At 32.3% G+C, this 230,686-nt stretch carries 250 protein-coding genes, 7 tRNA genes, 3 rRNA genes, 3 pseudogenes and 1 riboswitch (2 of these 264 only partly in view); of the genes and pseudogenes, 137 read left to right on the plus strand and 126 right to left on the minus strand.

Features of this window, described 5'->3' with window-relative positions; translation table 11 throughout:
• The 7 genes from ACAM25_RS10780 to ACAM25_RS10810 form a co-directional block, all read left to right on the plus strand.
• On the plus strand, window positions 1-235 hold the 3' portion of the coding sequence (locus tag ACAM25_RS10780; RefSeq protein WP_369609728.1) for an SPFH domain-containing protein. The gene continues 284 nt to the left of window position 1, outside the view; only the last 235 of its 519 coding nucleotides appear in the window; its start codon lies off the left edge, out of view; its stop codon occupies window positions 233-235.
• 417 nt (window positions 236-652) lie between these two features.
• Window positions 653-949, plus strand: a complete 297-nt coding sequence (locus ACAM25_RS10785) for a hypothetical protein (protein WP_369609729.1) — start codon at window positions 653-655, stop codon at window positions 947-949.
• A 198-nt stretch (window positions 950-1,147) separates the two neighbouring features.
• Window positions 1,148-1,564 (plus strand): hypothetical protein, encoded by a 417-nt coding sequence (locus tag ACAM25_RS10790; RefSeq protein WP_369609730.1) that lies wholly within the window; start codon window positions 1,148-1,150, stop codon window positions 1,562-1,564.
• Window positions 1,565-1,776: 212 nt separating this feature from the next.
• The gene (locus ACAM25_RS10795; protein WP_369609731.1) at window positions 1,777-2,238 is read left to right on the plus strand and encodes a hypothetical protein; all 462 of its coding nucleotides are present in this window, start codon (window positions 1,777-1,779) and stop codon (window positions 2,236-2,238) included.
• Window positions 2,239-2,322: 84 nt separating this feature from the next.
• Window positions 2,323-2,847: an ATP-binding cassette domain-containing protein gene (locus tag ACAM25_RS10800; protein ID WP_369611666.1), complete on the plus strand. Its 525-nt coding sequence runs from the start codon at window positions 2,323-2,325 to the stop codon at window positions 2,845-2,847.
• A gap of 34 nt (window positions 2,848-2,881) precedes the next feature.
• On the plus strand, window positions 2,882-3,220 hold the full coding sequence (locus tag ACAM25_RS10805; RefSeq protein WP_369609732.1) for a hypothetical protein: 339 nt from the start codon (window positions 2,882-2,884) through the stop codon (window positions 3,218-3,220).
• A gap of 115 nt (window positions 3,221-3,335) precedes the next feature.
• Window positions 3,336-3,557 (plus strand): AAA family ATPase, encoded by a 222-nt coding sequence (locus ACAM25_RS10810; RefSeq protein ID WP_369609733.1) that lies wholly within the window; start codon window positions 3,336-3,338, stop codon window positions 3,555-3,557.
• A 343-nt stretch (window positions 3,558-3,900) separates the two neighbouring features.
• Here the strand turns inward: ACAM25_RS10810 and ACAM25_RS10815 are convergent, their stop codons facing one another.
• The 3 genes from ACAM25_RS10815 to ACAM25_RS10825 all read right to left on the minus strand — a co-directional run bounded on the left by ACAM25_RS10815 (window position 3,901) and on the right by ACAM25_RS10825 (window position 5,372).
• Window positions 3,901-4,284, minus strand: coding sequence for a type II toxin-antitoxin system VapC family toxin (locus tag ACAM25_RS10815; RefSeq protein ID WP_369611667.1), 384 nt, complete (start codon window positions 4,282-4,284; stop codon window positions 3,901-3,903).
• On the minus strand, window positions 4,274-4,510 hold the full coding sequence (locus tag ACAM25_RS10820; RefSeq protein WP_369609734.1) for an AbrB/MazE/SpoVT family DNA-binding domain-containing protein: 237 nt from the start codon (window positions 4,508-4,510) through the stop codon (window positions 4,274-4,276). Before ACAM25_RS10820 ends, ACAM25_RS10815 begins: the two co-directional genes overlap by 11 nt.
• A 142-nt stretch (window positions 4,511-4,652) precedes the next feature.
• Window positions 4,653-5,372, minus strand: coding sequence for a hypothetical protein (locus tag ACAM25_RS10825; RefSeq protein ID WP_369609735.1), 720 nt, complete (start codon window positions 5,370-5,372; stop codon window positions 4,653-4,655).
• A 333-nt stretch (window positions 5,373-5,705) separates the two neighbouring features.
• Here ACAM25_RS10825 and ACAM25_RS10830 point away from each other — a divergent pair, with 333 nt between their 5' ends.
• Window positions 5,706-6,587, plus strand: a complete 882-nt coding sequence (locus ACAM25_RS10830) for a hypothetical protein (protein WP_369609736.1) — start codon at window positions 5,706-5,708, stop codon at window positions 6,585-6,587.
• Between the two features lie 1,109 nt (window positions 6,588-7,696).
• On the opposite strand, the gene ACAM25_RS10835 is transcribed toward ACAM25_RS10830, so the two are convergent.
• Entirely contained in the window at window positions 7,697-8,473 is a 777-nt protein-coding gene (locus ACAM25_RS10835; RefSeq protein ID WP_369609737.1) for a hypothetical protein, read from the minus strand.
• 165 nt (window positions 8,474-8,638) lie between these two features.
• Here ACAM25_RS10835 and ACAM25_RS10840 point away from each other — a divergent pair, with 165 nt between their 5' ends.
• From ACAM25_RS10840 to ACAM25_RS10855, 4 genes are all read left to right on the plus strand, one after another.
• A complete protein-coding gene (locus tag ACAM25_RS10840; protein ID WP_369609738.1) occupies window positions 8,639-9,031 on the plus strand; it encodes an ATP-binding cassette domain-containing protein in 393 nt (130 codons plus the stop codon).
• Window positions 9,032-9,069: 38 nt separating this feature from the next.
• On the plus strand, window positions 9,070-9,411 hold the full coding sequence (locus tag ACAM25_RS10845) for a hypothetical protein (protein ID WP_369609739.1): 342 nt from the start codon (window positions 9,070-9,072) through the stop codon (window positions 9,409-9,411).
• A gap of 65 nt (window positions 9,412-9,476) precedes the next feature.
• On the plus strand, window positions 9,477-10,043 hold the full coding sequence (locus ACAM25_RS10850) for a hypothetical protein (RefSeq protein ID WP_369609740.1): 567 nt from the start codon (window positions 9,477-9,479) through the stop codon (window positions 10,041-10,043).
• Window positions 10,021-10,347 (plus strand): transcriptional regulator, encoded by a 327-nt coding sequence (locus tag ACAM25_RS10855; protein WP_369609741.1) that lies wholly within the window; start codon window positions 10,021-10,023, stop codon window positions 10,345-10,347. The genes ACAM25_RS10850 and ACAM25_RS10855 overlap by 23 nt, the downstream gene beginning before the upstream one ends.
• Before the next feature lie 177 nt (window positions 10,348-10,524).
• Here ACAM25_RS10855 and ACAM25_RS10860 read toward each other — a convergent pair whose 3' ends face one another.
• Window positions 10,525-12,054, minus strand: coding sequence for a hypothetical protein (locus ACAM25_RS10860; RefSeq protein WP_369609742.1), 1,530 nt, complete (start codon window positions 12,052-12,054; stop codon window positions 10,525-10,527).
• 241 nt (window positions 12,055-12,295) lie between these two features.
• On the opposite strand from ACAM25_RS10860, the gene ACAM25_RS10865 reads away from it, so the two are divergent.
• From ACAM25_RS10865 to ACAM25_RS10875, 3 genes are all read left to right on the plus strand, one after another.
• Window positions 12,296-12,679, plus strand: coding sequence for a hypothetical protein (locus tag ACAM25_RS10865; RefSeq protein ID WP_369609743.1), 384 nt, complete (start codon window positions 12,296-12,298; stop codon window positions 12,677-12,679).
• A complete protein-coding gene (locus ACAM25_RS10870) occupies window positions 12,679-13,599 on the plus strand; it encodes a hypothetical protein (protein ID WP_369609744.1) in 921 nt (306 codons plus the stop codon). The genes ACAM25_RS10865 and ACAM25_RS10870 overlap by 1 nt, the downstream gene beginning before the upstream one ends.
• A 226-nt stretch (window positions 13,600-13,825) precedes the next feature.
• The gene (locus ACAM25_RS10875) at window positions 13,826-14,683 is read left to right on the plus strand and encodes a hypothetical protein (protein ID WP_369609745.1); all 858 of its coding nucleotides are present in this window, start codon (window positions 13,826-13,828) and stop codon (window positions 14,681-14,683) included.
• A 964-nt stretch (window positions 14,684-15,647) separates the two neighbouring features.
• Here the strand turns inward: ACAM25_RS10875 and ACAM25_RS10880 are convergent.
• Window positions 15,648-18,686, minus strand: a 23S ribosomal RNA gene (locus ACAM25_RS10880).
• A 198-nt stretch (window positions 18,687-18,884) separates the two neighbouring features.
• Window positions 18,885-20,380: ribosomal RNA gene (locus tag ACAM25_RS10885) — 16S ribosomal RNA — on the minus strand.
• Between the two features lie 910 nt (window positions 20,381-21,290).
• On the opposite strand from ACAM25_RS10885, the gene ACAM25_RS10890 reads away from it, so the two are divergent.
• Both ACAM25_RS10890 and ACAM25_RS10895 read left to right on the plus strand, forming a co-directional pair.
• Window positions 21,291-22,673 carry a hypothetical protein gene (locus tag ACAM25_RS10890; protein ID WP_369609746.1) on the plus strand — a complete coding sequence of 461 codons (1,383 nt, stop codon included), beginning with the start codon at window positions 21,291-21,293 and terminating at the stop codon, window positions 22,671-22,673.
• A gap of 291 nt (window positions 22,674-22,964) precedes the next feature.
• Window positions 22,965-24,158, plus strand: coding sequence for a hypothetical protein (locus tag ACAM25_RS10895; protein WP_369609747.1), 1,194 nt, complete (start codon window positions 22,965-22,967; stop codon window positions 24,156-24,158).
• A gap of 445 nt (window positions 24,159-24,603) precedes the next feature.
• On the opposite strand, the gene ACAM25_RS10900 is transcribed toward ACAM25_RS10895, so the two are convergent.
• The 8 genes from ACAM25_RS10900 to ACAM25_RS10935 all read right to left on the minus strand — a co-directional run bounded on the left by ACAM25_RS10900 (window position 24,604) and on the right by ACAM25_RS10935 (window position 29,798).
• Complete coding sequence (locus ACAM25_RS10900) at window positions 24,604-24,732, minus strand: hypothetical protein (RefSeq protein WP_369609748.1); 129 nt, start codon at window positions 24,730-24,732, stop codon at window positions 24,604-24,606.
• Window positions 24,733-24,827: 95 nt separating this feature from the next.
• The gene (locus ACAM25_RS10905) at window positions 24,828-25,394 is read right to left on the minus strand and encodes an AAA family ATPase (protein WP_369611668.1); all 567 of its coding nucleotides are present in this window, start codon (window positions 25,392-25,394) and stop codon (window positions 24,828-24,830) included.
• Between the two features lie 726 nt (window positions 25,395-26,120).
• Window positions 26,121-26,606 (minus strand): hypothetical protein, encoded by a 486-nt coding sequence (locus ACAM25_RS10910; protein ID WP_369609749.1) that lies wholly within the window; start codon window positions 26,604-26,606, stop codon window positions 26,121-26,123.
• 1,034 nt (window positions 26,607-27,640) lie between these two features.
• Window positions 27,641-27,835: a hypothetical protein gene (locus tag ACAM25_RS10915; RefSeq protein ID WP_369609750.1), complete on the minus strand. Its 195-nt coding sequence runs from the start codon at window positions 27,833-27,835 to the stop codon at window positions 27,641-27,643.
• A 541-nt stretch (window positions 27,836-28,376) separates the two neighbouring features.
• Entirely contained in the window at window positions 28,377-28,808 is a 432-nt protein-coding gene (locus tag ACAM25_RS10920) for a hypothetical protein (RefSeq protein WP_369609751.1), read from the minus strand.
• Between the two features lie 25 nt (window positions 28,809-28,833).
• Entirely contained in the window at window positions 28,834-29,067 is a 234-nt protein-coding gene (locus ACAM25_RS10925) for a hypothetical protein (RefSeq protein WP_369609752.1), read from the minus strand.
• 68 nt (window positions 29,068-29,135) lie between these two features.
• Window positions 29,136-29,348 carry a hypothetical protein gene (locus ACAM25_RS10930; protein WP_369609753.1) on the minus strand — a complete coding sequence of 71 codons (213 nt, stop codon included), beginning with the start codon at window positions 29,346-29,348 and terminating at the stop codon, window positions 29,136-29,138.
• A gap of 3 nt (window positions 29,349-29,351) precedes the next feature.
• A complete protein-coding gene (locus ACAM25_RS10935) occupies window positions 29,352-29,798 on the minus strand; it encodes a conjugal transfer protein (RefSeq protein WP_369609754.1) in 447 nt (148 codons plus the stop codon).
• A gap of 1,071 nt (window positions 29,799-30,869) precedes the next feature.
• Here ACAM25_RS10935 and ACAM25_RS10940 point away from each other — a divergent pair.
• From ACAM25_RS10940 to ACAM25_RS10950, 3 genes are all read left to right on the plus strand, one after another.
• Entirely contained in the window at window positions 30,870-31,112 is a 243-nt protein-coding gene (locus ACAM25_RS10940; RefSeq protein WP_369609755.1) for a hypothetical protein, read from the plus strand.
• Window positions 31,090-31,476 (plus strand): PIN domain-containing protein, encoded by a 387-nt coding sequence (locus ACAM25_RS10945; RefSeq protein ID WP_369609756.1) that lies wholly within the window; start codon window positions 31,090-31,092, stop codon window positions 31,474-31,476. The genes ACAM25_RS10940 and ACAM25_RS10945 overlap by 23 nt, the downstream gene beginning before the upstream one ends.
• Window positions 31,477-31,940: 464 nt before the next feature.
• A complete protein-coding gene (locus tag ACAM25_RS10950; RefSeq protein ID WP_369609757.1) occupies window positions 31,941-33,680 on the plus strand; it encodes a hypothetical protein in 1,740 nt (579 codons plus the stop codon).
• 232 nt (window positions 33,681-33,912) lie between these two features.
• Here the strand turns inward: ACAM25_RS10950 and ACAM25_RS10955 are convergent, their stop codons facing one another.
• The 4 genes from ACAM25_RS10955 to ACAM25_RS10970 all read right to left on the minus strand — a co-directional run bounded on the left by ACAM25_RS10955 (window position 33,913) and on the right by ACAM25_RS10970 (window position 36,141).
• Complete coding sequence (locus ACAM25_RS10955) at window positions 33,913-34,326, minus strand: nucleotidyltransferase domain-containing protein (RefSeq protein ID WP_369609758.1); 414 nt, start codon at window positions 34,324-34,326, stop codon at window positions 33,913-33,915.
• Complete coding sequence (locus tag ACAM25_RS10960; protein WP_369611669.1) at window positions 34,289-34,645, minus strand: HEPN domain-containing protein; 357 nt, start codon at window positions 34,643-34,645, stop codon at window positions 34,289-34,291. Before ACAM25_RS10960 ends, ACAM25_RS10955 begins: the two co-directional genes overlap by 38 nt.
• 290 nt (window positions 34,646-34,935) lie before the next feature.
• A complete protein-coding gene (locus ACAM25_RS10965) occupies window positions 34,936-35,334 on the minus strand; it encodes a DUF4143 domain-containing protein (RefSeq protein ID WP_369609759.1) in 399 nt (132 codons plus the stop codon).
• Between the two features lie 183 nt (window positions 35,335-35,517).
• Window positions 35,518-36,141, minus strand: a complete 624-nt coding sequence (locus tag ACAM25_RS10970) for an ATP-binding protein (RefSeq protein ID WP_369609760.1) — start codon at window positions 36,139-36,141, stop codon at window positions 35,518-35,520.
• Between the two features lie 808 nt (window positions 36,142-36,949).
• Window positions 36,950-37,044, plus strand: a riboswitch (Fluoride riboswitch).
• A gap of 22 nt (window positions 37,045-37,066) precedes the next feature.
• Between ACAM25_RS10970 and ACAM25_RS10975 the strand changes: the two genes are divergently transcribed.
• The 6 genes from ACAM25_RS10975 to ACAM25_RS11000 are packed head-to-tail and all read left to right on the plus strand — an operon-like array spanning window position 37,067 to window position 43,405.
• On the plus strand, window positions 37,067-38,377 hold the full coding sequence (locus tag ACAM25_RS10975; RefSeq protein ID WP_369611670.1) for a proton-conducting transporter membrane subunit: 1,311 nt from the start codon (window positions 37,067-37,069) through the stop codon (window positions 38,375-38,377).
• Window positions 38,374-39,507, plus strand: coding sequence for a hypothetical protein (locus ACAM25_RS10980; protein WP_369609761.1), 1,134 nt, complete (start codon window positions 38,374-38,376; stop codon window positions 39,505-39,507). Before ACAM25_RS10975 ends, ACAM25_RS10980 begins: the two co-directional genes overlap by 4 nt.
• Window positions 39,504-40,124 carry an NADH-quinone oxidoreductase subunit B family protein gene (locus ACAM25_RS10985; protein ID WP_369609762.1) on the plus strand — a complete coding sequence of 207 codons (621 nt, stop codon included), beginning with the start codon at window positions 39,504-39,506 and terminating at the stop codon, window positions 40,122-40,124. The genes ACAM25_RS10980 and ACAM25_RS10985 overlap by 4 nt, the downstream gene beginning before the upstream one ends.
• The gene (locus ACAM25_RS10990; protein WP_369609763.1) at window positions 40,121-41,857 is read left to right on the plus strand and encodes a proton-conducting transporter membrane subunit; all 1,737 of its coding nucleotides are present in this window, start codon (window positions 40,121-40,123) and stop codon (window positions 41,855-41,857) included. The genes ACAM25_RS10985 and ACAM25_RS10990 overlap by 4 nt, the downstream gene beginning before the upstream one ends.
• Window positions 41,854-42,795, plus strand: a complete 942-nt coding sequence (locus ACAM25_RS10995) for a respiratory chain complex I subunit 1 family protein (protein ID WP_369609764.1) — start codon at window positions 41,854-41,856, stop codon at window positions 42,793-42,795. Before ACAM25_RS10990 ends, ACAM25_RS10995 begins: the two co-directional genes overlap by 4 nt.
• Entirely contained in the window at window positions 42,788-43,405 is a 618-nt protein-coding gene (locus ACAM25_RS11000) for a hydrogenase (protein ID WP_369609765.1), read from the plus strand. Before ACAM25_RS10995 ends, ACAM25_RS11000 begins: the two co-directional genes overlap by 8 nt.
• A 202-nt stretch (window positions 43,406-43,607) precedes the next feature.
• On the opposite strand, the gene ACAM25_RS11005 is transcribed toward ACAM25_RS11000, so the two are convergent.
• The 3 genes and pseudogenes from ACAM25_RS11005 to ACAM25_RS11015 form a co-directional block, all read right to left on the minus strand.
• The gene (locus ACAM25_RS11005; protein WP_369609766.1) at window positions 43,608-44,642 is read right to left on the minus strand and encodes a cellulase; all 1,035 of its coding nucleotides are present in this window, start codon (window positions 44,640-44,642) and stop codon (window positions 43,608-43,610) included.
• A 346-nt stretch (window positions 44,643-44,988) separates the two neighbouring features.
• Window positions 44,989-45,336, minus strand: a pseudogene (locus ACAM25_RS11010) (PaREP1 family protein).
• Between the two features lie 63 nt (window positions 45,337-45,399).
• Window positions 45,400-45,882, minus strand: a complete 483-nt coding sequence (locus ACAM25_RS11015; RefSeq protein WP_369609767.1) for a hypothetical protein — start codon at window positions 45,880-45,882, stop codon at window positions 45,400-45,402.
• A 109-nt stretch (window positions 45,883-45,991) separates the two neighbouring features.
• On the opposite strand from ACAM25_RS11015, the gene ACAM25_RS11020 reads away from it, so the two are divergent.
• From ACAM25_RS11020 to ACAM25_RS11065, 10 genes are all read left to right on the plus strand, one after another.
• A complete protein-coding gene (locus ACAM25_RS11020; RefSeq protein ID WP_369609768.1) occupies window positions 45,992-46,387 on the plus strand; it encodes a hypothetical protein in 396 nt (131 codons plus the stop codon).
• Window positions 46,384-46,788, plus strand: a complete 405-nt coding sequence (locus tag ACAM25_RS11025; protein ID WP_369609769.1) for a hypothetical protein — start codon at window positions 46,384-46,386, stop codon at window positions 46,786-46,788. Before ACAM25_RS11020 ends, ACAM25_RS11025 begins: the two co-directional genes overlap by 4 nt.
• Before the next feature lie 140 nt (window positions 46,789-46,928).
• A complete protein-coding gene (locus tag ACAM25_RS11030) occupies window positions 46,929-47,324 on the plus strand; it encodes a hypothetical protein (RefSeq protein ID WP_369609770.1) in 396 nt (131 codons plus the stop codon).
• A complete protein-coding gene (locus ACAM25_RS11035) occupies window positions 47,324-47,659 on the plus strand; it encodes a hypothetical protein (RefSeq protein WP_369609771.1) in 336 nt (111 codons plus the stop codon). Before ACAM25_RS11030 ends, ACAM25_RS11035 begins: the two co-directional genes overlap by 1 nt.
• Complete coding sequence (locus tag ACAM25_RS11040) at window positions 47,656-47,946, plus strand: hypothetical protein (protein WP_369609772.1); 291 nt, start codon at window positions 47,656-47,658, stop codon at window positions 47,944-47,946. Before ACAM25_RS11035 ends, ACAM25_RS11040 begins: the two co-directional genes overlap by 4 nt.
• Window positions 47,947-47,958: 12 nt before the next feature.
• On the plus strand, window positions 47,959-48,681 hold the full coding sequence (locus ACAM25_RS11045; RefSeq protein WP_369609773.1) for a biotin/lipoate A/B protein ligase family protein: 723 nt from the start codon (window positions 47,959-47,961) through the stop codon (window positions 48,679-48,681).
• Window positions 48,678-48,899, plus strand: coding sequence for a hypothetical protein (locus ACAM25_RS11050; protein WP_369609774.1), 222 nt, complete (start codon window positions 48,678-48,680; stop codon window positions 48,897-48,899). Before ACAM25_RS11045 ends, ACAM25_RS11050 begins: the two co-directional genes overlap by 4 nt.
• Window positions 48,896-49,711, plus strand: coding sequence for a radical SAM protein (locus ACAM25_RS11055; protein WP_369609775.1), 816 nt, complete (start codon window positions 48,896-48,898; stop codon window positions 49,709-49,711). The genes ACAM25_RS11050 and ACAM25_RS11055 overlap by 4 nt, the downstream gene beginning before the upstream one ends.
• Window positions 49,693-50,538 carry a radical SAM protein gene (locus ACAM25_RS11060; RefSeq protein ID WP_369609776.1) on the plus strand — a complete coding sequence of 282 codons (846 nt, stop codon included), beginning with the start codon at window positions 49,693-49,695 and terminating at the stop codon, window positions 50,536-50,538. Before ACAM25_RS11055 ends, ACAM25_RS11060 begins: the two co-directional genes overlap by 19 nt.
• A gap of 43 nt (window positions 50,539-50,581) precedes the next feature.
• The gene (locus ACAM25_RS11065; protein WP_369609777.1) at window positions 50,582-52,000 is read left to right on the plus strand and encodes an L-aspartate oxidase; all 1,419 of its coding nucleotides are present in this window, start codon (window positions 50,582-50,584) and stop codon (window positions 51,998-52,000) included.
• Here the strand turns inward: ACAM25_RS11065 and nadA are convergent.
• Both nadA and nadC read right to left on the minus strand, forming a co-directional pair.
• Window positions 51,989-52,927, minus strand: a complete 939-nt coding sequence (nadA, locus tag ACAM25_RS11070) for a quinolinate synthase NadA (RefSeq protein ID WP_369609778.1) — start codon at window positions 52,925-52,927, stop codon at window positions 51,989-51,991. The genes ACAM25_RS11065 and nadA overlap by 12 nt on opposite strands.
• A 63-nt stretch (window positions 52,928-52,990) precedes the next feature.
• A complete protein-coding gene (nadC, locus tag ACAM25_RS11075) occupies window positions 52,991-53,821 on the minus strand; it encodes a carboxylating nicotinate-nucleotide diphosphorylase (protein WP_369609779.1) in 831 nt (276 codons plus the stop codon).
• A gap of 100 nt (window positions 53,822-53,921) precedes the next feature.
• Here nadC and ACAM25_RS11080 point away from each other — a divergent pair.
• Window positions 53,922-54,009, plus strand: a tRNA-Thr gene (locus ACAM25_RS11080).
• Here the strand turns inward: ACAM25_RS11080 and ACAM25_RS11085 are convergent.
• The 9 genes from ACAM25_RS11085 to gcvT all read right to left on the minus strand — a co-directional run bounded on the left by ACAM25_RS11085 (window position 53,991) and on the right by gcvT (window position 61,310).
• The gene (locus ACAM25_RS11085; protein ID WP_369611671.1) at window positions 53,991-54,137 is read right to left on the minus strand and encodes a ribbon-helix-helix protein, CopG family; all 147 of its coding nucleotides are present in this window, start codon (window positions 54,135-54,137) and stop codon (window positions 53,991-53,993) included. The genes ACAM25_RS11080 and ACAM25_RS11085 overlap by 19 nt on opposite strands.
• 70 nt (window positions 54,138-54,207) lie before the next feature.
• Window positions 54,208-55,365 (minus strand): SufD family Fe-S cluster assembly protein, encoded by a 1,158-nt coding sequence (locus ACAM25_RS11090; protein WP_369609780.1) that lies wholly within the window; start codon window positions 55,363-55,365, stop codon window positions 54,208-54,210.
• Window positions 55,366-56,805, minus strand: coding sequence for a Fe-S cluster assembly protein SufB (gene sufB, locus ACAM25_RS11095; protein WP_369609781.1), 1,440 nt, complete (start codon window positions 56,803-56,805; stop codon window positions 55,366-55,368).
• Window positions 56,806-56,893: 88 nt separating this feature from the next.
• Window positions 56,894-57,631, minus strand: a complete 738-nt coding sequence (sufC, locus tag ACAM25_RS11100; RefSeq protein ID WP_369609782.1) for a Fe-S cluster assembly ATPase SufC — start codon at window positions 57,629-57,631, stop codon at window positions 56,894-56,896.
• Window positions 57,632-57,646: 15 nt separating this feature from the next.
• Window positions 57,647-58,651: an AbrB/MazE/SpoVT family DNA-binding domain-containing protein gene (locus tag ACAM25_RS11105; RefSeq protein WP_369609783.1), complete on the minus strand. Its 1,005-nt coding sequence runs from the start codon at window positions 58,649-58,651 to the stop codon at window positions 57,647-57,649.
• Between the two features lie 88 nt (window positions 58,652-58,739).
• Window positions 58,740-59,093 (minus strand): Hsp20/alpha crystallin family protein, encoded by a 354-nt coding sequence (locus ACAM25_RS11110; protein WP_369609784.1) that lies wholly within the window; start codon window positions 59,091-59,093, stop codon window positions 58,740-58,742.
• Window positions 59,094-59,098: 5 nt separating this feature from the next.
• Complete coding sequence (locus ACAM25_RS11115) at window positions 59,099-59,842, minus strand: proteasome assembly chaperone family protein (RefSeq protein WP_369609785.1); 744 nt, start codon at window positions 59,840-59,842, stop codon at window positions 59,099-59,101.
• The gene (gene gcvH / locus ACAM25_RS11120) at window positions 59,839-60,261 is read right to left on the minus strand and encodes a glycine cleavage system protein GcvH (protein WP_369609786.1); all 423 of its coding nucleotides are present in this window, start codon (window positions 60,259-60,261) and stop codon (window positions 59,839-59,841) included. The genes ACAM25_RS11115 and gcvH overlap by 4 nt, the downstream gene beginning before the upstream one ends.
• An 8-nt stretch (window positions 60,262-60,269) precedes the next feature.
• Window positions 60,270-61,310 (minus strand): glycine cleavage system aminomethyltransferase GcvT, encoded by a 1,041-nt coding sequence (gene gcvT, locus ACAM25_RS11125; RefSeq protein ID WP_369609787.1) that lies wholly within the window; start codon window positions 61,308-61,310, stop codon window positions 60,270-60,272.
• 38 nt (window positions 61,311-61,348) lie between these two features.
• Here gcvT and gcvPA point away from each other — a divergent pair, with 38 nt between their 5' ends.
• Together gcvPA and gcvPB are read left to right on the plus strand one after the other, a co-directional pair.
• Window positions 61,349-62,686 carry an aminomethyl-transferring glycine dehydrogenase subunit GcvPA gene (gcvPA, locus tag ACAM25_RS11130; protein ID WP_369609788.1) on the plus strand — a complete coding sequence of 446 codons (1,338 nt, stop codon included), beginning with the start codon at window positions 61,349-61,351 and terminating at the stop codon, window positions 62,684-62,686.
• Entirely contained in the window at window positions 62,687-64,204 is a 1,518-nt protein-coding gene (gene gcvPB, locus ACAM25_RS11135) for an aminomethyl-transferring glycine dehydrogenase subunit GcvPB (protein WP_369609789.1), read from the plus strand. It abuts the gene before it with no gap.
• On the opposite strand, the gene ACAM25_RS11140 is transcribed toward gcvPB, so the two are convergent.
• Both ACAM25_RS11140 and ACAM25_RS11145 read right to left on the minus strand, forming a co-directional pair.
• On the minus strand, window positions 64,196-64,624 hold the full coding sequence (locus ACAM25_RS11140) for a signal peptidase I (RefSeq protein ID WP_369609790.1): 429 nt from the start codon (window positions 64,622-64,624) through the stop codon (window positions 64,196-64,198). The genes gcvPB and ACAM25_RS11140 overlap by 9 nt on opposite strands.
• Entirely contained in the window at window positions 64,611-64,925 is a 315-nt protein-coding gene (locus tag ACAM25_RS11145; RefSeq protein WP_369609791.1) for a chromatin protein Cren7, read from the minus strand. The genes ACAM25_RS11140 and ACAM25_RS11145 overlap by 14 nt, the downstream gene beginning before the upstream one ends.
• A gap of 336 nt (window positions 64,926-65,261) precedes the next feature.
• Here ACAM25_RS11145 and eno point away from each other — a divergent pair, with 336 nt between their 5' ends.
• Window positions 65,262-66,515: a phosphopyruvate hydratase gene (eno, locus tag ACAM25_RS11150; RefSeq protein ID WP_369609792.1), complete on the plus strand. Its 1,254-nt coding sequence runs from the start codon at window positions 65,262-65,264 to the stop codon at window positions 66,513-66,515.
• On the opposite strand, the gene ACAM25_RS11155 is transcribed toward eno, so the two are convergent.
• Entirely contained in the window at window positions 66,512-66,760 is a 249-nt protein-coding gene (locus tag ACAM25_RS11155) for a hypothetical protein (protein WP_369609793.1), read from the minus strand. The two genes, eno and ACAM25_RS11155, sit on opposite strands and share 4 nt — an antisense overlap.
• Before the next feature lie 175 nt (window positions 66,761-66,935).
• Here ACAM25_RS11155 and cdvA point away from each other — a divergent pair, with 175 nt between their 5' ends.
• The 3 genes from cdvA to cdvC are packed head-to-tail and all read left to right on the plus strand — an operon-like array spanning window position 66,936 to window position 69,585.
• On the plus strand, window positions 66,936-67,652 hold the full coding sequence (gene cdvA / locus ACAM25_RS11160) for a cell division protein CdvA (protein WP_369609794.1): 717 nt from the start codon (window positions 66,936-66,938) through the stop codon (window positions 67,650-67,652).
• 18 nt (window positions 67,653-67,670) lie between these two features.
• Complete coding sequence (cdvB, locus tag ACAM25_RS11165) at window positions 67,671-68,471, plus strand: cell division protein CdvB (RefSeq protein ID WP_369609795.1); 801 nt, start codon at window positions 67,671-67,673, stop codon at window positions 68,469-68,471.
• Window positions 68,472-68,475: 4 nt separating this feature from the next.
• Window positions 68,476-69,585, plus strand: coding sequence for a cell division protein CdvC (gene cdvC, locus ACAM25_RS11170; RefSeq protein ID WP_369609796.1), 1,110 nt, complete (start codon window positions 68,476-68,478; stop codon window positions 69,583-69,585).
• 43 nt (window positions 69,586-69,628) lie between these two features.
• On the opposite strand, the gene ACAM25_RS11175 is transcribed toward cdvC, so the two are convergent.
• From ACAM25_RS11175 to ACAM25_RS11200, 6 genes are all read right to left on the minus strand, one after another.
• Window positions 69,629-71,623, minus strand: coding sequence for a DNA topoisomerase I (locus ACAM25_RS11175; RefSeq protein ID WP_369609797.1), 1,995 nt, complete (start codon window positions 71,621-71,623; stop codon window positions 69,629-69,631).
• Window position 71,624: 1 nt separating this feature from the next.
• Window positions 71,625-71,885: a DNA-directed RNA polymerase subunit K gene (locus ACAM25_RS11180; protein WP_369609798.1), complete on the minus strand. Its 261-nt coding sequence runs from the start codon at window positions 71,883-71,885 to the stop codon at window positions 71,625-71,627.
• 31 nt (window positions 71,886-71,916) lie between these two features.
• Entirely contained in the window at window positions 71,917-73,032 is a 1,116-nt protein-coding gene (locus ACAM25_RS11185) for an alanine--glyoxylate aminotransferase family protein (protein WP_369609799.1), read from the minus strand.
• Window position 73,033: 1 nt separating this feature from the next.
• A complete protein-coding gene (locus tag ACAM25_RS11190; protein ID WP_369609800.1) occupies window positions 73,034-73,975 on the minus strand; it encodes a D-2-hydroxyacid dehydrogenase in 942 nt (313 codons plus the stop codon).
• A 185-nt stretch (window positions 73,976-74,160) separates the two neighbouring features.
• Window positions 74,161-74,775 carry an N-glycosylase/DNA lyase gene (locus tag ACAM25_RS11195; RefSeq protein WP_369609801.1) on the minus strand — a complete coding sequence of 205 codons (615 nt, stop codon included), beginning with the start codon at window positions 74,773-74,775 and terminating at the stop codon, window positions 74,161-74,163.
• On the minus strand, window positions 74,708-75,235 hold the full coding sequence (locus ACAM25_RS11200) for a hypothetical protein (RefSeq protein WP_369609802.1): 528 nt from the start codon (window positions 75,233-75,235) through the stop codon (window positions 74,708-74,710). Before ACAM25_RS11200 ends, ACAM25_RS11195 begins: the two co-directional genes overlap by 68 nt.
• A gap of 112 nt (window positions 75,236-75,347) precedes the next feature.
• Here ACAM25_RS11200 and ACAM25_RS11205 point away from each other — a divergent pair, with 112 nt between their 5' ends.
• Window positions 75,348-75,566, plus strand: a complete 219-nt coding sequence (locus tag ACAM25_RS11205; protein ID WP_369609803.1) for a hypothetical protein — start codon at window positions 75,348-75,350, stop codon at window positions 75,564-75,566.
• Window positions 75,563-75,874 carry a hypothetical protein gene (locus tag ACAM25_RS11210; RefSeq protein WP_369609804.1) on the plus strand — a complete coding sequence of 104 codons (312 nt, stop codon included), beginning with the start codon at window positions 75,563-75,565 and terminating at the stop codon, window positions 75,872-75,874. The genes ACAM25_RS11205 and ACAM25_RS11210 overlap by 4 nt, the downstream gene beginning before the upstream one ends.
• Here ACAM25_RS11210 and ACAM25_RS11215 read toward each other — a convergent pair.
• Genes ACAM25_RS11215 through ACAM25_RS11225 form a run of 3 tightly spaced genes read right to left on the minus strand, consistent with a single transcriptional unit; the run spans window position 75,832 to window position 77,502 of the window.
• Window positions 75,832-76,155, minus strand: coding sequence for a hypothetical protein (locus ACAM25_RS11215; protein ID WP_369609805.1), 324 nt, complete (start codon window positions 76,153-76,155; stop codon window positions 75,832-75,834). The genes ACAM25_RS11210 and ACAM25_RS11215 overlap by 43 nt on opposite strands.
• A complete protein-coding gene (locus ACAM25_RS11220) occupies window positions 76,155-76,544 on the minus strand; it encodes a hypothetical protein (RefSeq protein ID WP_369609806.1) in 390 nt (129 codons plus the stop codon). The genes ACAM25_RS11215 and ACAM25_RS11220 overlap by 1 nt, the downstream gene beginning before the upstream one ends.
• Window positions 76,522-77,502, minus strand: a complete 981-nt coding sequence (locus ACAM25_RS11225) for an NAD(P)/FAD-dependent oxidoreductase (protein WP_369609807.1) — start codon at window positions 77,500-77,502, stop codon at window positions 76,522-76,524. The genes ACAM25_RS11220 and ACAM25_RS11225 overlap by 23 nt, the downstream gene beginning before the upstream one ends.
• Before the next feature lie 54 nt (window positions 77,503-77,556).
• On the opposite strand from ACAM25_RS11225, the gene ACAM25_RS11230 reads away from it, so the two are divergent.
• Window positions 77,557-79,986, plus strand: coding sequence for a valine--tRNA ligase (locus ACAM25_RS11230; RefSeq protein ID WP_369609808.1), 2,430 nt, complete (start codon window positions 77,557-77,559; stop codon window positions 79,984-79,986).
• 36 nt (window positions 79,987-80,022) lie between these two features.
• Here the strand turns inward: ACAM25_RS11230 and ACAM25_RS11235 are convergent, their stop codons facing one another.
• Genes ACAM25_RS11235 through ACAM25_RS11275 form a run of 9 tightly spaced genes read right to left on the minus strand, consistent with a single transcriptional unit; the run spans window position 80,023 to window position 87,797 of the window.
• Window positions 80,023-81,222, minus strand: coding sequence for a pyridoxal phosphate-dependent aminotransferase (locus tag ACAM25_RS11235; RefSeq protein ID WP_369609809.1), 1,200 nt, complete (start codon window positions 81,220-81,222; stop codon window positions 80,023-80,025).
• A gap of 9 nt (window positions 81,223-81,231) precedes the next feature.
• Window positions 81,232-81,972: an indole-3-glycerol phosphate synthase TrpC gene (gene trpC / locus ACAM25_RS11240; RefSeq protein WP_369609810.1), complete on the minus strand. Its 741-nt coding sequence runs from the start codon at window positions 81,970-81,972 to the stop codon at window positions 81,232-81,234.
• A 3-nt stretch (window positions 81,973-81,975) separates the two neighbouring features.
• On the minus strand, window positions 81,976-82,560 hold the full coding sequence (locus ACAM25_RS11245) for an aminodeoxychorismate/anthranilate synthase component II (protein ID WP_369609811.1): 585 nt from the start codon (window positions 82,558-82,560) through the stop codon (window positions 81,976-81,978).
• Window positions 82,560-83,861: an anthranilate synthase component I gene (locus tag ACAM25_RS11250; RefSeq protein WP_369609812.1), complete on the minus strand. Its 1,302-nt coding sequence runs from the start codon at window positions 83,859-83,861 to the stop codon at window positions 82,560-82,562. Before ACAM25_RS11250 ends, ACAM25_RS11245 begins: the two co-directional genes overlap by 1 nt.
• Window positions 83,843-84,445 carry a phosphoribosylanthranilate isomerase gene (locus ACAM25_RS11255; RefSeq protein ID WP_369609813.1) on the minus strand — a complete coding sequence of 201 codons (603 nt, stop codon included), beginning with the start codon at window positions 84,443-84,445 and terminating at the stop codon, window positions 83,843-83,845. Before ACAM25_RS11255 ends, ACAM25_RS11250 begins: the two co-directional genes overlap by 19 nt.
• Complete coding sequence (gene trpD / locus ACAM25_RS11260) at window positions 84,438-85,466, minus strand: anthranilate phosphoribosyltransferase (RefSeq protein WP_369611672.1); 1,029 nt, start codon at window positions 85,464-85,466, stop codon at window positions 84,438-84,440. The genes ACAM25_RS11255 and trpD overlap by 8 nt, the downstream gene beginning before the upstream one ends.
• The gene (gene trpA, locus ACAM25_RS11265; RefSeq protein ID WP_369609814.1) at window positions 85,462-86,199 is read right to left on the minus strand and encodes a tryptophan synthase subunit alpha; all 738 of its coding nucleotides are present in this window, start codon (window positions 86,197-86,199) and stop codon (window positions 85,462-85,464) included. Before trpA ends, trpD begins: the two co-directional genes overlap by 5 nt.
• Complete coding sequence (locus tag ACAM25_RS11270) at window positions 86,196-87,464, minus strand: TrpB-like pyridoxal phosphate-dependent enzyme (protein ID WP_369609815.1); 1,269 nt, start codon at window positions 87,462-87,464, stop codon at window positions 86,196-86,198. Before ACAM25_RS11270 ends, trpA begins: the two co-directional genes overlap by 4 nt.
• A 57-nt stretch (window positions 87,465-87,521) precedes the next feature.
• A complete protein-coding gene (locus ACAM25_RS11275) occupies window positions 87,522-87,797 on the minus strand; it encodes an acylphosphatase (RefSeq protein WP_369609816.1) in 276 nt (91 codons plus the stop codon).
• Window positions 87,798-87,893: 96 nt separating this feature from the next.
• On the opposite strand from ACAM25_RS11275, the gene ACAM25_RS11280 reads away from it, so the two are divergent.
• Window positions 87,894-88,973 (plus strand): inositol-3-phosphate synthase, encoded by a 1,080-nt coding sequence (locus ACAM25_RS11280; protein WP_369609817.1) that lies wholly within the window; start codon window positions 87,894-87,896, stop codon window positions 88,971-88,973.
• A 227-nt stretch (window positions 88,974-89,200) separates the two neighbouring features.
• Here ACAM25_RS11280 and ppsA read toward each other — a convergent pair whose 3' ends face one another.
• Together ppsA and cdvB1/B2 are read right to left on the minus strand one after the other, a co-directional pair.
• Window positions 89,201-91,564, minus strand: a complete 2,364-nt coding sequence (gene ppsA, locus ACAM25_RS11285; protein ID WP_369609818.1) for a pyruvate, water dikinase — start codon at window positions 91,562-91,564, stop codon at window positions 89,201-89,203.
• A 76-nt stretch (window positions 91,565-91,640) separates the two neighbouring features.
• Window positions 91,641-92,303 carry a cell division protein CdvB1/B2 gene (gene cdvB1/B2, locus ACAM25_RS11290; RefSeq protein ID WP_369609819.1) on the minus strand — a complete coding sequence of 221 codons (663 nt, stop codon included), beginning with the start codon at window positions 92,301-92,303 and terminating at the stop codon, window positions 91,641-91,643.
• An 80-nt stretch (window positions 92,304-92,383) separates the two neighbouring features.
• Here cdvB1/B2 and ACAM25_RS11295 point away from each other — a divergent pair, with 80 nt between their 5' ends.
• Entirely contained in the window at window positions 92,384-92,665 is a 282-nt protein-coding gene (locus ACAM25_RS11295) for a hypothetical protein (RefSeq protein WP_369609820.1), read from the plus strand.
• Here the strand turns inward: ACAM25_RS11295 and ACAM25_RS11300 are convergent.
• Complete coding sequence (locus ACAM25_RS11300) at window positions 92,643-94,088, minus strand: UbiD family decarboxylase (RefSeq protein WP_369611673.1); 1,446 nt, start codon at window positions 94,086-94,088, stop codon at window positions 92,643-92,645. The two genes, ACAM25_RS11295 and ACAM25_RS11300, sit on opposite strands and share 23 nt — an antisense overlap.
• A 90-nt stretch (window positions 94,089-94,178) precedes the next feature.
• Here ACAM25_RS11300 and thrC point away from each other — a divergent pair, with 90 nt between their 5' ends.
• Genes thrC through ACAM25_RS11325 form a run of 5 tightly spaced genes read left to right on the plus strand, consistent with a single transcriptional unit; the run spans window position 94,179 to window position 99,597 of the window.
• Entirely contained in the window at window positions 94,179-95,366 is a 1,188-nt protein-coding gene (gene thrC, locus ACAM25_RS11305; RefSeq protein ID WP_369609821.1) for a threonine synthase, read from the plus strand.
• A complete protein-coding gene (locus tag ACAM25_RS11310; protein ID WP_369609822.1) occupies window positions 95,363-96,706 on the plus strand; it encodes an aspartate kinase in 1,344 nt (447 codons plus the stop codon). The genes thrC and ACAM25_RS11310 overlap by 4 nt, the downstream gene beginning before the upstream one ends.
• Window positions 96,691-97,743, plus strand: a complete 1,053-nt coding sequence (gene asd, locus ACAM25_RS11315) for an aspartate-semialdehyde dehydrogenase (protein WP_369609823.1) — start codon at window positions 96,691-96,693, stop codon at window positions 97,741-97,743. The genes ACAM25_RS11310 and asd overlap by 16 nt, the downstream gene beginning before the upstream one ends.
• Window positions 97,743-98,399, plus strand: a complete 657-nt coding sequence (locus ACAM25_RS11320; RefSeq protein WP_369609824.1) for a PHP-associated domain-containing protein — start codon at window positions 97,743-97,745, stop codon at window positions 98,397-98,399. Before asd ends, ACAM25_RS11320 begins: the two co-directional genes overlap by 1 nt.
• Entirely contained in the window at window positions 98,368-99,597 is a 1,230-nt protein-coding gene (locus ACAM25_RS11325) for an Nre family DNA repair protein (protein ID WP_369609825.1), read from the plus strand. Before ACAM25_RS11320 ends, ACAM25_RS11325 begins: the two co-directional genes overlap by 32 nt.
• On the opposite strand, the gene argF is transcribed toward ACAM25_RS11325, so the two are convergent.
• The gene (gene argF / locus ACAM25_RS11330) at window positions 99,586-100,506 is read right to left on the minus strand and encodes an ornithine carbamoyltransferase (protein ID WP_369609826.1); all 921 of its coding nucleotides are present in this window, start codon (window positions 100,504-100,506) and stop codon (window positions 99,586-99,588) included. The genes ACAM25_RS11325 and argF overlap by 12 nt on opposite strands.
• Window positions 100,507-100,537: 31 nt before the next feature.
• On the opposite strand from argF, the gene ACAM25_RS11335 reads away from it, so the two are divergent.
• The 5 genes from ACAM25_RS11335 to ACAM25_RS11355 all read left to right on the plus strand — a co-directional run bounded on the left by ACAM25_RS11335 (window position 100,538) and on the right by ACAM25_RS11355 (window position 104,321).
• Window positions 100,538-101,158 carry a DUF4443 domain-containing protein gene (locus ACAM25_RS11335; protein ID WP_369609827.1) on the plus strand — a complete coding sequence of 207 codons (621 nt, stop codon included), beginning with the start codon at window positions 100,538-100,540 and terminating at the stop codon, window positions 101,156-101,158.
• A complete protein-coding gene (locus ACAM25_RS11340) occupies window positions 101,151-102,248 on the plus strand; it encodes an ATP-NAD kinase family protein (RefSeq protein WP_369609828.1) in 1,098 nt (365 codons plus the stop codon). The genes ACAM25_RS11335 and ACAM25_RS11340 overlap by 8 nt, the downstream gene beginning before the upstream one ends.
• 49 nt (window positions 102,249-102,297) lie before the next feature.
• Window positions 102,298-103,023, plus strand: coding sequence for a replication initiator protein WhiP (locus tag ACAM25_RS11345; protein WP_369609829.1), 726 nt, complete (start codon window positions 102,298-102,300; stop codon window positions 103,021-103,023).
• Window positions 103,024-103,177: 154 nt separating this feature from the next.
• Entirely contained in the window at window positions 103,178-103,510 is a 333-nt protein-coding gene (locus ACAM25_RS11350; protein ID WP_369609830.1) for a hypothetical protein, read from the plus strand.
• A 13-nt stretch (window positions 103,511-103,523) separates the two neighbouring features.
• The gene (locus tag ACAM25_RS11355) at window positions 103,524-104,321 is read left to right on the plus strand and encodes a hypothetical protein (protein WP_369609831.1); all 798 of its coding nucleotides are present in this window, start codon (window positions 103,524-103,526) and stop codon (window positions 104,319-104,321) included.
• Here ACAM25_RS11355 and ACAM25_RS11360 read toward each other — a convergent pair.
• The gene (locus tag ACAM25_RS11360; RefSeq protein ID WP_369609832.1) at window positions 104,257-104,970 is read right to left on the minus strand and encodes a hypothetical protein; all 714 of its coding nucleotides are present in this window, start codon (window positions 104,968-104,970) and stop codon (window positions 104,257-104,259) included. The two genes, ACAM25_RS11355 and ACAM25_RS11360, sit on opposite strands and share 65 nt — an antisense overlap.
• A 111-nt stretch (window positions 104,971-105,081) precedes the next feature.
• Here ACAM25_RS11360 and thsA point away from each other — a divergent pair, with 111 nt between their 5' ends.
• On the plus strand, window positions 105,082-106,764 hold the full coding sequence (gene thsA / locus ACAM25_RS11365) for a thermosome subunit alpha (protein ID WP_369609833.1): 1,683 nt from the start codon (window positions 105,082-105,084) through the stop codon (window positions 106,762-106,764).
• A 7-nt stretch (window positions 106,765-106,771) separates the two neighbouring features.
• Here the strand turns inward: thsA and ACAM25_RS11370 are convergent, their stop codons facing one another.
• Window positions 106,772-107,116 (minus strand): hypothetical protein, encoded by a 345-nt coding sequence (locus ACAM25_RS11370; RefSeq protein ID WP_369609834.1) that lies wholly within the window; start codon window positions 107,114-107,116, stop codon window positions 106,772-106,774.
• A gap of 124 nt (window positions 107,117-107,240) precedes the next feature.
• On the opposite strand from ACAM25_RS11370, the gene ACAM25_RS11375 reads away from it, so the two are divergent.
• On the plus strand, window positions 107,241-107,543 hold the full coding sequence (locus tag ACAM25_RS11375; RefSeq protein ID WP_369609835.1) for a hypothetical protein: 303 nt from the start codon (window positions 107,241-107,243) through the stop codon (window positions 107,541-107,543).
• Here ACAM25_RS11375 and ACAM25_RS11380 read toward each other — a convergent pair.
• A complete protein-coding gene (locus ACAM25_RS11380) occupies window positions 107,535-107,918 on the minus strand; it encodes a hypothetical protein (protein WP_369609836.1) in 384 nt (127 codons plus the stop codon). The two genes, ACAM25_RS11375 and ACAM25_RS11380, sit on opposite strands and share 9 nt — an antisense overlap.
• Window positions 107,905-108,102 (minus strand): hypothetical protein, encoded by a 198-nt coding sequence (locus ACAM25_RS11385; RefSeq protein ID WP_369609837.1) that lies wholly within the window; start codon window positions 108,100-108,102, stop codon window positions 107,905-107,907. The genes ACAM25_RS11380 and ACAM25_RS11385 overlap by 14 nt, the downstream gene beginning before the upstream one ends.
• Window positions 108,103-108,156: 54 nt before the next feature.
• Between ACAM25_RS11385 and ACAM25_RS11390 the strand changes: the two genes are divergently transcribed.
• On the plus strand, window positions 108,157-110,028 hold the full coding sequence (locus tag ACAM25_RS11390; protein WP_369609838.1) for an arginine--tRNA ligase: 1,872 nt from the start codon (window positions 108,157-108,159) through the stop codon (window positions 110,026-110,028).
• On the opposite strand, the gene ACAM25_RS11395 is transcribed toward ACAM25_RS11390, so the two are convergent.
• Window positions 110,029-110,116, minus strand: a tRNA-Arg gene (locus tag ACAM25_RS11395).
• Window positions 110,117-110,302: 186 nt separating this feature from the next.
• On the opposite strand from ACAM25_RS11395, the gene ACAM25_RS11400 reads away from it, so the two are divergent.
• Both ACAM25_RS11400 and ACAM25_RS11405 read left to right on the plus strand, forming a co-directional pair.
• A complete protein-coding gene (locus ACAM25_RS11400) occupies window positions 110,303-112,816 on the plus strand; it encodes an adenosylcobalamin-dependent ribonucleoside-diphosphate reductase (RefSeq protein ID WP_369609839.1) in 2,514 nt (837 codons plus the stop codon).
• Between the two features lie 47 nt (window positions 112,817-112,863).
• Entirely contained in the window at window positions 112,864-113,256 is a 393-nt protein-coding gene (locus ACAM25_RS11405) for a transcriptional regulator (RefSeq protein WP_369609840.1), read from the plus strand.
• Here ACAM25_RS11405 and ACAM25_RS11410 read toward each other — a convergent pair.
• The 4 genes from ACAM25_RS11410 to ACAM25_RS11425 all read right to left on the minus strand — a co-directional run bounded on the left by ACAM25_RS11410 (window position 113,224) and on the right by ACAM25_RS11425 (window position 117,757).
• On the minus strand, window positions 113,224-114,276 hold the full coding sequence (locus ACAM25_RS11410) for a hypothetical protein (protein WP_369609841.1): 1,053 nt from the start codon (window positions 114,274-114,276) through the stop codon (window positions 113,224-113,226). The two genes, ACAM25_RS11405 and ACAM25_RS11410, sit on opposite strands and share 33 nt — an antisense overlap.
• Before the next feature lie 72 nt (window positions 114,277-114,348).
• Complete coding sequence (gene gatE / locus ACAM25_RS11415) at window positions 114,349-116,235, minus strand: Glu-tRNA(Gln) amidotransferase subunit GatE (protein WP_369609842.1); 1,887 nt, start codon at window positions 116,233-116,235, stop codon at window positions 114,349-114,351.
• Window positions 116,213-117,556, minus strand: a complete 1,344-nt coding sequence (gene gatD, locus ACAM25_RS11420; RefSeq protein WP_369609843.1) for a Glu-tRNA(Gln) amidotransferase subunit GatD — start codon at window positions 117,554-117,556, stop codon at window positions 116,213-116,215. The genes gatE and gatD overlap by 23 nt, the downstream gene beginning before the upstream one ends.
• Window positions 117,557-117,589: 33 nt before the next feature.
• Window positions 117,590-117,757, minus strand: a complete 168-nt coding sequence (locus ACAM25_RS11425; RefSeq protein ID WP_369609844.1) for a 30S ribosomal protein S30e — start codon at window positions 117,755-117,757, stop codon at window positions 117,590-117,592.
• Between the two features lie 62 nt (window positions 117,758-117,819).
• Between ACAM25_RS11425 and ACAM25_RS11430 the strand changes: the two genes are divergently transcribed.
• The 5 genes from ACAM25_RS11430 to ACAM25_RS11450 are packed head-to-tail and all read left to right on the plus strand — an operon-like array spanning window position 117,820 to window position 122,152.
• Window positions 117,820-119,049 carry a C/D box methylation guide ribonucleoprotein complex aNOP56 subunit gene (locus ACAM25_RS11430; protein ID WP_369609845.1) on the plus strand — a complete coding sequence of 410 codons (1,230 nt, stop codon included), beginning with the start codon at window positions 117,820-117,822 and terminating at the stop codon, window positions 119,047-119,049.
• Window positions 119,050-119,054: 5 nt separating this feature from the next.
• Window positions 119,055-119,756: a fibrillarin-like rRNA/tRNA 2'-O-methyltransferase gene (locus tag ACAM25_RS11435; RefSeq protein ID WP_369609846.1), complete on the plus strand. Its 702-nt coding sequence runs from the start codon at window positions 119,055-119,057 to the stop codon at window positions 119,754-119,756.
• Window positions 119,757-120,176: a DUF61 family protein gene (locus ACAM25_RS11440; RefSeq protein ID WP_369609847.1), complete on the plus strand. Its 420-nt coding sequence runs from the start codon at window positions 119,757-119,759 to the stop codon at window positions 120,174-120,176. It abuts the gene before it with no gap.
• Complete coding sequence (locus tag ACAM25_RS11445; protein WP_369609848.1) at window positions 120,160-121,035, plus strand: helix-turn-helix domain-containing protein; 876 nt, start codon at window positions 120,160-120,162, stop codon at window positions 121,033-121,035. Before ACAM25_RS11440 ends, ACAM25_RS11445 begins: the two co-directional genes overlap by 17 nt.
• Window positions 121,022-122,152, plus strand: coding sequence for a tRNA (guanine(26)-N(2))-dimethyltransferase (locus ACAM25_RS11450; protein ID WP_369609849.1), 1,131 nt, complete (start codon window positions 121,022-121,024; stop codon window positions 122,150-122,152). Before ACAM25_RS11445 ends, ACAM25_RS11450 begins: the two co-directional genes overlap by 14 nt.
• Here the strand turns inward: ACAM25_RS11450 and ACAM25_RS11455 are convergent.
• The 3 genes from ACAM25_RS11455 to ACAM25_RS11465 form a co-directional block, all read right to left on the minus strand.
• On the minus strand, window positions 122,141-122,518 hold the full coding sequence (locus ACAM25_RS11455) for a winged helix-turn-helix domain-containing protein (protein ID WP_369609850.1): 378 nt from the start codon (window positions 122,516-122,518) through the stop codon (window positions 122,141-122,143). The genes ACAM25_RS11450 and ACAM25_RS11455 overlap by 12 nt on opposite strands.
• A gap of 61 nt (window positions 122,519-122,579) precedes the next feature.
• Entirely contained in the window at window positions 122,580-123,458 is an 879-nt protein-coding gene (locus ACAM25_RS11460) for a transcription initiation factor IIB family protein (RefSeq protein ID WP_369609851.1), read from the minus strand.
• Window positions 123,455-123,733 carry a Gar1/Naf1 family protein gene (locus ACAM25_RS11465; RefSeq protein ID WP_369609852.1) on the minus strand — a complete coding sequence of 93 codons (279 nt, stop codon included), beginning with the start codon at window positions 123,731-123,733 and terminating at the stop codon, window positions 123,455-123,457. Before ACAM25_RS11465 ends, ACAM25_RS11460 begins: the two co-directional genes overlap by 4 nt.
• 161 nt (window positions 123,734-123,894) lie before the next feature.
• Between ACAM25_RS11465 and ACAM25_RS11470 the strand changes: the two genes are divergently transcribed.
• Both ACAM25_RS11470 and ACAM25_RS11475 read left to right on the plus strand, forming a co-directional pair.
• Window positions 123,895-124,830: a coiled-coil protein gene (locus ACAM25_RS11470; RefSeq protein ID WP_369609853.1), complete on the plus strand. Its 936-nt coding sequence runs from the start codon at window positions 123,895-123,897 to the stop codon at window positions 124,828-124,830.
• Window positions 124,802-125,842 carry a DUF373 family protein gene (locus ACAM25_RS11475; RefSeq protein ID WP_369609854.1) on the plus strand — a complete coding sequence of 347 codons (1,041 nt, stop codon included), beginning with the start codon at window positions 124,802-124,804 and terminating at the stop codon, window positions 125,840-125,842. The genes ACAM25_RS11470 and ACAM25_RS11475 overlap by 29 nt, the downstream gene beginning before the upstream one ends.
• Window position 125,843: 1 nt before the next feature.
• Here the strand turns inward: ACAM25_RS11475 and ACAM25_RS11480 are convergent, their stop codons facing one another.
• Genes ACAM25_RS11480 through ACAM25_RS11490 form a run of 3 tightly spaced genes read right to left on the minus strand, consistent with a single transcriptional unit; the run spans window position 125,844 to window position 127,471 of the window.
• Window positions 125,844-126,059 (minus strand): DUF5622 domain-containing protein, encoded by a 216-nt coding sequence (locus tag ACAM25_RS11480; RefSeq protein WP_369609855.1) that lies wholly within the window; start codon window positions 126,057-126,059, stop codon window positions 125,844-125,846.
• 24 nt (window positions 126,060-126,083) lie between these two features.
• Entirely contained in the window at window positions 126,084-126,707 is a 624-nt protein-coding gene (locus ACAM25_RS11485; RefSeq protein ID WP_369609856.1) for a TATA-box-binding protein, read from the minus strand.
• A gap of 14 nt (window positions 126,708-126,721) precedes the next feature.
• Window positions 126,722-127,471 carry a metallophosphoesterase gene (locus ACAM25_RS11490; RefSeq protein WP_369609857.1) on the minus strand — a complete coding sequence of 250 codons (750 nt, stop codon included), beginning with the start codon at window positions 127,469-127,471 and terminating at the stop codon, window positions 126,722-126,724.
• Between the two features lie 46 nt (window positions 127,472-127,517).
• On the opposite strand from ACAM25_RS11490, the gene dph5 reads away from it, so the two are divergent.
• Both dph5 and ACAM25_RS11500 read left to right on the plus strand, forming a co-directional pair.
• Window positions 127,518-128,282, plus strand: a complete 765-nt coding sequence (gene dph5, locus ACAM25_RS11495; protein ID WP_369609858.1) for a diphthine synthase — start codon at window positions 127,518-127,520, stop codon at window positions 128,280-128,282.
• Complete coding sequence (locus ACAM25_RS11500) at window positions 128,267-128,953, plus strand: DUF357 domain-containing protein (RefSeq protein ID WP_369609859.1); 687 nt, start codon at window positions 128,267-128,269, stop codon at window positions 128,951-128,953. The genes dph5 and ACAM25_RS11500 overlap by 16 nt, the downstream gene beginning before the upstream one ends.
• Here ACAM25_RS11500 and ACAM25_RS11505 read toward each other — a convergent pair.
• The 5 genes and pseudogenes from ACAM25_RS11505 to cutA all read right to left on the minus strand — a co-directional run.
• Window positions 128,944-129,555, minus strand: a pseudogene (locus ACAM25_RS11505) (DUF120 domain-containing protein); the annotation flags it as partial. The gene ACAM25_RS11500 and the pseudogene ACAM25_RS11505 overlap by 10 nt on opposite strands.
• A gap of 39 nt (window positions 129,556-129,594) precedes the next feature.
• Entirely contained in the window at window positions 129,595-130,671 is a 1,077-nt protein-coding gene (twy1, locus tag ACAM25_RS11510) for a 4-demethylwyosine synthase TYW1 (RefSeq protein WP_369609860.1), read from the minus strand.
• Window positions 130,672-130,703: 32 nt separating this feature from the next.
• Window positions 130,704-132,119, minus strand: coding sequence for an Asp-tRNA(Asn)/Glu-tRNA(Gln) amidotransferase subunit GatA (gene gatA / locus ACAM25_RS11515; RefSeq protein WP_369609861.1), 1,416 nt, complete (start codon window positions 132,117-132,119; stop codon window positions 130,704-130,706).
• Between the two features lies 1 nt (window position 132,120).
• Window positions 132,121-132,414 (minus strand): Asp-tRNA(Asn) amidotransferase subunit GatC, encoded by a 294-nt coding sequence (gene gatC / locus ACAM25_RS11520; RefSeq protein ID WP_369609862.1) that lies wholly within the window; start codon window positions 132,412-132,414, stop codon window positions 132,121-132,123.
• Window positions 132,404-132,730, minus strand: a complete 327-nt coding sequence (gene cutA, locus ACAM25_RS11525; RefSeq protein WP_369609863.1) for a divalent-cation tolerance protein CutA — start codon at window positions 132,728-132,730, stop codon at window positions 132,404-132,406. The genes gatC and cutA overlap by 11 nt, the downstream gene beginning before the upstream one ends.
• A 33-nt stretch (window positions 132,731-132,763) precedes the next feature.
• Between cutA and ACAM25_RS11530 the strand changes: the two genes are divergently transcribed.
• Together ACAM25_RS11530 and ACAM25_RS11535 are read left to right on the plus strand one after the other, a co-directional pair.
• Window positions 132,764-133,144 (plus strand): hypothetical protein, encoded by a 381-nt coding sequence (locus ACAM25_RS11530; protein ID WP_369609864.1) that lies wholly within the window; start codon window positions 132,764-132,766, stop codon window positions 133,142-133,144.
• Window positions 133,107-134,741 (plus strand): DEAD/DEAH box helicase, encoded by a 1,635-nt coding sequence (locus ACAM25_RS11535; RefSeq protein WP_369609865.1) that lies wholly within the window; start codon window positions 133,107-133,109, stop codon window positions 134,739-134,741. The genes ACAM25_RS11530 and ACAM25_RS11535 overlap by 38 nt, the downstream gene beginning before the upstream one ends.
• Here the strand turns inward: ACAM25_RS11535 and ACAM25_RS11540 are convergent.
• The gene (locus tag ACAM25_RS11540) at window positions 134,711-135,208 is read right to left on the minus strand and encodes a hypothetical protein (protein WP_369609866.1); all 498 of its coding nucleotides are present in this window, start codon (window positions 135,206-135,208) and stop codon (window positions 134,711-134,713) included. The genes ACAM25_RS11535 and ACAM25_RS11540 overlap by 31 nt on opposite strands.
• A 75-nt stretch (window positions 135,209-135,283) precedes the next feature.
• On the opposite strand from ACAM25_RS11540, the gene ACAM25_RS11545 reads away from it, so the two are divergent.
• On the plus strand, window positions 135,284-135,565 hold the full coding sequence (locus ACAM25_RS11545) for a hypothetical protein (RefSeq protein WP_369609867.1): 282 nt from the start codon (window positions 135,284-135,286) through the stop codon (window positions 135,563-135,565).
• On the opposite strand, the gene ACAM25_RS11550 is transcribed toward ACAM25_RS11545, so the two are convergent.
• Together ACAM25_RS11550 and albA are read right to left on the minus strand one after the other, a co-directional pair.
• The gene (locus tag ACAM25_RS11550; RefSeq protein ID WP_010979309.1) at window positions 135,540-135,869 is read right to left on the minus strand and encodes a hypothetical protein; all 330 of its coding nucleotides are present in this window, start codon (window positions 135,867-135,869) and stop codon (window positions 135,540-135,542) included. The genes ACAM25_RS11545 and ACAM25_RS11550 overlap by 26 nt on opposite strands.
• Window positions 135,870-135,955: 86 nt before the next feature.
• On the minus strand, window positions 135,956-136,255 hold the full coding sequence (albA, locus tag ACAM25_RS11555; protein ID WP_010979310.1) for a DNA-binding protein Alba: 300 nt from the start codon (window positions 136,253-136,255) through the stop codon (window positions 135,956-135,958).
• Between the two features lie 140 nt (window positions 136,256-136,395).
• On the opposite strand from albA, the gene rgy reads away from it, so the two are divergent.
• On the plus strand, window positions 136,396-139,863 hold the full coding sequence (rgy, locus tag ACAM25_RS11560; protein ID WP_369609868.1) for a reverse gyrase: 3,468 nt from the start codon (window positions 136,396-136,398) through the stop codon (window positions 139,861-139,863).
• Here rgy and ACAM25_RS11565 read toward each other — a convergent pair.
• The gene (locus ACAM25_RS11565; protein WP_369609869.1) at window positions 139,828-140,100 is read right to left on the minus strand and encodes a DNA-binding protein; all 273 of its coding nucleotides are present in this window, start codon (window positions 140,098-140,100) and stop codon (window positions 139,828-139,830) included. The genes rgy and ACAM25_RS11565 overlap by 36 nt on opposite strands.
• An 89-nt stretch (window positions 140,101-140,189) precedes the next feature.
• Window positions 140,190-142,955 carry a DEAD/DEAH box helicase gene (locus tag ACAM25_RS11570; RefSeq protein ID WP_369611674.1) on the minus strand — a complete coding sequence of 922 codons (2,766 nt, stop codon included), beginning with the start codon at window positions 142,953-142,955 and terminating at the stop codon, window positions 140,190-140,192.
• 99 nt (window positions 142,956-143,054) lie between these two features.
• Here ACAM25_RS11570 and ACAM25_RS11575 point away from each other — a divergent pair, with 99 nt between their 5' ends.
• The 5 genes from ACAM25_RS11575 to ACAM25_RS11595 all read left to right on the plus strand — a co-directional run bounded on the left by ACAM25_RS11575 (window position 143,055) and on the right by ACAM25_RS11595 (window position 148,561).
• Entirely contained in the window at window positions 143,055-143,294 is a 240-nt protein-coding gene (locus ACAM25_RS11575) for a hypothetical protein (protein ID WP_369609870.1), read from the plus strand.
• A 94-nt stretch (window positions 143,295-143,388) separates the two neighbouring features.
• A complete protein-coding gene (locus ACAM25_RS11580) occupies window positions 143,389-144,840 on the plus strand; it encodes an RtcB family protein (protein WP_369609871.1) in 1,452 nt (483 codons plus the stop codon).
• A complete protein-coding gene (locus ACAM25_RS11585) occupies window positions 144,837-145,772 on the plus strand; it encodes a deoxyhypusine synthase (protein ID WP_369609872.1) in 936 nt (311 codons plus the stop codon). Before ACAM25_RS11580 ends, ACAM25_RS11585 begins: the two co-directional genes overlap by 4 nt.
• Before the next feature lie 30 nt (window positions 145,773-145,802).
• Window positions 145,803-147,401 carry a DNA topoisomerase VI subunit B gene (locus ACAM25_RS11590; RefSeq protein ID WP_369609873.1) on the plus strand — a complete coding sequence of 533 codons (1,599 nt, stop codon included), beginning with the start codon at window positions 145,803-145,805 and terminating at the stop codon, window positions 147,399-147,401.
• Window positions 147,398-148,561, plus strand: coding sequence for a DNA topoisomerase IV subunit A (locus tag ACAM25_RS11595; RefSeq protein ID WP_369609874.1), 1,164 nt, complete (start codon window positions 147,398-147,400; stop codon window positions 148,559-148,561). Before ACAM25_RS11590 ends, ACAM25_RS11595 begins: the two co-directional genes overlap by 4 nt.
• A gap of 47 nt (window positions 148,562-148,608) precedes the next feature.
• Here the strand turns inward: ACAM25_RS11595 and ACAM25_RS11600 are convergent, their stop codons facing one another.
• A complete protein-coding gene (locus ACAM25_RS11600) occupies window positions 148,609-148,755 on the minus strand; it encodes a hypothetical protein (RefSeq protein ID WP_369609875.1) in 147 nt (48 codons plus the stop codon).
• Window positions 148,756-148,889: 134 nt separating this feature from the next.
• Here ACAM25_RS11600 and ACAM25_RS11605 point away from each other — a divergent pair, with 134 nt between their 5' ends.
• From ACAM25_RS11605 to lysS, 8 genes are all read left to right on the plus strand, one after another.
• Entirely contained in the window at window positions 148,890-149,285 is a 396-nt protein-coding gene (locus ACAM25_RS11605; RefSeq protein ID WP_369609876.1) for a translation initiation factor IF-5A, read from the plus strand.
• 1 nt (window position 149,286) lies between these two features.
• The gene (locus ACAM25_RS11610; RefSeq protein ID WP_369609877.1) at window positions 149,287-150,624 is read left to right on the plus strand and encodes a signal recognition particle protein Srp54; all 1,338 of its coding nucleotides are present in this window, start codon (window positions 149,287-149,289) and stop codon (window positions 150,622-150,624) included.
• Window positions 150,602-151,657 (plus strand): pseudouridylate synthase, encoded by a 1,056-nt coding sequence (locus ACAM25_RS11615; protein ID WP_369609878.1) that lies wholly within the window; start codon window positions 150,602-150,604, stop codon window positions 151,655-151,657. The genes ACAM25_RS11610 and ACAM25_RS11615 overlap by 23 nt, the downstream gene beginning before the upstream one ends.
• Window positions 151,658-151,677: 20 nt before the next feature.
• The gene (locus tag ACAM25_RS11620; RefSeq protein ID WP_369609879.1) at window positions 151,678-152,475 is read left to right on the plus strand and encodes an SDR family oxidoreductase; all 798 of its coding nucleotides are present in this window, start codon (window positions 151,678-151,680) and stop codon (window positions 152,473-152,475) included.
• A gap of 110 nt (window positions 152,476-152,585) precedes the next feature.
• Complete coding sequence (locus ACAM25_RS11625) at window positions 152,586-152,762, plus strand: chromatin protein Cren7 (protein ID WP_369609880.1); 177 nt, start codon at window positions 152,586-152,588, stop codon at window positions 152,760-152,762.
• Between the two features lie 32 nt (window positions 152,763-152,794).
• Entirely contained in the window at window positions 152,795-153,475 is a 681-nt protein-coding gene (gene pyrH, locus ACAM25_RS11630) for a UMP kinase (RefSeq protein ID WP_369609881.1), read from the plus strand.
• A 5-nt stretch (window positions 153,476-153,480) separates the two neighbouring features.
• Window positions 153,481-153,756, plus strand: coding sequence for a hypothetical protein (locus tag ACAM25_RS11635; RefSeq protein WP_369609882.1), 276 nt, complete (start codon window positions 153,481-153,483; stop codon window positions 153,754-153,756).
• A 43-nt stretch (window positions 153,757-153,799) separates the two neighbouring features.
• A complete protein-coding gene (gene lysS / locus ACAM25_RS11640; protein WP_369611675.1) occupies window positions 153,800-155,206 on the plus strand; it encodes a homocitrate synthase in 1,407 nt (468 codons plus the stop codon).
• Between the two features lie 163 nt (window positions 155,207-155,369).
• Here lysS and ACAM25_RS11645 read toward each other — a convergent pair.
• Window positions 155,370-155,466: transfer RNA gene (locus ACAM25_RS11645), tRNA-Leu, on the minus strand.
• Between the two features lie 84 nt (window positions 155,467-155,550).
• Between ACAM25_RS11645 and rpiA the strand changes: the two genes are divergently transcribed.
• On the plus strand, window positions 155,551-156,210 hold the full coding sequence (gene rpiA / locus ACAM25_RS11650) for a ribose 5-phosphate isomerase A (protein ID WP_369609883.1): 660 nt from the start codon (window positions 155,551-155,553) through the stop codon (window positions 156,208-156,210).
• A 548-nt stretch (window positions 156,211-156,758) separates the two neighbouring features.
• Here the strand turns inward: rpiA and ACAM25_RS11655 are convergent.
• Together ACAM25_RS11655 and ACAM25_RS11660 are read right to left on the minus strand one after the other, a co-directional pair.
• Window positions 156,759-156,848 (minus strand) — tRNA-Met (locus ACAM25_RS11655).
• A 47-nt stretch (window positions 156,849-156,895) separates the two neighbouring features.
• Window positions 156,896-157,735, minus strand: a complete 840-nt coding sequence (locus tag ACAM25_RS11660; RefSeq protein WP_369609884.1) for a hypothetical protein — start codon at window positions 157,733-157,735, stop codon at window positions 156,896-156,898.
• Between the two features lie 113 nt (window positions 157,736-157,848).
• Here ACAM25_RS11660 and speD point away from each other — a divergent pair, with 113 nt between their 5' ends.
• The 6 genes from speD to glyA all read left to right on the plus strand — a co-directional run bounded on the left by speD (window position 157,849) and on the right by glyA (window position 163,477).
• Window positions 157,849-158,235 (plus strand): adenosylmethionine decarboxylase, encoded by a 387-nt coding sequence (gene speD / locus ACAM25_RS11665; RefSeq protein ID WP_369609885.1) that lies wholly within the window; start codon window positions 157,849-157,851, stop codon window positions 158,233-158,235.
• Between the two features lie 147 nt (window positions 158,236-158,382).
• Window positions 158,383-159,429: a hydroxymethylglutaryl-CoA synthase gene (locus tag ACAM25_RS11670; protein WP_369609886.1), complete on the plus strand. Its 1,047-nt coding sequence runs from the start codon at window positions 158,383-158,385 to the stop codon at window positions 159,427-159,429.
• On the plus strand, window positions 159,429-160,517 hold the full coding sequence (locus ACAM25_RS11675) for a thiolase family protein (protein ID WP_369609887.1): 1,089 nt from the start codon (window positions 159,429-159,431) through the stop codon (window positions 160,515-160,517). Before ACAM25_RS11670 ends, ACAM25_RS11675 begins: the two co-directional genes overlap by 1 nt.
• 5 nt (window positions 160,518-160,522) lie before the next feature.
• Window positions 160,523-160,933 (plus strand): Zn-ribbon domain-containing OB-fold protein, encoded by a 411-nt coding sequence (locus tag ACAM25_RS11680; RefSeq protein ID WP_369609888.1) that lies wholly within the window; start codon window positions 160,523-160,525, stop codon window positions 160,931-160,933.
• A complete protein-coding gene (hmgA, locus tag ACAM25_RS11685) occupies window positions 160,914-162,149 on the plus strand; it encodes a hydroxymethylglutaryl-CoA reductase (NADPH) (protein WP_369609889.1) in 1,236 nt (411 codons plus the stop codon). Before ACAM25_RS11680 ends, hmgA begins: the two co-directional genes overlap by 20 nt.
• 26 nt (window positions 162,150-162,175) lie before the next feature.
• Entirely contained in the window at window positions 162,176-163,477 is a 1,302-nt protein-coding gene (gene glyA, locus ACAM25_RS11690) for a serine hydroxymethyltransferase (protein WP_369609890.1), read from the plus strand.
• Here the strand turns inward: glyA and ACAM25_RS11695 are convergent.
• From ACAM25_RS11695 to ACAM25_RS11715, 5 genes are all read right to left on the minus strand, one after another.
• Window positions 163,470-163,877 (minus strand): universal stress protein, encoded by a 408-nt coding sequence (locus ACAM25_RS11695; protein ID WP_369609891.1) that lies wholly within the window; start codon window positions 163,875-163,877, stop codon window positions 163,470-163,472. The genes glyA and ACAM25_RS11695 overlap by 8 nt on opposite strands.
• On the minus strand, window positions 163,874-164,905 hold the full coding sequence (locus tag ACAM25_RS11700) for a phosphorylating glyceraldehyde-3-phosphate dehydrogenase (RefSeq protein WP_369609892.1): 1,032 nt from the start codon (window positions 164,903-164,905) through the stop codon (window positions 163,874-163,876). Before ACAM25_RS11700 ends, ACAM25_RS11695 begins: the two co-directional genes overlap by 4 nt.
• A complete protein-coding gene (locus tag ACAM25_RS11705; RefSeq protein WP_369609893.1) occupies window positions 164,892-166,139 on the minus strand; it encodes a phosphoglycerate kinase in 1,248 nt (415 codons plus the stop codon). Before ACAM25_RS11705 ends, ACAM25_RS11700 begins: the two co-directional genes overlap by 14 nt.
• A gap of 45 nt (window positions 166,140-166,184) precedes the next feature.
• On the minus strand, window positions 166,185-166,940 hold the full coding sequence (locus ACAM25_RS11710) for a hypothetical protein (protein WP_369609894.1): 756 nt from the start codon (window positions 166,938-166,940) through the stop codon (window positions 166,185-166,187).
• A gap of 429 nt (window positions 166,941-167,369) precedes the next feature.
• Window positions 167,370-167,442: transfer RNA gene (locus ACAM25_RS11715), tRNA-Gln, on the minus strand.
• A gap of 133 nt (window positions 167,443-167,575) precedes the next feature.
• Here ACAM25_RS11715 and ACAM25_RS11720 point away from each other — a divergent pair.
• From ACAM25_RS11720 to ACAM25_RS11735, 4 genes and pseudogenes are all read left to right on the plus strand, one after another.
• Window positions 167,576-168,201 (plus strand): annotated as a pseudogene (locus tag ACAM25_RS11720) (IS1 family transposase).
• A 98-nt stretch (window positions 168,202-168,299) separates the two neighbouring features.
• Entirely contained in the window at window positions 168,300-169,952 is a 1,653-nt protein-coding gene (locus tag ACAM25_RS11725) for a hypothetical protein (RefSeq protein WP_369609895.1), read from the plus strand.
• 390 nt (window positions 169,953-170,342) lie between these two features.
• Window positions 170,343-170,430: transfer RNA gene (locus tag ACAM25_RS11730), tRNA-Arg, on the plus strand.
• A gap of 36 nt (window positions 170,431-170,466) precedes the next feature.
• Entirely contained in the window at window positions 170,467-170,820 is a 354-nt protein-coding gene (locus ACAM25_RS11735; RefSeq protein WP_369609896.1) for a hypothetical protein, read from the plus strand.
• Here the strand turns inward: ACAM25_RS11735 and ACAM25_RS11740 are convergent.
• From ACAM25_RS11740 to ACAM25_RS11815, 16 genes are all read right to left on the minus strand, one after another.
• A complete protein-coding gene (locus tag ACAM25_RS11740; RefSeq protein ID WP_369609897.1) occupies window positions 170,813-171,433 on the minus strand; it encodes a DUF434 domain-containing protein in 621 nt (206 codons plus the stop codon). The genes ACAM25_RS11735 and ACAM25_RS11740 overlap by 8 nt on opposite strands.
• The gene (gene alaS / locus ACAM25_RS11745) at window positions 171,393-174,107 is read right to left on the minus strand and encodes an alanine--tRNA ligase (protein WP_369609898.1); all 2,715 of its coding nucleotides are present in this window, start codon (window positions 174,105-174,107) and stop codon (window positions 171,393-171,395) included. The genes ACAM25_RS11740 and alaS overlap by 41 nt, the downstream gene beginning before the upstream one ends.
• Window positions 174,108-174,158: 51 nt before the next feature.
• Window positions 174,159-174,476 (minus strand): 50S ribosomal protein P1, encoded by a 318-nt coding sequence (rpl12p, locus tag ACAM25_RS11750; RefSeq protein ID WP_052846954.1) that lies wholly within the window; start codon window positions 174,474-174,476, stop codon window positions 174,159-174,161.
• Between the two features lie 38 nt (window positions 174,477-174,514).
• Complete coding sequence (locus ACAM25_RS11755; RefSeq protein WP_369609899.1) at window positions 174,515-175,522, minus strand: 50S ribosomal protein L10; 1,008 nt, start codon at window positions 175,520-175,522, stop codon at window positions 174,515-174,517.
• A 5-nt stretch (window positions 175,523-175,527) separates the two neighbouring features.
• Window positions 175,528-176,196 carry a 50S ribosomal protein L1 gene (locus ACAM25_RS11760; RefSeq protein ID WP_369609900.1) on the minus strand — a complete coding sequence of 223 codons (669 nt, stop codon included), beginning with the start codon at window positions 176,194-176,196 and terminating at the stop codon, window positions 175,528-175,530.
• On the minus strand, window positions 176,193-176,705 hold the full coding sequence (locus ACAM25_RS11765; RefSeq protein ID WP_369609901.1) for a 50S ribosomal protein L11: 513 nt from the start codon (window positions 176,703-176,705) through the stop codon (window positions 176,193-176,195). Before ACAM25_RS11765 ends, ACAM25_RS11760 begins: the two co-directional genes overlap by 4 nt.
• Before the next feature lie 9 nt (window positions 176,706-176,714).
• Window positions 176,715-177,173 carry a transcription elongation factor Spt5 gene (locus tag ACAM25_RS11770; RefSeq protein ID WP_369609902.1) on the minus strand — a complete coding sequence of 153 codons (459 nt, stop codon included), beginning with the start codon at window positions 177,171-177,173 and terminating at the stop codon, window positions 176,715-176,717.
• 11 nt (window positions 177,174-177,184) lie between these two features.
• A complete protein-coding gene (locus tag ACAM25_RS11775) occupies window positions 177,185-177,364 on the minus strand; it encodes a protein translocase SEC61 complex subunit gamma (RefSeq protein WP_369609903.1) in 180 nt (59 codons plus the stop codon).
• Window positions 177,365-177,396: 32 nt separating this feature from the next.
• Entirely contained in the window at window positions 177,397-178,341 is a 945-nt protein-coding gene (ftsY, locus tag ACAM25_RS11780) for a signal recognition particle-docking protein FtsY (RefSeq protein ID WP_369611676.1), read from the minus strand.
• Window positions 178,342-178,550: 209 nt separating this feature from the next.
• Window positions 178,551-179,003: a prefoldin subunit alpha gene (gene pfdA, locus ACAM25_RS11785; protein WP_369609904.1), complete on the minus strand. Its 453-nt coding sequence runs from the start codon at window positions 179,001-179,003 to the stop codon at window positions 178,551-178,553.
• A 5-nt stretch (window positions 179,004-179,008) separates the two neighbouring features.
• The gene (gene rpl18a, locus ACAM25_RS11790) at window positions 179,009-179,269 is read right to left on the minus strand and encodes a 50S ribosomal protein L18Ae (protein ID WP_369609905.1); all 261 of its coding nucleotides are present in this window, start codon (window positions 179,267-179,269) and stop codon (window positions 179,009-179,011) included.
• Window position 179,270: 1 nt separating this feature from the next.
• Window positions 179,271-179,942, minus strand: coding sequence for a translation initiation factor IF-6 (locus ACAM25_RS11795; RefSeq protein WP_369609906.1), 672 nt, complete (start codon window positions 179,940-179,942; stop codon window positions 179,271-179,273).
• Entirely contained in the window at window positions 179,939-180,205 is a 267-nt protein-coding gene (locus ACAM25_RS11800; protein WP_369609907.1) for a 50S ribosomal protein L31e, read from the minus strand. Before ACAM25_RS11800 ends, ACAM25_RS11795 begins: the two co-directional genes overlap by 4 nt.
• Before the next feature lie 4 nt (window positions 180,206-180,209).
• Window positions 180,210-180,365 (minus strand): 50S ribosomal protein L39e, encoded by a 156-nt coding sequence (locus ACAM25_RS11805; RefSeq protein ID WP_369609908.1) that lies wholly within the window; start codon window positions 180,363-180,365, stop codon window positions 180,210-180,212.
• Window positions 180,362-180,715 (minus strand): DNA-binding protein, encoded by a 354-nt coding sequence (locus ACAM25_RS11810; protein ID WP_369611677.1) that lies wholly within the window; start codon window positions 180,713-180,715, stop codon window positions 180,362-180,364. The genes ACAM25_RS11805 and ACAM25_RS11810 overlap by 4 nt, the downstream gene beginning before the upstream one ends.
• A 4-nt stretch (window positions 180,716-180,719) precedes the next feature.
• Complete coding sequence (locus ACAM25_RS11815) at window positions 180,720-181,181, minus strand: 30S ribosomal protein S19e (protein ID WP_369609909.1); 462 nt, start codon at window positions 181,179-181,181, stop codon at window positions 180,720-180,722.
• A gap of 69 nt (window positions 181,182-181,250) precedes the next feature.
• Between ACAM25_RS11815 and ACAM25_RS11820 the strand changes: the two genes are divergently transcribed.
• The gene (locus ACAM25_RS11820) at window positions 181,251-182,420 is read left to right on the plus strand and encodes a nicotinate phosphoribosyltransferase (protein ID WP_369609910.1); all 1,170 of its coding nucleotides are present in this window, start codon (window positions 181,251-181,253) and stop codon (window positions 182,418-182,420) included.
• On the opposite strand, the gene ACAM25_RS11825 is transcribed toward ACAM25_RS11820, so the two are convergent.
• Together ACAM25_RS11825 and ACAM25_RS11830 are read right to left on the minus strand one after the other, a co-directional pair.
• Complete coding sequence (locus ACAM25_RS11825) at window positions 182,407-183,444, minus strand: AbrB/MazE/SpoVT family DNA-binding domain-containing protein (RefSeq protein ID WP_369609911.1); 1,038 nt, start codon at window positions 183,442-183,444, stop codon at window positions 182,407-182,409. The genes ACAM25_RS11820 and ACAM25_RS11825 overlap by 14 nt on opposite strands.
• A 62-nt stretch (window positions 183,445-183,506) precedes the next feature.
• Entirely contained in the window at window positions 183,507-184,508 is a 1,002-nt protein-coding gene (locus tag ACAM25_RS11830) for a DUF711 family protein (protein ID WP_369609912.1), read from the minus strand.
• A gap of 53 nt (window positions 184,509-184,561) precedes the next feature.
• On the opposite strand from ACAM25_RS11830, the gene ACAM25_RS11835 reads away from it, so the two are divergent.
• The 5 genes from ACAM25_RS11835 to ACAM25_RS11855 all read left to right on the plus strand — a co-directional run bounded on the left by ACAM25_RS11835 (window position 184,562) and on the right by ACAM25_RS11855 (window position 186,983).
• Complete coding sequence (locus tag ACAM25_RS11835; protein ID WP_369609913.1) at window positions 184,562-184,957, plus strand: DsrE/DsrF/DrsH-like family protein; 396 nt, start codon at window positions 184,562-184,564, stop codon at window positions 184,955-184,957.
• Entirely contained in the window at window positions 184,954-185,175 is a 222-nt protein-coding gene (locus ACAM25_RS11840; RefSeq protein WP_369609914.1) for a sulfurtransferase TusA family protein, read from the plus strand. Before ACAM25_RS11835 ends, ACAM25_RS11840 begins: the two co-directional genes overlap by 4 nt.
• A gap of 91 nt (window positions 185,176-185,266) precedes the next feature.
• Entirely contained in the window at window positions 185,267-186,121 is an 855-nt protein-coding gene (locus tag ACAM25_RS11845; protein WP_369611678.1) for a cysteine synthase family protein, read from the plus strand.
• Between the two features lie 38 nt (window positions 186,122-186,159).
• Window positions 186,160-186,318: a hypothetical protein gene (locus tag ACAM25_RS11850; protein WP_369609915.1), complete on the plus strand. Its 159-nt coding sequence runs from the start codon at window positions 186,160-186,162 to the stop codon at window positions 186,316-186,318.
• A complete protein-coding gene (locus ACAM25_RS11855; RefSeq protein WP_369609916.1) occupies window positions 186,315-186,983 on the plus strand; it encodes a hypothetical protein in 669 nt (222 codons plus the stop codon). Before ACAM25_RS11850 ends, ACAM25_RS11855 begins: the two co-directional genes overlap by 4 nt.
• On the opposite strand, the gene ACAM25_RS11860 is transcribed toward ACAM25_RS11855, so the two are convergent.
• Complete coding sequence (locus ACAM25_RS11860) at window positions 186,955-187,155, minus strand: hypothetical protein (protein ID WP_369609917.1); 201 nt, start codon at window positions 187,153-187,155, stop codon at window positions 186,955-186,957. The genes ACAM25_RS11855 and ACAM25_RS11860 overlap by 29 nt on opposite strands.
• Before the next feature lie 39 nt (window positions 187,156-187,194).
• Between ACAM25_RS11860 and moaA the strand changes: the two genes are divergently transcribed.
• The 4 genes from moaA to ACAM25_RS11880 are packed head-to-tail and all read left to right on the plus strand — an operon-like array spanning window position 187,195 to window position 190,810.
• Complete coding sequence (gene moaA, locus ACAM25_RS11865; protein WP_369609918.1) at window positions 187,195-188,136, plus strand: GTP 3',8-cyclase MoaA; 942 nt, start codon at window positions 187,195-187,197, stop codon at window positions 188,134-188,136.
• A complete protein-coding gene (locus ACAM25_RS11870; RefSeq protein ID WP_369609919.1) occupies window positions 188,123-189,202 on the plus strand; it encodes a M24 family metallopeptidase in 1,080 nt (359 codons plus the stop codon). Before moaA ends, ACAM25_RS11870 begins: the two co-directional genes overlap by 14 nt.
• A gap of 60 nt (window positions 189,203-189,262) precedes the next feature.
• Window positions 189,263-189,886, plus strand: a complete 624-nt coding sequence (gene folE, locus ACAM25_RS11875; protein ID WP_369609920.1) for a GTP cyclohydrolase I FolE — start codon at window positions 189,263-189,265, stop codon at window positions 189,884-189,886.
• A 21-nt stretch (window positions 189,887-189,907) separates the two neighbouring features.
• Complete coding sequence (locus ACAM25_RS11880) at window positions 189,908-190,810, plus strand: MarR family transcriptional regulator (protein WP_369609921.1); 903 nt, start codon at window positions 189,908-189,910, stop codon at window positions 190,808-190,810.
• Here the strand turns inward: ACAM25_RS11880 and glnA are convergent.
• From glnA to ACAM25_RS11895, 3 genes are all read right to left on the minus strand, one after another.
• Window positions 190,799-192,220 (minus strand): type I glutamate--ammonia ligase, encoded by a 1,422-nt coding sequence (gene glnA / locus ACAM25_RS11885; RefSeq protein ID WP_369609922.1) that lies wholly within the window; start codon window positions 192,218-192,220, stop codon window positions 190,799-190,801. The two genes, ACAM25_RS11880 and glnA, sit on opposite strands and share 12 nt — an antisense overlap.
• Before the next feature lie 171 nt (window positions 192,221-192,391).
• Window positions 192,392-192,790, minus strand: a complete 399-nt coding sequence (gene trxA / locus ACAM25_RS11890; RefSeq protein ID WP_369609923.1) for a thioredoxin — start codon at window positions 192,788-192,790, stop codon at window positions 192,392-192,394.
• The gene (locus ACAM25_RS11895; protein ID WP_369609924.1) at window positions 192,783-194,147 is read right to left on the minus strand and encodes a class I adenylate-forming enzyme family protein; all 1,365 of its coding nucleotides are present in this window, start codon (window positions 194,145-194,147) and stop codon (window positions 192,783-192,785) included. The genes trxA and ACAM25_RS11895 overlap by 8 nt, the downstream gene beginning before the upstream one ends.
• Before the next feature lie 27 nt (window positions 194,148-194,174).
• Here ACAM25_RS11895 and ACAM25_RS11900 point away from each other — a divergent pair, with 27 nt between their 5' ends.
• The 4 genes from ACAM25_RS11900 to ACAM25_RS11915 are packed head-to-tail and all read left to right on the plus strand — an operon-like array spanning window position 194,175 to window position 197,557.
• Window positions 194,175-195,047: a beta-ribofuranosylaminobenzene 5'-phosphate synthase family protein gene (locus tag ACAM25_RS11900; protein ID WP_369609925.1), complete on the plus strand. Its 873-nt coding sequence runs from the start codon at window positions 194,175-194,177 to the stop codon at window positions 195,045-195,047.
• Window positions 195,032-196,081 carry a methyltransferase domain-containing protein gene (locus ACAM25_RS11905; protein ID WP_369609926.1) on the plus strand — a complete coding sequence of 350 codons (1,050 nt, stop codon included), beginning with the start codon at window positions 195,032-195,034 and terminating at the stop codon, window positions 196,079-196,081. The genes ACAM25_RS11900 and ACAM25_RS11905 overlap by 16 nt, the downstream gene beginning before the upstream one ends.
• On the plus strand, window positions 196,081-196,593 hold the full coding sequence (locus ACAM25_RS11910; RefSeq protein ID WP_369609927.1) for a gamma carbonic anhydrase family protein: 513 nt from the start codon (window positions 196,081-196,083) through the stop codon (window positions 196,591-196,593). The genes ACAM25_RS11905 and ACAM25_RS11910 overlap by 1 nt, the downstream gene beginning before the upstream one ends.
• Window positions 196,586-197,557: a radical SAM/SPASM domain-containing protein gene (locus tag ACAM25_RS11915; protein ID WP_369609928.1), complete on the plus strand. Its 972-nt coding sequence runs from the start codon at window positions 196,586-196,588 to the stop codon at window positions 197,555-197,557. The genes ACAM25_RS11910 and ACAM25_RS11915 overlap by 8 nt, the downstream gene beginning before the upstream one ends.
• On the opposite strand, the gene xerA is transcribed toward ACAM25_RS11915, so the two are convergent.
• Both xerA and ACAM25_RS11925 read right to left on the minus strand, forming a co-directional pair.
• Window positions 197,554-198,408 (minus strand): site-specific tyrosine recombinase/integron integrase, encoded by an 855-nt coding sequence (gene xerA / locus ACAM25_RS11920; protein WP_369609929.1) that lies wholly within the window; start codon window positions 198,406-198,408, stop codon window positions 197,554-197,556. The genes ACAM25_RS11915 and xerA overlap by 4 nt on opposite strands.
• A 191-nt stretch (window positions 198,409-198,599) precedes the next feature.
• A complete protein-coding gene (locus ACAM25_RS11925) occupies window positions 198,600-199,466 on the minus strand; it encodes a hypothetical protein (protein ID WP_369609930.1) in 867 nt (288 codons plus the stop codon).
• A gap of 41 nt (window positions 199,467-199,507) precedes the next feature.
• On the opposite strand from ACAM25_RS11925, the gene ACAM25_RS11930 reads away from it, so the two are divergent.
• The 6 genes from ACAM25_RS11930 (at window position 199,508) to upsB (ending at window position 206,207) form a co-directional block, all read left to right on the plus strand.
• The gene (locus tag ACAM25_RS11930; RefSeq protein WP_369609931.1) at window positions 199,508-200,161 is read left to right on the plus strand and encodes a hypothetical protein; all 654 of its coding nucleotides are present in this window, start codon (window positions 199,508-199,510) and stop codon (window positions 200,159-200,161) included.
• Window positions 200,162-200,416: 255 nt separating this feature from the next.
• The gene (gene upsX, locus ACAM25_RS11935; RefSeq protein ID WP_369609932.1) at window positions 200,417-202,429 is read left to right on the plus strand and encodes a protein UpsX; all 2,013 of its coding nucleotides are present in this window, start codon (window positions 200,417-200,419) and stop codon (window positions 202,427-202,429) included.
• A 44-nt stretch (window positions 202,430-202,473) separates the two neighbouring features.
• Window positions 202,474-203,901 (plus strand): type II/IV secretion system ATPase subunit, encoded by a 1,428-nt coding sequence (locus tag ACAM25_RS11940; protein ID WP_369609933.1) that lies wholly within the window; start codon window positions 202,474-202,476, stop codon window positions 203,899-203,901.
• Window positions 203,876-205,354, plus strand: a complete 1,479-nt coding sequence (gene upsF / locus ACAM25_RS11945; protein ID WP_369609934.1) for a membrane pilin protein UpsF — start codon at window positions 203,876-203,878, stop codon at window positions 205,352-205,354. The genes ACAM25_RS11940 and upsF overlap by 26 nt, the downstream gene beginning before the upstream one ends.
• 20 nt (window positions 205,355-205,374) lie before the next feature.
• On the plus strand, window positions 205,375-205,809 hold the full coding sequence (upsA, locus tag ACAM25_RS11950) for a pilin subunit UpsA (protein WP_369609935.1): 435 nt from the start codon (window positions 205,375-205,377) through the stop codon (window positions 205,807-205,809).
• A gap of 5 nt (window positions 205,810-205,814) precedes the next feature.
• A complete protein-coding gene (gene upsB / locus ACAM25_RS11955) occupies window positions 205,815-206,207 on the plus strand; it encodes a pilin subunit UpsB (RefSeq protein WP_369609936.1) in 393 nt (130 codons plus the stop codon).
• Here upsB and ACAM25_RS11960 read toward each other — a convergent pair.
• A complete protein-coding gene (locus ACAM25_RS11960; RefSeq protein ID WP_369611679.1) occupies window positions 206,204-206,467 on the minus strand; it encodes a winged helix-turn-helix domain-containing protein in 264 nt (87 codons plus the stop codon). The genes upsB and ACAM25_RS11960 overlap by 4 nt on opposite strands.
• A 53-nt stretch (window positions 206,468-206,520) precedes the next feature.
• On the opposite strand from ACAM25_RS11960, the gene nth reads away from it, so the two are divergent.
• The 4 genes from nth to ACAM25_RS11980 are packed head-to-tail and all read left to right on the plus strand — an operon-like array spanning window position 206,521 to window position 211,766.
• Window positions 206,521-207,192: an endonuclease III gene (gene nth / locus ACAM25_RS11965; RefSeq protein ID WP_369609937.1), complete on the plus strand. Its 672-nt coding sequence runs from the start codon at window positions 206,521-206,523 to the stop codon at window positions 207,190-207,192.
• Window positions 207,161-207,730, plus strand: coding sequence for a ParB N-terminal domain-containing protein (locus ACAM25_RS11970; protein WP_369609938.1), 570 nt, complete (start codon window positions 207,161-207,163; stop codon window positions 207,728-207,730). The genes nth and ACAM25_RS11970 overlap by 32 nt, the downstream gene beginning before the upstream one ends.
• Window positions 207,720-209,105 carry a glycosyltransferase family 2 protein gene (locus ACAM25_RS11975; protein ID WP_369609939.1) on the plus strand — a complete coding sequence of 462 codons (1,386 nt, stop codon included), beginning with the start codon at window positions 207,720-207,722 and terminating at the stop codon, window positions 209,103-209,105. Before ACAM25_RS11970 ends, ACAM25_RS11975 begins: the two co-directional genes overlap by 11 nt.
• 45 nt (window positions 209,106-209,150) lie before the next feature.
• Complete coding sequence (locus ACAM25_RS11980) at window positions 209,151-211,766, plus strand: ATP-dependent helicase (protein ID WP_369611680.1); 2,616 nt, start codon at window positions 209,151-209,153, stop codon at window positions 211,764-211,766.
• Window positions 211,767-212,011: 245 nt separating this feature from the next.
• Here the strand turns inward: ACAM25_RS11980 and ACAM25_RS11985 are convergent, their stop codons facing one another.
• Both ACAM25_RS11985 and ACAM25_RS11990 read right to left on the minus strand, forming a co-directional pair.
• Entirely contained in the window at window positions 212,012-212,914 is a 903-nt protein-coding gene (locus ACAM25_RS11985; RefSeq protein WP_369609940.1) for a CBS domain-containing protein, read from the minus strand.
• 39 nt (window positions 212,915-212,953) lie between these two features.
• Window positions 212,954-213,637: a DUF2192 domain-containing protein gene (locus ACAM25_RS11990; protein WP_369609941.1), complete on the minus strand. Its 684-nt coding sequence runs from the start codon at window positions 213,635-213,637 to the stop codon at window positions 212,954-212,956.
• 54 nt (window positions 213,638-213,691) lie between these two features.
• Between ACAM25_RS11990 and ACAM25_RS11995 the strand changes: the two genes are divergently transcribed.
• Entirely contained in the window at window positions 213,692-214,081 is a 390-nt protein-coding gene (locus ACAM25_RS11995) for a hypothetical protein (RefSeq protein WP_369609942.1), read from the plus strand.
• Here ACAM25_RS11995 and ACAM25_RS12000 read toward each other — a convergent pair.
• Window positions 214,068-214,388 carry a helix-turn-helix domain-containing protein gene (locus ACAM25_RS12000; RefSeq protein ID WP_369609943.1) on the minus strand — a complete coding sequence of 107 codons (321 nt, stop codon included), beginning with the start codon at window positions 214,386-214,388 and terminating at the stop codon, window positions 214,068-214,070. The genes ACAM25_RS11995 and ACAM25_RS12000 overlap by 14 nt on opposite strands.
• A gap of 52 nt (window positions 214,389-214,440) precedes the next feature.
• On the opposite strand from ACAM25_RS12000, the gene ACAM25_RS12005 reads away from it, so the two are divergent.
• Window positions 214,441-215,307: a zinc-binding alcohol dehydrogenase family protein gene (locus tag ACAM25_RS12005; RefSeq protein WP_369609944.1), complete on the plus strand. Its 867-nt coding sequence runs from the start codon at window positions 214,441-214,443 to the stop codon at window positions 215,305-215,307.
• On the opposite strand, the gene ACAM25_RS12010 is transcribed toward ACAM25_RS12005, so the two are convergent.
• On the minus strand, window positions 215,290-216,492 hold the full coding sequence (locus tag ACAM25_RS12010) for a PLP-dependent aminotransferase family protein (protein ID WP_369609945.1): 1,203 nt from the start codon (window positions 216,490-216,492) through the stop codon (window positions 215,290-215,292). The genes ACAM25_RS12005 and ACAM25_RS12010 overlap by 18 nt on opposite strands.
• Before the next feature lie 44 nt (window positions 216,493-216,536).
• Here ACAM25_RS12010 and ACAM25_RS12015 point away from each other — a divergent pair, with 44 nt between their 5' ends.
• Window positions 216,537-217,334, plus strand: coding sequence for a nicotinamide mononucleotide deamidase-related protein (locus tag ACAM25_RS12015; RefSeq protein ID WP_369609946.1), 798 nt, complete (start codon window positions 216,537-216,539; stop codon window positions 217,332-217,334).
• On the opposite strand, the gene ACAM25_RS12020 is transcribed toward ACAM25_RS12015, so the two are convergent.
• Genes ACAM25_RS12020 through ACAM25_RS12035 form a run of 4 tightly spaced genes read right to left on the minus strand, consistent with a single transcriptional unit; the run spans window position 217,312 to window position 221,785 of the window.
• Window positions 217,312-218,082, minus strand: a complete 771-nt coding sequence (locus ACAM25_RS12020) for an alpha/beta fold hydrolase (RefSeq protein WP_369609947.1) — start codon at window positions 218,080-218,082, stop codon at window positions 217,312-217,314. The genes ACAM25_RS12015 and ACAM25_RS12020 overlap by 23 nt on opposite strands.
• Window positions 218,083-219,705, minus strand: coding sequence for a phenylalanine--tRNA ligase subunit beta (gene pheT, locus ACAM25_RS12025; protein WP_369609948.1), 1,623 nt, complete (start codon window positions 219,703-219,705; stop codon window positions 218,083-218,085).
• Window positions 219,692-221,101, minus strand: coding sequence for a phenylalanine--tRNA ligase subunit alpha (locus ACAM25_RS12030; RefSeq protein ID WP_369609949.1), 1,410 nt, complete (start codon window positions 221,099-221,101; stop codon window positions 219,692-219,694). Before ACAM25_RS12030 ends, pheT begins: the two co-directional genes overlap by 14 nt.
• Entirely contained in the window at window positions 221,102-221,785 is a 684-nt protein-coding gene (locus ACAM25_RS12035; protein WP_369609950.1) for a metal-dependent hydrolase, read from the minus strand. It abuts the gene before it with no gap.
• 53 nt (window positions 221,786-221,838) lie between these two features.
• On the opposite strand from ACAM25_RS12035, the gene map reads away from it, so the two are divergent.
• From map to ACAM25_RS12080, 9 genes are all read left to right on the plus strand, one after another.
• Window positions 221,839-222,732 carry a type II methionyl aminopeptidase gene (gene map / locus ACAM25_RS12040; RefSeq protein WP_369609951.1) on the plus strand — a complete coding sequence of 298 codons (894 nt, stop codon included), beginning with the start codon at window positions 221,839-221,841 and terminating at the stop codon, window positions 222,730-222,732.
• Window positions 222,733-222,805: 73 nt separating this feature from the next.
• The gene (locus ACAM25_RS12045) at window positions 222,806-223,939 is read left to right on the plus strand and encodes a DUF1512 domain-containing protein (protein WP_369611681.1); all 1,134 of its coding nucleotides are present in this window, start codon (window positions 222,806-222,808) and stop codon (window positions 223,937-223,939) included.
• A 5-nt stretch (window positions 223,940-223,944) separates the two neighbouring features.
• Window positions 223,945-224,130, plus strand: a complete 186-nt coding sequence (locus ACAM25_RS12050) for a hypothetical protein (protein ID WP_369611682.1) — start codon at window positions 223,945-223,947, stop codon at window positions 224,128-224,130.
• Between the two features lie 50 nt (window positions 224,131-224,180).
• A 5S ribosomal RNA gene (gene rrf, locus ACAM25_RS12055) occupies window positions 224,181-224,299 on the plus strand.
• 43 nt (window positions 224,300-224,342) lie between these two features.
• Window positions 224,343-225,530 carry an HD domain-containing protein gene (locus tag ACAM25_RS12060; RefSeq protein ID WP_369609952.1) on the plus strand — a complete coding sequence of 396 codons (1,188 nt, stop codon included), beginning with the start codon at window positions 224,343-224,345 and terminating at the stop codon, window positions 225,528-225,530.
• On the plus strand, window positions 225,527-226,210 hold the full coding sequence (locus ACAM25_RS12065; protein ID WP_369609953.1) for a phosphoglycolate phosphatase: 684 nt from the start codon (window positions 225,527-225,529) through the stop codon (window positions 226,208-226,210). The genes ACAM25_RS12060 and ACAM25_RS12065 overlap by 4 nt, the downstream gene beginning before the upstream one ends.
• A complete protein-coding gene (locus tag ACAM25_RS12070; protein WP_369609954.1) occupies window positions 226,203-227,903 on the plus strand; it encodes a glutamate--tRNA ligase in 1,701 nt (566 codons plus the stop codon). Before ACAM25_RS12065 ends, ACAM25_RS12070 begins: the two co-directional genes overlap by 8 nt.
• Window positions 227,904-227,963: 60 nt before the next feature.
• Window positions 227,964-228,344: a 50S ribosomal protein L7Ae gene (gene rpl7ae, locus ACAM25_RS12075; RefSeq protein ID WP_369609955.1), complete on the plus strand. Its 381-nt coding sequence runs from the start codon at window positions 227,964-227,966 to the stop codon at window positions 228,342-228,344.
• A gap of 10 nt (window positions 228,345-228,354) precedes the next feature.
• The gene (locus tag ACAM25_RS12080; RefSeq protein WP_369609956.1) at window positions 228,355-229,590 is read left to right on the plus strand and encodes a glycosyltransferase family 4 protein; all 1,236 of its coding nucleotides are present in this window, start codon (window positions 228,355-228,357) and stop codon (window positions 229,588-229,590) included.
• A gap of 118 nt (window positions 229,591-229,708) precedes the next feature.
• On the opposite strand, the gene ACAM25_RS12085 is transcribed toward ACAM25_RS12080, so the two are convergent.
• A tRNA-Arg gene (locus ACAM25_RS12085) sits at window positions 229,709-229,783 on the minus strand.
• Window positions 229,784-229,828: 45 nt separating this feature from the next.
• Between ACAM25_RS12085 and ACAM25_RS12090 the strand changes: the two genes are divergently transcribed.
• Window positions 229,829-230,686: the 5' end (the start) of a DNA-directed DNA polymerase I gene (locus tag ACAM25_RS12090; RefSeq protein WP_369609957.1), read on the plus strand. It continues 1,770 nt past the right edge of the window; 858 of the gene's 2,628 nt are visible here — the first part of the coding sequence; it begins with the start codon at window positions 229,829-229,831; the stop codon falls past the right edge of the window.

Raw genomic sequence — 230,686 nt, forward strand, 5'->3', positions numbered from 1 at the left:
AATAAAAGTTAAAGTAAGAGTTTCAGATCCAGAAAAATTAATACTTAATATGCCCGCTTTAGAAAGAGAATATACAATAAATGAACTAAAAGAAGAACTAGAATCAGATGTGAAAAAAGTAGTGGAAGAAATCCTAGTGAAAGGAGAAGCTGAAAAAATAAAGGAAGAAATAACGAGTATAATAATAGAAAAATTGCGCAATCTAGGATTAGATCTTGTTAATATAGTTTTTTAGACAATTTTTTACCAGTAACAATTGATTTTCCAAGTTAATAAACTTCATCATTTATTTTCTATTTTATTCCTATTAATATTCTATGATCTACATTTTCTATTTCAACCCTTTTCAACTTCATAAATCATTGTAAAGTACTATTCAAAGAGCTGTAATGACCGCATGTATTAAGTCGCATTTTTAATTCATTGAAAATATAGTAGTAACCATATGTTTAAAATTGCGATATTATCTATCTAATACCTATATAGAAATTAACTTACGTAAATTCTTCTTCGACAACCGCAAAATTTAACTTTTTTCCACGAGCCTAATAAAAACCCACAGTAAAGAAGAGTAAAACCCAAGTTACGATTCCACTTTTACTAACCTTTTTATCATTAACCAAACTCTTTTCAGATTTAATAGCAATGATACATGTGTTGGCAACAAACTAGTTATCCTATAGGGAGTAACGCAATAGGCACTGGTACTATAGTAGTTTACCTTGACGCGATAAATATCGGTCCCTTTACAATCGGAGCACTTACATCTACAGTAAACTTTACTATAGCTACTGATTATTATGATTACGGTATCGTAATGAAACCCTTTACTATAATTAGAACGATAGGAGGTTTACTAGATGCAGTTGTACCACCGGCAAAGTACAATGGAATAGTTGTATGGGAAGCTCAGTATATTAGCCCGCGTGAACGCTTGCTAATCCTATGAATACGAGATTCAGCAACCTATTCCTAATAATCCCAATTTAGTCGGAACATAGTACACTAGATATGCAGGAGGTTTAAATACACCTTTGTTGCCAGTAGAATACGTACCGGGTACCTGCTCATTAGCAATGTTTCAAGTTACAAGTTAGTTAAAGTTATTTATATTTTTTAATAACACATAACATTATAAGGTGATTTAATGTATAAGATCCTATTCAAAAATTTCCTTAATAGATCTTTAATTAGAGATTTGATGATTATAGTATTAATTTTAGTGTTGTTTTTAGTTGTCTTCAGTCAAATTTTCTTCTTCGAATTTATTACAATATCTATTCTTAACATTAAAAACAATCCTTATGGTAACATGCCTACAGTTGAGCTAAATCTAGAAAAAGCTCTAGTTGCTGAAAAGCTTACTACTTTTTTTGGAATGAATAATCTAGTGCCTTTTGGAACAATGTATGTCAGCACTGGTCATGGGGGAGTATCGGTTTTTGCTATAGCTTCACCTAATCTTACATTAGCTATGAAAGTATTTAATGTACAACCTATGTTGTTTTCTGGCAATTATCCTTCATATGGTGTTTATCTAGTTCAGGGAGCTCTAAGCAACTAGGTCTTTCTTTAGGGGATTATGTATATACAAGCATAGATAATCACACAATTAAGCTTAAAATTGTAGGTGTACTTTATAATTCATTCTTTTCTAGTGCAGGATTTGCGTTTTTACCCTATGGTAAGGATAATTTTACTGAAATTGCAGCGTCCTTAAGAAATATTCTAATATTAAGCAATAACGTTACAGCATTAAATGGTTTTAAAGAGTTTTTGAACAACACAAAAGTTTACGGCTCAAGTTTAGCTGGCTATGACTTAATATATCCTTGGAAATTATCGTTTACTACGGTTTATGTAACTCCAGCAGATCTTACTTTATCTACTCGTATTTACATTATTGCGGAAATAGCTTACACTCTACTTACAGTCCCATTTATATTTAGAACAAGATTTAGTAATATAATAGGATTAATGATCTTAGAAGGAACTGATACGAAGACAAGCTTCAAAATCTTATTACCCATATTTTCGCTTATAGGTATTTTACCTCTTGTAATATTCTTTATATACTACTATACTTATGGGATTTATTGGTATCCACTTTACATAGCTTATGGATTAATACTAGGTTTACTTTCCCTCTTCTTCTTTTCATTATCGACTGAGTATTATACTTTAGAAAGAGCTTATAAAGATCAATCCAAATTCCTAAAGATGAGGGAAATTGAGTGAAGTTGTTTACGTTAACGCTGTAAAGGAGTTTAGAACTTCACACTTCAAGTAGAGTTAAAAGTAAAAGATAATGAGAAAGTTGCAATTGTTGGTCCTAATGGTTCTGGCAAAACAACATTACTTTACCTAATTTACGGAGTACATAAACCTACTAAAGGAGAAGTTAAAGTACTCGATAGAGAGCCTGACACTACAACGAGGAAAAAGGAAATTTTTATGCTTGAGGAACATCTAATCTTCCTAGAAAATTTATCATTAAAAGAAAACTTTGAGTTTATAACAAAACTACGAGAATTTGATAAGGATAAAGCCTTATCACTAATAAAAGACTTTAACCTTGATTTAAACAAAAAACCATATCAACTGAGTTCTGGACAGAGAAGACTCTTTAAGATTTCATTAGCCTTTAGCTCTATGGCTAGAACACTTTTACTTGATGAGCCTACATCAAATCTTGATTTAGATAATTCTAACATTGTTAGAAAAATGATAAAAAACTATCCTTATACAGTAATTTACGCTTCTCATAACACCCTATTGAGAGAAGGAGTATGTGATAAAATAGTATATTTAAGAATAGGTAAAATAGAAAAGATGGATAAATGCTAACAAAACTTAATAATAGTAAAGCAAATCTCATTATGTGGTAAGACTTCTTGGATATTACGGAAGCTTACAAAGAGACATTGACATAATGATTGTAGCTGATGATGTAAAAGAAGCTATCGCATTCTCTTCAGAACACTTAATACCATTAGAAGAAATTGACTTACATATTTACACAACAAACCAGTTCTTGGAGCTTATAAACCTAGACCCTTTCCTTGCAAACGTTTATATTAATGGAAAATGGTTGATAAAAAGGTTAGAAGTTAGTGTTGATAAAGAAGCTATAATGAAAAAAGCAAAAAGGCTTTATGAAGAGTTATGCAGAGAAAAAAAGAAAAACACAAGACATTGCTTATTTCTATTTAATTTCTAATGGGATCTTCCCCAAGGATAGGTACGAGGTTATTAAATTAACCGGAATTGATCCTAAGGAAGGATCATTAAGTTTATGCCAAGAACTTTTTAACAAAGTGGACATCATTTAACTTGTGAGAATAGATATAAAATCCTTAGGTCCCTTACATAACACTACCTTTGACTTTAGTTCACCTATTACAATCATCTTTGGAAAATCCAATTCGGGCAAATCTTACGTTTTAAAAGCAATTTATTCCTCCTTATCCTTCTTCGATGAGAGTAACAATATTAATTTAGTCTTCTTATCAGAACCAAATATAAAAATAGATTCTGCAAGTGAAGCTAATCTTTAGAAAACTTCACAACCTGTAAAACAACAACCTCAATAAAGATGATGATGCAATCATCCTAGAATACATCACCTAAAAACTAGGTTGTTGAATAGAATACAACGTATCTAAATTTAAAATATCTTGAATCTGTTCTATAAAAGAAGCCTTAAAAGGGATAAAATATGAATAACCGTTCTCTTTTCATGATATAACCCATCTAAATCCTACCCACTCTCATGAGCATCTTGCTCATAAATTTTATCGATACCAACCAAAAAGTTACACTATAACCTTTACTCACGGTATACAGCACATTATACAATTGTCTAATCCTTCCTATCAATACTTCAAAGTTTACTAAAAATCAAGATAGCAAAACTGTATCCTTATGAACTTTAGATATTTCTGAATCAGTAGTATAAATTTTACCCTTCTCTCTTTCAGCTAAAGCTATAATAAAAACATCTACTAATGAAAGAGTATTGTATTTTAACTTTAATTCTCCAGCCTTCACCACTAACTCGTCATCAAGATTAACTACATTGATTGGAGACTTTTTTATTAAATTCAAGTAATTAATAGCTGATTCCTTACCATATCTTTTTGCAAATAGATAAAATAATTCAGTTAGATTAAGGTATGTGGTTAAACAAGTAACTTTGTTTGCATAAGCTTCCTCGATAACTTTCCTACAAGCTTCGCATTTCCCAGTAAAATAATTTATGAAAAATCCAGTATCAAGAATCACTTTCAACTTCTTTTCTCCTCATTTCATGAAGCTCTCTTATTAACTCCTCAGCATCCTCCTTTTTCCCAATACTTCCATATGCTTCAAGCATTGTGACTTCTTTCTTTAAAACTATTGTATCACCCTCCACTTTTATGCTTAACAAACTTCCTTCTCTAATGTCTAACTTTTTTCTTATCTCGGCTGGTAAAACTATTATCCCTTTCTTATGAACTTTAACTTCCATGTAATTACATTTGTTTAACTTAAAATAAAAGCTTAACCTAAGAGTTGTGTTTAACTTCCATCAAAAATTAACCTAAATTTGTCAAGACCATTGTATCTACTTCTACCAAACTTCAAAATTCTATCATCCTGCTTTTCCTCTTTTAAGACTTCCTCACCATAACTATATACTTTCCTTTTTTCTTAATCTTATAATTTCCCATAACTTTACCATCCACAAAAACAAGTATTACATCATTCTTGTCATTTATTTCAATTTTACTACTCCACCTTTCATTACAATTCTTTTCATTCTTCAAATTACCTCCACAATCTAAGTAAGCTAAAATCGTGTCAATATTTGTGAACCCAGTATCTAATATTATTCCATTTTCTATTTCAACACAAGGTGATAAAAGGTGAAGTTTGGAAGCTAAGGCAAAGGTAAATTCTTTACTTTTCTTGCTTTTAATTTTAATAGAGGGTCCTCCTAAACCAAGATCTCTTATACCAAGAGTAAATCTCTTTTTTGACTCAGATGTATAATCTTTTCCTAAATCACCAAGAAATAGTCTTTGGAAATAGTTAATTGACTTTAGCAATTTATTACAATTAATAAAAGACATTAATTCACCAACAGTAAGTGCTCTTAATGGTATTTCACTCACTAACTCTAGAAAACTTTCTATATAATAAAGTTTTTTAATATCTTTCTTTACATCTCTACCTAAGAAATAATCTATAGTAGCTATTTTAGAATAAATTTTGTTAAATCCCACCTCTTCGTTTTTCTTAAAAAATAAATCAAATATATTACAAATTTCCTCATACGACTTTTTAATCCCTATTGACTCAAGGTAATCCGCAACTTCTAAGCATTCCATAAGAAATAGTTTATTTCGAAGTTTAAAAATAACAGAGAGAGAAATAAACAATATCCAACAGTTGGGTAATCCAGGTTTCCATTGCTATTTCTAATAATTTCATTCAATTATAATAATTCAATAAAGAAATAAGTGAAAATTTGTATACTGTAGTTACGAATGTTGCTAGCTCTGTGTACCTTTGACATTGCATTATACTAGCACTATTATTCTAGTTATTTGGAAATGATAGATTGTGTAGGAATTTTTACTATTATTCAATTATTACAATTTTCAATAGAAACCTGAATTACCCCCACTAAGTTTTTTAAAGGATTAAAACAGAAAGATTTTATGGAATATTGCCATGATCTCCTTTATTCAAATATTTACGAGCTTATTAATCACCCTGAGTGTTTTATTTCAATAGACCATTATTATAGGGGAAGATTCGCTCTCTATCAACATAATCACAAAATGGTAATTAAACGTCCTTATGTAGCTATTAAAGTTGTCACAGAAACAAGAGACTCTATAATTTACATCTTCGGAATCGATGATTCTAACAAAATATTTGTTATGGAATTACTTTTAACTTCATATTACATTCCCTCACTAAGGGATTTAGATATAAGGAGCTTCTTAGGGTTTGATTATAATTGGAATGAAGTTACTAATATTAAGGAAGGAACTAAAATTAGAATACAAGGTGATTTAGTTCTTGAGGTCAAAACAATTTTTGAAACATGGGATGAGGTACTAGATCACTTAGCAGATGATTTTAATCCTAGAGATCCTAATCCCTTATGGGAAGAGTTTTTTAGAAAGTATTTAGGAGAAAAAATGAGAATAGCTGAGACTTTGTTACCTATTTACGAAAATTACGTTAGGCTGTATACTATAAAATCCTTGAAAGGAAAACCTTCCCGAGAGACAAAGAAAATGAAAAAAGATATGAATGAAATTAAATCTTTGATAGGGAGAACTTATAAAACCAATTTTATTGATATAGATAACATAAGGAGAATTGTAGCTTTAAGAAATAGAGAGAAATTCAAGGATTTCCTTCGTAATAAGGTTGAAAAACTTAAGTTAAGATTAGGTCATTATACTGCTCCACATGAGGTTGAAGTAATTGGCATTTTAACAGAAAGAGGTGAAGCTCCAACCGTTGCCTTACCTCCTCAAAAAATATTATTAGGCACAGAGAACATGGTGAGAATTACTTTAATATAGATAAACCAGCTATTGTGTGGTTTCGGACTTTTGATACTATAAGTAGATAGCATTAAGAAATATTTTCAAGTTAACTCTTCCGTGCGGTTTTATCATGTAAGATGAGGAAAATAAAGAATGAGTTTAAAAAACTTTAAGTGTAATAAGTCTTTTTCATTGAAAATACAACGGATTAATTTCAATCAAACGAACCCTTGCTCATAAATAATTTAAGCAATTGTAAATGGTGTTACACTTACTATGAAAAGGCATTACGTGCTATCGCCTCTAACAGCCTAAGTAATTCACTCTGTGAATTTGTAGGAGAAGAAAAACATGACTACAAGTACTTCATACTTGACGGAAAACACATAAAAGATGGAAAGACAGTAATATTAATAGCAATAGACGAGAGAGGTAAAAAGATGTTTATTTGGTCATTTCATTCTCCTTATAGATTGTTTCAAATTATGTGGGCTATTGGTTTGGGATCTAAAAATTTTTCTCATCCCTGTATTTTTATTACTCTTACACATGTTTTTCTCCTAATTAATATACTATTTCATTTAATTCTTCATAGTATTATTATAATTGAATAAAATAATTACAATCTGCAATGGAGCTCTGAATTACCTCATGGTTGAATTATTTTGAATTAAAGTGCTTATCTTGTAATAAAATCGATTTACAATGTATAAATAAAAGTCTGAACGAAATATATCAAGATCCAGTAATTAAAAGCATAATAGATAATGAATGCAAAAAATCTGGGTAAGAATGCTATAGAAATTTTGAAATTCTTGTCTAAAAAGGAGGAAAAGGGAACTTAAGGGAAATAAATCTATATAAACCTAGAAAAATGAAGGATTAAAAAGTTTATTAAATGATGGATATATCATTAGAGAAGAAAGAGGAACTTACGAAATTATAGATCCCATAATGTCTAAAATACTTTCTGATATAAGTCAAAATAATTTCTAAGAATACCATCAATGTATTAAATATCTATTTTGATGTCTAAAGGAATATAATAGTTAAAAGCTCTCAATAAGTATGCTAAAAATTTATGCACATTAGCTATACTAAGTATTGACTCATGATTTAAGAAAAAACTATTGAGATTATTATGTTTACATTATTTTTGCTTCTTCAATTGGCTCATAATTTATCTTCCTCAAAAGCAATGTATCGCCCAAAAATAGTCCAATTGTCCACAAAGCTAAAAATAATGCAGACCATTCCACTGATACTGTGGGTGCATTAATTCCAGATGCGACAGTAACCGGAGGTTTATTACCAGAATAACCGTAAAACAGCAGACACATGATATTTAGGTATGGCGATGCATATGTAACCCACTCTGGATAAGATGAAGCAAAAGTATATAATGAATAAAATATAAACCCTAGAACTAAAGGAATATAGTTTACTAATTGTTGGTACTTTATTCCTCCAAGTTTCATTGTAATTAAGAAAAGAAAGAATGAAAGAGAGATTAAGAAAAGAAACGATAAAATGACTACAGGGAAAACTACATAAGGTTTAGTGGGCATCACAGTATAGCCCACACCATTGGTAGAGAACATACCAGAAATAGCATAAGTTAGAATTAAGGACAGAACTATTCCTGCAATTGTACCACCTAAGAACATTGACATCAAATATTTACTAGGAGTTAATTTACTATACTTGAATAAATAGGAAAGTGAACCACTCTGAAAATAAACTAAATATGTTAAACTTACACCTATAGCACTTAAGAAAAGTATCATCAGAGTAGCATACCAAGCAGAAACTATATCAGTGTACACCGAGGACTTCACAATAGATAAACTTTCGGGTAAAGTATTCATTTCTCCAGGTACGCTAACATATGCTGCTATAACTCCCCAAAAGAATATAAACAAAACTCCCCACCCTATAATATTAGGATTTTTCAATATGGATTTTATAATGTATGATAAAGTTTTTCTCATATATTGAATAAAGAATAGATACTTAAATAGGACAAAGAAAGTTCAAAAATTGAACCATACACATTATTTATAACCATGTAGGATAATAAAGTACTCATGATAGATTATAAAGATCTTACAATAAAATTTTCCAATACAAAAATATTTGATAAATTAAATTTATCTATTAAACAGCATTCAATAGTTATTGGACCGAATGGTTCAGGAAAAACTACATTAATAAAAGCAGTATGCGGACTCATACCTTATAAAGGAGACATTCTAGTTGATGGACAAGAAATAAGAAAAATCAAAAATTACCTTAATCTTTCTACAAATATTCCAGAAGTCTATACAATAGGAAGAAAAGTAAAAGATATTGTGGATGTATATTCAGAAATTAAAGACCTTGAATTAGATACTTTCCGTGAAATATTAAAAGAATTAAGAATTTATGATGAAGTTATAAATAAGAGAATTTTAAATTATCAGCAGGCCAGAGCACAATAGTTAGAACTGCATTAGCTTTATCTTCTCCAAGTAAGAACATGCTAATTGATGAACCATATGAAAATGTAGATCCATCTAAGAGGTTATCTATAGCTAAACTTTTGAAAGAAAATATAAAGGACGGATTTATTACAACTCATGAATTAGATTTATTAAAACAGTTTAATTCTTGGCCACTCTATATAATTCTAAGCGAAAGAGTATATGGTCCTATAATAACTGAAGATTTTCTAAATTCAACTATTGTTGAAGGAGAGATCCCTAATGCTATTTTAACGTTAGATGTAGGGGGCAAGAAAATTTCTATAATGAGAGATAATGGATCCGGCATTAAAGTGCTTACCTTAGGAAATATTAATAGACTATACGGTGTAGTATAAATGGAGGATTATAAAAAACTCATCGAAGAAGGGAATAAACTTGCAGATACGATAATATCGAAAAAATGAGGAAAACTCTCGGAATTTATTACGGAACTTGGGTAATTTATTTTTTATTTATCAACCTAGTCAATTATGTAGAGAGCTTATACACATCCAATAACGTTATTTTTACTTTAACAGACATTGTAATAGTTGTCCCTTTCATTATATATTCTGTCTACATATTTGGAAAAATAATACGATTGCGTTTAATTAGATTTGGATATAATAATAGATACTTCCAGATAACTAGAATATTCTACTCATTATATTATACGATTCTAATAATAATTTTCATGATAACCTTTGATCAATGGTATAGTATCATTCCTATTCTCCTCTTTACTGCTGGAATTTCTTTCGCTATATGGAGAATCTTATTTTCTCGTTATAAACTCACTAAAGGAAAATATTATGATATACTAGCAATAGGTAGTTTTCAACTTTATCCTCTTTATCCAATATTAGCTGCTACATCATTTAGTAAATTTGCTACTATATACGTATTTATATTCGCTATATTATGGGCATATGCATCAATTAAATCTTTCTTAGAGTTGATAGATAATGGAGAATATCAAAGATGCTGAAAACAAAAACAATATTAAAGATCTCTTGCAATTTCTAAACAATAGGGCTTTGAATAATTCTGTTAGACTAGGAATATTGATTGCGTTATCAAATTTTGAAAGATTATCCTTTTCAGAATTACTCGAATATACTAAAATACGAAAAAGTTCTTTACTAATGTATCTTAAAGTACTAGAAGAAGAAGGTTTAATTACAGTTAAAAAACAATTTACATTATATCGACCGAGGACATATGCAAGTATCACTGATAAAGGAAAAGATACTATAAAGAAATATTTTGATCTAGTAAACAAAATAAAGTAAACTTTTCCTTTTTATATTAAGAATAATTTTTATAAGATTAGGCTTACAAATAATTATACTTTTAATTGTATGACACACTCAAATAAGTTCACAAATTTTTGACCAAAAGATACAAACTAAAAAACACTCTTTGTATAAAAACATCAGAACCACAAACGTTCAAAATACTTCATATTTCTATTCCTCTTCATAATAATCTTCTCTGTAATAAATAGCTTTGGCAATTGCACAACCAACAACTTGTTTAACAATCTCCTCCTCACTTAATCCGGGATCAAAATACTCTACAACACACTCCTCAACATAACTTAATGCTGAATATTCTCTAATCCTATTAAGCTCCTCTCTTGCCTTTGTGTAAATATTATTAGCTTGCTGAGCAACGGAAAAAGCCTCACTCCTTATTTCATTCTCATCCTCAGAATAAGGAGTCCATTCATAAGCCAATTTTACAGCATAATCACCATACTGCTTTCGTATCTGATCAGAAATACTATCCATTGTTACAGCAAACAAAATCCCTAATTTTATTACATCTTCCAAATAATACAATTTAAAGAAAGACTCTAAATCAGACAAACTATAATTACCATAATCTGGATGAGGAATAGCAAAATAAATATCTTGAGAACCCAAATTAATAGATCCTATTTTTATTTCACTAAAACTACCCAAACCTATCACTTGCCCAAAATTACCATACTGTGAACAACCAGTACCACAACTAAGAGAAGACTGCAAAGGAGATCCTATACCAACTTTCAAAATATCCTTAACTGAAAATGACAAACCAAGTCTGTTTTTCACATACTGTCCAATAAAAGTTACTGGTGATACAATAAGTTTCAAGTTATTGATAATCAAATTTGCTGCGATTGAAACAGTAAGATACATAAAAGGAAGCGTAGCACTTATATCTCTAAACGGTGTAGTTAAAGGAGCAATTCCAGCACTATAAAATCCGTCTTTACTTGAAAATGGCCATTGAGCATAATTAAGGTTACGTGAAAGTCGTAAAATACTACTCGTATATTGAGGATTAAGTGTCATTTGAGTTGAAAAAAGCCAGTTGAAGAAATTAGCTATAGCGTTTAGTATTTGTTGATACCATGGACCACCCTGGCAATCGGTCATAGAATAGGTATTAACCCAAGGCTTTCCCTCCATTTCTATTTCTCTTTTTCCTAGAACTATAGCGCCAAACTCAACAGTATCTATCGAATAATTACCATGAGCCCATGGGACTGATATACCTTGTTGTATTGTAGATAATAGATTATTACTAGCATATACAAGCTTCGAGAGAAATCTTTTACCTAAGTATTTGTTAAATGTCTTTCCTCCTTGTGCTATAAGAACCCTACCCCAGTTAGAGTTTACCCTACCAATAAATACTAAATAATCATCTTTAGTATTAACAATAACACCATGACCAAATAAGTTAGTTAATGGAACATTAACATCATAAATCCCAATAGCACCGACAATAGCAGGTCTAACAGTCTCATTAGCTTGTGTAATAGGTACACTATAGTCAGCAATTTCTCCAGATCGATCCCATTTTTCAAGAGTACTGACAATACATTTCCATTGAGATTGCTCTACAATACTCTTTATCAAATCTAAACTGCCAAGTGCAATGCCTGTTATTCCTAATCCAAAAAGGCTAGTAGTATCTGTATATGGTGGATAAGGTTCTGTTGCCATATATTACCATCTATTTCTATAAATTATCATATATTCTATGTATATAAACTTTTTGATAGAGGACTACATAAAGTTAGATTATTAGAGGAGATAAAAGTATATTTTAAGAAAGAAGCATAGAGTCTTTCTTCCCTGTTTAATGCAAAGACAGAGTGAGAAATCTTATAATAGTCATTATATTTTCAGTAAAAAAGACTATAACAATAAATTTTATATTTCTAAAACGATCATCATATATACGATGTCAGATACTACTCCACTACCAAGAATAGAATTACTTATTAATATAGAAGCAATAGAATCAGCAATACTTAATGCTGGTACTACTACTCTCTCTACTTTGTGCCAATTTAATAATAAACAGCAAATAATTGGTAATGTGGGCAATTACCCAGCAATGTCAGTACCTAGAAGAGTTAGTTCCGCAATGGCAAACCATTTAACTATAGATACTATCAGATATGGTGTCGTAGTGAGAGTCATCATAGATCCACAATATCAAGATATCGCACAACAAATATGGGGAAATAATCAATACGGTTTATTTTATATTGGTAGTGTTTCACCACTGGGTTTTAGCGGTAGAGATTTTAATGTTTATCAGGGGAAAGACATTACTACTTAATGTTACCTTCATCAGTAACTCAAAACTATGGTAACAAACTTATAGTTGCACCAATTGCACCAGCTGATCCTAATTTTAGTAAAAATCCGATTGAATATATGAAAAAGTTTCTCTTACCCAACTCAAATCCAAGATGTGAGTTAAGATATAATCCATTACTTGACGATAATCTTATTGGAGATATAACTGGAGTATTAGAAAATCAGTCTGCTGTAATGGTAGGAATGCCAAATTATGCGTTTTACATGACTTTGGATAAATGTTGGTTTTTATCAATTAACGATCTAGGTAATATACTTGTAATGAAATCTGATAATAAATACGAAATTGCCATAAAATCTGTACAAGCACTATCTAGGGGACCACCAAATATATGGTATCCTGTACTTGTAACAATGCCATCTTATCTTACCCAAATATTTAATGGCGAACTTTTAGGTATTTCACTTTTACCAAATGCCGAAAATTTAGGTACTAATCTATCACAAGCTATTGAGAAATTATTAGACAATAGTAATGCATCTTATGAACCTGATGAAAAAACGTTATTGATAGATCGTTCAAGTATTGCTTTTAGTAGTAATACAATTATAGGTGCCCCAATATATTACACAAACAAATGCAAATTGTTTAACAGATGTTCTAATGAATTCTCTATAGGTGAGGTTAACGGTGTTGCAAGTATAAATCAAGCTGTTGCTTATTCTATTAAGAAACTTAAGTTACCTACTACTTATTCGGAGGCTGTTCTATTAGCTAATCAGCTTGGTGTTGGCAACTTGTTTACGTCTTTAATTGATTATGCAAAAGTTTTCTATCCGGTATTATATAGTGTTACAAATTCACTAATCCCCGATATTGAGTCTTTGGGTATTGATGTTGACGATATGATTGTGCATTTGGGTATTGATATTAATTGATATTATAAGAGATGTTGTAGATGCTGGAATTCAGGCTGGTAAAAGTATTTCTGATACGGTAAATGATACTATAAATGCAATAAAGAGCTTGTTCTCATGATTATAACTTTTGTTTTTACAAATTTCTTGTTTAGAGAGAGAACACGTTTTTCAACTTTGTGATAAAATTGTGAACACTCTATATCACTTGTATTAAATTTTTATACAGTTAACAGGAAATAAATATATGCGCCTCATTTTTATAATTGGAATTATTATTTACTCATTCCTTATCCTTTCCCTATTTATATACTTGCCAAAGTTCTTATTTTATTGGTATTTCTTAATAGTAGCTTACAATTCTTTATGGTTCTTACTTAGTAAGAGAATGCATAAAATTCTAGACCAACATCCTAGATTCTTGTTTAACAACTATGAAGTATATATCAAAAACGCAGATAATAGTTTCTATGTAGGGAAAAATAGGGTAATTATTAGTAAAAAACACACAGAAGATAAAGACATATTTAAATATGTACTCTTCCATGAAATAGGACATGCTATAGACGAGAAAGAATTAAAATACTTATCAATACTTTCTATGTTTCTCCCAATACTTTTCTTTTCAGGCTATCTTTCAGTAAGGGATTTAGCAAATGCAATAAATTCAAAAATCCTAAGTTTTTACTATTACTTTGGACTTATATTCACCTTAAACTACTTTTTCGTGTCGATACAAATATTACAACCACTTCAAATTGTTTGGCCAATATTAATATTCGCATTTTTCTTTAATATAAGATTTAAAACATTTAACCCATACACTTTTTCTACAATGCTAACATTATTAATCCTATCATTCATAAACACCTTTATGTACTTTCCTATGTATCTCTCTCTATACTATTACTTTGCAGTAAGAAACATAATTGAAATAAGAGCAGATATCTACTCAGCTTTAATTACAAAAAGCGATAAAGGAGCAATAAAACTATTTAAAACATGCAAAAAACCAATTTTTGAATTCCTTTACTTCTTTTTACCTTACTCAACACATCCGCCAAGTAAAATTAGAATTTGGATAATAAAGAAACTAATTAGTTGATCTTATATAGTCTTTTTCAATGAAAATGCAACGGAATGATTTCAATTATAAGACTTTTCACTCTACTACTATGAAAAGCACTATAGTCTTGATAATCAAACAATAACCTAAGAAGAGACAACTACTTAAATTCTGGTTATCTTACTTTAACCATGTTAAGGTGTCTAACTTTTAGTTGCTCTCTAAAGCTTCTCTTGCGCAGAAGATAGCTTTATCTTGTCCCATTTCGTTTACTAACGTCTAACCTACTAGTCTTTTGTATTGTAGATCAACCAAGAGGCTATTAGTAAGAATTGAAAATATTATCTGAGTGCGTTTATAGTGTAATCGTTAAGGTATAAATTATTTCTATAACTTTTACCCATATGCTCCGAATTTTATGACAATGAGTAAGTTTAACAATTTCAAACTTGACACCAAAAGCATTTGAGCTTAATAAGTTCAAAGCTCTTTACCCTAAGCCTTAATCTAGTAGTGCACGAATATTGTTAAATACAACAAATCCAACTTATCCGCTTACACATTAAAATAATGAGTTACAACCCTGTATCTATGTCTTTCAGTATCCTAAACCTGACGCCAATATCAAGGTCTCTTGTTCGATTAGAACTACTTACTTTTCATAGTAAATGCCACTTACAATTAATTATGATTTAAATCCATCCGTTGCATTTTCAGTATTAATATGTCATCTGAACACTTTAACTTTAAGAATACCATATTCTACGAATTACCTAAACATGCATAATCTGCACTAAATTCTAGCTATTAAATCCATTGCTTCAGAATATTTTTCCCCGTTATGGTTACCAAAATCATAGAGTAACTTACTCTTATTTTCAATGCACAAAATACTGTAAGGCTAGTCGAAAATGAAATTTGGACTAAAATTACAAACATACAAGTCGTGAATTAGGGCCCTCGGCTAACGCTCGGCGACTTTCGTTTGGCCACTTAGGGAATCTCACCCAAGGAAGGGGCCGATTGGGAGTGGCGGGCTAAACCCCTCGGGAAAACCCTCGGGGCTTACACCCCCACCCCATCAAACCCCTCTTCTGGGGGAGGCCCCCGGCCTTGCGGCCTGGCCGCCTCTTTTAGGGGAGGGGTTCCCGCTTAGATGCTTTCAGCGGTTACCCCTTAGGGCGCGGCTGCCCGGCACTGCCCTACCGGACAACCGGTAAACTGGAGGCCCCGACACCCTGTTCCTCTCGTACTAGGGGTGCCTTCCCCGCAGGCGGCCAGCACCCCCTACCCTTAGAGTCCGACCTGTCTCGCGACGGTCTAAACCCAGCTCACGCTCCCCATTAACGGGCGGGCAGCCCTACCCTTGGGGGCAGCTGCACCCCCAGGGTGGGAAGAGCCGACATCGATGTAGCAAACCGCGGGGTCGATGTGAGCTCTCGCCCGCGACGACCCTGTTATCCCCGGGGTAACTTTTCTGTCATGCCCGGCCCCCACGTGTGGGGGCACGAGCGTTCGCTAGGCCCCGCTTTCGCGTCGGGACCCCGTGCTTTGAAGGGTCCCGTCAGGCCGGCTTTTGCCCTTGCACTCTACGGCGGCGTTCTGTACCGCCTGAGCCGACCTTTGGGCTCCCGTGTTATCTTTTCGCGGGAGTGCCGCCCCAGCCGAACCGCCCACCTGACGTTGTCCCCCCTTTCGAGGGTTAGTCCCCCGAGCGCTCATGGGTGGTGTTTCACTTTCGGGTCCACCGCCCCCGAAGGGACGGCTTCGACCCCTCCCACCTACTCTACGCATAAGCGCCCGAGGGACAGCGCCAGGCTGCGGTGAAGCTCCACGGGGTCTTCTCTCGGTGTAGGGGGGTGCCGGACTGTGCACCGGCTCAGGGCGTTCACGGGGCCCCAGGCTGGGACAGTGGGGACCTCGTTGATCCATTCATGCGCGCCGGAACTTACCCGGCAAGGCATTTGGCTACCTTAAGAGGGTCAGAGTTACCCCCGGCCTTCAGCGGGGCTTCGCCCGGTTGAACCCGGGTTTCACCAACCGCCAGTGGCCAGGATTTAGCCCCCGTACTCACCCTTACGGGCTAGCGGGGACCTATGTTTTTATTAAACAGTCAGGTCCCCCTTGTCACTGCGACCTATCATGGCCGTTTAGCGACCATGATAGGCACCCCTTCTTCCGAAGTTACGGGGCTAATTTGCCGAGTTCCCTAGCCTGGGTTACCCCCCAGACGCCTTGGGCTTCTCACCCAGGGGCACCTGGGTCGGTTCTCGGTACGGTCTCCCGGGATCGTTCCTGGCTTCCTTTTCATGGGGACCAGGCATCAGGGGAACCCGCCTAACGGCAGGCCCATCACGCCTTCGTCCCCTTCTCGCCATTACGGCACTCCGGGGACTTAAGCGTTTGGGCGGAGCGGTGGCTCCGCTCCCCCTAGCCCGATCCGTCAGAAGCCAGGCTTGCGTTACCGCACCTACCCGGGAGGCAGGGGAATATTAACCCCTTTCCCTTTCGGCGGGTACCTATTGGGCCCCGCCTTAGGACCGGCTAACTCCCGGCTGACGACCATTGCCGGGAAACCCTGGCCCTTCCGGCGTGGGGGATTCTCACCCCCATTCGCTGTTACTGCCGCCGGGATCTGCACCTGCGGCGGGTCCAGTGGACCTCACGGCCCACCTTCTGCCCCACCGCAGCGCCTCCCTACCGAGTGGATCCCAGCGGGATCCACCCCTCGGGTCTCGGCGGCCGGCTTGAGCCCCGACCAATCTTCAGGGCCTCCAGCCTCGGCGGGTGAGCTGTTACGCACTCCTTAGAGGATGGCTGCTGCTGGGCCCACCTTCCCGCTGTCTAAGGCTGGAGACGCCTTTTCATTGGCACTTAGCCGGCACTTAGGGGCCTTAACCCGAGTCTGGGTTGTTCCCCTTTTGCCACCCAACCTTACGCCGGGTGACCCACTCCCCCCTTCTTCGGTGCCCGTGGGTTCGGAGTTAGACCAGGAGCCCCAAGCTTTCGCTTGGAACCCCTGATCTGTCACTCTACCCCGCGGGCCACCTCCTGGGAGGCTGCGCTAAGACGCATTTCGGGAGGAACTAGCTATCACCGGGCTAGATTGGTCTTTTGCCCCTAGTCCGGGGTCAGGGGAACGAATTGCACGTCAGAACCCCTATTCGGCCCTCCATCGGGGTTTCCCCCGACTTCGGCCTGCCCCGGACTAGATCGCCCGGTTTCTAGCCTCACGCCAGTGACTTCAGGCCTTGACAGACCCTGCCCCTCACCCGGTTTCCCGGGTTGCGGGCACTCGGTTTCCCTAAGCCTTCGGGGTTAACCCCCTTAGGCTCGCCACTGGCGTGAACTCCCCGGCCCGTGTTTCAAGACGAAAGGCAGGACCCCGGTCCCCCATCCTCGTACTCAGGTCTCGCGACCCTTTCCTTCGGATGGGATCACTCCTTTCGAGCCCTGCCCTCTGTAACCACCCGGTTTCAGGCTCTTTTCACTCCCCCTTCCGGGGTTCTTTTCAGCTTTCCCTCACGGTACTAAGTTCGCTATCGGTCTTGGGACGTATTTAGCCTTGGAGGCACGTGTCCCCCAACTTCCCACCCCCAAATCAGGGGATGGTACTCTGCCTCTGGCCACCCCCCACCATCCTTCGCCTACGGGGCTATCACCCTCTTTGGCCCCCCTTTCCAGGGGAGTTCGGCTCAGAGGGCCAGGGAGGTTGGGGTCGAACCCCAGACCAGAGGCCAATAACACCACATCTCCACCGGCTTATCACCGGCAGATTTGGTTTGGGCTATCCCCCTTTCGGTCGCCCCTACTCAGGGGATCTCGATTGATTTCTTTTCCTCCCCCTACTAAGATGTTTCCGTTCGGGGGGTTCCCGCTCCCGAGCAAAAGCCGGGAGCGCTGGTAACCCAGCAGGATATCCCATTCGGGTATCCCGGGGTCAACGGCTGCATGCGCCTAACCCGAGCATTTCGCAGCTTGCCGCGCCCTTCTTCGGCGCCCAAGCCGAGCCATCCACCGGGCGGCGTAAGCCCCTGGGCAAGACACCCTAAGTGGCCATTAAACGGCCGCCGAGCGTTAGCCTCATTGAGCCCCGGTAAGAGTGATAACTCTTACCATAGGGCTCTTAGCACTTCGTTCCCCTCCGCCCTAAAGAGGAGAACTGCATCTAATAATGGGGAAGCCATGAGCTTTAGTGAAGCCCTCCCGCCCGCTTACTAGGCGGGGGAATAATTATTATGTGAGGTGATCCAGCCGCAGGTTCCCCTACGGCTACCTTGTTACGACTTCTCCCCCCTCGAGAGAGAGGAGTTCGATCCCCTACTCATCGCAGGGGGCCTCACCCCTCTCTCTCTCGGGTGGAGCGACGGGCGGTGTGTGCAAGGAGCAGGGACGTATTCACCGCGGGTTGTTGACCCGCGGTTACTAGGGATTCCTCGTTCACGAGGGCGGGTTTCAGCCCTCGATCCCAACTGCGGCAGGGTTTGAGGGATTGGCTCCCCCTTTCGGGGTTGCAATCCCGCTGTCCCTGCCATTGTAACCCGCGTGCGGCCCGGGGGTTTCGGGGCATGCTGACCTGCCGTGGCCCCCTCCTTCCTCCGCCTTACGGCGGCAGTCCCCCTAGTGTGGTTCCCGTCCGGAGACGGGAGTACCAACTAGGGGTGGGGGTCTCGCTCGTTGCCTGACTTAACAGGACATTTCACAACACGAGCTGGCGACGGCCATGCACCTCCTCTCCGCGAGTCAGGCAAGGTCGTTAGCCTGGCCGTCATCCTGCGGTCTCCCCCGGTAAGATTCCAGGCGTTGACTCCAATTGAGCCGCAGGTTCCACCCCTTGTGGTGCTCCCCCGCCAATTCCTTTAAGTTTCAGTCTTGCGACCGTACTCCCCAGGCGGCGGGCTTAACGGCTTCCCTGCGGCACCAGGTGAGCTCTAAGCCCACCTGACACCTAGCCCGCATCGTTTACAGCCGGGACTACCGGGGTATCTAATCCCGTTTGCTGCCCCGGCTTTCGCCTCTCACCGTCGGGCGCGTTCTAGCCGGGCGCCTCCGCCACTGGTGGTCCTCCCGGGATCTACGGATTTCGCCCCTCCTCCGGGAGTACCCCCGGCCTCTCCCGCCCCCTAGCCCACCAGTATCGCCCCCATTTCCCGAGTTGAGCTCGGGCCTTTAAGGAGCGACTTGGTGGGCCGGCTACAGGCGCTTTAGGCCCAGTAAGCGTCCCGACCACTCGCGGAGCTGGTGTTACCGCGGCGGCTGACACCAGACTTGCCCCCCGCTTATTCCCCCGCCTTTTTAGAGCGGGGAAAAGCTCCCTAACGGGAGCACTCGGGGTAGCGCCCTCACGCTTGCGCGCATTGGGGACGTTTCCCGCCTGGTGCGCCCCGTAGGGCCTGGGCCCTTGTCTCAGTGCCCAACTGGGGGCTCCCGCTCCCACGGCCCCTACCCGTTATAGGTTTGGCGGGCCATTACCCCGCCAACAGCCTGATGGGCCGCAGCCCCATCCTCGGGCGGATATGAGCGGGAAATAGCCCATATCCCTTTAAGGGAGGAACCGTTCCAGGACTCCTCCCCTATGGGGGATTATCCCCAGTTTCCCGGGGTTATCCCCCTCCCGAGGGTAGGTTAGCCACGTGTTACTCAGCCGTCCGCCACGCTCCCTTGCCCGGGAGCGTGCGACTCCCATGGCTTAATGCTACCCCGATAGCGGTCGGGTCCGGCAGGATCAACCGGAATTGGGGCGGGAGGGCTTTTACACCGCCCATGGCTTCCCCTGTTGGGAGTGAGGTTTCCGGGGTTAATGCCCCGGCTTTCTCACTCCCCCATAATTGCAATTCTTCCCCCGCGGGAGTTGTTCTCCCGCGGGGTTGTCCGCGAATATAGTATTGTATCAATAATATATTTAAAGCTAACTTTATGGTGTTATATTATAACTAACGTTATTTTACGTATGTCAATTTTATAAGAAGTTTCCCCACTTATTATAATTTCTTAATTCATATTTTGTGTGTTTTTACTTAGCCAAGTAAAAAAATGAGGTTAAAAAATTTTGTATTAAGGTTTCTTCTGTGAGATTACTCCTAAATCTTGAGGTTTTTATCATATAAATGAATTGTAAGATAGTCTAAAACTAATGAGAGAATTAACATTAGTAAGTGTGAATTATACTAATGCTCATGTAAAAGGTGATTTTGCTTTAGTTGGTCTAAAAAGACAAAAACTTATCTTTACACGGTTAAGTGTAGACGAATGATGTATGAATATTTTCCGAAAGCAGTTGCTATGTATCTACGAATTCACAGAGTGAATTAGTTAGGCTGTTAGGAACTTACCTAAGACTTAATAGTTTCTTAGTATCTCAGACCTAAGATCGAATAGTTTTGATTAAAAGTTGAACATGGCTATCATAATCGTTTAGATCTGATTTTATCTACGTTTAAACTTTTCAAGAACAAGAAATTTGACGTTAAATTCAAGGAACTGTTTTTCGTGCTTTGTTGAAAGATAAGAAGAGCTTCTTTAGAGCGAGTACAGCGTGGTGAGAGTTTTCTTTCTATATCATCTTCAGATTAAGAAGTATAAAGAGATAGTTTAGATTGAAGAAAAAGAATAATTTTTTATTTCTAAAACACTCATTACATATACGATGGCAACTACCCCAAAACTGGGTATATCTGTTAATATGGGAACGATAATAACTGCAATAGTTAATGCTGGTACTGCACTTGGTTCTACCCAGTGCCAGTGGAGTAATAGGTGGCAAATTTTTAACAATATAGGGAATTATCCAGCAATGTCAACACCGGAGAGAGTTAGTAGAACAATGGGAAATCATCTAACTGTAGATGTTATTAGATATGGTGTTATAGTAAGAGTTGATATAGACCCTCAATATCAACAGACTGCGCAAAATATATGGAGAAATAATCAATACGGATTATTTTACATTGGTAGTGTTTCACCATTAGGTGTTGGAGGTAGAGAGTTAAACATCCTTCAAGGAGGAGGGCACTTCTACTTAGAGTTATCATCATCAGTAGGGCAAGACTTTTATCAAAACTATGGTGATAGACTCATAGTAGCACCTATTGTACCGGCAAATCCTAATTTTAGGAGAAATCCAAAAAGATATCTAAAAGGGATTATATCTCCCAACTCAGAACCGGGTTGTAGTTTAAGCTATAACCCAATATTTAGCGACGATGTCCTTGGAGACATAGGTGCAATACTAGAAAATCAATCTGGTGTAATGGTAGGAATGCCAAATTATGCATTCAACATGGCTTTAGAATATAGTTGGCTTTCGCCAATCAATAAACCAGGCAATGTGTTCGTGAAAAAATCTGGCGGTAAATACGCGATTAATATTGATACTATTGAAAGTCTATCTGACGCACCACCAAATATGTGGTATCCGATAGTTGTGACGATGCCATCTTACCTTTCACAAATATTTGCTGGTGAACTCCTTGGTGTTTCACTTTTACCAAATGCAGGTGATTTAGGTACTGACTTAGCACAAGCTATTGAGAAATTACTAGGCAATAGTAATGCCTCATATATGGCTGATAGAAAAACGGTTATGTTAAATGATGCTAGTAAAATCTTAGCTAGTAACTTTATCATTGGTGCTCCAATATTTTATACAAATGGTTGTTCTGGTGGAAGTTGTGCGAATGAGTTCTTTATAGGTGAGGTTAATGGTGTTGGAAGTATAAATCAAGCTGGCGCTGTTGCTTATTCCATTAAGAAATTTAGATTACCTAAGACTTATGCAGATGCTGTTGAGTTAGCTAATCAACTTGGTACTGGTAGCTTACTCACATCTTTGATTGATTATGCAACACGTTTCTTCCCAGTACTGTTTACTGTTGCTGATTCAATAGACACTGATATTGAATCTTTAGGTAGTGATGCTACTGAAGTTATAGGAGATGTTATCGATGCTGGAATTCAAGCTGGTAAAAGTGTATCTGAGATAGTAAACGATGCTGTGAATGCACTTAGAAACGAATTCCCATGGTTATAATAGATGCGATCTTGTTTTCATAAAATTGAAGAAGAAAATTGAGAATCTCAATAAATTAAATAAAAAGGAATAATAATTATTACTTGAAGATTTTTATAATCTTTTCTTAGCAACTGGAGTGAGGTAGTTTTCTTTACTTATTATCTATCACTATAAGATTGATTACTGATCGCTCTTTCTCATTAACTCTTGAGTATAAAGACGACTTATGAGTAAAGAAGCCTCTATATTTTTGTTGAATTCTAAATTGAATTAGAAAATTTTATATATTTTAATTCCTTTCTTGTATATATGTCAGTTGAAAAAGCACCTATTGCAAATATATCTGTTATAGCAAATGCGATACTTAATTCTTCTGTAAGCTCTATTCAATGTCAGTGGAGTAAAAAATCAGAAATCTTTGATAATATATACAATTACCCAGCAATATCAGTACCAGGGAGAGTTAGTACCACAGTAGGAAATCGACCTGTTATAGATATTATTAGACATGGTATTGTAGTAAGAATTGAGATAGACTCTAAACATCAAGAGGTTGCTCAGAAGATATGGAGAAATAATAAGTACGGTTTAATTTTTATTGGTAGTGTTTCACCATTAGGTGTTGGAGGTAGAGAGTTAAACATCCTTCAAGGAGGTAGACATTTTTACGTAGAATTGCCTTCAGGCGTTTATCAAAATTTTTACCAAAACTATGGAAATAAAATTATAGTAGTGCCAATTGTGCCAGCCAATCCTAATTTCAGCAAAGACCCTGTAAAATATTTAAGTAACTTTATATCTCCTAAATCAAGTCCGGAGTATGATGTGAATTATAATCCACTGCTTGATAATGTTTCTGGAGATATTTCTCTTGAAAACAAATATGGTGTAATGATAGGAATGCCGAATTATGCATTTTATATGGCTTTAGAACGTAGTTGGCTTTTATCATTTAATAGTTCTTATAACTCATTAGTATCATACTCTGGTGGTAAATATCAGATTGAGGTAGGTGTTTTACAAAACATATCTAGAGCTCCACCAAATATTTGGTATCCAATACTGATGAAATCTAAAATTGAACAAGGCGATTTTCTTGCAATCTCACTTTTGCCAAATGCTAGTAATTTAGGTACGAGATTAGCTCAAGCTATTGAGAAATTGTTAGATAATAGTAATGTCTCGTATAAAGATCATGAAAAAATGATGATGTTAAGTAATGCCAGTGATATTTTTGGTAGTAATGCAATTATTGGTACTCCGATATTTTACACAAATAGATATTCTAATAAAGGTGATGAAAACCGATCTTTAGCGGAAAGTTGTTCCAATGAATTATTTATTGGCGAAGTTAGTGGGATTGCAAGTGTAAACCAAACTGGTGCTATTGTGTATATAGTTAAGAAAATTAAGTTACCTAAAACTTACTCAGAGGCTGTAGAATTAGCTAATCAACTCGGTACTAGTAACATATTCACGTCATTAGAAAGTAATTCTTCTTAGTTACTTAGAAAATGAGGTTAAGTAATGACGTTATATGAGATGATGTAGATGCTGGAATTAAAGCTAGAAAAGTGATTCTAACACGGTAAAGAATTCGATTGATAAACTGAACTACATTTCCCTTTTGATTATCTAAAGATATGAGATAATTATTAGGTAGTGACGTTGGCTTCTTGAGAGTGTGATGATATCTTTTATGAGTTGAAAATTGTGTATACTCTGAGAATTTATTCCAAATATCATCGTAATTTTCTCGAGTAGATTCAATAATTTCTTTTTACCATATAGTACTTTACGGAATTTGTTCTAAGCCGAATAGTTTTTAAGTATTATTTACCTAAGGATTGACGATATTAATCTAATATGAGATAAAATCATCTTATTATTTAAATTAAAACCATATAAATTAAAAACTTTTTAAGGGTTAAGGGAATTGACGTTAAGTTCAGGGAACTGCTACACGTGGTATGTTATCGGCTCCACTCACTTCCATCTTAGCTACGTATTTTACTCCATTAACGCTCTGACAAATCTCGTCTTTTAGATTATCATATACTGCATCAATAACCTTCACATCTGCATCTCCTTCTGTGAAAATTATGTAGTCTAGTTTTTTCTCTCTGCTTTTAGGCAGTTATTTTTCAAAGATTGTTAAACAGTCCAACGAGCTCACCCTATGTCTATTAGTCTTATATCTATACCAGCACTAAGAAGGTTCTCAGCGTCTTCTTTACTTACATACTTAGCTGTTATGATTCCATTGCTGTTCTCTAGGAAGAATATTTTATAATCTATGTTGTTTTTGCTAGTCAGTTCATAAAGGATTTCTAGTGTGTCTCTACTTTGTGTAGTAATGAAAAGTTGTAGGTTTTTCTCTTTTGCAATCTCTAACGCTGTACGTAAGATGGTTTCTAAACCTCCAAGGTCTTGATGAGTTTCTGGCTCTTCCCAAAGGATAATTGAATTATCCTTTGCATATAAAAGTAAACTTGATATAAGGACTGCTAATTTTCCACCATCTCCAAATACACTTATTGGTAAGACTGTTTCTGAGGTTGACACGTATATATCGTTACCATTTTTTGTAGAATCATACTGAATGCTTATTTCCTCTATATCCTTATGATATTCTTTTCTCAGCAATTCTACAATTTTCTTGTCTAGTCTTTGTTTTCTTTTTAGATATAATATAATATCGGCGAGTTTCTGATAATATATGTCAAATAACGGTTCAATAAAATAAACAGGTTTTCTTTACTTTTCTCAAGTTGTGGATATACTTCGAATTTTTGTGTATTTGATACTACGTATAGCAGTTTCCTGAACTTGACGTCAAATTCTTTATACTTGAAAAGTTTTAACACAGATATAATCAAATCTAAACGATAACTAGGTATTGCTTTCGGTTAAACTATTCGCTCTCAGGTCTGTAATACTAAGAGATTTTTAAGTCTGAGGAAAGTTCCGTAAAGTGCTATACTTGTCTTAGAGTTTTGGACCTAATCGAATTCCACAATTAATTCTTGATCCTAAGATTTCATTAGAGTCATAATTATCTAATCATTCTTCTCCATCCTTTCGCTGAAAACTCATACTTCTCGAGCTAATTCAGATTTCCATTTTAGATTGTAATAATTTAATAATAGTAAAAAATTCTTATGAAATCTATAATTTTAGAGTAATAAGAATAGTTATGTGACTATAAAGCGATGTTAAAAGCACACAGATATACTAACATTCGTAATAAAAGTATAAAATTTTCACTTATTTCTTCATAGTATCATCGTAATTGAATGAAATAATTACAAATAGCAATGGAAACTTGAATTGCTCACTTCTCGTCACTATTCTGAAATTTACCATACAAAGCGTGGGAATCTGAGGATAAATCACATAAATAGGATCTAAACAAACTTTACACTCTTATGGAAACATTTTTCTACAGCTTAGATAGATAATAATCTACTTATTTAAGCACTGCTTAATCACATCTTTTATCTCATCGGGTTTAGCTTCACATGTACGATATGCTTGGCTTATACTTCCTAGCACCTCATTATCATACTTTATTATCATAGTATTTGTAGATACAGTATTAAACTCAATACTATACTTTCCATCTTCAAAGGGTCCCCAAAGTGTAACTAAAAGTTCAATATTATAATCATTGTTAAAGCACTCTATAAAAGCCCATGAAGTCATTAAGTACTGAGTATTAGATTCAGGTTCTGGGTGAGCTTGTTGACCAATAAATACTAAAATTGGACCACTAAGTGTAAACTTAGAGCTACTAGTTTGATCCTTTAAATATCTTCCATGATCCGTAATTTCCTCTATGCTAAACTTTGATATAATCTCAGCATGAGACTGAACTTTCTTAATTGCATTAACTGAAAACGATTGCATAGACATTTGTACTTGATTACATGTCTGTGAGTTCTCACTCATAACTAAACATAATTAAGAATTATATTTAAAGTTTTTAGCAATTGAGTTAAAAATTAAAAAATATAAAAAAGAATAATGAAATACAAAAGGAAGAAATCTAGTTTGTTTTAATATAAAAACTCCTTATAACTTTGATAATCACCAACCAAAAATTGGAAAAATTCAACAACTACTATTTACTACTACCAAGCTTATGATTGAATAAGCAATGTTCCAGCTATTTATGTGTACGTAAGGATCCCTCCCTTTCCCTCCTCATTCCCTTCTCCTTTCTTCTCTTTATAAAAAATCTCTAAAAAATACAAAAAATCAATTAGCTTATAATTAGCTAAAAATTAGCCTACGTAAAAATTCGAGTTTGCAAATTGTTTTTTTTCTATCTCTTTTTAGGTGAGTAGTAGTTATACCAGTTATAGGATTTTTAGCTTTTTACTGGGGAGTTAACTGATTGTAAAATAGTAATAATATTACTATTGCGTTATTAAAGATAATAACGCGAGAAACGAAAGATTAAATACCCCTTTTCAAAATCAGAAATCGGGGGATGAAGGGGATGATGAACGCAACACGAGATGAAGGGTGAATGACCAGCCTGCGCTGACCCAGACCCCTCCATCCCCTATTATATTATACTTCTTCCTTTCTAATTAAGCTTATCTTCCTAGAAAAGTACCTACAACTGTGGTGGGCGAGTGATGATTGAAGCCGTGTGATCTAACCGTAATGAGATAGGCTAGAGCTAAGCACGCCCTCAAATTTTTTCTCGTTTTTGACTAATTAAGCTTTCCATGACATAATGGTTTTAAAATTTTTCTGATTGAGAGAATAATATGTCGACGAGATTATGAACTGAAAAGTGGAGATGGGACGACAAACTGAGGTCTTGTATTCCGGAGTTAGATCCGAATAGTAAGCGTGCAAGTGTTGTCTCTAACAGATTGTTTTTATCAAATACCTCAATATCAATGCTGTACTGTTGGTTCTGTAGTTTGTGATAATAATATAAAAGAACCTTCTTGTTAGAGTTAGTAAAGTCATGTATATGCCAGTAAGAATCCTAGTTCTTCTGGGTAAGGAGCTCCGGCTATTTTATAATATGACCTCTTTTCCAGAATCTCTTTCAATTTTTTCTTAAGACCTCCTATATTTTCATTGTCTTCAGTCTTTTCGATTATTGCAGCAGCAAGACCTTTCTCTATAAAAGCTGGGTACTTGAAATAATAATCCACTTTCTTATTTATTTCCTCCAGTAAGCTGTCTCTTTCTGGTGTACCTAAATCAAATTCCCCCCGAAATATATGCCCAGGCTCTAGTTAGTTCAGAAGTATCTACCCTTGATAAGAGATTATCACCAATTCTTTTTAATAAGGGGCATAAACCACCCTGGGTTTAATGTCAGCGTTAGTCTTATTTTTTCTGAGATTACCTAATAGCATTAAGCATATTACTTGAATAAATATATGAAGAGCTAAATTATATTTATTCTTTAACCGCTACGATTTATAAAACGTCTTTATCTTAAATAGTACCAAGTTAGAAGTTGCAAAACTCAACAACAATTACCACTAAGCATAAGTCTACTGAAGCAAAATTCCAGATGTTTATGTGCTGTTAAGGTACTCCTTCTTTCTTCTCTTCATAAAAAATTGATCATCTTTTTTATGTATCGTTATTTTTTCTTTACTTATATTGTAGATTATAACAGTTTACTCCTCAGTTTATCAAGAAGGCTAAATCACTCTAATTCGGAATAACGACAGTCCCATAACTTTATCGTATACGTTGGATGAGATCTAAGAAAAAGTTTATAAATGTATTAAGCATATCTTCGAATTCCGGGTTTTCTGATGCTTTCTCAAGAAATGTGTAAATTGTTCTCATAACATTGATTAGTTCATCTTGATGCTTTTTCACATCTGAAATGTAATTTTCTACATCTGGAGTCCATTCATCCTTATATCTAAGCAAAGGACCCGCTGCAGCCTCTAAATATGTTGAGTATAGTAAGAACTCGATTATATATTGAAATGCTATATATATTAATGCTAAGAATGTTGGTATTAGGTCTAAATTTTCTTTAATTCTCTGAAGAGTTTCACGATCCCACTGTTTGCATTCTGATGAAAGACTCCCTGCTAATATTTGTTTATAGCATCTGTCGATAGAGTCAATGAGCTCTTCTTTTAGATAATCTAACTTCACGGCTTTTGTATATTCTTCCTTGAGATTAACTACGTCTTCGTATTTTCGCTTTGCTGGAACTTGATCTATAAAAGAAACTATGTGTGTAAAAATTCCTTAATTCCTCAGTCTCTTTACCCACAGCTATCTTAATTAGAATTTTAGATATCTCTCCTAAGGGAGACCTCTTTATGGCTTCATGACCTAGTTTCTTTGGATTTTCTAATAGTTTCTCTTGTTTTTTAATTGCATTTCTTAGATCATTAACTGCATTAACCAATTCTTTTAAATAGTTTTGATCTATAGCCTCTAAGCCATTAAGTTGAAGATGAATTAGAAGCGGTATGATTAAAGCAGCTGTATAAATCTCGTGTATTGCCTTATAAGCTTTTCAGTAGCTGCTCCCATATGATTTATCTTTACAACTTCTAAGCTTTCTCTTTCTTTTGAACTCTCTTTGATTTGAATTAAATCATGAAGGTTTAAGGCAGTTACGACATCATTATATGCAGATTCAACGAAATTTTGAAAACGAGACTTTTTCCTTTTTTTCTTTATCACTCATTACTTTAATCCCAAAACCTTATCTTTGATGACTGAGTAATCTGCATATTTTGGGTACCTTGTGTATACGTATTTTAATAATTCCCTCCTACTCTTTACAACCCATTTCTTAAAGAATTCTACCACTTCTGGTTCAATTTGACTCAAGTTTACCTTGTCCTTTAGTATATATTTTCTTTGATATCCTATGACTTCGTTTGTAATAGGGTCAATAATGGGTTCTGCAATCTCCTCCACTTCACCTTTCTCAACTAATTCTATTAGTGTATCGTTTAATTCCTTAGAGTAAGGACCAAATAACCAGGGTTCAAATTTTAAGCCTAAGTCCTTTATGCCTTCCTTTTGAAGAAGAAAGAAAATTTTCTGAATTTTAGTCGCAATAACATCAGTGTTTAAATCATTACCTATTTCGATAAGTGCCTTCAAATATACACGTATTGTATTCATATTTGGTATTATATAATGCTAACAAAAAAGTTTATATGAAATACGTGGTGGAATTGCGATACACTCCTTGTTGTAAGTAGGTTTACTGGGGAATAAACTAAGGAAAAGTCAAGAAGTGATATTTGTTATACCAAGTGTTTCGTTTGTCTGTTAAATATACGCTCCTTCCTTTCCTTTTTCTCCATAAAAATAGCTAATCTAATTTAGTCTTTATAAAAAATTGTTCATGAATTTACATTTTTTTAAAAAGTTTCTACATGATATTTAGTTTTTGAGTTAATTGAGAAGTCAGCTAAAAGAAAGAAATAGTAATATTATCACTATTAGCGTGAGATATGAAAATTTGAATGTTTTATCAGAAATCTGAGGCGGGGAAACGATGAATCACCCGGCATTTGACTGGTTTGATGAGGGTCAGATCTGACCCCGCCCTAGTTTCCATTTTCTTATTTTATCTAATTAAACTTTTCCTCACTAATAATAGGCTTAAAAGAAGACAACAAAATGATGAGAGTGATAATGTAAACTGGCTCTGAGATGAGATAAAGACGAGAAAAGAAAGTTGGTTATAGAAAGCTGAGCTTGAGAAGTGATAAGACTGGGGTATAATTTATCTATGAAGACTCAACTATCAAACATAACGAGGCTTCTTAAGATGTAATTTGTGTGATTATTCTTTTGATATAAAGTTTTAAAGGATAGGTTTAATATTTTCTAACTAAAATAAAAAGCTGTAATATTATTCCTGTTTTGATATTAATTATAATACAAGGAAAGGAAAAATTAAAGTAGCCTTTTGGAAGATCCAAAACGGGGGCTGACGTACAGAGAGATGATCCACGGCGTGGCACTTGACCCCTCAATCCCCCTATCATATTATACTCCTTACCCTCTAATTAAGCTTATGTTATCGGTTAGTGTTAATGAAATGCCGACAGTGATGAGTTAAAGTTATTTTACCCTTCCAGTTTTGAATGATATACACAAGGATAGTTGTATTTGAGTTAATGAGATATGAAGATAACTTACATCATGTTAATATTTAAATATTTGAATATCTAAATATCTACTATGAAAAAGACTCTTGTTAGGCTAGATGATGAAATTTATGAGGAGTTGGTAAATCTTTCAATTAAAAAGTACGGGAATACTAAGCATATTTCTGATGTTTTGAATGAGATACTGAGGAAGACTATGAGGAAGGAAAAAAGGAGAAGAGTAAAAATGAGTGTTTCAGTAACTTTGGAGAATGGAGAGAAACTTTCTCCAGAAGAGATAGAGAGGCTTGCAAATGAGGTATTTAGCAATAGTTGATACTAATGTTTTAATTTATGATTTTGTGTCAAATTCACCTTTCCACGAGGAGGCAAGGAAGAAACTGGAAAGTCTTGAGGCTTTAGTTGTTCTCCCAAACATTTTAGTTGAGTTTATATTGGTGTCAATTTTGAAGTTAAAAATTAATGAAGAGATTGTAAGGAAGAAGGTTGAGGAGATATTAAGGCAGAGTGTTATTGTTAGGGTGAGAAAGAGGGATTTTGTTGAAGCTTTGAATTTGAACGTGAAGGATATAAATGATGCTCTTTTAGTTTCTGTTGCAAAGAGGCTTAATTTACCAGTCATGAGCTATGATTCTGACGTTAAGGAGTTGTGTGAGAAAGTAGGTGTGAAAATAGTTTGAATGTAACTTCAGATAGCTAAATTACAAAACTGCCTTAAAAACTACTTAAATAGACTTTGTTTCTTATTCGGAATCACTTTTATTATTTCCACTAAACATATACATAAAACTACATATATTGAATATTAGGCAGAATCTAATGTCAGAATGTGAGGTTTTATGAATCAATGGTCCGAGCAAAGGTAGTTATAGAGGGAAAGCTTAAAGAGATTGTAAAAATAAACTTCTTTTTAGATTGCCAATATAGTGGTTTAGTGTAACCTAAACATCAAATCTTCATGCAGAGATAATAATATCTTCAACTAAGAAAGAGTTAATTAGTTTTGTAGAAGCAATTCTCTTTATAAAACTCTAGGAAAAAGAAATATTTACTTATTTAATGTAGAAATTGAACATTCCATTTCTTTATTTAAGCATAATTGTTATGATAAATCTTTTATATAGGAATTTTCTAATCATCTTATATGAAAAATAAGTTAATAGTACTAATGTTAGTGTTTTTATTTTCTTTTTCAACATTATTATCTACAGCGAGTTTCACTATATCAACATCTACAATAGCTAAAGTGAGTAATGCTCAAGTTTTACCGCTTTCTTTAACGTGGTATAAAGGCTCACTTTATATTGCATATGATGTAATTAACGTTACTACAAATTCTTCATCAACATACATAGTAAAATATTCATCAAATTCAACATATACAGTATTTGAAGAGTCTTCCCAAGAAAATACTATCTACATCCCTATGATGTTTATATTTAACAACACTCTATACATAGAATTAATATCATTTATGAAACCTACTAATACACCAGGTTCTTCATCACTATTCCATGTTTTCCTTTATGAATATAATGGAAGCACTATAGTAAGTGAAAAAGTGTTTAACAAATTTATGATCATTTATCCAATAAGATATAATAGTAACTCAGCGCTTTTGATGGAATCTCTATCACAATTATTCTCTTCCACAAATATTACATTATTGTTTACTGATGGAAAATCAGTAAGCTTGAACATGTCTTCTATTGGTTATGAACCTATTATAGAACCAACGCAAGAAGGAGTGTTATTGGGAGAAATTCATACAATAAATAATTTCCCTATATTGGACTCTCCTAATACTTTTACGTCTTCAAGTTCAAGCAATTCAACACTGCTTCTAGTAAATTGGAATGGGAATATAGTATATAATAAGACGTTGAATTTATCCATTATACCTCGTGGTTTCGGTTTTGGAGAAAACGGTATTAGTTTCTCCTCAAATACTCCAATAGGTTCAGAATATGCTATAGCTGGTAATTATTTCTATATAATTAATTTCTCTTCAACTGGTAAAACTTTTCCTAGTGAATATACTAGTAAGTTGGTAAAGATTTACATACCTAACGGAGAAGTATCTTCAGTTCTAAATACTTCGTCCCAAATTTCACTATTATCTCTTGATAATAACTTACTGATAATAAAGAGTGTAAATAACACATTACTTCTTTACAGTTTAGGGATGAATAACAGTCTAACTCTATTGTATAAGATACCTCTAAAGTATAAGACAGTAACTCGTACAATACAGGTATCTACTCCTCAAGGAATAGAGAACAAAACTGTGAATTCTACTGTTTTAGCGACTTTATTTTTTGAAATGAATAATTATATCTTAGTTGCTAATCCAATAAACAACACAACATATAATGTAACAGTTTATACGATAAATAAGGCTTATAGTTATTCATCTAACTTTAACTTCTCCTCAGCCGCTATTGCTTCATTGCTTTCGCAGGAACTAGGACTCTTTACTTCATTTGTAGGTGTTGGTGTACCTAGTGTTCCATTTAATTCATACTTAGTCTCTTCAGAAAATGGAACCGTTAGCTTTGCCTTATTTGGGTCTAATGGTAGCATAGTTTATTCTTCTACTATACCCAAGGCTTATGCAATAAATGGAGTTCCGTTAGTTATAGTTACTAATGCTAGCAATACATATTACATTGCATATGAAGTTAAAAGTTCAAACTCTACTTCGATAAACTTAATGATTATTAATCAAACTACTCCAGTGACTACAACAACTACAAAACAAGCATCTACAACTACATCAACTATTACCTCATCATCTTCTTCAATAAGCCCATTAATTATTGTTGGTATAGTAATAGTAATAATAGTAATTACTATTGGCGTAATCTTATTAAGAAAAAGGTAAATTCTTTTTTTTTAAATAATTTGTTTTATTTTAAGTTAGAATTAAAATGATAAGGATAGGATATGTTATAATTAAACCTTAATTTTAGTGGTAGCAGAACGATTTTCTTTACACTTATGAAAGCAAGGAATGAAGCAAAACAGCAGAAAGTATACTTAAGCTAATAACGACACAATTGAAGCAAAACAAACAGCATTACATGTAAATTTTATCATGTAGATGTTCTATTTAATTATCCCTCCCTAAACCATCCTTCCTTTGTCTTCTTATAACCTACAATTCTTTTCTCAACTTCCTTCTTCAGTTCGTCATATATAGATAGATCATCACAAATGAGTTTGCCTTCATAAAAGGCATCAATAACTATGGTATTAAATTCTTTGATTGCTTCCTTTACCTTATCAACGGGGATAAAATGGAGATCAACTTCAGCCCATGGTAAAGGTGGTTTTTCGTAACCAATTACAAGTAAATCCCAATCACTGTAGATTTTATTATCACCTCTAGCCCTAGAACCGAAAAGGATTACAGTATATTTCTTTTTCTCACAAAGAGATGCAATATACTCCTTAGCCTCTTTCTCCTCTTTCTTGTATAACTCAAGTAAGTCAGAAAGTAGAGAGTAATCTTTCCATGCATCTGACACATTTCTCACCTTCAGACTTATCTAAATCAACTAGGCTTTCTTCTGGGTAACGTGATCCAGTATAAAGAGTAGAAAGATAAGTGGCACATTCCATAATTTCATTGTCTACTTCCACATTTTTTATCTTTTTTACTTCCTCGATAAGCCTTTTTAATGAATGCGTGTAAATGATACTACCAGTATTTTGAACTAGTATACCTTTGAGTTTAAGTTCTACTGCCATATGACTATGGAAACAAGCTTCTGGATAGAAACCACGTTCAAGTAATAATTTTGCTACAATTCTTTCTCTCTCACTCTTTTCATTTTGCCATATGATATTGTTGAAAATTAAACAAAAAGGAGTTTGGATAATCAGATAGAATGAATTAACAGCAAAAACCAATGTCTTTCAAGGAATAGTCTTTTTACATTTACATGTTTAAGAATAACTTAAGCTTAAAGAAGATTGGAAAAGCTAGCCATAATTACGTACTCAACTAGAAGTTTACTCTTATCTCTAATTTATTTTCTTCCTAATTTATCAGACGTTTACAGAAAATAAGTTCTTTAAGCCAAAACAGAAAGAAGACTTTTGTATAAACTAATCTAATTATGCAATATTTATTTCTATACTGATGACTCTTTGTCTTGATATTGTTGAGTTATGAGGAATTTCCATAGAGGGATTAACTCAACTTCTTTCCCGTCTATTTTTTCTTTTCCTTCAGTATCCCACGTTATGATGATTAATTTGTGATTTTTGAATTTGTCAGAAAACTTTCTTAATCCCCTAAATTCCCTTTCATCTATCCCTCCAGCATCATAAGTAACTTGTATTGCTAAATCTTTAGTTACAAAATCAACTTCTCCAGTACCGTTAGAGTAATAGTACACATCTTTATACCTCTTGTAAAGTTCAAGGAAGACTAGGTTTTCCATTAGTTTTCCTATTTCAAAACCCTTGAGAACGTTAAATATTCCAGTGTCAATTACGTAGACTTTCCTTGAAAGAGTATATTTCTCCAAGGACTTCCCAGTAAATCTCTTTATGAAGAAAAATAGGTAAGCGTTTGATAAGCAAATGAAGTAATTTTCTACTGATTAGTGAGATAGATTAAATGCGTTTGCTAATCTTCGAGTTGATACTTCTTTTTCAAGTCAGCTAAGCCTTTAATGTCTTTTCTTGTTCTGCACCTTAATAAAACGTCTCTAGTCACTGTAAAGGTTAGTTAAGTACTCTCTGACGTTGAATTTAAATGTTTCGGGAAAACCGCCTTGCTGAAGGTAATTCCTTAACTCATCTTTTAATTTCGCTATTCCTCTGGTTGTTTCTTCGATCTTAACATCTTTGTATTTTAAATATTCTCTAAAAGAAAAAGGGAAGACTTGAAAGTCTAAGTGCCTACCAGTTAAATATGTTGCCATTTCTTCGCTCATTAATCTAGCGTTACTTCCAGTTACTATGACTGGATAATTTTCCCTTATTCTAGATACGAAAAGTTCCCATCCTTCAACGTTTTGTATCTCATCAAGAATTATAACATCTATCTTTTTCTTTATTTGATAACCCGCTTCAAGAATTTTATTTAGTTCATTTGCTTTAATTCCGTATAGCCTTTCGTCATCAAAGTCTACTCTTAAGTATTCTTTCCCTCTTGCAAGTTGTATTGCAAATATTGATTTTCCAGCTCTTCTAGGGCCAGTTATTAAATATGCAGTATTGTGTGAGATGGAGTACTTGTATTCTCTTTCTATTATTTTCTCTCTTTCGAGTTTATCCTTTAGTAATGCTTCTTGGTCTAAAATTATTCTTCTTATTTCCTCAACTTCCACAATAGACAGAGGAGTTGAAAGTTTAAAAATCTGTCAAATAATATTTGACAGAATAACGGAAAACTGTAAAATACTATTTGACAGTCCTTGTTTTTTTAGTTAAAATAACGTTAGGGCATACAGTTTACTATTTAAATTGCTTTTAACAAATTTGAAAATATCTTTTGAAGGGAAAAACAAGCAATATACTGTACTTAATTGCATAAGCTAACATAATTCTTATGTTTAAGTAGTAATTTTCTAGTTAAAAAATTTCATAATGAAGTTTACATGTAATGATATTAGAATATGGGTTATTTCGTATTCCTCAGCCTAAAACTTCTTAGTTTTTGTTCTTATAAGTACCGTGAAAGAACATAGCAGAGATTTTTTGCAAGCCTTTCAATGAGGAAGAAATTATGAGGGAATTAAAATACTAAATCTTCATTACGTAATTAACGGTTATGATAAACATCTGCTTGACAAAATTGAATTACAAAGACTAAGCTTTTATGGGAATAAGAATTTATGTAAAGAGAGTAAGATTAAGAAAGTGTTAGAGATTCTTGATCCAATAACAGTGATCAAGCCGTGCTGATTCCTCTCACAGAATAAAAGGGAATTATAGTTATTAAACCGAAACTCTAATCTTAATTCTAAGAAGCTTAAGAATTTTCCGGAAAGAATAAAGCGTGCCTTCTCCTAATATTTGTCTAATAGAAGTAACTAAGTCTGAAGAAGATATATGATTTTCCTAGTCTTTAATTATAAATTTAAACATGTAAAGGAAATTTTAGAAAATAGTTTTTTAACTATTAACTTTTTTATAGTAAGTGAAGGGGATGGCGTCCCCCTGAGGGGGGGGATTGATTTTTACCCCCTCAAACCGCCCGATCAATGAGGGCTGATGACGCCTACTTCTCTAGAAGTAGGTGAAAGCCCAGTGTTGAATCTAGTATTAACTCTAATATTAACTCCTATATTAGCTAATGCTTTTTATTTTAAAGGTATAAAATACTCTACTATAGCATCTGGAATATATCTCGTTTTTATTTCTTTATTAATGCTTTATTTTCACTTTAACATTCAGAACGAGTATTTTTTCGTTAGTAATATAACTTTATATTTCATACTAATGGTTTCTTCAATTTATTTGCTATCTTCTATCTTCTCTATGAGTTATTTGAAAGTAGAGGAGATGAGAATAAGCGAGAGACTATATTTTCTATTGCTGAACTTTTTCGCCTCTTCTATGCTATTTTCATTGGTTATAAACAATTTGGGTCTTATGTGGGTTGGTATAGAGGCTACTACTATCTCTACTGTTCTTTTGGTTTCAGCTGAAAAGTCTGAGGTTGCATTAGAAGCATCTTGGAGATACTTAATCTTGGTTTCAGCTGGGGTTACTTTTGCTTTTATTTCTGTAATACTTTTTTATTATTATTATCATACTTTAACTATCTCTACGTTATTGACTGAAAAATATAATGGTGGTTTGGTTCTTAAGTTTGCCTCAGCAATAGGTCTTATAGGTTTCGGGACTAAAGTGGGAGTTTTTCCGGTAAATACTTGGTTACCAGATGCTCATAGTGAAGCTCCACCTCCAATAAGTGCTATGTTTTCTGGTGTTTTATTGCCAGTAGCATTGTATGTTCTTCATATAATTTATCAGATTTCTCCTTTACCTACATTGTATTCTTGGTTTGCTGTAATATCTATAGTTGTTTCATCTTTAATTATGGCAAGTCAAACTAACATAAAGAGGCTTTTTGCCTATTCAACTATAGAGAATATGAACTTAGCCTTGTTAGGAATTACTTATGGGTCTTTATTTGGAGTTATAATTCTTCTTATATCCCACGCTTTTGGAAAAGCTGGAGCGTTTTATTCCTCTGGGTTAATCCTTACGAGTGTAGGAAGTAAGAGGATAGATAATTATGGATTATGGAGATTACGATTTACTCCATATTCTTTGATTTTGTCATCTTTAGCAGTAACTGGTGCTCCTCCTTTTGGAACTTTTATAGGAGAATTCTTAATATTATCCACTGTTTTGCATTACTCAATATTTCAATTTATTATAGTATTAATATCATTAGCTATAGCTTTTATTTCTATAAATTTCCATGTTAGTAGGATGGTCTTTAAAGGGGAGAGGGCTTTAATGGATGAAAACAAGGTAATGGGTTTTGTGTCTCTTATTTCTTCTATTATATCATTAGGCATTGGTGTTTATATCATATGGTGGGTTTTATGAAGAGAATTATAGGTAAACTTGGGAAATATTGCTTATATTCTGATTCAGTTATTGAGGGTGAATGCCCAGAAGTGAAAGAGGAGGAAGAAATGGGAAGAGTTGTTGGTTCTTTCACTTTTACTTATGGTCCTTCAGCTGGCGGTTTATTTGAATCTGTCAAAATGGAGATAGATACTTTTGGAGAGTATATAAGGAAGATTGCAGTTGATCCTTACTTTAAGTTAAGGGAGATAAAAGTTTTAGGAAAGAACATAGATGATGCTCTGCTTTTGATAGAGAGAATTAACGCTTCTTTCTCTGCCTCTCACAGTATTGCGTTTATTTCAGCCATTGAGAAATTTTCAGACGGAGAAACAAACCCAGATGTTAGTTACTTAAGGATATTAGAGATAGAGCTTGAAAGGATAAGGAATAACTTGTTTGTTATAGAGAGAATGGCTGAATCTGCTGGCTTCTTAGTACCTGCATATCAGTTGCTTTATTTAATAGAAAAAGTGAACAGAAAGATTGGAAAAATATTTGGGCATAGGTACTTTTTTGGGGTTAATTCGTTGAATGAGGTTAGAATAATTGATGATAATGTGAAGTTTGATGATATAGAAAGGGAGTTTAAAGAAATTTACCCAGATATAATTAAAAACAGAATATTTATAGATAGATTGCAAAATAATGGAGTTATAAAGGACGAGAGGAGTATAGGACCAGTTGCTAGGGCTGCTGGGTTTGAGTATGATGCAAGGAGGGAGGATTTACATTTGCCTTATAATGATTTTGATTTTTCGATACCAAGATATGATACTGGTGATGCTTTTGGGAGATTAATAGTTAGGGCTGAAGAGGTGTTTGAATCTCTAAGGATTATTTCTCAAATCAAACTAAAAAGAGCTAGACAAAGTATTAAGGTAAATGAAGGAGAAGGAATTGGAAGGGTTGAGAGTCCTTCTGGTGATTTAGCTTATAATGTTTCTATAAGTAATGGTAAAGTAATTGATTTGAATTTACTATCGCCATCTTCAATAAATATTAAATTTTTCTCTAAATCTATGGTAAAAAACATTTTTACAGATTTTCCATTTAATTGGGAAAGTTTTGGAATTTGGATCTCTGAAGTTGGGGTGAAGTTTGTATGAACTGGTTTTTGAAGGGTTTAAAAAAGGGTATAAAGACTGAAAGGGTTATACAAAAGAATGAAATTGCTTTATGGTCTACAAGGATAATGAAGGCTAAGGAAAATGGAAAAGTCAGTTGCCCAACTAGTGCTATAGAAAATAGTATATGGAATCCAGAAAGGTGTATCTTTTGTGGTAGATGTTATCCTTACTATTATCCTAACGGTGATGAGGACATTTTTGAGGTAAAGCAAAATAATAAGTTGTTTAAACGGTCTTTTTATGTTTATCCTATAGATGTTGGTACTTGTAGTGGATGTAACTTTGAGGTAAAATTGTTAGCTTCTCCTCAATATGACATGACAAGGTTTGGGATATTTTTCACAAATACTCCTAGACATGCTGATGCACTTTTAGTAATGGGTGTAATCACTGAAAGGATGGAAGAGGTTCTGGAGAGAGCTTACGATGCTATGCCTAATCCTAAATTAGTTATTACCATAGGCACTTGTGCTATTTCTGGTGGTATAATTGGGAGGAATCCTAAGATAAAACCTGATGTAGTAGTTTATGGTTGTCCTCCAAATCCTTACACTATTCTTAAAGCGTTAATAAAGGCTAAAGGTGACAAGTTATGAACCTCTTAATAGTTTATCTTGGCTTTATAATATCGGCGTTAATATCGATTTTTAACAAAAAGTTAGGATATACTTTTTCCGCTATTTTCTCTTCAATTTTTATATTTTATGGGGTTAGTGTTGGTAATATATTTGGGTATTTTTATGTTATAGCTGGATTAGTGTGGTTATTTTCTTCAATTTTTTCTATTTTTTATGATAATTATGGGAGATGGCTTTCTCCACTTTTTATAATTTCAATACTAGGGATGAGTGTAGCGTTTACATCAAATAACTACGTAAGTTTTCTAGCTGGCTGGGAGATAATGACTATTGGATCTTACGCTATTATAGGATTAAATAAAAAGATAGATTACCCAGCGTTTACTTTTATGGGTTTTGGAGAGCTGAGCACTGTTTTAGTCTTAGCAGGATTTTTATATGCTTACAATGTGACTGGGAACTTAGAATTTACCAGTTTACCTACCGCATTACCCTTGATAATTTCAACTTTTGGATTTATGATAAAGATGGGAATTTTCCCATTTTTAGTCACTGAATGGTTACCAATTGCTCACGGAAATTCGCCAGCTAATGCTTCTGCTATACTAAGTGCCTCAATGACCTTAGTAGCTATATATGGAATAGTTAAAATGGCATTGCTTTCTCCTATTTTGCCTATTTTCGGATATATAATTATGAGTATAGGTGGTTTTTCTGTATTCTTTGGAGCTTTGTATGCTTATGTTTCAAATCATGTTAAAGGTTTGCCAGCTTTTAGTACGATAGAGAATAATGGTGCCATATTGACGTCTATTGGGGCTTACATGATACTTCCTAATTCAACCTTAGGATATTTTGCATTACATACAGTAATAGTTTTTGCTTTTGCTCACTCTATTGCTAAAACTGGTATATTTCTTATCTCTGGAAGCGTTGAGGGTGAAGATCTTGACCATATTCAATCAATAAGGAATAAGTTAGGTAAGATAGGGGGAATTTTACTTACATCTTCTATGTCTGGTTTATTACCAAATATAGGTGGAGTTGCTACATGGAGCTTATTACAAACGCTTTTCATGGAAGCTTACGCTTTTCATTCATTTATACCTATAATTGTAGGCTCTATAGTGGCAATGGGAGAAGGGTTTGCTACTGGTGCAATGATTAAGTTCATTTCATTTACTCAAATATTTAAGGGGAAAGAGGGAAGAAATGTAAAGCTTTTTGTTCCTTTCTTAGTTAGTCTTTTTGTTCTATTTTCTGGGTCATTGTCATATGTATTTTACCCTAAAATTTTCATAGGAGGTGTTCAGAGTTTAGGAGTAATTAATGGCTTGCTGATCTTCTCAAAGTTAAGTCCAACAAAGATTTTTGGTGGTATTTCTCCACTATATGTTTTGTTTCTAATTGGAATATTTAGCGTAATTACGTTAGCAATATTTGGTAAACCTAAAGTTAGGAGAACAGAAGTTTGGAACAATGGAGTTAAGAAGGTAGAAAGTTATACTGCATTTGCTTTTGCTAATAATATAAGGATGATGTTGACAAAGTTATTAAGAACTAAGATATATCTTCATAGTTTAGAGACCTCTGCAGACATATTTTGGGAATTTATGTATCGCCTATCCAAAAAATATGTTGACTTCTCTAGATCTTTAGCTAGAAGTTATATGAACAGCGATATAATGTGGTATATGATTTACATGATAATTGCATTTATCATAGTATCTATTTTGGTGGTGATATTATGATCTCAACATTAATAGAAACTATAATTCAAGTTTTTGGTGTAGTGCTTTTATCTCCATTGTATTCCGGAATATTAGATAAGTTAAAAGCAAACATAGCCTCTAGGAAAGGGCCTAGTATATTTCAACCTTATTACGATATTTTCAAATTATTAAAGAAGGAGACGGTAATTTCAAATTACGCATCAGAGGTTTTTATTTATACTCCATATATTATATTTTCTATATATTTAGTGATCTCATTTGTTATTCCAGTTGTTTACCCAGAACCGGTTTTCTTTACTCCTATTGTTGATTTCTTAGGTGGAGCTTTACTTTTCTCTTTAGCTTCTTTCTTAAAAATAGTTGCTTCTATGGAATCTGGTAGTAATTTTGTTTCTTTGAGTGCTGCTAGAGCTTCCTCTTTTAACTTTCTTGGGGAAGCTACTCTTATAACTGTGTTTTTTGCTGTTGCTTTAGGTACAGGAACAAATAATCCTTATGTGGAGCACGAGTATGCTGAGTCTTTTACATTTTATTTAGCTTTAGATCATGTTACAGCTACTGTTGCTTTCTTTATGCTATGGATATTTGAGACTGGAAAATTACCTGTAGAGAGTTCCGGCTTATCTGAAATGGGTATGATTGATGATGGATTGCTTTACGAGTATAGTGGAAAACCATTGGCTTTGTTAAAGTGGGGAGGTTACATTAAACAATATCTTTTGGGTTCTGTGTTGCTGAATGTGTTTTTATTCCCATGGGGGTTGCAAAGTGGTGTATTTGGTGCAATAGAGGACTTAGGTATAATGTTTCTTAAATGGATGTTGCTGATTTTCATTACTTTAGTAATTGATTCTAGTCTTGCAAAGTTAAGATTGTACAAGATTCAAGATTTCTTAGCTGTTGCATTTGTCCTTTCTGTTTTGTCTCTTTTATTGGTGGTGATTCAAAATGAATGAGATAATAGAATTAGTATCTATGTTGGTTATTATAAGTGCTTTTTATATTCAAGGACAGGCATATTATAAACCTTTAATTGAAGCCAGTGGATTGCAATCAGTTATAATTGGTTTTTTATCCGCATATCTAGGAGTTATGACTGGAACTTTGGATTATTATATTTTAGCAGTAATTATTATATTACTGAGAGGATACTTAATTCCTAAAATTTTGCTAAGAACAATTAAAGGGAAATATGAGGAAAGAGAGAGAATTACTGGAGTAGCATCTTTGTTAGTTATCGACTTAGCGTTCTTTTTCTCAGCTGTGTTAATAATTTATGAGATAATAATTTCAAGAATTATTCCTCATTCTTTTTACATAGTTTTTGCTTTATCTCTGTTTTTCCAAGGATTATTTTTAATTGCTTCAAGGAAAGCTACACCAGTACAGATTATAGGATATATTGAGGAGGAGAATGCTTTAGTTATGTTAGGTATATTTCTTATTCCTATACCACTTTTAATAGAAGCCAGTGTATTTTTAGACGTATTAGCCTTAACTGTTATCTCTACAATACTGATTTTGGAGAAGAAAGAGCATAGAGTGATTGAAGAGTTAAAGGGATGACTATTTTTACAATAAAGTTTAATTATTTAAGAAAAACTAATTAGAAATCGTCATAGTGCGTCTTTTAGGTATAAACTCAAGGCATTACTATCTCTAAATAAAGATAAGACGAAAATGTTTATATACGCTAAACATTAAGTGTATATTTGGAAAGTTATAGAAATAATTTATATCTTTATGAGGGCATTATGAAAAAGTTAAATTAACTAGTAGAGTGAAATTCTTCTATGATATACCATTGATATAAGTTATATCCTAACAGCACATTCGTTCCATTAAATTCCATTCCAACGCGAATGTTTAGCAGATACGTATCATAAGGGTCATAATTTGTTACTCCATCCTCAATTAAGAATGATCCCATATTCTTTAATACGCTTGCTATTGGAAATCCAATCAGTCCCTCAATTGGTTTTACTGAAATGAAATATATAGTAGTCCACCCTCCAGCAGACCCAGTTTGTGGTAAGATATATACGAAGTATGGCCAGTTACTATAATAGGTGCCGTTAATGTATGTTGGAATCTGCGTAATTCCCAAGTATTTGGCATATTTAAGAAAGCCTGGTGTTGTGTTAAGATTCTGTTGCCAATACATCCAGATCATAATTTCATAATCCCCATAGTGTAGGTTGTATGCGTATGGGTTTGGTGAAAGCCAAATATCATACGAGAAATCATTTATTGTGCCATTTATATCCCAAACTGAGAAATTAACATAAGAGTACATATAGGTTGGTAAATCTTCAACAAGCTCTGGTAATTCTAAATATGGTGATTCTATAGTCTTATTGTACACTGGGAAGAATGGTTCATCCCCATAAATAACATCTGGATAACCATCAACCATAATTGTTGGTGTAATCTTTTGAACGTTTGTTAGATTAACAGTAACGTGTAAGAAGGGATTAACAGTCATATTTACAACCCCTTTAGCAGATTTCACATTCCACATATACGGTGAAATGTAAAGAGAAGTGTTAACACCATAAATTTCACCAAGTCCATATTCACTATCAGCGAGATAGTTACCTATCATGCTAAAATATGTTGGCTTTCCAGGGAATAAGGTCAATGTAATTGAATTATCTGAAATGGTAGTAGTCGCCTTGGAATTACTTAACGTATTTGTTAAACCACTTAAATTACTTTGATGACTCTTTAAACCTATATAATAGCCAGCAACAAAGGATAGTATAAGAAAGAGAACTATTATTATAACTATTTTTATCCTCATATTTTATTATATCATCATTCTGGTTTTAAAACATATCAAAATAATTGACCAACGACCGAGAAGTAGCTATCTTACGAGCTTCCTATAATGGCAAATAAACTTCTAAGGAATCTAAAGAAAGATTAACACTACTAATAAGTTTTTAGATTACTTTCCATGATCTTCAAAACTTAAGATTGTCTAAAACTTTACGGAAATACTAGCATAAAGAGGAAGGGATACATAAAGTACAGATTCTTAGCAGGTTTCTTAGTTATAGTTAAGGGAAGGAGAGTCGAGTACAAGCGAATGAATGTAAGATTTCCGGAATGTATAGAGAAGAGATCGAATGGTTATGGTTAAAAATTCAGAGAAAAATTACAATTTTCTTTATTTTATCTCCTCTTATCCTAACTTGGTCAACCTTTAATTTCATTTCATGAAAACCATAAACGTGTAAAGACCATGACGCTAACCAAATTTCCTAAACTTCTGAAGAGGCTCTCTTCGCTATTTCAAAAAGAAAGTTTTTATCTCATCTTCTTTTACTCTTTATTTTTTCTAATATGTCTGTTATATTCAGTTTTACAGCAATTAGCTTTAATGCTTCTTCAGCAGCTTTGTAATATTTTTCACTAGCTTGAACCACATCACCCTTACTCAAAAACTCATCAGCCTCATGTAAGTATACATCTGAAGCTGTAAGTAAATTCACAATTAGTAATTAGATCGTGACTATTTATTTTTGTACTAGATTCGAAATAGAAAAAGACTATTTTTATCTTTTCCTTCTACTTAAAATAAATCCTATTATGATCATTATTATTCCTATTAAGAAGAGTAGAATTGCAAGACCTATTAAACCTCCACCAAAAAATATGTTTGTAGTCGTGACGTAAACTATTCCGAGATACATAGTGACATTTTGAAAATTAGGATTATGGAATGTTATGTGCCCTTGTTTTTGTGGCAGAAATTCAACAACTCTACCTCTAGATATGTTAATTGGAGTTGCATTTGCAGGCAAGTTGTAAACGTCCACGGGAGAAGTAGAATTATAAAATAGGAGAACTATTGAACCGTTAGACACATAAGGTATTGTATAATTTGAAAGTGGTTTAATCGTTATCTTTTTAGCATTTGTTATAATATTTTCAACTTTAGCTCCTATTCCTTGGAAGACTGTTAAATAAAATCCTATTGCCCCTATCACTATGCTAATAACAAGAATGATTATACCTATTTTAGTTAATTTGTGCATGATTATAAGAAAAGCGTAAAAGATATAAAACTGTTAGATATACAAATGGTTTTTCTATATCTTAGATTCGGGTAAAAACTTAATATAAGTAAATTATCAACGTAAAATAATGATTAGTATAAATAAGGCAATGCGAGTAATAGCTGGTATTGCTGGAATAGGATGGAGTATATTGCATTTGAGTGTTGGGTATAATGCAGCTACTATTGCTGCCCATGTTGTTGGTAATGCTTCTTTCATTTTCGCTATTTATTCAGAATACTTTGGTTTTAATTCAGCATTATATCTTTTTGAGGCATATGAAATTTTAACTTATACTAGAAAATTGTTACCATACTTTTTCATATTAGATTTGTGGAATACTTTTCTAATTATTTACACTCACGTTCTTCCTGCTCCTTTTCTTGGTAAGCCATTGCCCATAATTCCTCAAGTTCCAATAGCAATTGTCCTAGATTTTATTTTGCTTTTTACTATATTTTATCTACTGGTGAGGGAAAGATGATATATAGCGAGAGAATAAAATTTGATCACTTTTTATTAAAGATCATCAAAAGACCGGAGTTGTTTGTACCATTAACATACCATTTTCATCTGGTAGAAAAGGGAGAGAGATTTATAAGTCTGTTATACCCTAGGGAAGACATCAAGGACGTAAAAATTGAGGAGCATTTACAGAAGTTTATTCTTATTTATAAAATGACTCCACAGGAAGTTACCTATGTGTTTGATAATGAAAAAGGAATAAAATATACCATTACTATTACAAGTAATTTTATTTCTGATAAATACTTAACTATTTCGATAATTAGTGAGAAAAAAGGATTTTTAAAATCTCTCCCTATAAGTGAAGAGCATATATTGACTCATATAATTGAAAATGTAAAATATTTGGTTAATGAGTAATTTCTTAGTTTATTCTATATATTAGAAATAAAATTATTTTAGGCATAAATATTTAATTATAATTTTTAAGATAAAGTTAATAAATTCAAGAAAAATTTAAAAGATAAGAGTTCTATATATAATTTTTGAAGGTGAGACAAATGAATATAAAGAGCCTTAACAGAATTGTTTTAATTTCATCTTCGGTATTATACTCCATAAACATAATTCTTTCAATTTCTCTATATACTCTTTTATCTGTAATTTCTTTACCAATAAGTAATGTCGCAATAAGAAGTATATTAATTTCTGTTCCTTTGATTTCTGGGATTTTTAATGCATTAATTCTTGCTATGATAACTATGAGCTTGAAATATGCTGAATATTATGGTATGGGTAAATCAGTTTTAGCTATCATTATCTATTTAGCATATTATTTTGCGTTCAAACCCCCTTCATATGTTCTAATATTAATGTTTTCAATTATTGCTTTATGTATAATACAGATAGGTGATCTATTAATGTATGCAAAAGTACAGAAGGAGATGTTTGGATAATGCTTATAAAATTTGAGTTAACAGGTAAGGAAATTTTTCCTTCTCAAGTTACCGGGAGTTTTGCTTACAAGACAAATTTGATTTTAATTATTAGATTAATCCAAGGTAAGAGGGTTTTGTTTATTGATTATATTTCTCCTCCTCAACACTTAGGATCTTATGAACCGCCTCCTTTTTTATCTGGTAAAATATTCTTTTACGAAATTATTGAAATACCGGAAGAATATTCACCATTTATAAAGTGTATAGCAAGAGAGGCTGAGAATAAGTTATCTCCCCTTTTCAAAAACAAAAAGTTACATTGTGATAAGGAAGTGACGGTGGTAATAGAATGAAGATTAATAACATATTTAATTGTGGACAAGTAAAATGCATGAAAACTAATGAGTTTTGTATTGAAGTTGATAATATAAGAATAGTGTATTCTATGAGTTTCAACTTTGGCATAATAACAGAAATTCAATTTAAATCGACCAATTATAAGTCTATGTGTAATATCGTATTTGATACTAGAAAAGAAAAAATTATAGAAGTAGAATGCATAGGTTTTAAGGCTGATAAAGTGAAATTAACTCTTGAAGAATGTTTCAGACAAGAAGGACTTCTTTATAAGCCAGCTTAATAATTTTCTTTTATGAGATTAATTGTCGAGGAAGGAAATTCTGGAGATAGACAAATGGCATTAGATGAGACCATGCTTATTTTACTTTCTAAAGATTTAATACCAGAAACCGTGAGGCTATGGAACTTTAAGCCTACAACTTTATCATTAGGAAGATTTTTAGCTGTTAAGGATTGGGTGAATGAGGAGGTTTTATCTCAATACGGTTTCCCCTTAGTAAGACGTTTTACAGGCGGAGGACCAGCCTTACATGATGAAAATGGAGAAATTACTTGGAGTGTTGTGCTAAAAGGAAATGATATGATGAAAGCATATCAGCTTATTTCTAAGGCTTTAATTCACGCATTGTCTAAATTTGGTTTAAAGGGGGAATTTTCTCCGATAAATGATGTTATTGTTGAGGGTAAGAAGATTGTTGGAATGGCTGGAGCTATAAAAAGAAATTCAATATTAGTTCATGGGACTTTCATGTATGATACTAATCTAGAATATATGAAAGTTATTAAATCTCCTAAAGTTAAGGAAGTTGAAAGAGGAGAAGCTAAAGCTAGAGTTACCACTCTTTCCATTCTTTTAGGTTATAAAGTGAGCAGGAAGGAAGCTTTAAATGCATTAATTGAGGGATTTGAATCAATATTTAATCTTGAGGACGGTGAGTTAACTGATTTGGAAAAAGATATTTCTGAATCATTAAGGTTTAAATACACAAATCCTCAATGGACATATTTGAGATGATATGCGAGAAAGCCTTTAGGTCTAGGGCTGGGAAGACTGTAATTTTAAGGGTTTATGATGATAGAGTGGAAGTTACTGGTGATTTCTTTACAACTGATGATAATTTAGCAAAAATTGAAAGTTATCTTTCGATGTTAGAAAAGCCAGATAACGTTTTTATTTTAGGTGTTGAGGTTGATGAACTGTATGAGAAAGTTTTGGAGTGTGTTAAAAAATGAAAGTTTTGCTTTCAGCAGGAACTTATTATTTTTTGAAAAAAGGGATAAAGATTAGTGAGACTGCCTATGCTTTACAATATGGAGGGTGTGAAGGTAAATGTAAGTTTTGTACACAGTCAATTTACAGTAAAGCTGATAAATCATATCTATCAAGGGTAAAATGGTATTTGACTGAGTTAGACGAATCAGTAAGTAACAAACTTTTAGCCTTTACTCGTTTTTGTTTGCAAACAGTTATTAAGAAGAATTTTGTTGAAGAAGTTATAGATATTCTCGAACTTGTGAAGAATAAACATAAATCTGTTACAATAACACCTATTGACATTTCTTACCTTTATAAATTCAAAGAGTTAGGAGTAGATTATCTTGGAGTTGGATTAGATACTGTTAAAAGTTTATGGGATTATGTTGGAAAACCTTACTCTTTTGAAGAATATATAAAATTCATAAAAGAGGCTGTAAAAGTATTTGGAAATGGTCACGTTTATGCTCATTTAATAGTAGGTTTGGGAGAGAGTGATGAGGAGTTAATTGCAGTTATGAAAATGCTAAAAGATATTGGAGCAAATGTTGCACTTTTTGCCTTTACTCCCATTAAAGGTACTCCTTTTGAAAATTTGCCAAGGCCAAGCTTAGAAAGGTATAGGAATATTCAGAAAATTAGATATTCTCTCTTTTATGGAAAAGAAACTGATTTTGCTTATCTAACTTCTGGTTGTCCCTCTTGTGATAGACCTTATTATAATGAAGATCCGAGAGAAAAGCTGTATAATATTCCTTTAAGGGATCTAAAATGGTATTTGGGTTCGTGATTTTAAAAAAATTTAATGTAATTAGCATATCTGGAGGCTCTTGCTCTCTTAGCTGTTCTTATTGCAACTCAACTTACATAAAAAGCATGGAATCTGCTATTTCGGAGGAAGAGTTTTATAAACTTGTAGTGAAAAAGTATATGAAAGGGACTAGAGGTTTTTTAATTAGTGGAGGTTTTAATCCTAAAGGGGAATTATTAAATTTAAAGAGAATTTTGCCAGTTATGAAAAAGGTAAAGAAGGAGTTTGAAGATATAATTTTTAACGTTCACCCTGGATTAGTAGATAAAACCACTATTGAAGAAATGAGAGATGTTGTTGACATAGTAGACTATGAGTTTGCCTATTCTCCAAAAGCGTTTGAAAGTAAAGGAATAGAAAGAAAAAGAGAAGAATACATAAAGGTCTTAGAGGATTTCATAGATTATGGACCAAAGTATGTTGTTCCACACATAATTTTAGGCTTCCCTAATGATGAGGTAGAGGAAAGTATAAAAATAGTTTCCTCTTTAAGGCCTTACCTAATTAACTTTTTAGTTCTAATACCAACTAAGGGAACTCCATCTGAAAGTATACCTATTCCTTCGATTTCTGAGATTATAAAATACATAGAGTTAGGAAGTAGATTAATGAATGGGAAAGTCAGTGTTGGTTGTATGAGACCATATAAAATTAAGGATGAACTTGATAAGCTAGTAGTAGAAAGGAATCTAGTCGAAAGAATTGCTAATCCTTCAAGAAAGATCTGGAATAATATAGAATTATATGACGCTTGTTGTAGCTTACCTACTGAGTATTTAGATAAATTTAAGATAAATTCAATTTAATAAAAAGAAAATTTTTATACTCCGAACACATGTTCGATAATGTATGATCTATATAATTGGTTCAGGAATTGCTGGCTTATCTGCTGCGGTAGCGCTAAAGAAATCTGGGAAGAAAGTTACTGTAATAAGTAAAAAAGTAGATGGAGGTTCTACTCCAATTGCAAAAGGTGGTGTAGCTGCGGCTGTTGGAAATGATGATAGTCCAGAGTTACACGCACAAGATACTATTAAGGTTGGAGATGGTCTTTGTGATATAAAAACTGTCAATTATGTTACTTCTGAGGCTAAAGGAGTTGTTGAAACATTTGAAAGCTGGGGTTTTGAATTTGAGCCAGATTTAAGATTAGAAGGAGGACATTCAAAGAGAAGAGTTCTTCATAAGACTGATGAAACTGGAAGAGAAATATTCAACTTTTTACTGAAGACATCTAAGGAGGAAGGAATTCCTATCATTGAAGATAAGTTAATTAGTATAAACGTAAAGGATAATAAAGTAGTTGGCTTTGTTACAGAAAAGAGAGGTTTAGTAGAAGACGTTGATAAATTAGTATTAGCTACTGGTGGTTACTCCTATTTGTTTGAATATTCATCTACTCAATCTACAAATGTTGGAGATGGAATGGCTATAGCGTTTAAGGCTGGTGCTATTTTATCGGATATGGAGTTTGTACAATTTCATCCAACAGTTACTAACCTAGGTGGAGAAACTTTCTTACTTACAGAGACCTTAAGAGGAGAAGGAGCTCAAATTTATAATGAAAAGGGAGAAAGGTTCCTTTTTAATTATGATAAGAGAGGGGAACTAGCTCCTAGGGATATCCTTTCAAGAGCAATATATACTGAAATGCTAAAGGGACATAAAGTTTTCATTGATTTAAGCAAAATTGATAATTTCGAAAAGAAATTCCCTGTAGTAAATGCTTATTTAAAGAGACATGGTTATAGTTATAAAGATAAAATATTAATCTTTCCTGCAGCTCATTTTGTAGATGGTGGGATTAGAGTAAATATTAGAGGAGAAAGTAACATAGTGAATTTATATGCAATTGGTGAGGTTAGTGATTCTGGTCTGCATGGAGCTAATAGGTTAGCTAGTAACTCACTTTTAGAAGGTTTGGTTTTTGGAATTAACTTACCTAGATATATAGATAGTTCATGGGAAGGTATTTCAACTGATGATGGAGTAATATATTCTGTTAAACTTCATGGTACCAAAAGATTTAGCATAGAAGAGATAAGAAAAATTAACTGGGATAACGTTGGAATAATAAGAAATGAAGAGAAGTTGAATAAGGCTATACAGCTTTACACTGATTCTTGTCAAAATGAGGTTATAATATCTTATTTAACCGCATTAGCAGCTGAGATTAGAAAAGAAAGTAGAGGTAACCATTATAGGGAGGACTATCCATATAAGGATCCTAAATGGGAAAAGAGAATTTACTTCAAGTTAGCTACTTAAAATTTTCATTGTTCTTTCAAATGCTTCTTTAGCTTTTTCAGCAACGTCTTTAGGAACTTTAACCTCATAAACTTCTTCTTCTAATGATCTTTTAATTTTCTCTAAAGTAATCATAGCCATATATGGGCATCTTGCGCATGCGCAAGCTTCAGTTGTAACTAATGGATAAAACGTTTTGTTGGGAACTTGAATTTTCAAAGCATTTATCATTCCCAACTCAGTTGCAACAATAAACTCCTTATATGGACTCTCTTTGGCAAAGTTTATTATTTGATTCGTTGAACCTACAAAATCTGCAGCTTCAAGTATTTCTAAAGGACTTTCTGGGTGAGCCATTAATATAGCATTGGGATATTTTTTCCTTGCTAATGTAACTAATTGCTTAGTGTAATTAGCGTGAACAATACATCTTCCATTAGGAGGAACTTTAATTAATTTCTTACCTGTTTTTCTTTCAACATAATTAGCTAAATTAGCATCTGGTCCAAAGATAATTTTATCAGCATTAAGGCTTTTAACAACTTTTATAGCTGTAGATGAAGTTACAATATAATCAGCTAAAGCTTTTGTATAAATGCTAGTGTTTATATATAGAACTACTGGTGCCTCTGGATACATTTCCTTATACTTTTTTAATGTTTCAACATCTAAAGAATCAGATAAGGAGCAACCTGCATTTGGATCAGGGGATAATACTTTCTTATCTTGGTTTAATGCTGCAGCTTGCTCTGCCATAAAGTAAACTCCGGCAAAAACAATTATATCTGCATTAGTTTTCATTGCTTTTACAGCTAAATCATAAGAATCACCAGTAAAGTCAGAAACTAATTGAACGCCATATTCCATGTAATTGTGTCCTAAAATGATTGCATTCTTCTCTTTTTTTAATTGTTTTATTTGATTTATTAATTCCAACATATCTGGCATGGTTCCTCGAACATGTGTTCTGTGCATTATAAGTTTTTAAATATTACTATCAAAAATTTGTTTTTATGATTTAAATATGTCAAGAGAGAAGTCTAAAGACCTAGAGCTGTGTGTAATATAACCGCTAGAAATTATGTCTACACCAGTTTTAGCATATTCAATTACATTATCTGGCGTAATTCCCCCAGAAGCTTCTATTATTATTTTCCCTTTTAAATCCCTTACTATGGGTTCTATTTCTTCTGGTTTCATGTTATCTAAAAGTATTGCATCAGCACCAGCTTCATAAGCTTCTATTGCATGTTTATAAGTGGAAACTTCAACCTCGATCTTCTTTGTAAAGCTATTAAGTTTTTTAGCTTTTATAACAGCTTCCTTTATACTCCCTAAAAGCGCTATGTGATTATCTTTGATGAGAACTGCATCAGATAAATTAAATCTATGAGGGTCTCCTCCACCTACTTCGATTGCATATTTTTCAAATATCCTTAATCCAGGGGTAGTTTTCCTAGTTCCAGCAATTTTGACGTTAGGATTGACTTTTCTTGCTAAATCAGTCATTAATTTAGTTACTGTGGCAATTCCAGATAGTTTACCTAAAAGATTTAATGTTAATCTTTCTACTCCTAGAATAGTTTCCGCCTCTCCTTCCATCTCAAGAAGTATATCTTTCTTTTTTATTTGTGTACCATCTTGAAGGTAGTTTATTACTTTTACTCCGAGATATTCAAGAAACGGTATAATGAACTTTTGACCAGCTAAAACTCCTTCATCTTTAGAAACAATAACTGCTTTACATTTAATTCCAGAGACGATTTTACTTGTTATATCTTCTGGGTAAATATCTTCTTCTAGGAATGTGAGAAGTTTGTTTATAATTAATTGTGTTATCACAAGTAAAAATGATCATATAAAGTAAAAAATCATCTTTAAAACATGTCGGTCGAGCAATCTCAAAATAAACTTTATATCTTATATCTCTATAATATTATTTGCCGCTGTAGCTCAGCCTGGTTAGAGCGCCGGCCTTGTAAGGTTGCCAGGACAGCCGGCGGTCCGGGGTTCAAATCCCCGCAGCGGCTTTTTTCTCACTTAAATACCTTATTAAAGCCTCTCTTATAATTTCGCTTCTACTTATCCTATTATTTAACGCATAAAGGTCTAATTGCTGCAATAGGTCTTCTTCTACTTTAAATGTTACTACTCTCATTTTTCCTCAAGTAATACCTTAAAATAAGATTTTACATAAGTTATGTTTGACATAAGTAAGGATAGAGAGACTAAACCGAAACTATTATCTTACTGGACGTAAGTACTTCTTCAATTATTTTCTTTAATATTTCAGGATCTTTTTCATCTTCAATAAAGCCTCTAATTAAGAATGATTCTGCTTCCTTTCTGCTCAATCCTCTATTCTCCAAATAGAATATTAAATCCTCAGGCACCCTTGATACTGATGCAGAGTGTTTAGCCATCATAACTCTACCAGTTTTAACTTCTAACATTGGTGCAACTATTGCTTTAGCGTCTTTTCCTAAAATAAATGCCCTTCCTATTATAGAGGTAGAAGAGTCTAAAGCAGTTTCATTTATTGATGCGTCTCCTCTTATAACAACAAACGCATTATCTGTCGCTATTCCCTTCAAATTTCCATCACTTACACTTTTTTGTCCTTGATGTTGTACAATAATTCTAATGTCAATTTTATCATCATTTGTTCCAATTGATTTTGCACTAAAAACTGATTTAGATTCCTTATCAAGGATTGTTGTATATTCAATATGTGCCATCTTTGATTTTGTCGCAAATATAGTACTATTAAGTTCTCCTTCACAATATACTTTTACGTAATTGTAAATATAAGAGGAAGTAGAAATTAAAGTAAAGTTCGCTTGAGAATCTCTAGATACTCTTAATGAAGTTATTGCTGTTTGGAGAGAATTAGGTATTTCATTTTCAGCTAAATATACTATATCAGTTATTGCACCATCTTTTACATTTATTTCAATATTTGCTGGAGAAAAGTAATTTCTCTCTGCTACTCTATGATAAATAAGCACTTTATCCGATTTTTCTATATCTATCTTGATTTTTCTTGATAGAGCTAAAGTTAATGCGACTAGTTTATGTTCTTCTGGTTTTATTAAACTATTAGTTGGTTCTTCGGATACTAATCCACCGCTTATGAAATCATCTTGAATATAAATTGTCCTATATCCTTCTAATTCATATTTCTTCTTTATCTCCTCTTTACTTGGAAAGATTGTAAGGTTTAATTTATCGTATTCACTCCATTCAGTGTAATGTTTTACTGTTGGAGAATCGTTAATCACTTGATAAGGTAAGGATTCAGCCAAAGAAAGTAATTTTTGTCTTTCTCCTTTATTTTCTAAATTAGAAATATATTTCTCTGCAGAAGAAAAATCTATTATACTCATTTATGCCACTGCACCTAGTTTATCCAATTCTAACTTAATAACCTTATTTAGCATCGTTGCATATTCAAATGGCAATTCTTTCATTATTTCATCTATAAATCCTAGAACTAACATTGAGACAGACTCTTTTTCGTCTATTCCTCTATTCATTAAATAGAACAGTTGATCCTCGTTCATTCTAAAAGTATGGGCTTCATGAGCTACATCAGCGTCTTCTTCGAACACCTGATTGTGCGGAAATGTATAAGCTTTTGTTTTCTCATCAAGCATTAAGGAATCACACTTTACAAAGGCTTTTGCACCAGTTGCTCCTTTGTTTACTCTAATTAATCCTCTGTATATGTTTACTCCACCATTAAATCCTATGTTCTTATTAATCACTTTACTTTTTGTATTTGGTGCAGCATGTATCATCTTTGAACCACTATCTTTCCATTCTCCTTCACCGCTAGCTAGTGTTACAACTAAGCTTGTTGAAGACGCATTTCTTCCTCTTAATATTGTTGAGGGATAAACAAAACTGTACTTTGAACCTAAAGAACCTTCTACCCATTCTACTGTAGAGTTTTCATCAGCCCATGCTCTCTTATTGTTGAAATTAATTACATTTTTACTCCAATTTTGGACAGTGGTGAACTTTATGTAAGCGTTTTTCTTAGCATACAATTCTACCATACCATCATGGAATGAGAATTTCTTAAACTGAGGGGCTGAACAACCTTCAATGAAATGTATGTAGGAACCCTCATCTGCAATTATTAAAGTGTGCTCAAATTGTCCTTCCATTTCACTACCTATTATAAAGAATCCTTCTACTGGTGTTGTGATCTTAACGCCTTTTGGAACATATACAAATACTCCGCCACTCCATAATGCTCCATGCAATGCTGCGAATTTGTGATCAGATACTGGAAATATTTTTGTAAAATATTCTTTTATTAGATCTGGATATTTTTGTATTGCTTCTTCTGGAGGCATCATGATAACTCCTTTTTTAGCTAACTCTTGCTTAACGTTTGAGTAAATTGATTCTGACTCAAATGTAGCTACTAGTCCCCCTAAATATTGTTGTTCTGATTGAGGAATTCCTAATTGTTCATAATATTTTCTTATTTCTGGGGGAACTTCATCCCAGTTAGAGGTTCTTTCTGCATCAGGCTTAATGTAAATTTCCATTTTTGAAACATCAAGTTCTGATAAGAAATCTGGTAACCAGTTTGGAGTAGGAAGTTTTTCAAATAATTCTAAACTCTTTAATCTTAATCTAAGCATCCACTCGGGTTCTTTCTTTAATTTTGATATTTCAACTATTACATCTTTACTTAATCCAGACTCAACTACACGTTTATGAAACTCAGATTGTGTTAGGTTATTATTTTTAGCCTCGATTGCAGCGTTTATGAGCTCGTTAATGTCAAGGGAGAATTTTTCTTCTGGCATTTTGGTTTACCTATCATTAACTCTGTTAAAGATATAATATAAGCTTATCTATAAATAAGTAAAAATTTTAAATTATAGAAAAAGATTTTTACTTAAGCACTCCCTCATATCCTTTTTCATCTATAAGTTTAGCCAACTCCATACCGCCAGTTGCAACTATTTTGCCTCTGTAAAGAACGTGAACTTTATCGGCTTTTACATGATCAAGTATTCTTCTGTAGTGAGTTATTATCAAATAACCAGTGTTGTTTTCATTCTTAAGTTTTAGTATTGCTTCAGCTATCGCTCTAAGCCCATCAACATCAACACCCGAATCTGGTTCATCAAGTATTGCTATTTTAGGTTTCATTAGTAGCATTTGAAGAATTTCTGTTCTCTTTTTTTCTCCTCCGCTAAATCCTTCAAAAATGCCTCTATTAAGTAATGCGTCAGTAACTCCAACATTTTTGCTTAATTCTTTTACAAAACTAATTACTTGTAAAGGTGAGTTTGATGAACCATAGATTCTATTATATTCAGCAACTAAAAGTGTTGATAATTTTACTCCGCTTATTTCAATAGGATTCTGGAATGCTAAAAATAATCCTTTCTTTACTTTTTCATGGGTTTCAATGTTTGTAATATCTTCTCCATCCAGCAATATTTTTCCTTCAGTTATCTTATATTTTGGATGTCCCATTATTGCTAATGATAAAGAAGTCTTCCCACTACCGTTAGGTCCCATTAGTACGTGGATTTCTCCAGAATTTATAGTTAATGAAACACCCTTTAGTATTTCTTTTCCTTCCACTGTTACATGGAGATTTTCTATTTGCAAAGTTGCCATATATATCACTTCCACTTATGAGCTTAAATTTCTCTCTATCCATGGTGCTTCTTCAAGGAATAGCGAACAGGAGGAATTATTTAGTGCCTCTTCTAGCATTATAAGTAAATCATCAATATAGCTTGTTAGAAGTTGATTATCAGTATTTAATTGTGATATATTTTGCTTTATTTGAGATATCAACGTATATCCATTAGAAATTCTTTTTACGCTAGGGAATAATATACTCATTATTATCTCATCAAAAAGATCATTGACTTTCTGGAAAGTTTCTATTAATTTCTTGTTTATTTCTTGGTCATTTTTGACTTTGTCATCTTTCTTTATAATATCATTAAGCTTTTGCATCACGTAGTATATTCTTAACAAAATAGAAGAATTTACTGCAATTATAAAGTTTCTTAATGTGTCTCTTTCTGAATTATATCTTCCTCCCATACTCCTTCTTAATAACATTAAGTAAACTCTCCTAAGATCTTCAATGGTTGATTGAACTTCTGAAGGTGATTGACCTTTAAGAATCGCAATAACATCATCAACTTTCTTAGCTATAATATTAAGTATTCTTCTAAGTAGTGATTCAATACCAATTTTTTCTGTATCTAATAAACAATCAAGCCTTATTTTATCGTCTGTAACCTCAGATAGTTCTATTCCTACTAATTGCTTTGAGAAATTCACCACGTCTTCTATTTCTTTATGTTCTAAAGTTTTCTTAGATGAAAAAACAATCTCGTCATAACCTAAAGCATACAAACATGGAATTGCGGTTGTCATTGATTGCTTAAAACTGTCTATATCAATCTTCACTGCCCTTTTGTTAGAATTTAACTTTATTTTTTCAGCAACTAAGCGTAAAGTACCGTCTTCTGAAATTTCCATAATTATCTTATCTCCTGGCTTAATTCCCCATCTATTTATCCACTTCTTTGGTAATGTTATAAATAAAGAAGAAGAACCTAACCTTTGAACTTTCCTAGTTTCAACATCTTTTGAAAACCTTGTAGTTTCATCTGACAAGAATTTATCCCTATTTAATCTACTTGAACGCCGTTTATATAAATGTTTCTAAAGCTTACTAACAGCTATATAAAAAGCAGTTTTTATCTCATTTCCTTTTCTTTATTGTTACTTTTAATAACCATTTAGCTTTAGAAACATCCATTGTTGCAGGATCAGCGTCTTCTGGTAAAGTAATATTCAATCTATATTCTTTTCCATCTTTTGTCTTGCATGCAATGTATAATTTTCTTGGTCTTGATTCTACTTTTAAAGTAGATAAGTTAGCTTTAGGCATATCTATAAGATATTCGTAACTCTCATCAGTCTCTCTAAAAGAATAAAGTGGTGATGAAAATCCCTTAAATTCTTTTTCAAATTCTTCCTCTATTCTTCTTAATTTTTCTTCTTCCTTTTTTATTAAATTTTTTATTAGTTCATCCAGATCTCTAAACGCCGGCATCTCTATCACGCATAAGTCATTGGCCTGCTTGAGGCGTAAGTAGGTAGTTCTTGCTTTGTCTGCTCCATTAATCCTTTTATCTTATCTCTAATGTCTTCAGCTTCTTTAAGTAACTCATCAACATTTATGTTAAATCCAATATATTTACTTAGTATATTAATAGCTATCGCAGATGCTTCTGGATCCGGTAAATCAAGAAAAGATTCAACAACTATAACAAAATTAGCCAAATTGTTCTTGTGAGATTCTATTAATAATGGTGCGTAAGGGCCAGCTATATAGCCGTCACCAAACTTTTCCATTAATCCTAATTTTTGCAAATCTTGTGCTGTTTCATCATTATTAGCAATCCAATACGCATTTAGCTTTTCAGCATTTAATCTATCTTGTATTGGTAAACCAGTTATTGAAATAATATTAGATATCCCATATCTCCTAGCTACATCAACTATTATTTTTGTCAGTGGAATGATGGCAGAAGAAGGTATTGCTATCCATGAATGAAACACTACAATATTGTGATTATGATATAACCTTATAGGTGATTTTGCTACTCCATCTTGAACATGTGAAATAGGAGGTAAAATGTCTGGAGCATAGATCTCAGCAAATTCTTTTAATTTAAGTTTATCTATTAGATACTCTGTAGCAATTACTCCTACTAGTCCAGCATCTGGTAATCCAACAATTAGATATGTGGGTTTACCTAAAGTAGGAACATATTTTTCAATAATTTCATATTGACTCATTTTAAACCCTCTTTCTCTTTTATTAATTCACTATATTTTTCCGGACTTAACAATTTTTCCATTTCGTTTTTATCTCTTATTTCTAGTTTAAATATCCAGCCTTCACCATAAGGGTCTCTGTTTATAAGCTCTGGTGAATCTAGAAGTTTTTGATTAACTTCAATAACTTTCCCAGAGAGGGGTGAATATATATCTGCTGCAGCCTTAACTGATTCTACAACAGCAATAGAATCCCCCGATTTAACTTCTCTTCCAACTTCTGGCAATTCTACACCTACGATATCACGTAATTTTTTCTGCGCATAGTCTGTTATTCCTATGATTGCTATGTTATCTTTTACTAATATCCATTCATCTGTTTCTGAATAATATCTGTCTCTTAGTATTTTATACTTTCCACCAACTACTATTTCACTCATGTTAATCACTAAATGAAAGGAAAGTCTTGTAATTTAGCTTCAACTTGCTTATTCCTTATTTCTATATTAACTGAGTAGCCGAAAATTGCATGCTTTGAATTTATATAACCCATTCCTATAACTCTATTAAGATAAGGAGAGAAAATAGAACTTGTAACATAACCTATTTCGGAATCTAACAGCTTTATTTTATTATCTTTTCTTGGTATACTTCTTTCCCCTTTTTTTAACTTTAATCCAACTCTTATCTTTTCTACTCCATTCTTTAATTGTTCTATTATTTTTTCTCTGCCTACGTATTGCTTATCTAGTGAAAATACCCAATATCTTGCTTCAACAGGAGTAGTATTTTCATCTATGTCTTCTCCATATAATACAAAACCCATCTCTTGCCTTATACTATCTCTGCATATCAAGCCAGCTGGCCTTACTCCTACTGAAACTAATCTTTGTATAATTTTTGAAATAGTTTCTGGTACTCCCCATACTTCAACGCCATCCTCTCCAGTCCATCCAGATCTGCTTAAGAGAAATACCTCCTCACCAAGAAATTTAGTATTCAATCGGAACTCTAATGGTTTTAACTCTATCTTCTCTATAAAATTCCATACATTTCTTCCTTGTATTGCTATCATGGCATATTTAAAGGTTAAATCTTCAACTTCTAAAGAAGAATTTGATTCAATCCAGTGTATTACTTTTTCTCTATTTATTGCATTTGTGACTATAAGAAATTCATTATCACTTACTTTATAGCTCATTACATCATCTACAAATCCACCTTTATCATTAAGAAATGCAGTAGGACCTACCATATTATTTACAGGAGTATTCCTAATATCTTTAGCAATAAGATAATTAAACTGATCAATATTACCTTTAACTCTTAATCTCCCCATATGCGAAAGATCAAAAAATGCTGCAGAAGTACGAACTGCCATATGTTCTTCTTGATAAGAAGAATATTTCATCGGCATTTGCCATCCAGCAAACTCGCCTATATCGGCATTAAGTTTAGATTCAATATCCAAAAGAGGTGTACTAAACATTTTTAATTCATATATTGAATACTAGTAGGCATATTTATATGGAGATGCATCCATGGTTACCAAATCTAAAGTATATTAATGAAATGCTAGAAAGCATAGGAGTAAATAACATTGATGATTTATTTAGAGACGTACCAACTGAAATTATATTAAAGAGAGAATTAAATATAGATTATAAAAAGCCTCTTTCTGAGTATGAAATCCTTCTAAAGTTGCAAGAGTTACAAGATAAAAACAAGAGATTAGTAATGCCACCTTTTTTAGGAGGAGGAATTTGTCCACATTATATTCCAGAGGCTGTAAAATTTATAATAAAAAGATCTGAGTTTTATACTGCATATACTCCTTATCAACCAGAAATTTCCCAAGGATTACTACAAGCGTTATTTGAATATCAAAGTCTAATTGCTGAACTTTTCGAAATGGAAGTAGTAAACGCTTCTCTTTATGATTGGGGAAGTGCTTTAGCTGAGGCAATAATGATGGCAAATAGAATTAACAAAAAAAAGACAGTATTAGTACCTAAATTAATGAATCCTTATCATAAGGAAGTTGTAAAAACTTGGACCTATGGTAAAGATATTAAACTTTCAGAAATGCCAATCAATAAAGAAACTGGAACTATAGATGTAGATAAGATAGAATTAAATGAGGATATTTCGGCTATTTATATTCAACAGCCTAACTTTTACGGTATATTTGAAGATAACATAGAAGCAATAGTCGATCTTGCAAAGAAAAAGAAAATAATTACAATCATGGGGGTTTCTCCGTTAGCTTTAGGCCTAATTAAACCGCCAGGCGAATACGGAATTGACATTGCTGTAGGAGATGGACAAGAATTAGGATTACCTATGAACTTTGGTGGCCCACTTTTAGGCATACTAGCAACAAGATGGGATGGACAATTAGTAAGACAAATGCCTGGAAGAATAGTAGGACTAACTAAAGATGTTGAAGGAAATAGAGGATTTACTTTGATTCTTCAAACTAGGGAACAGTTTGCTAGAAGAGAAAAAGCTACATCAAACATAACAACAAATGAAGCCCTTATGGCTATAGCAGCAGCAGTTTATCTTTCTTTGCTTGGAAAAAACGGAATAAAAGACCTTGCTGAAGAGATATATATTAGAAGTCATTACGCTGAAAGTAGATTAAAAAATGCCGGAATAAAAAGGATTTATAATGGAGATTTCTTTGAAGAATTTGCTGTTGATTTTGGAAGAAATTATGATTTAATTTACGCTAAATTATTAGAAAAAGGTATACAAGCGGGTTTGAAACTTAATTCCACTCAAGCCTTATTCTGTGTAACAGAAGTTCATACTAAAGATATGATAGATAAGTTAATAGAAAACATTAGTGAGGTGTTATGAGTGAAATGGCATCAAGCTACATGGGATGAACCACTAATATTTGAATATAAAGGGAAAAATAGGGTAGGCTTAAAGATACCAATAGAAGAAGAGTTAAGAAAGCAAGTAAAAATTAATTTACCAATAAATCTTAGGAGAAAAGATATAGATTTACCGGAGCTAAGTGAGTTAGAAGTAATTAGACATTTCATAAGGTTGTCACAAATGAGTTTCGGAGTAGATAACGGCATGGTACCCTTAGGATCTTGTACCATGAAATATAACCCTAAAATAGAGGAAGAGGCAGATAATCTGACTCAAAATTTACATCCATTACAAGATGAATCGACAGTTCAAGGAATATTGGAAGTTATTTATGACATGCAAAGATGGCTAGCTGAAATAACCGGAATGGAGTTGTGTAGTCTACAAGTGCCTGCTGGAGCAGCCGGAGAACTTGCTGGAGTATTAATGATTAAAAAATATCATGAGATTAAAGGTAGGAAAAATAGAGATGAAATGCTAGTTGCTGATACGGCACATGGAACTAACCCAGCTAGTGCATCGATGGAGAATTTTAAAGTGATTTATATAAAGTCGAATAATGAAGGGTTGGTAGATATTGATGTACTTAAGGAAATAGTAAGCGAAAGGACGGCTGGATTTATGTTGACTAATCCTAATACATTAGGATTGTTTGAAGAGAATATACTGGATATTGCAAAATACATACATTCAGTTGATGCAAAGCTTTATTATGATGGGGCAAACCTTAATGGCATTTTAGGTATAGTTAGGCCAGGAGATATGGGGTTTGACATAGTTCATTTGAACTTGCATAAGACCTTTGCTGTACCTCATGGAGGAGGTGGGCCAGGTGCTGGAGCAATTTGCGCTAAAGGAGAGATGGTTGATTATCTGCCATATCCACTTGTAGAGAAAAAGAATGGAAAATATTCACTAACTTATATACCTAAATATACTATAGGTAAGATAGCTACATATTATGGAAACATTGGCAACGTAGTAAGAGCTTATATCTATATTCTTGGATTGGGAGCTGAGGGCATATCATTAGTAGGTAAGATGAGCACGTTAGCCACAAATTACTTGATTTCTAAACTTAAAGATGTAAAAGGATTAGATTTAATTGCACCAAATAGACCTAGAAAGCATGAGGTAGTATTTTCTGCTAAAACGTTAGCTAAAGAAACTGGAGTTACAGCTAACGATATAGCTAAGGCGCTATTAGATAGAGGATTCTATGCTCCTACTATATATTTTCCTCCCAATGTAGAAGAGGCATTAATGATAGAACCCACAGAGACAGAACCAAAAGAGGTTTTGGATAGTTTCGCTGAGGCAGTAAGAGATATTATAAATTTGGCATATACTAACCCTAATGAGGTACTATCATCTCCAAAAAATACGGCAGTTAGGAGATTAGACCAAGTAATTGCAAATCATCCTTCAAGTGTTACTCCAACATATAGAGTGAAAAGATTAAGAGAAGAAGGAAAAATAGGTTCCTTAAAGTAATGAGAAAAGTATTGAGATATAACCAAGATAAGGTATAGATATAACAACGCCATTAATCTCAGCAACTTTTCCTATAACTTGTGTTTGAGATACTCCATATGGTCCTTCTAAACCAATTTTGTTATCAGGCTGAGGATTTGTTATATGATCTACTCCTTGGGTGACGTAATAGGTTTCTCCATCAATATAGTTTATTTTTATCACATGATGTATAACATATGTATTAAAAGTAGGCGATTTATATATTATTATATCTCCTATTTTAATATTGCTAGGAGATGTATAAAATGTTAAGTAACCATTTTGAAAAATAGGATACATTGAAACTCCTTCAACGCTTGCTGTTTGCACTACTCCAGATAAAACTACAATATAGATTAAAATTATAACAACAAGAAGTAATATATCACTCTTCTTCATCTAGATCACTAAGATCTAGTTCAATTACTTCAGCCCTATCTTCTTCCTCTTTTTCATCCCCAATTTTCTTTACACCTTTTTTACCTTCAACTTCTACTGAACTTCCGCCAGCCCTTATCTTTGAAACGACAGCTTTCCATTTATGACCATTAGGGCATTCAAAAGACCCCATTACTGTTATTGTTATTCTTCCGTAAGCGTCAGGGATTGGAGACACTAATTGCCACGTTTTAGTAGGTTTTTCAACTCTTGTACCACATGTAGGGCATACGTAGGGATCACTTTGCTTTTTTCTAGGCATAATTTGTATGATGAAAAACAAGACTATAAATTAATTCTCCTAATATTGCTGTTGAAAATAACGTAAATATTAAGAGATTAATCTTTCTCTTTATAGCAAAATTATAAGATATAAGGTTAAAAATAATCAAAAAAGGGTATAGGAGAGTAGGACTATAAAAATATGAAACAAGATAAGGAGCTGTAGTCCAGGCTATATAAAAAGCTTTTTCATTACTAAGCTTACCTTTAAGAATTTTAGCATAAAAAGGAGTTAAAGTACCATACACGACAAAAATTAGAAAGCACAAACATAATGACATATTAATCCTTGCTCTTAATTAACATTGAGATTTAAATGAATGACGACTACTTTAGGATAAAAAGAATCAAAGGTTATCAAATTCTAGATTCAAGAGGAAACAAGACAATAAGAGTAAAAGTTGAAACATATGGCGGAATATCAGCCACTGGCGATGCTCCAGCGGGTGCGTCAAAGGGAAGTAGAGAAGCAATAGAATTAAGAGATCAAGATGGGGGAGTAACTAGAGCAATAGAATTAGTTAATAGTCTAATTAACGATTCACTAAGAGATTTTGATGTTAGAAATCAATTGGGAATAGATCTTACTCTAATAAAAATGGATGGCACCCCTAATAAATCAAAAATAGGTGGAAATACCACAATTGCCACTTCTATTGCAGTAGTTAAGGCAGCGGCAAAATCCCTTGGTCTCGAAGTGTTTCAGTATATAGGAGGGCCTAGAATAAGATATTTGCCTATTCCTCTATTAAATATTCTTAATGGAGGACTTCATGCTGGTAATGAGTTAAAAATCCAAGAATTTATTATAATACCTCTAAAGTTTGATAATTTTAGTGAAGCGCTTTTTGCTGCCGACGAAGTATACAAGAATTTGAAAGGACTAGTAACAGAAAGATATGGAAAAGTTTACACTATGTTAGGCGATGAAGGAGGAATAGCTCCTCCATTATCTAAAACAGAAGATGCACTCGATTTGGTCTATACTGCTATTAAAAACTCTGGTTATGAGGATAAGATTATGATGGGAATAGACGCAGCATCTTCTGACTTTTTTGATGGAAATCACTACGAAATAGATGGTAAAAAACTTACACCAGATGAAATGATAGATTATTATGTTAACTTAGCTTCCCGATATCCGTTATTGTATATAGAAGATCCCTTCAACGAGAACGATTTCGCAAGATTTTCTATACTTCAACAAAAACTAAAGAAAAGCATAATTACTGGGGATGATCTCTTTACTACTAACATAGAATATTTAAGAAAAGGAATTGAAATGAATTCTGCTAAAGGTACGATTGTAAAACCTAATCAAATAGGCACATTATCAGAAACTTTTGAATACATTGAATTTGCTAAAAAGAACTCTATTAAAACAATTGTAAGTCACAGAAGTGGAGAAACTGAAGACTCATTCGTAGCAGATTTAGCCGTGGGAGTTCAAAGTGATTTTATTAAAACTGGTGCACCAGCAAGAGGAGAAAGAACGAGCAAATATAATAGATTAATAGAAATAGAAACGGATTATGGATTAGAATATTATGGTAAAAAAATTTATCTTTAAGGTATTAAAATACCTATTATTATTAAAAATATAGCTAATACTAGCATTAACATTACAAAAGTCCTAAAAGGCATGTTAGGAAGCTCTTTAAATGCCTTGACTAATCCATATATAATAGCTCCTATTAATACCATAAATACAATAGCTAATCCTATGACAATTAATCCTGTTGCTAAAGGCGATGCATTAAAATGAAATAAACCAGCTAATTGAGAAGTGACGTTAGCAAGATTTTGTAAGCTCATACTTAATCGTAAAGTATATCTTTCTCGTAAATGTTTTTTAAACTTTCTTACATAATATTTTCCTGCGGATGATGAGGGTTAAAAGCGCTTAACGGTGATGAACCTCTACCTTCTGAGGAGCACAAACCTTTATAAGTAAAATATTGTAGAGCTCATATTTTTGAGGAGTATTACCATGCCAATTTCAGTTGATGTATTAACGAAGTTTGTTGGGCAAAAGATTAAAGATGTATATGGTAGGGACGTTGGTAGTATAATACACGTATATACTGAAATTGACGGAACAGTAACTGGCATAGAAATCTCTTACGGTAATTCATTTGTTACTGTTAGCCCTGACATGATAAAAATGGACGGAGATTCAATAGTATTATTACCAGAATGGAAAACTGAAGCCATAAAGATTTTAGGCTATATGGAGAAAATAAGAAGAAGGCAGAAAGCCTTAGAAGAGTTATACTCAAAACAAGAAATTCCAAAGAGTATGTATGACGATATGAAAAGAAAGCTAGATTCTGAATTACTAAAATTAAGAGAAGAACATACAAAATTGAAAAGTAAATTAAAGACAAGATTGAATGAAATTGAAGATCAACTAGCTCAAATTGATAAAGCTACAATCTCACTAAAGATGAGTTATATTTCTGGTGAATTACCAGAAGTAGCTTATAAGAATTCTATGGAAATTTTGAGACAATCAAAAGAAAGTTATACGTTAGAAAGGGATGATATAAAGAAGACTTTAGATAAATTGGATGGTTTGGATAAAGAGGGAATAGATATTAAGCCTTCTCCCTCATTAACTACGCAACAAGAGCAACCTACAAAAACGGATAATAACAAATCGGAAGTACCATTGCCAATACCAGTAAGGGTAATAAATACTTTGTAACTAATTTAGTGAAATAGTATGTTTGATAAGATTTCATCATTTTTTAACAATGACAGAAAACGTAAGGCACAATTAGGCAAAGTTATCACAGAAATATCTTTGAAATTAAAGGACCAACAAGATAGGCTTGATGAAGCAATTAGACGACTGCGAGAAAGAGATAAAGAACTATATGAAAAAGTAATAAGAGCTCAAATAGAAGGAGATATGGCTAAAGCAACAATATATGCTCAAGAAATTTCAGACATAAGGAAAATGATCAAAATAATTTACACTGCTTTCTTAGCTATAGAAAAAGTAAGAATAAAATTAGACACTGTACAAGAACTACAAGGCGTTTCGTTAGTATTATTACCAGTAATGAAAGTTTTAGGACAGCTAAAGGATCAGATTAGAGGTATAGCCCCAGAAGTTGCAATTGCATTAGATTCAATAACGAGTAGTGTGAATAGCATTGCTGTTGAAACTGGAGCGCTGAGTGAAAAGACCGTAGTACCGACAGTAATTGATGAGGAGGCACAAAAAATATTAAATGAAACTAAAAAAATGGCAGAAGATAAACTAAAAGAACTGTTGCCAGAATTACCCTATCCGCCAAGTGATACCCCATATTCTAGGAAACAACCAATAGAAATAAAACATGAACAAACTAAACCTAAGAAGAAACCCACAGAAGAAGATTTGCTTAATTACATAAGACAAACTGGTGGATTCTTAGATGTAGAACACTTTTGTAAAATATATGATGTAGAGAAAGATGAGGTCTTTGACTTACTTAAATCGCTAGCAGCTAAGGGTTTAGTAACTTTAGAAGGGTGAGTAGATGTCAGCTCAAGCAATGTTAGAAGAAATGGCTAGAAAATATGCTATAAATGCTGTAAAAGCTGACAAGGAAGGAAAGGCAGAGGATGCAATAAACAACTATAAAAAGGCAATAGAAGTGCTTTCACAATTAATTGCATTATACCCAGATTCTCCATCTATTAAAGTTTATGAGCAGATGATAGCGGAATACAAAAAAAGAATAGAAGTATTAAAGGAAGCAGTTCCAGCAAGTGGCAGTGATTCAAAGCAAGTTGACATCGAGGATCTTATAGTTAAGGAGAAACCTAAAGTTTCCTTTAAGGATATTGTAGGTCTTAATGACGTAAAAGAGGCATTAAAAGAGGCTATAGTTTATCCTAGCAAAAGGCCAGATCTGTTCCCATTAGGATGGCCTAGAGGGATACTATTATATGGTCCTCCAGGGTGTGGTAAAACAATGATAGCTGCAGCTGTAGCTAATGAAATAGACTCCTATTTCATACAAGTAGATGCTGCTTCCATAATGTCAAAATGGTTAGGCGAAGCAGAGAAAAATGTAGCAAAAGTATTTAATAAGGCTAGAGAAATAAGCAAGAAAGAAGGAAAACCAGTAATAATATTTATCGATGAACTTGATGCGTTATTAGGAATTTACAGTAGTGAAAACGGTGGTGAAGTTAGGGTTAGAAATCAATTCCTAAAAGAGATGGATGGTTTACAAGATAAGTCAGAGAACTTTAAAGTTTATGTTATAGGAGCTACAAATAAACCTTGGAGATTAGATGAACCTTTCTTAAGAAGATTCCAAAAAAGAATATATGTAAGACTTCCAGATTTCCAACAAAGATTAGCATTACTTCAATATTATACATCAAAGATTAAGATGGAAAACGTTGATTTGAATAAAATTGCTGAAATGACAGAAGGATATACAGCCAGTGATATTAAGGACATTGTTCAAGCTGCTCAAATAAGAGTAGTTAAGGAAATGTTCGTTAATAACTTAAATGAGCCAAGACCCGTAACGATGGAGGATTTCATTGAGGTAATCAAAATTAGAAAGCCAAGTGTTAACCAAGAAATGATTAAAGCTTATGAGGCATGGCATGAGAAGTTTAAAGCTTTATGATCAGATACCCCAGGGTTCATATCACCTATCAAGTTGGCATGACTCACATCATCTCAGAAATTATATCTTTTACAAATTTTCCAGTTGACTTAGACCTATAAATTTTTTTCAAAATATCTTTTTCATCTAATTTTGTTCTTTCTTTCCAGGTGTTTAAGGCCTCTTTTAATTTAATTGTGGCTTCGTAATGATATTTACATAAATCACCGTATTCAGCCTCTAGGTCACAATACTTACATTTCTTATACTTGACCAATCCAAGAATTTTGGCTAATTTAATCCCTATTTGATCCTTATATTTTTCATAATTTTCTAAGTACTTCTTAAGCGTGATAACCGTGTCTTCAACTACTTTGTCAACTGTCTCCTTACCATCTAATATACTATTAAGCTTCTCTTCCATCTCAGCAGTAAGCTTAACACTAGTTAAATCTTTAAAATAATCTTTAAGGACTTCAACAACTACGATTCCTAAAGGAGTTGGATAAATAGATCCTCTCTTTTGAAAAAGATATTTTCTATCAAATAAAGTTTCAATTATCCTACCTCTCGTAGCTTCTGTACCTAAGTTAAAACTCTCCATCCATTTTAATAATTGTACTTTATTATATCGTTTAATATTAGGTTTTAAAACATCCATCTTCACTGATACAGACTCTATTTCCACTTCATCACCCCTTTTAACGTTAAGTAGTTCCTCGTCAGTTACATTATAATAAGGATAAAGTAGTAACCAGCCTCTAAATTGCACTTTTTGCCTTGTAATTTCTTCGTCTATGTTGGATTCTTTAAATGAAATTATAACTTTTTGACTTTTAATGATAGCGTCTTTTGATATACTAGCTAAAAATCTTCTCGTTATTAATTCTAGAAGTTTATATTGTTGGATAGGTAACTTTTCATTTATTCTATTTCCAGTAGGATAAATAGCTGGATGTGCTGGGTCATCTTTAGTCCCTTGTCTTACCACATATTCTCCTTTAGTTATGCTTCTTGTTAATTCAACTAGATTCTTAAAAGATAAAGCTAAGCCATTAACTATACTATTTATATCAACTGATGAAGGAATCTTCTGGCTATTAGTTCTCGGATAACTTATTAATCCGTCTAAGTAGAGTTCCTCAGCTAATCTTTCCACATAATATGGTGAATAACCTAAGATCTTGCCTGCTTCAGCTTGTAAATCTCCTAAATTAAATGGTGAAGGTCTAGTTAAGGTTTTATCTTCTACTTTAACATCTTTCACAATTACTTTTGATTTCTTAATTTTATTTGCGAAATCTTGAGCATCAGACCTATTCTCAAAAGTTCTATCTAATGTTATGCTTATGATCTCTTTATCAATCTTAACCTTTACACTAACTTTATACATAGGTAATGGAACATATTCCTCACGTGAAATTTCATTATCGACTACATGAATTAACGTTGGACTTTGAACTCTACCAGCACTTAAAATAACTTTCTTTTTACTAACCGATTTTACAGCTAACATTAATGCTCTGCTAACGTTAATTCCCCAAATCCAATCTACTTTATGCCTAGCTATTCCAGCATTAATCATGTTGTAATCTAATGGAGAGAGATTTGAGTATGCTCTTTGAATATCTTGTTTAGTTAAAGCTGAAAATTTCATTCTTTTTGCTTTTCTTAGATCCCCAAAGAACTTTATTATCATATAACCTATTACTGATCCTTCTATGTCATAATCACATGCATTTATATATTCAATAGCGTATTTAGACAAAGAACTTAATAAGTCATAGTATTTTTTTGTATATCTAGCTGATTCATCTATCTCCCAAAGAGGTTTCCAATCCATAGAAAAAACTGGAAAAGAGTTATTCCCATAAAGATTAAATAGATGACCAGCTGCGGGTGCTATAACATTTATTTTACCTTTATATGTTACAACCCAGTAGTTTACTGAATACTTTCTACATGTTATTGGTCTTTCAGAAAGAGCTTCAGCTATTTTTCTTGCAGCTTTACTCTTTTCTGCAATTATAAGAATATAACTTTTCGGGGAACAATTCATATTATTTGAACTCTACTTTCTTTACACTTACTAATTCAACTTTTCCATTAGGATATACTCTCCTAACAGTAATAGGCAAAACTCCTCTTTTAAGTTCCTCTTCAGCTATACTTATTACATCATTAAAAGGTAAGTTGTTAGTATCAATTAATGGAGATGCTCCCATTGCAAGTTGTAAAGCTCTAGCACTAACTATTCTAGCAATCTCATATTTAGTAAGCCTATTCTTCCAACTTTCTTCAAAAATCTTATTTATACTCACAGTAAAACACTCCTAAAAGTTTTAAATAAGATTAACTCCACTCTACTTCTTCTCTCAAAGGTTCAGGAAGTTTGCACTCTTCCGGTGGCCTATAATCATATTCTTTTCCTAATATTTTTGCAGTAGCTTGAAGCAATTTATTAACTGCCCTATCATCAACCACTCCTAGCAAACCTATTCTTATTATTTTTTCTTTTAATTCTCCCATACCGCCAGAAATTTCTATGTTAAATTCTTTCAACTTTTTCCTAAAATCTGGAATTGGAGGAACTCCTGCTACTACTGTATTAGAGAAGTTTGATTCGTTACCAAAAAGTGAAAATCCATATGAAGATAATACTTCTCTAACAAATCTTACACAAGCTTCATGCCTTCTCCATCTGTTCTCAATTCCTTCTATCTCAAGAAGTTCTGCAGCTCTTAAAGACGCATTAAACACTCCTACTGCTGGAGTAAATGGAGTTTCACCTTTATCCTGGAACTTTAGATGAAGAGAAATATCGAGATATGATGGAAGGTTTTCTGTTACTAATTCACTTATCCCATCTTTTGATAATGCAACAAATGCCATCCCAGGAACGGAGGCTAAGGCTTTTTGACTACCAGTAGCAATTGCATCAATCTTCCATTCATTTACTAAGATTTTATACGCAGCAAAACCAGAAACAGAATCTACTAGTATCTTTAGGCCCTTTCTCTTTACAACATTTACAACATCTTCTAAGTTTCTAAAAGCTACACCACCGCTTGTCTCATTATGAACAATAGCGACAGTTGTAGCATCTTTATTTTCATCAATAGCTTGCTTTATCTCTTCTAAAGAAAATGTGTTACCAACTGGTTTCTCATAAACTTTTACATTTGTTCCTCTCCTTTTCAATGAATCTACAAGTCTCCTTCCAAATTCACCATATGGAAAACTTATAACCTTTTCTCCTGGCTTAGTTAGAGAATATATCATTGATTCTACTGCTAATGTTCCAGATCCAGTAAGTAAAGCTACTCTTGTAGAGCTAAAATGTTTATTCATTAATTTTTCTAGTCCAGTTACTATTTCTCTAAACCCTTCACTTCTATGATTAATTACTAATGTAGAAGCTTCTCTTACACTTTTAGGTACTTCAACGGGGCCAGGAATTAATAACATTTTAGATCATCCCTAACTCTTTCATTGCGTTAAGTAAGTTTTGAGTAGTCATTTCAGCAACTCTTTTTTGAGCCTCTTTTGTTTGAGCCCCTATATGTGTTGTAACTATAACTCTCTCATGTTTTAACAGTTCTAATTCCCATTCTTCTTTAGGTGGTTCGTTCCAAAATACATCAGTAGCGTAAGCATACACTTTTCCTTTTTTAATATAATCTAATAGGGCAAGACCATTAACAGCAACTGCTCTACTAGTGTTAACAATAATTACATTATCCTTCATCATTTCAAATTGTGGATAATCAAGTATTGGTTTAGCGTTTTTGCCTACAGTAACATGAAGGCTAATAACATCAGAATTCTTAACTAACTCTTCTAAGCTAACCGCTTTTGCATTTATTTTCTCAGCTTTCTCCCTTATATCTACTATATCATATGCAAGAACTTTCATTCCCATTGCATTTGCTATTATTCCTACTTTAGTTCCTATTCTACCAAAACCTATTATTCCAATAGTTTTCTCAGCTAATTCTAACCCTTCAAGTTTTTTGAATATCCCTGATTTTGCTAGATTCATAGAAGTGTACATCTTTCTTGCAGCAGCTATCATTAGTCCTATAGTTAATTCTACAGCCGAATCCGTAGAAGCCCCAGGAGCGTAAACAACTCTTATCTTTCTTTTTTCAGCCTCTTCTGTATCTATATTGTCTAAACCAATACCAGCTCTTGCTATTATCTTTAGCTTTTTACCTCTTTCAATAACTTCTCTATCAACTTTTGTTCTACTTCTAACTACGATAATATCATAATCTTCTATAACTTTCAATAGTTCTTCTCTACTTATTTCTGGTTGATAGTCAACTTGTACTCCTTTATCTTTCAAGCTTTTTATCAAGATCTCATCTATGGGGTCCGTAATTAAGACTTTTATAGTATATACGGCCATACATAGAACACCCCTTTAAAAATTATGAAATTTAAGAAGTTAACATGAGATTGATGATGAGAAGAAGAAGGAGAAGAAGTTATAAGAATAAGGAATTCTTAACTTTTCCAAAGTTTCTAGCATTTTATTTGTATTCATTTTAACCCATGATAACCATTTGTTACTCATTTTTATATTTTTTTATTCTACTTTACGATTGTATTAGTTTGTTTAAAAAATATATACAAATCGAGCAATCCCACTTGAATATTTAAATTAGAACTAATTGACTTAAGTAGACTCTCTGCTAAATAATAATCCTTTGGTTTTTTAATTTTTAAACTAGTAGTTCCAATTTCGTTTAAGAACTTTAATATATGTCTATCTATTATAGCGAGATCAAAATAACCTACATTTCTCAAAAAATGACTAGATTCTTTCAAACCTAAACCGTTTATATTATTATAAAGAAAATCTCTAGCCTCTTCTTGTGAATAATCTGCTATTGGTTTTATTTTTAATTTAATATATCCATAATACTTTTTTATCTCTGCTATGTATTTTGCTTTCAAATTATAGAATCTATATCCGCTTTCTTTTAATCTTTTAGCAATCTGTTTCTCTTCTAAAAATAAGATGTCGTCTAATAAATAATTAAGAGCTTTGTATGCTGATATAAAAGAACTATTTGCTGTCAAAATACATAAAATTAATTCTCTAAACCAAACTTCCTCTCCAGCTCTGTTATTTAATCTAAACTCTTCTGCTCTTTCTAGCACTCTTGCTCTTAGCTTTGGATTTTTTACTAGATCTCTTAGCACTTTTCTTCTTCCTCTTCGCCTTTTTAACTTTTTCTTTCTTAGGTTTACTTCCACTAAATTCATCTTTTAGAACTACTTTTGTAAAACCTTCATCAAATTCTAAAATAGCAAAAGGCTTATCAAATGAATCAGTGATATCAAATCCCACTAATATATAATCCTTATCAAAGAACGTTAGCCAATTTACTTGTATTTGTTCAGCATTTTCAAGAGAAATAGGGATTCCAATTCTTAATAATTTCAATGGTTTAGGTAATATATATTGCGAAGTAACTCCTTTAATAAGTAAAGGAGTAGAATTATGAACATAAGCTATTCCTTCTTTTAATGAAATATTATCTAGTTCTTCATCCGAATTTATTTCTATTTGTTCCTCTTTACTCTTTTTAACCTTAATACCTATAATACCGGGATAAAGTTGAACATTTTCTCCGTTAAAATATTCAACGATAGCCTTCAATTTTTCCCATATATTATAACTCTGAGAAACTAATTAAATTCACTTTATGAAAGCCAAAGTATAACACAATCCTCACGTTAAATATAAATATTTCATAGTGTCACTTTTAACCATGAGTATTAAAATAAGAGGCTCTAACGCTTACGGACATAGTGGATGGTTCACAGTATATTGTAGGATATGTAATAGAAAATTAAAAATAGGGACTGATTTAGTTTACAAATGTCCTAAATGCGAAAAGAAGTATAATGCCTACTTCTGTGAGGCAGATGCTAGAGGATTAAAATGGAAATGCCCATATTGTAACACAGAACTAGTGCCAGTAATATGAATATAAAGAAATTTTTTGTAAATAATAAGCAAATTGCTATAATAAATGATTCCATTGTATATTTAGATACTGATAAGATAGTTGATGGAACAGAAATAGTAAAGAGATTAAGTTTTATTAATGATAAAATAGCTTATTTAGATTTTGATTACTCAACTCAAGACTTCTCTCTTAAAAAGCTTGTATTTTGCAAAACAAGACTTCATATATATCTATGTAATGTATTAATAGAGTTAAAAAACCAAGCCTTAACACCAGAAGAAATTTACAATAAGTTAGAGGAGGTATTAGATAAGGTCATAACATAACCTTCTTGTCGAAGTTTTCTATTAACCTTATCTACAATCTGAGTAAGTAATTGAGCATCTAAGGACTCAAATCTTATATAAACATTAAGTTGTTTCGTCTCATTGAATGCTGTGTAAATTATGATGAGAGAATCTTTTGATGGAGCGCATATTATTGTAGCACCAGCCTTAATAGGATTACAAAAATCTACTAGTTCTTTTTCTAAAAGATCTACTACATAAGGTAATCTTGAGAGCTTTAAAGGATCAGAAGATAAGAGAATAAATTCTACTCTAAACATTATTTCACCTCTTTAAGATTTATTTTCTTAACTGGAATGTTAAGCTTATCAAAGATTTTCTTTACGATCTCTGAATAATTTTTGTCTCCTTTAATTAATTTCAATTTTAATTTCCTATAATTCATTATAAGCTTTGGTTCTCCACCTGAGTAAACTATCACTTTTCCTTTCACTTTATTTTGGAGGTTCTTTATTAAGTAGATATAGACAAATGTTTTATCATTAGGTAAATCTATTATTCCGGCCTCTCCAACTTTATATATTCCATTAACTTTTCTTACTTTTGTTGGTTTATACTCGTAAATATTGTTATTATCTACAACAAAAATTAGCGTCCTTATAGCATGTTTTCCACTTTTACTTTTGCTATTTTCTAAGTAAACTTCCATTTTTTATCGACCTAACTGATTCTAATAAGCCATCAATTGTTATTTTATCTTCAAGATACGCATCTATAAGTATATCGTTTCTAAAAAGTAATCTTAAGAGAGATCTTCTTAGAGGGAGAGAGGAATATTTATATAGCTCTAGTAATTTATGCTGAATATTTATACCATTATACATTTTTTTTAATTTTTCATCAATAAATTCATCAAATTGCTTCTCCTTGTAAATTGCCTCAAAAGCTGTTTCTGCTGAAATAGCTGAAGGTCTTATCCCTTCACCACTTAAAGGAAATACTAATCCTCTAGCTTCTCCTATTCTATATTTTTTATCCTTAACTGGAGAGACAGAAATTGGTGCTCCTCTAATATCCAATATTAGAGCGTCAGAATACTTCTCTTTAATGTAGTTCAGTAGTAGCTCTTTTGAGTTTTTGTATTCTAAAAACCCTGCCCCTATATTTAATATCCCTTCTTCGCTCGGAAATATCCAATAAAATCCAGTATATCTAGTGTCAAACTCGAATATTGCAATATCATCAAATTTACTAGTTTTTACTAAAGCCCTTGTTGTGTAAACTACATTTCTGTCCATATCATATGGACCTTTAGCATCAATTACCATATCAAACTCGTTTTTATTAAAAAAAGAAATGTGAGAAACACCTACTTTTTCTCGCATCTGGTTTATCCATTTCCATTTATCTATTACTAACCACTTTGTATTTCTATATTCAATATCATGAACAAGTTTCCTATCTAAGTAGAACGCAAATCTCTTTATATTAAATTTTATTTCCCATGGTACGGGAGGATTATAAACGTTAGGTACAATATCACCACAAGGTTTAACGTAGTTTTCTCTAATGTCGAAAAGTTTTACATCATAATTAGTTCTAGTCTTTATCAAATATGATAATAATGCCCCTGATACTCCTCCCCCTAGAATTGCTATTTTTGTCATTTTAAATGCTTTTTAAAGTAGCTCCTTATAAATTAGTGTTAAGGTGAGTAGTTATTGTTATCCCAAGAGGAAATCAATAAGAAATTAGAGGAATGGCCTAAGCATTATGACCCAAAAGAAATAGAATTAAAATGGCAAAAAATTTGGCTTTCAAAAGAATATTGGGAGGAAGTATTTAGATTTAAGGATGAAGATGATAAATCTCCCGTATTCATTATAGATACACCACCACCTTTTACTAGCGGAGAACTACATATGGGTCATGCTTATTGGGTTACTATTGCGGATACTATTGGTAGATTTAAAAGATTACAAGGATATAATGTACTTTTGCCTCAAGGATGGGATACTCAAGGGTTACCTACAGAACTAAAAGTTCAGTATAGACTCAAAGTACCCAAAGAGAACAGAGAACTGTTTTTGAAAAAATGCATTGAATGGACTGATGAAATGATAAGAAAAATGAGAGAAGCTATGATAAGATTAGGTTATAGACCAGAATGGGAGCGCTATGAATATAGAACTTATGAACACAATTACAGAAAAATAATACAGAAAAGTTTGCTTGAAATGCATAGAATGGGATTGATAGAAATGAGAGAAGGACCAGTTTACTGGTGCCCTAAATGTGAAACAGCATTGGCACAAAGTGAAGTTGGTTATTTAGAAAAAGACGGAATCTTAGCTTACATTAAATTCCCCTTAAAGGATGGTGGAGAAATTATTATTGCGACAACAAGGCCAGAACTTTTAGCAGCCACACAAGCTGTAGCTGTTCACCCAGAAGATGAAAGATATAAGAGCCTTGTAGGTAAAATAGCAATTGTTCCTATCTTTAATAAAGAAGTAAAGATAATAGCTGATGAGGCAGTAGAGAAAGATTTTGGAACTGGAGCAGTTATGATAAGTACTTACGGTGATCCTCAAGATATTAAGTGGCAATTAAAATATAATTTGCCTACTACTGAATTAGTAGATGAGAAGGGCAAAATAAAGAACACTAACGGTATTTTAGATGGTTTAAAAATAGAAGAAGCTAGAAAGAAAATGATTGAATTACTTAAAGAAAAAGGATTCTTAGTTAAAGTAGAACAATTCAAACACAATGTTTTATCACATACAGAAAGGAGTGATTGCCTTTCACCAATCGAGTTCTTAGTAAAGAAACAAATATTTATAAGAACCTTGCAATTCAAGGATAAATTATTAGAAGAATATAAGAAAATGAAGTTTATACCTTCAAGAATGGCTTATTATCTAGAAGATTGGATAAAAAGCTTAGAATGGGACTGGAATATTAGCAGACAGAGAGTTTATGGTACACCTCTACCATTCTGGTATTGTGATAATAATCATCTCATTCCTGCTAAAGAAGAGGATTTACCAATAGATCCAACTAAGGCTAAACCACCTTATGATAAATGTCCCTATTGTGGCTTACCATTAAAACCAGTTACCGATGTAGCTGATGTCTGGATAGACTCGAGCGTAACTGTAATCTATCTAACTGGATTTTACACTGATAAGAAGAAATTTGAAAAGACTTTCCCTGCCTCATTGAGATTACAAGGAACAGATATAATAAGAACATGGTTATTTTACACCTTCTTTAGAACGTTAATTCTTACTGGCAATATTCCATTCAAGGAAGTTCTAGTTAACGGTCAAGTTCTGGGTCCAGATGGTACTAGAATGAGTAAAAGTAAGGGAAATGTAGTGAATCCATTAGATAGAATTGATGAATTTGGAGCAGATTCAATAAGACTTACTTTGTTAGACGCTAGGATAGGAGACGACTTTCCATTTAAGTGGGAAACAGTAAGAGGTAAAAAGTTACTTCTACAAAAATTATGGAATGCTGGTAGACTGTCTTATCCGTTCATAGGAAAGAAGAAGTTCGAAAAACCCACCCAACTCCATCCTATTGATAAATGGATATTGCAAGAGCATAAGAGATTTATTAAAAAAGCTATTGAAGCTTATAATGAATATAATTTCTATGAGGTAGTTGAATCATTATATTCATATTTCTGGGAAACTATAGCAGACGAATATCTTGAACTAATTAAACATAGGCTCTTCGCAGAAGATACCTCAGCTTTATACACATTAAGCAGAATATTCAAGGATTTACTTATAGTACTACACCCGATAGCTCCCCACATTACAGAAGAAATGTACAGCAGACTATTTGGAGATAAAATCTCAATTCTCTTAGAAGGTTTACCTAATGTGAATGATATTGAAGAAGATATTAACATAGACACTTTAGGAAAGTATATTAAGGCTACTACATCTGCCATAAGAACTTTAAAGATCCAAAATAGAATACCTATACCAGTGACAATTAATGTTAAACTTATCGGACCAAAAAATTACATAGAGACTATAAAAAACGTTGAAGATGACATAAAGAAAACGTTGAAGATTGACAAGGTGATGTATGAGGAAGGACAAGAAATAAAAGCAGAATTATTAAAATAGTTCAGCCCATGGGAGTTCCGTTCATCTTTCACACTATCAGGGTGTCATCAACATATCAATAAACTCTTTCATCCTTTTTATACCTTCTCTTATATCATTTTCATTTACAGCAAAACTGAGTCTAACAAACTCTTTACCTACATCTAATGGAAACACTTCACCTGGTATAGTAGTTACTCCTTTTTCCTCAATAAGCTTTAATGAAAAATCTTTTACACTTAAGTTACTTTTCCTTAATATTTCCCCTACATATGGAAACATATAGAATGCTCCAGCACTTTTATAAACTTGTATCCACTTTATTTTCTTTAACTCTTCATACATCGTATCTCTTCTTTTTCTAAATAAAGATATCATCTCTTTCACTTTATCAAAAGAATCAAAAGCAGCTAGAGCTCCCTTCTGAGCAAAACTAGTAGCACATGTATATATGTTAGCAGCTAATGCAGCCATTTTCCTAATGACATTTTCTTTTGCAACAACATAGCCTAATCTCCAACCAGTCATTGAAAAGGTTTTACTAAATCCATTTACATATATTACATAATCTCTCCAATCTGGGTCTTCAAGCACACTCTTCATTTTACCCTCATAAATAAAATAATCATATATTTCATCTGATAAGAGAATTATTCTTCTTTCTTTCGCTATTTGCATTAATTTTTCTATTTCTATTGGATCAAATACCATACCAGTAGGATTATGTGGATTATTTAGTACTATCATTTTAGTCTTTTTAGTTAATTTTGATTCTACTTCGGATAAATTAAGAGAGAAACCCGTATTCTCGTTAAATTTCATTTTTACATATACTGGTACTCCTCCTAACATCTTTACGACTTCTGCATAAGAATAAAAAGAAGGATCAAATATTAGAACTTCATCCCCAGGATTTATATACATTAAAAACGCAAGATATAATGCCGTTTTTGCTCCAGGAGTTATGATTACTTCTTCTTTTTTTACTTTACCGTATTTGTTACTCAGATGTTCAGCAATTTTTTGTCTTAACTCGTCTATCCCATAGGCTGAAGTATAGCTAGTAAATCCCTCATCTAAAGCTTTCTTTGCGCTTTCTCTGATTTTACCGAAGGTAGGAAGATCGGGTTGACCAATTCCAAAATTTATTATTTTTATTCCTTTAGTTTTCTGTACTTGTCTTGCAAAATCTTGATACACTAATGTGGATTCTCCAGTTATACTATTCGCTGAAATGGAAAAGTTATCTACTGACATAGGAAAAAATTATATTAGTTCCTTAATTTTGTTTGGGTCCTTCATTAATGTAGTTCCAATAAGGAAAGCGTCAGCTCCAGCTTTCTTTAATTCAATAATTTCTTCCCTACTTTTTATTCCACTTTCAGCTATTTTGATAATGTTTTTGGGTATTAACTCAAGTAATTTCTTTACTTTTTGTATATCTACTTCTAGACTAATAAGATTTCTTGCATTTACCCCAATAATATTAAAGTTATGCCTCAGAGCTATTTTAAGATCATTTTCATCAGTAATTTCTACTATAGCTTCCAATCCTAAGCTCTTAGCATATTCATACAGATTAACAAGCTCTCTCTCAGTAAGAATTTTAACTATTAAAAGAATTACATCTGCACCTAAATTAAATGCAGTATCTATTTGTTTTTCAGTAACTATAAAATCTTTCATTAATACTGGTAGCTTAACTATTTTTGTGACGGTTTCTAAATCGTTATAACTACCACCAAAATACTTTTCTTCTGTCAAGACACTAATTCCTATAGCCCCGCTTTCTTCCATAAACTTTACGTATTCTACTAAGTTTCTATTTTCGTTTAACCCAGAGGGTGACTTTTTTTTATACTCAGCTATAATTGCATTTTTATTAACTGACGATTTTATGAACTTAGAAAGTAAATATATAGGCCTTTCTCTAGGCTTATTTACCCTAGCCCTATTCAGAGAATTTTTAACGACATCAGAAAGCCAACCATCCAAAAATCGTGGCATTGATTATACTTTATTGAGGAAGTTATAAATAATTCTCTTGCCTAAAGGAGTGCCTACACTTTCTGGATGAAATTGTACACCATATATCCTTAATTCAGAATGATGAATTCCCATTATTTCGTGATCTTCCATAGAGTACGCATCTATAATTAAAGGTTCCTTTACCTCATCTACAACTAAACTATGATATCTTGTAGCTTCAATTTGCTTGGGTAAACCGTCATATATTGGCACGTTAATATTAAGAAGTTCTATTTTGCTTATTTTTCCGTGAAAAACTTTCTTAGCTTTTCTTATTTTAGCTCCAAAAGCATAACCTATCGCTTGATGCCCTAAACAAATGCCGAGTATAGGAATCCTTTTTCCTAATTGCTTAATAACATCTATTACTATCCCTATATCTTCTTTCTTATCTGGTGATCCTGGCCCTGGCGAAATTATTATTCTATCTGGATTAATTCTTTCTATTCCTTTCACACTAATTTCATCATTCCTTATAACAATGGGATAACTTCCTAACTCGCCTACAATTTGTGCTATATTGTAAACAAAACTGTCATAATTATCTATAATTAAAGTTAGGTCCACTATTCTACACCCATAGCCACTTTTAATGCTCTCATTTTATGTTCTGTTTCATAATATTCCATCTCTGGTATTGAATCATAAACTATTCCAGCTCCAGCTTGAATTCTAAACAGATCTTTATTAGCAAAAGCACTCCTAATAGTTATAGCAAATTCTGCATCCCCATTAGCTGAGAAAAATCCAACTCCGCCAGCATATGGTCCTCTTTTGTAGGGTTCTAAAAGCTCAATAATATTCATAGCCATAGGTTTAGGTGCACCACTCACTGTTCCAGCTGGAAATACGGCCTTTAAAACATCAAAAGAATCATAGTTTCTTCTTAAAGTACCAACGACTTTTGTTACAATATGTTGGACATGGCTATATTTTTCAATATACATAAATTCTGGGACTTTAACAGACCCCATATAACAGACTTTACCAATATCATTTCTTGCTAAATCAACTAACATTATATGTTCTGCCCTTTCCTTCTCTGAAGCTAACAGTTCTTTTTCTAGCCCTAAATCCTCTTCTGGTGTTTTACCTCTAGGTCTTGAACCAGCAATTGGATAAGTTTCTACAATGCCATCTTGCAAACTAAATAATGTTTCTGGACTTGAACCTATAACTTGCCTATCATAAAACTTCAAGTAGTACATATAAGGTGAGGGATTTATTTTCCTTAAATTATAATAAAATCTCATTAAATCACCTTTATAATTATATCGTAAAAACCTAGAAATAACTACCTGAAAAGCATAGCCATTTCTTATATAATCCAAGATGTCTGAAACAGCTTTTTCAAATTGCGTTTTACCTAAAGATTCTGATTCAAACTCGAACTTTACGTTTCCTATATCCTTACATGAGAAAATTTTAGGTAAGTCTCCTTCTACATAAACCTTACCCTCAACATGGTCATATATAATGATATTTTCTGGTATGAAGAATTCCATATAAGGCCAGTTCTCGGCTTCAGCCTTTAGATCTTTAATGTTTTCCCAATACCTTACGGCATCATAACTTACATAACCTATCATACCACCTTTAAACCTACCTGGCAAATCTAATTGAGGTGCTCTCGATAAAAACTTTTTTAAAACATCAACTGGATCATAAAAACTATCATTTATATCTCCATTCACACTATTATTTTGAATATTCAGATAACCTTTCTTTCCCCAGGCTACTATGCTATACCTTGATTTGTGTTGAGGACCAGAACCACTTTCTAAAAGTGCTGCAATTTGTTCTTCTTCAATTATACACTTAAATACTTCATAAGGTTGAGCAAATGAAATTATTGGATAAACGTCCATTTTTTCACCTTCTCACTTATTTTGATCATTTTTTCCTGGTCTTTCTTTGTCTTATATTTCTCGATACCAGACGAAATATCGATCCAATAGGGATTTAAAGAGAGGAATTCTTCTACGTTATCTGGCGTAATTCCTCCTCCTATTCCTACCTTATCGTATTCCTTTACTAACTTTTTAGCAAATTCTAGGTTTACTTTTTCTCCTTTCTTTTCTGAATCAACAAGAATAAGATGATTAGTCTTTTTTATTATCGTATTAAAATAAGAGTAAAATTTCTCGTTAGCTGGAACGTAAAATATAAACTTCTTACTATAACTTAGAGTCTCTTCTATTTCATTATCTGACAAAACCCTATGGAGTTGAACATAATCAGCATCACTTTCATTAATAATAACTCGTAAATCCCCATTTACTTTTACATTCACTATTGGTTTATCTACAAACCTCTTTACTATATTAATAAATTCTGGCTTTACATATCTGGGACTAATAGGATCTGTAACTACACCTAAAAAATCAGCCAATTTAGATGCTAATATAGCATCTTCAATGTGAGAAATGCCACAAAATTTTATTTTAATCAATTTTTTCCACCAATCTCATAAACTTCGTTATATCTCCATTTTTTTCCACTATAGATTTTATGTGAGATATACTAGAATCCATTAGCTGTAAAGCATATTCATAACCATCTTTAAGATCTTTTACTTTCCTTATTACATATAATCCCATAGAAGCATTTATTCCAATGAACTTTCTTGCATCTTCATCCTTTCCCTTAAAAGCCTTTAACATTCTTAGTGCTGAATGCGTGGAATCTTCAACAACTAATTTAGACACGGGGACTTCTTCTTTTAAACCAAAATCTTCTACTGTAACTTCATAACTAACTACCTTATCCCTTTCAACTTCATAAACATACGTAACACCTTGCGTACTTATTTCGTCTAATGAGGGGAAACCATTATATAGAACTACTTTATCGTAATCTAGTTTAACTACAACTTCTGATAGCTTATGTAAAAAGTCCCTAGAAAATACACCTATCATTTGATACCTAGCTGAAGCTGGATTAGTTAAGGGGCCTAGAATGTTAAAGATTGTCCTTATTCCTAAAGTTCTTCTAACGTTAGCAACGTTTTTCATAGCGGGATGATATAACTGAGCAAAAAGAAAGACAAAGTTTGTTTCTTTTATTAACTTCTCAGCTAACTCTGGTTTCACATTTATATTATAACCCATTGCTTCTAATACATCGGCACTACCAGATTTACCGCTCACAGCTCTATTGCCATGTTTTGCAACTGGATGAATTTGACTTAACAATAATGCTACCGCAGTACTTACATTTAACGTATTAAAACCGTCTCCACCAGTTCCAGCAGTATCCAATGCACTTGGAAAATTTATGTGTAAAGCGTTTTCTCTCATAGCCTTAGCAAATCCTACTATTTCTTCAATGCTTTCTCCTTTAGTCGCTAATCCCACAAGGAAACCAGCTGTAACAATCTCTGGTATTTCAGCCTTCATAATCTTATTTGCTATATTTCTTGCTTCTTCTTCCATTAAATTTTCTCTTTTAACTACTTTTTTTAATAGGTCAATTGTATTCGTCTAGGATCCCCCTAATAGTTTTAACTAACTGTAAAGCAGAATTAACTCCATTTTTTTCTATTTCTTCAATAAATGCAGTACCTATAGCAACACCGTCAGCACCAGCAGAAAGAGCTTTTCTCATATCATTAAAGTCATTCAATCCAAATCCAACCACTAATTTGTTCTGAACTAAATTCCTTATTCTAACAATTAGAGAATCCACGCTTACTGGGATTAGTACACCAGTTGTAGGCCTAACACCGTAATAAAGAAATAGATCAGACATCTTAGAAGCTGTAATTATTAAATTATCTGGTAGAGAAGGACCAGTAAATAATACAGCTTTTACCCCTTTCTCTTTAATTTTGTTAACGTAATTCTCATAATCGTCAATAAAATCTATTAATAGATCTGGGAATAAAACACCATCAATTCCAATCTCGTGTAATGTAGTCAAAAACGAATCTAAATTAGATAAATAATCTTCAAGATATGTAAGAATAACAATCGGAATGCTCACCCTTTTCCTTACTTCTCTTAATGGAGTAAAATAATCTTTTAACCAAGAAGTAACTGCCTTATAACTTTTCCTAATTACTGGACCGTCATACTTAGCATATTTTGGTGGCAAACCTATTTCCAGTATATCAGTACCTAATTCAACACTCTTCTCTACAAAAGTATAAAAATATTCTAGGTTAGGATATCCTAATGTCATATAAGTAACTAGCATTTTTTTCATTTTTCAACCCTTTTCCTTATAGACTCATAATTACCAAGATCTAACAAACCATGTCCACTTAAATTAAATACAATTACTCTCTTTTCCTTCTCAGCTTTAGCTTTCAAAGCTTCATCTATTACAGCTTTTATTGCATGAGCAGACTCTGGGGCTGGAACAATCCCTTGAGTTTTCATAAATATCTTTGCAGCTTCATAAATTTCCTCCTCTTTATATTCTCTCCATTCCACAATTTTTTCCTTGATGAGTAAACTTAAGCTAGGTGCAACACCATGATATCTTAAACCTCCGGCATAAATAGGTGGTGGAACATAATCTTTCCCTAAAGTTATCATCTTCACTAGAGGTAATAATCCAGCAGTATCTGGATAATCGTATTCATATCTACCAGTACTGAACTTAGGAATTTCAGCTGCACCTACAGCAATAAACTTCTTTCCTTTTTTAGCTCCTATAAATGGATAACTAAATCCTCCGAAGTTACTTCCACCACCTACACAGCCAATTAATATATCTGGTTCTTCTCCTATTTCGTCTAATTGTGCTATTGTTTCCATTCCTATAACAGACTGATGTAATAAAACTACATCTAGAACACTGCCAACTAAATACCTGTAATTATGATCTAATGCGTACTCAATAGCTTCACTCATTGCTATTCCTAATGAACCCGGATGATTAGGATTCTCCTTAAGTATTTTCCTTCCAAATTCAGTTAAGTCAGTAGGACTTGCGTACACTTCTCCCCCATAAAGCTCCATTATTGTCCTTCTCAATGGCTTTTGTTCAAAACTTACTCTTACCATAAATATTGTTGAAGCTAAATCATACATTGATGCAGCCAATGCAACGGCAGTTCCCCATTGTCCTGCACCAGTTTCAGTAACTACATGAGAAATTCCTTCTTCAGCTGCAAAGTACGCTTGAGGTATTGCTGTATTTATCTTATGAGAGCCAGTTGGTGTAGCACCTTCATATTTAAAGTATATCTTAGCCGGTGTATCAAGATACTCTTCCAGCCTTTTAGCCCTCATTAAAGGAGTGGGTCTTCCAATTACTGCATATCTGTCCCTTACTTCTTCTGGGATTTTTATAAATCTCTCTATAGTAAACTGTTGTCTTAAAACTTCTTTAGGTAAAATTTTCTTTAATAGTCCTATTCTTGAAAATTCTGCATCTGGTGGATCTCTTGGTGGGGGTAAGGGTTTAGGTAGATCTGGTATTATGTTATACCAATATTTTGGTAGGAGATCTGAATTTACCATTGGTGCAACAAAAACACCTAATAGACTAAAAAATCATCTGGTTTATAAATTTTAATGTTATAAGGTCTCAAAGCTGTCAAATTCTCCTTTATACTCTAAAAATCTATATTCTACATGCTCAACTTTAGCTAATGGAGGCCCTCTCCTTATATATTCAAGTAATTTCTGTAATGCTTCTTCGTATCCTTCTGCTACAATCTCAACAGTTTCTCCGTCTTCTAAGTTTTTTGCATAACCCTTTATTCCAAGTCTTACCGCATGAATTTGAACCCATTTTCTAAACCCTACACCTTGAACTTTACCTTTAACTATAACATACATTCTCTTTAACATAATACCACCTCAGAGTCGCTCCACTTCTTCACCAATCTGCAATATTTTTTCATCACGTGGTATATTTTATTAACTACTTTTCTTGTTTAAAAACATATGATTAGGATAGCAATAGCTGGTTTAGGTAATTGTGCATCAATGCTGATTCAGGGAATAGAATATTATAAACGGAAAGGAAATAATTATTATGAAGGTCTTATAACTCCTATTATAAACGGTTATAAAGTTACAGATATAGAAGTTGTAACAGCATTTGATGTATCTAAGAACAAAGTAGGAAAGGATATTAGTGAAGCAATATTCGAGAAACCAAACATTACCCCAAAAATAGTAGACATGGAAAAGAAAGGGATAAAAGTTAAACCCGGGCCAGTTCTTGATGGTGTAGCTAAACATATGCAAGATGTTTTTAATCCCACTAATGAGGGATCCTTAGAAAGCGTTATACAAGAACTAAAAGATAGCAAAGCCGAAATTTTAATAAATTTACTACCAGTAGGAAGTGAACAAGCTAGCAGAGAATACGCAAGAGCTGCATTAGAAGCTAATACAGCTTTCATAAATGCAATTCCAGTGTTTATCGCTAGTGACCCTACTGGTAAGTTTCCACAGTTATTTAAAGAAAAGAATTTGCCTATAGCTGGCGACGATATAAAAGGCCAAGTAGGAGCTACAATACTTCATAGAACTTTAACTTCTTTATTTAGATTAAGAGGAGTTAAAGTTGAAGAAACATATCAGTTAAACGTAGGAGGAAACACAGATTTTCTAAATATGAAAACTGAAGAAAGATTATATTCTAAAAGAGTGAGTAAAACCAAAGCTGTTACAAGTACATTAGAGGATGAGAATTATTTAGAAAAGGAAGGAAAAATAAGAATTGGCCCTTCAGATTATGTGCCATTCTTAGGAAATACTAAAGTAGCTTACATTTATCTAAAAGGTTCTGGCTTTGCTGGAATGCCTATAAAAATTGAGGCATCATTAGAGGTGGATGATAAATCTAATTGCGCTGCAGTACTTGTAGATGTAATTAGAGCTGTAAAAGTAGCATTAGATAGAAAAATAGGGGGACCTTTAGTTGAGGTATCAGCATTCTACTTTAAACATCCACCAATTCAGGCTAAAGATGATGAAGAAGCATACAGATGGTTTAGAAAGTTCCTTGAAATGTGAAATATGTGAAGAAAGAGTAGCTAAATATACTTGCAAATTATGCGGAAGAAAGGTATGTGAAAAGGACTATATAAAAGAAAAAGAAATCTGTGTAGTTTGCGAGATTAGCTTATGTCAAATTTGTCATAAAAATTTAGCTATAGGAAAATGCGAAAAATGTGGAAGGATAATATGTGAAGAGTGTACAGCTTATTTTGATGGAGCGAGAAGGTATTGTAAAGAATGTTTTACTTCTTATTCCTAAGTTTCTCCAACATTATTTTTTGCTCTATTGAAGCTACTTGTCTCCTTACTTGAATCACAGCGTCAGGGTTTACACTAATACTGTCAATTCCTTGCCTAACTAAGAATTCATTAATTTCTGGATAAACACTTGGTGCTTGTCCACAAATAGAAACTGTTCTACCATACTTATGAGCAACTTTGATTAATTTCTTGATAGATTCTAGCACAGCTGGATCTCTCTCATCATAATATCCCATTCTAGCTAAAAGATCCGAGTCCCTATCAACTCCTAAGGTTAATTGAGCTAAATCATTACTACCAATACTAAAGCCATCCACAATTTGTGCAAACTTATCAGCTAAAACTACTACAGAGGGAACTTCTGCCATGATCCAAACCTTAAAGTCTTGACCTCTTCTTAGTCCTTCTTCCTCCATAATCTTAATAGCTTTTTCTAACTCCCAAGTTGTCCTAACGAATGGGAACATTACCCAGACGTTCTTAAGACCCATCTCATCTCTAACTTTACGTATAGCTCTGACCTCTAACCTAAATGCTGGTTCATATTGCGGACTAACGTATCTTGAAACACCTCTCCAACCAATCATTGGATTTCTCTCTTCTGGTTCAAATTCCTCACCACCTATTAATCTTTTATATTCATTAGTCTTAAAGTCTGAAAACCTAACTACAACTGGTCTAGGATAAATGGCAGACGCAACCATTGAAATTCCTTCAGCCAACTTATCAACAAATAACTCTGGCTTACCAGTCTTTATTAAATAGAGAGGATGATACTTTATCCATTCACTTACAATAAATTCAATTCTCATCAAACCAATTCCGTCAAAAGGTAAATCAAGATACTTATGAATTATATCAGGCTGACCTAAATTCATATAAATTTTAGTTGCTGTTACTGGATAAAGACTAAGCAGAACGTCCCTACTGATTCCGCTAACTGCAGTAGTAGTCTGAACTGTAGCCTCCTTTTTCTCTTCAGTTTCAAATGTGAGTTTACCTTCATATACTATCCCTCTAATAGCATCCACTGTTACCTCTTCACCATCTTTAATAACCTTAGTAGCATTACCAGTACCTACAACAGCTGGTATTCCAAGTTCTCTGGAAACTATAGCAGCATGACTTGTCATTCCTCCTTCATCAGTTACAATAGCTGATGCGATTTTCATTATAGGAACCCAGTCTGGATCTGTCATTCTTGTGACTAGTATCTCACCTTTTTCAAAATCTTTAGCCTCTTTAACATCTAAAATTACTCTAGCTTTTCCGTACGCTATTCCAGGGCTTGCTGGTAAACCTCTAGTTAAAACTTTTCCAACACTAACTTTTACTTCTTCTTTTTTACTTTCAGTTTGCTTATTGGTCCAATAAGTTTCTGGCCTTGCCTGAACAATAAAAACATTATCTGGGAATTTCATATCTGCATCAATAGCCCACTCAATATCCATTGGTCTACCATAATGTTGTTCTATCTTTAAAGCAAGTTTTGCTAATTCTATTGCTTCTTCATCACTTATAGACATTTTATCCGCTTCTTCACCAGATAAATTAAGTATAACATTTTGTTTCTTTTCTCTATCATAAACTATTTTTAAAATCTTATGGGAAACTTTCTTCTCAACTATTTTTAAGGAAGATTTATCTATAACTACTTCATCGGGAGTAACTTTTCCACTTACAACAGCTTCTCCTAATCCCCAGCTTGCTTCTATCATAATATAATTTCTATCTCCAGTAGCAGGATGTAATGTGAACATAACTCCAGCGGATCTAGAGTTTACCATCTTTTGTACAACTACTGCCATCTCTACACTTATCTGATCTATTCCTTTAAATCTTCTATAGCTTATTGCTCTAGCAGTATATAAGCTGCTCCAAACTCTCTTAACTGCATCTAATAATTCTGCCCTACTCACATTCAAATATGTGTCTTGTTGACCAGCAAAACTTGCAGATTCTATGTCTTCTGCAGTAGCTGAAGATCGAACGGCAACTAGTATTTCCTTTCCAACTAATTTCGATAAATTATCAAAAGCTGACAAAATCTGATTAGCTAAATCTGGAGGAATTTCACTACTTAAAATTAGTTCTTTAATTTTACTACTTATTACTTCATCATCTTTTTCTCTTTCAAAGATTTCTTTAATCTTCTCATCTAATTTATTATATGTAATAAAATATTTATACGCATGAGAAGTTATAACAAAGCCGGGCGGTACTCTTATACCCATTGATATCAATTCGCCTAAATTAGCTCCTTTTCCACCAGCTAGACTTATCATATCTTTTCTAATATTTTTAAGATCAGTAACTAAACTCCCTTCAACAAGGGAAGAATCCAAACTTGTCTCCCAATAAAAATTCCGATTTAAACATTAAAAAATGTTTTTGACTCTTCAAAAAAGCTATTACAATTGTTTATTTTTGATTTTCATTAGATTTTTGAGCTACTGAAGTAACAAACGATGGAAGTGATGGGAACTTCTCTTTCATTCTCTGCTCTGCAACAGCGGAAGCCTCCTCTAATATCTTCTTTGCCTCTGGAGATGTAATAGTATAATCAATTCCAGATCCAGTAAATTCTCCTGCTTCAATTACAACCTCTTGTAGTCCTTCCTCTAATTCTGCTAGTTCTACAGACAACTCTGGCATTACACCCTTCATAGCTTGCCTTAATTCTCTAACAACTCCTAAAACTGGTATTAAAGATGTAAACACATCACCTAATTCAGTTATGGTTTCCAACCTTAATTCTACTTGTTCTAATGCTATTTGTGTAGTAAGTAACTGTTTTGTAACTTTTCTTATTTCAGCTATTTCATTAGCATACATTGCTGCCCTAGCTGTATCTTTATTCATTTGAGCTTCAACTACTTTTTCAAATAATGTCCTATCCCTTTCTTGTAATTTTGATATATAAACATCTAATCTGCTAATAGTAGTTTTTAATCTGTAATGTGCCATTACTAATCTATATCTTAATGGTTGTTGTGGCTTAAATAAACTCTTCACTTTTTCTGCAACTGATGGCTCTTTCTTATCGCCACTCCAATTCTTTATGAATTCATTTACGCCAGCCATTTTACTCAATTATAAGCGTTGTTAAAGGATAGCTTATAAGCAAAAAAACCATATAATACTCATGAAGAGCGTGAAAAAGAATGAGAGTTTTTGACGCTACTTTACAGGATGGTACTGTAGTATTAACAAATAAAAGCAATAAAAAGGTATTACTTAGGCTTGTTACTCTGCATTATGAGGTTACAGTGTTAACAATAGAAGATCAAAGATCAATAAAAACTATAAATGAGGATAAAATAATAGAAAAAGAAATAAAATCAGGAGAAAAAATTAAGGTAAAATCAGAATTAAAAAATCTAAAATCAATTAGTATAGTATACACAATTGACGATAGGACTTTTAGGGAAGATATTGAGTTTTAATTTTTTCCCATATCGGAGTTATTCTTTTCACAACACTTTCATCGCTCGAAACTTCCTCTGGCCAATCTCTTCCTAGTTCCTCCTTAAACTTCCTAGTAGCATCAATGCCTATTTTACTACCTAATGGGGGAAATGGAGTAGTATGATCTAACGAATCAGTTATAATATTATCTATTATTACGATATCTCTACTTGGATTAACAGTTGTAGTGATAGCGTAAAGAACTTGATTTAAATCATGAACATTTACATCAGAATCAACAATTATAAGCATTTTTAATAAACTAAGCTGTCCTAAACCCCAGATACTCATCATAGTTTTCTTAGCTTGTCCCGGATATCTTTTCTTTATAGAAAATATACCTATACCAGTAAATAGCCCATACTCTGGTAAGTTCATATCTACTACCTCAGGTATAAGCATCTTTATAAAGGGGAGAAATAATCTCTCTACAGCTTTACCTATCCAAGCGTCTTCTAATGGAGGTTTTCCAACAGAAGTTGCATGAAATATCGGATTATCCCTAGAATATGCTTTCTCTAGTTTAAATACCGGATAATAATCTGGAGGAGTATAATAACCTAAATGATCACCAAAAGGTCCTTCTAACCTTGAATCTTCTATATCTACATAGCCTTCAAAAACAGTCTCCGCATGAGAAGGCACTAAAATCCCATTATCTAATTCATGTACATCAACTCCTTCATTACGTAAAATCCCGGCAAAGAGATACTTATCTAATCCTGGTGGAACTGGAGAAGCAGCAACAAAAGCTAATATTGGATCAACGCCGTTTACTATTGCTACTGGTATCTTTGTTATTCCTTTCTCTTTGTATTTAAAGGAAGTAAGAGCACCTCTCTTTAAAGCTTGCCAATGAACTATAGCCTCCTTTTCATTAAGTAATTGAACCCTATATACACTTAGGTTATGTACATTAGTATCTGGATCTTTAGTTATTACTATTGAAAAAGTTAAATATCTACCAGCATCTTTAGGCCAAGTTTTTAATGCTGGTATTTTTTCAAAATTTAATTCTTCATTTTCCTTAAACAATGGTTTTTTATTTTTAGGTAATATCTTTCCTAATTTCAAGATATCAAATAAATTTCTAATTTTACTCGAAAATGATAGGGGCAAAGAACCCATCATATTTTCAAGAAAAGATTTCGTAATTTCTTCTAGGTTATTAGTACCAAACAAGTCATAAAATGCTTCAATAGAATAATATATGTTAGTAATTACACTCCATCCAGGATACCCTTTTACATTCTTAAATAATAAAGGAGGTAACTTATTATACGTTGCTCGTCTAGAAATTTCTGCAATTTCAAGTATTGGATCAACCTCATCTTGAATTTCAATAATTTTTTTCTTTGAACGCATGAAATTTATATATTCACGTAAATCCGAAAAGGCCAAATTAATCACTAGAATAGTATTCATAAGATAAAGCTTATAATTTAGTATACAAAAGTGCTTAAACGTTAGTGGTGAGCTATAGTTGGAAACATGCAAGGATATCTAAAATGCTTAGACTGTGGAACTGAATATCCTCTCCAACAAGATACTATAACTTGCCCTCGATGTGGAGGATTACTTGAAATAATATTAGAACCTAAAAAGGACTTCTCATTCAATAAATTAAAAGGTAAAGGAGTATGGAGATATAAAGAACTTATTGCTGGTGAATATAAAGAAATAGTGAGCCTTAATGAAGGAAATACTCCTCTGATTAAATCTTCCTCTAGCCCAAACTTATACTTTAAATTTGAGGGAGCCAACCCTACTGGAAGCTTTAAGGACAGGGGAATGACAGTAGCTATAAGTTCTGCAAAATCCTTAAACTATAAAGTAGTAGTAGCTGCTTCTACTGGAAATACTGCTGCATCTGCTGCTGCTTATGCCAGTAGAGCTGGTTTAAAAAGTTACATAGTTTTACCTAAAGGAAAAGTAGCCTTAGGAAAACTAGCACAATCCATATTGTATGGTACAACAATATTAGAAGTTGATGGAAGTTTTGATATTGCAATGAATAGTGTAATGAGGTTATATAAAGAACTAAAGATAGTTTACCCATTAAATTCTTTCAATCCTTGGAGACTTGAAGGACAAAAGACTATAGCATTTGAAATAGTTGAAGATATAGGAGTACCAGACAATGTTATAGTACCAGTTGGCAATGCAGGAAACATTTACGCTATTTGGAAAGGATTTACTGAACTAATGAACATTGGAATAATAGACAAAGTACCAAGAATGATTGGGGTTCAAGCAGAAGGAGCAGCCCCAATAGCGAAAGCATTAGAGAAAGGTCTTGATAAACCAGAGTTTGTAGATTCACCAGAAACTATTGCCTCTGCTATAAGGATAGGAAAACCAGTTAACTGGAAGAAGGCAATAAAAGCAATAAAGTCATCTAATGGTTTTGCAACTTATGTTTCTGACTCTGAAATTTTAGAAGCACAAAAGGAACTAGCAAGAAAAGAAGGAATTGGAGCAGAACCAGCCTCAGCAGCCTCTTATGCTGGATATTTGAAACTTGTAAATAATGGAAAAATAGATAAAAATGAGAGAACTGTCCTTATATTAACTGGACATGCATTGAAGGACCCGGACGCAATGGTAAAAGCAGAAGCAAGAAGAATTTTAATTAATCCAGAACACATAAACGAAATTATATTAAGTGATCTAAGATGAAAGTAATTAAAATTGGTGGATCCATTCAAAAAGATGAAAAAGATTATGAATTAATATTAGAAAAACTAAGAAAAGAAATAGATTCCAATGATAAAAACATTATAGTAACTTCTGCTATTAAGAATGTCACTAACCAACTCTTAGAAATAATTAAAGAGACTGATAAATCTATGGACCTAGTTACTGATATTTATGATAGACACATTAGATTACTTTCAAAACTGACTAACGGAATTGAATTTGAACGCTCGTTTGGAGAATTATCAAAACTTACAGATGAACTTTTCAAAATAGCATGGTCAGTAAGAGTACTTGATGAGGTAACACCAAGAGTTAGAGATTACATATTATCATTTGGTGAAAGATTTGCTGTGATTTTATTATCAGCATTCTTAAGATCAAATAACATTCCAGCAAATTACATAGTGGAGCCTCCTTTAATAACAGATGAAAATTACGGAGAAGCAAACGTATTACTTCAACCCTCAAAAGAAAACCTTACTAAAAAGATAGACGGCATAAAAGAAAACGTCATAGTTATTCCAGGCTTTATCGGAAAAAGTAAAGAAAATAAATATACTACAATAGGTCGTGGTGGGAGCGACTATACAGCAACAGTTGTAGGAAAAATTTTAGGAGCAAAAGAAGTAAAATTAATTACTGAAGTCCCTGGCATAATGACGGCTGATCCCAAAAAGATACCAGAAGCTAGGACAATTCCCAGATTAGCATTAGAAGAGGCAATTGAACTTTCGCAGTTAGGAGCTAAAAAGTTACATCCAAGAACATTTGATCCAATATTTAACACTAATCTAAGAGTTGTAATAGAAGGATTATATGAAGAAGGGAATACAATAATAGAAGGAAGTTGCACTAAAGAAGATATTTTAAAAGGAATTGCAACTAGAAACAATATCGAATTAATAACAATAGAAAGTACAAACATAGTTGGAAAGATAGGCTCTGCTGCTACAATAATGTCAGAAGCTAGAAACGCTAATGTAAATCTTGTTGCTATCTCACAACCAGTATCAGAAACAGTTATACAACTAGTAATTGACTCACAAGATAAAGAGAGGCTTATAGAAAGGCTAAACAGTCTAAGTAACTTAATAGAAGATATTCAATCAACTAAAGTTAGCGCAATAAGCATCGTAGGATGTGGACTAAGAAATAAAGAAATATCAGCAAAAGTTCTAAGTAAAGCTTCTTCTTTAGATCCTATATTCATATCTAGAGGTTTGAAAGGAGTAAGCTTAACATTTATAGTTGATGAAAAAGATGAAAATAGTCTAGCTAAAGAACTTCACGAGGTGGTTTTAGAGTGGCAGACAAAATAAAAGTCTCATTATTAGGTTCTACTGGAATGGTAGGACAAAAAATGGTAAAGATGTTAGCTAAGCATCCTTATCTTGAACTTGTAAAGGTAAGTGCGTCTCCAAGTAAAATTGGTAAAAAATACAAAGAAGCCGTAAAGTGGATAGAACAAGGAGATATACCAGAAGAAGTACAAGATTTACCTATAGTTTCAACTAATTATGAAGATCATAAAGATGTAGATGTAGTCTTATCAGCTTTACCCAATGAGTTAGCAGAGTCAATAGAGCTTGAGCTTGTTAAAAACGGTAAAGTTGTTGTATCTAATGCTAGTCCCTTTAGAATGGATCCAGATGTTCCTCTAATAAACCCAGAAGTTAATTGGGAACATTTAGAACTACTAAAGGTTCAAAGAGAAAGAAAGGGATGGAAAGGAATTCTCGTTAAGAATCCTAATTGTACAGCTGCAATAATGTCTATGCCAATAAAACCATTACTTGACATAGCTGTAAAATCTAAAATAATTATAACTACATTGCAAGCTGTGAGTGGTGCTGGATATAACGGAATTCCTTTTATGGCAATCGAAGGAAATATTATACCATATATAAAAGGTGAGGAAGACAAAATAGCTAAAGAACTAACAAAATTAAATGGAAAAATTACTAATGGCCAAATTATTCCAGCAAATTTAGATTCTAATATCACATCAATAAGAGTACCTACAAGAGTAGGACATATGGGAGTTATAAATATAATAACTGATGAAAAAATTAACATTGAAGAAATAAAGAAGACATTAAAGAATTTTAAATCTTTACCTCAACAGAAAAACCTACCCACAGCTCCAAAACAACCCATAATAGTTAGAGACGAAGAAGATAGACCGCAACCTATAATAGATGTAAGTGCTGAAAACGGTATGGCAGTAACAGTTGGAAGAATAAGGCATGAAAATGGTGTGCTAAGAATGGTAGTCTTAGGTGACAACTTAATTAGAGGTGCTGCCGGAATAACTATACTTACAGTAGAAGTCATGAAAGAATTAGGGTATATTTAATGTTAAAAATAGATTTTCATACTCATACTTTTTATAGTGATGGAAGAGAATCTCCACAAGAAATGATAAATTATGCTTTAAAGATAGGGCTTAATGGAATTGCTATAACCGATCATGATACATCCAAAGCCCATTTAGTTTTTAAACATAAACTAGTTATTCCTGGACAGGAAGTAACAACAGAATTTGGTCATGTTGTTATTTTATGTAATTTTCCTCCAGACCCACCAAAAAGAATCTATGAGCTCGTTGATTATTCAAAGGAAAACAATTGCATAATTTTTCCTTCTCACCCATTTGATATTTTTCGTAAAGGAATAGGAGATAAAATATTTGAATATCATTTTAATGCAATTGAGATATATAACTCAAAAGCTCCTAAATCAGCGAATGAAAAAGCTAAAAAAGTATCTATCCAACTAAACTTGCCTGGATTAGCAAATAGTGACTCTCATGTAAAATACGCATTAGGCTCCGCATACAATATTGTAAATATCTCAGAATTTAATGTAGATGAAATACTAGATTGTATAAGGAAAGGAAAAATAGAACCTGTAGGCATTGGATTAACAGTAAAGGCTAAGTTTGAAATCGCCAAATGGTATATATTGAGGAAACTAAAAATTGAGGAAAATTCCCGCAGAACTATGTATTAGATGTAAAGGCCATAAATACTTATGTGGATTACCCTCTTGTCCTATATTAGATAGATTTAGAAATGTTGCAATAACAGTGGCAAAAATTAAAAATTCAGACAAAATACAAGGATCAACTCCTCCAAGCATAGTTGTTGGAGAAAAAAACTATCCAAAAGTTTCAATAATATACAACATTCCCCCCTCAGTAATAGGAGAAGAAGCAAAAGATTACGAGAATCCAGAAGGATGGTGGGGGAAGAAAAGTTTAAGTGATATTTTATCTTTAAGAACTTCTTTAATTTCCTCAATATTAGCTAACGTTAATGCAAATAATCCTTATGAACTCTATGATAAAGAAGTTTCAATAACTGCGGTATCTGAAAAACCAGTACTATCTGAAGTACTAAGTGAAAGCAAAAACTTGATACCTAAACTAAAATTCGACGGGCTTTTGTTACCTAGAGGACCATCACTAAACGCTAAAGATATTAAGATTAACGAAAATCCGAAAATACCTAAACCCATAGATAAATTAATATTTGATGATATAAAAGCACAAGAAGCTATCCTGGAACTCTATAACAATAAACAAAGTATATATACTATAATAAATGCACTTTCTCTAGGTCTTCTAGGAATCAGAAAAAACAGAAAAATAGTTCCTACTAGATGGGCAATAACTGCAGTAGACAGTACTTTAGGAAACTTCATGCTTAACCAGATAAGAAACTTTGACACTATAAGCGAAGTTCAAGTATTTTACAATTCTTATTTAGGCAACTATTTTCACATAATTTTATTCCCATCAAAATTTAGGTCAGTGTGGGTAGAAATTTGGCATCCATTATCATTATGGGCTAATGAGTTAGTAATTAGTGACTTATCAGAAGATTACTGGGGAGATTATGATTTTTTAGATGGAGGATATATGGCAGCTAGATTTTCTGTCGTAGAAAAACTCTTTGAGATGAGAAAACAATCTGGAATAATAATCATTAGAGAGATTACTAATGAATACTATGCTCCAGTAGGAAATTGGCACATAAGAGAGACAGTAAAAAGAGCTTTTAATAACAATCCCTTAAAGTTTGATAAACTTCAAGATGCAATTATTTACGTGAATTCTAAATTAAAGGCAAAAGTTAACTTGTTAGAAATAAAAAGTATAAAGAAAATTTTAACTCAAAAAACTATAGATGAGTTCCTAAAGAAGTAAAGAGAGAACAGACATCGCAGTATATAATCTATTTTCAGCCTCATCCCACACAGCACTTTGAGGACCATCAAGCACTTCCTTATCAACTTCTTCGCCTCGTACAGCAGGCAAACAATGCATAAAAATTGCATCTTTGCTAGCATACTTCATTAGATCTGTAGTTACTTTGTAATCCTTTAGCATAGCTTTCTTCTTTTCGGCTATCTCTTCTTGTCCCATACTTACCCAAACATCAGTATAAACCACTTTTGTACCCCTCACGGCTTCATATGGATCTTCATAAAATTCGATAATAGCACCACTTTTTTCAGCTTCTTCCTCAATCTTTTTCCAAATATCTTCTCTAGGTCTTAGTTCTTTAGGGGAGGCAATCTTTATTGTTAACCCCATCTTTGCCACAAAAGCCATTAAACTAACTAATACATTATCACCTCCATCTCCAACAAAAGTTACTGACGTATATTCACCAAATTTCTCTTTTATTGTCATAAAATCTGCTAAAGCTTGTAATGGGTGAGAAAGATCACTTAACAAATTAATGGTAGGTTTCCCAGAATATTTTGACAAGATCTCTAAGGATTCATGTTTTAAAACTCTTGCACCAATCCCATCAACATATCTGCCTAAGACTCTTGCAGTATCTTCTACTGGTTCTCCTCTACCTAGCTGAATTTCTGACTTATTCAAAACTATCGGATTTCCACCCAAAACTCTTACAGCTGTTTCAACACTGACTCTGGTCCTCGTGCTTGGTTTCTCAAAAATTAAAGCTACATTTTTACCGTCTAAAGACTTAGGTATAGCCTTAGTTAAGTAAAAATTCTTCATCTGAAATGAGACTTCCATCATTTTTTCAATTTCTTGCTTTGAAAAATCCAATAGGCATAACAAGCTTTTTCCTTTTAACATATTTTAAATTTTAGACCTCTTATTTAAAAATGTGGAAGAACTATTAACACTTTCAAAAGTTACAATTCCTAAAAAAGGTAATAAGCCTAACTTTGATGAGGCTCATGTACTTTTAGCTTTAAGCATTATTGAAAAAGAACAGCCTATTGGAAGACATTTATTAATGAAAAAACTAGGATTAAGTGAAGCATCTACTAGAACTATGATAAAAAGATTAAAAGAATTAAATCTCATTAAAGTAGATAAAGTAGCTGGCATATTTTTGTCAGATATAGGAGAGAAGATACTTAGTAGTATTAGAAACAAAGCAAATATTATAGAAAATGTTAAAATTTCTAGTATTAATTGGAACAGTATGATAGTGAAAATTAAGAATGGTAGACTATTTTTAGAACGTATAGGCTTATTAAATTTAAGAGATTTAATAATAAAACAAGGAGCAACAAGAACCATAATAGCTGTAATTAGTGAAGATGGACGATTAGAATTACCACCAAAAACTTTTGATGAAAGTGAAGAAATTAAGAAATTAAAGGAAGAATTACAGAATAAAATTAAAGATGCTGAGATAAACGACCTTATTATTATTTTTGAACCTCAGGATTTACACTTAACTTATAAAATAATTCTTACAATTCTCACAAGTGCATAAAATAGGTTTTTTAGTTAATCCGGTTGCTGGTAGTGGAGGAAAAATAGGACATAAAGGAAGTGATGATTTAGCAATTAATAATCCTGATACTCCACAAAAGGTAGCCAGATTTCTAAAATTAGCCCCTAAGGATAATATAAAATACATAACTCCTAAAGGAATAATGGGAGAAATTTATTTTGATAATAGCTTCAATGTCAAGCTAATTGATGTTAAAAACATAGAGAGAACTACAAGAGAGGACACAATTATTGCATCAAAGACTTTTCTTGAGCTAAACTGCGACATTATAGTATTTGCTGGTGGAGATGGGACAGCAAGAGATATTTACTCAGTAGTTGGAAACAAGATTCCTCTCTTAGGAATACCAACTGGTGTAAAAATGCATAGTGGAGTATTCGCTAATACCCCAGAGGCTGCAGCTATTCTTCTGTTGAAATACATTAACAATGAAGCCTCTATAATAGATGCAGAAATCTTAGATATAGATGAAGATGAATATAGAAAAGGAAGGTATAATGTAAAGTTATACGGGATAGCAAAAACTGTCTCTTATTTAAATTATTTAACTCCTAGCAAAGAAGAGATAAAAAGCAATGAAGAGGAACTAGATGCAATTGCTGATTATTTCATAGACACTATATTAAAAGATAATGAATACTATGTTTTCGGAAGCGGAAGTACTGTAAAATATATACTTAAGAAACTAGGTTATGAGACCAATTTCTTATCTATTGATGTAACTTATGGAAGAAAACTACTTATTAGTTCTGCTAATTATTATGATTTACTCAATTTGACTGGGGAGTTAAATTTAGTTTTAACCCCCATAGGAAAACAAGGATTTTTATTAGGAAGAGGAAATCAAGAAATAGGGCCTGAGGTTATCAGAAAAATTAAAAAAGATAAAATAATTATAATTTCTACTAAATCAAAATTAAAAACAATAGATTGCTTAAGAATTGATACTGGTGATTCAGAATTAGATAAAAAATTACAAGGAGTATATAAAGTTATAGTTGGTTATGGAGAATATGTCGCGATAAAAACCTGTGATAATACCAGTGTGGTAGATAATGATAATACCTAAGAAATAACTGACCAACCATATTATAATCTAGTTCTTCATATATAATCTGATGAAAAGAGAGGATGCTGACATAAATATTGAAGAACTGAATGAGGAAATAAAACAACTAAAAACCGGGCCTAGATCGAAGCTAATGGAAGCTATTCTTGTTCTTCTCTTAGCTAGACCATTAAGAACTTCAGAGATTGCTATTAACTTAGGATTAGAGACTAAGTATGTTAGCAGTTATTTAAGTTATTGGAGGAAGAAAGGGTTAGTATATCAGGAAGCAGGGAGATGGCATCTATCTGCTCAAGGAGAAGATCTAGCCAAGGAGATCATAGAAGAGAAAAATAATTCTAAGTTTGTTGAGTATTTAGCTTTTGCAAAACAAATACTTAATGAAAATGTTAACCAAACAATAAACAACAAAAAACAGACAAAACAAGACAAAGATGGAAAAGAATTTTTGTCGTTTATTGTTGACTTAACCAATTCTAAGGTCAATAAACAACAAAAGTCGAATTTAACGGACTGTATCGCAGACATACTAGAAAAATTAGACGATGAAGAAAAGGAACTACTCTCCTTCTTGCTAAACAAGTATAAGCAATGGGGCTCTACTTATGTTTATATCGATCAAATTCAAGAAGAATTTAACGCAGATACAGGTTGGTTATTTAAGGTTCTTCGAAAATTACAGACAAAACGTATTTTGTATTTATATCATGATCCTAAATTAGGACTTAGGATAGGGTTTACTCAGCAGTTTAAGGACAAAATATCTAATTGTTAATTCTACTACTACATTTAAATCTATTATCATTTGATATTTAGGTTTCATATTATGTCATTATACAAACCTTTGATTTTATTTTTATGAGAATAAGATAGGAAGTAGTAGTAGTAATATATATTAGTATTTTGTATTAAGTTTAAACTAGGTGTTAATGTTGTCTGAGTCTACCAAGTCTTCCAGAATCTCAGAAGATGAGATGAATAAGGTATTAGCAAAGGCTGAAAAAGAAGCAGAAAAAAAAGATCATAAAAAACAATGGATTGAAAGGATGATAAAAAGTGCCAAAACTTATTATAAATTATGCCCTTATTTTGATAAGAAATCAACTAAGTGCTTTTTAACACTAGGAGATAAGTGCACAAGAGAAGGGAGATATGAAAATTGTCCAATATTTATTAATTATTTAGATCAAAAATATAACGAGATTATTCAAAAGAAAAAGATGCTTCCGATGGACTTTTTAGATTTAGCACAGATGATTTAATGGGATCAGATAAGTGCCTAGAAAAAAGAAGACTGAAGAATCTCAACAATCTGCAGATAAGAAACCGAAAAAGAAGTTATCTTCCAAAGAGAAATATGTTGATCCAAACGTTATAATAGATGAATATTTGGATGAGGTAATAAATTCTTTAGGATTAGCATATTTAAATCTAGAGAGAGAAGAATTTAAAGAGTTAATAAAGGAACCTTTTGCTGCTGCTGTAGGTGAAGTAAAAACTAAACCGAAGGCAAGGACTATAATAAATAGATTACAAGCTAATAGAGATTCGTTAATGGAGTTTCTTGCATTAAAACTTCTCAGAATTAAAGACCTAGATAAAATGACTGATGAACAATTAGAATTTGTAGTCTATAATATAAAATCAGCTATTAAGGACCTGGGTCCTAGGCTATATGAAGAGTTAGTTAAAAGAAACAGACAAGATCTAATCGATTTTCTAAGATCTACATGGGCTACTTATGGTATAAATTCACCAATAGAATGTCCTAGATGTAAATTTAACGCTATAATGCCTGATCTTTCTTGTTATATTTGTAAATATATTATTTCTATGAAACAACTTAAAGAAGAAATTCATGTTATAGATTTATTAATTGATTATAGCAAAGTAGATCCAGAAGGATTTAAAGAAATTATATCATCTGGTTATTTCTATTATAGTTGGAGTGGTGTTTCACCCCCCAGTAAAATGCCTAAAAATGATCCATTAGTTTTTGAAATAGTTCTTAATAAGGACGAGAAAGAGAAGCTAAAATCTTATTACAACGTTGGCAATACTCCCCCTCATTAATAAAAGCGTTACATAACTTACATGTTTTCCCTTGAAATAACTTAATTGAAGAATGAAATGTGTGGAAAAGCTCATAATTCTCTTGTAAATAAGATAATGTCCATTCATATATTTTATTAAACATTTCATCTCTCCATCTGAGCTTTATCTCTGCGAATCCTTTAAGCTCATTAATAGAGGTAGAATATAATGGTATAAAGAATATATTATTGTTAAATATAGTCATAACTTTAGCAAAACTTAAATAATTAGAATCTTGTGATGAAATAGAATAAATTAAATATGATAACAAGAAATCAGATGTAAAAGGTAAGACTTTTATTTTATGTTGAAGCTTTTCAGCTTCAATTATCATATTCCAGATAATATCATTTATATTATCTTTCTGTACGTTTACTTTTACTTCATCAATTATTAGCTTACATTTATAACATGCTTTATCTATAATAAACTTTAATAAGGCGGATAGAGGACCGAATTCTTCTTCTATGATTATAGCCACTTTATCATTATAACTAAACTGTTTTGAGTCATAGATTTCTCTTCTTACTCTTTTGATAATTTCATCTCTTGCACAATATTCGCATAATTTTCTGCCACCAATTACTGTTATTGCTTCTCTTTTATTGCATCGTTGACAGATTTCCATATTTAATCCTTAGATATTGTTTTTTATCCTCTTAAATTGATCACAAGAAATCATAATAGAAAAATTTATATATAAGCGATTCTAATGCAAAACCAGATACGGTGTTTAAATATGGCAAACGCCCCAGTCTTGTTATTAAAGGAAGGTACTCAAAGATCTTCTGGTAGAGATGCTTTAAAGAACAATATTTTAGCTGCAGTAACTCTATCTGAAATGTTAAAGAGCAGTTTAGGACCTAGAGGATTAGATAAAATGTTAATCGACAGCTTTGGAGATGTAACCATAACAAATGATGGTGCAACAATAGTTAAGGAAATGGAAATTCAACATCCAGCAGCTAAACTTTTAGTTGAAGCTGCTAAAGCGCAAGACGCTGAAGTTGGTGACGGAACAACGTCTGCTGTAGTCCTTGCAGGACTTTTATTAGATAAAGCGGATGATTTACTTGATCAAAATATTCATCCAACAATTATAATTGAAGGTTATAAGAAAGCGCTTAATAAGGCTTTAGAAATAATCGATCAATTAGCAACTAAAATTGATGTTTCAAACTTAAACTCTCCTGCTACAAGGGATCAATTAAAGAAGATTGTTTATACTACGATGTCGAGTAAGTTCATTGCTGGAGGAGAAGAAATGGATAAAATAATGAACATGGTAATTGATGCAGTATCTATTGTTGCTGAACCTTTGCCTGGAGGAGGTTACAACGTACCACTTGATTTAATAAAGATTGATAAAAAGAAAGGAGGAAGCATTGAGGACAGTATGCTAGTTCACGGTTTAGTATTAGACAAAGAAGTTGTTCACCCTGGAATGCCAAGGAGAGTTGAGAAAGCTAAGATTGCAGTATTAGATGCTGCTTTAGAGGTAGAAAAGCCTGAAATATCAGCAAAGATTAGTATCACGAGCCCAGAACAGATTAAAGCTTTCTTAGATGAGGAGGCAAAGTATTTAAAAGATATGGTAGATAAATTAGCTTCAATTGGCGCAAATGTTGTAATATGCCAGAAAGGTATTGATGATGTAGCTCAACATTTCTTAGCAAAGAAAGGGATACTTGCAGTAAGAAGAGTTAAGAGAAGTGATATTGAAAAACTAGAGAAAGCACTTGGTGCTAGAATTATAAGTAGCATAAAAGATGCAACTCCAGAAGACCTAGGATACGCTGAGTTAGTAGAGGAAAGAAGAGTTGGAAATGATAAGATGGTATTCATTGAAGGAGCAAAGAATCCAAAGGCAGTGAACATCTTATTAAGAGGCTCTAACGATATGGCATTAGATGAGGCTGAAAGGAGCATAAATGATGCCTTACATTCATTAAGGAACGTATTAATGAAGCCAATGATTGTGGCTGGCGGTGGTGCAGTAGAAACTGAATTAGCTTTAAGATTAAGAGAATATGCAAGATCTGTAGGAGGTAAAGAGCAGTTAGCTATTGAGAAATTCGCTGAGGCATTAGAAGAAATTCCAATGATATTAGCTGAAACTGCTGGTATGGAGCCTATACAAACATTAATGGACTTAAGGGCTAAACATGCTAAAGGATTAGTTAACTCTGGAGTTGATGTTATGAATGGAAAGATTGCTGATGATATGTTAGCCATTAATGTACTTGAGCCAGTAAGAGTAAAGTCACAAGTATTAAAGAGTGCAGTAGAAGCAGCAACTGCAATATTAAAGATTGACGATTTAATTGCTGCTGCTCCATTAAAGAGTGGAGAGAAGAAGGGCGAAGAGAAGAAAGAAGGAGGAGAAGAAGGCTCTTCTTCCTCCTCTCCATCATTAGAGTAATAATTTTTTATTTATACATCATTAGCTGATTTGTTTCTTCTGATCCATAACCTTCAAGTTCATCAAGGATTTTTTTTGCTGCATCTTTAATTTTCTGGCTTGAGTAATTATCATAGACTGTTATAAGTAATTTTTTAGTTAAATCTACGCCAATTATAAAAATTAAATTTGTAAAATCTGGGCTTAATAAAAAATCTGCTAATTTTTCAGGGTCTCCTCCATAGGAGGAAAATCCATATTTTGATTCAGCTTTTGCTAAAAGTTTTTGCGCTTCATCTAAACGTCTCATGTCTAAACTTACTGGAGTTAAAACCTTGCTAACGATATGTCTTAAGAAGTCTGGTTCACTCAATTACTTCGCCTAAAATATATTAATATAAATTGGCATATAAAAGCTGTAATTTTTAAGTTTTACATTTCATCAATACTTATAAGGATTAAAACTTGATATAATGTTAGGTATTGAGGGTTAAATAATGGCCTCGTCAAAGAAGAAGAAGAGATCTGGTGAAAAAGAAGAGTCTTCCAATAAAATTGAAAGTAAGCTTAAGGTGTTGTATTCTGACAAAGAAGTAGTCGTAATGACTGCACCTAATGAAGAAGAACTAAAGCAAATTCTTTTAGATTTGTTAAGTGAAAAACCTATGAATCTTAAAGAATTACATTCTTATTTATCTGGGATAGCTAGCGAAGACAAAATTAGAAAAGCATTATCAGATTTAGCTGAGAAAAACATGGTTACTATGTTAGACGATGGAAGATATGCAAAGTTAGGTTAAGTTTTTGAATGGGCACGTTTTCCATTGCGTTGAACATAAGTTTGCTTGTCTTTCTGTAAGTATTCTCCTAAGGACTTTACAATAGGCAACTAGTCCTTTTTCAGTCTTTATGATTTGGAAATAACTACACTCACTATCCAATATTTTTTCTAAAATATTTATTTTAGGATAGAAATTTACTTCTTCTTCTGTATCTTCTCCTGAAATAAACACTTCTAATCCATCCTTCTTTTCTTCTTCATCTTTATAAAATCTACAAATTCTATAATCTTTAAAGCATCTATTAGGGCTTGTTACAGTATCCGAAGGATTATCTAATAGAGGTGATGTACAAAATCCACCCTTATAGTATGGACATACACTACGTTTCTGCAATTTCTCTCACTATTACATGTACGCCAAGAAGATCATCATCCCCACTTTCTGTGGGTAATGTTATCTTATTTACTACTATTTGATCTACGTCATTTATTTTTTCTAATATTTCTGTTAGATTTTTTTCACTTATCTTCTTTTCTCCCCTTAAATCTTCTACTATTAAGACTTCTGCTCTTTTCATAGTTTAACACTTCAGAGTGGAAAAAGATATAAAGATAGTGGCTTATGCTCTGTTGTGAATCCTATAAAAGAAGTAAAGCTAGAGTTTGCTAAGATTTTATCTGATGCACTTGGTGTTAGCCAAGATAAATTATATGAAAACTTTGAGTATCCTCCAAAAGAACAAATGGGAGATATATCATTACCTTTACCAACTGTAATAAAAGATAAAAGCTTGTTAAATGTTTCTAACTTTTCTTTCTCTGGTAAATTAATTAAAGAAATTAGAAAAGTAGGTATATATATAAATGGGATTATAAATGAAGGAGAATTATTTAAGCTTATTTTTTCTAATCTTTCAGAGGATTATGGAATAGAAAAAATAGATAAACCACAAAGAATAGTCGTTGAACATACTAGCGCTAATCCTATTCATCCGCTACATGTTGGTCACTTAAGAAATGCAATATTAGGTGACACTATTGCTAGAATGCTTAAAGCTCGCGGTCATCAAGTTAACACAAGATTTTATGTAAATGATGCTGGAAGACAAGTTGCAATACTGGCTTTAGGTTATCTTTTGCTAGGGGAACCAAGCCCTCCTAAAGATGAAAAAATAGATCAATGGATTGGAGTAATTTATGCAATTACAAATATCTTGATAGAGATAAATCAATTAAAGAAAGAACTAAGTAATTCAAAAGAAGAAGAATATAGAGAGAAAATATCTAAATTAGATGAATTGGTTTCTTTAGCCGGAAAACATAGAGAGAGATATCCTGAGATATTCGATAAATTAGCTGATGAAATCAGTAAGATTGAGGATATAGAGATGAAAATTCAAGAAATTATACGAAAATATGAAAGTCATAGTGATGAAAAGATAGTAAATACTATAAGAAAGTTAGTGAGCTGGACATTAGAAGGTTTCAAGGAAAGTCTTGAAGTCCTTGGTATTACGTTTGATAACTTTGATTATGAAAGCGAGTTGTTGTGGAATAAGAAGGTTGATGAAGTAGTTAAATTAGCTATCTCTTCTGGTTTAACAAAAGAGTACAAAGGTACAACTGCTATATTTCTTGAGATAGATCCTGAAATACGTAAAAGATTAAATATTCCGTTAGGACTTGAACTTCCACCTTTAGTTTTAGTTAGATCTGATGGTACAACTCTTTATACTACAAGAGATATCGCATATTCTCTGTTTAAATTTGAAGTTTTTTCTGCAGATAAAGTAATAAATGTGATAGCTGAACAGCAAGCAGTTCCTCAAATGCAATTAAGAGCCACTTTGTATCTTTTAGGATTTAAAGATATTGCTGAAAATCTTATACACTATTCTTATGGAATGGTAAACTTACAAGGAATGAGAATGAGCGGAAGACTAGGAAGATTTATCTCGTTAGATGAAATAATAAATGAATTAAAAGAAGTTGCTGAAAGTAAAATAAAAGAAAAAGGAGGAGATGTCACAAACTTATTTGATATAGTAAACTCAGCAATAAGATATGCAATTTTGTTAGTATCTGCAAATAAACCAGTATCATTTAACATAAAAAACATTGTTGATTTTGATCAAAATAGTGGTCCTTACTTACAGTATACTTACGCAAGAGCTTACAATATATTAAATAAAAATACTGAAAATCTTCAACTTAATAAAGCAAATCTTAACGATCTAGTAGATGATAAAAGAAAGCTTTTACTTCTTATTGCTAAATTCCCAGAAATAGCTACAAAAGCTATAGATGAATTAAGACCAGAGGATCTTTTAGGCTTCTTAAGAAATGTTGCTGACGTATTTAACAGATGGTATAACTTTGAAAGAGTCTTGCAAGAGCCAGATGAAGGCAAAAGGATGACAAGATTATTTATAGTAAAAGGAGTAGAAAGAGTCCTTTATAATGGTCTTAATTTAGTTGGTATAAAGCCTCTGAAGAGAATGTAGCGGACCCGCCGGGACTTGAACCCGGGACCGCCGGCTCACTGCATAATAACCGCAGGCCGGCGCTCTATCCTGGCTGAGCTACGGGTCCTCAATATCTAATAATCTAAATCTACTATTAAATTTCCCGTTCCAAGATATTTATGAATAGAAGAAAATGAAATATGTTAGTTACATGTCTAATGGGTATTAGAAATTTCCCTTCTCTTTCTGGTAATACCATGCTGTTTACTTATAAACCTAATATATCAATTTGACTAATATTAAATGATAGGAAATGCAAAAAGCTGATATTAACATTCTTTCCCTTTCGAAGCTTAAGGTTATCAAAAGGGGTAACAAAGTAGAGGAATTTAGAGCAGAAAAAATAATTTCTAAACTAGGTCTTGTGCCGGAGGAAGTTTTTGATGGAATATTGAACGACATTTCGCAAAATGCAAAAGATAATGCTATCGATACAAGGACAATTGCTGACATAGTTGAAAGGAACCTAATTGAACATTCACTTGATCATCCAGAATTAATGGAATTAGCTAAAAAGTACGTTTTAGCTAGGATTTATAACCACGTTTATGGTAAGGGTAAGTGGAAGGAGTTTGACAAAAGGGATTTACTCCTTACATATAATGCATTAAAGGTTCTTGAGGCTAGGTATTTGCTAAAAGATCCTAACACACTTAGATACATAGAAACTCCACAAATGATGTTCAGAAGGGTAGCTAAGTTCTTAGCATCTGTAGAAAAGAGTTACGGTAAATCTGATAATGATGCAAAGCAACTTGAAGAGAAGTTTTATGAGATAATGAGTGAGTTAAAGTTCTTACCAAACACACCAACTTTAATGAATAGCGGGACACGTCTCGGTATTCTTTCAGCTTGTTTTGTTATCCCAGTCAGAGATTCAATGATTACATCAAATGGTGAAGGTATTTATGATGCTTTAAGAGCTATGGCTGTTGTTCACCAACAAGGTGGTGGTACTGGTTTTGATTTTTCTGAATTAAGACCAAAGGGTGATATTGTTGCATCAACTGCTGGTGTTGCCTCTGGTCCAGTATCTTTCATGAGAATATTTGATGTTTCTACAGACGTGGTAAAGCAAGGTGGTAAAAGAAGAGGGGCTAATATGGGTGTTATGCATGTTTGGCATCCAGACATTGATGACTTCATTAAAGCTAAGACTGGACAATTAAAAGATACTCAATTACAGAATTTCAACATTTCTGTTGGTGTTTATGATTACTTTATGAATGCTGTTGAGAGGAGTGATGTTGTGCCGTTAGTTAATCCTAGGAAGACTAAAATACCAGGCAAGGAGTGGGAGTACTATATTGCTAAGGCAAGGGGTTACATTACGGAAGATTGGATACAAGAAGTTATCCTTTCAGAACTTGAAGAGAAGGGCGGTGCGGTTTATCTTGATGAGAGTAAGATAATAACTGTAGATGAAGCATTAGTAATTGCTGAAAAAGAGGGAGCAATAACTCAATGGGTTAATGCTAGACAACTCTTCGAAGAAATTGTTAAAGGTGCATGGGACAGTGGTGATCCTGGACTTCTTTTCATAGATACAATAAATAGGAGGCATCCAACTTGGTACCTTGGAAAAATAAATGCTACTAACCCATGTGGTGAAGAACCATTATTACCCTGGGAATCTTGCAACTTAGGTTCGATCAACTTAGAAAAGTTTGTAATCGAGAGGGACGGCAAGCCTACAATTGATTGGGATGGTTTAGCTGAGACTATTAAGTATGCTGTTAGACTTTTAGATAATGTTATTGATGCTAATCGCTATCCATTAAAGCAAATTGAAGAAGCTACTAAGAGGACTAGGAAGGTTGGTCTTGGTGTAATGGGTTTGGCTAGAATGTTAATAAAGCTAGGTATACCTTATGACTCAGTTGATGCTGTATATTTATCTTATCAATTGGCTAAGTTCATTTATTATCAAGCTTTCAAAGAGTCTATTGAGATTGCAAAAGAGAAAGGCTCATTCCCTGCTTATGACTCTAAGTTGTATAGAGATATTTGGGAGAGTGCAAAATCATTTGATGAAATCCTTGAAATTGTAGGTATTAAAGATAAGCCCAGTGAATATATAAAGAGACTAACGTTTATCGTAGACAAATTGGATTTTGATAAGTTAAAGGAGGATAGGATTAAGTATGGTTTAAGAAACGCTACTGTAGTTTCAGTTGCCCCAACTGGTACAATATCAATAATTGCTGGTACGTCCTCTTCTATTGAACCATTATTCGCATTAGCTTTCATAAGAAATGTTGCAGTTGGAAAATTCATGGAAATTGATCCGCTCTTCCTTGAATATCTGAGAAAGTACGAATTAGATAATCCAGAGGTTGTTAAGAAGGTAGCTGAGACTGGTATGATTGGTGATAATCTATTCATGCCAAAAACAATGAGAAAAATATTCAGAACAGCACATGAAGTACCACCAGAATATCATTTATTACATCAAGCAGTATGGCAACAGTGGAACGATTCTGGCACATCAAAGACTATAAACTTAAAATCAGAAGAACCGCCAGAAACTGTTGAAAAAGTGTATTTACTAGCTTGGAAACTTGGAATCAAAGGAGTAACTGTGTATAGGGATAAATCAAAATCACAACAAGTAATCTACTTCGGAATAAAGAAGGAAAGAGAAGAAGTAAAGAAACAAGAAGAGAAAAAGATCCAACAATTAATACCATCAAGTTTCAGAATGCAACAAAAGTTTGTTGAAGTAAGCGAAACATATGCTGGTGGATGCAAGACTTGTGAGTTATAAAGATTTTTATTTTTATTTTCCGATACTTCTATTGTAGTGTGTTTATTATGCAACTAACCCTACCATGCGAGTATTCAGTAAAGGAAATTTTACCAGCTATTAGAGCTCTTATCGCAGAGAAATTAGTAGAAGAGAAGAATCTTTCAATATATAAAGCCGCTGATCTTATGGGTTTAACTCCGGCTGCAGTCGAAAATTATTTAAAGAAAAGAAGAGGAACTGCAGTTAAAGAGTTATTAAAGAGAGATAAAGAATTCATGGATTACCTAGAGGATTTCAGTGAAAAAGTGATCAAGCAAAAGGATTCTGTTTCTTTATCTTCATATTATTGTATACTATGTGCTGAAGGAAAGAAAGTACTTAATAAAAACGGATATAGGTTATCCCATTGTATTGTAGAGAGTGCTTTAACTACTTATAATTTTTCGCTTAAGGAATGATTCTAATAATCTTTTTATTTTCAATTTAACATAAATTATACCGAATTTTCTCATAGGAATTTTTATTCTGTCAAATTCTGGATTAAGTTTTTCAATTTCTTTTCCTTGGGGTGATAAAATGTATGCATCTTCTATTCTAGCTGATAATAATAGATTAGCTATTGCTGGAAAGTCATTAAGGTTTACTAAGCCTAAAATTAACTGATTATTATCATATTTTATAAAAAACGGTATTATGCCACTAGGATATGCTTTATATAATGATATAGGAAATGGAAGTTTACAGTCAATCTTCAATACTTTATTTTTTAGATTCCAAGTAACTTCATATGGTTTAGCTTCTTTCCACGTTTTAGATTTTACTACTACAATTCTTCCTAAAGTTTCTACTTTTAAGAGTCCTTTATCATTAATTAATTTAAGCTTATTTTCCCCAACTATATTAAACGTTTCCTTCAGAGAAACGCTGAAAAATTCTGATTTCCCATGCAATTCTTTACTTTGATTTATAATAAATGGGTTAAGATAGACGTAGAATGGATTTATGTAACCTGTATCTAGTGTAAGATTGTTTTCATAAAAAGAAAGTGTATGCTCTTTCTCTCTCAGTTTTTCATTTATCTCTCCACTCTCCATAAATATCTTTTTACCGTCAAATATATCTTCTCTATTCCAAAATGAAGGATTAAAGTAACTTTCTCCTTCTTTACATGGTAATATATCATAAATTAGCTTAACTAGCTCATTAGTATTTACTTTTAAGTCCCAACCTATTTGTAATTCGTTAATTGGGGATAGGTAAAAGTATTTACTGGTATTTTCTTTTCCTATTGTTTCAATTTGTGTTCCATCTGGGCCAATAATAATTGAGTTATATTTCCAAAATATTTGATCTGGGTTTAATAATGAAAGAAGTTGTGGTGACTGCTCTAAGTAAAAAATATCGTCATCTACATATATTTTCTTTATTTCTGGAAGAGGAAAATCAGCGGCTACCTTTAATAAATCATCTAGTTTCATAAGCGGTCAAGCTCATCATTTTTAGATCCGCCAAATGCCTTTTCTTCATCACTCAGTCTCGGGGGTAATTCTTCATCCTAAATGTTCCTTTATTATTTCAATAACTTTTCTGCTATCTGCTCTTCCTCTAACTTTACTCATTACTTTACTCATTACTATATTAAATGCTTTATCCCTTCTAGCTTCAATTTCTTTTTTGTTTTCTTCTATTGTTTGTATCACTATCTTTTCTATTTCAGAGTCACTTAATGGTATATAGTTTTTAATTATGTCACCTAATGGCCTTTTAGACGTTGCCAATTCTAATAATATTTCTTGAACAGCATCTTTAGTTATTTTATCTTCATATACATACTTTATTAACTCTTCTATTACATCATCACTTATTACTGAAATATCACCGCCTTTACTTTTTACGTATTTTAGTGTAACCTCCAGTGTAGATGCAATAAATGTTGGTGGAACTTTAGGAGAGTATTTTTTAACTAGTTCATCAAATAAATCAAGTCTAATACTATTTAATATCGTATTTGCGAGATCTTTGCTTAATCCTAACTCTATTAATTTCTTTAATTTCACTTCTGGTTGTTCAGGCATAAATTGTTTTGCTAACTGTAATATTCTTTCATCTATTCTTCTTGGAGGTATATCAGTTTCTGGATACATTCTAGCCGATCCAGGCTGAGGTCTCATAAACTTTGTGGTACCATCATCTAATGCGGCCCTTGTTTCTTTAGGTACACCATCAAATGCTTGTAATACTCTGTCTAGTATCGTATTTTGTGCTATATCTAATTTTTCCTTAGGGCCTACAATTAGAACAAATGCGTCATTCTCCTTTATTTCTAGTATTTTTTTCACTTTTTCTACTTCTTCTTTAGTTATCCCATAATTAGGAAGTTCATCCGAATGGAATAATCCTCCAAGTCCTGCTAAAGATCTTACATAGTCAGCAACTTCTGTTCCAAATCTTCTATTAGGCATTAGTTGCCATCCGAAGATTCCTTTAAATCCAACTACTTTTAAGCCATATATTCTTCCTCCTTTTTCTACTTCCTTCTTTATAATTTTGCTATTGCTATCCTTTAATTCTTCTGTTAAATCTTCTACTTTGAAAGAGTTCCTAATGTTGTCCTTAGTTAGATTTCTTTTCTTTAATTCTTCTTTAATTCTTAATAATTCATACTGTCTTTTAGCCTCATTTTTTATAATCTCAGGAATAAGTTCTAGCATTTGAACCCCTTTTATTTCAGTTTTTACTCCTCCTTCAATTGAAACGTTAAGGTCTTGCCTAATTGTTCCTATACCTCTTTTTACTTTTCCAGTTAATCTCAATAGTTGCCCTATCTTAAATGCTACTCTTTCAGCTTGTTCTGGTGTTCTTATATCTGGAGCAGTAGAAATTTCAATCAAGGGAATTCCAAGTCTATCTAAATTGTAAATAACTTCAGTTCCAGTATCAGATATTTTCCTAGAAGCATCTTCCTCTAAGGCTAATGTTTGAATTCCTATTTTCTGATTATCAACTTCAATATATCCTCCTAAACTTATTATTGCAGTTCTTTGAAATCCTGATGTATTTGATCCATCAATTACTATTTTTCTCATAACATAAACTTCATCTACTAGTGTAGAATGTAATGCTAAAGATACTGCTACAGCTATGCCTAGTGCCTCGTCATCTATAATGTGAGGAGGCTCTTCATCACATTCAACTAGGCAGGAACTCGGTGGGACTCTATAAATATATTTTTTGCCTTTCTGCCATTCAAATAGAGCCGCTATATCAACCTCTCCTAATTCGCTAAATGATGGCCTTAAATATCTTTCTAATTGAGTATGAAAGTCTTCACTTAGCGTTGTTGGACAGTTGCAGAAGAGTTTATGCGAAGTATTTAATTGTTGATGTATTTCTAATCCTACTTTTAATCCTAATTTACTGTAATCTAATTCTGTCATGGTACCACCTGGGAAAATATTCTGGTATATGTCTATAATTCATCTCTCCAGCTAAGTTTGTAAGCATTAACTTTCTAATATTATCTAAATCTGACTCATGAGCCAATACCCACATGAGCTTAACGATTGCTGTTTCTGGTAGCATGTCTTCTAATGGAGTTACGCCAACTTCTTGTAATTGTCTTCCTGTAGTATATACATTCATGTTAACTCTTCCAAATAAGCATTGGGAAGTCATGCCTATAAATATGCCATCTTTGCTTGCCTTTCTAAAGGCTTCAAGGAGTTCGGTTGATGTATGTCCTAATCCAGTTCCTTCAATTATTATTCCCCTAATACCAGAAGCGATTAGATAATCTATTATATCTGCTCTCATACCAGGGTAATATTTTAATAAGAAAACTCTGGTGTCAAATTTTGCGTCTAGTTCGTTCTTTTCCCTTCTTGTAAAATAATCATCTCTAAGAAGTTTAATTTCCTTATCTTTCCAATAGACTTTAGCTATAGGGATATCATTTATAGATTGAAAAGAATCTCTTCTACTAGTATGCATTTTTCTAACTTTTACACCTCTATGCACTAAAGTATAAGTATCAGAACTTTCACCATGCATATTAACTGTAACTTCAGCAAAGGGTGCATTTTTAGCAACTAAAATTGCAGAGTATAAATTTATAGGAGAATCGCTACTAGGTCTATCACTACTCCTTTGGGAACCTACAAGAACAATAGGACCAGTTAATGATTTAAAAGAGAAAGCTAAGGCTGAGGCTGTATAAGCCATTGTGTCAGTTCCATGTGCTATTACAACACCTAAGTTTCCATTATCTAATGCTTTTTTTGCACTCTCAGCTATCTTAATCCAATATTCGGGCTTCATATTTTCACTAAGAATTGAGAATAGTACTTCAGCATCTATTTTTGCAATTTCTTTAATTTCTGGCATAAAGTTAATAATCTCTTCTGTGGTTAATGCTGGTCTCACTGCACCAGTTTCGTATTCAATTTTGCTAACTATAGTGCCTCCTGTACTTATTATCTTTACCTCACTTTTTTCTTCTTTTTTCTTTTCTTCAGCTTTAGTTGTAGGAGGAACAGTTTTCTTTTCTATTATTCTAAAGTTATTAATTCCTTTTAAAGAAATGCCTACATTGTATCCATTATCTAACTTTATAACTATTATATCGTCATCTTTCGAGTAACTCGGCATTAAAACTCCTTTTATTGTTATATTATCTTTTTGAATTTCAATTATATCTCCTAAATCAGCATTGTGAAAAGACAAAAATTCTAATGCCTTTCCTTTATATCCCTCTAACATTAAAATAAAAGAGATAATGTTAATTAAAAACGTTTATCTAGCAGCAACTGCTTGTTTTGATTGACGCGCTTTTACAACCCTTTTCTCATATTCAATTCTGTTTCTAACTCTTGGGACTTCTTTATGTTTCTCTTTTTTAGGCATTTTTGGTGTTGCATTTCTTACTTTTCCAGCTTTTGTGAGCGAACCGTGAGATGGCATATTATGTTATATATGATGGGGAAAAATTTAAACTTAAATGCTAATAGTTGTTTTGAATACTGATGAAAGTATATATCGTTGAACATGCGATAGGTTCATTTGCATATGATGAGCAAGGAAAACTTGTAGACTTTGTGCTAAGTAGTAAAGATTTAGGGAAAGTTGTTGATGCATTAATCGAGAACGAAAAAGGGATTCCATTACCTACTACTGTAGAATTAATAAAGAAAATAAAAACAGAAGAAGTTATAGTAGAAAATGAAGCTGAAATTCCTTATTTACAACAATTAGGTGTGAAAGCTTCATATGAAATTCATAATTTAGGAAGCAAAGTATTCAGAGAATCTTTGCCTAAAGTTGCCGTAGAAACTAAATTTGTCTCCTCAGAAAACGAATTGTATTCTTTTCTATATGATGTTTCTTTTGAATATACTAGAAGAAAATTAAGGAGTGCAGCTAGTAAAAGAGATCTATTAGCTATACAAGCTATAAGGGCTATTGATGATATAGACAAGACGATAAATCTGTTCTCAGAAAGATTAAGGGAATGGTATAGTATTCATTTTCCAGAACTAAATAAGTTAGTAGAGGATCATGAGCTATATTCCACTATAGTATCTAAGTTTGGGTATAGGAATGAAATAACTAAAGAAGGATTAGAAGAGATGAGTGTAAACAAAGATCTAAGTACAAAAATTTTGGATGCTGCTAAGAAAAGTATTGGAGCAGATATAACAGATGTAGATATAAGATCTATTAGAATGCTAAGTGATACTATATTAGAACTTTATAAAATAAGATCAGAACTTACTGATTATGTTGAATCAGTAATGAAAGAAGTCGCCCCAAATATTACGGCATTAGTAGGTCCAACTCTAGGTGCAAGATTATTAAGTATTGCAGGTAGCCTAGAAGATTTAGCAAAGATGCCAGCAAGTACTATTCAAGTTTTAGGAGCAGAGAAGGCTTTATTTAGAGCCTTAAGAAAGGGCGGAAGACCACCAAAACATGGTGTTATATTTCAATACCCGGCAATTCACTCTTCACCTAGATGGCAAAGAGGTAAAATAGCTAGAGCATTAGCAGCAAAATTAGCTATTGCAGCTAGAATTGATGCATTCAGTGGTAGATTTATAGGGGATAGACTTAATGAGGAATTAAAGAAGAGAATAGAAGAAATTAAGACGAAATATGCTCAGCCTCCGCCTAGAAAACCTCAAGAGCAAAAGAAAAAAGAAGAAGAGAGAAAAAGTAAAAAAGGAGGAAAAGAAAAAAGAAGAGGTAGGAGATGACAATTATGTCAGAATTAGTTAAAATATCAAAGACTCAGTTTGAAAATGTATATCAGTGTGAATTTAATGACGGTACTACAAGGTTATGTACTAAAAATCTAGCTCCAGGCTTTAGTGTGTACGGGGAAAGATTATTTAAAGTAGAAGGAATAGAATATAGAGAATGGAATGCATTTAGAAGCAAATTAGGAGGGGCTATTTTAAAAGGTTTAAAGCAAAATCCAATCGTTAAAGGCACAAAAGTACTTTACCTTGGTGCAGCATCTGGTACAACTCCTAGTCATATATCAGATATTGTAGAATTAGAAGGTAAAGTTTATGGTGTTGAATTCTCTCCAAGAGTTGTAAGGGAGTTCTTATTAGTTGCTCAACATAGACCTAATTTATTCCCAATTTTAGCTGATGCTAGGTTTCCTCAATATTATAGGACATTAGTAGAGGACGTTGACGTATTGTATGTAGATATTGCACAACCAGATGAAACAGATATAGCTATTTACAACGCTAGATTTTTCTTAAAAGAAAATGGTTATATGCTCTTAGCTATAAAGGCTAGAAGTATTGATGTTACGAAAGAACCTACGGAGATTTATGAAATGGAAGTAAATAAATTAAAAGAGGCTAACTTTGATGTGTTACAAGTAGTTCAATTAGACCCGTATGATAAAGATCATGCTATGGTGTTATCAAAATATAAGGGAAAGTGAATGATAGATAAAATATTTGAAATTGGTTTAAAGAATTTTTTAAGTTTTTATCCACAAGAATTTGTTAGCTTAAGAGATGCACTTAATGGAAAATTAAGTATAAAATTGTCTGACGGATATTCTCACACTATGAAGATAGAAGAAATTAAAAAACTTTCTAATATTATTCCTATATATTTATGGTCTTTAGTAAAGATACCTTTTGTAATAGTAAAGACGTTAGATCCTGGAGAATATTTGGTTAATGGAAGTGAGTGGGAGATTAAGGCATTATCGATCTTACTTAATAAAGATGTAAGCAAGGGACTAAGGACTGGAGATGTTGAAAAAATAATAAAAGAATATAAATCTTTAATAATTATAACATTAAGTCCTATAAGTATTGCGAAAGAGGATGAGGAAGATGGTTACTATTACTGATGTTGCTGAATTGCTTTCAAAAAGATCATTAGAGTATTCTATGATTAATTACCCAGATAAAAAAGAGAAATCCATAGATATAATAGCTGTTAATAGAAATAGTAGAATGATAGTTAAGATAGTAGAAAGTAAAAAATCATTAAAAGTTAAATCTGATCTGAAAAATATTGCTAAAATTGGTCTTGGTATTCCTGTTATTATAGATGAGTCAACTGAAGAAGAGATAATAAATGACAAAGGAAACATTCTTGGAATGAATATAGAAACATTTCAGAAAATATTAGATGGAGAAAAAGTTTTCTTATACAAGACAAGGGGAGGACTTTTCGTTAAAATAAATTCAAAAGAGTTAAAAAAGAAAAGAGAAGAAATGGGGTTAAGTCTAGGAGAAGTCGCTCAAGCTCTTGGAGTTTCCAGGATTTCGATATATGATTATGAAAGGGAAGATTCTTATGTTTCTATTGATATAGCTGAGAAATTAGTAGAGTTATTTGGAGAAGAAATTTTAGGTGATGTTTTAAGTAATTTTAAGGTTGAGGAAAAAACTGATACAGAGTCTTACGATACAACTGATAAGATGAGTATAAGCTTAACTGAAAAAGGGTTTAAAGTTGTAAGAATGAACTTTACGGCTGTTGATATTATTGCATTAAAGGGAGATAGAAAAATTATGTTTTCAATGGAAGATGAGAATGTAAACAAATCTTTAAAGAAATTTAGCGAAGCGAAAAAGATTACTAATAAAATGAGGGCGGAACTAATAGTAATAGTGAAAGAGAGTAAAAGTAAAAAAATATATGAAAAAGAGGACTTTAATACTCTTACTGAAAACGAAATTATGAGCTATGAATTTGATTGAGATAAAAGAAGGAAAGGTTTCTTTATTAGTGCCAAATCCTAAAGATTACGAGAAGAATGGAAAATTTGACCCTAGTTGGGCTCCAGTGTTTTATAATCCTAGGATGAAATTAAATAGGGATATCAGTGTTTTAATAGTAAGTGTAATAAAGCCTAAAAGTATAATTGATGCGTTGTCGGCATCTGGGATCAGGGGACTACGTTATTATATTGAAGTGGGTGGAGTTGAAAAATTAATATTAAATGATAAGAATCCACTAGCAACAGAATTAATAAGAAAAAACATTGAAAAAAATAAAGTAGAAGCTCAAATTACCACAAGAGATGCAAATTCATTACTATATGAGGTCAAAGCAGAATTTGTAGATATTGATCCTTTTGGATCTCCTTCTCCTTTTATATTATCATCTATAAATAGCGTAATTAATAAAGGATATGTTGCATTTACAGCTACTGATTTGTCTGCATTAGAATGTTCTTCTAAATCCTCAGCTAGGAGAAAATATGATTTAATTTGCGATAAATTAAGCTTTTCAAAAGAGGCTGGAATTAGAGGTCTTATAGCTAAGGTAATCAGAGAATCTGCTATACTAGAAAAAGCTGCTTATCCAGTATTTTCGTTTTATTTTGACTATTATTATAGGGTAGTTTTTAGAGTAGAGAGTGGAGCAAAAAAGGCCGATAATTTATTATCAAAACAAGGCTATTATTATGAGTGTCCTAAATGCGGATTAAGAGAAGCTAGCGAGTATTTAGAAAAGAAAAAATGTCCTAAATGTGGGATAGATATGAAAAAATATGGGCCGGCTTGGTTAGGCACATTGTGGGAAAAAGATTTCGTAGAAAAAATGAGAGATAAACTAAATGACTTTTCTTATTTAGATAATTATTTTACTATAAATAAACTTTTGGATATAATAATAAAAGAATCTAAATATGATAATCCTTATTATAGAATAGATATTCTTTCTTCCTATCTAAAAAGAAATATTCCAAAAAGAGAATATATAATAAAATGTTTAGGTTCAGCTTCAGTTACTCATTTTGACTATAGGGGTATAAAAAGCGATAAAGGAATGGATGAAGTGAATGAATGTATTAAAAAATTAACTAGCTGAGTTTGAATTAGATAAAAGATATTTTGATAACTGGGGACAAGTAGAGGGCGAAATATAGCTTCCATTACCGCATTTCTTTAGGTTCTTACAAGTATAACAAGGAATTTCTATAATAGAAGATAAACTAACATATATATCTATTCCATCATCATCTATGGCAAATAACTTTATAATACTTTTCCCATTTTCTTTTACAGATCTTTTAATTATCTTTTTTTTCTCGATAAGCTTTTTAATTATCAAACTTGCTTCTTTAGTAGATAAGCCCAATTCCTTAATCAAATCTTTTTGAGGAATTCCATTATCTCCAGCTTCCTTTATCTTTTGATAAGCGAGATCTTCATATGATGATGTAGTTGATTCCATACAACCACCGTGTTGGCTATAATAATATATTGTTAAACTTGCTTATTTATTTTATTGTCTCTTAAAGTTTTACCTCTATTTCGAAATTAGATATAATTTCCTTATATCTATTTCTTATTGTAACTTCTGTTATATTCAATGCATTTGCAATATCTTTTTGAGTTTTCTTTACGTCCATAAGAGTACTCATTAAATATACGCTAGCTGCAGCTAATGCAGTATATCCTTTACCGCTTGTTAGTCCATACCTATGCATGAGATCAACTAATTCTGATGCTTTTGTGGATACAAATGGGGGAAGACTCAATTTTTCTACGATTTTAGGAATATATTCTGTTGGCCTAATGTTGGGCCTGAACTCTAATGAACTTTTAGCAACTTTTTGAACTCTTTCCAAAGCTTTCCATAATTCGCTAGATGAAATACCATAATTGGCTTTTATTTCCTGAAGAGACTTCGGTATTTTATTAACTTGACAAGAATAATAAAGCACGGCTGCTATAAGAGTGTACATATCTATTCTTTTTGCTTTACCCTCTTCAATGATTTTTCTAATAAGAAGAGAGGCTGTTTCTTTTACATATTCTGGCAAATTTAATTTTGCTGCTTCATTGTTTAATACAGATAAGTAAGTTACTAATTTCCTATCTTTAGGAGAAACTCTAAGCTTATTTTGAATTGCCCTTAACTTTTCAATTTTGGCCCTATTGTTTACCTTTGAATAACCGATTTTTGTGGTTAATCCATAATCATGTACTTTCGCAGTAATTGGTGATCCTGTTCTTTCTCTCTCTAACCTATCTTCTTCAGTATATGCTCTCCATTCAGGTCCTTGGTCAATGACGTAATCATCAATAACGAATCCACAGTTTGTACAAATATATGTTCCTCTATTAACATCTACTCTAACACTCTCACTTCCACAGTTGGGGCACTTCATTTTCTTCTTCCTCCTTTTCTCTTTTCTTTAAATTCAACGTATAATTTTCCTTCAGGTTTTGAGTTTGATATCGGCATAACAAGTACATAGGGCTCATTAACATTTCCTATAACATCTAGAATTTTACCTACTCTGTTGCCTTTTTCATCAATTAAGACTTTGCCTGTATATTCTTGAGATGAAAAATCTACTTTTGGATTACCCTTTAAAAGCCACTTATTATTCAGTGTATCTTTGTAAAATTCTCCAATCTCAACAAGTCTAATCTTTGTCACAAATATTATATCTCATTTGGTATATTAGTTAGTATTTATAATAATACTCTAGGAAAAGAAGATAAGGTATTATCATGCTTAGGATTAAGATTATTGGCTTTAAAGCTTATATTGAGTATCAGAAATAACTATAATAACTTTTGAATAGTAGTGATATACGAATGAGCGACTCAGTTGAATCAGAAGAAGAGCTTCAACAAAAGCTATCAAAAGCTTCTGAGGAATTAAGAAAGCTAAGGGAAGAGAGACAAAAAGTTATAGAAAATATAAGAAAATTGAGAGATAAGAGGAGGGAAAAAGTTAGTAAACTTAAAGAAGTAAGAGAACAAATTAAGCAATTAAGAGATGAGTTAAAGGCTAAAAGTGAAGAAATAAAGCAACTTTCTATGCAGAAACAAAGCCTTATACAGGTAATAAACGAGATAAAGAAAGAGTTTGAGCAGATAAAGAATATAGATAAGGTTAAAGAAAAATTAGACCCATCTCAAATTTTACGAAGAATTGAGCAATTGGAATGGAAGTTACAAACTTCAAGCTTAACATTAGAAGAGGAAAAAAAGATAATATTAAGAATAGCTAGTTTGGAGAAAAAATTGGAAGTTGCTAAGAAATTAGCTCAATTAAAAGAAAAGAATACTGAGAGTAGAGCAGAGCTTTTAGCTAAAAGAGTTGAGTTATCTACTATTAGACAAAGAATAGTTGAATTAAGAAATCAGATTTCAGAGAAGATTAAGATTTATCAACAGTTAAAAAGCGAGAGAGATTCCTTAAAGAAAGAAATAGAAACATTAAATAATCAAATTAATGATCTAGTAAATAAAAATAATGAACTTAAGAATAAGATAAATGAAAAGAAGGAGGAGCTAAGAAAATATAGAGAGGAATTGAAAAAAATAAGAGATATGTTAAAATCTAGAAATGTTACCGAAGTTTATGAACAACAACTCAAAAATGTTAATAAGGAGATAATTGAGAATAAACGTAAGAAAGTTGAGGAGAAATTAAAGAATAATAAGAGATTGACATTTGATGAACTTTTAATATTATACTACAATGATAAAGATAATAATGAGCAAGATTCTAATAATTTACGTTGATATTGATGACGATTTAGGCAAAATAGGAGTAGATACTCCTGCAATAGGTGAAGAAAAAGTAAAAAAAGCAATTGAAATAGCATCAGAGACTATTCCAACGGACTCCGATTTCAATACAATGGTAGTAGCATATAATATATATAAGAAGCTTCGTAAAGAAAACAATAATGTAGAAATAGCCTTTATTTCTGGATCTGAGAAAAGTAATGTAGAAAGTCAAATTGACTTTGCTAAAAAATTAGATAAAGCAATAGAAATCACTAATGCTGAAGAAGCAATAATAGTATATGATAGCCCAGAAGATGCCAAAGCAATACCAATTATTCAGTCTAAGTTAAAAGTTATTGGCATAGAAAGAGTTATTGTTGAACAGTATAGAGGGGTAGAAGAGACTTATGTTCTCTTAGGTAGATATATTAGAAAAGCCATTTCTGATCCTAGATTTGCAAGAATTTTTTTAGGCGTGCCTGGGATTATATTAATAATTATAGGTATTTTCTCTTTGTTAAATTTAACAATATATGCAACTCCAGCAATACTTATTGTTGTTGGGCTTGCATTGCTTGTTAGAGGTTTAAGAATTGATGAGTACATAGAACAATGGTGGGAAAACTCTACTATTATGGTTATAGCTGCTATAATTTCTATTATTTCAACAATAATAGGGATTGTAGAAGGCTATTACGTTGGTATAACAATAAAAGTATACGATGTTTCTTCTGTTTTCGAAATATTAACTGTAATCTTGCCATTTATAGTATTTGCTGTAGTTGTATTGTTTGGAGCAAAAGCGATAAGTAAAGTAATGAATAAAGACATAAAGGTATGGCATGATATTTTTAGAATAATATCAATAATTATAATCTATTATATGATCGTGCTAATATCTAAAAACTTTGAGGAAAATATAATAGGAGTTCAATTACAGACAATGTACACTTTATCAATAATAACAATGGTCTTAGTATCTCTTTATGTTGTATTTTCAATAATAGAAAAACGTTTAACATAAATTATTTAGGTAATTTATCTCTTAATTCTACTGGTAAATCTTCTTTCTTTAAAATCTTAGCCTTCTTGCTTACTCTTGTTACTACTTTACCTAGAATAATATATGCATTTACGTCATTTGCTTTTTCTGCTTTTTCATATGATTTTAGATATCTTATTTTAGCATATTTATTTTTGTCTAATTGTACATAAACGTATTTTTTATGTTTTAAAGTCATGTTTATCACCTAATGTTTAATAACTTAAAACTCTAACTCTTCCTCTTCGAAAGGTTTCACGCAGTCAAGCTCTACTAATTTATCGAATATCTTCTTTACGGCTTTGTGAACTTCTTCTTCTCTTTTAGCTCCAGTAATCACCATTTTCCCACTGCTAAAGATTAAGAGAACAACTCTAGGATCATCCATTCTGTATATTAGCCCAGGAAACTGTTCTGGTTCATACATATTATTTTCTAAAAGGAATGCTGCTTTATCTAAATTTACAATAACGTGTAAATTAGCTGATGCTACAATATTTTGAATTTGTATTTTAGGTTTTCCGGTTAAATTCATGCCATACTTTTTAAGTGTTTTTATTATTCTTTTTACAGCTTTAATTAGTTCATCTGTGCTTTTTGCTCCAGTAACTACCATTTTACCAGACTTAAATATGAGTGAGGTAACTTTTGGTGCTTCAAGTCTAAAAATTAATCCAGGGAATTGGTCTGGATCATATTCAACATTAGGAACGCTTCTTTCCATAGCATATAAATCTAAATTTTGATCCAGGGTGACAGTTGCTACAATGTTTTCAATATTTACTACTGCCTTGTAAGGTATTTCTGGGATATTTGACCACCTACAAAATACTTTATAAATACACATTTATAAATTGCTATTTAAAGTAGAATGTCCTTAAGCAATCCTAGTTCTGGGAATTCCATTATTCCTTCTTTTTCGATAATAACATATGGTTTAGCTTTTTCTAGAATTGAGTATTCACGCATAATTTGTGACATATAGTTAGAATGAATTAACGATATATCATTTCCAGCCTGATAGATTCCTATAGCCGGTAAAACTATTACTTTAGAGTTATTTTTAAGGGGAGTTACGAGGAAGCATTGCATTCTTCTGATAAATCCTAATTTATCTCTTAATCCTAATCTTGGATGCTCATGTCCTATTATGTAAACTTTGTTTTCTTCTATTGGTATGTTTAAGTGACCATGAAAGATAGTTAGGTTATCTACTGTTAATGAGTCTACAAGCTTAATATTATCAAATTTTTCTGTAACTAAAGAGAGATAGTTATCATGATTTCCTTTAACAATAGTAATTTCTGTTCCATCATCTTTCAACTCTTGGAAAATTTCAGTAAGCTCGTTTTTCTCTTGCTTGGTTAGTCTGTTAAACGTATGTTTTAGATCTCCATTAATAATTAATTTATTAGTTTTAAATACTTCTCTTGCTCTTCTAAAAATAGTTAGGAACCTCTTCTTTTGTACTTTAGGTATAAATATTCCTTTTGATGCCATTTCTTCCTCATAACCTATGTGAACGTCAGAAAGTACAATAGAATTTAATCTCTTAATATATATAACAGGTAAATCTTCATCAATGAAAATATCCTCAGTTAGACTTATCATCATTTTATAGTCTAATTTAATACTAATAAATGTCAGTTTAGATACAATGGCAACACTTAAACTTATAGGTTTAGGATTGTCTAAAAGATTTTTAACAGAAAAAGCAATAAATGAGATAAAATCTTGTGATATTGTCCTATTCGAGACTTATACATCATTATCATGCGATCTAACTCCAGATTTTATCAAAACTTTAAATAGTAACTTGCTTACTGTAGATAGAAAGTACATAGAGAATAATAGTAAAGAAATAATCAAATTATTATCTGAAAAAAATAATGTATGCATAGTGACTATAGGAGATCCAATGATAGCTACAACTCACGTTAGTCTTATCGTTGAGGCTAAAGTGAAAGGACATGAGTTCGTAGTTGTACCAGCAATATCGGTACATTGTTATATTATGTCAAAGTCTATGCTATCTTCATATAAATTTGGAAAATCTGTTACGATAGCTTATCCTTACGGTGAGAAAATTGATACAACCCCTTATAACGTGATTTATGATAACTTCGTAAGAGGTTTACATACCATATTATATCTTGATTTAAAGGAGGGTAAAGCAATGTCAGCAAAAGAAGCTATTGAGTTGTTAATAGAAATGGAAAGAATTGAAAAGAAGGGTTTAATTACTGATGAGAGAGTTATTATTATAGGTCAGAGATTAGGTTGTGAAGATGAAGAGGTAGTTGCTCTTAAGGTTAAAGATATATCAAATTATAAATTTAAGGAACCACCTCATATTATTGTATTCCCTACAGATAAATTGCACTTCATGGAGGTTGAAGCTATAAAATGTCTAATGAAATAAGAAGTAGAGTAGAAAAATATATAAAAGGGATGGAAGAGAGGTTGCAGAAAATACCTGGCAATATATGTGATAAATATAGGAAAATACTTGATCTAGCGAGGCAATACACTGATGATGCAAAATATTATTTAGAAAAAGGAGACGAAGTAACTGCGTTAGTAGACGTGGTGTATGCAGAAGGTCTTTTAGATTCTGTTATATTTAATGAAAACCTTGATATTGATTCTCAGATATCAAAAAAAGTATTTGTTGGTGGCACTTTTGACATTATTCATCCTGGTCACATTGAGTTTTTAAGAGAAGCATCAAGGTTAGGAAGAGTTTATGTTTCAGTTGCTAGAGATACTAATTCAGAAAAAATTAAGGGCAGAAAGCCCATAAATAATGAGAATCAAAGATTAGAAGTTGTTAAGAGTATTAGATATGTTTATGATGCCTTTTTAGGAGATGAAAAAGATTTTCTAAAAAGTGTCGAAAGAGTTAAACCAGATATATTGTTTTTAGGCCCAGATCAGAAAGTTGATGAAAATAAACTGAAAGAAGAATTAAGGAAAAGAGGAATAGAGAATATTGAAATCGTAAGATTAAAAGAAAGAATAAATAAATGGCCTCACTCTAGTACTACGTCTATAATCCAAGAAGTTATAAAAAGATATTGTAGTCAGAGATAAACTTCAACTTCTACTTCATCTCCATCTTTAAGATTTAATTTTTCTCTTAGATAATATGGTGAAATTATCTCTACTACACTTTTAGGATGGGTTGTTCTTGCTGGTATAACTATTGCAGCTGGTGAGATAGAGTTGATAGAAGAAGGAAATGCCTTAACACTCCCTAATACTCTGTTAGGTTCTTTATGTTCTGGTATAATTATTCCCTTAGCAATGTCCAAAATTAACCTATTTTCTAGTGAAATTCTGTCATAAATTATTATATTTAAGGTGCCAGCATAAGGTTCAAACCCTAAATATTTCTTAAAGGATTCTGTATAATAAGGTATTGATAAGAATATTCTTCCCTCTCCTAATCCAGCCGTAACTTTACCCCTAATATGAACTACTTTTGTTCTCATTATCAGTTGTAGCACATCTTCAATACATTTTTTTAGTTCGTCTTCTCCCTTATCAGTAAGTTTAATATATTCTCCATCCTTTGTTATAATTCTTTGAATAAAGCCATCATCTTCAAGTTCCTTCAATTTTCTTGATATAGTCTGTTGGGAAAGTCCAGTTTCTTTAGAAATTTCTGATTGAGTTATTAATCTATCATTATTTAGTAGTTTGAATAGTTTACATGCAAATAGTGTGTCTTTTCAAGTCTCTCCCTCCGTACAACCTAATTCTGCCTCTTTATATTCTCCATTTATATCGTCTTCAATATCTTTAGTGGCCCAATTCCAATCATTTGTCCAAGCATTTCCGATTTGTATGGGTCTATTTAATTTACTTAAAAGAACTATTCTACTCGGAACATGCTCAGATAGAATCTTATAGCCAGTATATTCAGCTAATTTATAAGCAAATTCTTTAATTTCAGAGTGTCTAGGCATTGCATCCTTACTTAGTCTATAAGTTGAAGGACCTACATGCATGTATGCTTTAACTTCTATATAAGTAGGTTGTGCAATTTCCATTAGCTTAGCAAACTCCTTAGCATCTTCATCACTCATATTAAATCCTTTTATCATTGTCATTCTTATTACAGTAGGCGAACTAAAGCTAGGTAAAATTTCTAATGTTCTCATGACTAAATTCCATGAATTTGCAACAATAGGTCTATTTATTAATTTATGCTTAAACTCGTTAGGAGCCTGAAGAGACACAAATAATTGTGTTGGTTCTTCATCTAGGTTTGCTAAAATGTCTGGCCTAACTCCACTAGTTACTAAAAACGTTGTCATTCCTCTCTTATGATACTCTTTTATGAGTTCTCCTAACCTTTCATAGAGGGTGGGTTCACCAGTAAGGCTAATTGCAACATGTCTAGGTGTCATTGCTTCTCTGACTTTTTCTTTATCTACTCCTTCTCTTCCAAAATACCCAGATACTGCTCTTTTATGTTCTTCAATACTTTTCTCAGCTATAATATCTGGGTCATCCTGAACAGGCATTTTAGTTTCATCCCATTCGATGCCTATATCTTCTGGTTCTAGTCTCCAGCAATGAATACATCTAAACCAGCACCAAGCTGCTGTAGGTGACATCTGTACACATCTATGACTTTCTATACCGTAGAATTTTCCTTTATAGCAATATCTTCCAGATGTTAATGCTTCATGTGTCCAGTGACATTTTTTATATACGCTATGATTTCCTACTATGTGGTATTTTTCTTTCTCTAACTCTTTCATTATTAAGCTTAAAGTGTCAATTCTAAGATTACTTACCATCTACTACATTTCAGAGTGTTGGATTAAAAACTTTAACTTAATGGTGCAGTTAAATCATAAAGCTTTAAGACTTTTTCTATTTCAGCAGATAAAGTCATAAGATAGTAATCTGATAGATACTTTCCCATAAGCTGTAAACCTACTGGCAAATCATTATAGAATCCGGCTGGTTGAGATAAAGCAGGAACACCGGCTAAATTGGCAATTACAGTATTTACATCCATGGCATACATTTTTACTGGGTCATCAATTACTTCTCCGATTTTGGGAGGAAGTACAGTCATTGTAGGAGAAATAATAACATCAAATTCTTTCAGTAAGTTATCTATGCTATCCTTTATTAATCTCCTAATTTTTAAGGCTTTTATATAGAATTCCTCATAATAACCAGCACTTAATATAAAACTACCTAGTAATATCCTTCGTTTAACTTCTATTCCAAATCCTTCTCCCCTATTTTTTGCAAATGTCTCTCTCCAATTTCCTTCAGAATACTTACTATAGCCATATCTTACACCATCGTATCTAGCTAAATTCGAACTAGCTTCTGACATTGCTATTATGTAATATGCTGGTAAAGCATAGTCCGTATAACCTAATTTTACTTCTTTAATTATAGCACCTTCAGAGCTTAGTTTATCCAAAGCTGTGTTAAAGACTGAAATTACTGGTTTATCAGAGGCATCAACAATATCCTTTAATACTCCTATTTTTGTATTTTTCAAGTTTACTTTTTCTACAATTTTTTGTTCAAATGGGATAGTAGTAGCATCTTTAGGATCGTCACCAGAAATTATCGAATAAAGAACAGCAAGATCTTCAGCGTTTTTTGCCATAGGTCCTATTTGTTCTAAGCTATTGGCATAGGCTACTAAACCAAATCTGCTAACTGTTCCATAAGAGGGCTTTAATCCAAATACTGCATTAAATGCTGCTGGAGCTCTGATAGAACCTCCAGTATCACTTCCTAGTGCTATATCAACAATTCCAGAAGCTAAAGCAGCTCCACTACCACCGGAACTTCCACCTGGAGTCCTTTCTAAATCCCAAGGATTTCTAGTTGGACCAAAATAACTTGTTTCTGTCGTTGATCCCATTGCAAATTCATCCATATTGGTTTTGCCTAAAATTACAGCTCCTTCTTGTTTTAATTTCTCTATAACAGTGGCATCATAAGGTGGTATATAATCTTCCAACATTTTTGAGGCACAAGTAGTTCTTATTCCTTTAGTGGAGATGTTATCTTTTATTGCAATCAATATCCCGGCTAATTTTCCTTTACTTCTTATTTTTTCTTTAATTTCTTTCTTTACTTCTTCTTTTTCTCTTATAGTAATAAAAGCCCTTATTTTTGGCTCTAATCTGTTAATTTTTTCATAAGTTTTTTCTACGTACTCTTCTGGATCGAGTGTACCATTACGTAGATCTTCAATAAGTTTAGAGATCATTTTATTCACCATAAGTCGCTGGTCCTATAATATATCCATCTTCTTTCCTTTTTACATTCTTTAATGCCTCTTCTCTGCCTAACGGCTTTATTATTTCATCTTTTCTTAACTTACCAGTAGAAATTGGATGAAACAACGGTTCTACTCCAGTTAAGTCAAGTTGATTTATTTTATCAAAAAAGTCTAAAATATTTTTTATATCTTTCTTTATTCTTTCTTTTTCTTTTTCATTCAGCTCAAGCAATGCTAGGGTTTGCAATTTAGAAATAAGTTCATCATTAACTTCAATTTTCATTTCTTTTCACACTCTCACTAATCCATTTTAAATATTCAGGTAGCCCATCATTAAAGTTTATTATAATAATTTCTGGCACTGTATAGGGATGTAGTTCCCTTATCCTTCTTATTAAATTTTCTTTTTCTTTTATGTGAGTTTTTATTATAAGTAAACACTCATCATCCTCTGTTGTTTTTCCTTCCCAAACATAGAAGGATTTTACATAAGGTATAATATTTACACAAGCAGCCAATCTTTCATCTACTAATGTTTTTGCTATTTTCTTTGCAGTTTCCATTCCACTAGTGGTAGTTAATGCCAGTATATATGACATAATTAATTAATGTCTTTTAATCATTAAAAGTCAATGAGAGCTGAAGAGTTACTTGATATTATTAACTGGGAAGGGTTTAGGGAAGCATTATTTTACGGAATTAGTGAGTGTGAAGAATTAGGAAAAGAATTCATTGGAATTACGCTAAGTACTGGAGATGGGTTAATTTTAAGAGTGAATCCTTACGAAAATGAAGTTTTGTATATATTCTTATATTCTGATAGAAAGTATCCATTAGATGATCTAAAAGTAGTAGGCATTTTTAAGCCAAGTGATGATAGTAATACCTATTTTATATACCAAATAACTAATTTAAGGAATTTTTTAAATAAGTATGGTAGTGATATTAAAGTCATTTATGTTGAAGTGATCAAAGGTGCTCTTGAAGACTTTTTATATTCAGCGATGGCTTGATGAGAATACATTTAAGAGATTATTAACCTTTTCTAGATTTATATCCAGAACTGAGAGGGGTTCTCAATTTGTTATAGACATAGATAGAGCTAGGAAAAATAAAGTAAAGTTAGATGATATAATTTCTACTCTTTCTGATTTAGGAATTAAATTAGAGGAAAATGAGATAAAGGAAATATCAAAGTATTTGCCAGAGTACGACATAGAATTTGAATTAAAGGATGGTAAACTTCTCATAAAGCCTCACATCTTTATGTTAGATATAGTGAAAGATCTTAAGGAAAAAGAAATTTTAAAGTATGATAAAGTGAATAAGGTTTATGTTACTTATCCTTACTACTATTATATCTTAAAAAATAGATTAGAAGAATATGGATTAAAAATAAGGGAATTAAAGTTAGATATAAAAGAACTAAATGTTAATTTCAAAGGGGAATTAAGAGATTATCAAAAAGAAGCTATAGAAACATGGAAACAAAAAGATGGTTCCGGCGTAATTGCTTTGCCAACTGGTGCTGGGAAAACTGTTATTGGAATTGCTATTTTAGCAGAAGTTAAGAGATCTACATTAATAGTTACATTTACAAAAGATCAAATGATACAATGGAGAGACTCACTATTTAAATTTACGGATTTAAGCAAAAGCGATGTAGGTCTTTACTATTCACAAGAAAAAACTATAAGGCCAGTTACTATAACAACGTATCACACAGCATATAGGCATATGAAAGAATTATCAGGAAAGTTTAATCTTCTTATAATAGATGAGGCTCATCATTTACCAGCAGAGAAATTTAAGCAAATAGCTTTACAGTGTATAGCTGCTAAAAGACTCGCTCTTTCTGCTACTCCAGTAAGAGAAGACGGTAAACATGAAGAATTGTTTAAATTAATGGGCGGCTTAATATATTTCAAAACTCCTCAAGAGTTAATACAGAAAGGTTATCTGGCTCCTTATGAATTAATTCAGTTAAGAGTAGATTTAACTCCGAAAGAAAAAATGAAATATTCATCTCTTCTTTCACAATTTAGAAAGCTATCTGGAGGGAAGAAAGTTTCTGAGTTACTTCAATTGATGAAAGAAGGGAATCAGAATGCTATTGAAGCAATGAAAATATATAATGAAATGAAGAAAATAGTAAATTTGGCTGAAAATAAACTAAAGGTACTGGACGATATAATAAAGAAAGAAAATGGAAGCAAAATATTGATTTTTACACAATATGTGGAGCAAGCAGAAGAAATTGCGAAAAAATATAACGCTTATTTAATAACAGGCAAAACAAATAAGAATGAAAGAGAGAGAATTCTAAAAATATTCAAAACTTTAAAGTCTGGAATTCTAGTATTAACAACAGTTGGGGATGAAGGATTAGATATACCAGATGCTAATGTAGGTATAATTGTAACGGGTACGGGATCAAGAAGACAATTTATTCAAAGGTTAGGAAGATTACTCAGACCTAGTAATGGAAAAGTAGCTAAATTATATGAAATAGTTACCAGAGGCACCGCAGAAGAGTATCAAGCTTCAAAGAGAAAAGATATTACTTTCGGTATAACTTCCTATTCAAGTTCTGAAGACGATCTTATGTAATAGAAAAGGGAATATGCAAAAGTTCGTATAATAGGTGTTGTGGGTTTTGAGTAAATAATTACCTTATCCTTATCTATTGAAACTAGTGGTATATCGTTAATTGTAACTATAGGATATCCTTTAGTGTTTACTTTACTTAATGGTATCTCTAAGTTATCAAGAAATTTCTTTAAAGTGAAAGCTGTTAAAATTTTACTACATTTTATGTTTAGTTCTCCTTTCACTACTGTAATATTTTCAGAAACAAACTCTATTTTTTCGTCTCCTTTAATCTTATACCCATCTATCCATGAAGGACTTTCTATAATTTCTCCACACGAATCTGAGATTTTTGAGAGAGGAGGATAAACTATAAGATTTTTATTTATTTTTAATAATGCAGGATAAGTTATTATTATGTCTCCTATTTGAGCATCTAAGTTAATGTTTGCTTTACATATTCGAGCTCCTTTATCAACATAAGGCATTTTAACTCTTGTTATATATTAACTTTTGAATGATATAACCTTGTAAGGTCTGATAAATGATGAGTAACTAGGCTGTTGATTATGAGATGGTTAAAGAAAAGAGAAATAGTCATTTATTATTTACTTTATAAAAAATTTAAGTATAATGAGTTTAATATTGGATTAGCAATAGATCTTCTTTCGCCATATTTTAGCAAGAAAACGATAAAAAACACTATAAAATATATGACAAAAATAGGAATTATTAATAAGTTAAACGAAACCGAATATAGATTAATTCCTTTTGAGGACTATTTATCTACAATTTCTTTCCAATATTTAAAAAGAAGAGCTACTCTTCGTCGTAAAATTCAATAGTGATTTTTACTTTTACATCTTTTTTGCTTATTGGTGGTATTTTGTCTCCGAAGTCTACTCCTACTACTACTGGATTTCCCATTGAATCGTTAAATTTGACTTCAGCAACATAGTGAAGTTTTGGTTGTTGCTGCATCATGTTTAGGACTTCATTGTAAATCCTTGTCAATGCCATTTGAAACGCTAATGGGCTTGATAAATCTTCTGGCTTAAGTTGAATTGAAACTAAATTACCCATAACTTCTCCTATTTTTGCTCTTCCTTCAAATTCTACCTTATAAGAAGGTTGAGTATTTTCTGGCATTATCTCACATAAGTATATAATAAGTTATTGCTAATTAATCTATTGCTTAAAGAAAAGAGACTAATAAAAAGGCTTTATCTTTGCTTTTATGCTTTCTTCCTAATTGCTATCTCTATTGTTGATACTCTAGACTGTCTACCGTCTTGGCTTGTTACTACTTGGCTACCAATCCTTATTTCTTTAACTTCTATTTTGTCTGGTAGGAATCTGTTTCTTACTATTTCTACAGTATCAACAGCTTTGCTTATTGCTCTTCCTCTTGCTTTTATTATTATTTCGCTAACACCTTGGTTTAATAGTGTTAAAGCTGCTAATACGTAATTCATTACTGGCTTTTTACCTACTAATACTACATTGCTTGGAGTTGGGGTTGCAGTGCTGCTCATTTTTTCCACCCAAGTGGTCGGATATTAGAATATGAACAAGGATAATAAAGTTATCTTAAAGTTCTTGTTAAAAGAATTCACAAAGTATCACTTAGATTTTTGATTTTTAAAATCATACTAGCACAATCTATTACTTCAGCATGTTGAAGATTAATTATCTCTTTGGTTGCCCTAACTGTGGAGGTCCTATTGATGAAGATCGTCTTTTCGCTGGAATTCCTTGCAGTAAATGTTTGCCTGGTAAAGTAGAAAATTTAGATTATAGAGTAATTTATGATTTACTTGTAAAAAATTCTACCTTGAAAGGATATGCTGAGTATTATTACGAGAACGAGACATACGAGGAAATTTTAGAACTATTTAAAAAGGTGATTAAAAATGAACCTTGGAATCTTCAAAAATATTGGATAAAAAGACTAGCAAAGAACGAAAGTTTTTCTCTATCTGCTCCAACTGGATTAGGTAAGACAACAACACTATTAGTCTACTCATTATATTTTGGTAATACATCATTGTACATAGTTCCTACAAATTCTTTAAAAGATCAAATATGTGAAAGATTAAAACAAATAGGCGCAAAGGTTTCTTGTGACAAAGCTAATGATAATTATGTTAATGTGGCAACCTTTAATAGAATTTTACGGCATTATGAAGAATATCAAGCGTTAAGACCAAGATTAGTTATTGTAGATGATTCTGATATGATATTAAAAAGTGGTAAAACTACTGAAGTTATAGCCAAGGTTTTAGGTATTAATAATGAGGTTTTCCAAGACGCAATTAATCTTGTAAAACTAAGGAAATTACTAAGATTTAATAAAGATGATAAAGAATTAAAAGATAAGATAAATGAATTAGAATATAAAATCTCAAGTTGGAAACCATTAGTTCAGTTTCTTGTTGCTAGTGCAACTCTAAAACCTAAAGGGACTAAACAACAAGCCTTAAGATTATTAATAGGATTTGAGCCTTCTACTATTCAGACATACTTAAGGAATATTGCTGATCTTTATTATCCATCAACTGATCTAAAACACGTTATTGAAAAGATTTCAGATAAAGGTGGCTTGATATTAGTTTCTAAGGAATATGGGAAAGAAAAAATGAAAGAATTAAAAGATTTAATAGAAAAATTAGGATATACTGCTAGTTTAGCAATTGCTGGAAGAAAGTTTTTAGATAAGTTTAGTGAGGGGAAAGTTGATTTCCTTATAGGCTCAGCTAGTTATTATGGTGTTGCTGTTAGAGGATTAGATGAACCAAAAAAACTAAAGTATGTGATATTTTACGGAGTACCAAAAATCAGGTTAAATCTGAAAGACGCTCTTTACAATCCATCAATGATAGTTAAGATAGCTGAAAAGATAGGCATCGATGTAAAAGACATTAGAAGAAAGTTAGTTTTCCTTTCTCCTTCGGAAATTCAATTATTAAAAATAGGTTTACTTAAGAATGAAAAATTAAATGGAAAGATAGAAGAAATCAGGAATTATTTAATGAAATTAAGAGAAGAAATTCTAAATACTTTAGAGGATAAGAAGATAGAGAGAATTAAAACAGAATCTTTCCTTGTGGCAGAATCTAACAACAAATATTATGTTTATGTTCCGGATGCTGTAACTTACATTCAAGCATCTGGTAGGAGTAGCAGAATCATACATAATGGATTAACATTTGGTGTGAGCATAGTACTAGTTGACGATATAGATTTATTAGATATTTTAATACAAAAATTAAGAAAAATAGTAACTAGTGTAAATTTCATAAATATAGAGAATATTAATATGGATAAGATAAGAGAAACTGTTAAGAAAAGCAGAGAAGAGAGTGCTGTTCAAAAGAAAATTGTTACAAAGACTGTACTTTTGGTAGTAGAATCACCAACGAAAGCTAAAACGATTGCTAGACTTTTTGGAAGACCAAGTAAAAGGGAAGTATACGGTATTCCAGTTTATGAGACAATAATAATGGTTAATGATACTATACTAATTGTAAATATTATAGCTACTAAAGGTCACATAACTGATCTCACTACTGAAAACATTGGGTACTATGGTGTTGATATAAAAGATTCCGATTTTATAGCTAATTATTCTCCTATTTATAAATGTTACAATTGTGGCAAAACATTTACATCTAAATCTGACTCTTGTCCTTACTGTGGTTCTATATTCATTTCTTCAACAGAGAAGATAATTGCTGCTTTAAGGAAATTAAGTATGGAAGTAGATGAAGTGTATATTGCATCGGATCCTGACCAAGAAGGAGAAAAGATTGCATTTGATGTTGCCTCAATGACTAGTCCTTATAACAGAAATATTTATAGAATTAAATATCACGAAGTTACTAGAAATGGAATACTTGAAGCAATTGTGAATAAAGGGAAAATTGATTTAAACCTTGTGAGGTCTCAAGTCGTAAGAAGAATAGAGGATAGATGGATTGGGTTTGAGTTAAGCTCAGCGCTAAAATCAGTATTTTATGAAAGAAACCATGGCAGTGGAAGAGTTCAAGGGCCAGTATTAGGATGGGTAGTTGAAAGAACTAAACAATATAAGAATAATCTTGGTTGGATAGTTAACATAAAGCTAGGAGATTATAATATAAGAAAATTCTTTAAAACGAAAGAGGAGGCGGAAAAGTTTGTATCAAATTTAAGAGTAAAAATTAATGCTTTATCTGAAAGGGAAGAGATACAAAATCCTTTACCGCCATTTACCACAGACACTTTACTAATGGAGGTATTTAATAAATATGGAATAAACGCTCAAATTACCATGAAAATAACACAAGAGTTATTTGAATCTGGCTTAATAACATATCATAGAACTGATAGCACTCACGTTTCTAATGTTGGTGTATCTATAGCAAAAGAGTACTTAGAATCTAAAGGTCTCAAAAATGACTTTATTGGTAGAAGTTGGGGAGAAGAAGGTACACATGAAGCAATTAGACCTACTACTACTATGGATGTTGAGGCTCTCATTAAAGATATTGAGGAGAATCCTAACAAATACTTCATTAGATTTACAAAATATCATTTCAAGATTTATGATTTGATATTCAGAAGATTTATAGCTAGTCAGATGAAGCCAGCTAATATAAAATATATCAAATACGAAATATTGATTAACGACGAAAAAATTGAGGTAGAAATACCAGTAAAGGTTGAAGGAGGGTTTTCAATTATTTATCCTCTAAAAGTCTATACTTTATCTGATAACTTTACAACTTATGTAGGGAAAGGTTCCACTGTTCTGTTATTGGGATACGCTGATGTTATAAAAAGCATGAAAGAGAAAGAAATTGGTAGACCAAGTACTTATGCAAAGATAATCTCTACTTTAATTAAGCATGGTTATATAGTTGAAAGTAAAAGGAGGTCTTTCCTTATTGCTACTAACAGAGGTATAAAAGCTTATGAGTTTCTATCAAATTGCTGTAGCGATTTAATTAGTGAAAATAGAACAAAATCATTACTACAAAAGGTTGACAAAATCGCTAATGGGAATGTTAGTGCTGATGAAGTACTGTTTGAACTACATAGAGAAATTACAATTTTATCAGATAAGCTAGTAAACTCTCTTAAGTCTTATACTAATATATGATATTCTTCTTCTATCTTTAACTTCGCTTCCTATATCTGTTTTTTCAAGTTTTATTCCATCGCCTAGTCTATCTTTAAGTAAGTTATAAACTTCTACAGCTTTATATATACTATTTCCGACCCCTTTTAGTTCTACTTCATCATATCCTTGATTAAACATTACTATTACATCTAAAACGTAATCTTCAGTTCTTTTAGCTCTACTAATTAAAATTTCATTGGGCTTTTTTGTGGTCATTTTGTATCGTTAGTGGATAAGAGAGAAGAAAAATAAATCTGTCTATCAGTAACACGGGCCTTTATCACCGCTCATATTTAAGGGCTTCATCATCCAAATTTTTTACTTTGAATATAACTAACAGCATTTAGTACTAAAAATCCAATGCTGCTCTTATTAACATAATAATATTTTGGTGATATTGAATATACTAGCGCATCATTTGGATCTTTAAGTCTTAATTCCATTATCTCATTATAAGGAACTTTTTTGATAAAATAATTGGGATTTTCAACTAAGTCTTTTACTCTAAAAACAATTTCTGTACTTCCCTCTGATTGTATCGGTCTAAGCACGGCAATATAAGTTTCGTCTAGATTAATAGGATTAAATGAATTGTAATAATCTCCAGATTCAACAATTTCCTTTAGGTCCTCCATAAGACACCATCTATTTTCTCCATTATCTATATCGATAAAGGATACGGTCCTATATTTTGAGCATGGCTTTCTCATCTTCTTTAGTTTAAGTTCCAATGTTTTCTTTGAAATTCCTATAAATTCTGAAAGTTCTTCTATCGTATAAGCTCCTCCTTTTAATGCTTGGTATATCTTTAATTGTAAATCTGATATCCACGGTCTTATGGGTGTATGAGATAATACAGCTTTTCCTAATGGTGTTAAACCTTCAATTTCTATTATTTTTATCTTCCCTTCTTTTATTTTCTTTATATATTCGAAAGTCCTCTTTATACTAAAATATTTTGATACTGTTTGTCTTAGTGCTTCTTTGAGAATAACATAATCTTCTTTTATATTTAACTTACCCAATTTACCGAAACTATATTGTATTTCCTTTGCTGTAGCTAAAAATAGTGGTGATCTATATATTGATCTTATGATTAGTTGTTTTATTTCTTTATCTTTGAGAGATAGTATTTCCTTAAATAAATCTTCTTTTACTCCCTTAATAGAGAAGCCATAGATTGATGCGCGAGAAGACACATTAAGGTTATATTTCTTTGTGGCAAGATATAGTAACATGTGAGATATTGTATTTGCAATCTTCTCTGGAATTATAGTAGAATATACTATTTCATCACTTGTTTTCTCTACATACATTATTTTTTCAGATGGTAAGGGTAAATTATGTATTGTATAATATTTAATAAAACTTAATAAGGATTCATACGCTTCATTATCTATAATCTCTTTATACTTGTCAAAATCTGCAATTATATTTCCTAATTCTGATACGAGTAATGATGATTTAGATATGTTTTCTCCTTTCCAAATTGGTATTTCTCCTTCTCCGTTATTAGCTGGAACAACATTAATGAGATGCTTATTAAAATCTATGTTAATTATTTTCCATATTTTTCCACTAATCCTAATTGTATCGTTATTTCTTAAGTGTCTATATACATAGATAGCATCGATTTCTCCCACTGGCGTATTTTCATAGCGTATAGTAAAAGTATCATCAGTATTTATAAAAGAGAAAAACTCAGAGAACTCTTTAGCCCAACTAATCTTATTATCTTTTTCAAATCTCCATATTTTGAAGAAGGATTTTCCTAGCTTTACTTTATTATTTTCTACTTTTATTACTTCTTTTTTTCTTAAATAATTAATTAGTCTATCGAACTCAGTCCTAGAAAGATTTCTATAGTAATATGAAGATGAAATAATTTCATAAATTTTATCTAAACTAATTTCATCATATTGTAATGCTAATCCTATTATTTCCCTCGAAGCAACATCAAGATAAGGAAACACAAAGGGTTCTTCTATTCTCCCATCTTTAGCTAATTTGTATAGTGTTAATCCCTCTAGTATATCAAAATCATAAAGACATAAGATTTCGCCTCTAGATATAGCATTTATTGCATGTCCACTCCTTCCTAACCTTTGCAAGAACGATGCGACAGAAGGAGGAGGCCTATATAAAATTACTTTTTTAATATCTCCAACATGAATTCCCAATTCTAATGTTCTTGTACAAATAACTAGATTTGCCTTTCCTTCTCTAAGGCTAGTTTCCACTTTTATTTTCTCTTCTTTTGATATTGATGAGTGATGCACATAAATATCCTTAGCTTTCATTTTCTCTAGCTCTTCATAAAGCCTTTCGGTCGTAAATCTAGAGTTAGTAAATAAAAGTGTAGGCTTTTCAATCTTAGATAATATGCTTTTTGCGGCAGACTCCCAAAGATCTTTATCTGAAGATATTTTAGAGATCTTTACATCTATAGACCTAGAAGAATTTATTCTAATTATTTGAAATTTCCTTTGTGAAGATCCAAAAATAAGTTTAGCAACTAATTCTTCATTATTTATTGTTGCCGATAATCCTATTCGCTGGAAATCATAATTAATAAAATCCTTTAATCTTTCAAGGAGTATTGACAGTTGTGCACCTCTTTTCGAATTAACTAATTCATGAACTTCATCAATTATTACCCATCTTAAATTCTTATAATACTCTCTAAATCTAGTAGCCCAATCTAAATCAATTTCTAATCCTTCTGGAGTTGTAACTAATATATGTGGTGCTTTTTTTAATCTAGAGCTCTTTTCTTTTTGTGGAACTTCACCATGTTTTCTACTTACTATAAAGCCTAATTTGTTAGCCCACCATTCTATCCTTAGAGTTAAATCATTAATTAATGCCTTTAGAGGTGTTATGTATAAAACCGAAACTGGCTTAACATTTTCATGTAGCATTAAGTTAAAAACAGGCAGAAGAGCTGCTTCAGTTTTTCCATATCCTGTAGGAGCAATTACAAGCGTGTTATATCCTTCTAGTATTGGCGCTAAAGTTTGCTTTTGAACTGGAGTTAATTCATCCCATCCCTTTTCTTTTATTAATGTCATCAGTTTTGCATGTAATCTATTATTCACTAATTATCACCGCAATGTTTAAATGCACATTATACCGCTATTTTTAAAAATTTAAACTCTACGATTCAAAACATGATTGAAAAACACGTTTGTATTGTTTGCGGTAGAATGTTTCCAGAGGGACAAGGTATTAAACTTTCTATTCAAGGAAATGAATATTACTTTCATAGCAAGGATTGTGCATATAAGTTCTTACGTGAAGTTATTTTAACAGCAGACTCAGATTGTATTTCTAGTGTAATAAAAGATATTAAAAGAAAATACGATGATTTAACAAAAAAGAAGAAAGAAGCTTCAAAAAAAGTTATATGATCAGTGCTCAGCCAGAGTGCATCATTTTTCAGCGTCCGCTATTGTCATCATCAAAACAGATTTATTAACAATTCATTATATATTTTCATTTGGTATGTCACAAGTAACAATCAAGAGAGTAGGCACTTATGAATGGCGTATAGATAAGGGAACTCAACAGTGTATGAAAGTTCCTGTCACTGTTTTCGCTGACGATGTATTAATAGATAAAATGAAACAAGACCTCACTTTGAAACAAGCTATGAATGTTGCATGCTTACAAGGAGTGCAAGAATCTGTTTATGTATTACCAGATGGCCATCAAGGATATGGCTTTCCAATTGGTGGAATAGCTGCTACTGCTATTGATGAGGAAGGAGTAGTTAGTCCAGGTGGTATTGGATATGATATAAATTGTGGAGTTAGGCTTTTGAGAACTAACCTTGATTATAAAGATGTAAAAGATAAATTAAAAGATCTTGTAGAAGAAATCTATAGGAATGTACCCAGCGGAGTAGGGAGTGAAGGCAAAGTAAAATTAACATTTCAACAACTTGATAATGTACTAGCTGAAGGTGTAAAATGGGCGGTTGATAATGGATACGGTTGGGAAAAAGATATGGAGCATATAGAGCAACATGGAAGCTGGGATTTAGCTGACCCTTCAAAAGTTAGTCCGATTGCAAAGCAAAGAGGTCATACTCAATTAGGAACTTTAGGAGCTGGGAATCATTTTCTTGAAATTCAAGTTGTAGATAAGATATATGATCATGAAGTTGCAAAAGCCTTAGGTATAACTCATGAAGGACAAGTCACTGTTATGGTACATACAGGGTCTAGAGGTCTTGGTCATCAAGTTGCTAGCGATTATTTACAAATAATGGAAAGAGCTATGAAGAAATATAATATTTCAGTTCCAGATAGAGAATTAGCCGCAATACCGTTTAACACAAGAGAGGCACAAGACTATATTCATGCTATGGCGTCTGCTGCAAACTTTGCTTGGACTAATAGACAGATGATAGCACATTGGGTAAGGGAAAGCTTTGGTAAAGTTTTTCATACAGACCCAGAAAAATTAGACTTGAGTATAGTTTATGATGTTGCACATAACATAGCTAAAATTGAGGAATACGACATAGAAGGAAAGAGGAAGAAGGTTTTAGTTCATAGAAAAGGTGCTACAAGAGCTTTTCCGCCTGGGAGTCCTGAGATACCAGCTGATCATAGAAGCATTGGCCAAGTTGTTTTAATACCGGGTAGTATGGGTACTGCAAGCTATGTGATGGTCGGTATTCCGGAAGGAAGAAGGACTTGGTATACTGCACCTCATGGTGCTGGTAGATGGATGTCTAGAGAAGCTGCTGTAAGGAATTATCCAGTTAACTCAGTTGTGCAAAACTTAGAACAAAAAGGAATAGTAATAAGAGCTGCTACTAGAAGAGTAGTTTCTGAAGAAGCACCCGGAGCTTATAAAGATGTAGATAGAGTAGCTAAGGTAGCTCATGAAGTTAAAATTGCTAAATTAGTAGTGAGATTAAGACCTATAGGTGTTACAAAGGGATGAAAAGAGAAGACCTTTTAAAAGAAGTAGTTGAAGATATAACTTTAGACGATTTAAAAAATTATAAAGATTTTTATAAAATCCTAGATAAAATATATGGATTCACAGCGGAGTCTGTAGTTAGAGGAGTAAAAATATTAAATGATATGATTAAAGAAGCTGATCTAAGGTTTCTATCTTTTACGGCAAATTTAGTTTCAACTGGTTTAAGAGGGTTATTTGCTGATTTAATTAAAAAAGGCTACTTTAATATAATTATAACAACTGGTGGTACAATAGACCATGACATAGCAAGGAGTTTTGGAGGAAAATATTACAAGGGCTTATTTGAGTATGATGACTCGATGTTAAGAGATTTAGAAATTCATAGATTAGGAAATATATTAGTTCCTATGGAAAGTTATGGCAAGGTCATTGAAGATGTAGTAAGAAAATATGTTAATGAAATAACTAATATAAAGAAAGAATGGCCTGTTTATGAACTTTTATGGGAGTTTGGTAAGAGAATTTCAGATGAGCATTCTATCTTAAGAGCAGCATATGAGAGAAAAGTTCCTATTATAGTGCCTGGAGTAGTTGATGGTTCGTTTGGTACAAATTTATTTATTTATTCTCAGTTTACTAATTTGAAAATTAACTTATTTGAAGATATGAAACTCATTAAAGACTTAGTGTTCTCGTGTAAAAAATCTGGTGCACTAATTATTGGTGGAGGAATAAGCAAGCATCATACTATCTGGTGGAATCAGTTTAAAGATGGATTAGATTATGCTATATACATTACTACAGCCCAGGAGTATGATGGAAGTTTAAGTGGTGCTAAACCTAGAGAAGCAATATCATGGAATAAAATAAAGCCATCAGGTGAGAATGTTGTAATATATGGAGATGCAACTATTATATTACCTATTTTGTCAGCATCTTTATTAGGATAAGCGAATAAAATATTTGTATTGTGATGATTTATGTCCACTGAGAAGTTTACTAGTATTTCTCCTGCAGAATTCTTTAAAAGAAATCCAGAATTGGCTGGGTTTAGTAATCCAGCAAGAGCTTTATATCAAACAGTCAGAGAATTAGTTGAGAATGCTTTAGATGCAACTGACGTTCATAATATTCTACCGTCTATTAAAATACTTATTGAATTAATTGATCAGCAAAAACAAATATATAAGGTTAATGTTGAAGATAATGGAATTGGTATTCCTCCACACGTGGTTCCAAATGCTTTTGGTAAAGTTCTATATAGTTCTAAATATGTTTTAAGGCAAACTAGAGGGATGTTCGGGCTTGGTGTAAAGGCAGCAGTACTTTATAGCCAAATGTATCAAGAAAGACCAGTTGAAATAATAACATCCCCATTAAATTCGAAGAGAATATACATGTTTAAATTGAAGATTGATGTAGTTAAGAACGAGCCTGTAATATTGCAAAGAACTTCAATAGTTAATGAGAAAGGTTGGCATGGGACTTCTGTTACTTTATATTTATATGCTGATTGGGCAAGAGCTAAACAAAAGATATATGAGTACATAAAGAAGACTTATATTATTTCTCCTTATGCAGAATTTTTCTTCAAGGATCCAGATAATAACGTAGTTTACTACAAGAGACTTACTGATAAAATACCAGAGCCTCCAAGAGAAGTAAAACCTCACCCTTATGGTGTTGATATTGAACTAATAAAATTCATGATAGCAAGGAAAGAGAAACCTATGCCAATAAGAGATTTTCTTATAAACGAATTCCAAAGTGTAGGAGATGTTACAGCCGATAAAATTTTAGAATTAGCTAAAATTCCTAAAGATAAAAAGACAACAGAACTCACAGATGAAGAAATTTCAAGATTAGTTGAAGTAATGAAGAAATTTGAAGATTTTAGACCACCTTCTGCTGAAGCATTATCAGTTATAGGGGAAGATCTTATAGAACTAGGCTTAAAGAGTATATTTAATCCAGAGTTTGTAGGTGCTATCACTAGAAAGCCTAAAGCTTATCAAGGTCACCCATTTATCGTTGAGGCTGGAATAGCTTATGGAGGATCAATTCAGCCATCTCCTGAACCTATTGTTTTAAGGTATGCTAACAAAATTCCTTTAATCTATGATGAAAAATCTGATGTAATTTGGAAAGTTGTCACTGAAGAGATGGACTGGAAAAGGTACGGAATAGAAGAAGAACAACCTCCATTAGTTGTTATGGTTCATTTATGTAGTACTAAAGTTCCTTATAAGAGTGCAGGAAAAGAGAGTATAGCTGACGTAGAAGAAATTGAGAAAGAAATAAAATTAGCATTAATGGACGTAGCAAGGAAATTAAAGAAGTACATCACGGAAAAGAGGAAAGAAGAAGAGGCTAAAAAGAGGTTAATAACTTACCTAAAGTACATCCCAGAGGTAAGCAGAGGACTTGCTTTATTTTTAGTTAATGGAGACAAGCAAAAAATAGCAGATGCGTATTCCGATTTGAGAGAAAAATTGCTAAAGATCGCGTTAAATAAGCTCGAAGTCAATGATAAAAAATTAGAGGAAGAGATTCGTAGCTATAAAGTTGAGGAGTTATGAGTAACGAGTTAACATCAAAGGTTGATAAAGAAGCAAGAAGAAGAGCGGCTGATATACTTAGGCAAACATTTCTTAAACTTATAGAACAAGTTAACAATTCAGAATCACCAGTTATGGAAATTCCAAAGAGAACTTTAGGAAACACAATTTATGATGAGAAAAAGAAATTGCTTTTATTAGGAGAAGAAAAATTAAAAAGGAATTTCTTTGACCTTAATGAGTCTAAAAGATTCATGCAGACTGTTTTGATGGCAAGCATAATATATGATGCATTAATAAACGATGAGTATCCTACTATACGTGATTTATATTATAGGGGTAAGCATTCTATTATACTTAAAGATCCTAGGGGCAAAGCTTATGAAGAAAACACATGGGATGAGCAAAAAGAGTCAGACAGTGTAATAATGGACATTGAAGTTTTCACTTCCCTTCTTAGAGAAGATATGTTAATACTGAGTAAGGAGAAAGGAAAAGTTGTTGGTGATATGAGAATTAGGAGTGGAAATGATATTATAGACTTAAGTAAAATGGGACACGGAGCTTATTCTATTGAGCCTACTCCAGATTTAATTGAGTTTGTTGATGTAAATGCAGAATTTGTATTGGTTGTAGAGAAAGACGCAGTTTTTCAACAACTTCATAGAGCAGGATTTTGGAAGCAATACAAAGCAATATTAGTTACAAGTGCTGGACAACCAGATAGAGCTACAAGAAGATTCGTTAGAAGGTTAAATGAAGAGCTAAAATTACCCGTTTATATATTAACTGATGCTGATCCTTACGGGTGGTATATCTATAGTGTATTTAGAATAGGCTCTATTTCATTATCTTACGAAAGTGAGAGACTAGCAACTCCTAATGCAAAATTCTTAGGAGTTTCAATGACTGACATATTCGGAGACCAGGGTAAGAGGCCTTATCTTTCAGATCAAGAAAGAAGAAACTATATTATTAAAGCTAAAGATGCTGATATAAAGAGAGCTAACGAGATAAAGAATTATAAATGGTTTAAGACAAAAGCGTGGCAACACGAAATTGAGATTTTCTTGAACAAGAAATCAAAGCTTGAAATAGAAGCTATGGCGAGTAAAGGATTAAAGTTCTTAGCTTTTCAATATATTCCAGACAAAATTAAGTCAAAAGATTATATTGAGTAATCCGCCGAGACAGGTCATTTCATCGTTCAAAACATGGGGTCTCTTCATCATTCATAATATCCTAAGATGTCATTAAAAGTATTTCTTTTACAAACTTTACAATATTGATAAATTGCTGGTTGTTTACTAATGTCGAAGCTAATGTTAATTGTCCATTCTGTGCCACAATTTCTACATTTCAGTTTCCAAGGCATAATGCTTTTTATATTTTTAAGTTAAATAAGATTTGCTATGAAGATGTTAGACTATCTGATTACATGATGAAGGGCCAAAGCTCGGAGCAAAGAGTTTAAAGCTTTGCCTTAATTAGGATATTTTGGGAAACTATATGAGCATTCAGTACACAACAGTCGGAGATTTAAAAGTAGGTAATTATGTAGTTATTGATGGAGAACCTTGTAGAGTTGTAGAAATTAGTAAAGCTAAAACTGGCAAACATGGTAGTGCAAAAGCAAACATTGTAGCTATAGGACTTTTTACTGGTCAAAAAAGAACTTTAATGGCTCCAGTGGATCAGCAAGTTGAGGTACCAATTATAGAGAAGCATGTAGGCCAAATTTTAGCTGATAAAGGCGATAGTATAACTATTATGGACATGGAGTCATATGAAACTTTTGATATAGAAAAACCTAATGAAACGGATATCGTAGACAAAATAAGGCCGGGTGCAGAGGTAGAATATTGGGAAATTATGGGGAGAAAGAAAATTGTTAGGGTAAAGTAAATTGCTTGACAATTTAAAAGATGCTGTAAGAAAGTTTTTAGGTTCATCTAGTTATGATAAAGCTGTAAATGATTTCATAAAGGAACTTCAAATTTCTTTAATTAAATCTGATGTTAACGTTAAACTTGTAAGCAATTTAACTCAAAAAATAAAGGAAAGGCTCGAGAAAGAAAAACCACCTACAGCAATAGAAAGGAGAGAATGGTTTATATCAATAGTTTATGATGAACTATCTAAACTATTTGGTGGGGATGTAAACCCAGATGTAATGCCAAAGAAAATACCATATGTAATAATGTTAGTAGGAGTACAGGGTAGCGGAAAAACAACCACTGCTGGCAAATTAGCCTATTTTTATAAAAAGAAAGGTTATAAAGTCGGTTTAGTTGCTGCTGATGTTTATAGACCGGCTGCTTATGATCAATTAGTTCAAATTGGAGAGCAAATTAAAGTTCCAGTTTATGGAGAACCTGGAAATATTGATGCTGTTGGAATAGCAAAAAGAGGAGTCGAAAAGTTCTTGAACGAGAAAACTGATATTATTATTGTAGACACAGCTGGTAGGCATGGATATGGAGAGGAAGCAAAACTACTAGAAGAAATGAAAAATATGTATGATGAAATTAAGCCGGATGAAGTAATGTTAGTTATAGATGCCTCAATTGGTCAAAAGGCCTATGATTTAGCCTACAGATTTCATCAAGCAAGTCCTATAGGGTCAATAATTATTACTAAAATGGATGGGACAGCTAAAGGTGGCGGTGCACTTTCTGCTGTAGCAGCAACTGGTGCTATTATAAAATTTATAGGAACTGGAGAAAAGATAGATGAACTAGAAGTATTTAATCCAAAAAGATTTGTATCTAGAATATTAGGAATGGGTGACATAGAAAGCATTGTTGAAAAAATAAAAGGTGTTGAAGAATACGAGAGAATCCAAAAGAAAATGGAAGATATAATGGCTGGAAAAGCTAAGCTTACTTTAAGAGATATTTATAACCAACTTATAGCCTTAAGGAAAATGGGTCCTTTGAATAAGATTTTGCAAATGATTCCAGGGATTAATATATTCTCTCAAATCCCAGAAGAGCAATTAAAATTAGGTGAAGAGAAGATTAAGAAATTTCTTGCAATTATGAATTCTATGACATATAAGGAATTAGATAATCCCTCAATTATCGATAAATCTAGAATAAGAAGAATTGCTAAAGGGTCTGGTTCTACACCAGAAGAAGTAAAAGAATTGTTAAAGCAATATCAAATGACTAATAATTTGCTTAAAATGGTGAAGAGGAAGAAAGGCCTTGCTAAACTCTTTGAAGACAGAACTTCTAAATAAATCATTAGAATTACTCTCTAAATACCCTCTTTGTGATAGTTGTTTAGGTAGATGTTTTGCTAGGCTTAGTTTAGGCCATACAAATGAAGAGAGAGGTAAGGCTATAAAAATATTGCTACTAATGGAGATAGACAAAGCAATAAAAGAGCATCAAATAGAGGATCTATCTCAAATAAAAGAATTATTATATAATATGGGCGAAATAGCAAAGACATTCTACCATAACTACTTTAATGATGAATTTCAAAATAGAAGTTGTTATATTTGTGATAATAGAATAAAGGAATTTAAGGAAAGTTTTGAGAAAAAAGCACTAGAAAAACTTGTTAACTATAAAACCTTTGTTTTAGGTGTAAGACTTACTGATGAATTAAAAAACAGAGAAGAGAAATTCATGGTAGAAAATCAACTATTTTATTATGAAAGTATAAAAAATGAAATAAAACGAGATGTAGGTAAAAAGCTTGCGAGTTTAGGTTATATTCCAGAATTTGACAATCCACAAGTAGAGTTAGTGTATGATATGGAATATGATGCTGTAATTCTATTTACTAAAACTGTTAGGTATTTAGCATTTTATAATAGACTTAGTCGTGGTATACCAATATCTAGCTGGGTTTCAAAAGGAGGAGAATCGTTAGAAGGTTTGTTAAACACACAATTAGTAGCTCCATATTCTGAGGCTTCAGAGTATAGGATTCTTGATGACTATCCTTTAATCGCAGAGAATTTGGTCAAGAATGAAATTAATATTAAAGGTTTTCATATTCGTAAGGTTTCAAAAATTGCTGGAAAAGAACTTTCAACAATTTTTACAATAAGACCCTCTAAAAGATTGTATAGAGTTACCATATATTCTGAGAAAGAAATTAAAGACGCTGTTAAGCTTCATGATAATATTTATGATATATTTGTGGAAGCAAAAGATTTTAAAGAACTTAGGGAGAAGGTAAAGGATTTGTTAGTTATTTCTGTAGACTTACTTTCTATGTCCGGCAAAAGTAAATTAATAGCCGATACATATATTAAATAGATTTTTTCATAACTAACGCAATGAATATTGATATAAATGGTAAACGTGTATTGATAACAGCCTCTACAGATGGAATAGGTAAAGGAATCGCTAAAGCTCTGGCAAGAGAGGGATGTAAATTAGTAATTACTTCTAGGACAACAGAAAAAGTATACAATACAGTTAAAGAATTAAAATTCTATAACCCAGAAGTTTATGGAATTGTGTCAGATTTAACAGATTATAATAGCCTAGACGAGTTAGTGAATTTTAGTATAGAGAAACTTGGAGGAATAGATGTCTTTATTTTTAATACTGGAAACCCTTCAAATGAACCTTCTTATTTTGATGAGACATCTTTGAAGGATTGGGAATACTCAGTAAAACTTTATCTTTTAAGTGCAATAAAATTAACTAAGTTAGTTATCCCTTTTATGGAAAAACAAAAATGGGGCAGAATTATATATTTATCTTCATGGACTGTTAAGCAACCTCAAAGGATTTTTGTACTAGCTGATGTTTCAAGATCTCCAATAATACAGCTAACTAAAATTCTTTCTAAAGAATTAGGGATATACAACATTACTGTAAATACTATTTTAATGGGAAGTTTTGAAACCGAAGGAGCGAAAAGAAGTTTAACTAAGCTAGCTCAAAAACTAAATCTTAACTTTAACGAACTATGGAAGAAGGAAGTAATTGAGAGATCATCGTTAAAGAGAACTGGCGATATTGAAAAAGAGTTAGGATCTCTTATAATTTACTTGATTTCTGACTATTCTTCATATATAACTGGCTCCGTAATACCAATTGATGGAGGAACAAGTGATGCAATATAAGAATTAAAGGAATCCTTTAACATTAACTTATGTTACTAATGGTATTATACCTTACAATACTTGACAAAATGTTTATAAAATTGTCTAAACTAGTATTATAGTGAGTAGGTATGGCTGAGAAAAAGGTAAAAGTTAAAACTCCTAGTGGTAAGGAAGCGGAACTATCGCCGGAAAAAGTTTGGGTATTGGCGCCTAAGGGAAGAAAAGGAGTTAAAATAGGACTATTTAAAGATCCAGAAACTGGTAAGTACTTTAGGCATAAATTACCAGATGATTATCCAGTCTAACTTTTTAATAAAGCTAAAAATATTTTTCAAAGATGAAGTTAGTTCTCAAGATAAGTGGAAAATTTTTTGATGAAGAGAGTTCGGAAAACCTTATTGTCTTAAAAGATACAATTCAACGACTAATCAATGAAGGACATAAAGTTGCTATAGTCAGCGGAGGTGGAGCAACAGCTAGAAAATACATCAAAATGGGTAGAGAATTAGGTGTAAATGAAGCTCATTTAGACTTATTAGGTATATGGGCTTCTAGATTAAATGCATATTTATTAACTTTTATTCTATCAGGCTTAACTTACATGAAGGTCCCTGAGAACCTAGAAGAGTTTATTGAAAAATGGGAAAGTGGCAAGGTCATTGTAACTGGAGGATTTCAGCCTGGTCAGTCAACAGCAACAGTAGCTGCATTAGTTAGTGAAGCTATAGGAGCAGACTATTTAATTTTAGCTACAAATGTTGATGGAGTTTATGATAAAGATCCTAGGTACTACAGTGATGCTAAATTAATACCTAAGTTGGATACAGAAACTTTAAAGAAAGTATTAGAAAATTCGCAGTCAGTAAAAGCTGGAACTTATGAGCTTTTAGATCCATTAGCGATAAAAATTATAGAGAGATCAAAAATTAAGGTTATTGTTATGAATTACAAAAAACTTGACAAAATTTTAGATATTATTAGGGGTAAAGAAATAGGTAGTGTAATTCAACCGATGTGATAAGAATGTCGATATTAAACGAAGAAGAATTTAGGACATTAAGGGAATATAAAGGAAAAGTAGACCTTGATTTAGTTATTAAAATTCTTAATGAAATAGAAGATGATTTTGAAAAAAGTAACAACTTAACCTCGTCCTTAATTTTTGTTTACTCTAATTATATTGCTATAGTAAAGCAAAATAAGGACTTTTTTGATTTGATATTAAAAATTTTGCAAAAATATTCTCCAAAAATAGGGACGGAAAATGTTATTCAACTTATAATAAATTCTCTTAAATAGTTTTTTATTCGAACCTATTCTTTACCGATCTATTTATAAGGGAATTACTAAAAGAGAAACTACTAGTATGAAAGTAGGAATACTTGATTCGACATTAAGGGAAGGAGAACAAACACCGGGAGTAGTATTTACAATAGATCAAAGAGTAGAAATAGCTAAGGCTTTATCTGATATAGGAGTTCAAATGATTGAAGCTGGCCATCCAGCAGTTTCTTCGGACATTTATGAGGGGATAAAAAGGATAATGAAATTAAAAAGAGAAGGGATAATTACTTCAGAGATAGTTGGGCATAGTAGAGCTGTAAAAAAGGACATAGAAGTCGCGGCAGAGCTAGAAGTAGATAGAATAGCTATCTTTTATGGTGTTAGTGATATCCATTTAAAGGCAAAACATCATGTAACTAGAGAAGAAGCACTTAACATAATAGCTGAAACAATTAGTTATGCGAGAAGTCATGGTGTTAAAGTAAGATTTACAGCAGAAGATGGAAGCAGGACAGATTTAAATTATCTTATACAAGTATGTAAAACTGCAAGAGACTCTGGGGCTGATAGAGTAAGTATAGCTGATACGGTTGGTATTTTGTATCCTACTAAAACTAGAGAACTTTTTAGCACTTTAGTAAGAGAAGTTCCTGGATTAGAATTCGATATACATGCCCACAATGATTTAGGTTTAGCAGTAGCAAACGCATTAGCTGCAGTAGAAGGTGGTGCTACAATAATTCATACTACCGTGAATGGTTTAGGGGAAAGGGTCGGTATAGTACCCTTACAAGTAATAGCTGCAGCATTAAAGTATCATTTCGGAATTGAAGTTGTTAAGCTTAATAAATTACAACAATTAGCAAGTTTAATTGAGAAATATAGCGGAATACCTATGCCGCCTAACTATCCTATTACTGGTGACTATGCATTTATTCACAAGGCTGGTATACATGTTGCTGGAGTTCTTAATGATCCATCCACTTATGAGTTTATGCCACCTGAAACATTTGGAAGAAGTAGGGATTATGTAATAGATAAATATACAGGTAAACATGCATTAAAAGATAGATTTGAGAAATTAGGAGTTAAGCTTAGCGATATAGAATTAGATCAAGTTCTAGCAAAAATAAAATCAAATCCAAATGTAAGATTCTACAGAGATGTTGATTTACTAGAGATTGCTGAATCAGTTACGGGTAGAGTTTTAAAGCCAAAACCCCCAGAAAATATTGAAGCATTAATATCTGTAAAATGTGATTCAAACGTTTACACAACTGCTGTTACAAGAAGATTAGCAGTTATACCAGGCGTAAAAGAAGTCATGGAAATTTCTGGTGATTATGACGTCCTTGTAAAAGTTGAGGCGAAAGATACTAATGAGCTAAATCAGATTATAGAGAATATTAGAGCTGTTAAAGGGGTAAATTCTACTTTAACGTCTTTAGTCCTAAAGAAAATGTAATTTTTATTCATAGGTGAAAAGTTTAATGCTAGATAAAACCAGAAAATCATAGCTTCTTCTATAAAAATCTAGAAAATTATAAATTTAATACTAAAAACTATTTTATTATGACATTGGCATATTTTCCTTGATTAATAAACGTAACAGTAATGGGATTTTAGGATGCGGGGGGTGGGCTTTGAACCCACGCAGGCCTTCGCCAGCGGATATCCCCTCGGGGTCTTGAGTCCGCCCCCTTTGACCAGCTCGGGCACCCCCGCTTAAATAATTATAATAATTATATGCTTAAATAGGTTTTGATCTTGTCTTAAACCTTTTATTTAGTTTAGTAGAATTTTCTCATCATGGATCCAAAAGAGGTAGTTTCTCAGTTTGTTGTTAACAAGTTAAAGGAGTATCAGATAATAGGCTTAGGCACTGGCAGGACAGTAAAGAAACTTATAGAAATATTAGAGAAAGAAAAATTAATACAAGGAAAGTATTTTGTAGCTAGTTCCATAGATACAGAATTAGAAATATCGAAGAGAGATGGAGTTGTGCTTAGCCTTTTTTCTGGTGTTAAGCCTCAAATATATATAGATAGTTTTGACTATGTAACTTCCGATAAAATAATGATAAAGGGTGGAGGAGCTGCATTGCTTAGAGAGAAGATGCTTTATTACTTTTCTAGCACGAAAATCTTTATTGGAGAGGAAACTAAGCTTAAAGACCAAAAGGAGTATTTAGTTCCTCTTGAAGTTGTCCATGTAGGTTTGTCTTATGTGATTTCTGATTTAAAGAAACAAGGATATGAGATAAAAATCAGAGAAAGTAATGGAAAGATAGGTCCTATAATATCTGATAACGGAAATCCTATTCTTGATGTGAAGGTTAAAAGAGAAGAATTATGTGAATTTGAAAAGAAAATTAAATTTATTCCTTCAGTTATAGAAAGTGGAATTTTTTGTGGAAAGGACTATGAAATATACTTAGCCAACGAAGACGGAAGAGTAACCATATTATAAAAAGTGTTTTTATGAGAATTATTATCTGCAAGGATTAGTTCTTTAAACACACTGAATCTAATACTTTTTAATTATCTTAGACGATTTATATTTTTCTTTTTTAGAAAAATAAGTGAAATTAGTACCTTTATTATTTTATCTACAAGATCCTTTATGATTCATTATTTCCTTTAATTTTAAGAATTTCTTAAATAAATATTTAGATCAATATTTAAGGTAAAAGGAGCTTAAGGGAATTTTACCTAGCCAATACTTGTTTCCCATAATTACGCTAAAAAAAGAGCTAATCATTAGGAACTAATAAACTAGAAATAATCATTAAATTACATTTAAATAAGACTCTTAATATTCAGGAATTCAGCGACTTACCTTATATCTCCTAAAAGAAGCAAAATAATGCATGAAAGTATTAATACGGATCCGTGATATTCAAACCTTTAACTATTTGAGGATATACTTGAGCGTTAAATGATTTATCAATTTGCGTTAATTTCGTTCTCCATCTAAGAACATAAAAACCGTAAAATTTAGGAAGAATTCACAGGAGGTGCCGCCGCGGGGATTTGAACCCCGGACAACCGGATGTCCCCTATTTACCGTATGAGTCCGGCGCTCTAACCAGGCTGAGCTACGGCGGCGCATAAATAAATATTCTTATATGCTTATAAAGTTTAATCCCTTGTCTTTACTGGAAAGGATATATTGAGATAGTAAACATGGTTAAGTATGTTTCTGCATTATTCTTTAGTATCACTGTAACGTTCGCGATGTATTCTGAATCCTTATTCATAGGCGGCGTGCTTAATATATGAGCAAAAATATAGTTGCCACTATATGGTATGCTAACTGTGCTATTATATACTGTAGACGAATTAGTTTTTATCTGCAAAGCATAAGTTCCACTTTTAATATTTAGTAAACTAGGGTAAATAAATAAATACCAACTAGAACTTATTGATCCATTCGAGTATATTGTAATGTATATTGGGTATACTGGAAATGGTGAAGCGCCAGATTGTTTTAATGTTATATTATCATATTTTAATGTTATGTGATAATTAATATAACTGGAAACATTTGAAATCATGTGATTTAATTCATTTATTAAGCTTGTAGTTCCTTCTTGTGTAACCTTATAATTATAATACCCGTTGCCAGTTAATATAATGCTTGATATGAATCTAAGTTTTAAAGGCATGTAATAAGTTATTATTACTGACTTTTTACCAAATGGGCCCACATAAATTGTAGTGGTATTAGAATAAGTTTTTTCACCCCCTATCAATGAAGAAGTAGATGCTAAATTTGCTTGGACTTCCACGTTTAAATTCAAATTCATAGGCAAAAATCCATCATTAATTGCCGTTACGTTTAGTTTTATTATATATCCTCCATTTTGTTGGTTTACATATGTCGTAGAAAAAGGTGTAATGATAACATGGAAATTAATATCTTCATAATAAAATAATACACCAAGTATTATAATTAATATTATTGCAATTGATAAAATATAAATTCCTTTCATCAGTGGTAATTCTTAAGCGTGGTATTTGAGTTTAATTCAAAGAGCTATAGGAATAGATTACTTTATTAATCTCTATTTTATCAAAAGACTATTGGAGGGCCTTAGGAAAAGAGATGGAAACCCAAACTATTTCTCTAATTTCAGAAGATAGAATAATAGGAAAACATGTTTTTGGAAATCTATACGATATAGATCCAAAGATATTAAGCGACAAAGAATTTTTACATGAAATAGTATTAGAAGCTGTAAAAATAGCTAACATGAAATTAGTAGAAAGCAAAGCATGGGAATTTGGAGGAAGGAAAGGCGGAGTTTCAGTTATAGCTCTCGTGGAAGAAAGCCATATAGCATTACATACATGGACTGAATATAACTATGCAACCCTTGACGTTTATACTTGTGGCGAAAATAGTAATCCTCAAGCTGCTTTTGAATATATAGTCTCTAAACTAAAGCCTAAGCGGTATCAAATGTTTTACGCTGATAGGAGTTCAGAGTGAGCTGAGCAAATCATCTTTCATACGTTTTTTCTCATCATCTAAATTGAGATATTTTTTTGATTTTTAAATTGATATTCGACAAATGTCTATGAATTCATAGACATTTGTAGAAACTCTTTTTATTTTAAATACTCCTTAGTATAGCTGATGAGTTCTGGTATAATAGGATGGGGAGCGTATGTTCCTCGTTATAGATTAAATGTCTTAGAGATAGCAAAATTATGGGGATATGATGAAGGTGTAGTAAAAAGTTTAGGCTTAACCGAAAAAGCTGTTCCTTCATTTGATGAGGATTCTACTACTATGGCATGGGAGGCAGCTAAAAATGCACTAAGTAGGGCAAGAGTAAATCCATCAGAGATAAAGGCTGTACTTTTTGGATCAGAATCAAAAGTTTATGCTGTTAAGCCTACTTCTACAATAATAATTGATTCGCTAGGAATTTCACATGAGACATTAAGTGCAGACTTGGAATTTGCATGTAGGGCAGCATCTGTAGGTTTAAGGCTGATAGCTGGTATGGTAGACTCAAATAAAATTAAATATGGTTTAGTTATAGGTAGTGATGTAGCTCAATCTAATCCAGGAGATGTACTTGAATTAAGCTCTGCTGCAGCTTCTGTAGCTTATGTAGTAGGTCCAGCTAGCGAATCTTCAGCCATAATTGAGTATTCTACCTCATATACTACTGATACTCCAGACTTTTGGAGAAGGGATGGTATGCCTTATCCACTTCATGGAGAATCGTTTACTGGAGAACCTGCTTACTTTGCTCATATTATTTCGGCAGTTCAACTCTTGTTAAAAGAGGGAGGATATAGCATTTCCGATTTTGATTATTTTGTATTTCATCAACCTAATGGCAAATTTCCATTACAAGTTGCAAAGAAACTAGGTGTACCCTTAGAAAAGGTAAAAGAAGGTCTTGTATCTCCTTATATTGGAAATCCATATAATGCTTCAGCATTATTAGGCTTGGCTAAAATCTTAGATATAGCTAAACCTAATCAAAGAATCCTAGTGGCTCCATTCGGAAGTGGTGCAGGGAGTGATGCATTTAGCATATTAGTTACTGATAAAATAGAAGAAAGACAAAAATTAGCTCCTAAAGTTGACGACTATATTAATAACAAGAAAGTTATTCCTTATTCCTATTACGCAAAGACAACTAATAAATACAAGGTGTATGAGTAATGGTATCTATTGCCGAAGTTTCTTTAACAAAAGTTGACAGATATTATGAATATTCTGAAAAAGATCTAGCCATAGAGGTATACAAGCAATTAGAAACTAAATTAAAGGAGAGACCAAAACCGGATATTATTATTGTTTCTAGCGGCTATATGGAGAGCATAAACAAATCTACATTGTCAGCAGTCAAAATAGCTAATTATTTAGGTTTTAAAGGAGCAAAAACCTTAAGAGTAGAGAATGGTGATAATGGTGGCGCAGCCATTTATACAGCTTATTCATTTATAAGGTCTGGCTTAGCTAATTCTGTCCTTTTAGTTGGTATTGATAAATTTTCTGATCTAAATTCGAAACAATTGAATGATGTATTGGCTACTAATTTACTTCATGAACATGAGTATCATTTAGGTTTAACTAATCATGCTTATGCTGCAATATTAACAAAACTTTATATGAAAAAATATAACGTTTCATATGAATATTTTACAAATTGGCCTATAAAAATGCATGATAATGCAGTCGAAAACCCTTATGCTTATCTAAGGTTTAAAGCTGATCTAAAAACTATAGTTTCATCACAGTTAGTTGCTGAGCCTTTAAGAATATTTGATACTGCTGCTAGAGGTGATGGTGCAAGCATTATTTTAATGACAAATGACGAAATAGTTAAGAAATATACTGATACACCAGTTTATTTAGATAAAATTTCTGGTGCTAGTTTTGATTATTCTTATGATTTGGATTTGCCTTCATTGAAGCTAGCATTGAAAGAGATTAATTACTCTCTTTCTCAGAACGATATTATAGAATTGCATGACTCCTATAGTATAATTGCAGCGTTAGAACTAGAAGAACTAGGCTTAGAAAAAGGGAAATCATTAAACGAATTTGAATCTTATCAAGTTAACTATAGTGGCGGGTTAAAGGCAAGAGGTTACCCTGGAGCTGCAACAGCTATGTATCAATTAGCTGAAATAGTTATGCAACTTAGAGGCGATTTTCCAGGAAGAAAGGCGGTTGGTGAAAAAGGAATTATAATTTCAACAGATGATTTAGCAACTTCTTCTTATGTTTCCGTCTTAAGGAGGTGACTATTATGAGAATAAGTCCTCCTAAAAATTGGAGATTAAAAGAAACTCTCTATTCAGTAACGTTAGGTAAGTGTGAAAATTGCGGTAACGTAATGTATCCATATCAGCCTCTATGTAATTCTTGTGGCTCAACTAATGTAAAGAAAATAGTATCAAAGGGACATGGGAAGTTAATTGAGTATACAATTTCCTATCAATCTCGAGAAGGATACGAAAAAGCTATGCCTATGGCTATCGGACTTATTGAATTAGATGAAGGAATAAAGATACTTGCTCCCCTTACTGAGGCTGAAGATATTAAAGAGGGATCTGAAGTTGAAGCCGTTTTAAGAAGGATTACTGCTGATTCAACTAATGGTTTAATACAGTATGGTATTAAATTTAGAGTGATAAATAATGCAAGAGATAATAGATGAGATTGTTAATAAAGCTGTTAAAGGTGAAATTGAACTTCATGAAATAGATAATTTTTTAGAAGCAAATGCTGCAATGGTAGCTAGAAGGCAAGCGATAGAAAGACTTACTAATACTCAATTACCTTCTATTGGTTCTACAATTCTTGATTATAGCGAGATAAAAAATAGAAATGCTGAAAACGTGATAGGTGGTATTCAAATACCAGTAGGTGTTATAGGTCCATTAAAGGTAAATGGCGATTATGCTAAAGGTGATTTTTATGTTCCTTTGGCAACTACTGAAGGCGCATTAATTGCTAGTGTAAATAGAGGGGCTAAGGCTGTTACCAAAAGTGGAGGTACAAGAGTAAAGATTATTTTTGATGGAATGGCAAGAGCACCGGTATTTAAACTCGATAGCATAGAGGAAGTTAGTAAGTTTTTAGATTGGATTAAGAAAAACTTTAGCAAAATAAAAGAAGTTGCTGAAAGCACTACTTCTCATGGGAAGCTTATCAATATTGAACCATTTGTTTTAGGCAATAATGTATGGCTGAGGTTTGTTTATGAGACTGGAGATGCTATGGGTATGAATATGGCTACTATAGCTACTGAAAAAGCTTGTGAGTTTATAGAGAGAGAATTTGGAGAAGCAGAATGTGTTGCAGTCAGTGGAAATATGTGTAGCGATAAAAAACAATCTCAAATTAACTCACTACATGGCAGAGGGAAGACAGTTGTGGCAGAAGCATTAATTCCGCACGAGATTGTAAAAACAGTATTAAAATCAGATACAAATCTTATTCATGAAGTTAATTTAAGAAAGAATTGGTTAGGAGGAGCAAGAGCAGGAACAATATTTCAGTTTAATGCTCACTTTGCAAACATAATAGCTGCTATTTTTATTGCCACTGGGCAAGATGTCGCACAAGTTGTCGAAAGTAGTTCTGGATATACATGGACTGAAGTAAGAGAAGAAGGATTATATATTTCAGTAACTTTAACTTCATTAGAAGTTGGTACAGTAGGGGGAGGAACTAGATTACCAACTCAAAGAGAAGCATTATCAATTATGGGTGTTGCAGGTCCAGGGAATCCACCTGGTAGTAATGCTAAAAAGTTCGCTGAAATTATTGCATCAACAGTACTTGCGGGAGAATTAAACTTACTTGCTGCATTAGCCAATAAGGAACTAGGAAAGGCTCATATGAAATTAGGTAGAGGGGCCAAAGTTTAAAATCTATGAAAATTTAACTTAACCACATGAGTCAAATTCCAAAAGAGCTTGAAAGGATAATTGAGCTTACAAGAGAACAAAATAAGTGGAGAAGAACTGAAGTAATTAACTTAATAGCGTCTGAGAATGTAATGAGTCCTTTAGCTGAAACAGTGTACATGAGCGATTTTATGTCAAGATATGCTGAAGGCAAACCTTACAAAAGGTATTATCAGGGTACTAAATATGTTGATGAAATTGAAACTTTAGCAATGCAATTAATGAATGAAATTACAAACACTAAACATTGTGATTTAAGAGCTACTAGTGGTACAATTGCAAATGCTGCAGTGTTTCGAGTTTTAGCAAATCCGGGCGAAAAAGCGTTAATTGCTCCAGTTCAAGCTGGTGCACATGTTAGTCATACTAAATTTGGAACATTAGGTGCTTTAGGAATTGAACATATAGAATTACCTTATGATGCTGATAGGATGAATGTTGATGTAGATAAGGCAATAAAAATGATTGAAGAAGTTAAACCTAAGTTCGTTGTCTTAGGTGGAAGCTTATATTTGTTTCCTCATCCAGTTAAAGAGTTAGCTCCTCACGCTCATGCTGTGGGTGCAAAATTAGTTTACGATGCTGCTCATGTATATGGTTTAATAACTGGCAAAGTTTGGCATAATCCCTTAGAAGAAGGAGCAGACATTATGACATCTTCCACTCATAAAACATTTCCTGGCCCTCAAGGTGGAGCAATATTTTCAAATGAAGATGAAATATTTAAGAAAGTTTCAGACACAATATTTCCGTGGTTCGTAAGTAATCATCATTTACATAGATTGCCAGCAACTGCAGTTACTGCGTTAGAGATGAAATATTTTGGTGAGGAATATGCTAAACAAATAAGCAAAAATGCTAAGGCTTTTGCTGAAGCATTAGCTGCTGAAGGATTTAAAGTAATTGGAGAACATTTAGGCTATACTCAAAGCCATCAAGTCGTAATAGATGTAAGAAATCTTGGTGGTGGAGCAAAAATAGCTAAACTATTTGAAGATGCAAACATTATAACTAATAAGAACTTATTACCTTACGATCCGCCAAGTGCAGTTAAAGATCCTAGTGGTATAAGACTTGGAGTACAAGAAATGACTAGGTTTGGAATGAGGGAAAATGAGATGAGAGAAATAGCAAAATTAATGAGAGAGGTGGCTATAGATGGAAAAGATCCATTAGAAGTTAAGAAAAAAGTAATTGAATTCAGAAAGAACTATCTTGAAGTTAAGTACACATTCAACGTAGACTTATCAAAGTACTCAAACGGAAAGGTATTGCCATTACTCATCTAACTAATATAACTGTTGTAGGTGCATTAACAGATATAGATAATGCTACAGAACCAATATTTATATCACTATTTATGGACAATCCTCTTGCACCCAATATTACTGCATCATAAGAGTTTTCTGATAAGAATTTCAATATCTCATTACTTACACTGCTTTCTTTGCTTGAGAACTTCAATATCTTAAAATCATAATCAACTCTTCCATTTACTCTTTTTTCTACTTTCTCTTTCATTGCCTGTTCATTACATTCTTCACAAACATGAATTATAGATATTTGTGATCCATATCTCATTGCAAAATCAATAGCTAACTCTAACGCTCTAAAGCTATTTTCTGAACCGTCAATAGGGACTAGAATTTTTCTTAACCAAAAGCTTACAGTGTATGTTGGCTCACTCATAGCAAATACCCTTTCATTATTCCTAAAGTATCATTTGTAACTTTAATTGACTCTTCTTTATCCATTAAACCTAGAGAAGCTCTTATTGCATCAATGTTCTCTGGTACAACTATTGACTCTTGATGGACACCGTACATTAAGAATATTTCATTACCATTAGTATAAATTGAGTCTTCAAATACAACAACCTCTGGAATATCATACCTATATCTTCCCATATCTCTAGCAACTTCAATTATTTCAGCAGTTGATGAGACAGTGGTGCGAGAAGAGTTTACTAATACTATTCTTGGTGTATTTGAAAGAATATTAATAACGTCTTCTCTAGTTACCTTATCCTTTACAGTCAATACCATTGTATGTAAATGCATTAAAGTAGTAGGTGCAATAACAGCCATTGTAACGATATCTAATCCTTTTATAACTGTCAAAACATCCTTTGCATGATGACTAGGTACTGAAGCTGGGTCTGGAACAATCGAATTTATAGGTCCTCGTTTTACTTCTTTTGGATCGGCAGCTCTTCTAACTATTGTAGCCCTAACTTTTTCTACCTTACTTAGCTTATTCATTGTACAGATAACTCTTAACATACCAGTAGTATTACAAGAGACAACTCTAATGTACTTCCTACCTTTAGCCTCATTATAATTACATAGTGCTGAAAAAGATATATCAGCAACATCAGCCTTCTCTCCACCTTGGAATAATGCATTTTTATTAAAACTTTGATATAAGGGTTTATAAGTGGCGCCAACACCATTAGGAGTAGTATCAACTATTATGTCAGCCTCTTTTACCATGTCTTCTATTGTACCAGCTACTTTTAATCCTGTCTTTTCAAACTTACCTAGATTATCCTTTACTGTATATATTTTAATTCCTTTTTTATCTGCCAAAATTGCTTCATAATTCGGAGAAGTTTTTCCCACCCCTATTAATTCCATATCTGGCTGTAATCTTATTGCATCCGCAACTCTTTTTCCAATAGTTCCATAACCGTTTACTGCAACCTTAACTTTTGCCACTATTCATCACCCATGACATATGTAAAGCTTCTAACGCTGGTAACTTATCACCGGCTAAAAATAAAAGTAATGCTCCACCACCAGTGGAAACATGAATCTTATTAGGATTAATTTCAACATCTTTATCTAACATACTTATCATATGTCCTCCTCCAATTATTACATAACCCGGACTTTCAATTGATGCCTTCAGTAAGCTCTTAGTTCCTACTCTAAATCTTTCATCCTCAATAACTCCCATAGGTCCTCTTAATGTTATAACCTTAGCTTCCTTTATAAACGATGAATAAATTTCCACTGTTGTAGGCCCTATATCCTTAATTGTTCCAGTAACGTTATTTTCGGGCTCACTAGACAGTTCACCATTTGGTTTTTCCACTATAAAGTCTACTGGAATTTCTAATGGTGCCCCAGATAAGAGAATTTTCCTTGCTCTTGGGACTAAACTTAAAAGACCTTTACTTTCAAGAACTTGCATATTAGTTTTACCTAAATTTATTCCTTTAGCTACAGCAAATAACTCTGCAACCAAACCACCAGTTAAAATTCTATCAGCTACTCTATTTTTTGACAAATGTTCAATAATCTTTAATGTATCGCTAACTTTACTCCCTCCTAAGACAAAGACTTTAGGTGAATCTTCTTTATTGAATATTTTTGAGAGAGCTGAAACTTCCTTTTCCATTATCCTTCCAGCCGCTGAAGGTTTAACTAATGGAAATCCTACCAAACTAGGTTGGCTTCTATGTGCTGTGGCAAAAGCATCATTAACATAGTAGTCAACTAACGGAGCTAATTTTTTAACTAAGAAAGTTTTAGATTGCTGTTGAGGTGGTGCCTCAATTAATTCTTCAGAAACAATTCTAACATTTTCAAGCAATATTGCTTCTCCTTTTCCTAATTTAGATATTCTTTCCCTAGCATAAGGGCCAATAACATCATCTACAAACTCTATTTCTTTCCCTACGTACTTGGAAAGTATCTTAGAGTGTTCTTCTAAAGAAATAAAATCGTCATCCCCTGGTCTACCTTGATGAGAAATAATAACCAATGAGTTTCCTCTATCTAATAATTCTTTTACAGTTTCAGCATGCGCTTTTATTCTAGAATCATCTAATAATTTTCCAGTCTTACGATCTACTGGAGAATTTATATCTATTCTAAGTAAAACTTTCTTATTATTTATGTCTAAATCTTCTATAACTGGAATATTAAGATCAGCCACTTTTATCATAATCTCATTTTAAGATTAGAAAAAAGGTATATAAATAAGTAGGATTTAACAAACGATATTTGAGGCTAAAATATTTCCCCACAACAAAGGAATTAAATATTTTGTCCTAAATTTTGAAATACTAACTTGAATCTCCACAACTCTAGGAGAAGTAGTTTTCAAAGATACTTTAGGTTCTTCATATGAGAAATATGAAAAAGTCTCCTTTAATGATTCTACATTAATCTCTTTTGAACTCCTACATTGGTAAACAGATTCAAAACTACCATTATTTAGGGTTAAAGAAGCTGAACTACATGAAGACTCAAGCGTTCTTTCTATCATTTTAATAAATAAATCTTTCATGACGTAAGGTATCTCATATCCGTAAGCCCCCCTGGGTGGCAATAGCATTTTAATCTGTTCTTCCTCAATTTTTGGAGATTTCCTAACAAGAAGATCAGCAGAAAAGAAAAGAAATGTGATATTACATGCCCTTAACCTACTTAATCTCATTTCCCCTAAAGTTAAATAATCTGAGGACACAGTCTTAAACGCATTATAAAAGTCCAATTCCCTAATATGATCAGGGAACGTTAACATACCTTTAGTAGAAAATAAGCCTTTAATTTTCTCGTCTTCAACGTAATAAAGTAAACTAAAATCCCAATCCTTTACTTTTAGTTTTTTCATAGTTTTTTCTATCATAGCCCTAATTATTGAGGCGTTTCGATTCTTTCGAAGTATTAACCACTCTCCAAACTCATCTGTAATACTAAAAGAATTGTCATCATCGTGCCGTTTAAAAAATTTCATTATCAAAACAATTAACCTCTTTATTATTTCTGAGTTGTGGAATATAAACGTTAATTTATGTTAAGTTAAGTAGGGTTATATTCTTACAAGTTATACTTTTCATACCTTTTGAGTTTGATTGGTTTGAGTTATTTTAGTTAAATTGTTTGCAAGAAATAATTAACATTCTCCAAATCTAATACGTGTGTGTTTCTTTACTTGAATTATCAGCATGAGTATTTTAATTATTTTTATCAAACCCTTTCATAATAACGAGCTATTTCTTCGGCTCCTTCTCAAATCTTAGCTTGCTAAATAATTTAGTACTTAAATCAGACGATTTTTCCTATGTAAATTATAGGAATTATGTTTTTAGGAATTAAAAAGTTCGAAGTTAGCAAGTTTAATATACCAAAATCAGTAAAACATTATAAAAATTATGTTATTAAAATAAGGTAGCCGGGCAGGGATTCGAACCCTGGTCCGAGGGGCCAAAGCCCTCGATCCTTGACCGCTAGACGACCCGGCTAATTTAATATATAAATTATAGAATTTTAAATCTTACGCCAATATTTTTGTGTCTATAAGAATCGGAAAATATAGAGGAGTAAATAACAGTAAATCTTATCCCTAGTGTCTTCATGAAGATATATATTTGTATAATGAGTATTACTTATTGTAGGAAATCTGTTTATAGGGATATTACTTGTCCTTCTTGTGGTAGTAATCATGTTGTTAAGAAGTGTATGCAGGATATCTTTGTAGGAGTTGTAGTAGGATATTTCTTGAGGGTGCTAAGCATCGTTATGATAAGAGTGTAAGGGAAAAAGCTTTAGAAATGTACTCTAATAGTATGAGGGCTATTTCTCGTGTTTTAAATGTACCTTTAGGTACTGTTTTTATGTGGATTAAGAGGTATGGTAAGAGGAAGTATGAGAAGTTGATTGAGTAGGGCTAGAGACTATGTTAATGAGGGTGTTATTAATGAAATGTAGACTTACTTAAAGAGGAATAAGAAAGCGTTCTATAATTTTACTGAGTTTCCTTTTCTCTAGTAATGGTATGTATGTTTCATTTTCAGGATCGTGATGAGAGTACATTTAATGAACTTAGGCAATGAGAAGGGTAACTGATGATTACAACTTGTATTACCTTCTACTCAACACACCAGTTAATCCTAATGAGGTTCTTCACTCATCTTTGCACGGTAGTTAGATTCAAGAGGGTAACAAAGGCTGTTAATAGGAGCATTGAAATAATGAAGTATTCATTAGCGTTAGTATCATGAGAGAGGATCTGTACCAGAATTTATACCTTCGTGACGACACTATGAATATACTCACTATAATGATAAAGTTTATAAATATTAATAAAAACATTATATTTATGTCTTTGACTAAAGAACAGTTACAAGAAATTGTACCTCAAACAGAAGGTTATTACGAATTATTATATGAGTATGCCAGAGAAGGACTAGAGTTTCAAAGAATGTACAACACCTTAATGGCTGGTTATACTACATTAGCAGCAGCTGCTCAATCTATATTAACTTATGAAACAGTAAAATGCTTCTTAGATGGAAACTATAATGCTTATGTAAACAAAATGATACAACTATACCCAGCTATTGCAACTGGCGAGAGAATGTTAAGTGATACACAATCATTAATCGATATTATAAGGCAAGGAATTGTAATAAAACCGGAGGACAAAGAAGATATACTCTTCTATATTGGAGGCTTCTCTCCCTATTGGGCTTCCGGAAACTTACTAGTATATCAAGGTGGTACTGTATTTGGTGGAGGAGACGTTAAAATAGCTGGAGGAGTCAAATTACAAGGTAAAAAATATTTGCAAAAATTGAGAAGTTTGTATAGTTATAATAATGTGAATGTTACCAAATATATGAATTTAGTAGTAATACCACTATTAGCTAAACGAAATTTAAATTTTATAAATCCAACATACTATTCCTTTCCTCCAGCCAAAAACTATAAAGAGACCATTGGAATATTTAAGAATAGTAATCACTTAATAGAAATGCTATCTTACCAACCATATATAAACTATCTAGCATTAAGATATAGAACTAACTTCTATTATATAAAAGAAGGTTCACGATATATTTCTGAGACATTTACTAGTGGTGGAAGAGAACTTTTAAGGATAAGTAGTGAATTTCCTTATCCATATGTAGGGTTCTTTAACCCAACTCCACTAGATATAAGTGGATATGCAACACAATTATTTTTGGGTCTAGCTTATATAATAGCAGCCCCACCAAAATTAATGCCGTTATATTCTACTAAAGTTGAGCTATATCCGCCTTTTTATGATTACTTTAACACAGCTATTAATTTTGTGTCATTAGGTGCTCCTATATATTTAAGTAATTTTGATCCTAATGCTTCTAATAATTGTAGTACTTATGGTGTTGTTGGTTTAGTTAGTGGAATATTAGATTTTACTGCAAAAATAGGTAATAGTATTACACAAGATAGAAGTATTTTGTCTCAAATTCCTTCCCTCGAGTTTGAGTTAGGCATTTATGTTCTTCCGGTAGTTAAACTTCCAGATAGTACTAAGTACTCTGATATTATTGAGTATGCAGAAGCGTTAAAAGTTAATGATTATGTTAACTATCTGTTAGAAATTATAGATAAGGCTAAGAGGGCAATAAGTAGTCTTATTAGCTCTGGTGTATTAAGTGGTATAGCATTTGCAGCAGTGATGGCTGTAGAGGCTTGGGATAGTGAGGATCAAATAGTTAAAGATGCGCAAAAATACATAGAAAAATTAAATGAAATATATAATTATGTTTTAAATCAAGCGTACTCTTGTATTGAATCATTTCCCAACTTACCAAGAAATGAAAAAATTATTTACGAAGAACAAGTACAGCAATACTTAAATGGAATAATAGGAGATGTTGATGCTAGATTAGATAAAAACGAGATAATTAGTTTCTTAATGGAAAAAATAAATGAGTATTTAAGTAATCAAGGAATTTATTGTTTCAGTGAAGAAGTTTTATATTAGTCTTAATAAAATGTATGTAAAAATTTTTAACTACATGACAGCATTATGGAGATAACCAAGAGTATCATTAATTGCAAAAGTTAATCTTAGTTTTATTTAATTTAAGATTATGTCTATAGTATCACAACTTAGATCAAAAATATCTTTAAATGATCTAATTAAGGGTGGACTAGCAAATATCATATTCCAAGTAGTATAAATTAATCCTTATTTAATCACAATATTCCTAAAGTTTCATGACATGATTTAGATTGTACTAGGTTTATCCACGTTGTTGGCTCTTTATGATCAATTTATCAGTTTTTTTTGTTACATCTTTATCTAGGCTAAGAAAGACAATATTTAAAGGAAAACTTTTTGAACAAAAAGATACTATGTTTGTGTGGTACTGGACCCGTAGCTCAGCCAGGACAGAGCGCCGGCCTCCTAACGGCCGGTAGACAGCCGGTGGTCCCGGGTTCAAATCCCGGCGGGTCCGCTATATATTTAAGGTTCTAATTGAATATTTTATATTGTGTTAAACGAAATCTTTGACATTATACATGATTTGAATGAAGACAGAATAATTGAGGCGGCAAGTAAGACATTAAGGTTAGTCAAAGATGTTGAAGACGAGAATATAATGAAGATAGCTGCTGAAATAGAAAAAGAAATTAGGTCTATGAGAGAGGATGACGAATTAATTTACTTAGTTGACTCTGAATATGCTAATGAGTTAAAAGGTACTATATATGATTTGAAAAAAGCTAAAGAGAGGAAGATAAAGATCTTAATTGCTTATCTTGTGAGGAAAGTAAGTAAAGATAATATATTAGTCGTTGAGGCTTTGAAACCTAAAACTGAAGTAAAACCTCATACTTTTATTTAATACTAATAACTTTTATTCCACTTACTTTAATTATTTCTCCTAATACGTCATAGATTCTTTTTGCTTTGCTTAAGACCAAAAAATCGTTACTGCTAACTGTACTTTCTTGCATTATCAATTCTTTATCAACTTTATTAACTACCTTAGCTTTGATGTTTCTTTCTCTAAGTATTTTTGCTATTTCACCACTCTTACTTATTTGTGAATCAAGAAATATCATGAAGTCCAATTCTTTATTACTTAGAAACTCAGAAATTAAGAGCAATGCATCTATTATTTCATTGTCATTTTTTCTTTTTCCTAACCCAAGATCTCTATAGAAACCATCATCACATAAGAATATCTCATCATTATAAATTGCTGAAAGAAGAGTTATTGCTAAATTATAACCATCAATTACTATTTGATTACTTGAAGTTATGATTTTCTCCTTCACTGATTTTATTTCTTCATCTGAATGGGTACATCTGTAAAGTAAAAGTCTTTCCTTTTTGTTTAAGTTATATCTTCCAGTTATAAGATCCAAAGAAGTTTTTCTATTATAACCTCTATTTAGTAAGTATTTGTAGTCCTCATAAGCCATTAGTAATTGCTGACTTAACTGTATTGACAATTTTATCCTCACTTAACTCTATTGTTATGCTACCAAATGTTCCTTTTCCTCCTCCTTTTCCTCCTATCTTTCTTAGTTCCTCAATTATTTTATCTACTTTAAGGTCGTTAGATGTAGCTATTTCAACTATATTTACGTTTCCTCTTTTTGTAATGTTTAATACTATAGTACCCTTTGTTGATGTGAGTTTTCTCATAGCTTCTTTACTTAATTCCTCATCTACTATGTTTAATACATATAACGTGTTTTGATTAATTTTTTCTTTCTTGCTTATATCCTCAATTTTTTCTAGCATTAATTTCCTATAATAATCTAGGAGATTTTCCTTATTCTTCATATCCTCAATATATCTTCTCACTCTGATTTCTAATTGTTCTGGAGAAGTAGAGAAGTATTTTGCTAATTCTTTCAGTTCTTCTTCTTCTTGTCTCGCATATTGGGCCACCATGTCTCCAGCGACGTATTCAAGCCTTATTACGCCGTCCTGTATTTTCTCCACATTTATTATTTTCAAAGCACCTATTTCAGAAGTATTAGATAGATGTGTTCCTCCACATCCTTCAATATCCCAGTCTTTGATTTCAATTAACCTTACATCTGCTCCTTCTGGTACTCCACCTGCATATATTGAAACGCCATACTTCATTTCTGCCTCAGTTCTGTTTATTATAACTGGTCTAACTGGTCTCCTATCGTTTATTATATAATTAGCCAAGTCTTCTATTTTCTTTATTTCTTCATCTGTTAATGGTTTGTAATGCGTAATGTCAAGTCTTCCTTTTTGTGGAGTTTTTTCTGCTCCAGCTTGCCATACATGTTCTCCTAAAACTTTTTTTGCAGCAGAAAGTATCACATGAGTTACTGTGTGGTGTTTCATTATTCTGTATCTTCTTTGCCAATCTATCTCTCCGTAAACTATATCCCCTTCCTTTAATTGTGGTTCTGTATCTAAGATGTGAACTACAATGTCCTTTACTTTCTGAGTATCAGTAACTTGATAAGTGTTTCCTTTTTCATCTTTAATTATTCCAGTATCCCCTATTTGTCCTCCTCCTTCTGGGTAAAATGTAGTTTGATCTAACACTAAATAATTCTTATAAACTCCAACTACTTTTGCGGTAAACTCTCGTCTATATTGATCCTCATAATATAATTTTCTTGTCGAAGGTAATTTTGAGACAAAGTCAATTACATCTTTTGGTAATTTCTCCTTTTTAGTCTCTTTTATTGGAGCTGATTGATGTCTTTTTGCTACTAGAGCGTAAAAGTTATGTGGAATTTCAACTTTTACTTCTGGGTTCTTCTTCCTTATTTCCTCTGCTAATAAATCCGGTGGAATTCCATTAGAATCATAAAGTTTTATTAGTTCTTCCGTGGAAATCTCCTTCTTCTTTGCTAGTGAAGTAGTAATAGCTGAGATTTTAGTTAAGGTTTCATTAAATCTTTCTTGTTCAACGTTAACCACATCAAGTATGTAGTCTTTATTCTTTAACATCTGTGGGAAATCTTCCTTCCAATAATTAATCTGCTCTAGTATTAATTCGTAAAGCTTTATGTCGCTTCCCAGAAGCTTTAGTACTCTTAAAGCTCTTCTTATTAAAAGCCTTCCTAAATAGCCTTCACCGGAATTAGATGGTACTAAGCCATCAGCTAACATCAACGCTATTGTTTTAGTATGGTCTAAAACTTGAAATACTCTTGCAGCTCTAATTAATTCTTGGTCTACATAATTATAATTTAATCCTAATTTTTTGGCAACTTCCTCTCTATGTCTTTTAATAGTTTCTGGTTTGTCAGTGTCTATTCTTCCAGCGAATATTGCAGCTGTTTTTAATAATTCGTCATCTACTTGAGGAACTCCTATCTTTTTAAAGAAAGTGTAAACTAAGTTTCCATAGATTGCATGGAATGCTGTTGGTGTTTTTTGGGTAAACCAAGCTATTCTTTCAACTCCATATCCAGTGTCAACTATCTTTAACTTAAGCGGGATGTAATTTCCATCTTTAATTTCATACTGCATAAATACTAAGGTTGCTAATTCTAATCCTCCAACTGTAACTTCAAATGACGGTCCAGCATTTCCTCCCCCTTCCCACCAAGATTCTTTATAGTTCAGTTGTTCTTCTGGTATTCCTATCTCTTCAGTGAAAAATTCTTTTGAAAGCTCAACAGTTTCATCTTTCCAGTAAACTTGCTTATCTGGATAATTGAAAGCGTGGTGGGCAGCCATTTCGAATGCTGTTAAGTGTCTTCCGAATGTTATTCCCACATTATCTACATCTTCTAGCCTTATGCATGGTTGTGAGAGTACAAGTGGGTTAGCTGGGGGTGGAACAACTCCACTAGTTACAAATGGTTGAAAATCAACTATGCTAGCAATTGTTAAATATAAGTCTTCTCTCCATCTTGCAAGAACTGGTTTAGGTGGAATAATTGTATGTCCTTTCTTTTCAAAAAATCTTAAGAATTTCTTTCTAGCCTCACTCACAGTTAATGGAGGACTTTTTATGTCTAAGTCAAAGAAATAATAATCAGTACAAGGAACATCAGCGCAAACATTTCTATCTTTGTCTTTGGTCCAAAACGGGGTATTACAAACTTGACAAATTTTTCTATTATAATTATTATTCAAAAAGAATTTCAAACGATACTCATTTTCATTTAGTTGAACCATAATCTAAATAGATAAGAAGAGGGTTAAAAGAGTTTGCATTAAAAAAGATTTTTATCCGAAGAGGCTTGCTAATCCTCCGCCTATTTCTTCTTCGCTTGGTCCTTTCTTTTCTTCTTCTTCCTTCTTTTCTTCTTTCTTCTCAGCTTGTTGTGCTGGTGCTGCTGCGGGTGCTGCAGCTACTGCTACTGGCATTGCTGTAGCATTCTTTAAAACCTCATCAATGTTTACTTCTTTTAAGGCTGCTACTACAGCCTTTAATCTGACTTCGTCTACTGTTATTCCAGCTGCAGTTAATACATTTTTTAAATTCTCTTCATTTATTTCCTTCTTTGCTGAATGTAAGAGTAAACTCGCATATATGTATTCCATATTTATCACACCATAAAGTTATAAACTAATATTTAAACTCATCCACCGAAGAGGCTTGCTAATCCTCCGCCTATTTCTTCTTCGCTTGGTCCTTTCTTTTCTTCTTCTTCCTTCTTTTCTTCTTTCTTCTCAGCTTGTTGTGCTGGTGCTGCTTGTTGAGCTTGAGGTACCTGAATTCCTAAATCTACTTTTCCACTTATTGCTGAAGCCAATGCATAAGCTTTAGCAACTGCTTTAGAGAATACAGCTTGAGCAGTTTCTGGTGTTAAATAACCAATTTCTGAGGCTAATGTAATGGCATTTCTTGCTGCTTTCTCTGCAGAGACTTTTAGTACATCTGGTATTGGATACGCTATTTCTACGGCTAATCCAAAAGCTGAGTGATAGGCTTTGGCAATATCTGTCTTATATTCATCTAGATTGATAACTAATTGCTCTCCAGGAATTAAAAGCCCATTATCGTAAGCTGCTTTTATGTTTAACTTTATGTGTACTGGCATTATTCCTAATTTTTGTAAAATTGGTATAGCATCTGGTGGTATTGGGTCTCCAGGTTTAGCAATTACTGTATCTTGAACTACATGTATTTTCCCATCTTGTACTTTTGTTTTTATTTTAAGTTTTCCAAATATGCTTAATGCTGGGCCAGCTGGCATTCCAGTATCTCCAGCAGGAATAACTACTTCTTCATCAGCTTTGTCCCCAGGCATTGCATATCTCTTTAATTTAAATTTGGATAAGAAGAGTTGAATTTCAAATGGATTTTTGTTTGTAAATATAAACACGTTTGGTCCAGTAAGGTATTTTTCTAATTTAGAAATGTCAATTCCAGCATTTTTTGATGCAATTTCAAAGAGGGTGTTCTTAGTTACTTTTATTTCAGCTATTCCCCTCATCTTTTTCCTAATATCATGTAGTTTATCAGCGGGGAATCCTTCAATACTAGCGATTATAATTGTGTGATATTCTTTTAGTTTTTGCTCTAGTTCTTTTACTTCTTCAATTTTCCATTTTGCAATTTTCCTTTCTTGGGTGACTACTGCCATTTATATCACTTCTTAAATTCTACTTTAATTATCTTACCCATAGTAGTTTTTACGTATATCGCTCTTAAATTAGCTTCAACTTTAGCTTTGCTTTCAATAGCATTGAGTACTGCCATAGCGTTTTCAGCCAAATCTTCTGGTTTCATGTCTTCTGTACCTATAAATGTTTGGACATGTGGTTGATCTTTTGTTCTTACTATAGTTGATCTTTTGAATCTTAGTATATATTCAGTAACATCTGCTGTGTTTGGTAATGGTGTTGGGAATTTATTTCTTGGTCCTAGTGCTGGACCCAAAATTCTTCCTACTAGAGCCATTGATTCTTGTGATACTAAGAACCAATCATTTTGTCTAGCTAATTTTTTAATAGCTCTTTTTTGTCCTTGTAATTTTTGTAGATCTTCTCTCGTAAGTAAAACATTAGGTTCAGCTTTTTTAGCTGATTCGATTTGCTGAAAAGCGGGGATAACGAGAACTTTTCTCGGTTTAGAAGGTTCTTTGGGTAATGGCACTATTTCTCTAAGCTTTAACTCTCCTTTTTTCATGTCAATGCCTTTGAATGTAAGTATAAGTTCAACGCTTTGTGTAAAGTTTCTTTTTGGATTATTTTCTGGGCTAAGTGCAAGTTTTAATGCTTCTACTAAACTATCTTTGTTGGCTAACATTAAATTCACCCTTCTATTTCATTCCATTTTTGTTCATATTTGGCTAATAAATCATCATATTTACCTTCATCCACAGCTTTTACTAATTCTTTAGGATTTTTTTTATCTACAGTTAATCCTATAGAATAAGCTGTACCTAAGATTGACTTTACTGCAGCTTTTAATGTCTTAGCAGTAATTTGTGGCTTTTTCATTATTGCAACTTGAATTACGTCCTCAAATTTTATATCTCCAACTTTTTTATGTGCTGGGTCTCCTGAGGGTTCGTTTGCATTAGCGAATTTTAATAATAGTGATGTTGTAGTGGGAACACCAACTTTTATATCATATTTCTTTGTGTCAGTATCAACTTCAATAGTTACTGGAACTGACATACCTTTAAACTGAGAAGTAGCATCGTTCATTTTCTTTACAACTTCTCCTACATTAAGGCCTAATTGTGAAAGAGTTGGAGCTAAAGGTGGGCCTGGCTTTACATTTCCTCCTTCAACTACAATTTTGATTGATTTTGTAGGCATTTATTTCACCTATTTCTTTACAGGTTTTACTTGATCTATTGGAACTGTAACCTGTAAGGGGAAAGATGATTCTAAAATATTTAAAACTACTTCATTTTTAGCACTATCTATTCTTACTACTTGGGCTTGCATTCCTCTGAATGGTCCAGAGGTTACTTCAACTAAATCTCCTGCTTTATATGCAGGGGCTACGGTTATCTTAGAGACAAATTTTACTATATCTTCTCTTTGAACTAGTCCATGTGTAAAACCTCTAACGTGTCTTATGCCGGTAGCTATCAGTTTTACAATATGCGGACCAGAAGCTTCTAAAATCACATATCCCTTAACGTTAGGGGGAACTATTATAGAATAAACTTCCTTTATATTATTTGTTTTTATTCTTTCTTCTATCATTAAAGCTACATTTATTTCTTGTCCGCCAGTTACCCTTACAGCATAATAATTACTGAACCTTGGCTTTTCCATTTTTTCCTACCCTAATGGAGTAATAGAGCTACTGTTAATTGGATAATATAAGCTATTATCCCTACAATTGCCATAACAAGTAAGGTAAGTTTAATACTCTGATTAAGTGTATCTTTTTCTGGTTTTTTAGCTACAGAGATTATTCTCTTCCAATCTTCACGTAAATTCTTAATTCTTTGTGAAAGACTCATATACGATATAATTTATCGTATAGTTATTAACTTTAACTACTGAAAAGCCTTTTTATAAACCATTCCGCATCAAAGGGGATTAGGCTATCGTAATCTTGTCCTATTCCAAGATATGCAACAGGTTTATTGAGTTCATAAGCTAATGACAATATTATTCCTCCTTTAGCATCAGCATCTACTTTTGTTAGAATAACTGCATCGTATCCTACGTTTTCTTCGAAATATTTAGCTTGTTCTAAAGCATCATTGCCAGCTAAAGAGTCTAATACTAGAATTCTCAAATCTGGTTTAGCAATTTTTACTATTCTCTTTAATTCAGCTACTAAGTCTTGGTCAATATGCATTCTTCCAGCAGTATCAATTAGAACTACGTCTATATTTCTACTTTTTGCCGAATTTATAGCATCAAAAGCAACTGCTGCGGGGTCTCCTCCATATTTTCCCTTTACAAGAGGTATCTCGAGTTTAGATGCATGATAGGATAGTTGCTCTTGAGCTGCGGCTCTAAAAGTATCTGAGGCAGAAATTATACATGAGAGTTTATTTTTCTTTAACATATACGCAACTTTTGCTATAGTTGTGGTTTTTCCAACGCCATTTACTCCAAAGAAGACTATTACATAAGGTTTCTTATTTTTTCTTCTTATTTCTTCTATTATATCTATTCTCTGATTTTTTGTTAGTATTTCTTCTATTGATTTTTTTAATGAATTAATAACTAATTTTTCTAAATCTTCACTTCTCTGTACTTTTTTACCTACTAGAACATTTTTTAAATCATCTAGTATTTTTTCTGTTACTTCATAAGATACATCTGACTCTAACAATTGATATCTAAGCTCTTCTAGTATATCTTGAATATCTTCTTCCTTTATAGTTTTAAATCTAATAAAATCAAAAAATGAGAATTTTGATCTCTTGGTTTCTTCTTGTTGTTCAACGTGTTTTTCTTCTGTCTTTTGTTGAGGTTCTTCAATTTTTGGAGGAGCTGGTTGTTGAGCTGTTTGAGCAATATGAGGCTCTTTAATGGTTTTAGGTTGTTGTTCTTCTTGTTTTGCTAATTGTTCTTCCTTAATAGTCTGTTCAGATTGAGTAGTTGATGTTTGTGATTGTTCTTCTTGTTTAGATTCACCTTTAAATTTATCTAGGAGATTATTAAAAGCTTTCTTTAATTTATCAAAACAAATTATCCACCTTTACTTTGTTGAGCTTGAAGTTGTTGTTGTGCTTGATTCAATATATCTGCAATTTCTTTGTAAGCTTCTAAAGACTTAGCTAATTCTTTTTCAACGTTACTTAATAATGAACTAAGTTCAGCCTTTTTATCACTAAGAACTTTAGTAGCAAATTCTGGGTCTACTTCAGCATAATATTCTAGGCCTAGATGAACTAAAACTTTGGCTTTATCAACTCCTTGAACCTTAAATATAATATTTCCTTTTTTATCTCCTACCATTAATAATTCTTGATTGTTCTGTAATTCTTTTAATGCTTGTAATGATGAGTCAATTGACATAATATTATCTTGAAGTTCCGCATATGTCTTCTGCAAATAATCAATATATTTTTTTAGTGCATCAGCTTGAGCTAGTAAATCTTCTAGTGAGACTACTACGTTTTGGTTTTCTTCATTACTCATAAATATCACATAATTATTTTGCTTAACTTTGCTAAATCTTTTACCGTTTTATCATTAGCTTGTTCAATTGGTACTTCCTTTATCTCTTGTATTTTTATATTATATCTTTTTATTTTATTTTTACTACCTAGGTATGAATATAAATATTCTATCGCTTGTTTTTCATTTAATGCTCTTACATATTTTACTACTTTTTGTTGTGTTGGATAGTGCGAAGCGTTAAATGTTGCAATTGCTCTTATTAAGTAAGTTTTGATTTCACTCATCTCAATCACTAAAAGCTCTTTGGATTCTTAAAATCTCTGGTCCTGTTGTTGCTGTTCCTACTAGAATTCCATTTTTGTTTGCTACTAGACCACTATGGATAAATACACTACCAAAATTAACTGTGCCAGTATCTATTTTAACTTTAAATAATTTGCTTAGTTTATCTATTTCATCTTCTGTTGCATCTATGTGTATTAATCCAGCTTTATCTGTCACAACTCCTACAGAACCAACAGTTATAATGTTAGCTATTGTTCCTTTTTCTATATTATTAACTCCAAGGCTCTCTTTTACTTTTTTAAATTCTATAGTAGTAAGTTCTGGATAAACTAAAGCTCCATAAGAGTTTGCTAAGATGATATTTCCTAGGGCAGTAGGTTTGATATCTAGAACTTCGACCCTAACATCTCTAGCAATATCTTTTATTTTCTTAACTTCTTCATCGTCAACATTTTTAGGAAGTAGTATTACGTTATTATTCCCAGCCACAAATATACCTATTAGAAAACTTCTCGCAATGGTAGTTTGAATTATTTCTGTTTTTAACGTTTCTTGAATTTTTTTAATTGTTTCTATATCTATATTTTTAGGGACAATAGTATATTTATCATTAGTAAAAAGATATATTCCAATATTATCTGTTCCAAAAATAGTTAACTTATCTATGATCATTCACTCTTTAATGCAAGTCTAACTAAATATGTTTTTTCTCCTATCTTTTTAACAGCTACTCTAACTTTCCTTACTATTCTGTCTTTCCCATTATATGTTATACTTTTTGCTAAAATTGGGTCAATTATGACTTTTTCAGCACCAAAATGTCTTTGAATTATATTTCTAATTAACTTGATAGCTCTCTTTGTCCTTGTATTTCTTCTTCCCATTATTACTCTTTTGAAATTAATTGTCATTTCAAAATTGTCTTTCTCCTTCATTTTTTTACACCTTTAGATCATTTCTTCTCCAATCTCTTCTATGTAAATTGTATCTAAATTTACCATTAGTTTTTATAATTACCCAAGCTGGGACTGGGGAATTGCTTTTTAATGCCTTAGCTAACCTTAATTTTCTTCCTAACGGTTTGTTTTTGCTCATTTCCAACCCCTTTCTTTAATTGTAATTTTATAATCTTTCCTTGTCTGGTTAGTTAATTGGGCTAAAATTTCTTTTAATTCATCATCAGTTATAGGTGCTTGAATTCTTCCAGCTTGAGCTAATGCAATTAACTGGTTTTCTATTGCTTCAGCTAAGTCTGGTTTAACTAATTTTACATTAGATAATCTTTGTCTAGCTTCCGGAGTCAAAATGACTCTCAATATTGCATCCTTTTTTGCTTCTAGTTCAGCTTTTCTTTGTTGCTCTTCTAACGCTTTTCTTTGTTGTTCTAACGCTTTTCTTCTTAACAACTCCTCTAATTCTGCATCATATTCATCACTCATATTAATCACCTCATTCTAAGTATTTTCTCAACTCTGGTTTTTTCTCTGCCAACTCTTTAAACATTTCGTATGATAATTTATCTAAAAGTGACCTTCCTTTAGGAGACAATACTCTACCTTTTTTGGTTCTTATAACTAATCCAGCTTTTTCTAGTTGATGAAATATTAATCTATTTGCATGACCTGGTGCTTTAACAGTTTTTGGTGGTTTTGATCCTCTTCTCTTTAATCCACTGTAAAGTCTTTGTGTCTCTCCTACACCTAAGGGGGCTAAGAAGTATAATTTTCTAAGCAAAGAAGCTGCTCTTACATACCACCAGATCTCTGGATTATCTGGGACTCTTTCATTAAAACTGGCAGACTTTGTGAAATAAGACCATTCTGGAGGTTGTAATTCTTTTACGTTATCTTTAAGATACTGAGCTAGTCTAGGAATTAAAACATCTGCTGGAACCATTTTAGGCGTTATCATGAATTTTCAGTATATGATCGTCTATCGAAGGTTTAAAATTTAACTTGTCTTTTTAATTAACGAGTTGGTATGAAATTTTACATTGCTTCAGAAGAGGAGATACTTTCCGGTAAAATAACCGATATTTATTTTGAAAGGACTGAGCAAACGCTTAAGCATTTAGGTGTAACTAATGCTAGAGTTAGAATGGAAGTTCACTCCTATGGTTTACCACAAGGATATAAATGGGCTGTTTTTGCTGGATTAGAGGAAGTTCTTAGACTTTTCGAAGGCAAACCAGTTGATGTATATGCTATGCCAGAGGGCACTCTTTTTAAAGAGATAGAACCGGTTATGATTATAGAAGGAAATTATCTAGACTTTGGAGTTTATGAGACAGCTTTTTTGGGTATATTAAGACACTCTTCTAGTATAGCAACTAAGGCTGCAAGAATTAAGAGTTTAGCGATGGATAAAACAGTATTATTCTTTGGGTTAAGGGCTTTACATCCTGCAATAGCTCCAATGGCTGATAGGGCAGCTTATATAGGTGGTTGTGATGGAATTTCTGGAGCATTTGATAGAGAATATTTTGGCATTGAACCATCTGGTACAATGCCTCATGCATTAATGCTTGTTGTAGGTGATAATGTAAAAGCTTGGAAAGCGTTTGATGAAGCTATGCCCCCTAACGTACCTAGAATAATTTTAGCTGATACATTTGAAGACGAAAGAACAGAGGCACTTAAAGCAGCAGAAGCCTTAAAGGATAGAATATATGGTATTAGGTTAGATACACCTTCTAGCAGAAGAGGTAACTTTAGGAAAATTATACAAGAGGTTAGATGGACTTTAAATATTCATGGTTATAATAATGTAAAGATTATAGTTAGTGGTGGAATTGACGAAGAGGACGTAATTAATTTAAAAGATTTGGTTGATGGATTTGGTGTTGGGACTAGTATAGCATTTCCTCCTAGTGTAGATTTTAGTGCTGATATAGTTGAAAAGTACGCTGATGGTAAGTGGGTTCCTTATACCAAAAGAGGTAAATGGCCTGGGGCAAAGCAAGTGTATAGATGTGGTCCTACTCCAGACAATGATATCATTACGCTTTTAGATCAAAAGCCACTTTCCGAAGGCTGTACTCCCCTTTTAGTAAAATATATGGAAAATGGAAAATTAATAAGAAATTTACCTTCAATAAAAGAAATTAGGGAGTATGTTCTTAGTCAATTGAAGAAAATTACTCAACAATAACTTCTTTTGTATTCTCTAAACTTCTATTGAATGCTATTTCTACTATTGGCTCCATTCTTCTTATAGCATTATATAACCTTAGATTTACGCTTCTTATCACTATAATTAATCTATAATTATTTATTGAATCATTTTTTGTAGCTTCAGCTATTAATATTCTTCTAAGAGTTCTTAACTCTTCCATAGCTTCATTTATTAATTTTATATCTTCTTTATTAAGGAGTTTGATAGCATGATCTATTATAACTGTTGACTGTTCAATTAAATCATTAAATTGTGACCAATATTTCTTTAGCTCTTCTAGGTCTTGTGGTGGTAAAGCTAATAAATCGTTTGCTGCTTCACTTATTTCATCGGCTGCCTCTTCTATAGCTTTTATTAATATTCTATTTCCTATTAATTGTATTCTTTTTACTCCTATCATATAAGCTAAGCTTCTATTTGATTGTGATAAGATAAGTTGTCTTAATGCCAAATAGTACAATCTATCAATTTCTTTTTCTAATTCTATCGCTTCTTGAAGAAATGTTCTACTACCTTCTTTAATACCTAAACTAAGGTAATGTAACATTTGTTTTAGGTTATTTATAAGTCTATTGAGTAGGCTATTCATAGTATATTTTGTAGGGTCCAAGAACGATTGTATTTGAATATAGTCAATATTTTGGACTGTAATCTCAAATCCTATTAAGCTTCTTACTGATTCCTTAATTTTTCTCAGTAAATCCTCATTAAAAAGCTTCTCTTTACTTTCTATTTCTATTTTGTCGAAACCTAATATGTAAAGTCCATATATTATTCTCGTGATTATTTCTGGCATGACTAAGTTAGAAATTACTACTTTTATTTCTTTAGGAGATCCTTGTAATTTCATATTAGGAGGATAGATTTTTAGACTTCCATCTTCATCAACTTCTAAGTAAACACTTTCTCCAGCATTTAACCCTACTTCCTTTACCCATTCTGCTGGTAGGGAAACCATTAATGTAGATTTTCCAAATTTTTGAACCCTACGTACTTCCATTTTTATCACTATACTATGTGTTATATATATTTCAAAGTTTATAAAAGTAGTTTAAATGGGTATCAGATAGTTTTAATCTCGGGTATTTTGCCATAATCATTAATAAATATATAACCTGATCCAGTTGTTGGAATAATTCTTATTCCATATGGTCTTCTTTTATTAAATTGTATTGCTATGCTATCTAAAAGTATATTATAATATAGATCTTTATCTCTAGGAATTGGTACCATATCTAAACCAGCAACACATGCAAAGGTTAATTGTTGGAGATTTGGCAATTTTAGGCTTCCTTCTTCGACTCTTTTCATTAGAATTAGGTCTTCGGCAATAGGTAGCATTGTTTCAGAAAAACCTATAGGAGTTACTTTAAGTTGCCATGCAATATTAAATATCTCTCTGTTAATTTGGAAAACAGCGTAAGTGTTTCCGTGCGAAAATAACTTTCCACTTTTATTTTCGATTATTTCAGCTACACTTTCATTCATCCATGGTGACAGAGATATATCAATACCTAGATATCGTAATTGTAGTTGTTTAGAGTATTTTATTCCGAATTCATTTGCTTCAGCTATGCTTTTGTTAATTTTACCTTCTAAGTAATCTTTTGCGTAAAGTACTGAAATTGCTAGAGAATCAGCTATTGTATTTGCAGAGCCTACGGGGAAATAAGGAGTCAGAAGAAAATCATCATAAATTAAAACAGCTATTCTTGTGGCTATTTCTGGCTCTAAAGAATAGATAAAATTGGCTATTTCTTTGGAATCTTCAACTTTACTAAGAAGAATAGAGGCGTATAATGACTTACTTGTCTGCAAGATATTAGAAATGTCTTTTACTCTTTTATCGTTAGATCTAAGATGAATTGCTGAAAATATCACATCTCTTGAGTTTGGCAAAAGCTCTGTTATTTTATCTAATGGAAGATCTTTAGGAGTTGGAGGTAATGCAATTCTCTTTGTCCAAATCTTTTCATCTTTTATTTCATTCAGTCTTTGTACATAATAATCTATCCTACTTTTATCAAAATTAGTTACAAATATTGCTAAGGCTCTTATTTTCATGTGTACGATTATATCTGGCAAATATTTTATTTTTGCTTACTCATTTACTACATATGCAAAAACTTGTAATTCTCGTTTCTAACAATAATCTTGATGCAATGTACCATGCTCTCACACTATCCTTATCAGCAAAGGCATTAGGATGGAACGTAAAAGTCTTTGTAACTTCACAAGCTGTAGGACTTTTTATAAAAGGTTCAAAAAAGAAATTCTCTATGCCTTTCTTTGCAAGACTTTTTTTAAATTGGCAAATGAAAAGATTAAAAATAACAGATGCTGACAAGATGTTTGAAGAGGCCTTGAAGGAAGGAGTAGAATTTTTTGTTGATGAGGTTGGTTTGAAAATAATAGGAGCTAAAAAAGAGGACTTAATAGATGGTGTAAAATTGTCTGGTAGTATTACTTTTTTAACTGAAGCTAGGGAAGCTGATGTGGTGATTTCTTTATGATAATAGATTCAGATGATGTTTGTCCTGTAGTTCTAGTTCAAGTATTAAGAGCTTTTAGAGAAGCTAAAAATGGTGAAGAAATAATTGTTAAAACTAAATGGGAAGCAGCTGTTCAAGAATTAAAGAGGTGGTGTGATGAAACTGGAAATCAATATGAAGGATGGGAGAAAGAAGGAAGCAAGTTTGTAATAAAAATAAGAGTTTTAAAGGAAAAATAATGCTTTTAAGTAATTATTTACTTAGAATAATTAGGCGGTCAATATTGTGTCATCAAGAGAGCTTCACGTTTTTGAAAACCCTATAGAATTAATGGAAGGAATGTGGCCAACACCAATGCTTAAATTGAGTTTAGGTAAAAATGTTTGGGCTAAATTAGAGTTTTACAATCCCTTCAGTCATAGTATAAAAGATAGGACAGCACTATTCTTATTTAAGGAAGCAATAAAGAGAAACGTGAAATCTTTAGTTGAAGCCACTTCCGGCAATACTGGGATAGCACTTTCAGCTTTATCCTCAATTTTTAAGATAAATTTTACCGCTTTTATCCCAGCTACTGCTCCTTCTTCGTTTAAAGTGTTAATGAAGATATTAGGAGCAAATGTTATAAGTGCTGGTAATTCGACAAATGAGCTTTTGCCTTTAGTAAAGAAACTTAGTGAATTTAATGGTTATACTCACTTAGATCAATTTCATAACGAGATTAATGTATTAGCACATTATGAGACTACAGCAAAAGAAATAGATAAACAAATGAGTTCTATAGGATTAAAAATAAAGAGGATTATTGCTACTATGGGAACTGCGGGTCATATAGTAGGAATTGCTAAATATTTTAAAGAAAAATATGGAGATGACCTAGAAATTATAGGCGTAGAGCCAGCTCAAGGGGAAAGAATTCCAGGAATAAAAAGGGTTACTGAAGATAAAGAGAATAAATTCCTTAATATGGTTAAAATTGATAAAATTGTTGAAGTAAAATTAAAGGAAGCTATAGAAGGAGTTATAGATGTTGCTAGGAATGATGGAATTTTAATAGGTTTGAGTGCCGGGGCTACTGTTTCAGCTTATAAGAAAATTGCTAAACAAGACGAGGAGGAAGTTACTGTTTTAATATTCCCAGATGATGCGTATAAATATGTAAATGAACTAGGGAGTTACGTATGATTAATTTTATAAATGTTTTTTCATGTAAGTTATAATCCGTGGCTACTGAAGTAATAGTTATTTTTAATAAAAATGGAGATATATTAGATTTTTCTCCAAGAAATATAAATCTAAATGATTTAATAAATATGAAAGAAAAAGAAGTTTATGACGACGGCGAATTAATAAGAGTGAAAGGTAAAATAGATAATAAATGAAATTAGAAGATTTCTTTAGAGGTCTTTATTCTCAAACACGATTAATAGATATTGATGATAGAAGAGTAGTAGTTAAGTGCTATAGTTCCTCTACTTCATTTAAATGGTATTTGATTTCTCCAGCATTTAGGAGATACCCATATACCTCTGATCCTTTAGAGAGAATGAATAGGGAAATTAATTTTTTTACATTTAACTGGAGAGATAAAATTAAAGTTCCTAATATAATAGATTTTGATGTAAAAACTTTGTGTCTGTATAGAAATTTTATTGATGGAAACGAAATAGTACAAAAGGAGCAATTTAGGGAATTAGGAGATGCATTAAGATATATTCATGAAAAGAACTTTGCACTTGGGGATACAAAAATCGAAAATTTTGTTTATAATGAGAAAATAAGTGTAATTGATGCAGAACAATCAATACAAACTAGTAATATTTCTTATTTTGCTTGGGATTTATTAGTCTTAGCATTTTCGATGTCATACAAGTTTATAAAAGATCCTTATCTCTTCTATGAAAATTACGATGCAGTATTAGAGGGATACGCATTGAATAAGGAAATAGCAAAAGAACTTCTTAATTTTAACAACTTACCTATACTCACATTAATTCCTTTTACGCATTATAATTATTTTAAAAAAGTTGTTGAGAAATTTTTATAATTATGGATTCATTTTCCTTTTTTATATTTATGATTTCATCATTTATTCTTGTACCGCAGGCAGGACATCGATAAAAGTATCTTACTACTTTATTTCCATCGCTGCTATTTTCTGCTTCAGCAATAAAATCCATTCTTATATTGCATTTTGGACATAACAGTTCACTTTTCATATTCAAGTTTTAATACCTTCGAAAACGATAATAAATGTAATGATTGATAGATTTGGGAGACCAATAGAGGACTTAAGAGTAACATTAACACATACATGTAATTTCTCATGCTTTTTCTGCCATATGGAAGGTGAAGATAACGCTCAAGGACTGTTAACTCCACAAGAAATTTCTTTGGTTGCAAAAGTAGGAATGGAATATGGAATAAAATCCGTTAAACTGACTGGTGGTGAGCCCACTTTAAGAAGAGATCTCATAGAAATTATTAGAGAATTAAAAATGGTAGGAATTAGAGAAATATCAATGACTACTAATGGGGTACTTTTACGTTCATTAGCCTGGAAATTAAAGGAAGCTGGTCTTGATAGAGTAAATATTAGTCTTCACTCGCTAGATAAGAATTTATTTAAAGAAATCACTGGCGTTGATGCATTAGATAAAGTAATTGAAGGAATAAAGGAAGCTCTTAAAGCTGGTTTAAGACCACTAAAACTTAACTTTGTAGTTACTAAGAAGAATATTACTCAATTAGAAAAAATAATAGAATTTTCAAGAGAAATTGGTGTGGATGAGTTACATCTTATTGAACTTCACCCTGTGGGTTTAGGAAGGAACGTCTTCTCTTACCATGAAAAGTTAGAAAGCATAGAAAAAATATTGAGAGAAAAAGCAGAAAAAGTGGAAATTAGGAATAAGCATTTTAGACCTAGATATTACATAGGGAATTTAGTTATAGAAGTGATAAAGCCTTATGCAAATCCAATATTTTGTGCTGGCTGTAATAGAATAAGACTAACAGTTGACGGCAAGCTAAAAACTTGCTTATATAGGCAAGACAAAGAAATTGATATTATTGATATTTTAAGAGGCAATTATTCAGAAGATAAAAAGAATGAACTACTACGTGAGGCATATGAAATAGCAATAGCTATAAGAGAGCCTAACTTTAAATTTAAGGTAGAGCCTTATGCGACTTCATAAGCTTCAAAAAATCCTTGAAGAGAAGAACCTAAAATGTGCTATAATAAGTAATACAGCTTCTATATTTTATCTTACCGGATATGATTATATAAGCACTGATATTGGAAACTTTGTTGCACTAGTTTATTGTGATGGAGTTCCTACCCTTATAGTACCCTTATTAGAATTGTATAGAGCTGAAGAGAAAATTAAGGACATTGATGTAGTTGCATATAGTACTACATTTACGGGAGATAAAATTATAAAAGGTAATCTAAAAGATGCGATCTTTAGTTATGTTCACCAGAATAAAATAGGCCTTGACATTCAGAATACTTCTAGTACTTTTTATAATTATTTCAATAAATATGAAATAGTTGATTTATCTAAGGATCTCTCATTATTAAGGGCAATAAAAGAGCCTGAAGAGTTAGAATTAATAAAGAAAGCAGGAGAGATAACTTCTGCGTCTATGAAAATAGCTCAAGATAAACTTACTAATTCAGAAGTTTCAGAAAAACAGCTAGCCGGAATAATAGATATGACGATGAGATCCGAAGGAGCAGAGGATTATGCATTTCCTAGTATTGTAGCTTTTGGAGAGAATTCTGCTTTTCCACATCATGTGCCTACAGATAAAATTATAAAAGATGGTCAAAATGCTGTAATAGATATTGGTGCGAGATATAATAATTATTGTTTTGATAGTACTAGAACATTTATAAAGGGTAATAACTTAGAAATTAAGAAAATTTATGAAATAGTATTAGAAGCACAGATAGAAGCTATCGATAGAGCGAGGGACGGAGTTAAGGCTGCTGAAGTTGATTTGGCTGCAAGAAATATTATTGAAAAGTCTGGATATGGTAAATATTTTATTCATTCAACTGGTCATGGTGTAGGTATTGAAGTTCATGAATATCCTCCAGTTTCTCCTACTTCTGATGCAGAACTTAAAGAAAACATGGTAATAACAGTTGAACCTGGTATATATCTAAAGAATAAATTTGGCGTAAGAATAGAAGATACAATAATTATAACTAAGAAGAAACCCATTGTTCTTGAGACAACATTCAAGTATTTATAACTTTTTAGTACTCTTTTTAATTTAAATTTATATTTCATTGGAGTCAATAACACTATTGTTATGGAAGAGACATTAAGCCAAGAAAAAATGATCGAAGAGATTGCAAAAAGAATTAAGGAGATCCTTGAAATTTTAGGTGAAAATCCAGATAGGGAAGGATTAAAAGAAACTCCAATAAGGGTAGCAAAGGCTCTTATAGAAATGACTAGTGGTCTAAGAACACCTAAACCACAGATAAAAACGTTTAACTTAGCTGAAGATGGGCTATCAGAAGAGGAAGATCAAATAGTTCTTGTAAAGAATATACAATTTTCCTCGCTGTGTGAGCATCATTTATTACCTATTATAGGGAAAATACACGTTGCATATATTGTGGGTCCAGAGAAGAAAGTTGCAGGATTCAGTAAAATAATAAGAATTGTAAATTATTATTCTTCAAGGCCTCAAATACAAGAAAGGCTAGTCCAACAAATTGCTGATGCCTTAATGAGCAGTGATATACATCCAAAGGGAGTAATGGTTATAGGAGATGCTCTTCATATGTGTGCTTATGTGAGAGGTGTAAAAGATAGGGAAGCTAGTCTGTTGTCTGTTGCAACTAGAGGTTTGTTTAAAACTAATGCATCTCTGAGAAATTACGTATTTAGACTATTAGAAGTTTCAAAAAAGTCAAGTTTATTATAACGTAAGAAGATTTTTTATTGAATGGCGGATTCAAAATCTAAGATTATAGATATTCTTAAGAGATTTGGAGAAGTTCCGCAATCAGAACTTGTTAGACTTAGTGGTTTATCTAAAAGTAGACTTTCTGAAATTTTATCCGATTTAGAGAAGCAAGGTCTTATTGAAAGGAAAAAGACATTAGGTAAAAATTTAACTGTAAAATTAAGTAATAAATTTATTAAAATAGGAATAATTAGAGCAGCAGAGTACCCATTTATTATTCCATTTGTTAAATCACTCAAAGAGAAAGGTTTCTTTGTAGATATAGTTATTTATGATAATGGTCTTGCATTGACCAAAGACTTAGCAGAAGGTAAAATAAATGCTGGTTTTTCTCCTGTTGTAACTCAATTAATTTTCAAAAAGATATTTGATAATTTTGAAATTATTAGTGGTGGGGCTAAAGGAGGAGGTGGTATTATTGGTAAATCATTATGTGACACAATAGGTTCAACAGAAATGTCTAGTATGGAAATTTGGACTTTACTATTAAATCCCGAATTAGAGTTGCAAAGTTATAATTCACCTGAAAGTATGATTTATGATCTAGAAAGAAGAAAAGTCAGTGCTATATCTATTTGGGAGCCATATTTTACTATACTTTCGCATAAAGGTTATAATGTTTTACATCAGTTTGAGGCTCTTCATTGTTGTACTCTTGCAGTTAGGAAAGAGTTAGATAGTGATTTGATTAAAAGAATTTATGAAGATTCTTTTACTTCTTTTCTTTATCAAAAAGATAGATGGATAAGAGATTATTCAGTCTTATTAAATATGGATTACCCAATTCTCTCAGAAGCTATAAAAAATTATATATTTGATTATTATTTAGATTTAAATGAAATAAAAAGAAATCTAAGAAAAATAGGTATTTTAGGCATCTAAATAGTAGTATAGTTCCATTGGATGCGGGTATTGTTGCATTGTCTTTGCTTCATCTCTCTTCAAATCTATATAGGTATTTAATATTGATGAGCTAAATACTGGTTTTAGGAATTCATTATCGCTTTCTAACTCATCTAGTGCCTCATCTAGTGATCTTGGCATTTCTCTTATTTTCAATTGTTTCTTTCTCTCTTCGCTCATATGATATACATTCTCGTCTACTGGATCACCGGGGTCTATTTTCTTTTTAATACCATCTAATGCAGCCATTAGTATTGCTGCAAATGCTAAATATGGGTTACAAGAGGGGTCTGGTGGTCTATATTCTAATCTCTTTGCCTTTTCCATACCCCTATAATAAGATGGGATTCTTATAGCAGCACTCCTGTTTGATTTACTCCATACTAAGTAAACTGGTGCTTCATAGCCAGGGATTAATCTTCTATAACTGTTAGTTGTAGGAGATACTATGGCTGACAATGCTCTACCATGTTCTAGTATACCTCCTACTATATATCTGCCAATTTGGCTCAATTCAGCGTATTCATCATTTGGATCATACATTAAATTCTTACCATCTTTTGTCCATAAACTAAAGTGTGTATGCATTCCAGTTCCGTTATCTCCAAACATAGGCTTTGGCATAAAAGTTGCAATCATACCATGCTTTGCTGCCACATTTTTAACAACGTATTTTAATGTCTGAACCTTATCTGCTGTATCAACTAGAGTTGAGTATCTGAAATCTATTTCTCCTTGTCCAGCAGTAGCTACTTCATGATGAGTTGCTTCAATTGTAAACCCAAAATAATCTACAAGAGTATTTATTGCTTCTAATCTTATGTCCATTAATTGATCTACTGGTGGTGCCGGATAGTATCCTTCCTTATATCTTATTAAGAAACCACCATTTTTAGACCAAGGAGCTTCTCTAGCATATATTTTATATCCTGTTCCACTTTGAGGTGTTGCTACATCTAAATCAATTTTGTCAAATATGAAAAATTCTAATTCTGGTCCAAAATAGCTTACATATCCTTCTTCGGATTGTTTTTTCTCGGCTTCTTCGGCAATATGTCTTGGATCTCTTTCAAATCTACCTTTTCCTCCTCCCCAGAATACTTGAGTTATTACTCTAGCTACTCCTTGATTCCATGGTATAAGTGTCATAGTTTGAGGTACTGGCATTAATACCATATCACTTTCATAAATCATAGTAAATCCTTTAATGCTGCTTCCATCTAGTTTTCCGAATCCTGTCTTGAATGAATCTTCTGTAAATTCATATGCTGGGATAGTTATGTGGTGTAATCTTCCGGGTAGATCAGTAAATTGAAGATCCACCCACTTTATATTATTATCTTTCAAAAATTTTAGGGCTTCTTCTGGCGTTTTAGGCAAATTTGGCATGATAACGAATAGCTTTAATTGTTTAAAAAGATTTTTAGCGCTAAGTATAAAAACTGTTCAGAAGTTTATATATGATTCTTAATTACAGATTATGTAAATGTAAAAAATGGCTTAAAAATATGATATAAAAAATAATTTAATCTCTCGCTAAAGAATAAAGAAGGAGTGAAATTAATTTAGATATTTTTTAACGTAATCCTCTAGTGTGCTTTCATCTACAGCACCAACTATTTGATCTACTACTTGTCCATTAACAAAAATTAAAGTTGTAGGTATATTCATTACACCATATTTATCAGCAGTCTTAGGATTCTCGTCAACATTTAATCTTCCAAAAACTATCTTATCCTTGTATTTTTCAGCTATTTTATTGTATATTGGTTCGTATATGTGACATGGCGCGCACCAAGGTGCCCAACAATCAATAAACACTACTTTATTCTTAGTTATAATTTCATCTATGTTACTGTCAGTTATAGTTACTGTTACTTCTTCTTTCTTTATTATTTTTTCTGCTTTTTCTTCTAGTCTTTTAGCTATTTCCCTTACTAAAGTATCAATTTCACTCAAGTTTATCCACTATGTATACTTTCTTTAACCTCTTATAAAACGCTACCTTTGAGTTAACATAATTTAAAAGCTCCTCCTCTAATCCAGCCCTTTTCTCTTTCACAATAACTTTTGCAACAGGTTGCTGACCTAATTGACCTGCATCTTCTCCGATAACTTTTGCATCTATTACGGAAGGATGAGTTTTCAGTATTTCTTCCAGGTCTCTAGGGAAGATAGGATAACCTTTATACTTTAACATCCTTTTCTTCACACCTCTAAAGTATAATAGACCTTTTTCATCCATGCTCATTAAATCTCCAGTCTTTAACCAACCATCAGAGAATACTTTTGCTGTTTCATTAGGGTCTTTATATCCTAACATAAGCCAAGGAGCTTTAACCCAAAGTTCGCCTACCTCACCAATTTTTGCCTCTTTACCGTCATCTTTAACTAGTTTTATCTCAACCTCTGGCAAAGGTTTTCCTACGCTAATAACGTCAGCATATTCTAAGGGTTGAAAAGTTAATACAAATCCTTCAGTAAAACCGTATTGTTGGACTATCTTTTTACTATATTTATTGAAAAATGTGTTAACGGTGTTTGGGAATAGAGGTGCAGCAGTACTAACACATAATTCTAAGCTTGATAAATTCCCTGAAACTGTATTTAGTGAGTCATAAACCATTGGAACTGTTGAAAGATAGTTTATTGAGTACTTTTCAATTATTGATACAGTTGACTGGGGATCAAACTTTTTCATTACATACATACTTCCTCCAGCCTCTAAAGTTACACCTAAAACGCTATTACCCAGGACATGAGCAATTGGTACTGTGAGGATGCTTCTTACTTCTTTTAATTTTGTAGCCCTATAAAGTGATAAGGCATTAAGTTCCATTCTTTTAGCACTGTGAAGTACTTGCATTGTTCTACCAGCTATTCCAGCATAATAATAGATTAAAGCAACTTCATCTTCTCTATATTCATAAGGAGGTGAGTATACATTTTTTCTAGGTATATTAACAAACGTCTTGTAGTCTTTTAGAACATTTTTTTCTCTTTCGTAAATTTCTGAATCAGTAAAGACAATATCTGGGTTAGAGTCCTCTAATATAAACTTTAAATCTTCGGCAGAAGTTAAGGGGTCTACAGCAACAATTTTTGCTCCAGCCCATAAAATAGCTAGATATGAAAGTATGGATTCTATTGAATTGAACATTATGTGGACTACTGTACTGCCAGGGGAAATATTAGAGGCTATACTGCTTATTTCTTTTGACGCTTGTTCATAGGTCAAGCTTTTATCTTCGCTTATTAAAAAAGTTTTATTAGGATATTTTTTACTCCACTCAAATACTAACTTAGCTAAACTCATAAGCCTCTGATAAATGAAGTGTTTAGCATGATAAAAATTATTGGTCTCTCGAGAATTCATATTACACTTATTGATTTAGATGGAAAATACGGTAGGATTGATGGAGGAGTTGGGGTAGCATTAAAATATCCAAGAATTATAATTAGGACTGGTAATTGCAATAAAGCAAACTTAAACTTACCTTTTGAAATACCAGATTATTGCATAGAAGAAGATTTTGAAGAACATATAGGTTTAGGGCATACTACACAATTTCTTCTTTCTTTAGCAAAATTAGGAGCGGAATATAATTTAAAAAATATAGATGTAGTAGAATTAGCAAAACTTGTTAAACGTGGAGGCACTTCTGGGATAGGTGTTTATGCGTTTAAATACGGTGGGTTTATAGTTGATGGTGGACATTCTAAGAAGATAAAAAAAGAAGTGTTACCATCAGATTATGCTAAAGTTGATCCTCCACCTTTAATTGCAAGGTATAAATTTCCGTGGTATATTTATGTTAATGTTCCTAAAGGTGGACGTAAAATATTTGGAAAAGATGAACTTGAAGCTTTTAAAAATGCTAAAGTTGAAGGGATTGATACCTTAACTAGAATTGTTTTCTTAAAATTAATTCCAGCTGTAATAGAAAATGATCTCGAAGAGGCATTAGAAGCTATTGGACTCATACAGAATTTAGGGTTTAAGAAAATCGAAGTTAGTCTTCAGACAGATGAAGTGAAGTATTTAATGAAGAGACTTTATGCTAAAGGATTTTATTCCGGAATTTCTTCATTTGGTCCAGCTATTTATACTTTTGTGAGAAGTAAAAGAGAAGGAGAAGAATTAGTATCCACTTTTGGTGGTTTTGTAACTGAAGCAAACAATGAGGGGGCAAAAGTACTATGGCTGAAAGATTAGAGTATGACGAATTTGTTATTGATGATTTAAAGAAAATTTATGGTAGCTATCTTAATGAATTTCTAAGATCAATTCTAATTCCTAATAGCAGACTGTATATTAGAGTAAATACAATAAAGACTTCAGTTGAAAAGGTCTTAAAGGAGCTAAATTTTCTTCAAATGGATGAAGATTTTGAAGAAGCTTTATACATTAGATTAAAAGGTCCTAATAAGGTTGTTGAGCACGACACAAAGGTTATAGTAGATAAAAAGACTGCAGAAAGTGTTATGATGGGTGCTAATGTTTACAAACCTGGAGTAAAGAAAATTGTAGGTCACGGAAAAGAGGTCAGTGTGATAAGTGAAAACGGAGTAATAGTTGCTGAAGGAGAGATAGTTAATCAAGGGAATTTAATAGTTAAGGTCACGAATCCTCTATATTATGCACCACCGTTAGCTGACTTAGATTTAGTTAAGGAGGGATATGTAATTCTTCAAGGTAAAGCGTCTATGTATGTTGCTCATTTACTAGATCCTAAGCCTAATGAAATAATAATTGATATGACTGCTTTTCCTGGAGGAAAATTGACCCATATATATCAACTAGAACCTAAAAGTAAAGTAATTGGATTTGATCATACAAAGAAAAAAGTTGAAGAATTAAGGGAGAAAGTTAGAAAAATGCACATGAATATTGAAGTTTATTTAGCAGATTCCAGATATCTTTATGAAGATTATGGTATAAGAGATGTTGATAAAGTAATTATTGACCCTCCTTGTTCCGCTTTAGGTATAAGGCCAAAGGTTTATGATAAAAAGACAAAAGAGGATATTCTTAACTTTTATTATTATCAAAAACAATTTATTAACTCTGCATATAAAATATTGAAAAAAGGTGGGACTTTAGTTTACTCTACATGTACCGTTACTTCATGGGAAAATGAGAAAGTAATTGAAGATGAGAGATTTGAAATTGAGGAGATTGTAAGATTTCATCCGCATGTTCATGATTTAACAGGGTTTTTTATAGCCAAATTAGTTAAGAAAAAGTGATGCCGCTTGAAGAATATTTAGGTAAAAAGCCCAGGATAGCTGAAAGAGTATATATTCATCCTACTGCATACGTAATAGGTGATGTTGCAATAGGCGAGTTTTCAAGTCTCTGGCATTATGTTGTAGTAAGAGGCGATAATGATTCTATTGAAATTGGTAAGGAAACGAATGTACAAGAAAGTACTACTATTCACACTGACCCTGGGTATAAAGTGATAATAGGTGATAGGGTAACTATTGGACATAATGCAATAATTCATGGCGCTAAAGTTTCTTCCAATGTGATAATAGGTATGGGAGCGATCCTTTTAAATGGCTCAGAAGTAGGGGAGTATTCAATCATAGGTGCTGGCGCAGTAGTGACTCAAGGCAGTAAAATTCCGCCATATAGCATAGCTGTTGGCGTACCAGCTAAGGTAATAAGGAAAGTGACTGAAGAAGAGATAAAATTAATTTCTGAGAATGCTGAAGAATATTTAAAGCACGTAAGGAGGTTTTTAAAAATTGAATAGAGATCTAAAGGCATTTAGGTGGTTTATTAAAACCCAGTTATTAAAGGATCCCTTTAATCCAGCTTATGCGACATTTAAAGTTACCTCTAGATGCAATCTTCATTGTACTTTTTGTTCACCAGAGTACTATTCTGGCAAGCTTGGTGAGGCAAGTACTGAAACAGTTAAAAAGATAATTGATAATTTAAGGAACTCTTCAATAGTGGTATTATCTTTTGAAGGAGGAGAACCTACAATAAGAAATGATATCTTAGAACTCTTAAGATATGCTCATGATGGTTCATTCTATGTGATGTTAACTACTAATGGGTATAGGCTGAATGACGAAGATTTCCTTGTTAAACTAGCAGATAGCATTGATTTTCTCCATTATTCAATAGACGAATATCATTGGAATGTCAAAGCTTTAGATAATTTGTGCAAGTTTAGGCAATATGGCCTCAAGGTTAATGTACAGACAGTAGTTACGAGATATAATTTGCATAAGCTAGAGGAAAAAGTGAAAAAAGTTAAGGAATGTAAATATAAAATCGTAATACTTCCAGCAATTGACTACCCGGAATCTAAAGTCAAACTAGCTCCAGACCCTTATGAATTGTATAAAGTAATGTCGGATTTGAAAAGGAAATATGGGCCTACAATAAATAACTCGTGGGGCTTCATTAATGCTTTAATTGGTAAAGTTTCAACAAAGAGAGTAGTAAGCTATGCTATTTCAGTTTATCCAAATGGAGATTTACCTTATCCAGATGATATAAATGGAAAAATAGTAGGGAATTTGTCAAAGGAGAAGTTAGAGGAGATATTAAAGAAACCTATAGTTAAGGAATTGCAGAGATATATGCTTAACAACCAAGCAAAATTTGAATATCTACATTTACAGACTGCGTCATTTAATAGCGTTAAAGATCTAGCGGAATATATTTATGAAATGATAAAATGGAGATTTTTAGGAAAAGCTTAACCGAATACTTTTTTATAAACTTCTTGTAAATCTTCTGTTATTAAATGCGTGTATATTTGAGTTGTTCTTATATCCTTATGCCCTAATAGTTTTTGCACTACTGGTAGTGGCATTCCTTTTCTTATAGCTTGAGTAGCGAATGTATGTCTTAATATATGTGGTCTTAGATCTATTCCAATTTTTTTACCTAACCTTTTAAGTTTTCGATATAGCGCATGATAACTCATATTGAATAAGAGATCAGTATCTTTAAGATTCTTGATATATTTAGCTAACATTTTCGCTGTATCTTCTGTGAAAAATACAATTCTCTCTTCACCATTCTTAGTATTTCTTACAATTATGTATCTTTTTTCAATGCTAATATCAGATTTTTTAATAGAAAGTAATTCCTTAGAACGCAATCCAGTATCTAACATAAGATGTATAAGTAATTTGTCTTTTAATCTTCTAAGATTTTCATCTATTTTTTTGATATCTTCTTCTGATAAAGCTCTAATTTCCCTCCTTCTTACTCTAGGTAAAGTTGGCTTTATATCGATTCCTAGCCATTTTAAAAACCTGAGAACAGCTATTATGTAATGTCTTGCTGTTACAGCTTTTTTTCTTCTTTTTTCAATATCGTTATCATTTTTACTCTTTGTGTTTCTGCTTAAAATATTCATTATCCATTTATTTAGATCTTGAGCTGTTGTGTACCTAGGATCTTTCTTTATAAAATCTAGGAAATCACGAATTGCAATTGAATACAATCTAATAGTGTTATCTGATGCACCAGCAATTGTAAGAGCAGTTATAAAGTCATTGAAAGGATCAATTATTATATCTGGTTTTCCTAATTGTAACTTCACGTAAGGATAATTATTTCAGTAGCTATTATTAAGGAGATAGAGTGATACTCGTAGTTATTCTATTAGAATATAGAAAAATTTTTCCAATAGCAAAACTACTTATACCCCTTTTCTACATAATATTTTTTAGGGTACTCAGGGACCTAATGAAAGGAATGATGATCCCCCTGACCCCCCAGGTCCCTGGGTACTTACAAGTAATATAAAAATCCCATTTTTCCATTTCTAATTAAATAATATTTTTCTATGAATCTTTTCATTAACTGTCTAATTTTAGATACTTTAACAATTTCAGTTGAACCTCCCCATAGTCTATCTGATCTAATATGTATTCCTTCTCTCCCAGTATCAATAATTGTTATAAAAATAGGTTTAAAAGGCTTCTTTGTTTTTCCCAGAATATAATTCCCAACATAAATTCCACTACGCATAGCAAGTTCTCCTAATTTAGGAAAACCACTAATGAGATCACCTATTATAAACGAGTTTTCATATTGTAGATATTCATTCACCTTAAAAAAATTAAAAGGATAAGATGGTTTGCATGATGGTAGGATATCTTCAGCTTTTTCAGTATATTTTATTCCGTATTTTTCAGTATATTTTAAAATTGTAGAGCTTATTTTATCTCCTAAATAATCCATGTATCTCCCATTATATTTAACTTCTTTTCCCAATTTTCTTAAATAAAAAGCAATTTGAATTGCTAAATAATCATTAAATGGGTCTTCAGAAGAGATTGAGACTTTATCTTTTCTCACAATTGTATTTATTGTGTTTATTATCTCATTTTTATCACATCCAGCAGCTACAATTAAATTATCAACATTATATTCATTTTTTGTTGTCTTGACCCATTTTGACTTTAGATCATATTCAATAACTTTCTCTTCTTTTATAAAATTAAGCTTTTTCGAAAATTTTCCACCAAAAAATAAACTTCTTAAATATGCAGTATAAAATATGAAAGTAGAATTATCAGATACTAGTTCAGCATCTTTTATAACGTGAAATGCATTTAGTCCAGCGTATCCGGTCCCTATTATTAAAGTTTTCATAGGTAGAATAAATTAAATTTGGTAAAAATAAACAGTTATTTGTGAGGATTAAGCTAGCATATTCTAGGGAAGAAGAACTAAAACCGCTAATTCCATTATTACGAGGTGAAATAAATAATAGGGGATATGAATTTGTTGTAGAGAAGATAAAGGAGGACGAAATAAAATTCAATATTAATAAGTACGATTTGCTCTTTATTCCCTTACCGGTATTAGCTATAACGAAAGATGTAAAAGTTTTATCTAATGGTAGTATGTTAGTTAACGGACTCTATATAAAGAAGATTAAAAAAGATGAAAAACAAATAAAACTTCTAGTTAATGGAACCAATTCAACAGAATTTTATTTAGCTAAGATATTTCTGAATAACGAGAATATAGTACCTTCATTTGGTGATTATAATGCGATAATAAGTTATGATGAAGGGGATATAAATCTATATGAAAAATGGAAAGAATCTTGTGGCAATATTCCAATAATTATATCTATCTTAGGAAGTCAAAAGCTAGGAGAAGAAGATCTTCTAAAGTTAAAAGTAATAATACGTGAGTCAGCATCTCTAATAGTAAATAAAGGTGAAATACCAGCAATGTCAAAGGAACTAGGATTAAAAGGGAGAGAAGCTTTAGAATGCTTCTTTAAACTTTGTAAAGAAAAAGGTATATGTGGCGAAGTTAAAATCTCTTTACTCTAATTTTTCTTGATATTTTAATCATTTTTATTACAGTAGGAATCGCTATCGCTAATTCAATTGGATATGGTATTTTTAGTATGAATAGAGAAAAGGAAATCAATAGCAAAGTAATTTGTAAGTATACGGCCTTCATATGTTTATTTGCATTAGTAGTAATTTAACGTGAGTTGATATAATTCCTCATATTACTTCTACTCAACTTTAATAAGTATTTTCAGCTTACTGAGTATATTTTAATTTAATCCTACTAATGTAATGATTCCTCATATACTTTCGGTTTTTGATATTAATTTACCAAAGGATGTTAACTTTTGGTTCTTAACTCATGAAGATGTTATACAAATTTATTCTGATGCATTAAAGACACCAGAAATTAAGATAAAAAACGATATAGACGTTAAGGGTCATTGGTTACTTAAGAAAGGTTCTAACGTTATTAGAGTAGAGGATGGGGAAAACGAAATAGTATATTCTAATCAGTCGGCATATGATTTTATTCTAGTGGGAGAAGATATATATACCGTAGAGAAAAAAGGGAAGAATTTCGTATTTAATGGAAGTAAATTTTTAAATTATAAACATAAGTATTCTTTTTATGTCCTAGACAATAAGTCTAATACAGTAGTTATTACAAATGGTAAATTAATAGAGTTAAACAAAGCAATAAAATATAGGATAAATCCTAATTTTATAAATCTAATTTATGATGAATATTCATTAATTATAGACAATTTCGGAAATAAAAAAGAGATTAAGAAACCATCTTTTTATTTGGGAAAGACAAGTTTAGGATATATATATCAAACATTAGCTGGTAAAATAACCATGGAAAGCGAATATGACTTATTAGGGATATGTTCTTCCGATGCTTATCTTATAGGTGAATCTACTTCTGGAATAATGATAGCTTGTGGAGATAAAGTAAAAGTATATTTTAGGGGTGGATGGTCATACCTATCATCCATATCTAACATAAATGCTAGCTTTGCAAATTATAATTATGTAATAATCACTGATAATTTAACTACAGTTTACAATGGTGAACTTAAGAAATTATATGATTTACAAAATGTTCACAGTATAGTTGCGGATAGAAAAAATATTTATGTAATATCTAATTCAAGAAGAATTTATATATTAGATCAAACTGAGAAAGAGCCGATAGAAATTCTAAGTTCTTATAATTCGTTAGAGAATTCAGCAATTATAAAGGTTAATAAAAAATATTTAGGTGAGATAAAGAACGATAATAAAATAATTAAAATAGCAGAAAGAGAAGAAGGAGATAATGTTCTGTTATTCATAGAGCCATATAGGCTAACTTCTGTGATTTCTTCAATATCGATTGAGAATGAATTATTCAAATATAGTCAGAATATAAATATAAATTCTGATAAACCTGAAATTAAACTTGTTGAGGGCTATATTGTTAAGGCCGTAGGTGGAAGAATTAAAGGCAATACTGATTTTTATAATAGTATAATTAAATTAAAGATAAAATATAATATACCAAGTAGAATTAAAAAGATATTAAGGCTAAAAATAGAAGGAAAAGAGTATACATTCGAAATAGAAAATACCAATGGAGAAATCTCTATAAATATTCCGTATGTAAAGTTTGATTCTAATGAGGAGATTATTACTTTATCGATAGAAAGAAATGGGTTTATTGAATTAATGAATGAGTATGTCTTACCAATTAAACAAGTAGAAGAAAATCCTCAGTATGTATCAAAAGAAATAATTGAAAATGCAAGTAGAAAAATTTTACAAATAAGTGAAAAAGATGCGTTTGAGTGGATAAGGACTTTTGAATATCCATCTATTTATGATAATGTTATAATCGCAAAAGAAGGGAGCGAAATAAACATAGAAGGAATAAACATAAAGGTTAAAGGGGGAAAACAAATTATCTCCATTAATAAAGATAATTATAAAAAGGAGTACATAATTTATGGATTATCATATCCTATTAAAGAAATATATGGAAATATAATAGGTAATGATTTATTTATAAAAATAAAATATTTGTACAATCTTCCTACTACCATAATTTATGGAACTCAGATACAGACAAGTACTTCTGGTGACTTCGTTTTTAGATTAGATCCTACCTATTCAAATATTTATGTAAGAGTTTATTATTCTAATGATATAAAGTGGGAAAAAACCTATATGATAGAAAATATTTTAGAGAAATCAATAATTAATGCATTTTATATAGCGAATAAGCTGAAGGAAGAGCTGGGAAATTATGGGATTATGTGATATTTTCACTTAACTCACTGTTATATTTTTAACCACTATTTATCATGTCTGAGACTTTAACAGAATATTATGTTGGACCGGTTAAAATAAAGATAATTAAAGATGAAAGTGGAATATGTAAATATATAGTTGAGGAACCTTCGCTCACTAAATATGAAGAAAATATAAAGAATAATATTCTATCTGATTTATTGTATATTAATACTAAAAACCTAGAAGATGAAGTTATAAATAGATTAAAAGAAAAAGGTTTTAAAGATGAATCCATAGAAAAGATATTATATCACATTAAGAAAAGTATGTTATATGATATAATTACTCCACTGATGCTAGATCAACAGATTGAAGAAATAGAATGTAAAGGATACGGATATCCCATAACAGTTGTTCATAGAGACTTCTCTGAATGCATTAGATTATATACAAATATTATTCCACAGAATGACGAAGAAGTAGTAAAAGTCATTGAAAAATTAGCAAATAAAGCTAATAAAAGTATAAATATCGCTAAACCTTACGTAGAATTTTCTCTACCAGATGGGGATAGAGTAGCAGCAACTCTAAATAATGAAATTTCCTTGCCTGGCTCTACATTCGATATTAGAAAATTCCCTTCTAAACCATTAAGCATTATAAATATGGTAGACAACGGAATGCTAAATGAAATAATAGCTTCCTATTTATGGTTTTTAATAGAATATAAACCCTTTATAATGATTTTAGGGCCTACTGGTTCAGGGAAAACAACTCTTCTTACTGCATTGTTAAACTTAATTAACCCTAACTATAAGATATTAACAATTGAAGATACACCAGAAATAAATATTGTAAGTGATAATTGGGTAAGGTTTATAAGTAGATCTACTTTAGCAAGCGATTATGATGTTACTTTAAATGATTTAGCAAAGCTAGCGTTAAGATATAGGCCAGATTATTTAGTAGTGGGAGAAGTAAGAGGGAAAGAAATCGAAGCTTTAATACATGCTTCTGCATCTGGACACGGTTCCTTAACTACATTTCATGGGTCTAGACCAATAGATGCAGTAACAAGGATAACTGATTTGCTATCTACCGATTTATCAAAACTCTTTTTGCAAACTATATGGTCTTTCGTGGTCGTAAGTAGAAGAAAGGAAGGAAGAAAGAGTGTAAGGAGTATTATATCAATTTATGAGACTAATATTGATAAAGGAAAAATAAAATTCAAAAAAATTATAGAATGGTCTTTTAATAAGGGTCAGTTTATACCTAATGATGTTAATTCTCTAATTAAGAAATCTTATAGACTTAAATGGATAGGTAAAACATACGGTTTGTCGCAAGATGAAATCAAAGAAGAATTGAGTAATAGAATTGAATTTCTTAAAAAACTTAGGAATGATAGAGTAGTTGATTTTTATGAGGTATCTAATAAAATTAGGAAATATTATGATGAGGTGATTAGAAATGCAAAAAGTCTTATTTTATCATAAGTTAAGGAAAATTTATCCTTGTATTTTATTTAATTCTAACATAAAATCTAACTTAGAGTATTATGGAGGAGATATTGAGGAACTATGTAAAAAATACAACTTCTTGCTAAAAATTTTTCTCTCTTTAATATCTTTAATTACATTACTTGCAATACTAAAAATTAAAATATTATTATTTCTAGATATTCCACTAGCACTATTAACTTACTTTTATCCATTATTATATTCATGGTCAAAGAAGGAAGAATTTAAGAAATTGATTAATTTGGAAGCACCATTCATTTCAATAGTTGCATATGTAAATTCAATAGTTGATAAAAGTTTAGTTTATACTATGAAGGAACTTTCAGAAATTAAAGAATTAAAAACTCCTAAAATAGAGTTTCAATTATTAGACAAGATGATGAAGTATATGGGTTTTTCGACGATAAATGCCATAGAGAAAAGGGCAGAAATTCATAGTGGAGATCTATTGGGGAAGCTTTACAATAACTATATTGCGGCAATAAATCTAGGAATAACTGTAAGAGATAGACTAAGAGATGTATTAAAGGATATTTTATTTGATTTGAAAGAATCTTATAAAGGATACGTAGAAAAGTCAGCTGAATTAGCTGAGGTAGAATTTGCTGTTCTCCTTTTATTGCCTATAGTATTAATAGGATTTGCTTTCACATTCAAAGTCTCCATAATAGAATTACTATTTCCACTAGTATTTATTCCGCCATTACTTTTCGTTATAACGACTTTGCAGCCGGGTATTAATTATGAAATTAAATATGGCAAAATCTTGTACGGTTTAGTGTTAATTCCATTAATTCTTATTTTGCAAGTTAATGTAACGTATAAAATAGTTTCTATTCTAACGATATTATTGATACTTAGCTATTTTACTTATCAGCAAGTCTCATTAGCAAATGAATTAGAAAAATCATTACCAATAATACTTAAGGAATTATCTGTGTATTTACGAATCGGATATACAGTTCAAAATGCTCTTCCAAAGATTAGGATGAACTCCAAAAGAGTTAATAAAGTTTTAAATGATGTAATAAAAAATCCTGAAGATATATCAACTCCCTCTAAACTTTTCAATATGACAATGAAATTATTATTCTTGTTATCTAAAACCGGATCATCTTCTAATGCGTTAGAAGAATTAGGAAATGCTATTGCTGAGATTCTTTATTCTAAAGAATCCTTAATGAAGCAGTTAAGACTTTATGATGCCTTAGTATTTTTAACTCCTATAATGTTATGGTTATCCTTTACTACCTTAAACAAGATAATAAATAGTATTATACCAGAAATCGATATTATAGCATTGTATACCGTAGGCTCTGCTTTATTGCTCTCAAAACTATCAAGGTTTACAATATTGTATTTTCCCACAATGGTTATGATAACAGTAATTTTAATTATACTTTCGTTTATCCCACCCGTCTTTTTATAAATTATAAAAATACGAGAAAAATGAAATACGCAAAAGGGATATCCTCAATACTAGGAACTGTTATAGTATTAGCAATAACAATAGCCTTAGGTACACTCTTATATGCCTATGCAAACGGAATGTTTGGAAACCTAACTCAAAATGTAAATGTAAATGCCCAAGCAGAAATAATAGTAAATCCCTCAACAAACCAATCTTATTTACAATATTCCTTAACTAATGACGGTAATATACAAGTAACAATAACTGAGATCTTAATTAACGGAAATTCTACACCATTAAATTCTGGGAATATAATACTTAACCCTGGTCAAACATATCAAAATGTGACAAAAATTCAATCTGGGATTAACATACAACCAGGTTCTTATTATACGGTAATATTCTTAGGTAAAACAGCTACTGGTAAACCTTTCTCTATTTCACTAAACGTTCTAGCTTCTGAAACTGAGTGATTAAAATGAAAGGGATTTCATCTATTTTTTCTTCTCTCATAGTAACTATAATAACTCTTTCACTAGCTGTTCCTTTATTCCTTTATTTTAATTCTCTATATAATTTCAATTCTGGCATAATAGGTCATAATTTTAACAAATTGAATAACGCTATAACTACTCAATTATCTGTTATACAAATGGGAGATACAACTAGTAAAGTTTATCTTTATAATTATGGTAAAACTACTATATCTATTAATTTAATAATATTAAATAATAAGGAGTATAATATCTATATAACTATTAAGCCTAATGAGTTAATCTCTTTAAGTAAAATTATAAATTCTAATATAACTATAACTAATGCAACACTAGTCATAGAAGCTAATGGGAACTATTACTATTACGAGCTTTAAGTTAAGGAAGTTTCTTTTTTAACGTTAAGTTCAATTTGCATTCCCTTTTCAAGCGCTTCAAGTATTTCTTCACCTTTAGGTGTAAGTCTATAAACTTTATGTGATCCTTTAGAATAAATTGTCTCTATTAGTCCTAAATCTTCTAAAACGTGAAATAATGCAAGAACCTCATATCTAGGTAAGCCAGTGTAAATAACTACTTCTCCAGGGTTAACGTGGCCTTCTTTAATTGCCTCTAATATCAATTTAATCTCATACATCATGTTAGAAGTTTGTTTCTAAACCTTTTTAAGGTAAATAGCCCATATAGGAAGTGTGCACTCCAAAAGAGATTTTAGATAGACTCTCTAAGACTTACTCTATAAATCCTATAGATTTTGTAGCATATGATGTATGTGCAAGGACAAAGGACGTTTTCAAGACTTTTGTAGCAACGATTCTTTCGCAAAATTCTACTGATAGAGCTACGTATATTGCATATAATAACTTAGAAAGAGAGATTGGAATATCAGTTAATTCAATTTTATCTCTGTCAGATGATAAGTTAAGGAGTTTAATAAGAAATGTAGGATTGGCTAATTCTAAAGCTCGATATATCAAAAATGTAGCGTTATTTTTTAAAGAACATAAAAATGATATATATAGTTTATCTTGTGAAGAATTACGAAAGATATTCACTTCGATTGAAGGTGTTGGTGAAAAAACAGCTGATGTCGTATTAGTTAATTGCTTTAAGTGTAGAGTTTTCCCAATAGATACACATATAAGGAGAGTTGTCACTAGGTTGGGAATTTTAGGTTCTAATCCAAAGTATAATGATATCTCTAAGTTTTTCACCTCAAATTTAGATTCTGAGCAGCTTTTACAAGTTCATCAATTACTAATTGTTCACGGAAGAAAAACTTGTACTGCCAGAAAACCTTTATGTGAAAGTTGTGTTTTAAATTATTGTTGTGGTTACTTCAATAGAATGGGTAAGAGTTAAAGATTTAATACCTCATGAAGATATTATCCCATTTATAGTAGAGCAAAATATCGTAAATATAAAGAAAAGAAGAAAAGTAATTCCTATTATTGTTGATGATGAAACTAATTTAATACTTGATGGTCATCATAGGTATTATGCATTTCTTAAACTTGGAATAAATAAAATTCCTGTATATTATGTAAAATATAAAAGTAATCAAATTATAGTTAATTCGTGGTATCGTTTAGTTTGCCCAAGTATACATATTTCATTTAATACGGAGGGAAAATTCTGTGTCTCTTATCATGATAGAAAAATCTTATGTGAGAATTCACTTTATAGACTTTATTGGAAACAACATTTCTTTGAGCAACAATTGACTAGACTAGGTTTTAAGATTATAAAAAACGAGAATAAAGGACTTTATATTCCTTCACTACCTAAGGATTATATAATAAGTATTGCTACAAAGGGATTAAGATTTCCTCCTAAATCAACAAGGCATGAATATAAATTTTATATAGCTAAAGAAGAGATTGGAATTAATGAATATTAGTTGGATAATTCAGTTTTTAATATTTCTTTACCCTACGTTATTTGTTATTTATCAGTTATTTTTATATAAATTATCATTTAATAATAATTACTCTTTTGAAGATATAAAGATAAAGGATTATCCTTTCCTATCTATAATAGTTCCTACTAAAGGAGAAAAAATATCAGTCATTGAAGGATTGTTAAATAATATTTCAGAATTAGAATGGGATAAAAACAAAATGGAAGTAATCATAGTTTCTGATGATACAGAAGATTATTTTAATGAAATATTGAAAAAAATAAGGATACCCAGTGGTTTACATGTTTTTCTATATAGAAGGGAGAAAAAACTAGGTTATAAAAGCGGAGCCCTTCTCTACGGATATGAGAAATCTAAAGGTGATTTAATATTAACTATTGATGTTGATTCAAGACTTCCTAAAGATGCTTTAATTAAATCATATTATAGAATGCTTGTAAATAATTGTGATGCAGTAGCTCTTCAATGGGTAGGTTATTCGGAAAACACATATTCAAAATTGGCAAAAGGGATAATGGCTTCCACTTTTTTTGCAAGTAAGGCATTATTTGAGGGAAAAGAAAAGATAAATTTAAGTGTATTTCCAGTGGGCAGTGGTACTCTATTTAAAAGAAAAACTTTAGAAGCAGTGGGAGGATGGGATTACAATATGATTCAAGATGATTTAGAAATAGGTGCAAGATTAATAAATAAGAATAAAAAGATATGCTCTTCTGGTGTTCCAATATATATTGAAGTGCCTGATAATTTCTTTTCTTTCTTTATTCAGCAAACTAGATGGGCCATGGGAACTGGCGAAGTAATAAGAAATAGAATAAAATATATTTTAACAGCTAAAGTAAGTTTTATAAAGAAAATTGATATGTTAATTCATTTACTTCAATATACTCCGATTATATTTACTTTTTTAGGTTCATTGTTGTTGCTTTTTTCAGTCATGATTGCAAAGCATGATTTGCTAGCATCTCCTCTTTTCTTATTTTGGGGATTTGTACTAGGAGTGTATGCTTACATAATTTATGAAGTTGCGTTAAAATTAGGTTTTAGTAGGAAAGATGCATTATTTTCTTTAGGTCGTGTTTCGGGTTTTACGGTTGCAATTTCTCCTTTCATTTTTTATTATTTTCTAAAAGGTTTACTTAGCAAAAAGAAAACTTATATTGTTACACCAAAGGGAGGAAGCAAAGTTAATACGCAATATAAGATAATTCTTGTTATTGGAATTTTTGGGATTATTTATACTTTATCGGCTATAATATATTTCCTTAATCATTATTACTTTACTGCATTTTGGTTACTCTATTATGCTGTAGGATTTTTATACGCTTTAATAACTTTTAACAGGGAATTATGAACAATTATTTTAATATCTCTAATAGTTATTCACAATTGGATGGAAATTAATTATACAAATTACTTTACCGATGATGAAATTCTAAGAATGCTTACTCCACAAGTTGCTAATTGGTTTAAAGAAAAATATGGTTCTTTTACTCCACCTCAAAGAGGAGCAATACCATTAATAAAAATGAATAAAAATGTTTTAGTTTCTAGCCCAACTGGAAGTGGAAAAACATTAGCTGCTTTTTTAGGGATTTTAGATACATTAATCGATTTAGGATATAAGGGTAATCTAGACGATAAAATATATGCAATTTATATTTCTCCTTTAAGAGCATTAAACAATGATATGAGAAGAAATCTTTTCGAACCATTACAAGAACTTAAACAAAAATATCAAGATCTTCCAGAAATAAGAATAGGGGTTAGAACTAGCGATACTACTTCTTATGAAAAACAGAAAATGTTACGTTTACCACCTCATATATTAATTACTACCCCAGAATCTTTCGGAATCTCTTTAGTTTCTCCTAAATTTAGAGAAAAATTAGCTGAAGTAAAATGGATAATTATTGATGAAATCCATGAATTGGCTAACAGTAAAAGAGGAGCCTATTTAATGGGGATGATAGAAATATATCAATCTTTAGTGGCAAAAAATGAGCTAACAAGAATTGGATTAAGCGCAACTGTTTCTCCCTTAGATGAAGTTGCAAAATTCCTCGTAGGAAGAGATAGGGAGTATAATATAATTGATGCAAGATTTGTAAAACCAACTGATATTAGAGTAGTTTCACCTGTTAAAGATTTGGTTCATGCTACTGAAGACGAAATAAGCCAAGGAATATACTCTTATTTAGTTGAGGAAATAAAGAAGCATAAAACTACTCTTATCTTTACAAATACAAGAAGTGCGGCAGAAAGAGTATCATATAAGCTTAGGAAAATTTTTGAAACAGAAAAAATTTTTGATAGTGATGTAGTTGCAGCACATCATAGTAGCTTAAGTAGGGATGTTAGATTAGAAGTTGAGGAAAAGTTAAAGAGAGGGGAATTAAAAGTAGTAGTCTCGTCAACTAGTCTCGAATTAGGTATTGACATAGGTTATATTGATTTAGTAATTCTCCTTAGTAGTCCTAAGAGTGTTAGTAGATTATTACAAAGAATAGGAAGAGCTGGTCATAATATAAGGAATGTTAGTAAAGGAAGAATAATAGTAGTAGATAGAGATGATTTAGTCGAATGCACTGTTTTAGCCAAATTAGCAAGAGATAGAAAGATAGATAAACTTCACATTCCAATGAAGCCGTTAGATGTGCTAGTACAATTAGTTGTAGCAGCTTCTCTAATTTCTCCAATAAAGAAGGACAATCTTTATAAAATTATAACTAAATCCTATAATTATCAAGGGCTGAGTGAAGAAGAATTTGACAGTGTAATTGCTTATTTGCAAGGAAACTATGAATTAGAATCAAAAAATGTATATTCAAAAATTAGAGTCGAGAATGATATGATAAAGCCAAAAAGAGGGGCTAGAATGATATTCTTCTTAAATAGTGGTACAATACCCGATGAAGCTGACATAGCTGTAAAAACAGAGAATGGCAAATATGTAGGTAACTTAGAGGAAGAGTTTGCAGAGATACTTATGCCTGGAGATATATTTGTTCTATCTGGCAAAACTTATGAGTTTATTCGTAGCGAAGGCAACGTAATAATAGTAAGAAGCGCAGAAGGACAAAGACCAACAGTTCCCAGTTGGTTTTCTGAAATGTTACCTTTAGCATATGATTCAGCTTTAGAGGTAGGGAAGTTTAGAGGGTTTGTTGCGAATTTAATTGAAAAAGGTGTAGATAGGAAAGAGGCAATAGAACTTGTTGCAAAAGAATATCAGATTAGTAAATACGCTGCATGGTCTATATATGAGTATGTCTTAGAACAATATCTATTTACGAATGGAATAATTCCTACTGATAAACTAATTTTAATAGAGATTTATGATGATGAAGAGAATAGAAGAAATTTCATATTTCACGCGTTATATGGTAGAAGAGCGCTTGATGCATTATCTAGGGCAGTAGCTTATATAGTTAGTGAAGAGCTTAATACTGATGTAAGAATTTCTGTTACTGATAATGGGTTTATTATAACCTTACCCCAAATCATAGATTATAACATAGAAAATGTACTGTATAAACTGAACCCAGACGAGATGTATAATATATTATCTAAAGTGGTGTTAAGGACAGAAATGATTAAGAAGAGATTCAGACATTGTGCTGAAAGATCTTTTATGTTACTTAGAAGATATAAGGGTAGAGAAACTAGTATTGATAGACGCCAGTTAAATTCTGAAGTTCTTTTAAATGTTGTAAAAGAATATGAAAGTTTTCCTGTGCTTAAAGAAACTATACGAGAAATATTAGAAGATTATATGGATATTTCTAAGGCAATTGAAATAGTTAAAAAGATAAAGGAAGGAGAGATAAATGTTAAGGTAATTGGCCCTAACACTATACCTAGTCCCTTTGCTCACAATATTATATTAAAGGAGCATTCTGATGTAGTTTTAGCAGAGCAAAAAAGAGATTTATTAAAGAAGCTTCATGAGAAGGTCCTTGAGTTCCTTAGAGATAAGGGAATTAATATCGATCTCAAATACACGGAAACTTGAAATGGTATAAGCTTTTATACACTTTTTACTTGTAATTATCCATGGGACATTCCAATATATCATATTTACTTCGTCTATTATGCTTGGTTCACAACTTTCATTATGTGTATGAATTATTGCTTTCAATTTAGGCAAATATTTGTAAAATATTTTAGCGTCTATTTCAAAACTGTTCTCTTTGTTTGAAATATTATCAAGAAATACTATTGAATTATCGTTTAATAAAAGGCCTATTTTTTCTTTTTTCAAGGGCCTACCAACTCTTCAAGTCCAGCAATAGTCTTTAATATATCAGTTCTTGTAACAATTCCAATTACTTTTTGATCTTGGTTATATACTAAAAGTCTACCTACGTTGTATATTAACATCTTTTTTATTGCAGTCAAAATATCATCCTCATCTCTAATACTAATTACGTTCGTTTTCATATATTCACTAACTTTAGCATCATATTTTCCTTCAAAGAAGGCTTTAATTATATCTGCTGTTGTTAATATCCCTAAGGTTTTTCCTTCACTATCAAGTACTGGGGCTCCTCTAATTCCCTCTTTGTAGAATATTTGGGATGCTTCCTTTAAGCTCATATCCGGTTTTAGGGCAACTAATTTTTTAGATATTAAATTCTTTATTTGAACCTTAGGAATGCTTATCATTCTAGTGACATCAGCAACTAATTCTTTCCTTGAATCATCAATATGAATAATAACTCCCTCTATGACTAATCTTGTATAAGGAATAGGGCCTATCTTTATTGAATCACCTACTTTTAATTTTCTCAAATCTCCATTAACTCTTAAAAGTATTTTATTCCCAGAAGGATTAGTAATATCCAAAAGTTCTATATTGCTAACTTTAATATCTGTCTCTAAACCGTCTTTATATAAGCTTAATTGATCAAAAACTGGTGCAACAATTGGATTTTTAATTGATTCGTAAGCCTTAAGTGTTGGAACATAACCGCCATTAGGACCTGGTTTTGATTCAATAAGACCAAGAACTTTTAAGCTAAGAATTATATTTCTTACTGTACCTTCATCCTTGCCGATTACGTCAGCAACTTCTTTACTCTTTATCATTCTCTTATATCTGTTATAAAGGTCAACTAAAGCTAGAAGTATTTCTCTTTGAGTTGATGATAGATTCTGCATCAATAATTATAATACAAGTTTAGGTTTAAAAATAATTCCCTAAGAAAATATTCTTTTTAGAATTTTTTGATTAATGTTAAATACTTCTGTGGCTATAAGGCTAATATATTCTTGCTTAGGTAAAGGATATTTTATACCAATATTAATAGCGATTACTTTCTTCATAGCTTCTAATGACATTTTATCTCTTATACTCTTTTCAGCTATTCCTTCTGCAATTTTAAAAGCTGTATAAAACCTAGAGAAACTTACTGCAGTATGTTTTAATTCATCTAGGTCAGTGTTGTTAAGATTTCTTATAGCTTTAAAAAGTAATTCTTCTGGTTTAAATGAAAAAATTGTCTCTGTAAAAGCCAGCCTAAGCGCTTTAGCGACATTTCCTTTATCCTTATCAAGTTTTTCGTAAGCTTCAAGAGGCTTATTTTCTAACACTAGAGAAAGAGCTTCATCATAAGTTATTTCGAAACTGAAAAGTTTGTTAAATAAATCTTTATAATCATCAAATAAGCCTAAACCATCTTTTCCAACAACATAAAGGCTTATTAATTCTTTCTCATAAAGATCTTCAGCCTTGAATCCTCTTATAGGTTTTATACCTTTTTCCTCATAAGACTCTCTTAACATTTCAATAACGTCTCCTCTAGCTATATTTTGTTGCTGTAGAATTTTACTCCAAAGATCTGTAAGTACTTTCACTCGCTCCTTGTAAATCTCTTTAACCATATCGTTTCTATTAGCACTCTCCCTTAAAAAAGTATTAAATTTAAACATAATATCATGAGCACAACAGAAGAGACTTTAAAGCCAAACGTTGTTCTAATTTCAGCATCTGATCTTGAATCTGAAATAAAACAATTAGAAGAGAAAGTGAAACAGATTAATGATACTAATATTCAGGAATTTGAAAAAATAAAATCAGAAATAGATAAGCTTCATACGCTTACCAGTTGGCTAGTTATCGCAAAATCTCAAGGAATATGGAAATCAAAAACTTGTAGGCATGTAATAAATGATTCATGTTCAGCATGGAGCATCAGTGAACCAGAGAAATTAGGAATTCCTCAGGACGCAGTTTTTGTTACAGAAAATGGAAGCAAGAAAGTTGTTGTGGCAAAGTTTCCAGAATTATGCATAACATGTCCGTTATATGAACCTAAAAAGATCTAATTAAAACATTTTTAATTCTTAACATTTTTTCATTTTTAACATCATTATTTTGAATGAACTCCTCTAAACTTTCAATTAAGTCTTCAACTATTATTTCATAGATTCTCTCTTTTTCCTCCTCATCAGCTATTTCTATCGCCTTCTCTATTGTTTCATCACTTGGATGAGTTTGTCCATTTATAAATTTAGTAATAGCAGAAGGAGAGATTTCTAGCTCATTAGCTAACTCTTTTTTACTTCTTTTTTCTAAAAGTAGTTCAATAATCTTTTCTCTGGCTTCTTTGCTAAGATTGTGTACAATTCTCATAAATAATATACTTTCCTTAAATTTAATAATGCATTACCATTATTACTATTGAATGAAGGCAATTGTGTTTGATTTAGGTATTACATTGAAAGACGTGGTAGAGAAACCAGTCTATAGAGATTATGTACAAGTATCACCATTAAAAGTATTAATCAGTGGTTTAGAGAATTCTATTTATACTGGCATATTATGGGTTCAACCAGGAAGAATATTAGGTAGTACTGGTTTTGTAAAAATTGAGGCAGCTGGATTAGACTCTGATAATCAGTTAGAAGGAAAGCAAGCAATAATACTACCTTACTCAAAAAAATATGGTGGTATAGGAACAGAAATTGATGGAATATTGGCTGAAAAATCTGTAATACCCGATGACTCTATAGTAACGTTACCGTCAAATTATCCAGATAAATACATACTTTACCCTTTTGTTAGTATTGGCTTACAACTTAGAAAAATACTGAGAGGGTATAACGTTTTAATAATTGGAGATGGTCTTACTGGACTTTTGTCAGCGTATATGCTTGTTGGTAATGCAAATAAGATAGGTATTTATAGCGATGATATTTATAAAATAAAAATATATGGAGTTGAAGAAATTAAAGATCTTTCAACTCAGTGGGATGCAATAGTAATAACTACAATGAGAAGTTGGATTAGAGCAATACTTGCTAACACGCTGATAAATTCTGTTATAGTTATTCCTAGATTTATGAATACATGGCCAGTTGTAGTACCAAATAATGTAAAGTTTGTTGAACCAACAAAACTTAATGGTGTATTTGAGTACATAGATGATGAAATTTCAGAAAAGTTTTTTAATCAACTAGTAGGGATATCGGAAGATTTCTTTTCTTCTATACCTACCTCTAAACCTGGAATATTGGTTAACATAGAAAAAACTTTATTTAAGAAAGTCTGATATTGTTTGCCCTAGTATTTTTATTCCTTCTTCCAGTTCTTCTTTTGATGGATAACTGAAGTTTAGTCTCATTGTATTTCTTCCACTATAATCATAATAGAAGCTCGATCCTGGCACATATGCTACTCCTCTTTTCATGCTTTCTTCTAGCATTTTTACTGTATCTATTTTTTCTGGTAACCAAGCGAAAACAAACATGCCACCGACTGGTTTACTCCATTTGGCTTCTTTAGGGAAATATCTTTCTATCGCATTTAGCATTACGTCTCTTTTTTCTTTATAAAGGCTTCTTATTAATGGCAGTTGATTTTGTATTACTCCTCTTCTTATTGCTTCCATTGCTATCATTTGCGTTAACGTTGGTGTATGTAAGTCAATATTTTGCTTATATAATTCCATTTCACGAATAAACTCCTCATGTGCTACTACCCAGCCTAATCTCAAACCGGGAGCCAATATTTTGCTAAATGTAGACGTGTATATTACTCTTCCACTTTTATCTAGAGCTATTAATGGTGGCGGGGCTTCTCCATCAAATACTAAAAATCCATAGGCATCATCTTCAACTAGTAAGAAATCATATTTTTCAGCTATTTCTATGAGTCTTTTTCTATCATCTAAGCTCATTGTTGTACCTCCTGGGTTCTGGGCTGTTGGTATTACATACATTAATTTTGGTTTTCTTCCATTATTTACACTTTCTTTTACTTTTTTCTCAAGCTCATCTAGGTCTGGTCCTTTTTCAGTTAAATGCACTCCTATGAAGTTTGGTTTCCTTGCCCTTAATATATTAAGGGCAGCTAAATATGTTGGCATTTCAACGATCACAGTATCGCCAGGGTCAACCAGTAAGTTAAATATCATGAATAAAGCTTCTTGGCTTCCAACAGTTACGAAAGTATTATTTTCGTTTATTCCAGTTATTCCTCTATACCTAGAAAGATTAACCAATTCTTTCCTAAATTCTGATATACCGGATGTTGTTGAGTATTGTAATGCTCTATCTGATTTTTCACTAAGTACAACATCAACTATTTTTCTAATTTCTTCGGCTGGAAAAGTTTTAGGATCTGGTAAACCACCAGCAAGACTAATTACTTTCTTTCCTTCAGTTAACTTTAATAAATCTCTAATTTCGGAAGATCTCAGGGTTGTTACATCTTTAGAGAGAAACTTTTCAAACATATTTCCACAACCAAATATAAAGCCTTAAGTTTTTATCTATTATTGTGGAAGTTTGGTACGCTGAAATTATAAACATAGGGAATGAGATATTAAGTGGAAGAACAATAAATACCAATGCATCACATATTGCTAGAAGGCTAACTTCATTAGGATTTACTATAAGAAGAATAACTGTTGTTATGGATGAAATAGATGAGATAGTCTCAGCTTTTAGAGAGGCAATAAAAAGAAAGCCTAAGTTAATTATATCTACTGGAGGATTAGGTCCTACTTATGATGATAAAACGAATGAAGGTTTATCTAAGGCGTTAAATATAGAACTAGAATTAAATAGTATTGCATACGAAATGTTATTGCAAAAATATTCAAAGTTAAACATAGAACTAACTGAGGAAAGAAAGAAAATGGCAATGATGCCTAAAGGTTCCATACCAGTTGAAAATAATGTAGGTGTTGCTCCAGGAATATTAATAAGTTATGAAGGGATAACAATCTTGGCAACTCCCGGAGTCCCTAAAGAAATGGAAGATATATTAGAGACATTTATTAAAAAATACCTAAAAGAAAAACCTGATGTTAAGTATATTGAATCTAGTTTTTTAATTAGAGGAGTTATGGAATCTTCAATAGCTCCTTATATAAAACAGCTAGTTAAAAAATATGATTTATATATAAAAACTCACCCTAAAGGCCAAGAGTTAACATCGCCGTTATTAGAAATTCAGGTTGCTGGAAGTTCAAAAGATGAGAATGAAATAAGAAATAGAATAGAAAAAGCAATTGAAGAGCTTAAGGAAATAGGAATAAAATTGGGAGGAACTATCTTAGAAAGTCAAGTATGAGATTAGTCAGTACTAATGGTGCTTCAAAATTTAGGAAATGCCCATAACCATTGAGAACTTTAACATTTATACGCTTTAAATTATTTTGAAAAACTTGAATATTTGCAGACAATTTGTCGTTATCTCCATAAATTAATAGTGTTTCTTCATCGATTTTACTTAAATCATTAGAGTAATCTCTAGCTGACAATAATCCTTCAACAGAATATTTATAGCCAATTGGTGTGTTTTCATTATAAACACTTACGAGATCTCTCCACGCTGTAGGATTATTAATTAAAGCATCAGAAAATTCGCCTTGACTTCTACGATATTCAGCTAATGCTGACATGCCTAAATTCATTGCTATAGAGACATATTTCTGATATGGTTCTGGATTAGGAGCTTTGTATAATGCACCTATCAATATGAGTTTCTTAACGTAATTGTGTAGTGCATACTCAATTGCAATTAAAGTTCCTATTGAATGCCCTACTAATATAGGATCTTTTACATTTAGCTCTTCAATTAAATTTTTAAGATCTTCAGCATGATCTTCAATTTTATAGGCACTTGGAGGAATTGAAGATCTTCCATGTCCTCTTAAATCATATACTATTACTCTATATTTTTCTAACATTTGTGGAAACATATATTTCCAACTATTCACACTACCAGCAAGATGATGAATCAAAATAACGTTATTCTCTTTGTTTTCTCCTTTCTCCTCATAATAAATTCTTATTCCGTTAGAGAGATATGCAAACATTTAAAGTAACTCTTTAATCTCATCTAAATAAATTTCACTTATAGCTATTGGGTATTCTATTTTTAGTTTCTCTAATATTTCTGGTTTTACTTCCCCTATTATTCCTATTTTCTTTCCATTACAGTATATTAACGCTGTTCTGCCATCTATTAAGAAAGGATGCTGAGCTTTCTTATACTCGACAGATATACCTAAGTTAGATAATATATAGTGAACTGGTGCTTGAAGTTCCTCAAAACTCACTTTACTATTCATTATTGAATAAACAGCATTTAGCTTATTGGAATACCCAGTCTCACTTTTTTCGTTTTCTACTACTACTTCACCAACTTCAAACACTTTTATTGGCATTCTTGCGTGTTGATTTTTACTTAAAAACTGCAACATACTTGGAATAAGCGAGTTCCTTACTGCGTTGTAATCAATAGTAACTGGGTTAAGAATCTTAACAAAATTTCCAATCAGATAGGAGTCATTAGTCAAAATAAATGTGAAGATTTCAGTAAAACCTGCTCCAATACTTAAGTCTCTAATTACTCTTGTTATCTTAGTCTTTTCAGTAAGTTCACCAATTTTTCCGACTTTATATGGAGATGGAATAAGATTTGCATATCCATAAGTCATAGCTACATCTTCAGTAATATCAATTTGAGCCAAGATATCATTTCTGTAAGGTGGTATAATGACTTCTAATTCACTGCCAATATCATTAACATCAAATCTAGCCATTTTAAGTAACTCAATTATTTCATCTTTAGTTAATTGTGTACCTAGCACATTGTTAATATAATCTATTGATATTTTGATTGAAGAGTGCCTAAGAACAGGTGAAAATTCGGCGTAAGGGGAAAGTACTTTTACTCTTCCTATTTTTCCTCCCATTTCAGCTAAATTAGTGACAATTAGATCAAGAGTAAAGATTACAGTATCAAGGGAAGTACCAGTAACATCGATAAACAGATTTCTAGTTGAAGTTTCTATTCTAGTTTTTTCTGCATTAATAACTGGTGGTAAACTTAGAATTTGTCCATCAGATTGCATTATTGCTGGCATTTTTCCATTATATAAAGATATTGTACCATATTCCTTTCCTTGCTCAGTCTCTTCCAGTACTTCTTTCACTATCATTTCCTTGCTAGAATTTAATGGTACAAACTTGTAATTGAGGTCAACTGTTGTATATAGAATATGCTTAGAATCAATTTTATCCAAATCGTGTAAACCTATAGCTATCTTTTTTCTTTTTCTACCAACTGTTACGTGAAGTTTTTCTTGGAATTGAATAAGTTCTTTTAATAATTCATCATCTAACTTTATGTTCTCCACGATTGCCGATAAAGCATAAGGTCTACTCTTCACTTCCTTAACTTCAAACAAGTAATCAGTGTCTTTAACTTGATATTTTGCTTCTCCTAATTCTCTCTTCAATAACCCTTTTATAGCTCTTATAATTCCGTAAACAAATAGTAAGTCCGGTCTATCATTATTTATCTCGATTTCAATATGGTCTTGGTCAATAGGTTTCATTTCAGACTTAAGATTAAAAAGCAAATCTTCTAACTTACTTTCATTAATTTTTAGTTCATTTAAGATCCTCCATTTGTAGACATTAATAGTAGGCATTAATATCTACCTTTCTATTTCTTAGATATTCAACATCAGAGGCGTATAATAATCTTATATCTTTAAGTCCAAACAATAACATTGCTAATCTATCTATTCCAATTCCCCACGCACCTGCAGAAGAGCTTATATTAACAGCCTCAAGTATTTCTGGTCTTAGTAATCCTGCTCCAGACATTTCTACCCAACCTAATCCTTCTATTTTTCCGTATACCTCCACACTTGGTTCGGTAAATGGGAAATAAGCTGGTTTAAACTTTATTTCCTTAATCCCAATTCCATTAAATATTTCCTTAAGCGTTCCTAGTAAATCTCTAAAGTTATAGCCATCTTCAATAACTAAACCATCTAACTGATGAAATTCAATTAAGTGTGTGGCATCGATGGAATCTGGTCTGAAAACTTTACCTATAGTGAATACTTTTATTGGTGGCTTAGGTCTTGAAGCTAATACTCTTGCTGTTGTTGCTGTAGTTTGACTCCTTAACATAAGTCTCATAGCTATGTTAACATCCCAAGTGTATTTCCACCCTTTTTCATGTATTTGTCTAACTTTCTCAATTAACTTTTCGTCAGCGATTTTACCCTTTCCAGTTATAGCAAAACTATCATGGATCTCTCTGGCAGGATGGTCTTGAGCTTGAAATAACAAGTCAAAATTATAAAATTCCATTTCTATGTAATCTGAATAAACTTCTTTAAATCCTAATTCCTTCATTAAATCTCTTAACTTTTCAAGGAATTCTTTAAAGAAATGCTTTTTCCCTAAAGAATAAAAAGGAGGAAAAGCTTCAACATTATATTCCCTTAAAGTGTATTTTCTCCATTCACCAGAGACTAACAACTCTGAAGTTAAGAAAGTAATTGAAGGTTTGGTTTCAACAGTTTCTTTAATTAATCTGAGATATAGCTCCTTTTCTGTTTTTTTAATCAGCATTTTTCTATATAATAATTGTTGAATAATCTCTTCTTTTGCATCTTCTGGTTTTTTAAGTGCTTCTTTTTCTTCTTTTGCTTCGTAAACTTGAACAAGAGGGATTATATTATCGTCTTCTATTTTAATAAGGCCTTTTCTTTTAGCCCAACCTATAGCTATATCGAAATCTTTCCCTATTTTTTCCTTCAAATCTTTAATTTTACCTTCTTTGCCAGCTAAAGTGTTCAAGAGTTTTTCCTCTGGAAAACCTTCATTTAGTCTTCGTTTTCCTTCCTCAGTAAGCTCATATTTTATATGTTCTTTTTCTTCTAGTTCTATGTACCCTTTCTCTTTTAGTAGTCTTGAAATGCTAAATACAGTATCTAATGGAATGTTAAGTTGCTTACTGATATTTTCTGCTGATGCTTCCTTTACTTTAGCTAAATATTCTAAGATTTTAATTTCATTTTCACTTAACATTTATAATTCCACGCTCTGTCCTGGCTGAAGTACAAGAGCTTTATAGCCTCTTTTAGATACTTCTTTTGCGAAATCATCAGGATTAACTTTTATTAAATCCCAAGTATTATAATGGATAGGTATCGCATATTTTCTAGGTTTCAGCATCTCGACAGCTATAGCTGCCTGATAAGGATCCATTGTAAATCTTCCACCTATAGGTAGTAGAACATAATCAGGTTTGAAGATCTCTCCGATTAGCTTCATATCTTCGAATAATCCAGTATCTCCTGCATGGTAAATTGTAACACCATCTCCGTTAACAATAACTCCAGTTGGATCACTATGCTCACTTGAATGAACAGCCTTAGTTAAAGCTAATTTTATGCCGTTAAAATCAACATAACCACCTACATTGGCTGGTATTATTCTATCCCATGAAATGTTAAATTGCGTTGCTAGATAATTCTCAAGATCATATGTAGCAAATAAGTGGGCTTTAGGATTTATTTTCATTAGTTCAACCGTATCTCCTAAATGATCATAATGATCATGAGTCACTATTATTAAGTCTAGGTTATTCTCAAAATAGTTTAACTTTACTGGAGATAAAGGATTGTCCTTTATCATTGGATCTATTACAATATGTTTTCCCGATAAGTTGAGTTCAACTGCTGCATGACCTAACCATCTTAGCTGTGCCATATACAAAGATAATTTAAAGGAAAAAATTAAAGTTTCTATTCCTTTGTTAATCTGTGGAAGAATCTGCATTAGAACTATTAAAAAAGGCTGGAAAGATAGCAGCAAAGGCAAGGGATATTGGTGCTAAAGCAATTAAGCCAGGCGCGAAAGTATATGATATTTGCGAAGAAGTTGAAAAAATTATTGTAGAAGAAGGAGCAAAACCAGCATTTCCTTGCAATTTATCTATAAATGCAGAGGCAGCACATTATAGTCCTAAAATAGACGATGAAAAAACAATTCCAGAAGGTGCAGTTGTTAAGTTAGACGTAGGTGCCCATATTGACGGTTACATTACTGACACAGCCGTTACTGTAGTTTTAGATGATAAATATCAAAAATTAGCTGAAGCTGCTAAAGATGCTCTTCAAGCAGCAATAGCCAATATGAGACCTGGAGTAGATTTAGGAGAAATAGGCAAAAACATAGAAAAAATAATTAAAATGTATGGGTTTAAACCTATTAAAAATTTAGGTGGTCACTTAATTAAAAGATACGAACTTCATGCTGGGGTTTTTGTTCCAAACATTTATGAAAGAGGTCTTGGAAGAGTAATAGAAGGAAATACTTATGCCATAGAGCCTTTTGCTACGACTGGGGAAGGAGAAGTTATTGAAGGAAAAGAGGTTACAATATATTCTATTAAGTCTTTAAATGCTAGAAATCTTACTGATGAAGAGAAAAAATTTCTTGATGAAATTTATCAAAGGGCTAACATGCTGCCTTTTAGTGAAAGATGGCTAAAAGATCTTGGAGAACCAGAGTACATAAGGCAAATGTTAAAAATCCTTGTAAGAAGAGGGGCTTTGAGAGCCTATCCGATATTGATTGAAATTAGAAAAGGTCTTGTTTCGCAATTCGAGCATACAGTTTTAGTGTCTAAAGATGGAGCTGAGATAATAACATGAACAGAATTAAAGTTGTCCATTAACTTTTAATAAAGTTTAATTAGGTGGTGTGTAGTATTAATCTTTGAGAAGTATGTTTGAATTATTAGCATATGCTCAAACAAGCTCAAGCCAAATTAATGCTACATATACTATAATAGGTTACTTTGTGTTTTTCCTAATTATAATATTGCTATCACTACCTGGTTTTCAGCAAAAAATGTATGTGTATTTCGTAGCTAGGGACATTGAAAGCGGATTAGCAAAATTAGAAAACTTTAGTAAAAATGCAAAGAAAAAAACAACTGAGTTACTTAAGAAAAACGGTGCGATGAATGCTGATGAACTAACAGAAAAATTTGCTGAGTGGTTTACTATTGACCCAGTAAGTGTTGAACCTACTGATATAATCAGTAGAATGCGACTCTTAATGAGAACTAGTGAAGATAAAATAAAACAACTAATAGCATTATCTTTACCTAACTTAGATCCAGTTACAAGAAGCAAAATAGAAGTTTCAGCTGAAATAGTTAATGCTTTAAATATGTTATATAAAGTAATTAGGCATTATCTATTACTTGGTAAAAAACTTCAAAGTTACTTTATACTTGTTCAGTTACAATCAGTAGTCCCAATGTTAGTAAAAATGGCTGAGGCTTATGAGAAAGCACAAGACGTATTTTTAAAGGGAATTCCTGTTGGAGATGGATTAGGAACATTAGTAGCATCTAGATTCTTAGTAAATATATCCGAGAAATGGTCTCCTAGCAGAGAAATGATAGCTGGGGAAACAGAATTTGAAGGAAGAAAATTAGTAGTGTTAAAAGCTGAGGGACCAATGGCCACTGTTGGTACGCCTGGAGAAGCTGTAGAGAATGTAGTAAATAGATTAGGAGGAAAAGTAAGTAGAATAATTACTGTTGATGCAGCAGCTAAATTAGAAGGAGAACAAACTGGAAGTATAGCCGAAGGTACTGGTGTTGCTATGGGTGATCCGGGTCCTGAAAAAATAGCTATTGAAAGAGTTGCTGTAAAATACAATATTCCTATAGACGCTATAATAGTAAAAATGAGTATGGAAGAAGCTATTACGGAGATGCCTAAAGAAGTATATGAGGCTGCTGACAAAGTGGTAGAGATGGTAAAACAATTAATTAGACAGAGAACCCAACCAGGAGATACTGTGATATTAATAGGTGTTGGTAACACTGCGGGTGTGGCCCAATGAGCCAAATGAATCAAAGTCAACAACCTAAAACAATAATAACTGTACTTAAGTGCTTAAAATGCTCATACATGGTTGAAAGGCCATTTAAAGAAGGAGACTTTGTATTAAAAATAGATGGTACTTGCCCTAATGATGGTTCTCCATTGTATATTTGGGGAATTTATGCAAAGTCTTTAGTGGAAAAGAAATAACGTATTATGTAAGATAGTTTTTTAAGGAAGCAATGATTACTTATTATTGCCCACTCGGCCATAGTGGGCGGGTAACACCCGGACTCGTCTCGAACCCGGAAGTTAAGCCGCCCACGTTAGAAGGGCCGTGGGATCCGCGAGGACCCGCAGCCCTTCTAAGCCGAGATGGGCTTTCCTATAATTTTTAATAATAATACTTCTTTATAATAGATATGAAAAAGATATTTGACGAAATTCATGGTTATATAACTCTTAATGATGTTGAAACTAAGCTTGTTGATACTTCAGTTTTTCAAAGATTAAGGAGAATTAAACAAACTAGTTTAGCTTATATTGTTTACCCTGGTGCAATGCATTCAAGATTTAGTCACTCTCTAGGAAATATTTTTTTAGCAAATAAACTTGCACAAAGACTTTATTCTGAAGGTGTTATAACACAAGAGGAAATTCAGTATTTAAGGCTCTCGGCTTTGCTTAAAGATTTGGGTCAGTTTCCTTTTAGCCATTCAATAGAGCCAATTTTTCTAAATAAAAATATAAGCAACACATATCTTAGGGATTTAATTTTAAGTAAAAATCAAGAAATAAATGAAATTTTTGATGAGTTTTCAATCTCGTTGAAGAAAATATTAGACATTTATCATGGGAACTCCTTTATTTCAGCTATAATAGATAGTGACGTAGATGTAGATAGAATGGATTATTTAGTTAGGGATTCAATGCATACTGGTGTTCAATTAGGAAGTTTAGATTTGGATAGGCTAATAGATACAATAAATTACGGAGAAAACAAGACAATAATAATATTAGATAAAGGACTGAATTCTTTAGAGAATTTTTACATTTCAAGGCTTCATATGTATCAATCAGTTTATTATCATAAAACTATATTAGGGTACGAGATCCAACTAAGAGATATTTTCTTTCACCTTGCAGACTATTGTTGTCCCGGAATTTTTGATGAATCTTTCTTGAAAGAAATTATATCCTCAAATTACTTTGCATATTGGGATGATGAATGGATATATTCAAAACTATATGAGAGTCTAGTTGATTCCTCAGTACCTGAAAATTTAAAGATGAAAATAAAGAATTTTCTTGATAGAAATGGACCTAAAGTCATTTATGAAGAAATTTCTTTTCAAAATCAAGGGTCGAGGATAGAAGAGAATGTTTTAAAGTTAAATAAATATGGTATTCCAGAATCAGCTATCTATCCATTTGAAGAAGCAATTAAAATTATAGATAAAAACAGAATCAAAGTAAGGATTAAAAATAAAGAAAAAGATCTAAGGGAGTATTCAAGTACATTGCTGAATGTAATTCCATCCACAATTTATATTAGAAGAATTTATGTTGAAAACATGTATGCTAAAAAAGCGAGGGATATACTAAGTTGATTAAATTAGTTTTAACAGACGTTGATGGAACACTTACAACAGACAGAGATACTTATGAGATTGATTTAGATGCAATAGAAATACTACGTTTATTAGAAAAACGTGGAGTAAAAGTAGGTTTAGTTAGTGGGAATTCTTATCCAGTACTCAGAGGTTTATATACTTACTTTAATTTTCATGGTGGGTTAGTAGCTGAGAATGGTTGTGTAGTTTATTATAATAATAATATGGTTAAAGTGTGTGAAGAAATAGACAAAAATCTAGCACTAGAATTTGAGAGAGAGTTTAAGGTCAGAAATAGTTGGCAAAATGAATTTAAGTATTGTGATTTATCTTTTACACCTCCTCTCTTGCCAGAAAATATGATTAGTTGGGCGAAAGAACGAAATTTATATATTAAAACGAGTGGTTATGCTATACACATTTCAAGGTCATTAAGTGGTAAAGGTATAGGTGTTAGAAAGCTAATTGAATTACATGGATTAGATAAGTCAGAAGTATTAGGTATAGGAGATTCTAACACGGATATAGAATTTTTACAAGAGGTAGGTTTTAAAGTGGTAGTCGGTAATGGTGATAAAGAAGTTAAAAAAATAGCCGATTATATAACATTTAATAAGAGTGGTAAAGGAGTAGTTGAAATAATAACTAAATTACTTAGAGGCGAAATAAATGGATGAAATAGAAGAATTAATATACAAATACACATTACAAAATGCATATAAGCATGGTGGTAAGGCACAAGAAAAAGCAGTAGTTAGTAAAATCTTTACAGAAAGGCCAGATTTAAGAAATAAAGCAAGGGAAATCGCTGAGTTAACAAAAAAGATTGTAGAAAAAGTAAACTCAATGAGTATTGAAGAACAAGAAAAAGAGCTTAAAGATAAATATCCTGAACTATTGGAAGAGAAAAAGAAAGAAGAATCTAGTAAAAAGGCATTACCGTCAATAAAAGTCGAAGGTAGCTTTATAACTAGATTTGCCCCTAACCCTGATGGACCTTTGCATTTAGGCAACGCTAGGGCAGCTATAATTTCTTATGAATATACTGAGATGTACAAGGGTAGCTTTATACTTAGATTTGACGATACAGATCCGAAAGTGAAAAAACCTATTAAGGAGGCTTACGATTGGATTAGACAAGATTTACAATGGTTAGGAATTAAATGGAATAAAGAAGTTAAGGCTTCAGAAAGGCTAGATTTCTATTACTCAGTAGCTAAGGAATTAATCAGTAAAGGATTTGCATATGTAGATACTTGTAGTGAAGAAGAATTTAAGAAAATGAGAGATGCTGGAAAACCTTGTCCTAATAGACTGAAATCACCAGAAGATAACTTAGCCTTATTTGAAAAAATGCTTATTGGTGAATTTAAAGAAGGAGAGGCAGTAGTAAGAATTAAGACCGATTTAACATTACCTGACCCCTCTCAGAGGGATTGGGTTTTACTCAGAATAGTTGATGTAAAGAAAAATCCTCATCCAATAACTGGTGATAAGTATTGGATTTGGCCAACTTATAATTTTGCTAGTGCAGTAGACGATCATGATTTGGGGATAACTCATATTTTCAGAGGTAAAGAGCATGAAGTTAATGCAGAAAAACAAAAATGGATCTATAATTATATGGGCTGGAAGTATCCTTTTGTTGAAGAGTTTGGAAGACTAAAGCTTGAAGGCTTCATGATGAGCAAATCTAAGATAAGGACTGTGTTAGAGAAAGGAGTAACTATTGATGATCCTAGATTACCAACCTTAGCTGGATTAAGAAGAAGAGGAATTTTACCAGAAACTATAAAGGAAATCATAATAACTGTTGGGCTTAAGATAACAGATGCCACAATAAGTTTCGATAATTTAGCTGCATTAAATAGAAAAAAACTTGATCCAATTGCAAAGAGGCTTATGTTTGTTCCTCAACCAAAGGAGTTCTTAATTGATTTGCCAGAGCCTATGACAGCAAAAATACCTTATAATCCAAGTAAGCCATCAGAGTTTAGAGAAATTACTGTTAATCCTGGTGATGTTATTTATCTTGATAAGAGAGATGCTGAAGAAGGTGCAATAATAAGACTAATGGAATTATGCAATGTAAAAGTAATTGGCAATAAGCTTGAATTTCACAGTAGAGGAATTGAAGATGCAAAAAAGATTGGAGCTAAAATAATACAATGGGTTAAGAAAAGTGAAGCTGTAAATGTCGAAGTTATTGTTCCAGATCCTAATGAGGAAAAACCTCCAGTTGTGGGTTATGGAGAGAAGGAGATTGGTAATCTTAAAGTAGATGAAATAGTGCAGTTTGTTAGATTTGGTTTTGTCAGAGTTGATAATAAGAATGAAAATAAGATTAGTGTAATATTCTCACATGAGTAACTTTATTAATCTACTAAGCTATATCTTTTTTGCGTGACGAAATAAGAGGAGGATGAACGCATGTCTAAGCCCTCATATGTAAAATTTGATGTACCAGAAGATTTAGCTAATAAAGTATTAGATGCGGTAAGAAAAGCTAAAGAGACTGGAAAAATTAAGAAAGGAACAAATGAGACTACAAAAGCAGTAGAAAGAGGTCAAGCAAAACTAGTTGTAATAGCGATGGACGTTCAACCAGAAGAGATAGTAATGCATTTACCAATACTTTGTGATGAGAAGAAAATACCATATGTTTATGTACCTTCTAAGAAAGCATTAGGAGAAGCGTGTGGATTACAAGTAGCTGCTGCCTCAGCTGCAATTATTGATCCCGGAGAAGCAAAAGATTTAGTAGACGAGATTGTAAAAAGAGTTGAAGAGTTAAAAGGCAAATCAAGTTAAATTTTTTACAATGAATATTTTAGCAATTGGGAACGTTTTTAATCCTTCAGGCGTTTCTACTCATATAATAAATGTTCTTAAATCCCTTGTAAAATTAGGGGATAATGTAATCTTATATGTACCATATTTTCTTGTGGATAATAAAGTAGAAATCTTAGAAGATCTAGAAAGAGCTGGAGTTAATATATATCCTACAGTTTATGATGCTATAGAAAAATATAGTTCTAAAATAAGAACTTTTAGTTATTTTATTGAGTCACATACTGTCTCTCTCAGATGGAATAATATAGGAGAAGATAAAGAATTATTAAAAGGAATCGAAGAAGTAAAACCTGATATAATATACGATATGCATGAAGATTCAATAACCTTAAGACTTTCTTATTATATAGGTAAAAAAGTTAATAAACCAGTTATCAAGCTTCTTCATGATGAGCCTTTTAGATATTCCTTTGGAAGAGGATATAGAAAATTTTTAGGACTCAAAGGGCTTGCGTATGATATGATAATGTCAATTTTCTACAAATTTGACAAGAAAGCGTATGAAATAGCAATGAAAGATGGAATCTTGAAAGGTATTGCTGCTGTTTCAGAATCTTCAATTTATTATTCAAAATTAGATGAGATAGCTAAGAATTATGGGACCAGAATAAGAGTATACAAGATAGGTAATGCATTCGATAAAGAAAAAGTCTATAAATTTAGGAAATTAAAAAACAAAGAAAGTTATGCGGTATTCTTCGCTAGATTGGTTCCACAGAAAGGATTAACAGAGTTACCTAAAATAGCAGAAAGATTATCAGCGAAAATTATAGTCTTCGGTAAATTATTCTCGGAAAGTGATAAGAAATACCTTAAATCAAAGAACATAGATTATAGAGGATTTAGGCCAATTGAGGAAGTTTATGAAACAGTAAGTAAAGCGAAAGTTCTTATTTACCCATCTCACCAAGACGGATATTCGTTAGTTGTTTTAGATACTTTAGCATTAGGTACTTCTATCGTAGCCTATAATATACCAGCAATCAAGTTTGTCTATGGTGATCTAAAACCAGTAAAATTAGTTAATGAATACGACTACATTTCCCTTTCCAGGGAAGCCAACAGAGTTTTGCAAATGGATGAAAACGAATACATAAAAGAGCATGAGGAAGAAAAAGTAAAAGAATTTCTAGATTTGCATTCTGACTGGATGAATGTGGCAAAAGAAACAAGAGAATTTCTGAAGGAATTTGTTAATAAGTAAAAAGAGAATAGAATTGCAATATCATTTAATTACTATCGGATAATTTTTATTTGAAATATAAAATATTTTAATTTATTGAAATAGAAATAATAAAAACTAGATAGTTGACAACTTTAAACGGGCCCGCCGGGATTTGAACCCGGGATCTTGGGTTCCGGAGACCCACGCTTTATCCTGGCTAAGCTACGGGCCCTTTAAGTTTATATCGTATTTCAGAATAATAATAATTTGTAGTGAAATGGCTAAGCAGATTACACTTTTTGACTTTACGTTGAAGAAAGAGGAGAAAGAGGCTAAGGAGCCTAGAAAAGAAGAAATTCCTCAGATCATTTCTAATGAAGAGAGAAAAAAGCCTAAAGATTGGATAAGAGAAGCTGAGGAGGGGAAAACTTACTTTCTATTGCAAGTTGATTATGACGGAAAAAAATCTAAGGCTGTTTGTAAACTTTACGATAAAGAGACTCAAAAAATTTACATTCTTTATGATAGTACTAATCATAAGCCTTATTTTCTGACGGATATTGAACCAGAAAAAGTAAACAAAATTTCCAAAATAGTTAGAGATCCTTCCTTTGATCACTTAGAAACAGTAACCAAGATTGACCCTTACACTGGAAATAAAATTAAATTGACAAAAATTGTTGTTAAAGATCCTTTAGCTGTTAGGCGAATGAGAAATGCGGTTCCAAAAGCTTATGAGGCCCACATAAAATACTTTAATAATTACATTTACGATCTAGGTCTTATCCCTGGTTTACCTTATGTTGTAAAGAAGGGAAAGTTAGAACAAGTTAACCCAGAATTAAAAGGAGAAGAAGTGGATGAAATAAAGAAAGCCTTTGCTGATTCAGATGAAATGACAAAAGAAGCTGTTAACGATTGGATTCCAATATTCGAGTCAGAGGTTCCAGATGTTAAGAGAGTAGCAATAGATATTGAAGTCTATACTCCAGTTAAGGGTAGAGTTCCAGATCCAGAAAAGGCAGAATTTCCAATTATAAGTATCTCGTTAGCAAGTAATGACGGATCAAAGAGAGTTTTAGTTCTAACAAGAGAGGATGTCAATTCTCAAATATCAAAACATGACGTAACAGTA

This window comes from Sulfurisphaera javensis (assembly GCF_041154675.1).
GTDB lineage: Archaea > Thermoproteota > Thermoprotei_A > Sulfolobales > Sulfolobaceae > Sulfurisphaera > Sulfurisphaera javensis.

Bases quoted from the DNA above. Each gene is read 5' to 3' on its own strand.
- ACAM25_RS10785 (WP_369609729.1), top strand. From the start codon at position 653: ATGTGTTGGCAACAAACTAGTTATCCTATAGGGAGTAACGCAATAGGC.
- ACAM25_RS10790 (WP_369609730.1), top strand. From the start codon at position 1,148: ATGTATAAGATCCTATTCAAAAATTTCCTTAATAGATCTTTAATTAGA.
- ACAM25_RS10820 (WP_369609734.1), bottom strand. From the start codon at position 4,510: ATGGAAGTTAAAGTTCATAAGAAAGGGATAATAGTTTTACCAGCCGAG.
- ACAM25_RS10825 (WP_369609735.1), bottom strand. From the start codon at position 5,372: ATGGAATGCTTAGAAGTTGCGGATTACCTTGAGTCAATAGGGATTAAA.
- ACAM25_RS10830 (WP_369609736.1), top strand. From the start codon at position 5,706: ATGGAATATTGCCATGATCTCCTTTATTCAAATATTTACGAGCTTATT.
- ACAM25_RS10840 (WP_369609738.1), top strand. From the start codon at position 8,639: ATGATAGATTATAAAGATCTTACAATAAAATTTTCCAATACAAAAATA.
- ACAM25_RS10845 (WP_369609739.1), top strand. From the start codon at position 9,070: ATGCTAATTGATGAACCATATGAAAATGTAGATCCATCTAAGAGGTTA.
- ACAM25_RS10850 (WP_369609740.1), top strand. From the start codon at position 9,477: ATGAGGAAAACTCTCGGAATTTATTACGGAACTTGGGTAATTTATTTT.
- ACAM25_RS10855 (WP_369609741.1), top strand. From the start codon at position 10,021: ATGGAGAATATCAAAGATGCTGAAAACAAAAACAATATTAAAGATCTC.
- ACAM25_RS10860 (WP_369609742.1), bottom strand. From the start codon at position 12,054: ATGGCAACAGAACCTTATCCACCATATACAGATACTACTAGCCTTTTT.
- ACAM25_RS10865 (WP_369609743.1), top strand. From the start codon at position 12,296: ATGTCAGATACTACTCCACTACCAAGAATAGAATTACTTATTAATATA.
- ACAM25_RS10870 (WP_369609744.1), top strand. From the start codon at position 12,679: ATGTTACCTTCATCAGTAACTCAAAACTATGGTAACAAACTTATAGTT.
- ACAM25_RS10875 (WP_369609745.1), top strand. From the start codon at position 13,826: ATGCGCCTCATTTTTATAATTGGAATTATTATTTACTCATTCCTTATC.
- ACAM25_RS10890 (WP_369609746.1), top strand. From the start codon at position 21,291: ATGGCAACTACCCCAAAACTGGGTATATCTGTTAATATGGGAACGATA.
- ACAM25_RS10895 (WP_369609747.1), top strand. From the start codon at position 22,965: ATGTCAGTTGAAAAAGCACCTATTGCAAATATATCTGTTATAGCAAAT.
- ACAM25_RS10910 (WP_369609749.1), bottom strand. From the start codon at position 26,606: ATGAGTGAGAACTCACAGACATGTAATCAAGTACAAATGTCTATGCAA.
- ACAM25_RS10935 (WP_369609754.1), bottom strand. From the start codon at position 29,798: ATGAATACAATACGTGTATATTTGAAGGCACTTATCGAAATAGGTAAT.
- ACAM25_RS10940 (WP_369609755.1), top strand. From the start codon at position 30,870: ATGAAAAAGACTCTTGTTAGGCTAGATGATGAAATTTATGAGGAGTTG.
- ACAM25_RS10945 (WP_369609756.1), top strand. From the start codon at position 31,090: ATGAGGTATTTAGCAATAGTTGATACTAATGTTTTAATTTATGATTTT.
- ACAM25_RS10950 (WP_369609757.1), top strand. From the start codon at position 31,941: ATGAAAAATAAGTTAATAGTACTAATGTTAGTGTTTTTATTTTCTTTT.
- ACAM25_RS10980 (WP_369609761.1), top strand. From the start codon at position 38,374: ATGAAGAGAATTATAGGTAAACTTGGGAAATATTGCTTATATTCTGAT.
- ACAM25_RS10985 (WP_369609762.1), top strand. From the start codon at position 39,504: ATGAACTGGTTTTTGAAGGGTTTAAAAAAGGGTATAAAGACTGAAAGG.
- ACAM25_RS10990 (WP_369609763.1), top strand. From the start codon at position 40,121: ATGAACCTCTTAATAGTTTATCTTGGCTTTATAATATCGGCGTTAATA.
- ACAM25_RS10995 (WP_369609764.1), top strand. From the start codon at position 41,854: ATGATCTCAACATTAATAGAAACTATAATTCAAGTTTTTGGTGTAGTG.
- ACAM25_RS11000 (WP_369609765.1), top strand. From the start codon at position 42,788: ATGAATGAGATAATAGAATTAGTATCTATGTTGGTTATTATAAGTGCT.
- ACAM25_RS11005 (WP_369609766.1), bottom strand. From the start codon at position 44,642: ATGAGGATAAAAATAGTTATAATAATAGTTCTCTTTCTTATACTATCC.
- ACAM25_RS11015 (WP_369609767.1), bottom strand. From the start codon at position 45,882: ATGCACAAATTAACTAAAATAGGTATAATCATTCTTGTTATTAGCATA.
- ACAM25_RS11020 (WP_369609768.1), top strand. From the start codon at position 45,992: ATGATTAGTATAAATAAGGCAATGCGAGTAATAGCTGGTATTGCTGGA.
- ACAM25_RS11025 (WP_369609769.1), top strand. From the start codon at position 46,384: ATGATATATAGCGAGAGAATAAAATTTGATCACTTTTTATTAAAGATC.
- ACAM25_RS11030 (WP_369609770.1), top strand. From the start codon at position 46,929: ATGAATATAAAGAGCCTTAACAGAATTGTTTTAATTTCATCTTCGGTA.
- ACAM25_RS11035 (WP_369609771.1), top strand. From the start codon at position 47,324: ATGCTTATAAAATTTGAGTTAACAGGTAAGGAAATTTTTCCTTCTCAA.
- ACAM25_RS11040 (WP_369609772.1), top strand. From the start codon at position 47,656: ATGAAGATTAATAACATATTTAATTGTGGACAAGTAAAATGCATGAAA.
- ACAM25_RS11045 (WP_369609773.1), top strand. From the start codon at position 47,959: ATGAGATTAATTGTCGAGGAAGGAAATTCTGGAGATAGACAAATGGCA.
- ACAM25_RS11050 (WP_369609774.1), top strand. From the start codon at position 48,678: ATGATATGCGAGAAAGCCTTTAGGTCTAGGGCTGGGAAGACTGTAATT.
- ACAM25_RS11055 (WP_369609775.1), top strand. From the start codon at position 48,896: ATGAAAGTTTTGCTTTCAGCAGGAACTTATTATTTTTTGAAAAAAGGG.
- ACAM25_RS11060 (WP_369609776.1), top strand. From the start codon at position 49,693: ATGGTATTTGGGTTCGTGATTTTAAAAAAATTTAATGTAATTAGCATA.
- ACAM25_RS11065 (WP_369609777.1), top strand. From the start codon at position 50,582: ATGATCTATATAATTGGTTCAGGAATTGCTGGCTTATCTGCTGCGGTA.
- nadA (WP_369609778.1), bottom strand. From the start codon at position 52,927: ATGCCAGATATGTTGGAATTAATAAATCAAATAAAACAATTAAAAAAA.
- ACAM25_RS11085 (WP_369611671.1), bottom strand. From the start codon at position 54,137: ATGAGAGTAGTAACATTTAAAGTAGAAGAAGACCTATTGCAGCAATTA.
- ACAM25_RS11090 (WP_369609780.1), bottom strand. From the start codon at position 55,365: ATGAGTATAATAGATTTTTCTTCTGCAGAGAAATATATTTCTAATTTA.
- sufB (WP_369609781.1), bottom strand. From the start codon at position 56,805: ATGCCAGAAGAAAAATTCTCCCTTGACATTAACGAGCTCATAAACGCT.
- sufC (WP_369609782.1), bottom strand. From the start codon at position 57,631: ATGGCAACTTTGCAAATAGAAAATCTCCATGTAACAGTGGAAGGAAAA.
- ACAM25_RS11110 (WP_369609784.1), bottom strand. From the start codon at position 59,093: ATGCCGGCGTTTAGAGATCTGGATGAACTAATAAAAAATTTAATAAAA.
- ACAM25_RS11115 (WP_369609785.1), bottom strand. From the start codon at position 59,842: ATGAGTCAATATGAAATTATTGAAAAATATGTTCCTACTTTAGGTAAA.
- gcvH (WP_369609786.1), bottom strand. From the start codon at position 60,261: ATGAGTGAAATAGTAGTTGGTGGAAAGTATAAAATACTAAGAGACAGA.
- gcvT (WP_369609787.1), bottom strand. From the start codon at position 61,310: ATGTTTAGTACACCTCTTTTGGATATTGAATCTAAACTTAATGCCGAT.
- gcvPA (WP_369609788.1), top strand. From the start codon at position 61,349: ATGGAGATGCATCCATGGTTACCAAATCTAAAGTATATTAATGAAATG.
- ACAM25_RS11140 (WP_369609790.1), bottom strand. From the start codon at position 64,624: ATGAAGAAGAGTGATATATTACTTCTTGTTGTTATAATTTTAATCTAT.
- ACAM25_RS11145 (WP_369609791.1), bottom strand. From the start codon at position 64,925: ATGCCTAGAAAAAAGCAAAGTGATCCCTACGTATGCCCTACATGTGGT.
- eno (WP_369609792.1), top strand. From the start codon at position 65,262: ATGAATGACGACTACTTTAGGATAAAAAGAATCAAAGGTTATCAAATT.
- ACAM25_RS11155 (WP_369609793.1), bottom strand. From the start codon at position 66,760: ATGAGCTTACAAAATCTTGCTAACGTCACTTCTCAATTAGCTGGTTTA.
- cdvA (WP_369609794.1), top strand. From the start codon at position 66,936: ATGCCAATTTCAGTTGATGTATTAACGAAGTTTGTTGGGCAAAAGATT.
- cdvB (WP_369609795.1), top strand. From the start codon at position 67,671: ATGTTTGATAAGATTTCATCATTTTTTAACAATGACAGAAAACGTAAG.
- cdvC (WP_369609796.1), top strand. From the start codon at position 68,476: ATGTCAGCTCAAGCAATGTTAGAAGAAATGGCTAGAAAATATGCTATA.
- ACAM25_RS11175 (WP_369609797.1), bottom strand. From the start codon at position 71,623: ATGAATTGTTCCCCGAAAAGTTATATTCTTATAATTGCAGAAAAGAGT.
- ACAM25_RS11185 (WP_369609799.1), bottom strand. From the start codon at position 73,032: ATGTTATTAATTCCTGGCCCCGTTGAAGTACCTAAAAGTGTAAGAGAA.
- ACAM25_RS11190 (WP_369609800.1), bottom strand. From the start codon at position 73,975: ATGGCCGTATATACTATAAAAGTCTTAATTACGGACCCCATAGATGAG.
- ACAM25_RS11205 (WP_369609803.1), top strand. From the start codon at position 75,348: ATGAGTATTAAAATAAGAGGCTCTAACGCTTACGGACATAGTGGATGG.
- ACAM25_RS11210 (WP_369609804.1), top strand. From the start codon at position 75,563: ATGAATATAAAGAAATTTTTTGTAAATAATAAGCAAATTGCTATAATA.
- ACAM25_RS11215 (WP_369609805.1), bottom strand. From the start codon at position 76,155: ATGTTTAGAGTAGAATTTATTCTCTTATCTTCTGATCCTTTAAAGCTC.
- ACAM25_RS11220 (WP_369609806.1), bottom strand. From the start codon at position 76,544: ATGGAAGTTTACTTAGAAAATAGCAAAAGTAAAAGTGGAAAACATGCT.
- ACAM25_RS11225 (WP_369609807.1), bottom strand. From the start codon at position 77,502: ATGACAAAAATAGCAATTCTAGGGGGAGGAGTATCAGGGGCATTATTA.
- ACAM25_RS11235 (WP_369609809.1), bottom strand. From the start codon at position 81,222: ATGTCAGTAGATAACTTTTCCATTTCAGCGAATAGTATAACTGGAGAA.
- trpC (WP_369609810.1), bottom strand. From the start codon at position 81,972: ATGCCACGATTTTTGGATGGTTGGCTTTCTGATGTCGTTAAAAATTCT.
- ACAM25_RS11250 (WP_369609812.1), bottom strand. From the start codon at position 83,861: ATGGACGTTTATCCAATAATTTCATTTGCTCAACCTTATGAAGTATTT.
- trpA (WP_369609814.1), bottom strand. From the start codon at position 86,199: ATGAAAAAAATGCTAGTTACTTATATGACATTAGGATATCCTAACCTA.
- ACAM25_RS11270 (WP_369609815.1), bottom strand. From the start codon at position 87,464: ATGGTAAATTCAGATCTCCTACCAAAATATTGGTATAACATAATACCA.
- ACAM25_RS11275 (WP_369609816.1), bottom strand. From the start codon at position 87,797: ATGTTAAAGAGAATGTATGTTATAGTTAAAGGTAAAGTTCAAGGTGTA.
- ACAM25_RS11280 (WP_369609817.1), top strand. From the start codon at position 87,894: ATGATTAGGATAGCAATAGCTGGTTTAGGTAATTGTGCATCAATGCTG.
- cdvB1/B2 (WP_369609819.1), bottom strand. From the start codon at position 92,303: ATGGCTGGCGTAAATGAATTCATAAAGAATTGGAGTGGCGATAAGAAA.
- ACAM25_RS11295 (WP_369609820.1), top strand. From the start codon at position 92,384: ATGAGAGTTTTTGACGCTACTTTACAGGATGGTACTGTAGTATTAACA.
- thrC (WP_369609821.1), top strand. From the start codon at position 94,179: ATGCAAGGATATCTAAAATGCTTAGACTGTGGAACTGAATATCCTCTC.
- ACAM25_RS11310 (WP_369609822.1), top strand. From the start codon at position 95,363: ATGAAAGTAATTAAAATTGGTGGATCCATTCAAAAAGATGAAAAAGAT.
- ACAM25_RS11320 (WP_369609824.1), top strand. From the start codon at position 97,743: ATGTTAAAAATAGATTTTCATACTCATACTTTTTATAGTGATGGAAGA.
- argF (WP_369609826.1), bottom strand. From the start codon at position 100,506: ATGTTAAAAGGAAAAAGCTTGTTATGCCTATTGGATTTTTCAAAGCAA.
- ACAM25_RS11345 (WP_369609829.1), top strand. From the start codon at position 102,298: ATGAAAAGAGAGGATGCTGACATAAATATTGAAGAACTGAATGAGGAA.
- ACAM25_RS11350 (WP_369609830.1), top strand. From the start codon at position 103,178: ATGTTGTCTGAGTCTACCAAGTCTTCCAGAATCTCAGAAGATGAGATG.
- ACAM25_RS11360 (WP_369609832.1), bottom strand. From the start codon at position 104,970: ATGGAAATCTGTCAACGATGCAATAAAAGAGAAGCAATAACAGTAATT.
- thsA (WP_369609833.1), top strand. From the start codon at position 105,082: ATGGCAAACGCCCCAGTCTTGTTATTAAAGGAAGGTACTCAAAGATCT.
- ACAM25_RS11375 (WP_369609835.1), top strand. From the start codon at position 107,241: ATGGCCTCGTCAAAGAAGAAGAAGAGATCTGGTGAAAAAGAAGAGTCT.
- ACAM25_RS11385 (WP_369609837.1), bottom strand. From the start codon at position 108,102: ATGAAAAGAGCAGAAGTCTTAATAGTAGAAGATTTAAGGGGAGAAAAG.
- ACAM25_RS11400 (WP_369609839.1), top strand. From the start codon at position 110,303: ATGCAAAAAGCTGATATTAACATTCTTTCCCTTTCGAAGCTTAAGGTT.
- ACAM25_RS11405 (WP_369609840.1), top strand. From the start codon at position 112,864: ATGCAACTAACCCTACCATGCGAGTATTCAGTAAAGGAAATTTTACCA.
- ACAM25_RS11410 (WP_369609841.1), bottom strand. From the start codon at position 114,276: ATGAAACTAGATGATTTATTAAAGGTAGCCGCTGATTTTCCTCTTCCA.
- gatE (WP_369609842.1), bottom strand. From the start codon at position 116,235: ATGACAGAATTAGATTACAGTAAATTAGGATTAAAAGTAGGATTAGAA.
- gatD (WP_369609843.1), bottom strand. From the start codon at position 117,556: ATGTTAGAGGGATATAAAGGAAAGGCATTAGAATTTTTGTCTTTTCAC.
- ACAM25_RS11425 (WP_369609844.1), bottom strand. From the start codon at position 117,757: ATGCCATCTCACGGTTCGCTCACAAAAGCTGGAAAAGTAAGAAATGCA.
- ACAM25_RS11430 (WP_369609845.1), top strand. From the start codon at position 117,820: ATGAAAGTATATATCGTTGAACATGCGATAGGTTCATTTGCATATGAT.
- ACAM25_RS11435 (WP_369609846.1), top strand. From the start codon at position 119,055: ATGTCAGAATTAGTTAAAATATCAAAGACTCAGTTTGAAAATGTATAT.
- ACAM25_RS11440 (WP_369609847.1), top strand. From the start codon at position 119,757: ATGATAGATAAAATATTTGAAATTGGTTTAAAGAATTTTTTAAGTTTT.
- ACAM25_RS11445 (WP_369609848.1), top strand. From the start codon at position 120,160: ATGGTTACTATTACTGATGTTGCTGAATTGCTTTCAAAAAGATCATTA.
- ACAM25_RS11450 (WP_369609849.1), top strand. From the start codon at position 121,022: ATGAATTTGATTGAGATAAAAGAAGGAAAGGTTTCTTTATTAGTGCCA.
- ACAM25_RS11455 (WP_369609850.1), bottom strand. From the start codon at position 122,518: ATGGAATCAACTACATCATCATATGAAGATCTCGCTTATCAAAAGATA.
- ACAM25_RS11460 (WP_369609851.1), bottom strand. From the start codon at position 123,458: ATGAAGTGCCCCAACTGTGGAAGTGAGAGTGTTAGAGTAGATGTTAAT.
- ACAM25_RS11470 (WP_369609853.1), top strand. From the start codon at position 123,895: ATGAGCGACTCAGTTGAATCAGAAGAAGAGCTTCAACAAAAGCTATCA.
- ACAM25_RS11475 (WP_369609854.1), top strand. From the start codon at position 124,802: ATGAGCAAGATTCTAATAATTTACGTTGATATTGATGACGATTTAGGC.
- ACAM25_RS11480 (WP_369609855.1), bottom strand. From the start codon at position 126,059: ATGACTTTAAAACATAAAAAATACGTTTATGTACAATTAGACAAAAAT.
- ACAM25_RS11485 (WP_369609856.1), bottom strand. From the start codon at position 126,707: ATGTGTATTTATAAAGTATTTTGTAGGTGGTCAAATATCCCAGAAATA.
- ACAM25_RS11490 (WP_369609857.1), bottom strand. From the start codon at position 127,471: ATGATAAGTCTAACTGAGGATATTTTCATTGATGAAGATTTACCTGTT.
- dph5 (WP_369609858.1), top strand. From the start codon at position 127,518: ATGGCAACACTTAAACTTATAGGTTTAGGATTGTCTAAAAGATTTTTA.
- ACAM25_RS11500 (WP_369609859.1), top strand. From the start codon at position 128,267: ATGTCTAATGAAATAAGAAGTAGAGTAGAAAAATATATAAAAGGGATG.
- twy1 (WP_369609860.1), bottom strand. From the start codon at position 130,671: ATGGTAAGTAATCTTAGAATTGACACTTTAAGCTTAATAATGAAAGAG.
- gatA (WP_369609861.1), bottom strand. From the start codon at position 132,119: ATGATCTCTAAACTTATTGAAGATCTACGTAATGGTACACTCGATCCA.
- gatC (WP_369609862.1), bottom strand. From the start codon at position 132,414: ATGAAAATTGAAGTTAATGATGAACTTATTTCTAAATTGCAAACCCTA.
- cutA (WP_369609863.1), bottom strand. From the start codon at position 132,730: ATGTCATATATACTGGCATTAACTACCACTAGTGGAATGGAAACTGCA.
- ACAM25_RS11530 (WP_369609864.1), top strand. From the start codon at position 132,764: ATGAGAGCTGAAGAGTTACTTGATATTATTAACTGGGAAGGGTTTAGG.
- ACAM25_RS11540 (WP_369609866.1), bottom strand. From the start codon at position 135,208: ATGCCTTATGTTGATAAAGGAGCTCGAATATGTAAAGCAAACATTAAC.
- ACAM25_RS11550 (WP_010979309.1), bottom strand. From the start codon at position 135,869: ATGCCAGAAAATACTCAACCTTCTTATAAGGTAGAATTTGAAGGAAGA.
- albA (WP_010979310.1), bottom strand. From the start codon at position 136,255: ATGAGCAGCACTGCAACCCCAACTCCAAGCAATGTAGTATTAGTAGGT.
- rgy (WP_369609868.1), top strand. From the start codon at position 136,396: ATGTTGAAGATTAATTATCTCTTTGGTTGCCCTAACTGTGGAGGTCCT.
- ACAM25_RS11565 (WP_369609869.1), bottom strand. From the start codon at position 140,100: ATGACCACAAAAAAGCCCAATGAAATTTTAATTAGTAGAGCTAAAAGA.
- ACAM25_RS11570 (WP_369611674.1), bottom strand. From the start codon at position 142,955: ATGACATTAATAAAAGAAAAGGGATGGGATGAATTAACTCCAGTTCAA.
- ACAM25_RS11575 (WP_369609870.1), top strand. From the start codon at position 143,055: ATGATTGAAAAACACGTTTGTATTGTTTGCGGTAGAATGTTTCCAGAG.
- ACAM25_RS11580 (WP_369609871.1), top strand. From the start codon at position 143,389: ATGTCACAAGTAACAATCAAGAGAGTAGGCACTTATGAATGGCGTATA.
- ACAM25_RS11585 (WP_369609872.1), top strand. From the start codon at position 144,837: ATGAAAAGAGAAGACCTTTTAAAAGAAGTAGTTGAAGATATAACTTTA.
- ACAM25_RS11590 (WP_369609873.1), top strand. From the start codon at position 145,803: ATGTCCACTGAGAAGTTTACTAGTATTTCTCCTGCAGAATTCTTTAAA.
- ACAM25_RS11595 (WP_369609874.1), top strand. From the start codon at position 147,398: ATGAGTAACGAGTTAACATCAAAGGTTGATAAAGAAGCAAGAAGAAGA.
- ACAM25_RS11600 (WP_369609875.1), bottom strand. From the start codon at position 148,755: ATGCCTTGGAAACTGAAATGTAGAAATTGTGGCACAGAATGGACAATT.
- ACAM25_RS11605 (WP_369609876.1), top strand. From the start codon at position 148,890: ATGAGCATTCAGTACACAACAGTCGGAGATTTAAAAGTAGGTAATTAT.
- ACAM25_RS11620 (WP_369609879.1), top strand. From the start codon at position 151,678: ATGAATATTGATATAAATGGTAAACGTGTATTGATAACAGCCTCTACA.
- ACAM25_RS11625 (WP_369609880.1), top strand. From the start codon at position 152,586: ATGGCTGAGAAAAAGGTAAAAGTTAAAACTCCTAGTGGTAAGGAAGCG.
- pyrH (WP_369609881.1), top strand. From the start codon at position 152,795: ATGAAGTTAGTTCTCAAGATAAGTGGAAAATTTTTTGATGAAGAGAGT.
- ACAM25_RS11635 (WP_369609882.1), top strand. From the start codon at position 153,481: ATGTCGATATTAAACGAAGAAGAATTTAGGACATTAAGGGAATATAAA.
- rpiA (WP_369609883.1), top strand. From the start codon at position 155,551: ATGGATCCAAAAGAGGTAGTTTCTCAGTTTGTTGTTAACAAGTTAAAG.
- ACAM25_RS11660 (WP_369609884.1), bottom strand. From the start codon at position 157,735: ATGAAAGGAATTTATATTTTATCAATTGCAATAATATTAATTATAATA.
- speD (WP_369609885.1), top strand. From the start codon at position 157,849: ATGGAAACCCAAACTATTTCTCTAATTTCAGAAGATAGAATAATAGGA.
- ACAM25_RS11670 (WP_369609886.1), top strand. From the start codon at position 158,383: ATGAGTTCTGGTATAATAGGATGGGGAGCGTATGTTCCTCGTTATAGA.
- ACAM25_RS11675 (WP_369609887.1), top strand. From the start codon at position 159,429: ATGGTATCTATTGCCGAAGTTTCTTTAACAAAAGTTGACAGATATTAT.
- ACAM25_RS11680 (WP_369609888.1), top strand. From the start codon at position 160,523: ATGAGAATAAGTCCTCCTAAAAATTGGAGATTAAAAGAAACTCTCTAT.
- hmgA (WP_369609889.1), top strand. From the start codon at position 160,914: ATGCAAGAGATAATAGATGAGATTGTTAATAAAGCTGTTAAAGGTGAA.
- glyA (WP_369609890.1), top strand. From the start codon at position 162,176: ATGAGTCAAATTCCAAAAGAGCTTGAAAGGATAATTGAGCTTACAAGA.
- ACAM25_RS11695 (WP_369609891.1), bottom strand. From the start codon at position 163,877: ATGAGTGAGCCAACATACACTGTAAGCTTTTGGTTAAGAAAAATTCTA.
- ACAM25_RS11705 (WP_369609893.1), bottom strand. From the start codon at position 166,139: ATGATAAAAGTGGCTGATCTTAATATTCCAGTTATAGAAGATTTAGAC.
- ACAM25_RS11725 (WP_369609895.1), top strand. From the start codon at position 168,300: ATGTCTTTGACTAAAGAACAGTTACAAGAAATTGTACCTCAAACAGAA.
- alaS (WP_369609898.1), bottom strand. From the start codon at position 174,107: ATGGTTCAACTAAATGAAAATGAGTATCGTTTGAAATTCTTTTTGAAT.
- rpl12p (WP_052846954.1), bottom strand. From the start codon at position 174,476: ATGGAATACATATATGCGAGTTTACTCTTACATTCAGCAAAGAAGGAA.
- ACAM25_RS11755 (WP_369609899.1), bottom strand. From the start codon at position 175,522: ATGGCAGTAGTCACCCAAGAAAGGAAAATTGCAAAATGGAAAATTGAA.
- ACAM25_RS11765 (WP_369609901.1), bottom strand. From the start codon at position 176,705: ATGCCTACAAAATCAATCAAAATTGTAGTTGAAGGAGGAAATGTAAAG.
- ACAM25_RS11770 (WP_369609902.1), bottom strand. From the start codon at position 177,173: ATGGAAAAGCCAAGGTTCAGTAATTATTATGCTGTAAGGGTAACTGGC.
- ACAM25_RS11775 (WP_369609903.1), bottom strand. From the start codon at position 177,364: ATGAGTCTTTCACAAAGAATTAAGAATTTACGTGAAGATTGGAAGAGA.
- pfdA (WP_369609904.1), bottom strand. From the start codon at position 179,003: ATGAGTAATGAAGAAAACCAAAACGTAGTAGTCTCACTAGAAGATTTA.
- rpl18a (WP_369609905.1), bottom strand. From the start codon at position 179,269: ATGAGTGAAATCAAAACTTACTTAATAAGAGCAATTGCAACATTTAAC.
- ACAM25_RS11795 (WP_369609906.1), bottom strand. From the start codon at position 179,942: ATGATCATAGATAAGTTAACTATTTTTGGAACAGATAATATTGGAATA.
- ACAM25_RS11800 (WP_369609907.1), bottom strand. From the start codon at position 180,205: ATGAAGGAGAAAGACAATTTTGAAATGACAATTAATTTCAAAAGAGTA.
- ACAM25_RS11805 (WP_369609908.1), bottom strand. From the start codon at position 180,365: ATGAGCAAAAACAAACCGTTAGGAAGAAAATTAAGGTTAGCTAAGGCA.
- ACAM25_RS11815 (WP_369609909.1), bottom strand. From the start codon at position 181,181: ATGATAACGCCTAAAATGGTTCCAGCAGATGTTTTAATTCCTAGACTA.
- ACAM25_RS11820 (WP_369609910.1), top strand. From the start codon at position 181,251: ATGAAATTTTACATTGCTTCAGAAGAGGAGATACTTTCCGGTAAAATA.
- ACAM25_RS11825 (WP_369609911.1), bottom strand. From the start codon at position 183,444: ATGGAAGTACGTAGGGTTCAAAAATTTGGAAAATCTACATTAATGGTT.
- ACAM25_RS11830 (WP_369609912.1), bottom strand. From the start codon at position 184,508: ATGAAAATAAGAGCCTTAGCAATATTTGTAACTAATTTTGATAAAAGT.
- ACAM25_RS11835 (WP_369609913.1), top strand. From the start codon at position 184,562: ATGCAAAAACTTGTAATTCTCGTTTCTAACAATAATCTTGATGCAATG.
- ACAM25_RS11840 (WP_369609914.1), top strand. From the start codon at position 184,954: ATGATAATAGATTCAGATGATGTTTGTCCTGTAGTTCTAGTTCAAGTA.
- ACAM25_RS11845 (WP_369611678.1), top strand. From the start codon at position 185,267: ATGGAAGGAATGTGGCCAACACCAATGCTTAAATTGAGTTTAGGTAAA.
- ACAM25_RS11855 (WP_369609916.1), top strand. From the start codon at position 186,315: ATGAAATTAGAAGATTTCTTTAGAGGTCTTTATTCTCAAACACGATTA.
- ACAM25_RS11860 (WP_369609917.1), bottom strand. From the start codon at position 187,155: ATGAAAAGTGAACTGTTATGTCCAAAATGCAATATAAGAATGGATTTT.
- moaA (WP_369609918.1), top strand. From the start codon at position 187,195: ATGATTGATAGATTTGGGAGACCAATAGAGGACTTAAGAGTAACATTA.
- ACAM25_RS11870 (WP_369609919.1), top strand. From the start codon at position 188,123: ATGCGACTTCATAAGCTTCAAAAAATCCTTGAAGAGAAGAACCTAAAA.
- folE (WP_369609920.1), top strand. From the start codon at position 189,263: ATGGAAGAGACATTAAGCCAAGAAAAAATGATCGAAGAGATTGCAAAA.
- ACAM25_RS11880 (WP_369609921.1), top strand. From the start codon at position 189,908: ATGGCGGATTCAAAATCTAAGATTATAGATATTCTTAAGAGATTTGGA.
- glnA (WP_369609922.1), bottom strand. From the start codon at position 192,220: ATGCCAAATTTGCCTAAAACGCCAGAAGAAGCCCTAAAATTTTTGAAA.
- ACAM25_RS11895 (WP_369609924.1), bottom strand. From the start codon at position 194,147: ATGAGTTTAGCTAAGTTAGTATTTGAGTGGAGTAAAAAATATCCTAAT.
- ACAM25_RS11900 (WP_369609925.1), top strand. From the start codon at position 194,175: ATGATAAAAATTATTGGTCTCTCGAGAATTCATATTACACTTATTGAT.
- ACAM25_RS11905 (WP_369609926.1), top strand. From the start codon at position 195,032: ATGGCTGAAAGATTAGAGTATGACGAATTTGTTATTGATGATTTAAAG.
- ACAM25_RS11910 (WP_369609927.1), top strand. From the start codon at position 196,081: ATGCCGCTTGAAGAATATTTAGGTAAAAAGCCCAGGATAGCTGAAAGA.
- ACAM25_RS11925 (WP_369609930.1), bottom strand. From the start codon at position 199,466: ATGAAAACTTTAATAATAGGGACCGGATACGCTGGACTAAATGCATTT.
- upsX (WP_369609932.1), top strand. From the start codon at position 200,417: ATGATTCCTCATATACTTTCGGTTTTTGATATTAATTTACCAAAGGAT.
- ACAM25_RS11940 (WP_369609933.1), top strand. From the start codon at position 202,474: ATGTCTGAGACTTTAACAGAATATTATGTTGGACCGGTTAAAATAAAG.
- upsF (WP_369609934.1), top strand. From the start codon at position 203,876: ATGCAAAAAGTCTTATTTTATCATAAGTTAAGGAAAATTTATCCTTGT.
- upsA (WP_369609935.1), top strand. From the start codon at position 205,375: ATGAAATACGCAAAAGGGATATCCTCAATACTAGGAACTGTTATAGTA.
- upsB (WP_369609936.1), top strand. From the start codon at position 205,815: ATGAAAGGGATTTCATCTATTTTTTCTTCTCTCATAGTAACTATAATA.
- ACAM25_RS11960 (WP_369611679.1), bottom strand. From the start codon at position 206,467: ATGTATGAGATTAAATTGATATTAGAGGCAATTAAAGAAGGCCACGTT.
- ACAM25_RS11975 (WP_369609939.1), top strand. From the start codon at position 207,720: ATGAATATTAGTTGGATAATTCAGTTTTTAATATTTCTTTACCCTACG.
- ACAM25_RS11985 (WP_369609940.1), bottom strand. From the start codon at position 212,914: ATGCAGAATCTATCATCAACTCAAAGAGAAATACTTCTAGCTTTAGTT.
- ACAM25_RS11990 (WP_369609941.1), bottom strand. From the start codon at position 213,637: ATGGTTAAAGAGATTTACAAGGAGCGAGTGAAAGTACTTACAGATCTT.
- ACAM25_RS11995 (WP_369609942.1), top strand. From the start codon at position 213,692: ATGAGCACAACAGAAGAGACTTTAAAGCCAAACGTTGTTCTAATTTCA.
- ACAM25_RS12000 (WP_369609943.1), bottom strand. From the start codon at position 214,388: ATGAGAATTGTACACAATCTTAGCAAAGAAGCCAGAGAAAAGATTATT.
- ACAM25_RS12005 (WP_369609944.1), top strand. From the start codon at position 214,441: ATGAAGGCAATTGTGTTTGATTTAGGTATTACATTGAAAGACGTGGTA.
- ACAM25_RS12010 (WP_369609945.1), bottom strand. From the start codon at position 216,492: ATGTTTGAAAAGTTTCTCTCTAAAGATGTAACAACCCTGAGATCTTCC.
- ACAM25_RS12020 (WP_369609947.1), bottom strand. From the start codon at position 218,082: ATGTTTGCATATCTCTCTAACGGAATAAGAATTTATTATGAGGAGAAA.
- pheT (WP_369609948.1), bottom strand. From the start codon at position 219,705: ATGCCTACTATTAATGTCTACAAATGGAGGATCTTAAATGAACTAAAA.
- ACAM25_RS12030 (WP_369609949.1), bottom strand. From the start codon at position 221,101: ATGTTAAGTGAAAATGAAATTAAAATCTTAGAATATTTAGCTAAAGTA.
- ACAM25_RS12035 (WP_369609950.1), bottom strand. From the start codon at position 221,785: ATGGCACAGCTAAGATGGTTAGGTCATGCAGCAGTTGAACTCAACTTA.
- ACAM25_RS12045 (WP_369611681.1), top strand. From the start codon at position 222,806: ATGTTTGAATTATTAGCATATGCTCAAACAAGCTCAAGCCAAATTAAT.
- ACAM25_RS12050 (WP_369611682.1), top strand. From the start codon at position 223,945: ATGAATCAAAGTCAACAACCTAAAACAATAATAACTGTACTTAAGTGC.
- ACAM25_RS12060 (WP_369609952.1), top strand. From the start codon at position 224,343: ATGAAAAAGATATTTGACGAAATTCATGGTTATATAACTCTTAATGAT.
- ACAM25_RS12070 (WP_369609954.1), top strand. From the start codon at position 226,203: ATGGATGAAATAGAAGAATTAATATACAAATACACATTACAAAATGCA.
- rpl7ae (WP_369609955.1), top strand. From the start codon at position 227,964: ATGTCTAAGCCCTCATATGTAAAATTTGATGTACCAGAAGATTTAGCT.
- ACAM25_RS12080 (WP_369609956.1), top strand. From the start codon at position 228,355: ATGAATATTTTAGCAATTGGGAACGTTTTTAATCCTTCAGGCGTTTCT.